The 226,546-nt window shown below is 64.5% G+C and carries 206 protein-coding genes, 17 tRNA genes and 1 rRNA gene (1 of these 224 cut by a window edge); 98 read left to right on the forward strand and 126 right to left on the reverse strand.

The features are described from left to right. A 16S ribosomal RNA gene (locus GEV37_RS05300) occupies positions 1–369 on the reverse strand; the annotation flags it as partial. A 155-nt stretch (positions 370–524) separates the two neighbouring features. Here GEV37_RS05300 and GEV37_RS05305 point away from each other — a divergent pair. Next, complete coding sequence (locus GEV37_RS05305; RefSeq protein WP_227389215.1) at positions 525–914, forward strand: hypothetical protein; 390 nt, start codon at positions 525–527, stop codon at positions 912–914. On the opposite strand, the gene GEV37_RS05310 is transcribed toward GEV37_RS05305, so the two are convergent. The 4 genes from GEV37_RS05310 to GEV37_RS05325 form a co-directional block, all read right to left on the reverse strand. Then, a complete protein-coding gene (locus GEV37_RS05310) occupies positions 915–2,723 on the reverse strand; it encodes an acyl-CoA dehydrogenase C-terminal domain-containing protein (RefSeq protein ID WP_227389216.1) in 1,809 nt (602 codons plus the stop codon). 217 nt (positions 2,724–2,940) lie between these two features. Then, positions 2,941–3,708, reverse strand: a complete 768-nt coding sequence (locus GEV37_RS05315; protein ID WP_227389217.1) for an SDR family NAD(P)-dependent oxidoreductase — start codon at positions 3,706–3,708, stop codon at positions 2,941–2,943. Positions 3,709–3,733: 25 nt separating this feature from the next. After that, on the reverse strand, positions 3,734–5,386 hold the full coding sequence (locus GEV37_RS05320) for an AMP-binding protein (RefSeq protein WP_227389218.1): 1,653 nt from the start codon (positions 5,384–5,386) through the stop codon (positions 3,734–3,736). Positions 5,387–5,546: 160 nt separating this feature from the next. After that, positions 5,547–6,110 carry a TetR/AcrR family transcriptional regulator gene (locus tag GEV37_RS05325; protein ID WP_227389749.1) on the reverse strand — a complete coding sequence of 188 codons (564 nt, stop codon included), beginning with the start codon at positions 6,108–6,110 and terminating at the stop codon, positions 5,547–5,549. Between the two features lie 164 nt (positions 6,111–6,274). Between GEV37_RS05325 and GEV37_RS05330 the strand changes: the two genes are divergently transcribed. Further along, complete coding sequence (locus GEV37_RS05330; RefSeq protein ID WP_227389219.1) at positions 6,275–7,462, forward strand: acetyl-CoA C-acyltransferase; 1,188 nt, start codon at positions 6,275–6,277, stop codon at positions 7,460–7,462. Here the strand turns inward: GEV37_RS05330 and pstB are convergent. The 4 genes from pstB to GEV37_RS05350 form a co-directional block, all read right to left on the reverse strand. Further along, entirely contained in the window at positions 7,459–8,259 is an 801-nt protein-coding gene (gene pstB / locus GEV37_RS05335) for a phosphate ABC transporter ATP-binding protein PstB (RefSeq protein ID WP_386111994.1), read from the reverse strand. The genes GEV37_RS05330 and pstB overlap by 4 nt on opposite strands. A 54-nt stretch (positions 8,260–8,313) precedes the next feature. Next, positions 8,314–9,672, reverse strand: coding sequence for a phosphate ABC transporter permease PstA (pstA, locus tag GEV37_RS05340; RefSeq protein ID WP_227389220.1), 1,359 nt, complete (start codon positions 9,670–9,672; stop codon positions 8,314–8,316). Between the two features lie 6 nt (positions 9,673–9,678). Beyond that, positions 9,679–11,058 carry a phosphate ABC transporter permease subunit PstC gene (gene pstC, locus GEV37_RS05345; protein ID WP_227389221.1) on the reverse strand — a complete coding sequence of 460 codons (1,380 nt, stop codon included), beginning with the start codon at positions 11,056–11,058 and terminating at the stop codon, positions 9,679–9,681. 98 nt (positions 11,059–11,156) lie between these two features. Then, a complete protein-coding gene (locus tag GEV37_RS05350) occupies positions 11,157–12,173 on the reverse strand; it encodes a substrate-binding domain-containing protein (protein ID WP_227389222.1) in 1,017 nt (338 codons plus the stop codon). 236 nt (positions 12,174–12,409) lie between these two features. Here GEV37_RS05350 and GEV37_RS05355 point away from each other — a divergent pair, with 236 nt between their 5' ends. Together GEV37_RS05355 and tal are read left to right on the forward strand one after the other, a co-directional pair. After that, entirely contained in the window at positions 12,410–14,071 is a 1,662-nt protein-coding gene (locus GEV37_RS05355) for a methyl-accepting chemotaxis protein (RefSeq protein ID WP_227389223.1), read from the forward strand. Continuing rightward, complete coding sequence (gene tal, locus GEV37_RS05360; protein ID WP_227389224.1) at positions 14,068–15,006, forward strand: transaldolase; 939 nt, start codon at positions 14,068–14,070, stop codon at positions 15,004–15,006. The genes GEV37_RS05355 and tal overlap by 4 nt, the downstream gene beginning before the upstream one ends. A 61-nt stretch (positions 15,007–15,067) precedes the next feature. Here tal and GEV37_RS05365 read toward each other — a convergent pair whose 3' ends face one another. The 8 genes from GEV37_RS05365 to GEV37_RS05400 form a co-directional block, all read right to left on the reverse strand. Then, positions 15,068–15,583, reverse strand: coding sequence for an STAS domain-containing protein (locus GEV37_RS05365; protein ID WP_227389225.1), 516 nt, complete (start codon positions 15,581–15,583; stop codon positions 15,068–15,070). Next, positions 15,573–16,766 carry a PP2C family protein-serine/threonine phosphatase gene (locus GEV37_RS05370; RefSeq protein WP_227389226.1) on the reverse strand — a complete coding sequence of 398 codons (1,194 nt, stop codon included), beginning with the start codon at positions 16,764–16,766 and terminating at the stop codon, positions 15,573–15,575. The genes GEV37_RS05365 and GEV37_RS05370 overlap by 11 nt, the downstream gene beginning before the upstream one ends. A gap of 21 nt (positions 16,767–16,787) precedes the next feature. Then, on the reverse strand, positions 16,788–17,582 hold the full coding sequence (locus GEV37_RS05375; protein ID WP_227389227.1) for an MlaA family lipoprotein: 795 nt from the start codon (positions 17,580–17,582) through the stop codon (positions 16,788–16,790). 46 nt (positions 17,583–17,628) lie between these two features. Continuing rightward, positions 17,629–18,750 carry a beta-ketoacyl-ACP synthase III gene (locus GEV37_RS05380; RefSeq protein ID WP_227389228.1) on the reverse strand — a complete coding sequence of 374 codons (1,122 nt, stop codon included), beginning with the start codon at positions 18,748–18,750 and terminating at the stop codon, positions 17,629–17,631. Positions 18,751–18,773: 23 nt separating this feature from the next. Then, entirely contained in the window at positions 18,774–22,757 is a 3,984-nt protein-coding gene (gene hrpA / locus GEV37_RS05385) for an ATP-dependent RNA helicase HrpA (protein ID WP_338035108.1), read from the reverse strand. 106 nt (positions 22,758–22,863) lie between these two features. Next, entirely contained in the window at positions 22,864–24,534 is a 1,671-nt protein-coding gene (locus GEV37_RS05390; protein WP_227389229.1) for an AMP-binding protein, read from the reverse strand. A gap of 183 nt (positions 24,535–24,717) precedes the next feature. Beyond that, a complete protein-coding gene (locus GEV37_RS05395) occupies positions 24,718–25,500 on the reverse strand; it encodes a class II glutamine amidotransferase (RefSeq protein ID WP_227389230.1) in 783 nt (260 codons plus the stop codon). Between the two features lie 12 nt (positions 25,501–25,512). Next, positions 25,513–25,995, reverse strand: a complete 483-nt coding sequence (locus GEV37_RS05400) for a hypothetical protein (protein ID WP_227389231.1) — start codon at positions 25,993–25,995, stop codon at positions 25,513–25,515. Positions 25,996–26,074: 79 nt separating this feature from the next. Here GEV37_RS05400 and GEV37_RS05405 point away from each other — a divergent pair, with 79 nt between their 5' ends. Continuing rightward, positions 26,075–28,150 carry a S9 family peptidase gene (locus tag GEV37_RS05405; RefSeq protein ID WP_227389232.1) on the forward strand — a complete coding sequence of 692 codons (2,076 nt, stop codon included), beginning with the start codon at positions 26,075–26,077 and terminating at the stop codon, positions 28,148–28,150. Between the two features lie 267 nt (positions 28,151–28,417). On the opposite strand, the gene GEV37_RS05410 is transcribed toward GEV37_RS05405, so the two are convergent. The 8 genes from GEV37_RS05410 to grxD all read right to left on the reverse strand — a co-directional run bounded on the left by GEV37_RS05410 (position 28,418) and on the right by grxD (position 34,356). Beyond that, entirely contained in the window at positions 28,418–28,864 is a 447-nt protein-coding gene (locus GEV37_RS05410) for a YcgN family cysteine cluster protein (RefSeq protein ID WP_227389233.1), read from the reverse strand. An 11-nt stretch (positions 28,865–28,875) separates the two neighbouring features. Beyond that, on the reverse strand, positions 28,876–29,469 hold the full coding sequence (locus GEV37_RS05415; RefSeq protein ID WP_227389234.1) for an acyl carrier protein phosphodiesterase: 594 nt from the start codon (positions 29,467–29,469) through the stop codon (positions 28,876–28,878). Next, entirely contained in the window at positions 29,466–29,756 is a 291-nt protein-coding gene (locus GEV37_RS05420) for a YcgL domain-containing protein (RefSeq protein ID WP_227389235.1), read from the reverse strand. The genes GEV37_RS05415 and GEV37_RS05420 overlap by 4 nt, the downstream gene beginning before the upstream one ends. Further along, the gene (gene rnd, locus GEV37_RS05425) at positions 29,756–30,886 is read right to left on the reverse strand and encodes a ribonuclease D (protein WP_227389236.1); all 1,131 of its coding nucleotides are present in this window, start codon (positions 30,884–30,886) and stop codon (positions 29,756–29,758) included. The genes GEV37_RS05420 and rnd overlap by 1 nt, the downstream gene beginning before the upstream one ends. Positions 30,887–30,957: 71 nt before the next feature. Further along, positions 30,958–31,563 carry a recombination mediator RecR gene (gene recR, locus GEV37_RS05430; RefSeq protein WP_227389237.1) on the reverse strand — a complete coding sequence of 202 codons (606 nt, stop codon included), beginning with the start codon at positions 31,561–31,563 and terminating at the stop codon, positions 30,958–30,960. A 3-nt stretch (positions 31,564–31,566) separates the two neighbouring features. Next, positions 31,567–31,893, reverse strand: coding sequence for a YbaB/EbfC family nucleoid-associated protein (locus GEV37_RS05435; RefSeq protein WP_227389238.1), 327 nt, complete (start codon positions 31,891–31,893; stop codon positions 31,567–31,569). 79 nt (positions 31,894–31,972) lie between these two features. Continuing rightward, positions 31,973–33,898 (reverse strand): DNA polymerase III subunit gamma/tau, encoded by a 1,926-nt coding sequence (gene dnaX / locus GEV37_RS05440; RefSeq protein ID WP_227389239.1) that lies wholly within the window; start codon positions 33,896–33,898, stop codon positions 31,973–31,975. Positions 33,899–33,999: 101 nt separating this feature from the next. After that, positions 34,000–34,356, reverse strand: coding sequence for a Grx4 family monothiol glutaredoxin (gene grxD, locus GEV37_RS05445; RefSeq protein WP_227389240.1), 357 nt, complete (start codon positions 34,354–34,356; stop codon positions 34,000–34,002). A 199-nt stretch (positions 34,357–34,555) separates the two neighbouring features. Between grxD and argF the strand changes: the two genes are divergently transcribed. Next, positions 34,556–35,473, forward strand: a complete 918-nt coding sequence (argF, locus tag GEV37_RS05450) for an ornithine carbamoyltransferase (protein WP_227389241.1) — start codon at positions 34,556–34,558, stop codon at positions 35,471–35,473. A gap of 85 nt (positions 35,474–35,558) precedes the next feature. Here the strand turns inward: argF and GEV37_RS05455 are convergent. Beyond that, positions 35,559–35,634, reverse strand: a tRNA-Ala gene (locus tag GEV37_RS05455). 218 nt (positions 35,635–35,852) lie between these two features. On the opposite strand from GEV37_RS05455, the gene uvrY reads away from it, so the two are divergent. The 6 genes from uvrY to GEV37_RS05485 all read left to right on the forward strand — a co-directional run bounded on the left by uvrY (position 35,853) and on the right by GEV37_RS05485 (position 39,477). Further along, positions 35,853–36,503: a UvrY/SirA/GacA family response regulator transcription factor gene (gene uvrY / locus GEV37_RS05460; protein WP_227389242.1), complete on the forward strand. Its 651-nt coding sequence runs from the start codon at positions 35,853–35,855 to the stop codon at positions 36,501–36,503. Between the two features lie 42 nt (positions 36,504–36,545). Next, complete coding sequence (gene uvrC, locus GEV37_RS05465) at positions 36,546–38,360, forward strand: excinuclease ABC subunit UvrC (protein WP_227389243.1); 1,815 nt, start codon at positions 36,546–36,548, stop codon at positions 38,358–38,360. Between the two features lie 95 nt (positions 38,361–38,455). Then, positions 38,456–39,004, forward strand: coding sequence for a CDP-diacylglycerol--glycerol-3-phosphate 3-phosphatidyltransferase (gene pgsA, locus GEV37_RS05470; RefSeq protein ID WP_227389244.1), 549 nt, complete (start codon positions 38,456–38,458; stop codon positions 39,002–39,004). A gap of 157 nt (positions 39,005–39,161) precedes the next feature. Continuing rightward, a tRNA-Gly gene (locus GEV37_RS05475) sits at positions 39,162–39,236 on the forward strand. A gap of 32 nt (positions 39,237–39,268) precedes the next feature. Beyond that, a tRNA-Cys gene (locus GEV37_RS05480) sits at positions 39,269–39,342 on the forward strand. 48 nt (positions 39,343–39,390) lie between these two features. Then, positions 39,391–39,477: transfer RNA gene (locus tag GEV37_RS05485), tRNA-Leu, on the forward strand. Between the two features lie 596 nt (positions 39,478–40,073). Here GEV37_RS05485 and GEV37_RS05490 read toward each other — a convergent pair. Further along, positions 40,074–41,063, reverse strand: coding sequence for a phage integrase (locus GEV37_RS05490; RefSeq protein ID WP_227389245.1), 990 nt, complete (start codon positions 41,061–41,063; stop codon positions 40,074–40,076). Between the two features lie 205 nt (positions 41,064–41,268). On the opposite strand from GEV37_RS05490, the gene GEV37_RS05495 reads away from it, so the two are divergent. Both GEV37_RS05495 and GEV37_RS05500 read left to right on the forward strand, forming a co-directional pair. Beyond that, positions 41,269–41,844 carry a hypothetical protein gene (locus tag GEV37_RS05495; protein ID WP_227389246.1) on the forward strand — a complete coding sequence of 192 codons (576 nt, stop codon included), beginning with the start codon at positions 41,269–41,271 and terminating at the stop codon, positions 41,842–41,844. A gap of 83 nt (positions 41,845–41,927) precedes the next feature. Next, positions 41,928–42,015 (forward strand) — tRNA-OTHER (locus tag GEV37_RS05500). Positions 42,016–42,130: 115 nt separating this feature from the next. Here GEV37_RS05500 and GEV37_RS17025 read toward each other — a convergent pair. After that, positions 42,131–42,397 carry a hypothetical protein gene (locus GEV37_RS17025; RefSeq protein ID WP_338035119.1) on the reverse strand — a complete coding sequence of 89 codons (267 nt, stop codon included), beginning with the start codon at positions 42,395–42,397 and terminating at the stop codon, positions 42,131–42,133. Here GEV37_RS17025 and GEV37_RS05505 point away from each other — a divergent pair. Then, on the forward strand, positions 42,308–42,556 hold the full coding sequence (locus tag GEV37_RS05505) for a hypothetical protein (protein ID WP_338035118.1): 249 nt from the start codon (positions 42,308–42,310) through the stop codon (positions 42,554–42,556). The genes GEV37_RS17025 and GEV37_RS05505 overlap by 90 nt on opposite strands. Here the strand turns inward: GEV37_RS05505 and GEV37_RS05510 are convergent. Both GEV37_RS05510 and GEV37_RS05515 read right to left on the reverse strand, forming a co-directional pair. Beyond that, a complete protein-coding gene (locus GEV37_RS05510; protein ID WP_227389248.1) occupies positions 42,553–42,930 on the reverse strand; it encodes a hypothetical protein in 378 nt (125 codons plus the stop codon). The genes GEV37_RS05505 and GEV37_RS05510 overlap by 4 nt on opposite strands. Next, entirely contained in the window at positions 42,911–43,204 is a 294-nt protein-coding gene (locus GEV37_RS05515) for an FAD assembly factor SdhE (protein WP_227389249.1), read from the reverse strand. The genes GEV37_RS05510 and GEV37_RS05515 overlap by 20 nt, the downstream gene beginning before the upstream one ends. A 205-nt stretch (positions 43,205–43,409) precedes the next feature. Between GEV37_RS05515 and GEV37_RS05520 the strand changes: the two genes are divergently transcribed. The 3 genes from GEV37_RS05520 to lapB all read left to right on the forward strand — a co-directional run bounded on the left by GEV37_RS05520 (position 43,410) and on the right by lapB (position 45,309). Further along, entirely contained in the window at positions 43,410–43,706 is a 297-nt protein-coding gene (locus GEV37_RS05520; protein WP_227389250.1) for an integration host factor subunit beta, read from the forward strand. Between the two features lie 97 nt (positions 43,707–43,803). Beyond that, complete coding sequence (locus GEV37_RS05525) at positions 43,804–44,109, forward strand: lipopolysaccharide assembly protein LapA domain-containing protein (protein ID WP_227389251.1); 306 nt, start codon at positions 43,804–43,806, stop codon at positions 44,107–44,109. Continuing rightward, on the forward strand, positions 44,110–45,309 hold the full coding sequence (gene lapB, locus GEV37_RS05530) for a lipopolysaccharide assembly protein LapB (protein WP_227389252.1): 1,200 nt from the start codon (positions 44,110–44,112) through the stop codon (positions 45,307–45,309). Here the strand turns inward: lapB and pyrF are convergent, their stop codons facing one another. Next, positions 45,310–46,005, reverse strand: a complete 696-nt coding sequence (pyrF, locus tag GEV37_RS05535; RefSeq protein ID WP_227389253.1) for an orotidine-5'-phosphate decarboxylase — start codon at positions 46,003–46,005, stop codon at positions 45,310–45,312. Positions 46,006–46,235: 230 nt separating this feature from the next. Here pyrF and GEV37_RS05540 point away from each other — a divergent pair, with 230 nt between their 5' ends. Continuing rightward, positions 46,236–46,514, forward strand: coding sequence for a ComEA family DNA-binding protein (locus GEV37_RS05540; RefSeq protein ID WP_227389254.1), 279 nt, complete (start codon positions 46,236–46,238; stop codon positions 46,512–46,514). Positions 46,515–46,560: 46 nt separating this feature from the next. Here GEV37_RS05540 and prpF read toward each other — a convergent pair whose 3' ends face one another. The 5 genes from prpF to GEV37_RS05565 all read right to left on the reverse strand — a co-directional run bounded on the left by prpF (position 46,561) and on the right by GEV37_RS05565 (position 53,348). Then, positions 46,561–47,736 (reverse strand): 2-methylaconitate cis-trans isomerase PrpF, encoded by a 1,176-nt coding sequence (gene prpF / locus GEV37_RS05545; RefSeq protein WP_227389255.1) that lies wholly within the window; start codon positions 47,734–47,736, stop codon positions 46,561–46,563. A 63-nt stretch (positions 47,737–47,799) separates the two neighbouring features. Then, the gene (gene acnD / locus GEV37_RS05550) at positions 47,800–50,436 is read right to left on the reverse strand and encodes a Fe/S-dependent 2-methylisocitrate dehydratase AcnD (RefSeq protein ID WP_227389256.1); all 2,637 of its coding nucleotides are present in this window, start codon (positions 50,434–50,436) and stop codon (positions 47,800–47,802) included. Between the two features lie 9 nt (positions 50,437–50,445). After that, positions 50,446–51,573 (reverse strand): bifunctional 2-methylcitrate synthase/citrate synthase, encoded by a 1,128-nt coding sequence (gene prpC / locus GEV37_RS05555; protein WP_227389257.1) that lies wholly within the window; start codon positions 51,571–51,573, stop codon positions 50,446–50,448. A 114-nt stretch (positions 51,574–51,687) separates the two neighbouring features. Continuing rightward, positions 51,688–52,590: a methylisocitrate lyase gene (gene prpB, locus GEV37_RS05560; RefSeq protein ID WP_227389258.1), complete on the reverse strand. Its 903-nt coding sequence runs from the start codon at positions 52,588–52,590 to the stop codon at positions 51,688–51,690. 20 nt (positions 52,591–52,610) lie between these two features. Continuing rightward, positions 52,611–53,348, reverse strand: a complete 738-nt coding sequence (locus tag GEV37_RS05565) for a GntR family transcriptional regulator (protein WP_227389259.1) — start codon at positions 53,346–53,348, stop codon at positions 52,611–52,613. A 254-nt stretch (positions 53,349–53,602) separates the two neighbouring features. Between GEV37_RS05565 and pabB the strand changes: the two genes are divergently transcribed. Next, entirely contained in the window at positions 53,603–54,961 is a 1,359-nt protein-coding gene (gene pabB, locus GEV37_RS05570; protein WP_227389260.1) for an aminodeoxychorismate synthase component I, read from the forward strand. Positions 54,962–55,068: 107 nt separating this feature from the next. Beyond that, positions 55,069–55,689 carry a phosphoadenosine phosphosulfate reductase domain-containing protein gene (locus GEV37_RS05575; RefSeq protein ID WP_227389261.1) on the forward strand — a complete coding sequence of 207 codons (621 nt, stop codon included), beginning with the start codon at positions 55,069–55,071 and terminating at the stop codon, positions 55,687–55,689. Between the two features lie 39 nt (positions 55,690–55,728). Here GEV37_RS05575 and cysB read toward each other — a convergent pair whose 3' ends face one another. Next, the gene (gene cysB, locus GEV37_RS05580) at positions 55,729–56,703 is read right to left on the reverse strand and encodes an HTH-type transcriptional regulator CysB (protein WP_227389262.1); all 975 of its coding nucleotides are present in this window, start codon (positions 56,701–56,703) and stop codon (positions 55,729–55,731) included. Positions 56,704–57,036: 333 nt separating this feature from the next. Between cysB and trxA the strand changes: the two genes are divergently transcribed. Beyond that, a complete protein-coding gene (gene trxA / locus GEV37_RS05585) occupies positions 57,037–57,360 on the forward strand; it encodes a thioredoxin (protein WP_227389263.1) in 324 nt (107 codons plus the stop codon). 134 nt (positions 57,361–57,494) lie between these two features. Here the strand turns inward: trxA and GEV37_RS05590 are convergent, their stop codons facing one another. Then, positions 57,495–58,625 carry an AI-2E family transporter gene (locus tag GEV37_RS05590; protein WP_227389264.1) on the reverse strand — a complete coding sequence of 377 codons (1,131 nt, stop codon included), beginning with the start codon at positions 58,623–58,625 and terminating at the stop codon, positions 57,495–57,497. Between the two features lie 201 nt (positions 58,626–58,826). Here GEV37_RS05590 and GEV37_RS05595 point away from each other — a divergent pair, with 201 nt between their 5' ends. Further along, positions 58,827–59,651: an SIMPL domain-containing protein gene (locus GEV37_RS05595; protein ID WP_227389265.1), complete on the forward strand. Its 825-nt coding sequence runs from the start codon at positions 58,827–58,829 to the stop codon at positions 59,649–59,651. Here the strand turns inward: GEV37_RS05595 and serS are convergent. After that, positions 59,596–60,873 carry a serine--tRNA ligase gene (gene serS, locus GEV37_RS05600; protein ID WP_227389266.1) on the reverse strand — a complete coding sequence of 426 codons (1,278 nt, stop codon included), beginning with the start codon at positions 60,871–60,873 and terminating at the stop codon, positions 59,596–59,598. The genes GEV37_RS05595 and serS overlap by 56 nt on opposite strands. 212 nt (positions 60,874–61,085) lie before the next feature. Here serS and GEV37_RS05605 point away from each other — a divergent pair, with 212 nt between their 5' ends. From GEV37_RS05605 to ydiJ, 3 genes are all read left to right on the forward strand, one after another. Further along, the gene (locus GEV37_RS05605; RefSeq protein ID WP_227389267.1) at positions 61,086–62,357 is read left to right on the forward strand and encodes a dicarboxylate/amino acid:cation symporter; all 1,272 of its coding nucleotides are present in this window, start codon (positions 61,086–61,088) and stop codon (positions 62,355–62,357) included. Between the two features lie 85 nt (positions 62,358–62,442). Continuing rightward, positions 62,443–63,027, forward strand: coding sequence for a DUF4202 domain-containing protein (locus tag GEV37_RS05610; protein WP_227389268.1), 585 nt, complete (start codon positions 62,443–62,445; stop codon positions 63,025–63,027). A gap of 93 nt (positions 63,028–63,120) precedes the next feature. Beyond that, the gene (gene ydiJ, locus GEV37_RS05615; protein ID WP_227389269.1) at positions 63,121–66,237 is read left to right on the forward strand and encodes a D-2-hydroxyglutarate dehydrogenase YdiJ; all 3,117 of its coding nucleotides are present in this window, start codon (positions 63,121–63,123) and stop codon (positions 66,235–66,237) included. Here ydiJ and trpC read toward each other — a convergent pair. The 3 genes from trpC to GEV37_RS05630 are packed head-to-tail and all read right to left on the reverse strand — an operon-like array spanning position 66,234 to position 68,667. Then, positions 66,234–67,037 (reverse strand): indole-3-glycerol phosphate synthase TrpC, encoded by an 804-nt coding sequence (gene trpC, locus GEV37_RS05620; RefSeq protein WP_227389270.1) that lies wholly within the window; start codon positions 67,035–67,037, stop codon positions 66,234–66,236. The two genes, ydiJ and trpC, sit on opposite strands and share 4 nt — an antisense overlap. A gap of 4 nt (positions 67,038–67,041) precedes the next feature. Next, the gene (gene trpD, locus GEV37_RS05625) at positions 67,042–68,061 is read right to left on the reverse strand and encodes an anthranilate phosphoribosyltransferase (RefSeq protein ID WP_227389271.1); all 1,020 of its coding nucleotides are present in this window, start codon (positions 68,059–68,061) and stop codon (positions 67,042–67,044) included. Positions 68,062–68,094: 33 nt separating this feature from the next. Beyond that, positions 68,095–68,667 carry an anthranilate synthase component II gene (locus GEV37_RS05630; protein ID WP_227389752.1) on the reverse strand — a complete coding sequence of 191 codons (573 nt, stop codon included), beginning with the start codon at positions 68,665–68,667 and terminating at the stop codon, positions 68,095–68,097. 235 nt (positions 68,668–68,902) lie between these two features. Between GEV37_RS05630 and GEV37_RS05635 the strand changes: the two genes are divergently transcribed. Next, positions 68,903–69,814: a metal ABC transporter solute-binding protein, Zn/Mn family gene (locus tag GEV37_RS05635; protein WP_227389272.1), complete on the forward strand. Its 912-nt coding sequence runs from the start codon at positions 68,903–68,905 to the stop codon at positions 69,812–69,814. A gap of 10 nt (positions 69,815–69,824) precedes the next feature. On the opposite strand, the gene GEV37_RS05640 is transcribed toward GEV37_RS05635, so the two are convergent. Continuing rightward, the gene (locus tag GEV37_RS05640) at positions 69,825–70,493 is read right to left on the reverse strand and encodes a phosphoglycolate phosphatase (protein WP_227389273.1); all 669 of its coding nucleotides are present in this window, start codon (positions 70,491–70,493) and stop codon (positions 69,825–69,827) included. 181 nt (positions 70,494–70,674) lie between these two features. On the opposite strand from GEV37_RS05640, the gene GEV37_RS05645 reads away from it, so the two are divergent. Continuing rightward, the gene (locus GEV37_RS05645; protein ID WP_227389274.1) at positions 70,675–71,973 is read left to right on the forward strand and encodes an NAD(P)/FAD-dependent oxidoreductase; all 1,299 of its coding nucleotides are present in this window, start codon (positions 70,675–70,677) and stop codon (positions 71,971–71,973) included. Between the two features lie 10 nt (positions 71,974–71,983). Here GEV37_RS05645 and rpe read toward each other — a convergent pair whose 3' ends face one another. After that, positions 71,984–72,682 carry a ribulose-phosphate 3-epimerase gene (rpe, locus tag GEV37_RS05650; protein WP_227389275.1) on the reverse strand — a complete coding sequence of 233 codons (699 nt, stop codon included), beginning with the start codon at positions 72,680–72,682 and terminating at the stop codon, positions 71,984–71,986. A 270-nt stretch (positions 72,683–72,952) separates the two neighbouring features. Here rpe and cysP point away from each other — a divergent pair, with 270 nt between their 5' ends. From cysP to GEV37_RS05670, 4 genes are read left to right on the forward strand one after another with little or no spacing between them, the layout of a single operon-like run. Next, positions 72,953–73,984 (forward strand): thiosulfate ABC transporter substrate-binding protein CysP, encoded by a 1,032-nt coding sequence (gene cysP, locus GEV37_RS05655; protein WP_227389276.1) that lies wholly within the window; start codon positions 72,953–72,955, stop codon positions 73,982–73,984. A gap of 9 nt (positions 73,985–73,993) precedes the next feature. Beyond that, positions 73,994–74,848, forward strand: coding sequence for a sulfate ABC transporter permease subunit CysT (cysT, locus tag GEV37_RS05660; protein ID WP_227389277.1), 855 nt, complete (start codon positions 73,994–73,996; stop codon positions 74,846–74,848). Then, positions 74,848–75,675, forward strand: coding sequence for a sulfate ABC transporter permease subunit CysW (cysW, locus tag GEV37_RS05665; RefSeq protein ID WP_227389278.1), 828 nt, complete (start codon positions 74,848–74,850; stop codon positions 75,673–75,675). The genes cysT and cysW overlap by 1 nt, the downstream gene beginning before the upstream one ends. Continuing rightward, the gene (locus tag GEV37_RS05670; protein WP_227389279.1) at positions 75,672–76,763 is read left to right on the forward strand and encodes a sulfate/molybdate ABC transporter ATP-binding protein; all 1,092 of its coding nucleotides are present in this window, start codon (positions 75,672–75,674) and stop codon (positions 76,761–76,763) included. Before cysW ends, GEV37_RS05670 begins: the two co-directional genes overlap by 4 nt. Positions 76,764–76,785: 22 nt before the next feature. Here GEV37_RS05670 and GEV37_RS05675 read toward each other — a convergent pair whose 3' ends face one another. Continuing rightward, the gene (locus GEV37_RS05675) at positions 76,786–77,397 is read right to left on the reverse strand and encodes an alpha-ketoglutarate-dependent dioxygenase AlkB family protein (RefSeq protein ID WP_227389280.1); all 612 of its coding nucleotides are present in this window, start codon (positions 77,395–77,397) and stop codon (positions 76,786–76,788) included. 104 nt (positions 77,398–77,501) lie between these two features. On the opposite strand from GEV37_RS05675, the gene GEV37_RS05680 reads away from it, so the two are divergent. Then, on the forward strand, positions 77,502–78,095 hold the full coding sequence (locus GEV37_RS05680) for a YajG family lipoprotein (RefSeq protein ID WP_227389281.1): 594 nt from the start codon (positions 77,502–77,504) through the stop codon (positions 78,093–78,095). Between the two features lie 18 nt (positions 78,096–78,113). Here GEV37_RS05680 and GEV37_RS05685 read toward each other — a convergent pair whose 3' ends face one another. The 3 genes from GEV37_RS05685 to GEV37_RS05695 all read right to left on the reverse strand — a co-directional run bounded on the left by GEV37_RS05685 (position 78,114) and on the right by GEV37_RS05695 (position 79,799). After that, a complete protein-coding gene (locus GEV37_RS05685) occupies positions 78,114–78,761 on the reverse strand; it encodes a class I SAM-dependent methyltransferase (RefSeq protein WP_227389282.1) in 648 nt (215 codons plus the stop codon). A 2-nt stretch (positions 78,762–78,763) separates the two neighbouring features. Next, a complete protein-coding gene (locus GEV37_RS05690; RefSeq protein WP_386111942.1) occupies positions 78,764–79,399 on the reverse strand; it encodes a TIGR04211 family SH3 domain-containing protein in 636 nt (211 codons plus the stop codon). Positions 79,400–79,469: 70 nt separating this feature from the next. After that, on the reverse strand, positions 79,470–79,799 hold the full coding sequence (locus tag GEV37_RS05695; RefSeq protein WP_227389754.1) for a DUF1820 family protein: 330 nt from the start codon (positions 79,797–79,799) through the stop codon (positions 79,470–79,472). Positions 79,800–80,021: 222 nt separating this feature from the next. Here GEV37_RS05695 and GEV37_RS05700 point away from each other — a divergent pair, with 222 nt between their 5' ends. Beyond that, positions 80,022–80,777 carry a TlyA family RNA methyltransferase gene (locus GEV37_RS05700; protein WP_227389755.1) on the forward strand — a complete coding sequence of 252 codons (756 nt, stop codon included), beginning with the start codon at positions 80,022–80,024 and terminating at the stop codon, positions 80,775–80,777. Here GEV37_RS05700 and mscK read toward each other — a convergent pair. Beyond that, positions 80,774–84,079 carry a mechanosensitive channel MscK gene (gene mscK, locus GEV37_RS05705; RefSeq protein WP_227389756.1) on the reverse strand — a complete coding sequence of 1,102 codons (3,306 nt, stop codon included), beginning with the start codon at positions 84,077–84,079 and terminating at the stop codon, positions 80,774–80,776. The genes GEV37_RS05700 and mscK overlap by 4 nt on opposite strands. Before the next feature lie 178 nt (positions 84,080–84,257). Between mscK and GEV37_RS05710 the strand changes: the two genes are divergently transcribed. The 4 genes from GEV37_RS05710 (at position 84,258) to GEV37_RS05725 (ending at position 86,385) form a co-directional block, all read left to right on the forward strand. Further along, positions 84,258–85,298, forward strand: coding sequence for a phospholipase A (locus tag GEV37_RS05710; RefSeq protein ID WP_227389283.1), 1,041 nt, complete (start codon positions 84,258–84,260; stop codon positions 85,296–85,298). Between the two features lie 79 nt (positions 85,299–85,377). Continuing rightward, on the forward strand, positions 85,378–85,710 hold the full coding sequence (locus GEV37_RS05715) for an ElaB/YgaM/YqjD family protein (protein WP_227389284.1): 333 nt from the start codon (positions 85,378–85,380) through the stop codon (positions 85,708–85,710). Further along, positions 85,710–86,108: a phage holin family protein gene (locus tag GEV37_RS05720; RefSeq protein WP_227389285.1), complete on the forward strand. Its 399-nt coding sequence runs from the start codon at positions 85,710–85,712 to the stop codon at positions 86,106–86,108. The genes GEV37_RS05715 and GEV37_RS05720 overlap by 1 nt, the downstream gene beginning before the upstream one ends. Beyond that, a complete protein-coding gene (locus GEV37_RS05725) occupies positions 86,089–86,385 on the forward strand; it encodes a YqjK-like family protein (protein ID WP_227389286.1) in 297 nt (98 codons plus the stop codon). The genes GEV37_RS05720 and GEV37_RS05725 overlap by 20 nt, the downstream gene beginning before the upstream one ends. A 45-nt stretch (positions 86,386–86,430) precedes the next feature. Here the strand turns inward: GEV37_RS05725 and GEV37_RS05730 are convergent, their stop codons facing one another. Continuing rightward, the gene (locus GEV37_RS05730; RefSeq protein WP_227389287.1) at positions 86,431–87,615 is read right to left on the reverse strand and encodes a BaiN/RdsA family NAD(P)/FAD-dependent oxidoreductase; all 1,185 of its coding nucleotides are present in this window, start codon (positions 87,613–87,615) and stop codon (positions 86,431–86,433) included. A gap of 139 nt (positions 87,616–87,754) precedes the next feature. On the opposite strand from GEV37_RS05730, the gene GEV37_RS05735 reads away from it, so the two are divergent. Both GEV37_RS05735 and GEV37_RS05740 read left to right on the forward strand, forming a co-directional pair. Then, complete coding sequence (locus tag GEV37_RS05735) at positions 87,755–88,822, forward strand: efflux RND transporter periplasmic adaptor subunit (protein ID WP_227389288.1); 1,068 nt, start codon at positions 87,755–87,757, stop codon at positions 88,820–88,822. After that, a complete protein-coding gene (locus GEV37_RS05740; protein WP_227389289.1) occupies positions 88,822–91,932 on the forward strand; it encodes an efflux RND transporter permease subunit in 3,111 nt (1,036 codons plus the stop codon). The genes GEV37_RS05735 and GEV37_RS05740 overlap by 1 nt, the downstream gene beginning before the upstream one ends. Positions 91,933–91,986: 54 nt before the next feature. On the opposite strand, the gene GEV37_RS05745 is transcribed toward GEV37_RS05740, so the two are convergent. Then, the gene (locus tag GEV37_RS05745) at positions 91,987–92,400 is read right to left on the reverse strand and encodes a DUF3617 domain-containing protein (RefSeq protein WP_227389290.1); all 414 of its coding nucleotides are present in this window, start codon (positions 92,398–92,400) and stop codon (positions 91,987–91,989) included. Positions 92,401–92,535: 135 nt separating this feature from the next. On the opposite strand from GEV37_RS05745, the gene GEV37_RS05750 reads away from it, so the two are divergent. Then, positions 92,536–92,745 carry a zinc ribbon domain-containing protein gene (locus GEV37_RS05750; RefSeq protein ID WP_227389291.1) on the forward strand — a complete coding sequence of 70 codons (210 nt, stop codon included), beginning with the start codon at positions 92,536–92,538 and terminating at the stop codon, positions 92,743–92,745. A gap of 1 nt (position 92,746) precedes the next feature. Here the strand turns inward: GEV37_RS05750 and GEV37_RS05755 are convergent, their stop codons facing one another. From GEV37_RS05755 to GEV37_RS05770, 4 genes are all read right to left on the reverse strand, one after another. Then, positions 92,747–93,589 (reverse strand): ABC transporter permease subunit, encoded by an 843-nt coding sequence (locus tag GEV37_RS05755; RefSeq protein WP_338035110.1) that lies wholly within the window; start codon positions 93,587–93,589, stop codon positions 92,747–92,749. After that, a complete protein-coding gene (locus GEV37_RS05760; protein ID WP_227389292.1) occupies positions 93,586–94,497 on the reverse strand; it encodes an ABC transporter permease subunit in 912 nt (303 codons plus the stop codon). Before GEV37_RS05760 ends, GEV37_RS05755 begins: the two co-directional genes overlap by 4 nt. A gap of 25 nt (positions 94,498–94,522) precedes the next feature. Next, a complete protein-coding gene (locus GEV37_RS05765; RefSeq protein WP_227389293.1) occupies positions 94,523–95,692 on the reverse strand; it encodes an ABC transporter ATP-binding protein in 1,170 nt (389 codons plus the stop codon). 93 nt (positions 95,693–95,785) lie between these two features. Further along, a complete protein-coding gene (locus tag GEV37_RS05770; RefSeq protein ID WP_227389294.1) occupies positions 95,786–96,886 on the reverse strand; it encodes a polyamine ABC transporter substrate-binding protein in 1,101 nt (366 codons plus the stop codon). Between the two features lie 396 nt (positions 96,887–97,282). On the opposite strand from GEV37_RS05770, the gene ahpC reads away from it, so the two are divergent. Both ahpC and ahpF read left to right on the forward strand, forming a co-directional pair. Next, on the forward strand, positions 97,283–97,846 hold the full coding sequence (gene ahpC, locus GEV37_RS05775) for an alkyl hydroperoxide reductase subunit C (RefSeq protein ID WP_227389295.1): 564 nt from the start codon (positions 97,283–97,285) through the stop codon (positions 97,844–97,846). Positions 97,847–98,058: 212 nt separating this feature from the next. Beyond that, positions 98,059–99,615 carry an alkyl hydroperoxide reductase subunit F gene (gene ahpF, locus GEV37_RS05780; RefSeq protein WP_227389296.1) on the forward strand — a complete coding sequence of 519 codons (1,557 nt, stop codon included), beginning with the start codon at positions 98,059–98,061 and terminating at the stop codon, positions 99,613–99,615. Between the two features lie 84 nt (positions 99,616–99,699). Here the strand turns inward: ahpF and GEV37_RS17030 are convergent, their stop codons facing one another. The 6 genes from GEV37_RS17030 to hemA are packed head-to-tail and all read right to left on the reverse strand — an operon-like array spanning position 99,700 to position 107,486. Next, positions 99,700–102,921: a UDP-N-acetylmuramoyl-tripeptide--D-alanyl-D-alanine ligase gene (locus tag GEV37_RS17030; protein WP_227389297.1), complete on the reverse strand. Its 3,222-nt coding sequence runs from the start codon at positions 102,919–102,921 to the stop codon at positions 99,700–99,702. 42 nt (positions 102,922–102,963) lie between these two features. Then, on the reverse strand, positions 102,964–103,722 hold the full coding sequence (locus tag GEV37_RS05790) for a HesA/MoeB/ThiF family protein (RefSeq protein WP_227389298.1): 759 nt from the start codon (positions 103,720–103,722) through the stop codon (positions 102,964–102,966). Between the two features lie 3 nt (positions 103,723–103,725). Further along, positions 103,726–104,226, reverse strand: coding sequence for an Lrp/AsnC ligand binding domain-containing protein (locus GEV37_RS05795; protein ID WP_227389299.1), 501 nt, complete (start codon positions 104,224–104,226; stop codon positions 103,726–103,728). A 22-nt stretch (positions 104,227–104,248) separates the two neighbouring features. Continuing rightward, positions 104,249–105,091, reverse strand: coding sequence for a peptide chain release factor N(5)-glutamine methyltransferase (prmC, locus tag GEV37_RS05800; protein WP_227389300.1), 843 nt, complete (start codon positions 105,089–105,091; stop codon positions 104,249–104,251). Next, positions 105,091–106,179 (reverse strand): peptide chain release factor 1, encoded by a 1,089-nt coding sequence (gene prfA, locus GEV37_RS05805; RefSeq protein WP_227389301.1) that lies wholly within the window; start codon positions 106,177–106,179, stop codon positions 105,091–105,093. Before prfA ends, prmC begins: the two co-directional genes overlap by 1 nt. Then, entirely contained in the window at positions 106,176–107,486 is a 1,311-nt protein-coding gene (gene hemA, locus GEV37_RS05810) for a glutamyl-tRNA reductase (protein WP_227389302.1), read from the reverse strand. The genes prfA and hemA overlap by 4 nt, the downstream gene beginning before the upstream one ends. A gap of 229 nt (positions 107,487–107,715) precedes the next feature. Between hemA and GEV37_RS05815 the strand changes: the two genes are divergently transcribed. The 9 genes from GEV37_RS05815 to GEV37_RS05855 all read left to right on the forward strand — a co-directional run bounded on the left by GEV37_RS05815 (position 107,716) and on the right by GEV37_RS05855 (position 115,002). Next, positions 107,716–109,494, forward strand: a complete 1,779-nt coding sequence (locus GEV37_RS05815) for a tetratricopeptide repeat protein (protein ID WP_227389303.1) — start codon at positions 107,716–107,718, stop codon at positions 109,492–109,494. An 89-nt stretch (positions 109,495–109,583) separates the two neighbouring features. Continuing rightward, entirely contained in the window at positions 109,584–110,237 is a 654-nt protein-coding gene (gene lolB, locus GEV37_RS05820; protein WP_227389304.1) for a lipoprotein insertase outer membrane protein LolB, read from the forward strand. A gap of 3 nt (positions 110,238–110,240) precedes the next feature. Then, complete coding sequence (gene ispE, locus GEV37_RS05825) at positions 110,241–111,113, forward strand: 4-(cytidine 5'-diphospho)-2-C-methyl-D-erythritol kinase (RefSeq protein ID WP_227389305.1); 873 nt, start codon at positions 110,241–110,243, stop codon at positions 111,111–111,113. Between the two features lie 27 nt (positions 111,114–111,140). Then, positions 111,141–111,215: transfer RNA gene (locus tag GEV37_RS05830), tRNA-Gln, on the forward strand. A 59-nt stretch (positions 111,216–111,274) separates the two neighbouring features. Continuing rightward, a complete protein-coding gene (locus tag GEV37_RS05835) occupies positions 111,275–112,216 on the forward strand; it encodes a ribose-phosphate pyrophosphokinase (protein ID WP_227389306.1) in 942 nt (313 codons plus the stop codon). Positions 112,217–112,309: 93 nt separating this feature from the next. Further along, entirely contained in the window at positions 112,310–112,942 is a 633-nt protein-coding gene (locus GEV37_RS05840; protein WP_227389307.1) for a 50S ribosomal protein L25/general stress protein Ctc, read from the forward strand. A 182-nt stretch (positions 112,943–113,124) separates the two neighbouring features. Further along, on the forward strand, positions 113,125–113,706 hold the full coding sequence (pth, locus tag GEV37_RS05845; protein ID WP_227389308.1) for an aminoacyl-tRNA hydrolase: 582 nt from the start codon (positions 113,125–113,127) through the stop codon (positions 113,704–113,706). 56 nt (positions 113,707–113,762) lie between these two features. Next, positions 113,763–114,854 (forward strand): redox-regulated ATPase YchF, encoded by a 1,092-nt coding sequence (ychF, locus tag GEV37_RS05850; RefSeq protein WP_227389309.1) that lies wholly within the window; start codon positions 113,763–113,765, stop codon positions 114,852–114,854. Positions 114,855–114,925: 71 nt separating this feature from the next. After that, positions 114,926–115,002: transfer RNA gene (locus tag GEV37_RS05855), tRNA-Met, on the forward strand. 76 nt (positions 115,003–115,078) lie between these two features. On the opposite strand, the gene GEV37_RS05860 is transcribed toward GEV37_RS05855, so the two are convergent. Continuing rightward, complete coding sequence (locus tag GEV37_RS05860; protein ID WP_227389310.1) at positions 115,079–116,395, reverse strand: M18 family aminopeptidase; 1,317 nt, start codon at positions 116,393–116,395, stop codon at positions 115,079–115,081. A 141-nt stretch (positions 116,396–116,536) separates the two neighbouring features. Here GEV37_RS05860 and GEV37_RS05865 point away from each other — a divergent pair, with 141 nt between their 5' ends. Continuing rightward, positions 116,537–118,633 carry a carboxy terminal-processing peptidase gene (locus tag GEV37_RS05865; RefSeq protein WP_227389311.1) on the forward strand — a complete coding sequence of 699 codons (2,097 nt, stop codon included), beginning with the start codon at positions 116,537–116,539 and terminating at the stop codon, positions 118,631–118,633. 234 nt (positions 118,634–118,867) lie between these two features. On the opposite strand, the gene GEV37_RS05870 is transcribed toward GEV37_RS05865, so the two are convergent. From GEV37_RS05870 to GEV37_RS05880, 3 genes are all read right to left on the reverse strand, one after another. Then, positions 118,868–118,943: transfer RNA gene (locus tag GEV37_RS05870), tRNA-Asn, on the reverse strand. A gap of 40 nt (positions 118,944–118,983) precedes the next feature. Then, positions 118,984–119,059: transfer RNA gene (locus tag GEV37_RS05875), tRNA-Asn, on the reverse strand. Positions 119,060–119,098: 39 nt separating this feature from the next. After that, a tRNA-Asn gene (locus GEV37_RS05880) sits at positions 119,099–119,174 on the reverse strand. A 194-nt stretch (positions 119,175–119,368) separates the two neighbouring features. Between GEV37_RS05880 and miaB the strand changes: the two genes are divergently transcribed. From miaB to GEV37_RS05910, 6 genes are all read left to right on the forward strand, one after another. Next, positions 119,369–120,730: a tRNA (N6-isopentenyl adenosine(37)-C2)-methylthiotransferase MiaB gene (miaB, locus tag GEV37_RS05885; RefSeq protein WP_227389312.1), complete on the forward strand. Its 1,362-nt coding sequence runs from the start codon at positions 119,369–119,371 to the stop codon at positions 120,728–120,730. 84 nt (positions 120,731–120,814) lie between these two features. After that, positions 120,815–121,897 (forward strand): PhoH family protein, encoded by a 1,083-nt coding sequence (locus tag GEV37_RS05890; RefSeq protein ID WP_227389313.1) that lies wholly within the window; start codon positions 120,815–120,817, stop codon positions 121,895–121,897. After that, complete coding sequence (ybeY, locus tag GEV37_RS05895; RefSeq protein WP_227389314.1) at positions 121,894–122,352, forward strand: rRNA maturation RNase YbeY; 459 nt, start codon at positions 121,894–121,896, stop codon at positions 122,350–122,352. Before GEV37_RS05890 ends, ybeY begins: the two co-directional genes overlap by 4 nt. A gap of 46 nt (positions 122,353–122,398) precedes the next feature. Next, positions 122,399–123,283, forward strand: a complete 885-nt coding sequence (locus tag GEV37_RS05900) for an HlyC/CorC family transporter (RefSeq protein WP_227389315.1) — start codon at positions 122,399–122,401, stop codon at positions 123,281–123,283. Between the two features lie 29 nt (positions 123,284–123,312). Next, a complete protein-coding gene (gene lnt / locus GEV37_RS05905) occupies positions 123,313–124,791 on the forward strand; it encodes an apolipoprotein N-acyltransferase (protein ID WP_227389316.1) in 1,479 nt (492 codons plus the stop codon). 73 nt (positions 124,792–124,864) lie between these two features. Then, positions 124,865–125,203: a hypothetical protein gene (locus GEV37_RS05910; protein ID WP_227389317.1), complete on the forward strand. Its 339-nt coding sequence runs from the start codon at positions 124,865–124,867 to the stop codon at positions 125,201–125,203. A gap of 94 nt (positions 125,204–125,297) precedes the next feature. Here GEV37_RS05910 and GEV37_RS05915 read toward each other — a convergent pair whose 3' ends face one another. From GEV37_RS05915 to prmB, 7 genes are all read right to left on the reverse strand, one after another. After that, on the reverse strand, positions 125,298–125,879 hold the full coding sequence (locus tag GEV37_RS05915) for an SCO family protein (protein WP_227389318.1): 582 nt from the start codon (positions 125,877–125,879) through the stop codon (positions 125,298–125,300). 34 nt (positions 125,880–125,913) lie between these two features. Then, positions 125,914–126,369, reverse strand: coding sequence for a copper chaperone PCu(A)C (locus GEV37_RS05920; protein WP_227389319.1), 456 nt, complete (start codon positions 126,367–126,369; stop codon positions 125,914–125,916). A gap of 167 nt (positions 126,370–126,536) precedes the next feature. Continuing rightward, positions 126,537–128,393 carry a class I poly(R)-hydroxyalkanoic acid synthase gene (gene phaC / locus GEV37_RS05925; RefSeq protein WP_227389320.1) on the reverse strand — a complete coding sequence of 619 codons (1,857 nt, stop codon included), beginning with the start codon at positions 128,391–128,393 and terminating at the stop codon, positions 126,537–126,539. An 83-nt stretch (positions 128,394–128,476) separates the two neighbouring features. Beyond that, positions 128,477–128,920, reverse strand: a complete 444-nt coding sequence (locus GEV37_RS05930) for a phasin family protein (protein WP_227389321.1) — start codon at positions 128,918–128,920, stop codon at positions 128,477–128,479. Between the two features lie 260 nt (positions 128,921–129,180). After that, on the reverse strand, positions 129,181–129,558 hold the full coding sequence (locus GEV37_RS05935; protein WP_227389322.1) for a hypothetical protein: 378 nt from the start codon (positions 129,556–129,558) through the stop codon (positions 129,181–129,183). A gap of 62 nt (positions 129,559–129,620) precedes the next feature. Continuing rightward, positions 129,621–130,712 carry a chorismate synthase gene (aroC, locus tag GEV37_RS05940; protein ID WP_227389323.1) on the reverse strand — a complete coding sequence of 364 codons (1,092 nt, stop codon included), beginning with the start codon at positions 130,710–130,712 and terminating at the stop codon, positions 129,621–129,623. Between the two features lie 12 nt (positions 130,713–130,724). After that, on the reverse strand, positions 130,725–131,684 hold the full coding sequence (gene prmB / locus GEV37_RS05945; protein ID WP_227389324.1) for a 50S ribosomal protein L3 N(5)-glutamine methyltransferase: 960 nt from the start codon (positions 131,682–131,684) through the stop codon (positions 130,725–130,727). Between the two features lie 161 nt (positions 131,685–131,845). On the opposite strand from prmB, the gene GEV37_RS05950 reads away from it, so the two are divergent. Next, positions 131,846–132,412: a Smr/MutS family protein gene (locus tag GEV37_RS05950; RefSeq protein WP_227389325.1), complete on the forward strand. Its 567-nt coding sequence runs from the start codon at positions 131,846–131,848 to the stop codon at positions 132,410–132,412. A 21-nt stretch (positions 132,413–132,433) separates the two neighbouring features. Here GEV37_RS05950 and GEV37_RS05955 read toward each other — a convergent pair whose 3' ends face one another. Next, positions 132,434–133,459, reverse strand: coding sequence for a patatin-like phospholipase family protein (locus GEV37_RS05955; RefSeq protein ID WP_227389326.1), 1,026 nt, complete (start codon positions 133,457–133,459; stop codon positions 132,434–132,436). Then, entirely contained in the window at positions 133,456–134,358 is a 903-nt protein-coding gene (locus tag GEV37_RS05960; protein ID WP_227389327.1) for an alpha/beta fold hydrolase, read from the reverse strand. Before GEV37_RS05960 ends, GEV37_RS05955 begins: the two co-directional genes overlap by 4 nt. 353 nt (positions 134,359–134,711) lie before the next feature. On the opposite strand from GEV37_RS05960, the gene GEV37_RS05965 reads away from it, so the two are divergent. Genes GEV37_RS05965 through GEV37_RS05975 form a run of 3 tightly spaced genes read left to right on the forward strand, consistent with a single transcriptional unit; the run spans position 134,712 to position 137,590 of the window. Further along, a complete protein-coding gene (locus GEV37_RS05965) occupies positions 134,712–135,155 on the forward strand; it encodes a LexA family protein (RefSeq protein WP_227389328.1) in 444 nt (147 codons plus the stop codon). Further along, positions 135,152–136,456, forward strand: coding sequence for a Y-family DNA polymerase (locus GEV37_RS05970; protein ID WP_227389329.1), 1,305 nt, complete (start codon positions 135,152–135,154; stop codon positions 136,454–136,456). The genes GEV37_RS05965 and GEV37_RS05970 overlap by 4 nt, the downstream gene beginning before the upstream one ends. Positions 136,457–136,498: 42 nt before the next feature. Continuing rightward, entirely contained in the window at positions 136,499–137,590 is a 1,092-nt protein-coding gene (locus GEV37_RS05975) for an LBF_2804 family protein (RefSeq protein WP_227389330.1), read from the forward strand. A gap of 6 nt (positions 137,591–137,596) precedes the next feature. Here GEV37_RS05975 and GEV37_RS05980 read toward each other — a convergent pair whose 3' ends face one another. The 6 genes from GEV37_RS05980 to GEV37_RS06005 all read right to left on the reverse strand — a co-directional run bounded on the left by GEV37_RS05980 (position 137,597) and on the right by GEV37_RS06005 (position 145,072). Further along, positions 137,597–139,060, reverse strand: coding sequence for a sodium-dependent transporter (locus tag GEV37_RS05980; RefSeq protein ID WP_227389331.1), 1,464 nt, complete (start codon positions 139,058–139,060; stop codon positions 137,597–137,599). Positions 139,061–139,133: 73 nt separating this feature from the next. After that, entirely contained in the window at positions 139,134–140,342 is a 1,209-nt protein-coding gene (locus tag GEV37_RS05985) for a YbfB/YjiJ family MFS transporter (protein ID WP_227389332.1), read from the reverse strand. Between the two features lie 94 nt (positions 140,343–140,436). Beyond that, entirely contained in the window at positions 140,437–140,787 is a 351-nt protein-coding gene (locus tag GEV37_RS05990; RefSeq protein ID WP_227389333.1) for an AtuA-related protein, read from the reverse strand. Further along, a complete protein-coding gene (locus GEV37_RS05995; protein ID WP_227389334.1) occupies positions 140,774–142,174 on the reverse strand; it encodes an acyclic terpene utilization AtuA family protein in 1,401 nt (466 codons plus the stop codon). Before GEV37_RS05995 ends, GEV37_RS05990 begins: the two co-directional genes overlap by 14 nt. Continuing rightward, positions 142,171–144,075, reverse strand: coding sequence for a TRAP transporter permease (locus GEV37_RS06000; protein ID WP_227389335.1), 1,905 nt, complete (start codon positions 144,073–144,075; stop codon positions 142,171–142,173). The genes GEV37_RS05995 and GEV37_RS06000 overlap by 4 nt, the downstream gene beginning before the upstream one ends. 34 nt (positions 144,076–144,109) lie before the next feature. Continuing rightward, on the reverse strand, positions 144,110–145,072 hold the full coding sequence (locus tag GEV37_RS06005) for a TAXI family TRAP transporter solute-binding subunit (RefSeq protein WP_227389336.1): 963 nt from the start codon (positions 145,070–145,072) through the stop codon (positions 144,110–144,112). Positions 145,073–145,388: 316 nt separating this feature from the next. Between GEV37_RS06005 and GEV37_RS06010 the strand changes: the two genes are divergently transcribed. The 5 genes from GEV37_RS06010 to luxS all read left to right on the forward strand — a co-directional run bounded on the left by GEV37_RS06010 (position 145,389) and on the right by luxS (position 151,181). Beyond that, positions 145,389–146,282, forward strand: coding sequence for a LysR family transcriptional regulator (locus GEV37_RS06010; RefSeq protein WP_227389337.1), 894 nt, complete (start codon positions 145,389–145,391; stop codon positions 146,280–146,282). Positions 146,283–146,355: 73 nt separating this feature from the next. Beyond that, entirely contained in the window at positions 146,356–147,636 is a 1,281-nt protein-coding gene (locus GEV37_RS06015; RefSeq protein ID WP_227389338.1) for a M20/M25/M40 family metallo-hydrolase, read from the forward strand. Positions 147,637–147,799: 163 nt separating this feature from the next. After that, positions 147,800–149,254 carry an SLC13 family permease gene (locus GEV37_RS06020; RefSeq protein WP_227389339.1) on the forward strand — a complete coding sequence of 485 codons (1,455 nt, stop codon included), beginning with the start codon at positions 147,800–147,802 and terminating at the stop codon, positions 149,252–149,254. A 901-nt stretch (positions 149,255–150,155) separates the two neighbouring features. After that, positions 150,156–150,308, forward strand: a complete 153-nt coding sequence (locus tag GEV37_RS06025; RefSeq protein WP_227389340.1) for a metallothionein — start codon at positions 150,156–150,158, stop codon at positions 150,306–150,308. A gap of 348 nt (positions 150,309–150,656) precedes the next feature. Next, on the forward strand, positions 150,657–151,181 hold the full coding sequence (gene luxS, locus GEV37_RS06030) for an S-ribosylhomocysteine lyase (protein WP_227389341.1): 525 nt from the start codon (positions 150,657–150,659) through the stop codon (positions 151,179–151,181). A gap of 123 nt (positions 151,182–151,304) precedes the next feature. Here luxS and GEV37_RS06035 read toward each other — a convergent pair. The 12 genes from GEV37_RS06035 to GEV37_RS06090 form a co-directional block, all read right to left on the reverse strand. Continuing rightward, positions 151,305–151,392: transfer RNA gene (locus GEV37_RS06035), tRNA-Ser, on the reverse strand. Positions 151,393–151,483: 91 nt separating this feature from the next. Further along, complete coding sequence (locus GEV37_RS06040; protein ID WP_227389342.1) at positions 151,484–151,984, reverse strand: YiiD C-terminal domain-containing protein; 501 nt, start codon at positions 151,982–151,984, stop codon at positions 151,484–151,486. Positions 151,985–151,997: 13 nt separating this feature from the next. Further along, positions 151,998–152,558: a nitroreductase family protein gene (locus tag GEV37_RS06045; protein WP_227389343.1), complete on the reverse strand. Its 561-nt coding sequence runs from the start codon at positions 152,556–152,558 to the stop codon at positions 151,998–152,000. A 45-nt stretch (positions 152,559–152,603) separates the two neighbouring features. After that, positions 152,604–153,437 carry an NADPH-dependent 7-cyano-7-deazaguanine reductase QueF gene (gene queF / locus GEV37_RS06050; protein ID WP_227389344.1) on the reverse strand — a complete coding sequence of 278 codons (834 nt, stop codon included), beginning with the start codon at positions 153,435–153,437 and terminating at the stop codon, positions 152,604–152,606. 9 nt (positions 153,438–153,446) lie between these two features. Then, on the reverse strand, positions 153,447–154,220 hold the full coding sequence (locus GEV37_RS06055) for an ABC transporter permease (protein ID WP_227389345.1): 774 nt from the start codon (positions 154,218–154,220) through the stop codon (positions 153,447–153,449). Continuing rightward, complete coding sequence (locus GEV37_RS06060) at positions 154,217–155,179, reverse strand: ABC transporter ATP-binding protein (RefSeq protein WP_227389346.1); 963 nt, start codon at positions 155,177–155,179, stop codon at positions 154,217–154,219. The genes GEV37_RS06055 and GEV37_RS06060 overlap by 4 nt, the downstream gene beginning before the upstream one ends. 166 nt (positions 155,180–155,345) lie before the next feature. Further along, positions 155,346–155,420: transfer RNA gene (locus GEV37_RS06065), tRNA-Gly, on the reverse strand. Between the two features lie 23 nt (positions 155,421–155,443). Further along, positions 155,444–155,519, reverse strand: a tRNA-Glu gene (locus GEV37_RS06070). Between the two features lie 19 nt (positions 155,520–155,538). Continuing rightward, a tRNA-Gly gene (locus tag GEV37_RS06075) sits at positions 155,539–155,613 on the reverse strand. Between the two features lie 23 nt (positions 155,614–155,636). Next, positions 155,637–155,712: transfer RNA gene (locus GEV37_RS06080), tRNA-Glu, on the reverse strand. Positions 155,713–155,717: 5 nt separating this feature from the next. Then, positions 155,718–155,792: transfer RNA gene (locus GEV37_RS06085), tRNA-Gly, on the reverse strand. A 23-nt stretch (positions 155,793–155,815) separates the two neighbouring features. Further along, positions 155,816–155,891, reverse strand: a tRNA-Glu gene (locus GEV37_RS06090). A gap of 389 nt (positions 155,892–156,280) precedes the next feature. On the opposite strand from GEV37_RS06090, the gene GEV37_RS06095 reads away from it, so the two are divergent. From GEV37_RS06095 to htpX, 5 genes are all read left to right on the forward strand, one after another. After that, the gene (locus GEV37_RS06095; RefSeq protein ID WP_227389347.1) at positions 156,281–157,921 is read left to right on the forward strand and encodes a gamma-glutamyltransferase family protein; all 1,641 of its coding nucleotides are present in this window, start codon (positions 156,281–156,283) and stop codon (positions 157,919–157,921) included. 113 nt (positions 157,922–158,034) lie between these two features. Further along, entirely contained in the window at positions 158,035–158,433 is a 399-nt protein-coding gene (gene msrB / locus GEV37_RS06100) for a peptide-methionine (R)-S-oxide reductase MsrB (protein WP_227389348.1), read from the forward strand. 83 nt (positions 158,434–158,516) lie between these two features. After that, positions 158,517–159,494 carry a ribosome biogenesis GTPase YlqF gene (ylqF, locus tag GEV37_RS06105; protein WP_227389349.1) on the forward strand — a complete coding sequence of 326 codons (978 nt, stop codon included), beginning with the start codon at positions 158,517–158,519 and terminating at the stop codon, positions 159,492–159,494. Between the two features lie 31 nt (positions 159,495–159,525). After that, entirely contained in the window at positions 159,526–160,773 is a 1,248-nt protein-coding gene (locus tag GEV37_RS06110; RefSeq protein WP_227389350.1) for a pyridoxal phosphate-dependent aminotransferase, read from the forward strand. 88 nt (positions 160,774–160,861) lie between these two features. After that, entirely contained in the window at positions 160,862–161,764 is a 903-nt protein-coding gene (htpX, locus tag GEV37_RS06115; protein WP_227389351.1) for a protease HtpX, read from the forward strand. 123 nt (positions 161,765–161,887) lie between these two features. Here the strand turns inward: htpX and pdxB are convergent, their stop codons facing one another. Further along, a complete protein-coding gene (pdxB, locus tag GEV37_RS06120; protein ID WP_227389352.1) occupies positions 161,888–163,033 on the reverse strand; it encodes a 4-phosphoerythronate dehydrogenase PdxB in 1,146 nt (381 codons plus the stop codon). Positions 163,034–163,110: 77 nt separating this feature from the next. Between pdxB and GEV37_RS06125 the strand changes: the two genes are divergently transcribed. Then, a complete protein-coding gene (locus GEV37_RS06125) occupies positions 163,111–163,392 on the forward strand; it encodes a hypothetical protein (RefSeq protein WP_227389353.1) in 282 nt (93 codons plus the stop codon). Positions 163,393–163,447: 55 nt separating this feature from the next. Here the strand turns inward: GEV37_RS06125 and GEV37_RS06130 are convergent, their stop codons facing one another. Beyond that, the gene (locus GEV37_RS06130; RefSeq protein WP_227389354.1) at positions 163,448–164,347 is read right to left on the reverse strand and encodes a LysR family transcriptional regulator; all 900 of its coding nucleotides are present in this window, start codon (positions 164,345–164,347) and stop codon (positions 163,448–163,450) included. 104 nt (positions 164,348–164,451) lie between these two features. Between GEV37_RS06130 and GEV37_RS06135 the strand changes: the two genes are divergently transcribed. After that, the gene (locus GEV37_RS06135) at positions 164,452–165,186 is read left to right on the forward strand and encodes an SDR family oxidoreductase (RefSeq protein ID WP_227389355.1); all 735 of its coding nucleotides are present in this window, start codon (positions 164,452–164,454) and stop codon (positions 165,184–165,186) included. On the opposite strand, the gene trpA is transcribed toward GEV37_RS06135, so the two are convergent. Together trpA and trpB are read right to left on the reverse strand one after the other, a co-directional pair. Further along, positions 165,183–166,034: a tryptophan synthase subunit alpha gene (trpA, locus tag GEV37_RS06140; RefSeq protein ID WP_227389356.1), complete on the reverse strand. Its 852-nt coding sequence runs from the start codon at positions 166,032–166,034 to the stop codon at positions 165,183–165,185. The two genes, GEV37_RS06135 and trpA, sit on opposite strands and share 4 nt — an antisense overlap. Further along, the gene (gene trpB / locus GEV37_RS06145) at positions 166,031–167,248 is read right to left on the reverse strand and encodes a tryptophan synthase subunit beta (protein WP_227389357.1); all 1,218 of its coding nucleotides are present in this window, start codon (positions 167,246–167,248) and stop codon (positions 166,031–166,033) included. The genes trpA and trpB overlap by 4 nt, the downstream gene beginning before the upstream one ends. A 101-nt stretch (positions 167,249–167,349) precedes the next feature. On the opposite strand from trpB, the gene GEV37_RS06150 reads away from it, so the two are divergent. After that, positions 167,350–168,249, forward strand: coding sequence for a LysR family transcriptional regulator (locus GEV37_RS06150; RefSeq protein WP_227389358.1), 900 nt, complete (start codon positions 167,350–167,352; stop codon positions 168,247–168,249). Here GEV37_RS06150 and mmuM read toward each other — a convergent pair. The 4 genes from mmuM to GEV37_RS06170 all read right to left on the reverse strand — a co-directional run bounded on the left by mmuM (position 168,241) and on the right by GEV37_RS06170 (position 172,508). Beyond that, positions 168,241–169,203 carry a homocysteine S-methyltransferase gene (gene mmuM, locus GEV37_RS06155; protein WP_227389359.1) on the reverse strand — a complete coding sequence of 321 codons (963 nt, stop codon included), beginning with the start codon at positions 169,201–169,203 and terminating at the stop codon, positions 168,241–168,243. The two genes, GEV37_RS06150 and mmuM, sit on opposite strands and share 9 nt — an antisense overlap. Further along, complete coding sequence (locus GEV37_RS06160; protein WP_227389360.1) at positions 169,200–170,618, reverse strand: amino acid permease; 1,419 nt, start codon at positions 170,616–170,618, stop codon at positions 169,200–169,202. Before GEV37_RS06160 ends, mmuM begins: the two co-directional genes overlap by 4 nt. Before the next feature lie 161 nt (positions 170,619–170,779). Beyond that, the gene (locus tag GEV37_RS06165; RefSeq protein WP_227389361.1) at positions 170,780–171,826 is read right to left on the reverse strand and encodes a DUF2235 domain-containing protein; all 1,047 of its coding nucleotides are present in this window, start codon (positions 171,824–171,826) and stop codon (positions 170,780–170,782) included. A gap of 52 nt (positions 171,827–171,878) precedes the next feature. Then, entirely contained in the window at positions 171,879–172,508 is a 630-nt protein-coding gene (locus GEV37_RS06170) for a LysE family translocator (RefSeq protein ID WP_227389362.1), read from the reverse strand. Between the two features lie 142 nt (positions 172,509–172,650). Between GEV37_RS06170 and GEV37_RS06175 the strand changes: the two genes are divergently transcribed. Further along, entirely contained in the window at positions 172,651–173,208 is a 558-nt protein-coding gene (locus GEV37_RS06175; RefSeq protein WP_227389363.1) for a P-loop NTPase family protein, read from the forward strand. A 62-nt stretch (positions 173,209–173,270) separates the two neighbouring features. Continuing rightward, the gene (locus GEV37_RS06180) at positions 173,271–174,203 is read left to right on the forward strand and encodes a glycerophosphodiester phosphodiesterase (protein WP_227389364.1); all 933 of its coding nucleotides are present in this window, start codon (positions 173,271–173,273) and stop codon (positions 174,201–174,203) included. A 4-nt stretch (positions 174,204–174,207) separates the two neighbouring features. Here the strand turns inward: GEV37_RS06180 and GEV37_RS06185 are convergent, their stop codons facing one another. The 4 genes from GEV37_RS06185 to GEV37_RS06200 all read right to left on the reverse strand — a co-directional run bounded on the left by GEV37_RS06185 (position 174,208) and on the right by GEV37_RS06200 (position 177,776). Beyond that, complete coding sequence (locus GEV37_RS06185; RefSeq protein WP_227389365.1) at positions 174,208–175,086, reverse strand: dihydrodipicolinate synthase family protein; 879 nt, start codon at positions 175,084–175,086, stop codon at positions 174,208–174,210. An 80-nt stretch (positions 175,087–175,166) separates the two neighbouring features. Beyond that, positions 175,167–175,811 carry a hypothetical protein gene (locus GEV37_RS06190; protein WP_227389366.1) on the reverse strand — a complete coding sequence of 215 codons (645 nt, stop codon included), beginning with the start codon at positions 175,809–175,811 and terminating at the stop codon, positions 175,167–175,169. A 62-nt stretch (positions 175,812–175,873) separates the two neighbouring features. Next, positions 175,874–177,472: a PQQ-dependent sugar dehydrogenase gene (locus tag GEV37_RS06195; RefSeq protein WP_227389367.1), complete on the reverse strand. Its 1,599-nt coding sequence runs from the start codon at positions 177,470–177,472 to the stop codon at positions 175,874–175,876. 37 nt (positions 177,473–177,509) lie between these two features. Continuing rightward, positions 177,510–177,776 carry a DksA/TraR family C4-type zinc finger protein gene (locus GEV37_RS06200; RefSeq protein WP_227389368.1) on the reverse strand — a complete coding sequence of 89 codons (267 nt, stop codon included), beginning with the start codon at positions 177,774–177,776 and terminating at the stop codon, positions 177,510–177,512. A 296-nt stretch (positions 177,777–178,072) separates the two neighbouring features. Between GEV37_RS06200 and GEV37_RS06205 the strand changes: the two genes are divergently transcribed. The 4 genes from GEV37_RS06205 to GEV37_RS06220 are packed head-to-tail and all read left to right on the forward strand — an operon-like array spanning position 178,073 to position 183,372. Next, on the forward strand, positions 178,073–178,543 hold the full coding sequence (locus GEV37_RS06205; protein WP_338035112.1) for a type 2 periplasmic-binding domain-containing protein: 471 nt from the start codon (positions 178,073–178,075) through the stop codon (positions 178,541–178,543). 31 nt (positions 178,544–178,574) lie between these two features. Continuing rightward, positions 178,575–179,714, forward strand: coding sequence for a hypothetical protein (locus GEV37_RS06210; RefSeq protein WP_227389369.1), 1,140 nt, complete (start codon positions 178,575–178,577; stop codon positions 179,712–179,714). A 27-nt stretch (positions 179,715–179,741) separates the two neighbouring features. Continuing rightward, positions 179,742–182,591 carry a bifunctional diguanylate cyclase/phosphodiesterase gene (locus tag GEV37_RS06215; RefSeq protein ID WP_227389370.1) on the forward strand — a complete coding sequence of 950 codons (2,850 nt, stop codon included), beginning with the start codon at positions 179,742–179,744 and terminating at the stop codon, positions 182,589–182,591. Next, positions 182,584–183,372 carry a PEP-CTERM/exosortase system-associated acyltransferase gene (locus GEV37_RS06220; protein ID WP_227389371.1) on the forward strand — a complete coding sequence of 263 codons (789 nt, stop codon included), beginning with the start codon at positions 182,584–182,586 and terminating at the stop codon, positions 183,370–183,372. Before GEV37_RS06215 ends, GEV37_RS06220 begins: the two co-directional genes overlap by 8 nt. 7 nt (positions 183,373–183,379) lie before the next feature. Here GEV37_RS06220 and nfsA read toward each other — a convergent pair whose 3' ends face one another. After that, positions 183,380–184,117, reverse strand: coding sequence for an oxygen-insensitive NADPH nitroreductase (gene nfsA, locus GEV37_RS06225; protein WP_227389372.1), 738 nt, complete (start codon positions 184,115–184,117; stop codon positions 183,380–183,382). Positions 184,118–184,251: 134 nt separating this feature from the next. On the opposite strand from nfsA, the gene GEV37_RS06230 reads away from it, so the two are divergent. Continuing rightward, on the forward strand, positions 184,252–185,025 hold the full coding sequence (locus tag GEV37_RS06230) for a class I SAM-dependent methyltransferase (protein WP_227389373.1): 774 nt from the start codon (positions 184,252–184,254) through the stop codon (positions 185,023–185,025). Here the strand turns inward: GEV37_RS06230 and GEV37_RS06235 are convergent. Continuing rightward, complete coding sequence (locus GEV37_RS06235) at positions 185,022–186,629, reverse strand: methyl-accepting chemotaxis protein (RefSeq protein WP_227389759.1); 1,608 nt, start codon at positions 186,627–186,629, stop codon at positions 185,022–185,024. The two genes, GEV37_RS06230 and GEV37_RS06235, sit on opposite strands and share 4 nt — an antisense overlap. A 156-nt stretch (positions 186,630–186,785) precedes the next feature. Continuing rightward, positions 186,786–187,847 carry an NAD(P)-dependent alcohol dehydrogenase gene (locus GEV37_RS06240; RefSeq protein WP_227389374.1) on the reverse strand — a complete coding sequence of 354 codons (1,062 nt, stop codon included), beginning with the start codon at positions 187,845–187,847 and terminating at the stop codon, positions 186,786–186,788. Between the two features lie 184 nt (positions 187,848–188,031). Between GEV37_RS06240 and GEV37_RS06245 the strand changes: the two genes are divergently transcribed. After that, positions 188,032–188,925 (forward strand): AraC family transcriptional regulator, encoded by an 894-nt coding sequence (locus GEV37_RS06245; RefSeq protein ID WP_227389375.1) that lies wholly within the window; start codon positions 188,032–188,034, stop codon positions 188,923–188,925. A 30-nt stretch (positions 188,926–188,955) separates the two neighbouring features. Here the strand turns inward: GEV37_RS06245 and GEV37_RS06250 are convergent, their stop codons facing one another. Beyond that, positions 188,956–189,381: a VOC family protein gene (locus GEV37_RS06250; RefSeq protein WP_227389376.1), complete on the reverse strand. Its 426-nt coding sequence runs from the start codon at positions 189,379–189,381 to the stop codon at positions 188,956–188,958. 137 nt (positions 189,382–189,518) lie between these two features. Here GEV37_RS06250 and GEV37_RS06255 point away from each other — a divergent pair, with 137 nt between their 5' ends. Beyond that, a complete protein-coding gene (locus tag GEV37_RS06255) occupies positions 189,519–190,385 on the forward strand; it encodes a LysR family transcriptional regulator (RefSeq protein ID WP_227389377.1) in 867 nt (288 codons plus the stop codon). Here the strand turns inward: GEV37_RS06255 and mqo are convergent. Beyond that, positions 190,310–192,118 carry a malate dehydrogenase (quinone) gene (gene mqo / locus GEV37_RS06260; RefSeq protein WP_338035113.1) on the reverse strand — a complete coding sequence of 603 codons (1,809 nt, stop codon included), beginning with the start codon at positions 192,116–192,118 and terminating at the stop codon, positions 190,310–190,312. The genes GEV37_RS06255 and mqo overlap by 76 nt on opposite strands. A gap of 141 nt (positions 192,119–192,259) precedes the next feature. On the opposite strand from mqo, the gene GEV37_RS06265 reads away from it, so the two are divergent. Then, positions 192,260–192,484 (forward strand): DUF3820 family protein, encoded by a 225-nt coding sequence (locus GEV37_RS06265; RefSeq protein WP_227389378.1) that lies wholly within the window; start codon positions 192,260–192,262, stop codon positions 192,482–192,484. Positions 192,485–192,502: 18 nt separating this feature from the next. On the opposite strand, the gene GEV37_RS06270 is transcribed toward GEV37_RS06265, so the two are convergent. From GEV37_RS06270 to GEV37_RS06285, 4 genes are all read right to left on the reverse strand, one after another. Next, complete coding sequence (locus tag GEV37_RS06270) at positions 192,503–192,982, reverse strand: metallophosphoesterase family protein (protein ID WP_227389379.1); 480 nt, start codon at positions 192,980–192,982, stop codon at positions 192,503–192,505. Next, positions 192,983–193,612: an SDR family oxidoreductase gene (locus GEV37_RS06275; protein ID WP_227389380.1), complete on the reverse strand. Its 630-nt coding sequence runs from the start codon at positions 193,610–193,612 to the stop codon at positions 192,983–192,985. Between the two features lie 142 nt (positions 193,613–193,754). Continuing rightward, the gene (locus GEV37_RS06280; RefSeq protein WP_227389381.1) at positions 193,755–195,863 is read right to left on the reverse strand and encodes a methyl-accepting chemotaxis protein; all 2,109 of its coding nucleotides are present in this window, start codon (positions 195,861–195,863) and stop codon (positions 193,755–193,757) included. Between the two features lie 168 nt (positions 195,864–196,031). Beyond that, on the reverse strand, positions 196,032–196,646 hold the full coding sequence (locus GEV37_RS06285; RefSeq protein ID WP_227389382.1) for a flavin reductase family protein: 615 nt from the start codon (positions 196,644–196,646) through the stop codon (positions 196,032–196,034). A 162-nt stretch (positions 196,647–196,808) separates the two neighbouring features. Between GEV37_RS06285 and GEV37_RS06290 the strand changes: the two genes are divergently transcribed. Together GEV37_RS06290 and arfB are read left to right on the forward strand one after the other, a co-directional pair. Next, positions 196,809–197,756 carry a D-2-hydroxyacid dehydrogenase family protein gene (locus GEV37_RS06290; protein WP_227389383.1) on the forward strand — a complete coding sequence of 316 codons (948 nt, stop codon included), beginning with the start codon at positions 196,809–196,811 and terminating at the stop codon, positions 197,754–197,756. 11 nt (positions 197,757–197,767) lie between these two features. Then, positions 197,768–198,181: an alternative ribosome rescue aminoacyl-tRNA hydrolase ArfB gene (gene arfB / locus GEV37_RS06295; RefSeq protein WP_227389384.1), complete on the forward strand. Its 414-nt coding sequence runs from the start codon at positions 197,768–197,770 to the stop codon at positions 198,179–198,181. Here arfB and GEV37_RS06300 read toward each other — a convergent pair. The 3 genes from GEV37_RS06300 to corA all read right to left on the reverse strand — a co-directional run bounded on the left by GEV37_RS06300 (position 198,178) and on the right by corA (position 201,508). Continuing rightward, on the reverse strand, positions 198,178–199,206 hold the full coding sequence (locus GEV37_RS06300) for a proline racemase family protein (RefSeq protein WP_386111990.1): 1,029 nt from the start codon (positions 199,204–199,206) through the stop codon (positions 198,178–198,180). The two genes, arfB and GEV37_RS06300, sit on opposite strands and share 4 nt — an antisense overlap. Positions 199,207–199,283: 77 nt before the next feature. Next, on the reverse strand, positions 199,284–200,447 hold the full coding sequence (locus tag GEV37_RS06305; protein ID WP_227389386.1) for an alcohol dehydrogenase catalytic domain-containing protein: 1,164 nt from the start codon (positions 200,445–200,447) through the stop codon (positions 199,284–199,286). 92 nt (positions 200,448–200,539) lie between these two features. Then, on the reverse strand, positions 200,540–201,508 hold the full coding sequence (corA, locus tag GEV37_RS06310; protein WP_227389387.1) for a magnesium/cobalt transporter CorA: 969 nt from the start codon (positions 201,506–201,508) through the stop codon (positions 200,540–200,542). Between the two features lie 165 nt (positions 201,509–201,673). Here corA and GEV37_RS06315 point away from each other — a divergent pair, with 165 nt between their 5' ends. After that, on the forward strand, positions 201,674–202,363 hold the full coding sequence (locus GEV37_RS06315) for a hypothetical protein (RefSeq protein ID WP_227389388.1): 690 nt from the start codon (positions 201,674–201,676) through the stop codon (positions 202,361–202,363). Positions 202,364–202,373: 10 nt separating this feature from the next. Here GEV37_RS06315 and GEV37_RS06320 read toward each other — a convergent pair whose 3' ends face one another. Next, a complete protein-coding gene (locus GEV37_RS06320; RefSeq protein WP_227389389.1) occupies positions 202,374–203,873 on the reverse strand; it encodes a CoA-acylating methylmalonate-semialdehyde dehydrogenase in 1,500 nt (499 codons plus the stop codon). A 306-nt stretch (positions 203,874–204,179) separates the two neighbouring features. On the opposite strand from GEV37_RS06320, the gene GEV37_RS06325 reads away from it, so the two are divergent. Next, positions 204,180–205,265, forward strand: a complete 1,086-nt coding sequence (locus GEV37_RS06325) for a zinc-binding metallopeptidase family protein (RefSeq protein ID WP_227389390.1) — start codon at positions 204,180–204,182, stop codon at positions 205,263–205,265. Here the strand turns inward: GEV37_RS06325 and GEV37_RS06330 are convergent. Both GEV37_RS06330 and GEV37_RS06335 read right to left on the reverse strand, forming a co-directional pair. Beyond that, positions 205,232–206,236, reverse strand: coding sequence for an alpha-E domain-containing protein (locus tag GEV37_RS06330; RefSeq protein WP_227389391.1), 1,005 nt, complete (start codon positions 206,234–206,236; stop codon positions 205,232–205,234). The genes GEV37_RS06325 and GEV37_RS06330 overlap by 34 nt on opposite strands. After that, a complete protein-coding gene (locus tag GEV37_RS06335; protein WP_227389392.1) occupies positions 206,217–207,725 on the reverse strand; it encodes a circularly permuted type 2 ATP-grasp protein in 1,509 nt (502 codons plus the stop codon). The genes GEV37_RS06330 and GEV37_RS06335 overlap by 20 nt, the downstream gene beginning before the upstream one ends. Positions 207,726–207,980: 255 nt before the next feature. On the opposite strand from GEV37_RS06335, the gene GEV37_RS06340 reads away from it, so the two are divergent. The 5 genes from GEV37_RS06340 (at position 207,981) to GEV37_RS06360 (ending at position 216,924) form a co-directional block, all read left to right on the forward strand. Next, on the forward strand, positions 207,981–211,331 hold the full coding sequence (locus GEV37_RS06340; protein ID WP_227389393.1) for a transglutaminase family protein: 3,351 nt from the start codon (positions 207,981–207,983) through the stop codon (positions 211,329–211,331). 65 nt (positions 211,332–211,396) lie between these two features. Beyond that, positions 211,397–213,784: a circularly permuted type 2 ATP-grasp protein gene (locus GEV37_RS06345; protein WP_227389394.1), complete on the forward strand. Its 2,388-nt coding sequence runs from the start codon at positions 211,397–211,399 to the stop codon at positions 213,782–213,784. Next, a complete protein-coding gene (locus GEV37_RS06350) occupies positions 213,781–214,659 on the forward strand; it encodes a transglutaminase family protein (RefSeq protein WP_227389395.1) in 879 nt (292 codons plus the stop codon). The genes GEV37_RS06345 and GEV37_RS06350 overlap by 4 nt, the downstream gene beginning before the upstream one ends. 73 nt (positions 214,660–214,732) lie before the next feature. Beyond that, positions 214,733–215,140, forward strand: coding sequence for a hypothetical protein (locus GEV37_RS06355; protein WP_227389396.1), 408 nt, complete (start codon positions 214,733–214,735; stop codon positions 215,138–215,140). 65 nt (positions 215,141–215,205) lie between these two features. Further along, on the forward strand, positions 215,206–216,924 hold the full coding sequence (locus tag GEV37_RS06360) for a potassium/proton antiporter (protein WP_227389397.1): 1,719 nt from the start codon (positions 215,206–215,208) through the stop codon (positions 216,922–216,924). A gap of 80 nt (positions 216,925–217,004) precedes the next feature. Here GEV37_RS06360 and GEV37_RS06365 read toward each other — a convergent pair whose 3' ends face one another. After that, complete coding sequence (locus tag GEV37_RS06365) at positions 217,005–217,712, reverse strand: DUF3581 family protein (protein WP_227389398.1); 708 nt, start codon at positions 217,710–217,712, stop codon at positions 217,005–217,007. 207 nt (positions 217,713–217,919) lie between these two features. Here GEV37_RS06365 and GEV37_RS06370 point away from each other — a divergent pair, with 207 nt between their 5' ends. Next, positions 217,920–220,739, forward strand: coding sequence for a translocation/assembly module TamB domain-containing protein (locus GEV37_RS06370; protein ID WP_227389399.1), 2,820 nt, complete (start codon positions 217,920–217,922; stop codon positions 220,737–220,739). Here the strand turns inward: GEV37_RS06370 and GEV37_RS06375 are convergent. Beyond that, the gene (locus tag GEV37_RS06375; protein ID WP_227389400.1) at positions 220,736–221,449 is read right to left on the reverse strand and encodes a trimeric intracellular cation channel family protein; all 714 of its coding nucleotides are present in this window, start codon (positions 221,447–221,449) and stop codon (positions 220,736–220,738) included. The genes GEV37_RS06370 and GEV37_RS06375 overlap by 4 nt on opposite strands. Positions 221,450–221,640: 191 nt before the next feature. On the opposite strand from GEV37_RS06375, the gene GEV37_RS06380 reads away from it, so the two are divergent. Next, the gene (locus GEV37_RS06380; RefSeq protein ID WP_227389401.1) at positions 221,641–222,126 is read left to right on the forward strand and encodes a nodulation efficiency, NfeD-like protein; all 486 of its coding nucleotides are present in this window, start codon (positions 221,641–221,643) and stop codon (positions 222,124–222,126) included. 2 nt (positions 222,127–222,128) lie between these two features. After that, entirely contained in the window at positions 222,129–223,175 is a 1,047-nt protein-coding gene (locus GEV37_RS06385; RefSeq protein WP_227389402.1) for an SPFH domain-containing protein, read from the forward strand. A gap of 82 nt (positions 223,176–223,257) precedes the next feature. On the opposite strand, the gene GEV37_RS06390 is transcribed toward GEV37_RS06385, so the two are convergent. The 5 genes from GEV37_RS06390 to GEV37_RS06410 form a co-directional block, all read right to left on the reverse strand. Continuing rightward, a complete protein-coding gene (locus GEV37_RS06390; RefSeq protein WP_227389403.1) occupies positions 223,258–224,748 on the reverse strand; it encodes a sodium:solute symporter family protein in 1,491 nt (496 codons plus the stop codon). After that, the gene (locus GEV37_RS06395; protein ID WP_227389404.1) at positions 224,741–224,968 is read right to left on the reverse strand and encodes a hypothetical protein; all 228 of its coding nucleotides are present in this window, start codon (positions 224,966–224,968) and stop codon (positions 224,741–224,743) included. Before GEV37_RS06395 ends, GEV37_RS06390 begins: the two co-directional genes overlap by 8 nt. 143 nt (positions 224,969–225,111) lie before the next feature. Further along, a complete protein-coding gene (locus GEV37_RS06400) occupies positions 225,112–226,026 on the reverse strand; it encodes a LysR family transcriptional regulator (RefSeq protein ID WP_227389405.1) in 915 nt (304 codons plus the stop codon). After that, positions 226,023–226,529: a GNAT family N-acetyltransferase gene (locus tag GEV37_RS06405; protein WP_227389406.1), complete on the reverse strand. Its 507-nt coding sequence runs from the start codon at positions 226,527–226,529 to the stop codon at positions 226,023–226,025. The genes GEV37_RS06400 and GEV37_RS06405 overlap by 4 nt, the downstream gene beginning before the upstream one ends. Further along, a protein-coding gene (locus GEV37_RS06410) for a GNAT family N-acetyltransferase (protein ID WP_227389407.1) crosses the window boundary here: on the reverse strand, positions 226,526–226,546 show its 3' end. The gene runs 432 nt beyond the window's last position; the window shows 21 of its 453 coding nt (coding positions 433–453); its start codon lies beyond the right edge, outside the window — the gene reads right to left on this strand; the stop codon is at positions 226,526–226,528. The genes GEV37_RS06405 and GEV37_RS06410 overlap by 4 nt, the downstream gene beginning before the upstream one ends.

The following is a 226,546-nucleotide window of genomic DNA, read 5'->3' on the forward strand; positions in this document are numbered from 1 at the left end:
CCATTGTCCAATATTCCCCACTGCTGCCTCCCGTAGGAGTTCGGGCCGTGTCTCAGTCCCGATGTGGCTGATCATCCTCTCAGACCAGCTACGGATCGTCGCCTTGGTGGGCCATTACCCCACCAACTAGCTAATCCGACATAGGCTCATCCGATAGCGGGAGCCGGAGCCCCCTTTCTCCCGTAGGACGTATGCGGTATTAGCCTGGGTTTCCCCAGGTTATCCCCCACTACCGGGCAGATTCCTATGCATTACTCACCCGTCCGCCGCTCGTCAGCGTCTAGCAAGCTAGACCTGTTACCGCTCGACTTGCATGTGTTAAGCCTGCCGCCAGCGTTCAATCTGAGCCATGATCAAACTCTTCAGTTTAAGATCGATGTGATCCTTACATGTCATCCGAAGACAACAAAAGCGGATCAAACTTGGCTCAAGGTTCAAACGAAGTCACTGTGATACTCCAAAGAGTATCGTGTTCGCTTGCCTTGATATTTGGTGACTTGTCACCCTCATCGGCAAACGCCCACATGAATTACCTGATCATATTTTTAAAGAGCGATTCGCTGAAGCTCGACATTGACTCGATGACCGGAGCCGCTTGCCTCAGCGAGGAAGGCGTATTCTACGCATTCCCCGGTGTTTGTCAACCGCTGATTTTCGCGGTGGAAGTTAGCCTGGAACTTCTCGCTAACTTCCTGGCAAACCGAAGGTTTTCACCTTCTTCACCGCTGGCGACGCTGGGCGTCCCCGGCAGCGGATGCGTACTTTACGGATTCGCTGCCGGGAGTGCAAGGGGTTTTTGGAAAAACTTCGCCGAACGGCCGACGCCTTTCTCATGGGGTGTTTGGGTGCTACAAAAGCGCCGAAAGGTCCATGCCCTTTCGGCGCCAAAACGATCAAACAGTGCAGGGCTTTAATCAGATCTCGAAGCCGAGCCCGAAGTCATCACTCGAGATCGCCATGAGCGGTGCAGCGCCCGCCTGGATCATCCGGGCATGCGCTCGCGTGCGCGGCAGAATGCGCTGGTAGTAGAAACGCGCGGTATCGATCTTGGCTTTATAGAAAGCCTGATCGTCACCCTCGAGCCCTGCGCTTGCACTCTTCACCGCCCGAGCGAACAGGTAGGCCAGTGCCACGTAGCCTGAATACATCAGATAATCGACGCTTGCCGCCCCCACCTCTTCGCGATCCTGTATCGCTTTCATGCCGATGCCCATGGTGAGCTCGCCCCACTCGGCGTTGAGTTTGGCCAATGGTTCGATGAACTCCCCGAGCACCGGATGATCGGCCTCGGTCTTGCAGAACTTGTGGATTTCCTTGGTGAAGACCTTTAGCGACTCGCCCTGGCTCATCAGCACCTTGCGCCCTAGCAGGTCGAGCGCCTGGATACCGGTGGTGCCTTCATAAAGCCGGGTGATGCGCGCGTCGCGCACCAGCTGCTCCATGCCCCACTCCTTGATGTAGCCGTGCCCCCCGAAGATCTGCACGCCTTCGTTGGTGCTCTCGAAGCCGACCTCGGTCAAAAACGCCTTGACGATCGGGGTCAGAAGTCCGAGCAGAGCATCGGCGCGCTCGCGCTCCTCCCCCTCGGCGCCGTGCTCCACCCGGTCCAGCAGCTGCGCCGCGTAGAGCACCAGCATCCGCCCGCCTTCGGCAAAGGCTTTCTGGGTGAGTAGCATGCGGCGCACGTCCGGATGGTGAATGATCGGGTCGGCGGGTTTCTCCGGGGCTTTCTTGCCGGAGAGCGCGCGCATCTGCAGTCGGTCGCGGGCGTAGGCGAGCGAGTTCTGGAAGCTCGCCTCGACCAGCCCGAGCCCCTGGATGCCTACCCCCAGGCGCGCCGCGTTCATCATGGTGAACATGCATGCCAACCCCTTGTGGGGCGGGCCGACCAGATAACCGATAGCATCGTCGAAGTTCATCACACAGGTGGCGTTGCCGTGAATGCCCATCTTGTGTTCGAGCGAGCCGCAGACCACGCCGTTGCGTTCGCCGGGATTGCCGGCGCCATCCGGCAGGAACTTCGGCACCACGAACAGCGAGATGCCCTTCGAGCCTTCCGGCGCATCCGGTAGCTTCGCCAGCACCAGGTGAACGATGTTCTCGGCAAGGTCGTGCTCGCCGGCGGAGATGAATATCTTGGTGCCGGTGATCCGGTAGGCATCGCCCTCGACGGGCACGGCGCGCGTCTTGATCAGGCCCAGATCCGTGCCGCAGTGCGGTTCGGTCAGGCACATGGTGCCGGTCCAGGTACCTTCCACCAGCTTGGTGAGATAGGTGGCCTGCTGCGCGTCGCTGCCGTGGTGGCGCAACGCATCGGCGGCGCCATGGGAGAGCCCCGGATACATGCCCCAGGCCAGGTTGCTGGCACAGATCATCTCCGACAGCGCCATGGCCAGAGACGCCGGCAATCCCTGCCCACCGTGCTCGGGGTCGGCGGCCAGACCCGGCCAGCCGCCCTTGACGTACTGACGGTAAGCCTCACGAAAGCCGTCCGGCGCTTTCACATCGCCGTTGTCGAGTCGCCTGCAGCCCTGCTCGTCGCCGCTCTGGTTGAGGGGCAGAAGCACTTCGCGCGCAAAGCGCCCGCCCTCCTCGAGAATCGCGCTCACCACGTCGGGCGAGGCGTCCTCACCCTTGCCGAGCACAGCGTAGTGAGCGGGGTAGTCGAGAAGTTCGTCCATGACGAAACGCAGGTCACGTAGCGGGGCTTGATAACGGGGCATGGGTATTCTCCAAAAGGGTGTTGAGAGTCACGGTCAACGCATCGACCCGCTTTCAAACAATCGTTTGAAATTAGCGCGCACCGGTCTTTGCGTCAAGCCAATGACCCAAGGTACGCCGCCATTCAATTGCTCTCTTTAGTCGAATACGCCGCGATCCCGTTCGCCCGCGCATAAAAAACTCGCCGCGAAAAGCGACGAGTCTTGAAGGATGACGCCCTTACTGCATGCGAATGCCACCATCCAGGCGGATCACCTCGCCATTGAGCATCGGGTTGGTGATGATCTGCTCGGCGAGAAGCGCAAACTCCTCGGCGCGCCCCAGCCGCTTAGGAAAAGGCACCCCGGCGACCAGCGCATCATGGGCATCGCGCGGGATCTCGCTCATCATCGGCGTCTCGAACACCCCCGGGGCGATGGCCATGACGCGGATGGCATGGCGCGAAAGCTCCCGGGCGGCGGGCAGGCTCATGCCTACCACGCCCGCCTTGGAGGCGCTGTACGCGCACTGCCCCACTTGGCCATCGAAGGCGGCGATCGACGCGGTATTGACGATCACCCCGCGCTCGCCGCTGGAACACGGCGCGTTTTTGGCCATGGCGGCAGCGGCCAGACGCATCACGTTGAAGGTCCCCACCAGGTTGATCTGGATCGTTCGAGCGTAGGCATCTAGATCTGCCGGGTGTCCTTCGCGGTCGACCAGCTTGGCCACGCTCACCACGCCCGCGCAGTGGACCACGCCGGCAAGCCCGTGCTCGCCACCCAGCGTGACGGCGGCCTCGACCGCCTGGGCCATCTGTTCGCCCGAGGTCACATCGCCCTTCACGGCCCGGGCGCGCTCGCCAAGCGCCTCGGCTTGATCGAAGACGCCGTCGCTCAGGTCACACAGCACTACCTTGCCGCCCAGGTCGATCAAACGCCCAGCAGTCGCGGCGCCCAGGCCCGAAGCGGCGCCGGTGATCAGAAAGCATCGATTGTGTATATCCACCCTTGAATCCTTTATAGGCCATGTATCAGGAAGTCGTTGGCGCGTTCGCTTGAGCGCGCAGCTTGAAGCGCTGAATATTGCCGCTGGGGGTCTTCGGCAACTCGTCGACGAACTCGACCTCCCGAGGGAAGGCATGGGTCGAGAGGCGCTCGCGCACCCGCGTGCGGATCTCGTCGGCCAGCGCCTCGCTGGGTTCGAATCCTGCCCGCAGCACGACGAAGGACTTGATGATCTCGCCGCGAATCTCGTCGAGCTTGCCCACCGCCGCCGACTCCGCCACCGCCGGATGGGTCATCACGCTGTTCTCGACGTCCGTGGGCCCCACCCGGTAGCCCGCGGTGGTGATGATGTCGTCGTCGCGGCCGGCGAACTGGAAAGTGCCATCCTCGTTTTGTACCACCACGTCGCCGGTCAGGTAGTAGCCCTTCACGAACGGATCCTTCTCCTGCCAGGTGTAGCCCTGGAAGAAATGGACCGGCGAACGGTCGATGTCCACCGCCAGCACGCCGGGCTGGCCCGGCGGCAGCTCGTTGTACTCGGCATCGAGGATCGCCAACCGGTAACCGGGCAGCGGCACGCCCATGCCGCCGACGTGCTTGGGATGCTCGAGGCGATGATGGTTGTTGCAGGTCATGCCGGTTTCGGTCTGGCCGTAGTGGTCCATCACCGGGCAGCCCAGGGACGCCTCCACCCAGCTGACCACCTCGGTATTGAGCGGCTCGCCCGCCGAGCTCGCCGCGCGAAGCGCGAGCGTTCGATGAGCATCGTCGAACAGGGCGGAGGCCTTCATCAGTCGATACGCCGTCGGCGCGGCGGCGAAGGTGGTGATGCCGTGACGTCGCATGAAGGCAAGCGCCCCCTCGGCACTGAAGCCTGCCTCGCAGAAATGCGTGGTGGCACCGAGCAGCAAGGGTCCGACGATGGCGTAGTAGAGCCCGTAGGCCCAGCCCGGGTCCGCCATGTTCCAGAAACGGTCTTCGCGCTTGAGATCGACGGCAAGCTCCATGTAGAGCGCAAAGGCCATCATCGCCTTGAGCGGTACCGCCACCCCCTTGGGCTTGCCCACGGTACCGGAGGTGAACATCTGCAGAAACGGTGCCTCCGGCGAGAGCCTGGGCGGGGTCTGATCGAGGGCCGAGTGATCGAGCGCGGCCTGCCAGTCGAGATCCGTCCCGCGCCGGGCGCTTGCCTCGCCGATGGCCAGCACCGGCGGGCACGGCTCTAGACCGTCGAACTTGTGGCGATTGGCAGCGTCGGTGATCACCAGTCGGGTATCGGCACGCGCCAGGCGGTACGCCACGGCATCCGGCCCGAAGGCGGTGAACAGCGGCTGGTACACCGCCCCGATGCGCCAGGTGGCCAGCACCGCGACCAGCAGCGCGCTCGAGCGCGGCAACATGCAGGCGATGCGATCGCCCTCCCCCAGCCCCTGGGCGATCATCCAGCCGGCAAGGCTTGCGCTCATGGCATCGAGCTCGGCGTAAGTGAAAGCATGCACCTCGCCCTGGGTATCCTCGTGAATCAACGCACACGCATCACCGCGGCCCTCGCGCACATGGCGCGCGCAGCAGGCATCGAAGGCATTGAGCTTGCCATCCTGGTGGTCATCGAGAGCGGCGATCAAGGCATCCGCCGAGAAGCCGTCGAGATACTCGGCATAGGAGAGGGAAACGGTCATGGCGACTCTCTTTTATTGTTGGTAGACGCAAGACGAGGCGCATGTCCGTTTACGTCAACGGAAACCCGCCATGTCACCAACGCTAAAGAGATTGACCATCCGGCGCAAGCGGGCAGCGCAGTAAACGACTTAGACGATGGTCGGGTACCGACGCGCCGCCTCAGCCCCGCCTGATCATCGCGACCAGCTCGTCGGCGAGTTCGTCCGTGGTGCGAGCGCCTTGCGGGTCGTACCAGCGAACCGTCCAGTTGAGCGCGCCGAGCACGAAGCGCACGACCAGAAAGCGATCGCCGCGCAGAAGCCCCGCCGCCAGGGCATCGTCGACCACCTGGATCCACAGCGTTTCGTAGGCGTCGCGCAGGTGACGCAGGTGGGTGCTGGCCGCGCTGTCGAGCCGCCGCCACTCGAAAAGCGCCACCACGTGGGCGTTGCGATCGGCGAACAGGGTTTCAAGGTGCGCGCGGGCCATGGCCGTCAGTCGTGCCTGTGGCGTGGCCTCGCAACGGTCAAGCGCGGCACGGGCCACCGTCAGTGCATTCTGGGTGCCCTCCTCGATCACTGCGGCGAGGATCTCCTGCTTGTCCTTGAAGTGATGAAACAGGCTTCCCGGCTTGATGCCCATCTCCTTGGCCAGCATGCGTACCGTGGTGCGATCGTACCCCTGCTGGACGAAGAGCGACGCCGCCAGCCGCGTCAGTTCCTTGCGACGCGCAGAGCCATTCATTACATTCATGGTAGTCCCAGTAGCGCTTGCCTGATCAGCGTCGAGCAGACCACACCCCCGCCCGACGGGTCAACGAGGCACTCGTCACGCGCATCGACCAGGCCCTGCCCAATCGATGCTGCACGCCCGAAGTCACAAGCACAATAAAGCGACAGGAGTTTTTCATGAGCCACGCCACCGATGTTGTCTTTCTCTCCGCCACCCGCACCCCCATGGGCGCGATGATGGGGAGTCTTTCGAGCCTGAGCGCCCCGCAGCTGGCCGCCGTGGCCATTCGCGCCGCCATCGAGCGCGCCGGCATCGCCCCGGAGGCCATCGAGGAAGGCATACTGGGCTGCGTACTGCCCGGCGGCATCAAGCAGGGCCCCGCCCGCCAGGCCATGCGTCAGGCGGGCATTCCCGATGCCATCGGCGCCACCACCATCAACAAGCTCTGCGGGTCCGGCATGAAGGCGGCCATGCTATGTCATGATCTGATCAAGGTCGGCACCAACGAGGTCATGCTCGCCGGCGGCATGGAGTCGATGTCCAACGCCCCGCACATTCTGACCAAGGCGCGCGGCGGCTACCGCCTGGGCCACGGCGAGCTCAAGGACCACATGTTTTACGATGGCCTGGAGGATGCGGAAACCGGCAAGCTGATGGGCGTGTTCGCCCAGGAGATCGCCACCGAACGCGGCTACACTCGTGAGCGCCTCGACGACTTCGCCATCGCCTCCCTCGAGCGGGCGATGAAAGCGAGTGAGAACGGCTCGCTCGACGCCGAGATGGCGCCGGTCACGGTGACGACCCGCCAAGGCGAAAGCGTCATCGACCAGGATGAGCAGCCCTTCCAGGCAAGGCTCGACAAGATCCGCACCCTGCGCCCGGCCTTCGCCAAGGACGGCACCATCACCGCGGCGAACGCCAGCTCCATTTCCGACGGCGCCTCGGCGCTGATCATCGCCAGCCGCAACGCCGCCGAACGCCTGGGCGCGGCGCCGCTCGCGCGCATGCTCGGCCACGCCACCCACTCGCGCCACCCGAGTGAATTCACCATCGCCCCAGTGGGCGCCATCCAGGCGCTGCTGGAAAAGGTTGGCTGGAACGTCGAGGACGTGGATCTTTTCGAGATCAACGAAGCCTTCGCCGTGGTCACGTTGATGGCCATCGACGACCTGGGCCTCGATCACACCAGGGTCAACGTCTTCGGCGGCGCCTGCGCCCAGGGCCACCCGGTGGGCTCGACGGGCTCGCGTATCATCGCAACGCTCATCCACGCCTTGAGAGCCACCGGCGGCAAGCGAGGCGTGGCGAGCCTGTGCATCGGCGGCGGCGAGGCCACGGCGGTGGCGGTCGAGCTGGTCGACTAGCCGAAGCGGCCGGTGATGTAGTCGTGGGTGCGCTGGTCCTGCGGGTTGGTGAAGATGTTGTCGGTGGAGTCGACCTCGACCAGATCCCCCATGTGGAAGAACGCGGTGCGATCGGCCACGCGCGCGGCCTGCTGCATGTTGTGGGTCACCATCACGATGGTATAGCTCTCGCTGAGCTCGTCGATCAGCTGCTCCACCTTGGCCGTGGCGATGGGGTCGAGCGCCGAGCAGGGTTCGTCCATCAGGATCACGTCCGGGCTCACCGCCACGGTGCGCGCGATGCACAGGCGCTGCTGCTGGCCGCCGGAAAGCCCGGTGCCGGGCTTGTCGAGGCGATCCTTGACCTCCTCCCACAGCCCCGCGCGGCGCAGGCTGCTCTCGACGATGTCATCGAGCTCCGCCTTGCGCTTGGCAAGGCCATGCAGGCGCGGCCCGTAGGCAATGTTCTCGTAGATCGACTTGGGGAACGGGTTGGGCTTCTGGAACACGATGCCCACCTGGGCGCGCAGCAGCACCACGTCCCGCTCCGGCGCGTAGATGTCCTTGCCATCCAGGGTGATCCTGCCCTCGACCCGGCAGATGTCGATGGTATCGTTCATGCGGTTCAAGCAGCGCAAGAACGTCGACTTGCCGCAGCCCGAGGGGCCGATGAAGGCCAGTACCTCGTTCTCGAAGATATCCAGGTCGATGCTCTTGATCGCCTGGGTGTCGCCGTAGAAGACGTCGACGCTTTCGGCCTTGAGCTTGACCTTGTCCTTGGCCCGGCTGATGCGGCTTTCGCCGTTGCCGAGGCTCACGCTGGGCGTGGCCGCCGAAGGGGCTTGGCTTGGGGAGTGTGTAGAAGTATCCACTTACCACCTCGTCTCGAATTTTTTGCGCAGCCAGATGGCCAGCGCGTTAAGGCTCAGCATGAGCCCCAGCAGCACGATGATCGCTGCCGAGGTGCGCGCCTCGAAGAAGTTGCGAAGCTCGTTGCCCTGCCACAGGTAGATCTGCACTGGCAGCGCCGTGGACTGCTCGAGCGGCGTGCCCGGCACGTTGGCCACGAACGCGTTCATGCCGATCAACAAAAGCGGCGCGGTCTCGCCCAGCGCCTGGGCCACGCCCAGGATCGAGCCGGTGAGAATGCCCGGCAGCGCCAGCGGCAGCACGTGATGAAACACTGTCTGCACCCGCGAGGCGCCGATACCGAGGGCGGCCTGGCGAATCGACGGCGGAATCGAGCGCAAGGAAGCGCGGGTGGCGATGATGATCGTCGGCAGCGTCATCAGGGTCAACACCAGCCCGCCCACCAGCGGCGCCGAGATCGGCAGGCCCAGGTAGCCGATGAAGATCGACGCGCCGAGCAGGCCGAACACGATCGACGGTACTGCCGCCAGGTTGTTGATGTTGATCTCGATCAGGTCGGTCAGGCGATTCTTCGGCGCGAACTCCTCGAGGTAGATGGCGCTGGACACGCCGATCGGCACCGACAGTGCGATCACCACCAGCATCATGAACAACGACCCCATGAAGGCGCCGGCGAGCCCCGCCGAGGCCAGCGAGCTTCGCGAGTCGGTATTGACGAACAGCGCGGTGCTGAAGGACTGGCGCAGCACGTCCTCGTCCTGCAGCACGTCGATCCAGGCGCGCGACTGGGGGCTTAGCTGCTGGCGGGCATCGGGCAGGTCGCGGTCGATGTTGCCCTTCACCCAGACGTCGACATCGGCGCCGGCGAGCATCTTGATCGTCACCGTGTCCCCCAGGAGCGAAGGATCGGCGATGAAGCGGTCGCGCAGCGCATAGCGCTCGCCGGAGGCGACCAGCGCGCGCAGATCACGCAGCTGGCGCGGCTCGACCTCCTCGCCCAGCGCACGCTCGAGAGAGGCGTCGATCAGCGACTGCCAGTTCACCAATCCCACCTGGGTCATCCACTGGGTATGGCGCTCGTTGAAGGCGTACGGGGTCTCGCCGGCTTCACGCACGGGCGCCGGCGGCAGGTCGATCACTTCGGGGTCGAAATGGATCTCGGTATAAAGCGTGGCCTGCCAGAAGGCGGGAATGCCCTTGGTAAGGATGCTGGCGAACAGGATCGTCACCAGCGTAAGCCCGGCCAGCACGGCGGCAAGCCCCAGGCGGCGAAAACCATTCTCCTTGCGGTGTCGTCTCGCCAGCGACTTCTCAATCGTGGTCAGGCGGTGCTCGCGGCGCTGCTCAATCGATAGGGTCATGGTCACTTACTCGTATTGCTGGCGATATTTGCGCACCACCACCAGGGCGATGACGTTCAGCCCCAGCGTGATCACGAACAGCGTCAGGCCCAGGGCGAAGGCCACCAGCGACTGCGGGCTGGCGAAGTCCATGTCGCCGGTCAGCTGGTTGACGATGGTCACGGTGATGGTCGACACCGCTTCGAAGGGATTGGCGTGCAGCACCGGGTTGTTGCCCGCCGCGAGCACCACGATCATGGTCTCGCCGATCGCCCGGCTAGCGGCCAGCAGAAAGGCCCCGACGATACCGGGAAGCGCCGCCGGCAACACCACCTGGCGGATGGTTTCCGACTTGGTGGCCCCCAGCCCCAGCGCCCCGTCGCGCAGCGACTTCGGCACCTGGGTGATGATGTCGTCGGACAGCGACGAGACGAACGGGATGATCATGATGCCCATGGCGATCCCCGCGGTCATCGCGCTGGTGGTGCGGATGTTGATGCCGACCAGATCACCGAGCATCGACAGGAAAGGCCCGATCACGGTCAGCGCGAAGAATCCGTAGACGATGGTGGGAATGCCCGCGAGGATCTCGATGATCGGCTTGGCGACGCTTCTGAGCCAGGGCGAGGCGTACTCCGCCATGTAGATCGCGGTCATCAAACCGACCGGAATCGCCACCAGCAGCGCGATGACGCTGACCATCAGGGTGCCCCACAGAAGCGGCAGCAGGCCGAACTGGCCCTGGGCGCCGGCACCGGCAGAGCTGAAGCGCGGGTTCCACACTGTGCCGAAGAAGAAGTCGGCGGGATGGATGAAGCTGAAAAAGCGCAGCGCCTCGCCGAGCATCGACAGCACGATGCCGATGGTGGTGAAGATCGCGATGGCGGAACTCGCCCCGAGGGCGATGGTGATGACGCGCTCGACGTGGTTGCGCGCCTGCCAGTGGGGCGAGATGCGCCGCCGGGCGAAGACCAGCCCGACCACCGCCACCACCGCCGTCACTGCCGCGAGGCTCAATTGGCCGATGGTCTCGAGCCGCGCCATGTGGGCGGCAGCGGCGAGCTCCTCGGGACTGCCGCCACCGGCGACGCCGCGCCCGTCGGCCAGCGCCGCGATGCGCCGCATGAGAGTCTGCAGCTCGCGATCGCTCAGCGACGCCACCAGATCCACCGGCAGCTGCTGGACGACCAGGGTATCGACGAGCTGGGCGGCGAAGAGAGACCACAGCAGGAACAGGGCGAACGCCGGCAGGCCGCACCACAGCGCCACCAGCGTACCGTAGTAGCCGGGGCGGGAGTGCAGGCGCACGTCGCGATGGGAGGCCACCGCGCGGCTGCGCGTCAGGCCCAGGTGATATGCCAAGGCCATCAGCATCAAGAGCATGGCTATCAAGGCAAGATTGCTCATTATGTCTTCGCCTTTTGACTCAATATTTAAACGCCGACATCAAGGTCGTTGATGTCGGCGCGATCTTTGATGAGCGCTGAGGCTCGGCGAGGGCCGGATTACTCGGCGCTGACCACGGTGCGGGATTCGAAGTTCTCGAGCACTTCGGCACGCTCGCCTTCGTCCATCGGAATCAGGCCGGCGTCTTCCAGGGGGCTGCCGAAGCCGGAGATCATGTCGTTGAGGAAGTACTCGGTGTACTCGGCAAGGCCCGGGATCACGTCCAGGTGCTCGCCCTTGACGTAGAAGTAGAGCGGACGCGATACCGGGTACTCGCCGGAACCGATGGTCTCGAGGCTCGGCGTCACGCCATCCATGGTCGCCACCTGCAGGCGGTCGCGGTTCTGGTCGTAGAAGCTCAGGCCGAACACGCCCACGGCGTTGTCCTGGGCATCCAGGCGCGCCAGGGTCTCGGTGTAGTCACCGGCGATCTCGACGATACGGCCGTCGCCGCGCAGGTTGTTGCAGGCGTCGCCCTCGATCTCGCCCACGCTTTCGCAGCCCGGGTGGATCACGCGCTCTTCGAAGACTTCACGGGTACCGTGGTTGGAGGCCGGGATGACCAGCGTGATTTCCTGATCCGGCAGGCTGTCGTCGATCTGCGACCAGTTGGTGTAGGGGTTGTCGACCAGTTGGCCATCCTGCGGCACCTGGGCGGCGGCAGCCTTGAAGACGAACTCCGGTGTCAGCGCGAACTCGTTCTGGTCCAGGCGCGAGGCGAACACGATACCGTCGTAGCCGAACTTCACCTCGATGATCTCGTTGACGCCATTCTCGCCACAGCTCTCCACTTCGCTCGAACGGATCGGGCGCGAGGCGTTGGCGATGTCGATGGTGTTCTCGCCCACGCCCTGGCAGAACTGGCGCAGGCCGCCGCTGGAGCCGCCGGAGCCGACGACCGGCGTGTTGAACTGGGAATAGGTGTTGCCGAACTCCTCGGCGACGATACTGGCAAACGGCAAAACGGTCGAAGAACCCGCGATCTGGATGGTATCGCGGGCCATGGCGGCGGCGCTGGCGCCGGTGGCGAGCGCAGCTACTACGGCAACACTAAGCGTCTTCTTGGTGACATTCATCGTCGCATTCCCCTCGAGTGTGAAATCCAGCCCTCTTACGCTGGAAGCGGTGGCCTTCTGGCCTTCGACACCGAGGAGTCTGCCGCGCGATGATTGCAAAAATATGACAGCGTCGTTCGATCCACCTTTTTTCGTCGTGGGGCGAGCGCATGGCCTCCTCAATGTGCTACGCACAAGAAAACTGCAACAAACGCCGCTTACTCTCGAAAGCCTTCCTACTGCACTTTCGAGCTCCCATGATCACACCGCCGCTTTCCCGTCTTTCTCTTCGTACGCTGGCCGTCGTGGCGCTGTCGCTGGTCACGATGTGCGTGCTGTCCTTCGCCCTGCTCGCCTGGAGCGTGATCGAACAGGGTCAGCGCGACCTGGCGCTGCTCGAGCGCGTCAACGTGCAGCAGGCCTCGTCGCTCAACCGGCTGCATATCGCCGGGCTCGAAGGGCTGCACCGCCTCGACCGGGCGCTCGAGCGCCAGCTGCGCCCGTCGCTGGGCGACCCCGTCGAAGCGCTCGCCGCCGTCGAGCGCGAGATAGACGAGATGCGCAGCGCCCTGGCGAGCTTTCTCGACGCCACCGTGACTCATCCGGAGCGCGACGAGATCGACGCTCGGGCCACGGCGTTGATCGAAGCACTCGGGCGCCAGCTCGACGCGGTGCGCACCGGCGACCGCGGCGGTTACCGCGAGCTCACCGCCGAGGCGCTGACGCTGAGCCAGGCGTTCACCGAGCTTGCCCGCGGCTTTTACGAACAGGCGGATCGCCAGGGTACGGCGCTTCTGGCGCACGCCCAGCAGCGCGCGCTCATTCTCGGTCAGGGGCTGCTCGCGGGGATCGTCGTGGCGCTGGGCGTGCTGGCGGCGATCGCGCTGATCGGCCAGCGCCACTTCCTGCGTCCGATCAAGACGCTGGTCCGCCATCTGCGCACGCTCGCCCAGGGGGATCTGAGCGGCGAGATCATCCGACCGGGCAGCAACGAGATCGGCCAGCTCTATCAAGAGCTCGAGAGCATGCGATGCTCGTTCACCACCACCGTAGCGAGCCTGCACGAACAAAGTCTGGCGATGTTCGACAGCGCCCAGCGCCTGGCGCTGAGCAACGAGGAGCTGTCGATTCGCACCCGCGCTCAGCACGCCTTCCACGAGTCCACCACGACCCACCTCGACGAACTGACCACGCATACCGCCTCGACGGCCGATCACGCGGTGAACGCGGCGAACCTCACCGCCACCGCCACCGCCCAGACCGGCCAGGGCCGCCAGGTGATGGGGGCTTTTCTCGACACCATGGAGCATATCCACGCCCGCGCGCGCGAGGTCGACGGCATTGTCGGCACCATCGACGCCATCGCCTTCCAGACCAACATCCTGGCACTCAATGCCTCGGTGGAGGCGGCGCGCGCCGGTGGCCACGGCAGGGGCTTCGCGGTGGTGGCCGAGGAGGTGCGCCAGCTGGCCACACGTAGCGCAGAAGCCGCCCAGGAGATCAAGACGCTGCTGGCCGACTCCACCCGGGGCATCCAGCAGGGCCATGCGCTGTCGGAAAAGGCCGGCGATACCATGCGCGAGATCGCCGAGACCACCGACCGTGCCAATGGCCTGATGGCGCAGATCGCCGATGCTGCCCAGGAGCAGCACCGCCATATCGAGAATCTCAACGCCACCTTGGCCGAGCAGACCCGCGTCAACCGCGACAACGGCGCCCAGGTGGAGAACAGCGCCCGAGAAGCGCTGTCGCTCGAGAAGGTCGCCGAGCAGCTCAGGGAGGTCGCCGGACGGTTCAAGATCGAAAGCGACGACCCAGCGGCCTTCGCCTGGCACCACGAGCCAATCCGCGCGGGGCGATATTCACAGCCCCCAAGCCTTGCTAGAGTAGAACCATCTCGAACAAGGAGCCCTGCATGAGTCAAAGCCTACTTTCCCAGCTCAAGAGCATGACCAAGGTCGTGGCGGATACCGGCGATCTCGAAGCAATTCGCCGCTTTCGCCCGGAAGACGCCACCACCAACCCCTCGCTGATCCTCCAGGCCGCCCAGCAGGAGGATCGTCGCGCCCGACTGGCAGCGATCGCCCGTGAAAGCGCGGACATCGACGAGGCGGTGGATCGCGTTGCGGTGGATATCGGCTGCGAGATCAGCGAGCTGGTGCCGGGCTACGTCTCGACCGAGGTGAGCTCGCGCCTGTCCTTCGATCGCGACGCGACGATCATTAAGGCGCACTCGCTGATCGAGCGCTACGCCAAGCAAGGCGTGCCCGCCGAGCGCATCCTGATCAAGACCGCCTCGACCTGGGAGGGGATCCAAGCCGCCCGCCAGCTCGAGCGCGACGGCATTCGCACCAACCTGACCCTGCTGTTCGGCTTCGCTCAGGCCCAGGCCTGCGCCGACGCAGGCGCGACGCTGATCTCGCCTTTCGTGGGCCGCATTCTGGACTGGCACAAGGCGCGCGACCCGGAGGGCGACTTCGCAGGCGACAAGGACCCGGGCGTCGCTTCGGTCAAGCGCATCTACGAGTACTACAAGGGCCACGGCTACGCGACCATCGTGATGGGGGCAAGCTTTCGCAACGTCGACGAGATCACATCGCTCGCCGGCTGCGACCGCCTGACCATCTCGCCGACGCTGCTCAACGAGCTCGACGAGCGTCAGGGCGAGCTGCCGCGCCAGCTCTCCCCCGCCGGGGCCCAGGACGCTGACCCCGAACCACTCTCCCAGGCGGACTTCCGCTGGGCGATGAACGAGGACGAGATGACCAGCGACAAGCTCGCCGAGGGCATTCGCAAGTTCATGGCCGACCAGAAAGCGCTCGAGGCGCTGCTGGCCAAGCTGCGCCAGCAGTAGAACGCACATCGCCCCGGGGCCAGAGGCCTCGGGGCGATGGGGATACGCGGATCATGCCCGGCTAGTGAACGGCGGAGTCCTGGGCTTCGAGCATGTCCACCAGCGGCTGGAATTGCTCGCGGTTGTGCTCGCTCATGTGCATGAGCAGGCGATGCGCCTCGAGAATGCGATCGCGCAGCCCCTCCTCGTCGGACGGGATCTCCGGAAGCTCGGTGAGCGTCGCGTCGAGTTCATTGGCACCCTGCAAAGGCCGGTCGATCAGCGTGAAAAAACGAGCGAAGCCCATCACGTCGAGCATCTTGCGAATGTCGGGATTGCTGGCGATGATCGTCGGCGGATGCGCCAGGCGCCCCTTCACCGCCATCGCCACCTTGGCCAGAAAGCCCAGGGCGCTGGAGTCGACGTTGCTCGCCTCGCGCAGGTCGATCATCACCGTGTGCAGCCCCGGCGTATCCGCCAGGCGCTGGGCCTGGACGTCGAGCGTCGCGCACAGCGTCAAGCGCACGTCGCCGCAGAGCTTCAGAATGAAAACGCCGGAATCGAATGCCGCCTTGATGCGGCCTTCTTCAATCAGCATGACTAAATCCGCTCACCATCATGATTGTCAGGTCATCGGGTAGAGCGTCGCGCTCCTGGCCGTCCTCGTCGCCCCCCTTGCCTTTCGACAGGAGAGCGCTGGTCTGGGCGAGCCGGTCACGCAACTGCTCGAGTGTGTCACTGTCGCTTACTAGTTGCTCAAGCTCCGTGAGCCGCATGTCGAGCGTCCTACCCGGCAGGCATTCCAGTACGCCGTCCGAACAGAGCCATAGGCGAAAGTCAGGCGGGAGTTTACAGTCAAGTGTGGGATAGTCGATATCGGGAAAAAGTCCGACCGGCATCCCCTCGCCTTCCAGGCGCATCAGCGTGTCACCTGCTACCAGAATCGGCATCGGCAGCTGTGCGCCGAGCGAATAGTGAAGGGTCTTTGCCTCGTGGTCAATCACCGCGACGAAAAGCGTGGCGTGCTTGCCGATATCGGTATCCTGGAGTTCCCGGTTCAGTGCCTGCAGCCAACGGGCCGGCAACCGCTCGGGGTGGCGTCCATCCCACTCGTTCAGCCAGCGAATGAAGAGGTACTTGAGCAGTACCGTGACGAACGCCGAGGAGGCGCCATGACCGGCGACATCGGCGAAATAGAACGCACTGTAGCGCTCGTTGAAGCGCTGATAGTCGAGAAAGTCACCGGAGAGATAGAGCGACGGCGCGAACCAGTAATCGAAGTGCACGTCGTTGATCACCCGGGGATGGGGCGGCAGCAGCCGCCGCTGAATGTAGCCGCCGCTTTGCTGGTCCATGCGCAGCAGCGCCAGGTGAGTCTCCAGGCTCTCGTTGAGCTCTTCGAGACGCGCCCGTTCGCATTCGTGCGCCTTTCCCAGAGCATCGAGCTCCACCGCCTTGCGGATCATGCAGCGCACAAGCTCGGTATGGCGCAGGGGGTCGACAACGTGATCGAGCAGCCCGCTCTTCACCGCCGCGAAAAGCCCCGGCTCCACCTGGGAGTCGCTGACCACCAGAGTGGGCACGCTCGCGGCAAGTTTCCCCCACTGCTCGGGGCGCACCACAGCGGCCCTGGCCACCACCAGGGCGGTATCGACCGGCAGCGCGTCGATGTTCTCGGTGGCGAGCACCGCCAGGTCACGGCAGGTAATGGCCCGGGCCAGCGCGTCGCGCTCAGGCCCGGGTCGGTCGATCACCGCGATGAGATGTCTGGAAGAATCCATACCAAGCCTCAGCGCTTCGCCTTACTCGGCGAAGGCATCGTCATCGAAATCCGCATCGTCGAACTCGAAGCTATCCATCGCGAAGGGATCGTCGCCCAGCTCGCCATCATTGATCAAGAACTGGCGCCGCTGCAGGTAGGCATCGCGAATGAAGCGGTAGCGGTCGCCGCTGATCAAGGACTCCTGGTCGAGCAGCCCGGCGCGGGTATCGACGATATTGAGCGCGGTCAACCCGATACGCACCTTGTCGTCTTCGACATAGGTGTTGGGGTGGGCCGCGATGTCCGCCGGCAACCCCGTGGTATCACGCAGGGTACTGGGTCCGAGCAGCGGCAGCACCAGGTAGCGCGAGTCCTCCCAACCCCATACCGCCAGGGTCTGACCGAAGTCCTCGTCGTCGGCGGTGATCTGCATGTGGGTAGCGTAATCGAGCAAGCCTGCAACACCCACCGTCGAGTTGATCAGAAAGCGAGACGTGGCAAGGCCGGCATTGGCGGGCTTGCCCTGCAGCAGGCTATTGATGGCGGTGCGAATTTCGCCCAGGTTGGAGAAGAAGTTGCCGACGCCGGTCTGCACCGGGTCCGGCGTGACGGTGCGATACCCTTGGGCCACCGGCTTGAGCGCGTAGCGGTCGAGCACGTCGTTGAAGGCGAACACGCGGCGGTTGAAGCCTTCCCACGGGTCATCCGGATGCGCCTGCTCTGCGCTGCCGGTGGTGGCACAGCCCGACGCTCCCAGCGCAGCGAACAGCACCACCGGCAGCATTCCCTTGATCATTTTGCCGGCCGGCACTTGCGTGGCTTGCGACCTTGACATGATGAATCCCTCGTCTTTTTAGTTAGGTCCCGCTACTCGCGGCGCATCATTGGCAGCGCAGCACGACGCTACCGGCGCTGTAGCCTGCCCCGAAGGAGCAGATTAGCCCGATATCGCCAGCAGCCAGGTCGTCGCGGTGCAGGTGAAACGCGATGATGGAACCGGCAGAGCTTGTATTAGCGTAGCGATCCAGGATGATCGGTGCCTGAGTTTCGCCGGGATCGAACCCCAGTACCTTGCGTGCGATCAGGTCGTTCATGTGGCGATTGGCCTGATGCAGCCACAGCCGCTTGACGTCGCCCCCCTCGAGCTCAAGCGACGCGAGATGCGCAAGAATCAGCTGCGCCACCATCGGGCAGACCTCCTTGAACACCCGCCGCCCTTCCTGGACGAACAGCTTGTCCGCTGCCAGCGGGTCGCTGTCAGTGACCCGGTTGAGAAAACCCGCGTTGTTGCGAATGGCGTTGGAGAAGCGTGTGACCAGCCGCGTGCCGAGGATCTCGAAGCGCTGGTCGCTCACCGCGAGATCGCTGCGCTCGAGCACCACCGCCGTGCAGGCATCGCCGAAGATGAAGTGGCTGTCACGGTCGGTGAAGTTCAGGTGCGCCGAACAGATCTCGGGATTGACCACAAGAGCGCGCTTGACCCGGCCCGCAGCGATAGCGCTGGCGGCGTTCTCGATGGCAAAGGTGGCCGAGCTGCAGGCCACGTTCATGTCGAACCCGTGACCCGACGCGCCGAGCGCCTCCTGCACCTCGACGGCGAGCGCCGGGTAGGCGCGCTCGAGGTTGGAGCAGGCAACGATCACGAGCTCGATGTCGGCCGCATCGACGCGGGCACGCGACAGCGCTTCACGGGCGGCACTGGTGGCCATTTCGCACTGAAGCGAGGGCTCATCGTCGGACCGCTGGGGCAGTTTCGGGCGCATGCGCTCGGGGTCGAGAATGCCTTCGGCGTCGAGCACGTAGCGGCTCTTGATGCCCGAAGCCTTCTCGATGAATTCACGACTCGAGTGGGCGAGCGGTGCGCGCTCGCCGGCCGCGATCTCGTCATGAAACCGTTCGTTATGGCGATCCACGTAGGTATTGAACGCCCCGACCAGGGTGTCGTTGTCGATGGCGTGCTCCGGGGTATAGAGCCCGGAGCCGGTAATCACTACGTCGTGCATGTCGTTCTCCCGTTGGCGGCCGTCTACCGGCGCGTGATCTCTTCCCACTGCTTCTCGAGACGTTTGGCCGATACCGGCATCCTGGTGCCCAGCTGCTGGGCGAACAGGGAGACGCGAAGCTCCTGCAGCCACCAGCCGAAGGTCACCAGCGCCGGGTCCTCGACCCGGCCCCGGCGCTCGCTTTCGCGCCGGGCGTCGAAACGGGCCTCGAGCGCCTGGACGTCGTTCATCATCATCTGGTCGCGACCACGCTCGCGAGGGGCCTTGTCGAGGCGGATCAACGCAGCCTCGAAGTAGCGCGGATACTCGGCCAGCCACTCCCCCGCATCACGGATGAAGCCAGGATAGACCAAACGCTGCATCTGTGCGCGCACATCGCCGTAGACCAGCGCCAGGGCGAAATTGAGGCTCCCCTTGAGCCGCTTGCTGACCTCGAGATGACCTTTCAGCGCCGCCTCGACCTCGCCAAGCAGCGCCTTGGCGCGCTCGACGAGCTCGCCTTTCACCTCGCCAAGCCGCGCCTCCAGCTCGCCTGCCGAACGCGGCAACGGATCGACGGCCACGCCCTGGGTGAACACCGCCAGGAGCACGTCATCGATGAACGCGGACTTGGCGCCCACGTTGGTGAACAGCAGCGCCCCCTTCTCCATGGCCGGCAGCGCCTTGATCGCCTTGACCAGCGCCGGGCACTGATTGATCGCCAGGCGTGCCACGCCTTCGCGGTGGGCAGCCTCGGCCTTGGCCGGATGATCGAACAGCGCGACCTTGAAGGCGCTGCCCTCTGCGCTCAGCGCCGGGTAGGCCTCCACGCGAATGCCCGCCTGAGTGGTCACCCGCGAGGTCGGCAGCGGCGTCTCGGGCAGCGCGTCGAGCGTCGGTGCCTGGGTAGCCTCCCGGGCCAGCGCCTGGGCACCCAGGCTTGCTGCCTGCTCGAAGCGTTTCTCCAGCGCGCGCACGTCGCGCCCCTGCCCCAGGGTCTTGCCAACGTGATCCACCACCCGCACGTTCATGATCAGGTGCGGCTCGAGCAGATCCAGGCGCCAGTCGTCCGGATGAACGCGGGTGCCGGTGCGCTTGCGTAGAAACTCGCCCAGCGCCTCGACCAGCGGGCGCTCGTCAAACACCAGCACCTCGAGGGCGGCGTCCACCCAGTCGGGAATCGGCACCACCTGGCGACGGATGCTCTTGGGCAGCGACTTCAAAAGCGCAATGCACTTCTCGCGCAGAAGCCCCGGTACCAGCCAGTCGAGCGCGGCCACCGGCAGCTGGGAAAGCATCGCGGCGGGCACGGTCAGGGTGACGCCATCGTCCTCGGCCTGCGGGTCGAAGTGGTAGCTCACCGGATACGCCACCCCGGCGATGGTCAGGTGATCCGGGTACTGTGCCTGGGTGACGTCCTCGGCGGCGCGCGCCTTGAGCGTCTCGATATCGAATTTCAACAGCGCCGGCGTCTCGCCTTCTGCCTGCTTGCGCCAGTGCTCGAAGCCGCGGCCGTTGACGATGTCACCCGGAATGCGCGCGTCGTAGAAGGCGTAGAGCGTCTCTTCGTCGGCCAGGATGTCGCGCCGACGCGCCCGCTCCTCGAGCGCCTCGACCTCGTCGATCAGCGCCCGGTTGTGGGCGAAGAACGCGCCCCGAGTGCGAAACTCGCCTTCGACCAGCGCCCGGCGAATGAAGATCTCTCGCGAGGTGACCGGATCGATGGGGCCGAAATTGATGCGCCGACGGGCGACGATCGGAAGGCCGAACAGCGTCACCTGCTCGAAGGCCACTACCTGGGCGCGTTTCATTTCCCAATGCGGCTCGCTGTAGCTGCGCTTGACCAGGTGCATGGCCTGGGGCTCGATCCACTCCGGGTCGATGCGGGCCACGGTGCGGGCGTAGAGCTTGGTGGTCTCGACCAGCTCGAAGGCCATCACCCACTTGGGCGTCTTCTTGGCGAGCCCCGAGCCCGGGTGGATGAAGAACTTGCGGTTGCGTGCGCCCAGATACTCACGGTTCTCGAGCAGGTTGCCGATGTTCGACAACAGCCCCGACAGCAGCGCCTGGTGGAGCTTGCCGGAGGTCTTGCGCCTTGCCTGGCGCGCCTCCTCCTCGCTTTCATCCTCGTTGACCGGCGGCGGCCCCGGCACCTCGATGTCCATGTCGCGCAGCAGTTGCCTGAGCTGGCGGAAGGTGTCGTGCCACTCGCGCATGCGCAGATAGTTGATGTAGTGCTCGCGACACCAGCGGCGCAGCTGATTGCCGGACAGCGCCCCGCGGGCGTTCTCGATGCCGTGCCACAAATTCAAAAGCGCGACGAAGTCCGAGTCCGGATCGCGCCATTTCTGGTGGGCCTGGTCGGCGGCCTGGCGCTTGTCCGCCGGGCGCTCGCGCGGGTCCTGGACGGCCAGTGCCGAGACCACGATCAGCACGTCGCGAAGGCTTTGGCGCGCCGCCCCCTCGAGCACCATGCGTGCCAGGCGCGGGTCGATGGGAAGCCTTGCCAGCTTGCGCCCCAGCGGGCTGATGCGCTCCTGGGCGTCCACCGCGCCGAGCTCGAACAAGAGCCGGAAACCATCCTTGACGAAGCGAGCGTCCGGCGGGTCGACGAAGGGGAAGTCCTCGATGCTGCCGAGCTTCAAGGAGAGCATCGAGAGAATCACCGAGGCGAGGTTGGTGCGCTGGATCTCCGGATCGGTGAAGGCTGGCCGCGACAGGAAGTCCTCTTCATCGAAAAGGCGAATGCATACGCCTTCGGCGATCCGCCCGCAGCGCCCCTTGCGCTGGTTGGCACTGGCCTGGCTCACCGGCTCGACGGGCAGGCGCTGGATCTTGGCTCGGTAGCTGTAGCGACTGATGCGCACCAGCCCCGGGTCGACCACGTAGCGGATGCCGGGCACGGTGAGCGAGGTTTCCGCCACGTTGGTGGCCAGCACGATGCGCCGCCCCCGGTGCGGGGCGAACACCCGGTTCTGCTCCTCGTTGGAAAGCCTTGCGTAGAGCGGCAGGATCTCGGTGCCCTTGAAGTCCGCCCGGCGCAGCGTATCGGCGGTCTCGCGGATCTCGCGTTCGCCGGGCAGAAAGATCAGCACGTCGCGCGGTCCATGCAGCCAGCCGCGCTCGCGCTCCAGCGTCTCGATCTCCGCGATCGCCTGGACGATGCCCTCCTGAAGGGTGCGATCCGCCTCGTCCTCCTCACTGCGCACCAGCGGCCGGTAGAGCACGTCGACATCGAAGGTGCGACCGGACACCTCGACCACCGGCGCCGGCGCCTCCTCGCGGCCAAAATGCGCGGCGAAACGCTCCACGTCGATGGTCGCCGAGGTGATGATCACCTTGAGATCCGGGCGCTTGGGAAGAAGACGCTTGAGATACCCGAGCAGAAAGTCGATGTTGAGGCTACGCTCGTGGGCTTCGTCGATGATGAGGGTGTCGTAGCGCCACAGCATCGGATCGTGCTGGGTCTCGGCCAGCAGGATACCGTCGGTCATCAGCTTGACCAGCGTCGTGGCCGCACTCTGGTCGGTGAAGCGCACCTGGTAGCCGACCTGCTCGCCCAGCGGCACCTGAAGCTCTTCGGCCAGGCGCGTGGCCACACTGCGCGCGGCGAGTCGCCGTGGCTGGGTATGGCCGATCAGGCCGCGACGGCCGCGGCCGAGCTCGAGGCAGATTTTGGGCAACTGGGTGGTCTTCCCCGAGCCGGTCTCGCCGGCCACCACCACGACCTGATGATCGCGCAGCGCCGCCAGAATGTCCTCGCGACGCTCGACCACCGGAAGTTCTGCGGGGTAGTCGAGGGTCACCCGGGCGGCGCTTCGCTCGGCGTAGTGCTTGCGAGCCGTTTCCAGCTCGCGACGCAGCTTGGCAAGGCCCTGGTCGATCGGCTTGGCCTCGCGAAGCCGCCGCCTCAGCCCCTCGATACGCTGCGCCAGGCGCTGGCCATCGCGCAGGGTCACGTCGTCAAGCGCCTGCTCGAGCTCGGTCAGTTGTCGGGCGGGGGTCGCGGGGGGCGTCTCGGTGGTCACGTTGGGCTCAGCTTCCTTCCAGAAAGAAAAAATTCGGCCCACCTGGAAAAGTGGGCCGAACAGTATAGCGCCTTCGCCATTGATTGGGCCAACCAGGGCGGGTCGTCTACTTGACGTTCTGCTCTTGATCGCGAAGCTCCCGGCGCAGCACCTTGCCGACGTTGGTCTTGGGCAGTTCGTCACGAAACTCGACGTGCTTGGGCACCTTGTAGCCGGTCAGTTCCTTCTTGCACCAGGCACGCAGGGCCTCGGCGGTGAGCTCCTTGTTTTTCGAGACGACGAAGAGCTTGATCGCCTCTCCCGCCTCTTCGTCCGGCACCCCGACCACGGCCGCCTCGATCACGTCCGGGTGGGCCGCTACGACATCCTCGATCTCGTTGGGATAGACGTTGAATCCCGAGATCAGGATCATGTCCTTCTTGCGATCGACGATGCGGATGTAGCCATCCTCCTGCAGCACGGCGATGTCGCCGGTGTGGAACCAGCCGCCGTCGTCGATCGCCTTGCGCGTCTCCTCGTCCTGGTTCCAGTACCCCTTCATCACCTGCGGGCCCTTGACGCAGAGCTCACCGGGCTCGCCCAGCGCAACGTCCGTACCGTCGGCATCCACCACCTTCACCGAGGTACCGGCCACGGGCTTGCCGATGGTGCCGAGCTGAATAGCGTCGGTGGGGTTGAAGCTTACCACCGGCGAGGTCTCGGTCAGGCCGTACCCCTCTGCCACCGGACAGCCGGTCACCTCCTCCCAGCGCTTGGCGATGGGCTTGGTGAGCGCCATGCCGCCGGAGATGGTGAGCTTGAGCTTGGAGAAATCGAGTGCCTTGAAGTCGTCGCGCAGGCACAGCGCGTTGAACAGCGTGTTGAGGCCGATGAAGGCGGTGAAGGGCAGCTTCTTGAGCTCCTTGACGAAGCCCGGCAGATCACGAGGGTTGGTGATCAGCACCGAGTGGTTGCCGGTTTCCATCAAAAACAGGCAGTTCACCGTGAAGGTATAGATGTGATAGACCGGCAGCGGCGCAATCACGAGCTCGCTGCCGTTTTTCAGATGCTGGCCAATGGCGAGCCGCGCCTGAAGCATGTTGGCGATCAGGTTGGTATGGGTAAGCATCGCCCCCTTGGGTCGCCCAGTGGTTCCGCCGGTGTACTGCAGCGCGGCCACGTCCTCGCGGTCGCGCTTGACCGGGTTGAAGCGCTGGCTGGCGCCGGCCTTGAGCACCTGGCGAAAGCCTACCGCTCCGGGCAGGCGGTAGGTCGGCACCATCTTCTTGACGTACTTGACCGCCGCATTGATCACCCAGCGCTTGGGCACGTCATGCAGGTCGGCAAGCTCGGTCACCACCACGTACTCGAGGTCGGTCTGGTCGAGCACCTTGTCGAGCTTGTGCGCCATGTTGGCGAGAATCACGATCGCCTTAGCGCCGGAATCCTTGAACTGGTGGGCCATCTCGCGCTCGGTGTAGAGCGGGTTGGTATTGACCACCACCAGCCCTGCGCGCAACGCACCGAACACCGCCACAGGAAACTGCAGCACGTTGGGCAACTGAATGGCGATTCGATCGCCGGGCGCGAGGGTAGTGTCGTGTTGCAACCAGGCGGCGAACCGGGCCGAGTAACGGTCCAGATCGTTGAAAGTGAGGGTTTTGCCCATGCAGCTGAAGGCGGGCTTGTCGCCGAAACGTTCGATGGCGTGGTGAAAGACATCCGTGACTGAATCGTACTGATCCAACCCTTCAAGCGCTGCGCCTTGCAGCATGGGGGCATCGGCGTGTTCGCTCATGGGCAATCTCCGCTATCCGTGTCGATAAGTGGACCGACCTTGTTTTTATGATCAAACTGGGTGACGCGTTACCGAGTCGAGCCATCGTCGTGGCAAGCGTTCAAGATATACGAGGGGTGCCATGCTGTAAAACGGCTGCTTGAAACCACTGTTTCAACGTATCGCCCGACCGCCGGTATGGGGTCAGTATGGTCCGTAACGCGCGCGAATGCTTCCTTGCTGCCAGACCAGCAGCTCGCCGGGCGCCATGGCGCTCCAGCGTTCGTTGTGGGTCAAGGGCGCGGTGGCGATCACCGAGACCACATCGCAGGGCGTGGTGTGCTCGCTGAAATTGACCGTCATGTCCGCATCGGCGAGCTCGGCCTCGCCGAAGGGTGCCTGGCGAGTGATGTGCACAAGCTTGGTGGAACAGAAACAGTAGAGCGACTCGCCGTCGGAGAGCAGCAGATTGAAGACCCCGAGGCCGCGCAGCCGTTCGCACAGGGTGTGCAAGAGCGCCGCTACCGGCTCGAAAGACGCGGGTGCCACGGGAAAGGCACGGCGCAGTTCTCCCAAAAGCCAGCAGAAGGCGTGTTCGCTGTCGGTGCTGCCCACCGGGGTATAGACGTCCAGGGGCAGCGCCTGCCAGCCCTCGAGCTGGCCGTTATGGGCGTAGCACCAGGGCCGGCCCCACATCTCGCGGGTGAAGGGGTGGGTATTGGCCAGGCGCACCCCGCCTACGTTGGCCTGGCGAATATGGCTGATGACCACGCGGGACTTGATCGGGTAGTCGCAGATCAGGCGCGCGATGGGCGAGTCGACGCTCGGGTGCGGGTCGCGAAACTCGCGATACCCACCTTCTTCATAGAAGGCGATGCCCCAGCCGTCGCGGTGGGGGCCGGTGCCTCCGCCGCGGTTGAGAAACCCCGAGAAGCTGAAGCAGATATCGGTCGGGACGTTGGCACTCATGCCCAAGAGCTCGCACATGCGCCGGGTCGCCTAGTTGATCACCGGCTCGCGCCGGCGCGGCTCGCCGGGGCGCCGCTTGGCGGCGGGGGCGCGGCGCTCGTTGGAAACGCGACCCTCGCCGCCGGGCGGACGGCGGTCTTCCGGCGGACGCTTGGCCGGGGTGCGCTCGACGGGGCGCCGCCACCACCAAAGCGCCACGCCGACCGCAGCACCAAGCGCAATCCCGAATACCAGCCACAGAAGCGCCCCGCGCAGGGCTGAGGCATTGTGCTCCAGGAAACCCACTGCTGAGACGAAGGCCGCCGGCGCCCAGCCGGTGTAGAACTCGTTCTCCTCGACCAGCGGCAGGCTGAACCGTGCGGGCATCCACATCGCCCCGGCCACGCACCAGGTGATGACCAGGCGTGGCAGGCGCGGTAGGAAACTCAGCGCGAAGTACACCGCGATCAGCACGACCAGCGACACCCCGTAATAACTCAGCCATAGAAGTGACATTGAGCCTGTAAACAGCATAATACCCTCGTGTGGGTGAACGCACCCGCGGTTGATTTCCCGTTATGGTACCTGTCAATTTATGAAAGCACAGCCCGGCATGCCCAAAGACTCCCCCGTCACGCGTCACAAGCGCCACGACGACCCCGACTGGCACTGGCTGGAGCAGCGCGATGCCCCCGCTACGCGCGCCTTTCTGGAGGACGCCAACCAGGCCCACGAGCGCTGGTTTCGCCCGCTCGCACCACTTGCCAGCGCCCTCTACCAGGATCACTTGAGCCGGCGCGAACTCGCGGTGAAGAGTCTGGAAGCCGAGCTCGACGTCTTCGCGGTCTGGAGCGAAACCGGCCAGGACGACGACTACCCGCGCTGGTGGCGCCGCCCGCTCGACCAGGGCAGCGCCCCGGCGTGCTTTTTCGACGTGGTCGAGCGCGCCGGCCGCCACGCCTTCTTCGACATCGGCGACATGGCGCTCGCCCCGGACGAGCAGTGGCTCGCCTGGAGCGAGGACACCCAGGGCGACGAGCGCTACACGCTGTGGCTCAAGGCGCTGCCCGACGGCGAGCCGCACAAGCTCGCCGACGACATCGGCCCGGCGCTGTGCTGGGCGGAGGACCAGACCCCGCGCGGTGCGACGCTCTTGTTCACCCGCTTCGATTCGACCCAGCGCCCGGACAGCCTGTGGCGCTGTCAGGTCGACTTCACCGCCCCCGAACGCCCGGCACCCGCCACCCTGGTGTTTCGCGAGGAGGACGCGGAATTCTGGCTCGGGATGGGCAAGACCCGCTCGAAGGCGTGGCTTCTGATCGAGACCAGCGCCAAGGACACCACCGAGATCCTGGCGATTCCGGCCGATGCGCCCAACACCCCGCCGCGCCTTCTGCACCGGCGCATCAAGGGTGTCGAGGTCAGCATCGACCATCGCCCGGGCGCCTTCTATCGGCTGCACAACCAGGATGGCCCGCACTTCGCCCTAGATACGCTCGCCGAGGCGGCGTGGGAAAAAGGCGATGCGCCGACATGGCAGACGCTGATCGCCCACGACGACGCCCGCACCCTTGAGGGCATGGACGCCTACGCCTGGGGGCTGATCGTCGCGCAGCGAAGCCACGACGAGGCCCAGACCCGGCTGCGCCGGCTGGTGCTCGACGGGCTCGACGAGATCACGGTCGATACGCTGATCGCGCTGCCCGAAACGCCCTGCTCCCAGTTGCTCGAGGATTCTGCGCACTTCGACACCACGACCGTACGGCTGCGCGAGGAGTCCTTCACCCGCCCGGCGAGCTGGTACGAGCTGGACTTGGAAAGCGGTGACCGCCGGCACCTGAAGACAGTGCCGGTGCACGGCGGCCTCAAGCCCGAAGCGCTGGTGAGCAGGCGGATCTGGGCCAGCGCCCCGGACGGCGAACGGGTGCCGGTATCGATCGTGATGCGCGCGGATCTCGCCGACCAGCCACTGCCCACGCTGCTCTACGGTTACGGCGCCTACGGCGAACCGCTGGATCCTTGGTTCTCGATCGCCAGGCTCTCGCTGCTCGAGCGCGGCGTTGCCTTCGCCGTGGCTCACGTGCGCGGCGGCGGCGAGCGCGGCGAACCCTGGTACCTGGACGGCAAGATGGCTCACAAGGAGAACAGTTTCGACGACTTCCTCGCCGCGCGCCAGGAGCTGGTGGACGAGGGCCTGAGCCAGGCAAAGCGCATAGTCGCGGTCGGCGCCAGCGCCGGCGGACTGCTGGTCGGCGCCTGCGTCAACCGGGCACCCCAAGCGTTCTGCGCCGCCGTGCTGGACGTGCCGTTTCTGGACGTGCTGCGCACCATGCAGAACCCGGACCTGCCCCTGACCACCGCCGAGTACAGCGAGTGGGGCAACCCCGCCGAGCTTGAGGTCGAGGCGCGCCTGCGCGGCTATTCGCCGATGGACAACATCCAGCCCCAGGCCTACCCGGCGCTGTGGATCGAAGGCAACTGGTTCGATACCCGAGTGGGCTACTGGGAGCCGGCCAAGTTCTACGCGCGGGTGAGCCAGGCGCAACGAGGCGATGCGCCGATCCTTCTGCACACCGACATGGACAGCGGCCACGGCGGCGCTTCCGGGCGCTTCAAGAGCTGGCAGGATGCGGCGCGCCAGGACGCCTTCATCCTGTGGGCACTGGGCCTGGCCGACGCGCCGGTCTGATCGGCGTCTGCCAGAGACGAAAGCTCCCGCGGAGCACGCTTCGCGAGAGCTTTCACTTAATGAAAAAAATTTCCATAAATCTTTCCACAATCGATCTCCCGGGTATAATGGCCGTTAGTCGCATAGACCAACGTCTAATTCAAACCAGGAGAGTGACATGAAGTATCAAGAGCGTTTTCTGACCATCTGGGACACCCCGACCGCATCGGCGGACAAGCCGGCGCGCGTATCGCGCTTCAAGTGCCTGGTGATGGCACTGCTCGCCCGCTAGTCGATGGGCAGGATGGCGATGATGTAATCCTCCCACTCCTTCTCCGGCACCGCGTCCTGTGAAACGGCGAAACCGCGTACGCTGACGCCCTTGCGATGGACGCGCTCGGCGTCGTTGCTCAACAACGGATGCCAGCTGGCGAGCTTGCGCCCCTCTGCCACCCGGCGATAGCCACAGCTGGTGGGCAGCCAGGTGAACTCGCGCACCAGCGCCGGGGTGAGCTGGGTACAGTCCGGCACGCTTTCGAAGCGGTTCTCGTAGTCGCTGCACTGGCAGCTATGGGTATCCAGCAGCCGACACGCCACGCCCAGCACGGCGAGCTCCTTGGTCTCGTCGTCGTGAAACTTCAAGAGGCAGCACTGCCCGCAGCCGTCGCAAAGCGCCTCCCACTCCTCGGCGGTCAGCTCCTCGAGCGGATATCTTTCCCAGAAACGTTCGCGCATGGCGCCCTCGTTCATTGAATCTTGCCTGCACCGGCCGGTTCGTCGCTGCTCGATAGCGTCGCGAGACAGTCGGCCCAAAGGGTGTGAAAATCTTTCTCCAGCCCCGCGTAGTCGCTTTCAAGCCAAGGCACGAGCTCGAGCAGCCGGTTGGGGCCGGTGAGCCTGCGGCCCACGCCCTCGATCGCCCGGCAGGTAAAACCGAAATCAGCATAGCGGCGCAGCCAGTCGTGCTCGACGAGCACCGGCATCATCGCCTCCAGTCGCGCTGGCGCCGGATGAGCGGCGAGCAGCGCATAAACACGTTCGACGAAGACATCGAAGGCCTCGCGTCCTGCAAGCTCGCGGGCCAGAAAATGGTCCCAGAGAATGTCCAAGGCGATGCCGGCGTAGCGGCGCTGGGCAGCGGGAGCACGCTGGCGGGCGCCCCGCACCGCCGGGTGGGCATCGACGAAGGCGTCCACCCGACGATGGTGGCGAATGCCCCGGGCCATGGCCGCAGGCCAGGCCGTGAGATCCCGACCCTTGACGCCGTCGGCGATCACGTTGCCAAGTAAAAAGGCGTCATCGGCTTGGCGCACGAGCCAAGCGTGGGCGAGAAAGTTCACGAGCGCTCGGCGTGAGCCCGGTGGATGTCCAGAAGGTAAGGCTCCCTGGCCGGCGGCATCTGCAGGTAGAAGCCCTGCTCCTCGATCGCCGCGATCACTTCGTCGACCTCGACCCGGGCGAGCGTCTTGTCCGGTGTGAGGATCATGGTAAGCACAGCCACGGGCTTGCCGAAGGTCGCCATCAGGGCCTCGGGCACCGGAGCGAGTCCGCGGCGCTTGTCGACGTAGAGATACATCTCTTCCTTGCGCGAGCTCTTGAAGATTTCGCACAGCAGTTTGTCGCTCATCAAACGCTCTCCTTCAGGGCATCATTCAGGTCGTCGTTGAGGATCTCGCCGCGCCAGCCGGTCGGTAGCGTCGGGGCCTCTCCGGCCAGCGCCTGCATCACCAGCGCCTCGATGTCGCGCCGACGCATCAGCACTTCCGGGGCGATCAAAAGCGCCTCGGCCTTGGCGCCGATCACTCGCTTGAGCGCCTTGAAGCGGCGCTTGAACACGGGCTCCGCCGGGTCCGGCCAAGGCGTGGGCAGCGCTTCTTCCGGGCAGTGGCGCGCGGTGTTGACCAGCTCGAGCAGCGTGTCGCCCTCCTTCTTGACCAGCGTGGGCTTGACGCCCTCGACCGCCGCCAGCTCGAAGCGGTTCTTGGGCATCGCCTCGGCCACGGCGAACAGCAGCTTGTCGGCGGCCAGCCAGTTGCGCGGCAGATCGCGCCGGCGGGTTTCGCCCTCACGCCAGGTGGTCATCAGCCGGTAAGCCTCGAGCTGTCGTGGCGCCAGGCGCCATAGCTGACGCTGGCGGGTATACCACAGCGCATCGCTCTGCGCGTTGCGCTCGGCCTGGGCGAGCTGGGCATTGCACTCCTCCATCAGCCACGCGCGGCGCCCCAGAGCCTCGAGCTTGCCGGACTGCAGCGCCCATACCTCGAGCAGGTAGAGCACATCGAGGGCCGCGTAGGTGCACTGGCTCTCCGTCAGCGGGCGCAGGAGCCAATTGGAGCGGGTCTCCTCCTTGGGCAGGGTTTCGCCGACCCAGTGCTCGACCAGTTTCTGGTAACCCATGGCCGGCACCTCGCCCAGCAGCGCCTGGGCAATCTGGGTGTCCACCAAAGGCGTGGGCAGCACGCCCGCCCAGAGCTTCAAGACCTCGAGGTCCTCGCTGCAGGCGTGCAGGAGCTTCAACGCCGAATTCTGCAGCAGCGCCCGAAACGCGGGAGTACACTCAACCGCCACCGGGTCGATCAGGTAGGCGGTCTGGCCGGCGGAGAACTGGATCAGCGCGGGCAACGGGAAGAAAGTGTTCTCGCGAAAGAACTCCGTATCGAGGGCCAGGACGCTGGCGCCCTCGACGTCCCGGCAGGCGGCGTCGAGGGCCTCGGCGGTCGCTATCCAGCGATGATTGGGGGGCGTTAGAGCGGACACGGTAGACGTTCCTGTGAACTACAACGGCGCGGTTGCAATGAGAATGAAAAAGACGGAAGGCGCGAGCGGGCTCACTCGAGCCCGAACGGCAAGCGGCCGTTGAAGGCGCGACTGAGCGTGCCGCCATCGACGTACTCGAGCTCGCCACCCATGGGCACACCGTAGGCGAGCCGCGAGAAGGCGACGCCGTGGCGGGCGAGCTGCGAGGCGATGTAGTGCGCCGTCGCCTCGCCCTCCACGGTGGGATTGGTGGCCAGCACCACTTCCTTGATGGCGCCCTCCCCGACCCGCTCCTCGAGCAGATCCAGCCCGATCGCCTCGGGGCCGACCCCGTCGAGTGGCGAGAGATGCCCGTGAAGCACGAAGTAGCGCCCTTGGAAGCCGCCCGCCTCCTCGATGGCGAGCTGATCCGCCGGCGACTCCACCACGCACAGCAGCGAGTCGTCCCGACGCGCGCTCTCGCACAGCGCGCAGACCGGTGCTTCGGTGAGCGTGCGACAGCGCTGGCAGTAGCCGACCTCGTCGATCGCCTGGGCGATCACCTCGGAGAGGCGCTTGCCGCCTTCGCGCTCACGTTCGAGCAGGTGCATCGCCATGCGCTGGGCGGTCTTGGGCCCGACGCCCGGCAGCACCCGGAACGACTCGATAAGCTGCTCGATGAGGGGGGAGAAGCGCATCGATCAGAACGGCATCTTGAAGCCGGGCGGCAGGTTGAGCCCGGCGGTGGCTTCTTCCATCTTGGCCTTGGAGTTGGCTTCCACCTTGCGCACGGCGTCGTTCACCGCGGCGGCCAGCAGGTCTTCGAGAAGCTCCTTGTCCTCTTCGAGCACGCTCGGGTCGATGGTCACGTCGCTCACGTCGTGGCGGCCGTTCATGGTGATCTTGACCATGCCCGCGCCGGCCTCGCCGTGCACTTCCGCCTTGGCCACCTCTTCCTGCACCTTCTGCATCTTTTCCTGCATTTCCTGGGCCTGCTTCATCAGGTTGCCCATTCCACCTTTGAACATGGTGTCACTCCTTTACTGGTTCAGTGCATGCCGAGAGTAAGCGTAAGCCGTAACGCCCGCGCTGTCATGGCGCTAGGTTCTAGGTTCTGGGTTTGACGCTGGCTTCGTCGAGGGTGGCCCCGAAGGCTTGCGCAAGCTTTAGTATATTGGGGTCGCGCTGCAACAGATCAACGGCCTGGGCGTGGCGCTCGCGCTGAAAGCGCAGATCCTGCTCGCGGGGAGTCTCGATGGCACGGTCGAGCTCGGCTACCTCGAACACGATGCGTCGCGGGAACCCCTGCCCTTCCAGCGCCTTCTGGATGCGCTGCTCGTGGACCTCGGCCTGCATCGCCGCCTGGCCGGGGTCGAGGTGAAAGACGAGCGTGCGGCCATCGTCGCTGGCCACCTGGCAATGGGCGGCCAGGTTACGCGTCAGCCCGCCGAGGCCCAGGGCGTCGAACAGCCCCAGCCAGCGGGCGTGGTCGAGCCGGTCGCCGGCACTCGCCGGGGCTTCCTGCGGCGCGTCGCTCGGCGCCGTATCGACAAGAGGAGGTGGTACGGGCGAAGGCTCGGCCGGGGCGTCGGACTCGGGCGCTTCTTCTATACCGTCACCTTCTATACCGTCACCGGGCGTGCCGATGGGCGCCTGAGGCGGCCAGGGGTCACTCGACGCCTCGCTTGCCGGTGCCTCGTCGAAAGGTACCGGACCAGGGTCGTCCTGCATCCAGGGCGGCGGCTCCGGCGCGGGTGCCGGTTCCAGCTCGGGCTCGGGCTCAGGTTCGGGCTCGGCTGCCTGCAGCGCCGGAGCGTGCGCCGGCGGCGCGGGCGATGCAGGCTCAGGCTTTTTTGGCGCGGCCTCGTCCGGCACCTGATCGGCGGGCTCCGGGCGCAGCGGTAGCGGCGTGCGCGGTGGCTTGGGAACACCCTGGGGGCGAAACGCCAGCATGCGCAGCAAGGTCATTTCCAGGGCGCTACGCAAATCCGGCGCGTGAACCATGTCGCCACGTCCCTGGATACCGATCTGGTAGTAGAGCTGCAGATCCTCGGCAGTGAACCGTCCGGCGAGCTGAAGGATGGTGTCGCGGTCGCCGTGGCCGTTGTCCACCGCGCCGGGCACCACCTGAGCTACCGCCAGACGATGCAGGATCGCCGTCAGCTCGTCGAGCACGGCAGCGAAATCCGGGCCCTGCTCGGCGAGCGTGGCCACCTCGGCCAGCAGCGTCTGGACATCGACATCGGCCAGCGCCTGGACCAGCGCCATGACGTGGCGATGATCCAGGGTACCGAGCATGGCGGCGACATCCGCATGGCGCACTGCGCCCTGACCGAAGGCGATCGCCTGATCGGTGAGGCTCATGGCGTCGCGCATGGAGCCTTCGGCAGCCTTGCCCAGAAGCCATAGCGCGCTCTGTTCGAACTCGACATGCTCCTTGCCCAGCACGTAGGTCAAATGCTCGACCACCCGCTCCGGCGGCATATGCTTCAGGGTGAACTGCAGACAGCGCGACAGCACCGTGGGCGGCAGCTTCTGCGGGTCGGTGGTGGCGAGCAGGAACTTGACGTGGGGCGGCGGCTCCTCGAGGGTCTTCAGCAGCGCGTTGAAGCTGCTGGTCGAGAGCATGTGCACCTCATCGATGAGGTACACCTTGTAGCGCCCCTGGGTCGGCGCGTACTGAACGTTGTCGAGAAGCTCGCGAGTGTCTTCCACCTTGGTGCGCGAGGCGGCGTCCACCTCGATCAGGTCGACGAAGCGCCCCTCGTCGATCGCCCGGCAGCTGTCGCACTGACCGCAAGGCGTGGAGGTGACCCCTTCGTCACCGCGTCCGTTGGCGGTGCAGTTGAGGCATTTGGCGAGAATCCGGGCGAGCGTAGTCTTGCCCACGCCGCGAGTACCGGTGAACAGGTAGGCGTGGTGAAGCCGCCCTTGGTCGAGCGCGTTGACCAGCGCGCGCTGGACATGGGTCTGACCGACCAGCTCGTGAAATGTACGCGGGCGCCATTTGCGGGCCAGAACCTGATAGCTCATTGAGCACTATTTCCTGTGGCGGGTTCCTGAGGCGGGCGGGCTCCCCGGAGGCCAAGCCGCCTGAGAGCCAACGTGCAAGTGGCGCGCGAGCGCCGTGGGGATCACTCGCTCGGCGCGTCGCCGTTGTCGGCAGCCGCGGCGCGCTGACCGGCCGCCTTGACGAGTTTCTCGAGCTCACCGCTCTGGTGCATTTCCATCACGATGTCGCAGCCGCCGACCAACTCGCCTTCGACCCACAGCTGAGGGAAGGTCGGCCAGTTGGCCACCTTGGGCAGCTCGCTGCGAATGTCCGGGTTGTCCAGCACGTTGACGAAGGCAAAGCGCTCGCCGCAGCTCATCAGCGCCTGCACGGTCTGGGCCGAGAAGCCGCACTGGGGCAGCTGGGGCGTCCCTTTCATGTAGATCAGGATGGGGTTTTCGCTGATCTGGCGTTGGATGTTCTCAACCGTGGTGCTCATATCGTGCTCCTTGAATCGATGGCGGACCGGGGGAATAGTCTAGACCACGCGTCGAGCGCAGCGACGTCCGCCGCAATTGCGTCGCGATCACCGAAAACCGCTCGGCGTCGTCGGGTGGGCCTATTCTACGCATGCCGATGGCGTTGCGCATCCCCTGCACCGTCGCTAGGATGGTGTATTTAAGAGGAGAGACATTGCCATGGCGACCCGCCATTTCCTGACCCTGCTGGATATGAGCCCGGACGAGCTCGCCTACCTGATCCAGCGCGCCATCACCATCAAGACCGATCTCAAGGCGAACGGCCCGGTCTACACGCCGCTCACCAACCGCACGCTGGCGATGATCTTCGAGAAATCATCTACCCGTACCCGTGTCTCCTTCGAGACCGGCATGACCCAGTTCGGCGGCCACGCCCTGTTCCTCTCACCCCGTGACAGCCAGCTCGGTCGCGGCGAGCCGATCGAGGATACCGCCCGGGTGCTCTCCGAAATGGTCGACGCGGTGATGATCCGCACCTTCTCCCACGCGGGCCTCGAGACCTTTGCCAGCGCGAGCGCCGTACCGGTGATTAACGCGCTGAGTGATGACTATCACCCCTGCCAGCTGCTCGCTGACGTGATGACCTGGGTGGAGCACCGGGGAAGCGTCAAGGGCCGCACGGCGGTATGGGTGGGCGATGGCAACAACATGTGCCACTCCTGGATCAACGCTGCCCGCCAGTTCAACTTCAAGCTGCACGTCTGCTGCCCGAAAGGTTACGAGCCGCGCGCCGATATCCTCGAAGCCGCCGGCGACCGCGTCACGCTGTTCCACGATCCTGTCGAGGCAACGCGCGGGGTCGATCTGATCACCACCGACGTCTGGGCCTCCATGGGCCAGGAGGAAGAACAAGCCAAACGGGAAGCCGATTTCGCAGGCTTCCAGGTGACCGAAGCGATGCTCGACGGCGCCAAGGACGATGTGCTGTTCCTGCACTGCCTGCCCGCTCATCGCGGCGAGGAGATCAGCGAAACGCTGCTCGACGACCCGCGCGCGGTGGTCTGGCAGGAGGCCGGCAACCGCCTGCACGCGCAAAAGGCACTGATGGAATTCCTGCTGCTGGGCCGCGTCGAGTAACGCAAGGGGCGCCCGATGCTCGGGCGTCTTCAAGCGATCCGCGCGCATAAAAAAAGCTCCGTCGACAACGGAGCTTTTTTGAATTTGGTGGAGCCTAGCGGGATCGAACCGCTGACCTCAACACTGCCAGTGTTGCGCTCTCCCAGCTGAGCTAAGGCCCCTTTTTCATCATTCTAATTTCCAACACTCTATTTTCCATCGCTCGAACCACGCTCTGGCCTCCGAGTGCGCGGCGAATATTAAAGCAGGGATGAAACCTCGTCAAGCCCTCGATGACAAATCGATTTGCTAATTCTCCTTTGTCACAAGCTATGGCACTCTATAGGTTAACGTGCTAAGCGACAGCTGGAATTCGTGACTTTACGCAGGAGCGACCCCTTTGATCAACGTACTGATCGCCGACGATCACCATTTGGTGAGAACCAGTATCGCGCACCTGCTCAACGAAGAGAGCGATATCACCATCGCCGGCGAAGCTGACGATGGTGAAGGTGCCGTTTCACTATGCCGGCAGCTCAAGCCCGACCTGGTACTGATGGATATTCGCATGCCCGGCATTGGCGGTCTCGAGGCGACTCGCCGCATACGACGTACCATGAAGGATGTGCGCGTGCTGATTCTCACTGCGTACATGGAGGACGGCATCCTGCGGCGCATGCTGGCGGCGGGCGCCTCGGGCTTTCTCAGCAAGGGCGCGGACGCCGTGGAGATGACCGATGCCATCCGCCAGGTCTTCAACGGCGGCCGCTACGTCAGCCAGGAGATCGCTCAGCGTCTGGCGCTCTCCCATTTCACCGAAGAGGACAGCCCCTTCAAGGCGCTCTCCCCGCGCGAAATGCAGATCGCCTTGATGATCGTCAACTGCCAGCGCGTGCAGGACATCTCCGACCGACTCCACCTGAGTCCCAAGACGGTCAACACCTACCGTTACCGACTGTTCGAGAAACTCGAAGTGGCCGGCGACGTGGAACTGACGCACCTGGCGCTGCGCCACGGGCTGGTAGAGGGCTTTGACGCACGCGAAGTATAGTCCTACCATCCAAGCCCTCCCCCTGCTCCTCTAGTGCCTTCTATGACTTTCGATGCCAAGCAATTCTTGAGCTCGGTAAGCACCGCCCCCGGTGTTTACCGCATGCTCGACGATCAGCAGAACACGCTCTACGTCGGCAAGGCGAAGCGGCTCAAGGCGCGCCTGGCGAGCTATTTTCGTGGCCAGCTCAACACCAAGACCCAGGCGATGGTGGCGCGTATCGCCGATATCCAGGTCACCGTCACCCGCAGCGAGACCGAGGCGCTGCTGCTCGAGCAGACGCTGATCAAGGAGCTGCGCCCGCCCTACAACATCCTTTTGCGCGACGACAAGTCCTACCCTTTCGTCTTCGTCACCGACCGCCACCCTTACCCGGCGCTCGAGTACAAGCGTGCCCGTCAGCGCCGAGGCGACGGCCGCTACCTGGGGCCCTATCCGAGCAGCGGCGCGGTCAAGGAGAGCCTGACGCTGATGCAGAAGATCTTTCGCACTCGCAATTGCGAGGACAGCGTGTTCGCCAACCGCAGCCGGCCTTGCCTGCAGTATCAGATCGACCGCTGCAGCGCCCCTTGCGTGGGCTACATTTCGCAAGAGGAGTACACGCGCGATGTCGAGCACGCCGTGATGTGCCTGGAGGGCAAGAGCGACGACGTCACCCAGGCGCTGAGCGATCAGATGGAAACGGCGAGCAAGGCGCTGAACTTCGAGGAGGCCGGGCGCCTGCGCGATCAGATCCTCAGGCTGCGCCAGCTCCAGCAGCGCCAGTTCGTCGACAACGAACGTGGCGATGCCGACATTTTCGCCCTCGCCCACCGCCCGGGCGCCCAGGGCATTTCGATCATAAGCATCCGCGATGGCCGCCTTCTCGGCGCGCGCCACCACACGCCGAAAAACGACCTGGAGCTCTCCGACGAAATGCTCTTGACCGAGGTGGTCAGCCAGTACTATTTCGGCCAACCGCACAACGTGCCAACGGAAGTGATCACCAGTCACGCGCTGATCGACAGCGCCCTGATCGCCGATGCGCTGAGCGAGCAGGCAGGCAGGAAAGTGCGCGTGGCGCACCAGGTGCGCGGCCACCGCGCCCAGTGGCAGCACCTGGCGATGACCAATGCCGAACAGCAGCTCGCCTCGCAACTGGCCAACAAGACGCAGCTCGCGGCGCGTTTCGAGGCCCTGCAGAAGGCGTTGGGGCTTGAGCAGACACCAGAGCGGCTGGAGTGCTTCGACATCAGCCACAGCCACGGCGAGGCGACCGTGGCTTCCTGCGTGGTATTCGACCAGCAGGGTCCGCGCAAGAGCGACTACCGCCACTTTCGCATCGAGGGCGTGGCGGCGGGCGATGACTACGCCGCCATGCAGCAGGCGCTGACGCGGCGTTTGAAACGGGTCAAGAGCGGCGAGGCGACGACCCCGGACATCCTGATCGTCGACGGCGGCAAGGGGCAGATCAACATGGCTCGTGGCGTGATCGAGGAGCTCGGAGTGAGCGGTATCATGCTGCTGGGCGTTGCCAAGGGCACCACCCGCAAGGCCGGGCTCGAGACGCTGTTCGTGGAAAGCAGCGACCAGGCGCTGCCGCTCGATCCCGCCTCGCCGGCGCTACACCTGATCCAGCACATACGCGACGAATCGCACCGCTTCGCCATTGCCGGGCATCGTGCCCAGCGCGACAAGGCCCGGCGCACCTCGACGCTACAGGACATTCCCGGCGTCGGCCCGAAACGCCGGCGTGAGCTGCTGCGCTTCTTCGGCGGTCTTCAGGGGGTACAGAAGGCAAGCCAGAGCGAGCTCGCCCGTGTGCCCGGCATCAGCGCGGCCATGGCGGCCACGATCTATCAGGCGCTGAATGGATAAAGCCCCGCTTGGCATGGATGCCGCCGGCCAAGGCGGATAGAATGGTCGTACACACGTTCGACTTCCTGACTCTCCAGCAAGGATCGCGCCCTGCGATGAACATACCCAACATACTGACCCTGGCAAGAATCGTCTTCATTCCGCTTCTGGTGGTGCTGTTCTACTTGCCTTATAGCTGGAGCATGCCGCTGGCGGCGATCCTGTTCGCCTTGGCCTCCATCACCGACTGGCTGGATGGGTATCTGGCCAGGCTCTGGAACCAGTCGACGCCCTTCGGCGCCTTCCTGGACCCGGTAGCGGACAAGCTGATGGTCGCCGTGGCCCTGGCACTTCTGATCGAGCGCTTCGACACCATGCTGCTCACCCTGCCGGCTCTGGTGATCATCGGCCGCGAGATTGTCATTTCCGCTCTCAGGGAGTGGATGGCGGAGATGGGCAAGCGCGGCATGGTCGCGGTCTCATGGATCGGCAAGCTCAAGACCACCCTGCAGATGGTGGCGCTGCTGGTTCTGCTCGCCTTCCCTCCGGGTCACGAGCTGGCCCAGATTGGCGTGGGCATTCTCTACGTCGCGGCGATCCTCACGCTCTGGTCGATGTTCCAGTACCTGCGCGCCGCCTGGCCGCATCTCAGCCGTTCAATGTAACGTAACGGGCGAAAAAGCTGTCTTGAAAAGCTATCTTGCAGAGCCATCTCGAAAAGCGGTCTTGAAAAGCTATCTCGAAAAGCTATCTCATTGTACGCACTGACCATTTCGTCGTTGACAAGTCCGGATTAGTGCGTATAATTCGCCCTCGAGTCAAGCGGGAATAGCTCAGTGGTAGAGCATCGCCTTGCCAAGGCGAGGGTCGGGAGTTCGAATCTCCTTTCCCGCTCCATTCAAGCAAGCAAAGAGTGGATCTGACTTAAAGGCTGGATGGCAGAGTGGTTATGCAGCGGACTGCAACTCCGTGTACGCCGGTTCGATTCCGACTCCAGCCTCCATATCTCCTGTAGCAGCTCTCTAATCCTGGATTCGAGCGCTGCTATACCGCCCGGATGGCGAAATCGGTAGACGCAAGAGACTTAAAATCTCTCGGGGGTAACCCCGTGCCGGTTCAAGTCCGGCTCCGGGCACCATTATTTTCAATAAGTTAGATCATATACCCGGCCTACCCCCTCTTGAAGCCAACGTTCAACGTCCACAAAGTGTCCACATCTAGAAATATTCTCTATGTGTTCTGATTACTTTGAATGGTGGTGAGCGAAGCGAACGCATGACAAACAACAGGCTTGCGGCATCCCCTCTTTTCGTCGCGGCCTCATTCCTCGCTGAATCCCCTCACTCTATATCGCGGCCCTGGTAAACGTTGGTTTTAACCACTCCGTCACCTATCGCCGTCGGTCGCGCCTGATCAACGCCATGCTAATGGGGTTGCGTCATACTCTGCGTAGCACGGGTTGACGCGACCCCATTAGCATGGCCGAATCCGATGCGACTGAGGCGAGCTGACAAGTGGTTAATCACTCTGGATCCTGGAGCCCGAGGGAGCGGGGATGCCGAGAAGGCAGAGAAACCACATTGGAGCTCTTTAGTCGCTCAATTACCCCCCCATATTCTGTATGCAGGCTTTCTAGCATCTGCATGCTTACTTTCCTAGGCAAATTGCCCTGCTTAATAATTCTTGGTGCTGCGGCGATACGCGCAGACACGTCTCTAAAATGCTCTTCAGGCGTCACTTGATGACCTCCAACACGTTTAGCTTTTTGGCTTCCTCTAGGTGATCAGGAGCTAAATGCGCATACCTCATTGTCATGGTGATAGTTGAATGATCTAGGATGCGCTGTAAGGTTAAGATACTACCGCCCTGCATAATGAAGTGGCTGGCAAAAGTATGCCTAAGCACATGCGTCATCTGCCCCTTTGGCAGAGCAATGCCTGCTCTATTAATAGCATTTTTGAAAGCCTCATAGCCTCCCTTAAATAGCCTTCCAGGGCCACCAGCAGCAAGTATCTCGGCTTCAAGCTCATGGCTTATAGGTATGTGCCGTGGCTTACCATTTTTCGTGCTCCAAAATGATGCTAAACCGTTTTTAACATTCTCCCTTCGTAACGTTTCAGCCTCAGTCCACCGCGCTCCCGTTGCTAGGCATACTTTGGCAATTAACAAAGATGAACCATTCCTAGATACCCCCAATTCTTCAAGTAAGCGCTTGACTTCCTCTTTAGTAAGATATCTTAGTTCACGGTTGTCATATTTTAGCTTTCGGCTTTGCCTGACTGGATTAGGCTTATCCCACTCACCAGCTCTTGCTAATTCGTTGAATAGGGCATTCAAGTAGGCCCTATCATGATTCATCGTATTCGCCGAAACAGACTGGCTCCTAGCCTCTCTAAGCCGTGTAAACCACTCTTGATCAAGTTCATCTGCCAATGGGTTTCCAGAAAGCTCACAGAGCTTTACTAAGCGCTGCTTGCGCGACTGCCCATCAATGTTGTGCTTTCCATGCACCTGGTACCAACGCTCCACCAAATCAGAGAGCTTTCGAGCATCTTTTCTAGGGGGCTCCCAGTCAGGGGCTTGAACTACCTTCGCCTTAATGTGATTCTCGTACCTGAGCGCTTCAGCCTTGGTCTTAAATTTCTTTCTGAAACGCCTAGACCCCCTACCGTTTCCTCTGAAATCAGCCAGCCAGCTACCATCCTCTTGTTTGCTTACTCCCATCGGTTGAGACCCTCCATGTAACACGTCTCACAGAAATACCATCTAAAACCTTGGTAACTTGTCATAGATGCACAGTACAGCATGACCTATATAGAAATCCTAGCACAAAACCTATATAGGAACACAATATAAAAAACATACTCTTGTTGACTTTTGTAAGATATGGACCTATTTTGTTTCTATATAGAAAATATAGAGATTAGTAATGTCTTATTCTTTGGATAAAGATCAAAGGCGTCGTCTTTCGGCCTACCTGAGGAAAGGCAAGCCTGAAGGCTGGAGAAACCTTCTTGAAACAATGAGTAATGGTCCAGGTTGGAAAAAGTTTGGCCTGTACTACGAGTGCGTGCGCTCCGGCGGTGTTGATGATAATTTGTTTAGGGAACGCTGGTCGGTTAGCGGTGAAATGCCTACATTACCGTCGGTCGCAACCAATACGGAAAAAGGCCTTACTAATTTCCTGCTTCGGATTCGCGAGCAAAAGCTTTCAGAATCGCCTCCGCAGTCAGCCGATCAGCCTTCCACACTGACTGATTCGAACAACCATGGGCAAACTGCAGCGGCCTCAAGCTCCCATGAGCCGGTAGAGCAACCGCCTTTTAAGCCAATCGCTAAAGAAAAAAAACGAACCATCTCTATGATGATTGAGCCTTCGCTTTATGATGAAGTTAAGCGACTGGCCGATTTAAAGGAGCGGTCTGTAGGTGCTCAAATACGGCACTCTCTTAAACAAAGCCTCAAAGCCAACGCCCACCTTTTAGGCTATGACGAAACACCCTGAAAATGTCCACAGAATGTCCACTTTACATTGTCACATCTGCATCTAGTGGGCAGTTATTGTCGCTAACAAGCTGTTTTTACTAAGCACTGATACTGTACGAGCTGTTTTAAATGAGACTTAAAATCTCTCGGGGGTAACCCCGTGCCGGTTCAAGTCCGGCTCCGGGCACCATTATTTTCCCGCGCCGTCGATTGCCTCACTCCTTACCGTTTTACCCGTGCGCCGCCATACTCCTTATGCTTTCCCTTTCTCACCAAGCGTTTCTGGCCACGCTACCATAGCGACCTCAATATCCATCGCGCGCGAGGAATTGATCATGGCTCGACCTTCCACCGACATGCTGATCATCGGTCGCGGCATTGCCGAATTGACGCTCGCTCTCGGTATTGCCGATCACCTCGCGGTGACACTCGTCGGCGCAGCCGACCGTGACCGAGGCGCGAGCCGCTGGGCTCATGTCGGTATCGTCAGATTCGATGCCGACCTTGGCGAGGCCGCCGCGCGACTCGATGAACTCGAGGCAGAGCGCCTGGCGCTTGGCAACACCGAGCACCCAAAGAGTCGACGCCTCACACAGAGAGTGCGCCTGGCCAGACTGACCGTCGACGCTGCCCGCGCCCGACGCGAGTCCCGGGGATTGCACTATTCGACGGACTGGCCTGCCGGAAAGGGCGCCCACTCTGTCAAAGCGCAGACTATCCCGGTGCTCTAGCGCCCGGGGCGATGCAACAGGCGGCGAAGCGCGCGGTGGCTCTCACCGGGCAAGCTGTCCGGCCATAGCCAGAGCCGCGTGCGCCCTATTTCGAGCCCCAGAAGCCAGGGTCCCAGATAGAAGCAGCGCAGCGGACGCTGCTCGCCCAGCTCCCCGTTCGGTGATAGCCAGCGGGCGTAAAGTGCCTCGTCGAGGCGATGGACGAAGAGCATCCCGATCGGCTGGCCCCGAGCGTGACGAAACACCAGCCACAGGCACGCCGGCAGTGCAACGAGCATCCAGGGCGAAGCGGTCAACCACAGCCCCACCCCGACGAGCCCCATGGCCAGCAGCAAGTGAATCACCAGCGAATAGCTAGAGCGTGCGATAGGCACTGTTATCGGTGGTTTCGGCATGTTCGACGATCATCTGGACGATATGACGAAGCTCGGGTTCTTCTGGCCACTCACGGTGCATCAGCCAAACGAAGAGATCCTGGTCCTCCTCCTCGATCAGGCGCTGGTAGGCGAGTTGCTCCACCTCGGAGAGCGTCTCGAAGCGCGCCTCGAGAAACGGAATCAGCAAAAGGTCCAGCTCCCACATGCCACGGCGCGAATGCCAGTAAAGCCGCTTGCGAAGGATGGCCTTGGGGGATGTGTCGTCGCTCAACGGGAACCTCTACGGGCTGGAAAATGGAAAGCCAGTATACCGAAGCCACGGGGTCGCGCCAGCGGCCCGCTTCGCCTATGCTGTTATTCGACCTAGAACCTTGTTTTATCTAAATTGTTTTATACCAAAATGCGCAGTATGCTGAGTTGGATGTTATGCAGGTCGAAAGCCCGTACGACCTTTAACGTTCGCAGGGAGCCAACCGATGACCAAATCTGAATTAATCGAACAAATCGCGATGCGTCAACCGGAGCTGTCCGCCAAGGAAGTCGAGACGGCGGTGAGGATCATCCTGGATGACATGACCGACGCGCTGTCCAGCGGTGGTCGCGTGGAAATTCGCGGATTCGGCAGCTTTTCGCTGCACTACCGCGAGCCGCGCGTGGGGCGCAACCCGAAGACCGGCGACCCCGTCGATCTCGAGGGCAAGTACGTTCCCCACTTCAAGCCGGGCAAGGAGCTGCGCGAACAGGTCGACGCCAGTCGGGCGCTGGGCTACTAGTCACACGACATCAACCCCCTGCGATATCGGGGATGACGCCAAGCCCGGGGTCGTACACAATAGAGCGATCATGCACGTCACAGCTTAGGAAAATCTCATGCGTTGGATCAAAGGGCTATTACTGGCCATTATTCTACTGGTGGTGCTGCTTGTCGGCATTCTCTTCGCTGTCAACAACCAGCAGACCGTGGCCCTGAACCTGATCTGGACCGAGCTTCCGCCGGTATCGCTCTCGGTATGGCTACTCGCCACGCTGACCTTCGGCGTCGTGCTGGGCATGCTGGCCATGCTGGGTGTCTATGTTCGCTTGAAGACGCGACTGGCGCGCAGCGAGCGACACAACCGGCATCAGCAGAAGGAGCTCGATCGACTACGCACCCAGGAGTTCAAGGAACTGGTGTAAATGCAGGACGCCGTGCTGCTCGGCGTGCTGCTGGCGGCAGTCGCCACCGGCTTCGGGCTGGGCATTCGCTTTGATGCGCGGCGCAAACACCGCCATCCGACCACGACCGACTCTTCTCTCGCGCGTGAATACTTCGTCGGCCTCAACTACCTGCTCGACGAAAAGCCCGACCAGGCGATCCACACCTTCATCCATGCCCTCGACGTCAATAGCGACACCGTCGAGACGCACATCGCGCTTGGCAAGCTGTTTCGCGCCCGGGGCGAAGCCGACAAGGCGGTCAGCATCCACCAGAACCTGCTCGCCCGCCCCGCGCTCTCTTCCGAGACCAATGCCCACGTCCAGCTCGAGCTCGCCCAGGATTTCATCGCCCTGGGTGTCCATGATCGCGCCGAGCGGCTGCTGCAGACGCTGTTGTCCCAGACCGGCAATGACACCTATCGCCTGCGCGCCAAGCGCCTGCTGATCGACCTTCTGGATCGTGAGCACGAATGGCAGCAAGCTCTCGACACCGTTCACTCCATGCTCAAGCAGCAGCCCGGCATGCGCCGCGCCGCCGCTCACTGGCACTGCGAGCTTGCTCGCGAAGAGATCGGTCAGTCAAGCCGCCAACTCGCTCGGCGCCACCTCAAGAAAGCGTTGCAGATGGATGAGACCTGCGTTCGCGCCACGCTGATGCTCAGCGAGCTCGAGATGGAGAACGGCCAGTATCAGCGCGCCATCGAGTGGCTCGAACGCATTCCGCACCAGGACATCGCCCACGTACCGACGATGCTGCCGGCGCTGCAGCGCGCCTACGAGCGCCAGGAGGCGCCCGAGAAGTTCGAGTCGCACCTCTACCGCTTGCTGGGTCAGGCGCCCTACACCAGCGTGATTATCGCCCTCGGCGAGCTCGTCCACCGCCGCGACGGGGTGGATGGCGCCATCGAGTGCACCGGCGAGTGGCTACGCGAAGCGCCGAGCCTGGGGGGCCTCGACTATTTGATCGACCTGTATCTGCAAAGCGAACGACTCGGTGGCAAGGCCACGCCGGACACCCGCCTTCTGCTGTTGAAGCACCATACCGATGCCTTGCTGGAGGACCGCCCGCGCCATCGCTGCCGGCACTGCGGATTCGCGAGCGAAGGACTGACCTGGCAGTGCCCTAGCTGCCGTCGCTGGGGCACCATCAAGCCGATCACGGGCATCGAGGGCGAGTAGTTAGGCGATTTCCGCCTCGATCGCCGACAGCGCGGCCATCGGGTCGCTCGCCTGGGTGACCGGGCGGCCGATCACCAGGTGCGTGCTGCCCTCCTTCAACGCCTTTGCCGGCGTCATCACGCGCTCCTGATCGTTGAGCGCGGCGAAGTGCGGGCGAATGCCCGGGGTCACTTTCAAAAACGCCTCGCCAAGGCTCGACTTGAGCGCGGCAGCTTCGCGCGCCGAGCAGACCACGCCATCTAGCCCGCTTTGCCGAGTAAGGGCGGCCAAGCGCATCACCTGCTCATCGAGAGCGCCGGCCACGCCGGTGCCCGCCAGCACGTCCTGCGTCATGCTGGTCAGCACCGTGACGGCGATGAGGTGGGTGGCAAGCTTCTTCTCCTGCAGCCGCCGGGCGGCAGCGCGCATCATCTCGCCGCCGCCGGCGGCGTGAACGTTGACCATCCATACGCCCTGCTCCGCCGCCGCCTCGACGGCGCCCGCCACGGTATTGGGAATGTCGTGGAATTTGAGATCGAGAAATACCTCGAAGCCTCGCCCGTGTAGCGCCTCGAGCACCGCCGGCCCGCTACGGGTGAAAAGCTCCTTGCCGACCTTGACGCGACAGCGCGTCGGATCGAGCTGATCCGCCATGCAAAGTGCCTGGTCGAGCGAAGGATAATCGAGGGCGATGATGAGGGGGGAATCTGTAGCCACGGCGCGCTCCTTGAGATGATCGCGCCAGTATATCAGCCTTGATGAGCCTTTTCGTGTAAGCGATGACTACGTAAGCGCGCGCGGAATTCCTACATCACCTGTCGTCACCGTATGACGGCAAGCACCGAACTTTCTAGCTACGTTGACAAGGACTGAAGCCCGCTTAGGGAACGGGCCTTGGTCGAAGGATGCACTCAATTACCCGAATCACAACGAAGAGGATGCTGAACATGCAACGATTCATCAAGGGCTTGGGAGTAGCGGCGGTGATCGGTATGAGCTTGGCGGGTACCGCCTTCGCACAGTCGGTTGCGCCAATCAACGTCAATACCGCCGACGCGGAGCTCCTTGCAGAGCTGCCCGGCGTCGGGCCGAGCCGCGCAGCGGCGATCGTCGAGGAGCGAAATGCCAACGGCGAGTTCGAAAATGCCGAGGATCTCACCCGGGTCAGCGGTATCGGCCAGGCCACGGTGAGCGGCATGGAAGACCAGATCGTCTTCTCGGATTGATGCCTCGGGCCCGCTTTTACAGGATCGCGGGCCTGCCTTTCTTCTTCTAGCTCTCGAAGGGCACGAATACGGCGCCTTGCATCAGCACCCGAGCGCTGCGGCTCATCACCGCCCGGTCGATCCGCCAGCGCCCATCCACCCGGCTTGCTCTGGCGCCTACCTGCAGAACCCCCGAGGGATGACCGAAGGTGACCGCTTCGCGCTCACCCCCGCCGGCGGCCAGGTTCACCAGCGTACCCTCAATCGCCGCTGCCGAGGCAATCGCCACCGCCGCGGTGCCCATCATGGCGTGATGCAGCTTGCCCATGGAGAGCGCCCGTACCAGCAGGTCGATCTCACTCCCCGCCACGTTTCGACCACTCGATGCCGTATAGCCCGTCGGCGGCGCCACGAAGGCCACTTTCGGCGTATGCTGGCGAGCACCGGCCGCCTCGAGGGTTTCAGCAAGCCCCATCCTGAGAGAAGCGTGAACGCGGATCGCCTCGAACCGGGCCAGCGCTTTGGCGTCAACGTTGATCGCCGCCTGAAGCTCGGTGCCGGTATAACCCACGTCTTTTGCATTGACGAACACCGTGGGGATGCCCGCGTTGATCAGCGTGGCCTCGAGAGTGCCTACGCCCGGCACCTCGAGGACGTCAACCCGGTTTCCGGTAGGAAAGATCGCGCCTTCGCCGTCGGCGGGGTCGACGAAGGCGACGGGAATCTCGGCGGCGGGAAAGGTCACGCCGTCGAGCTCGAAGTCACCGGTCTCCTGCACCCGGCCGGCGCTGATCGGTACCTGCGCGATAATGGTCTTTGCGATATTCGCCTGCCAGATACGCACTTCAACCACGCCGTTCTCGGGAATTCGCGCGGCCTCGATCAGCCCGGCGCGAATCGCGAAGGGGCCGACGGCGGCGGAGAGGTTGCCGCAGTTGCCGCTCCAGTCGACGAAGGGACGGTCGATGGCGACCTGGCCGAACAGGTAGTCGACATCGTGCTCGGGGGACGCACTTTTCGAGAGGATCACCGCCTTGCTGGTGCTCGACGTCGCCCCACCCATGCCGTCGATCTGCTTTTCATAAGGGTCCGGGCTTCCCATCAGGCGCAGCAGCAACCGGTCGCGCGCGGGGCCCGGCGAGCGCGCCGCCTCGGGCAGGTCATCGAGCTTGAAGAACACGCCCTTGCTGGTGCCGCCGCGCATGTAGGTGGCGGAAATCTCGATTTGCGGGCTCGTCGCCATGAAGTCGCTCCTGAAACGCCCGGCGCAGGGCCGGGCGTAAGTGTTGAGAATGACAATGCCGGGTCAGGCCGGTGTCGCCTCCAGAAAGTCCTTGGCAAAGCGCTGCAGCACGCCGCCGGCTGTGTAGATGGAGACCTCTTCGGCGGTATCAAGCCGGCAGATTACCGGTACGCGCTCGGTGCCGCCAGCGCGGTGAATCAAAAGCGAAAGCGTCGCGCCTGGCGCGGTGTCGCCTTCCACATCGAACACTTCGGTGCCGTCCAGCGCCAGAGTCTTGCGCGTGGTGCCGGGCTCGAACTGCAGCGGCATTACGCCCATCCCCACCAGGTTGGTGCGATGGATGCGCTCGAAGCCTTCGGCGACGATCGCCTCGACCCCGGCGAGCGCCACGCCCTTGGCCGCCCAGTCCCGCGAGGAGCCCTGGCCGTAGTCGTTGCCGGCGATGATGATCAGGGGCTGCCTACGCGCCATGTAGGTTTCGATCGCCTCCCACATGCGCACCACCTTGCCTTCGGGCTCAAGGCGGGCAAGCGAGCCCTGGCGCACGTGGCCCTGGTCGTCGAGGGCCATCTCGTTATAGAGCTTGGGGTTGGCAAAGGTCGCCCGCTGGGCGGTGAGGTGATCGCCCCTGTGAGTGGCGTAGGAGTTGAAGTCCTCCTCCGGCAGGCCCATCTTCAGCAGGTACTCTCCCGCCGCGCTGTCCGCCAGGATGGCATTCGACGGCGACAGGTGATCGGTGGTGATGTTGTCCGGCAGTATCGCCAGCGGCCGCATGCCCTTGAGCGCCCGGGCGCGTGCCATGTTGCCCTCCCAGTAGGGCGGACGGCGAATGTAGGTACTCTGCGGGCGCCACTCGTAGAGCGGGTCGACCGGTGCGCCCGCGCGCTTGTCGAGATCGAACATCGGAATGTAGGTCTGGCGAAACTGCTCCGGCTTGACCGAAGCCTTGACGATGGCGTCGATCTCGCTGTCGTCGGGCCAGATGTCCTTGAGCGTGATCGGGTGGCCGCGGTCGTCCACCCCCAGCACGTCCTTCTCGATATCGAAGCGGATGGTGCCGGCGATGGCGTAGGCCACCACCAGCGGCGGCGAGGCCAGAAACGCTTGCTTGGCGTAGGGGTGGATGCGTCCGTCGAAGTTGCGGTTGCCTGAAAGCACCGCCGTGGCATACAGATCGCGCTCGATGATCTCGCGCTGGATGGCCGGGTCCAGCGAGCCGGACATGCCGTTGCAGGTGGTACAGGCGTAGCCCACCACGCCGAAGCCGAGCGTCTCGAGCTCTGCCATCAGCCCGGCGTCCTCGAGATACATTTTCACCGTTTTCGAGCCGGGCGCCAGCGACGACTTCACCCAAGGCTTGCGCAAGAGCCCCAGCCGGTTGGCGTTGCGGGCGATCAGCCCCGCCGCCACCATGTTGCGCGGGTTGGAGGTATTGGTGCAGCTGGTGATCGCGGCGATGATCACCGCGCCGTCGGGGAGCCGGCCGTCGAGCTCATCCTGTTGCGCGGCTTCAAGATTGACCGCGATGCCGCGGTGGGCGAGCTCCGAGGTCGGCAAATGGGCGTGCGGGTTCGACGGCCCGGCAAGCGTTCGAGTAACGCTCGAAAGATCGAAGCGCAGCGTCCGCTCGTACTCGGCGGTTTCGAGATCGCTGGCCCAAAGGCCGGTCTCTTTGGCGTAGGCTTCTACCAGCGCGACCTGCTCGTCGTCGCGCCCGGTGAGCTTGAGATAGTCGATGGTCTGGTCGTCGATGTAGAACATCGCCGCGCTCGCCCCGTACTCCGGCGTCATGTTGGAGATCGTCGCCCGGTCGCCGATGCCGAGCGCGTCTGCCCCTTCACCGAAGAACTCGAGATACGCCCCGACCACGCGCTCGCGACGCAAGAACTCGGTGATCGCCAGCACCATGTCGGTGCCAGTGACGCCGGGGGCAAGCCGGCCCGAAAGCTCGACGCCAACGATATCCGGCAGGCGCATCATCGAGGCGCGCCCGAGCATCACGCTCTCTGCCTCGAGCCCACCCACGCCTATCGATATCACCCCGAGGGCATCGACCATCGGCGTGTGGCTGTCGGTACCCACGCAGGTATCCGGAAAGGCTACCCGGGCGCCGGAATCGAGCTTTCGACACTGCACCACCGGCGACATCTTCTCCAGGTTGATCTGGTGCATGATGCCGTTGCCCGGCGGGATCACGTCGACGTTCTCGAAGGCGAGCTTGGTCCAGTTGATGAAGTGAAAGCGGTCGTCGTTGCGCCGCTCCTCGACCTCGCGGTTCTTCTCGAAGGCCTGGGCGTCGTCGCCGTTATGCTCCACGGCGAGCGAGTGATCGACGATCAATTGGGTCGGCACCACCGGGTTGACCTGGGCTGGGTCGCCGCCGCGCTCGGCAATGGCGTCCCGTAGCCCGGCAAGATCGACAAGTGCGGTCTGGCCGAGGATGTCGTGGCACACGACCCGCGCCGGGTACCAGGGAAAGTCGAGATCGCACCGACGCTCGATGAGCTGGATCAGGGCATCACGCAAGAGCCCGGGCTCGCAGCGGCGCACCAGCTGCTCGGCGAGTACACGAGAGGTGTAGGGAAGCTTTGCATAGGCGCCGGGCGATAGCTCCTCGACGGCCTGGCGGGCATCGAAAAAGTCGACCGGCTCGCCCTGCATTGCGGCGCCGGGAAGGGGCTTGCGATAGTCACTGTTCATGGTGGCCTCCTACGCGCGCTCGTCGATCGGCACCCACTCGCTCTTCTCGGGGCCGATGTAGTCGGCGCTCGGGCGAATGATGCGGTTGTTGGCGCGCTGCTCGAACACGTGGGCCGCCCAGCCGGTCAGCCGCGACATGACGAAGATCGGCGTGAACAGCTTGGTCGGAATATCCATGAAGTGGTAGGCGCTGGCGTGGAAGAAGTCCGCGTTGCAGAAGAGCTTCTTCTCCCGCCACATCACCTCCTCGCAGCGCTCGGAGACGGCATAGAGGGTGGTGTCGCCCACATCTTCGGAGAGCTTTTTCGACCACTTTTTGATGATCGCGTTGCGCGGGTCCGACTCACGGTAGATCGCGTGGCCAAAGCCCATGACCTTCTCCTTGCGTTCGAGCTTGCCGAGCATCTCGCGCTCCGCCTCGTCCGGCGAGGACCACTCTTCGATCATCGCCATCGCCGCCTCGTTGGCGCCGCCGTGCAGTGGGCCTCTGAGGGAGCCGATCGCGCCGGTGATGCAGGAGTGCATGTCGGAAAGCGTCGAGGCGCAGACCCGGGCAGTAAAGGTGGAAGCGTTGAACTCGTGCTCGGCGTAGAGGATGAGCGAGACGTTCATCACCCGGGCGTGTAGATCGGAGGACGGCTCGCCGCGCAGCAGGTGGAGAAAGTGCCCACCTACGGAGTTGTCGTCGGTCTCGGTGTCAATGCGCACGCCGTCGTGGCTGAAGCGGTACCAGTAGCAGATGATCGAAGGCAGTACGGCGAGCAGCCGGTCGGCAACGTCCTGCTGCTCGTCGAAGCTCTCCTCGGTCTCGAGATTGCCGAGCATCGAGGTGCCGGTGCGCATCACATCCATCGGGTGAGCGTCTGCCGGAATCTCCTCGAGCACGGTCTTGAGCGCCGACGGCAGGCCGCGAAGGCCCTTGAGCGTCTCGATGTAGTGGTCGAGCTCGGCCCGGTTGGGCAGTTTGCCTTTCAAGAGCAGGTAAGCGACCTCCTCGAACGTCGCCTTTTCGGCAAGCGTATCGATGTCGAAGCCCCGGTAGGTGAGCCCGGAGCCGGTCTTTCCGACGGTGCAAAGGGCGGTGCTGCCCGCGCTCTGCCCGCGAAGTCCTGCGCCTGCCAGCGGTTTGTCAGCCATGGTGCGTCTCCTCAGTGCTTTTTTATAAGTGCTTTTATCAATGCTTTTATAAGTACTTTTTATAGGTGTTTCTTACAGGTGCTTATGGTTAACGGGCTTCATGGAGCTTGATCGTCAGCGCTCATTTTGCTCGCTGAACAGCGCATCGAGCTTCTGCTCGAAGTCGTGGTAGTTGAGAAAGTCGTAGAGCTCGTCGCGAGTCTGCATGGTATCGACGACCTCGCGCTGATGACCGTGGTCGAGAATGCTCTGGTAGACCCTGAGCGCGGCGGCGTTCATGGCGCGAAACGCCGACAGCGGGTAGAGCACCATTGCGCAGCCGGCCTCACCCAGCTCGGCTTGGGTGAACAAGGGCGTAGCGCCGAACTCGGTGATGTTGGCCAGAATCGGCGCGTCGACGCGGGTACAGAACGCCCGGTAGTCGTCAAGGCTGTGCACGGCTTCGGCGAAAATGGCGTCGGCCCCAGCCTCGATGCAGGCGTTGGCGCGCTCGATCGCGGCGTCGAGCCCCTCTTTCTGGAAGGCGTCGGTGCGCGCGATCAGGTAGAAATCCGCGTCACGCCTGGCGTCCGCCGCCGCCTTGATGCGATCGACCATCTCACTTTGGGAGACGATCGCCTTGTTCGGCCGGTGGCCGCAGCGCTTCTGGGCGATCTGATCTTCGATATGCACCGCGGCGACGCCTGCGCGCTCCATCTCCCTGATCGTGCGGGCGATATTGAATGCCCCGCCCCAACCGGTATCGATATCCACCAGCAGCGGCAGGTCGGTGGCGCCGCAGATGCGGTGGGCGTCCTCGACCACGTCGTTCATGGTGGTCATGCCCAGATCCGGCAGCCCGAAGGAGGCGTTGGCGACCCCGCCGCCGGAAAGGTAGATCGCCTTGTGCCCGACCCGCTCGGCCATCAGCGCGGTGTAGGCGTTGATGGTGCCGAGAATCGGCAGCGGGCGTTGATCCTGTAGCGCCTGACGAAACCGGGCGCCCGGGGTGAGCGAGGATGAAGGGTGGGTGGACATGGTCTCTCCTGTGGTTATTGTCATGGGTCTGGCTGGTCATGTGCCAGCATCGCGGCATAGCGGTTGGCAACGTTCTCGCGCGAGGCGCTGACGTGGCGGCGCATCAAGAGCTCGGCAAGCTCGGCATCCCCCGCTTCGATGGCATCGACGATGCGGTGATGCTCGACGAAGGCGCGCTGGGGCCGCGCGCCGCTGGCGCTGAACTGGGTGCGGTAGAGGCGCACGAGATAATAGAGATCGTCGCAGAGCAGGTTCATCAGCATCTTGTTGTGGCTGCCTTGAACAATCAGGTAATGGAAATCGAGATCGCCTTCGCGCTGATAGTAGGCCTCGCCGCGCTGCAGGTCGCTCTGGCCCTCGTGCACCGCGAGCACGTCGCGCAGCCCCTGAACCTCTTTTGGCCCCATGTGCTCGGCGGCGAGCCGTGCGGCCATGCTCTCGAGCGCCTCGCGCACGTCGAAAAGCTCGAGAAGCTCCTTCATCGAGAGCTTGACCACCCGGGCGCCGACGTGGGGCACCCGTTCGATCAACCGATGCGCCTCGAGCCGACGCATCGCCTCTCTGAGCGGTCCCCGGGAGATACCGTAGGTTTTCGAAAGCCCGGGCTCGGTGATCTTGCTACCCGGCGCCAGCTCGCCGCGCACGATGGCACTCTGTAGCTGGTGAAACACACGCTCGGCAAGGGTGCGCACGGCAGGCGTGGTGGGCTCGACCGGGTGCTCTAAAGAGCGGGAGGCGGCTTTGGTGATTGAACGCATGGCTAATTGTCGACAATAAAAAGAGAATAGCGGCACTTTAGCCCGCCCACCCAAGTGCGTCAACCGCTCCATTCGGCCATTCATTTTACGCTTTAGTGGAAGTTACGAGATTGATCTGAAGCGAATGTCTACAATCACCATAAACCGATTGATAGACGCGAAACGCCCGACGTGAAAAAAGTTGTTGCGTCGCCGCTGGCCTCCAACGGGCGCGCTCACTAGAATGTTTGCCCCACTCGGCAAGGCATGGATTCATGAGCACGGCGATCACCGCAACCGCCCTTCCCTACGCCCAGGACCCGCTAGCGCTCTTCGAGGCGCTGAAAAACCGCCCGGGCGCGACGCTGCTGGACAGCGGCCGTCCGCGCGCCGAGAACGGGCGTTTCGACATTCTGACCAGCGACCCGGTCGCCACGCTCGAAATCGACGCACGCGGCGCGGTGTACTTCGATTCCGCCACACTCACCCCGCCCGCCGCCCTGCTCGACGCCCCCTTCGCGCTGAAACGGTGGCTGCTCGAGCAGTTGCCCCTGCCCACGTTTGCAAGCGAGCTGCCCTTTCTAGGCGGGCTCGTCGGCTACTGGAGCTACGAGTTCGGCCGCGCTCAGCTGGGTATCGAGAGCCGCCACCCAAGCGCCACCGGGCTGCCCGCCATGCGCCTGGGACTCTACGACTGGTGCATCACTCTCGATCACGAGACGCGTACGGGCTGGATCGTGGCCACCTCCGAACAGGCCGAGCGCGTGCAGGGATGGCTCGACGCTTCGCCTCCTCGAGCGAGCGCCTTTCGCCTGACCGGCGCCTTCGAGGCCGAGCTCGACCAGCCGGCCTATACCGAACGTTTTGAGGCGGTGCAGCGCTATATTCGCGCCGGCGACTGCTATCAGATCAATCTGGCCCAGCGCCTGCGCGCGCCTTTTGAGGGCGACCCCTGGCAGGCCTACCGGCGCCTGCGCGACGCCACCCCGACTCCGTTTGCCGGCTACATGGCCTGGGATGAGCAGGCGGTACTCTCGCTGTCGCCAGAGCGCTTCATCAAGGTTCGCAAGGGTGACGTCGAAACCCGCCCGATCAAGGGCACACGTGCCCGAGGCGAAACGCTCGAAGAGGATGAGCGGCTTGCAAAGGCGCTGCTTTCAAGCCTCAAGGATCGCGCCGAAAACGTGATGATCGTGGACCTTCTGCGCAATGACCTGGGCCGCGTCTGCCGCCCCGGCAGCATCCACGTTCCCGCGCTTTGCGCGCTCGAAAGCTACCCCAACGTGCACCACCTGGTGAGCGTGGTGCAGGGCACCCTGGCCGAGGGGCATTCGGCGTTGTCGCTCCTGGCGGCGGCGTTTCCCGGCGGTTCGATCACCGGTGCGCCCAAGATTCGCGCCATGCAGATCATTGACGAGCTCGAGCCCTGCCAGCGCAGCGTCTACTGCGGAAGCCTCGGCTATGTCGACGTGCGCGGCCACATGGACACCTCGATCGCCATTCGCTCGATGGTGGCGGACCGAGGAGAGCTTCACGTATGGGGCGGCGGCGGTCTGGTGGCGGACTCGAACGCCGAGGAGGAGTATCTGGAAACGCTGGACAAGATTCGCCACCTGATCACGGCACTCGAGTGAAGAGGCTGGGGCGAAAAGCGGCATAACCGCCAAACCAAACGGTATTGGGGCGCGTGGCGCCACCTTTGATAGCCTAGCGGAAAATCGCCTCATCAGCAGGAGTCTGCATGTCGCACGCGCTAGACACGATCAACCGCGATCACGCCCACGACCCGCAAGCGATCATCGAGTGGGCCTTTACTCAGGGGCAACGGCCCATCTGCACGACCAATTTCCGCCCGTTCGAGGCGGTGATCCTGCACATGGTGACCCAGGTACGCCAGGACATTCCGGTCGTATGGATGGATAGCGGTTACAATACCGACGCCACCTACCGTTGTGCCGACGAGATCATCCGCATGCTCGATCTCAATATCGTGAGCTTCCTGCCCAAGCGCACCCGCGCCCACCGCGAGGCGCTCGAAGGCGCCATGCCCGGCATCGATGATCCACGCCACGAGGCGTTCACGCGGGAGGTCAAGATCGAACCCTTCGAGCGGGCGCTCGGCGAGATGCGCCCGGACGTGTGGTTCACGGCGCTGCGCGCCGAGGACACGCCGGAGCGCGCCAGGATGCAGCCGGTGAGCATGAGCGCCGACGGCCTTTTGAAGGTCGCCCCGCTGCTGCACTGGAGCGCGAAGGAGATGTATGCCTATCTGCAAGCCCATGGCCTGCCCAACAACTTCGACTACTTCGACCCGACCAAGGTAGAGGAAAAACGCGAGTGCGGATTGCACCTGCAGCATTGAGCTGGCCCTTCGAGCACGCTCTGCGTGCTCGAGGCAACCTCAATACTCGGGCAGCGTGACGCCCTCGAACAGCGTCTGCTCGTGGCGAGGACCGACCATCAGCGCCTCGTCTACCCGATCTCGAGTCAAATGCGGGGCGAAACGGGCAAGGAAATCGTACATGTAGCCACGCATGAAGGTCCCACGGCGGATACCGATCTTGGTGGTGGAGCTGGCAAAGAGATGACTGGCGTCCAGTGCCACCAGGTCGCTGTCGAGCGCCGGGTCGAAGGCCATGTGTGCAACGATCCCCACTCCCATGCCAAGGCGTACGTAGGTCTTGATCACGTCGGCATCGGCGGCGGTGAGCACGACATTGGGCGTCAGGCCCTGGGCCTTGAAGGCGTCATCGAGCTGGGAGCGCCCGGTGAAGCCGAACACGTAGGTGACGATGGGATGCTCGGCCAGCGCCTCCAACGTCAAAGGGCCCGAAAGCGTGGCCAATGGATGCGACTTGGGTACCAGCACACAGCGGTTCCAGCGATAGCACGGCAGCAGAATCAGATCAGTGAAAAGCTCCAGCGACTCGGTAGCGATGGCGAAGTCCGCTTGCCCTTCGCTGACCATCTGAGCGATCTGCTTGGGGGTGCCCTGCTGCATGTGCAGCGCGACTTCAGGATACTTCTGGGTGAATGCACCGATGATCGGCGGCAAGGCGTAACGCGCCTGGGTATGGGTGGTGGCAATGGCCAGACTTCCCCGACGCTCGTCGCTATGCTCCTGGGCCACCTGCTTGATGTTCTCGGCAAGCTTCAACATCTGGCCCGCGAGCTCGATGATCGATTCACCCGCCGGCGTCACTCGGGTCAGGTGCTTGCCGCTTCGCGCGAAGATCTCCACGCCCAGCTCGTCTTCGAGCAGGCGGATCTGCTTGGAGATGCCCGGCTGAGACGTGAAGAGGCTTTGAGCCGTCGCCGATACGTTGAGGTTGTGTCGGTTGACTTCCCAGATGTAGCGAAGTTGCTGTAGCTTCATGTCCTCACCTTTCGTCTCGAACACGCACATTGAATGCCTGCTCATACTGTCTATGCGCTTGGCGCCTCGTGGAATCGGCCTCCCGGCCTAACCTCACGATTTTGAATAAAAAAAATTCCTATAATTCACTTATAGTATAAGAAACTCGTTGGCGAGACACCTGCTATTTTCGTCTACCCAGTGCGTAGCGAGGTGCCCTGATTTGCCAGCCCATGCCACGAGCGCTACCATCTGCGCACCTGGCGCGATGAAAATGCGCTATTCTATCGCGTAATGGCCGTTGCTCAGTCAAGGCAACGAATTCGTGAGAGCAACGTAAACGGGAGATGTAAAATGGCTTCTAATGTGGATGTCACCAACGCCAATTTTGAGCAAGAAGTCCTCAACGCCGACCAACCGGTCCTGCTGAAGTTCTGGGCCCCTTGGTGCGGCCCCTGCAAGGTGATGGCACCGGTGGTCGATGAAGTGGCTGCCGAGCGCGGCGACGCTCTCAAGGTGGTCAGTGTCAACGTCGACGACGCCCCGGAAATCGCTGCCGAGCAGGGCGTGCGCGGCGTGCCGACGGTCATGCTGTTCAAGTCCGGCACCAAGGTGGCTTCGCTTGTGGGTGCGCAGTCCAAGTCCCAATTGACCCAGTTCATCGACCAGAACGCCTGAGTCCTCGTCGATACCCGGCGGCCGCCTTAGCGGCCGCCTTCGACTTACCACTGTTTATCCTTGCCTGCCCCTTCCCTGCTCTGCTCTCGATCACACGCGCACCACTGCACTCACCTGTTCACATACTTCTGCATTCACTTCTTCAGATACTTGTCCGCCAGTTGGCGTGTCCAGGGCGGTTTGCGCGCATCGCCTCCATGACCCGCGCTTCTTTTCAGTTGCCGCGCGCCAGGCCCCAGCAAATGGGCGATCCAGCGCGTCTGCGGATGGCTGTCCAGAGCGATCTTGAGCGTCATGGTCAACACCACTGACAAAAGCATGCCCGCCGCGCCGAATATCCAGCCCCACACCACAAGCGACAGGAACGCCACGAAGGTGGAGAGCCCCAAGGCCTGCCCCATCACCCGCGGCTCGATCAAGTTGCCCAGCACGAAGTTGATCACAAGATAGGCGGAGGCCAGCATCATCGCCTGCAGTACGCCGCCATCCTGAGCGACCAGCAGCAGCAGTACCGGCGGCACCGCCGCCAGGGCCGAGCCGATGTTGGGAATGAAGTTGAGCGCAAAGGCCAACACCCCCCATAGCAGCGGAAACTCGACGCCGATTATCAGGCATGAAAGCCAAACCAGCACGCCCGTCGCCAGGCTGATCACCGTTTTGACCGCCAGATAGCGCTTGAGCGTCAGGCTGAATTCGCTGAAACGCTTGAGACTCGGTGCCGGGTTTTCGAGCGCCCGGGAGATCTTGGCGCGAAAATTGAGTGTCTCGAACAGCATGAACATCACCAGCAGTGCCACGATGCTGCCCTGCATGACGATCGCCCCGATCTCGCTGAGCAGCATGGCGACCCAGGAGCCGTCCTCGTCCATGTCGAAGGCGCTGGTAAGCTGCTCGGGGTCGATGGCGAAGCCGCGTGCAGCCAGCGTGTTGAGCAGATTCCAATAGTGCTCGTAGAGGCGCGCCTCTATGTCCGGCAGCGCGTCGATGAAGGTACTGAAGCTGTTGACCACCAGTACCCCGATGAGCAGGAAGAACCCCAGCAATACCAGCAGCGTGATGATGGCGGCCATGCGCATGCCGACCCCGTGGCGATGCAGCCAATGCACCGGTGAGGTACACACTACGGCGATGAAGATCGCCAGCAACAGAGGGACCAGAAGATCCGAGCCCAGTTTCATGCCCGTGACGATGATGACCAGCGCGGCGATGGCAAGCGTTGCGTTCAGGGGAATGCTGCGGTAATCCTTGTCCGTCAGGTTCTGCATGGTTCGATCCTTGAAATTTCGTTTCTACATAATGGCTGGTGAACCGGTAATTCACAAACGGTGCAAATAATAAGCAACTGTTTTTCTACTACTCTTGAGCAGTGAACTAAACGCTTTCGCCCTCTTCCAATAGAGGTCGTTCGAACGTCCATCGTGCTGGGTACGACTCACCCGTGCAGCTCTCTTACAAGGAACCGTTTCATGACTCTCAATCCCTTCGCTCACTCGTTGAAAAGCCTTCGCACACCGCTGATGGGCGGTGCTCTTCTGGCGCTGCTCTGCGCGCCCGCCGTCCAGGCGGCCCCTCACCACCAGACGCCCACGCTGAGCGTCCAGGCCCAGTCCTGGGTGGAAGTGGAGCCGGACAAGGCCACGCTCTCCGCGCGCCTTTGGGAAAACACCCCGGCGGTCTCATCGCTTGACGAAAGTGACGCCAGCGCCCTGCGCGAGGCACGCGAACGTCTGGAAGAGCGCTCGCGTGAGCTGATCGCTGCCATGGAGGAGATTGGCTTGGGCGAACGCGCGATCACTGCGGGATCCCTGAACGTCTATCAGGAGCAGGTGGGGCAAACCGGCGAAGGCCAGTCGGAGCCGATGATGCGCACCCACGTGGAGCGTCCTTTCAACGTCGAGCTCGATGATCTCGAGCAGCTCACCGACGTGCTGGATGCACTGGTGGAAGCCGGCGTCAACGCCCTCGACGGCGTGCAGTTCGACCTGCAGGACCGCGAGGCGGCCACCGACGAGGCGCTGGTCGATGCGCTGGAAAAAGCCCAGCGCAAGGCCGAGCTGATGGCTCGGACGCTCGATAGCGAGCTCGGCCCGGTGCGCCGCATCGAAGAGACGCAGGCGCCGATCTTCCAGCCGCGCATGATGGCCATGCGCGCCGAAAGCGCCTCAAGCGATGCGGCGGCAGACTACCGCCCCGGCACCCTGCGCATCGATGCCGGAGTAAACGTGGAGTGGTCGCTTACAGAACAAGACGCTCAAGACCGCCCAGATACGGACGCAGCGGCTCGGGAATGATCACCGAGCCATCCGCCTGCTGGTGATTCTCCATTACCGCCAGCAGGCACCGCCCCACTGCCAGCCCCGAGCCGTTCAGGGTATGCAGCAGCTGGGGCTTTTTCATGTCCGGCCGGCGATAGCGCGCCTGCATGCGCCGGGCCTGAAAGTCTTCGCAGTTGGAGACCGACGAGATCTCGCGGTAGGTCTGCTGGCTCGGTAGCCACACTTCCAGATCAAACGTTTTCGCCGCACCAAAGCCCATGTCGCCGGTGCACAGCGTCACCACGCGGTAAGGCAGCTCCAATGCCTGAAGGATCGCCTCGGCGTGGCCGCGCATCTCCTCTAACGCCTCGTAGCTCTTCTCCGGCTCGACGATCTGCACCATCTCGACCTTGTCGAACTGGTGCTGGCGGATCATGCCGCGGGTATCGCGCCCGTGGGAGCCCGCTTCGCTGCGAAAGCAGGGCGTATGGGCGGTCAGTTTCAGAGGCAGTGCCGCCTGTTCGACGATCTCGTCGCGCACGAAGTTGGTCAGCGGTACTTCCGAGGTCGGGATCAGGTGATACTCGCGCTCGTCGTCGAGCTTGAACAGATCTTCGCCGAACTTCGGCAGCTGGCCGGTGCCCATCAAGGAGTCACGGTTGACCATGTAGGGCACGTAGCACTCTTCGTAGCCGTGCTGCTCGGTCTGGGTGTCGAGCATGAACTGCGCCAGGGCCCGGTGAAGCCGCGCGATGGGGCCGCGCATCACCGCAAAACGTGCCCCGGTGAGCTTGGAGGCGAGCTCGAAATCGAGATAGCCGGACTTCTTGCCCAGGTCGACGTGATCGAGCACCGTGAAGTCGAACTCCCGCGGCGTGCCCCAGCGGTGCAACTCGACGTTATCGTCCTCGCTCTTGCCTTCCGGCACGCTTTCGTGAGGTAGATTGGGAATGCCGCTCACCGCGTCGTCCCACTCGGCCTGCACCGTCGAAAGCTCATCCTTGGCGGCGTTGAGCCGCTCGCCCAGGTCGTCGACCTCGGCGAGCAGCGGTTGAATGTCTTCGCCGCTCGCCTTGGCCTTGCCGATCGCCTTGGAGCGCGTATTGCGCTCGTTTTGCAGCTGCTCGGTCTGGCTCTGCAGCTCGCGACGGCGCGACTCGAGCGCCTCTAGCGCTTTCGTGTCCAGCACAAAGCCCCGCCGGGCCAGCGTTTGCGCCACCGCGTCCAGATCGGTGCGCAGCAGTTTCGGATCGAGCATGAGGACTCCCTTGACTGATTTCTATCGTAACGGGCTATTGCCGTGGAAAGCGCTCTATTGTAGGCAAAAGCGCGACGAGGGGCTATGGCGCTAGCTCTGTATCCCTTGAAGCCACCCGCCCCGGCCGGGGCTTGCCTGAAAAGATGGTAAAGTAGCCGCCGGCCCGAGCCCCCCAGGGCCCGTTTCAGATTTCACGAGAGGAGCGACACACCGTGCAAAAGAAGGTCACTCAAGGAGCGCTCGCCGGATGGCGGCGCATTGCTTTATGGAAGAAGATTCTTTCCGGTCTGGCGCTGGGTATCCTGGTGGGCGCCTTGCTGGGAGAGACTGCCAGTATCTTCAAGCCGCTGGGCGATATTTTCATCAACGCCATCATGATGCTCATTGTGCCGTTGGTATTCTCGACGCTGATCGTGGGCATCACATCCATGCGCGACCCGCAGAAAATGGGGCGTATCGGGGTTCGCACCATTACGCTTTACCTGTTCAGTACGGCCTTTGCCATTACGATAGGGCTTGCGCTCTCGACGCTGCTGCAGCCAGGCGTGGGCGTAGAGCTCAGCTTCGATGGCGAGGTGGCGCCCAACGAAGCGCCGTCACTGGTCTCCATCCTCGTGGACCTGGTACCACGCAACCCGCTCGATGCTTTGGCCAATGGCAACATCATGCAGATCATCGTGTTCGCCATCGGCCTGGGCATTTCGCTGACCCTGATCGGTGACAAGGGCGAGCCCGTCATGCGAGTATTCGACAGCTTCGCCGAAGCGATGTACAAGCTCACCGCGATCGTGATGGCCTTTGCGCCGTTCGGAGTGTTCGGATTGATCGCTCACGTATCGGGTCAATATGGTCTGGAGATACTGCTGCCACTGGCCAAGCTCATTGGCGTGGTTTACCTGGCTTGCCTCGTTCACGTGCTGGTGGTCTATTCAGGTTTCATTTCGCTGCTGGGCCGACTGAACCCGATGCGCTACCTGCAGGGCAGCCTGGATGCCATCGTAGTGGCGTTCTCCTCGGCCTCCTCTGCGGGCACTTTGCCGGTTTCCATTCGTTGTGCTCAGAAGAATCTGGGTATTTCCGAAGGGGTTTCCGGCTTTGTACTGCCGGTGGGTGCGACCATCAACATGGATGGCACGGCCCTTTATCAGGGCGTGGTGGTGCTGTTCATCGCCCAGATGACCGGGGTCGAACTCGGCATGACGGAGTACGCCATGATCATCGCCACCGGCACTCTGGCGTCGATCGGCACCGCGGGCGTTCCCGGGGCGGGGCTAATCATGCTGTCGATCGTGATGGCGCAGATCGGCCTGCCGCTTGAAGCGATCGCCGTGGTCGCGGGTATCGATCGCCTCCTGGACATGGCGCGCACCAGCGTCAACGTGGCGGGTGATCTTATGGTGACCACCTTGGTCGGCAAGAGCGAGGGCGAGCTCGACGAGACCATCTACAACGGTGCGAACCGCGCTACGATTGCCCGGGCCTAGACGTGCAAGCCAGGCAAGGTTGTGATTCGCCTCATCTCTGGGCACTCTGATGGATACCGTTCATCCGCTACCGAGATCCGCCATCATGCCCGATGCCTCCAACCGCACACTCAGTGCCATCGACGCCCTGCACGCCCAGGATCCACGCTCGGCGTGTCAGGCCGATGGCACCGCCCTGCCCCAGGAGCTCGCCTACGCCGAACGTATGACCCACTGGCTGTTCGAGTTCGAAAGCGACCCGAGCGAGCTTCTGCAATTGGCGGTGCGCGCCCAGCATCTGCAGCGCTGGAAAGTGCCGCGCGGCGACTATCCCGAGGGGCGGGTGGGCTATCTGACCTGGCGGCGCGATCAGGGGCTGCGCGCCGGGGGCACCGCGGCGACGCTGATGCGCGAAGCCGGGTTCGATGACGAAAGCGCCCAGCGGGTGGCGGACATGATCGCCAAGAAGGGGCTGGGGCGCGACCCCGAGGTGCAGAGACTCGAGGATTGTGCGTGCCTGGTGTTTCTCGAAAATTACTTCGCGGACTTTTCGCGCAAGGTCGAGCACGATCATATGGTACGCATCGTGCAGAAGACCTGGCGCAAGATGTCCCCCCAGGCGCACGCGCTGGCGCTGGAACTTCCGATGTCGAACACTTCGGCGGCCATCGTCAAGGAAGCGCTCGCTTAGACGCGAGTGCCCCGCGCGAAGATGCAGCCGCGCCTGGGCTGCGGTAAAGTAGGCCGCCTCTTTCCTCCCTGCGCAGTGACGACTCGACCCACTATGATTGCATCGCTTGATTCGCGTAAGGCCCCCCTTTCACGGCTTGGCGCCCAGTACGTCCGCTTTCTCGAGGCGCTCAAGGCGCGCGGCTTCGAAGGCGAGATCGCACCGGACTACGCCAGCCGCACGGTGCTGGCGACGGATAACTCGATCTACCAGCGTCTTCCCCAGGCGGCGGTGTTCCCCCGCCACGCCGAGGACCTGGAACGACTCGCCAAGCTCGCCTTCGAGCTGCCTCATCGCGATATCGTGCTCACCCCGCGCGGCGGCGGTACCGGCACCAACGGTCAGTCGCTCACCGACGGGCTGGTGGTCGACGTGTCGCGGCACATGAACCGTATTCTCGAGATCGACGTCGAGAACCGCCGGGTGCGGGTCCAAGCCGGCGTGGTGAAGGACCAGCTCAACGCGGCGCTCAAGCCCCACGGGCTTTTTTTCGCGCCGGAGCTCTCGACCTCGAACCGGGCGACCCTCGGCGGCATGATCGCCACCGACGCCAGCGGCCAGGGCAGCTGTGCCTACGGCAAGACCCGTGATCACGTACTGGAGCTCGATACAGTGCTGCTGGGCGGCACCCACCTCACGAGCCGCCCGCTCGACGCCGAGCAGGAGCGTGAGGCGCTGGCGGCCTCCGGCATGGTCGGTGAGCTTCATCGCGAGGCCGCCGCGATCATCGACGAGCAGCGTGAGCTGATCGAGCGCACGTTCCCGCCGCTCAACCGCTGCCTGACCGGGTTCGACCTCGCCCACCTGCGCGACGACGACGGCAGGCTGAACCTCAATAGCCTGCTCTGCGGTGCCGAAGGATCGCTCGGTTTCGTCAGCGAAGCGGTGCTCAACGTGCTGCCCATTCCGCGCCACTCGACGCTGGTCAACGTGCGTTATGCAAGCTTCATGGACGCGCTGCGCGATGCCAAAACGCTGATGGGCAGCGCCCGCCCCACTTCCATCGAGACCATCGACGACACGGTGCTCGCGCTCGCCATGGAGGATTTCGTGTGGGACGGCGTGGCGGATTTCTTCCCTGCGGGTGAAACGCCGATCGGCGGCATCAACCTGGTCGAGTTCAACGACGACGATGAGACGCGCCTCGACGAGCAGGTCGCGGCGTTCGCCGAGCACCTGGGGCGCGACGCCACCGTCACCCGGCTCGGCTACACCCTGGCCAAAGGGCGCGACCAGATCAATACGGTCTACGCCATGCGCAAGCGCTCGGTGGGGCTTCTGGGCAACGTCCAAGGGGAGAAGCGCCCGCTGCCGTTCGTGGAAGACACCGCGGTGCCGCCGGAACAGCTGGCGCCGTTCATCGCCGAGTTCCGTGCCCTGCTTGACGAGCGCGGCCTCGCCTACGGCATGTTCGGCCACGTGGACGCAGGCGTTCTGCACGTGCGCCCGGCGCTGGACATGAAGGACCCGGCCCAGCAGGCGTTGATCCGCGAGATTTCCGATGAGGTCGCCGCCCTCACCCGCCGGTATGGCGGGCTTCTATGGGGCGAGCACGGCAAGGGCGTGCGCTCGGAGTACGCCCCGCGCTTTTTCGGCGAGCTCTACCCGGCGCTCCAGCGGATCAAGGCGGCCTTCGACCCCTACAACCAGCTCAACCCGGGCAAGATCGCCACGCCCGCCAAGAGCAGCGAGGCGATCGCCGTCGACCGCGACCCGGAGCTTCTCGCCATCGACGGCGTGGCGCTGCGCGGCGAGCTCGACCGCACTATCGACGAGCGCGCATGGCAGGCCTATGACGCGGCGGTCTACTGCAACGGCAACGGTGCCTGCTACAACTACGACGTCGATGACCCCATGTGCCCCTCCTGGAAGGCGACGCGCGACCGCATCCACTCGCCCAAGGGCCGGGCGAGTCTGATGCGCGAATGGCTGCGTCTGCAGTCCGATGCGGGCATCGACGTGGTCGAGGAGTCGCGCAAGAAGAAAAGCGAGCGCGGTCTTGGCTTTCTCAAGCACCTGCCCGGGCGGATCAGGAACTCGTTCAGCCGCGAGCAGCACCACGATTTCTCGCACCAGGTGTATGACGCCATGGCCGGGTGCCTGGCGTGCAAGTCCTGCGCCGGCCAGTGCCCGGTGAAGGTCAATGTGCCACAGTTTCGTTCGCAGTTTCTCGAGGTCTACCACGGTCGCTACCTGCGCCCGTTGCGCGACTACGTGATCGGCGCCACCGAGTTCACCCTGCCCTGGCTCGCCAAGGCGGCGCCGGTCTACAACGCGGTGATTGAAAAGCGCTGGATGGAGCGGCTGATGCGCCGCGCCGTGGGCATGAGCGATTCGCCCACCCTGTCGCGGGCCAGCGTCAAAAAGCAGCTGCGCGCCTGGGGCGTGGCCGAGGCCACGCCGACGGCACTGGCGCTACTCACCGAGCGCCAGCGCGCCCAGAGCGTGATCCTGGTGCAGGATGCCTTCACCACCCACATGGAGGCGGACATGGTGCTTGACGTGGTGGAGTTGCTCGCCCGCCTCGAGTATCGCGTGTTCGTGATGCCCTATGCGCCCAACGGCAAGCCGCTTCAGGTGCAAGGGTTCCTGGGCGCCTTCGAGCGCACTGCCGAGAAGCAGGCCAGGCGTTTGCAGGCGCTGGCGGAGTTCGAGATTCCGTTCGTGGGGATCGACCCGGCGATGACGCTCACCTATCGCCAGGAGTACGTGAAGGCGCTGGGCATGAAGGCCGTGCCGCAGGTGCTGCTGCTGCAGGAGTGGCTGGCGACCCGCACCCCAAGCCTGGCGAACCTTGCCCAGGGCCTCGAGGGGCCGCGTTTCAAGCTGTTGTCCCACTGCACCGAGAAGACCAACGCCCCGGGCAGCCCGCGCGCCTGGCAGCAGGTGTTCGCCGCCTTCGGCCTCGAGCTTACGCTTCTCGAGACCGGCTGCTGCGGCATGTCCGGTACTTACGGCCACGAAACCCGCAATGTCGCGACCTCGAAGGCGATCTACGCTCAGTCCTGGCAGCCCGAGGTGGAGGCCGAAAAGAATCCGGCGACGCTCCTGGCCACCGGATACTCCTGTCGCAGCCAGGTCAAGCGCTACTCCGACACCGCCCTCGCCCACCCCCTGCAGGCGCTCTTGAAGTGCCTGCGCGAGCGCCGCTCGAGCGCGAAAGGCGCCTAGAAGAAGAGTCCCTTCAAGGCGAGGCCCGGGTCGTCCTGGCGCATGAAGGCCTCGCCCACCAGAAACCCCTCGACCCGGTGCTGGCGCATACGGGTCACGTCGTCGCGGGTCAGAATGCCGGACTCGGTGATCACCGTGACGCCCTCGGGAATGCGCGGCAACAGCTCAAGCGTGGTGTCGAGATCAGTCTCGAAGGTATGCAGGTTGCGGTTGTTGATGCCCACGAGCGTGAGATCGAGCGCCAGCGCGCGCTCGAGCTCGGCGGCGTCGTGCACTTCCACCAGCACGTCCATGCCAAGCTCGGTTGCTCGGGTGTGCAGCGACGTCAGCGTCCGATCATCCAGCGCTGCCACGATCAACAGGATGCAGTCGGCGCCGATCGCGCGCGCCTCTGCCACCTGGTAGGCGTGGGTGATGAAGTCCTTGCGGATGACCGGAAGCGTGCACGCGCTTCGCGCGGCGATCAGGTCGTCCTCGTGGCCCTGGAAGAAGTCCGCATCGGTGAGCACGGAGAGGCACGCCGCCCCGCCCGCCTCGTAGCTTGCCGCAATCGCCGCCGGATCAAAGACATCGCGAATCACGCCTTTCGAGGGCGAGGCCTTTTTCACCTCGGCGATGATCGCCGGGTCGCCGGCCGCCATGCGCCGGTTCAGGGCAGCAACGAAGCCGCGCGGCGCGCTCTGCTTCTCGGCGAGCGCGAGCAGGTCGCCCTCGGACACCGCCTGGCGGCGCAGGGCGACCTCCTCGTCCTTGCGGGCGAGAATGCGGGAAAGAATGGTGGGCGTAGCCGGGTTCGTCATGCGGTTATCCTTTGAACACGCTGGTGAAGTGCGAAAGCTCCTTGAGCTTCTCGAGCGGAAGCTTGGAAGCCTGGGCGTCCTGGGCCACGGCCACGCCTTCGGCGAGACTGTCGGCCACGCCGGCGCAGTAGAGCGCCGCCCCGGCGTTGAGCGCGACGATGTCCGCCGCCGGCCCCTCGCCCACCAGCGCCGCCTTGACCAGGCGCAGGCTCTCCTCTGCGCTGGCGGCTTTCAGGCTCGCAAGGCTCTGGCGCTCGATGCCGAGCTCCTCCGGCGTCAGGGTGTATTCGCGAATCTCGCCCTCCTTGAGCTCCGCCACCCGGGTGGGGGCTGCCAGCGAGATCTCGTCGAGACCATCTTCCGAGTGCACCACCAGCACGTGGCGGCTGCCGAGCTTCTTGAGCGCCTCGGCCATCAGCCCGACCAGATTCGGCGCGTAGACGCCCATCACCTGGTTGGGGGCACCGGCCGGGTTGGTCAGGGGGCCGAGGATGTTGAACAGCGTGCGCACGCCCATCTCGCGGCGCGGACCGATGGCGTGACGCATCGCCGGGTGGTGGTTGGGGGCGAACATGAAGCCTACACCCACCTGCTCGATGCAGCGCGCCACCTGCTCCGGGGTGAGGTCGAGATAGATGCCGGCGATATCGAACAGATCGGCACTTCCCGACGACGACGACACGCTGCGGTTGCCGTGCTTGGCCACGTGGGCACCGGCGGCGGCGGCCACGAAGCTCGAAGCGGTGGAGACGTTGAACAGGTTCGCGCCATCGCCGCCGGTACCGACGATGTCCACCACGTTGTCGGTGGACAGCGTCACCGGACGCATCAGATCGCGCATCACCTGGGCGGCGGCGCTGATTTCCACGGCGCTCTCGCCTTTCATGGAGAGCCCGACCAGCAGGCCGCCGATTTGCGCATCCGAGGCTTCGCCGGTCATGATCTGGCGCATCAGGGCGCGCATGGTGTCGAAGGTGAGATCTTCGCGGCGCATCACCGCGTTAATGGCGTCTCGCATTTGCATGAACAGAAAAGCCTCTAGACGTGAATGGGGCGCTCAGCGACCGGCCAGAAAATTCCCCAGCAGCGCGTGGCCCTGGCGGGTAAGAATCGACTCAGGATGAAACTGCACGCCTTCGATGGCAAGGGTGCGGTGGCGAAAGCCCATGATCAGACCCGGCGTCGCGTCGTCGTCCGGCGTCCAGGCGGTGACCTCGAAGCAGTCGGGCAGGCTCTCGCGCTCGACCACCAGCGAGTGGTAGCGGGTGACGGTCAGCGGCGCTTCGAGCCCTCTGAACACGCCCACTCCGGTATGCGACACATGCGAGGTCTTGCCGTGCATCACGCGCGGTGCGCGCACTACCCGGGCGCCGAAGGCCTGGCCGATTGCCTGGTGACCAAGACACACGCCCAGCATCGGCAGGCGACCGGCGAAGTGGGTGATGGCAGAGAGCGAGATACCCGCCTCGTTGGGCGTGCAAGGGCCCGGCGAGATGACCAGGTGCGTGGGAGCCAGCGCCGCGATCTCCTCGAGCGTGATGGCATCGTGGCGATGGGTGAGCACCTCGGCCCCCAGCTCGCACAGGTACTGGACGATATTGAACGTGAAGCTGTCGTAGTTATCTATCATCAGCACACGCGGTGCCTTGCGCACTTTTGCCACCCGGACGCCATCCCACTGACCGATCGATTGAAAAACGATGATACCCTAACCGGGCGGCGGGGTGCAGGGCCACCGAACGATCACCCTTGAGGCCCAGGGACTTGAAAGACAGCGACTCGAAAGACAGGCCCGTGAGGATGGAACTGGCAACCCTTCGACACAATCATTATGATCTGCCGCTTTTTCACGAGGAACACACCCAATGAAGCAACGCTCACTCTGGAAAGCCTTGCTGGTGATCGGCTCGCTATGCATGGCCGCACCTGTCCTGGCGGATTCCTCGTTTCGAGTGATTGCCTCGTTCTCCGTTCTGGGCGATCTGGTCAAGCGCGTGGCCGGCGACGAGATCGACGTCGTCACCATCGTTCCTCGTGGTCAGGACGTCCATCGCTGGGAGCTCACCCCGCCCAACGTCCTGGCTATCGAGGAGGCGGACATCGTCTTCTATAACGGCTTCGGCCTCGAGCCCTGGCTGCGGCATGTGGAAGCGATGGCCGGCAACGACCTGAGACTGAAGGCGGTCGCCGAACACGCCGATTTCACGCCCCTGCCGACGCCGGTGGGTCGTCTTGAAGGCGCTCCGGACCCGCACATGTGGATGGACCCGGCCGGCGCCAGCGCCTATGTTGAGGTGATCGCGCGCACCCTGGCCGAGCGCTATCCGCAAAAGGCCGAGGGCTTTCGCGTTCGGGCCGAGGAGACCCGCCGGTCGCTCGGACTGCTCGCAGAGCGTATTCACGAGCGGCTTCAGGGTATACCGCAGACCAACCGGGTGCTGTTCACCAGCGAAGCCGGCATGGCCTATTTCGCCCGCGCGTTCGGCTTCGAGTACGCCGCCATCTGGGGCAGCAACGGCGAAACCCTGGGCAGTGCCTTCGACATGGCCGCCATGAGCGAGCGGCTGACCCACACCCGTCCGCCGGCGTTGTTCTTCGAGAGCACCACACCCTACATCCACATGGATGCGCTGTCGCGCGAGAGCAACATCGCCCTGGCCGGGCCACTCTACGTCGATGCCCTGGGCGACTCCGACGGCACCGCCTACAACTACCCGGCCATGCTCACCCATAATGCCGAGCTCTTGCACATGGCGCTAGGCGGCGCCCGTCCCTGACGCCGGAGGCTCAGTCGAGCAGCGCCGCGAGCGAGTCGATGCACGCATCCGGCCGGCTCGCCTCTATCGGCTCACCGTGGTTGTAGCCATAGGGCAGCGCCACGGTGGCAAAGCCCGCCGCCTGTCCTGCCTGGATGTCATGCCTGGAGTCCCCCACCATCACACAGGCGCGCGGCTCGACGCCCAAGGCGTTCGCCACGTACAGAAGCGGCAAGGGGCTGGGCTTCTTCTCGGCCAGACTATCGCCACCGATGCACAGCGCGAAATGTTCGAGCAGCCCGAAGTGGCCGAGAATCGGGGCGATGAAGCGCTCGGGCTTGTTGGTGATCAATGCGAGCCGAAAGCCGCGCTCCTCGAGCGCTGTCAGCGTGGCGGCGACGCCCTCGTGGAGCACGGTGCGCGCGAAGGGCGCCGCGCCGTAATGGCGCATGAACGCCGCAAGGCCCGCCTCCTGCAGCTCAGGCGAGGGCGACTCGCCAAGCGCCCAGGCAAGGCCACGTTCGACCAGCTTGGCCGCGCCGTTGCCTACCCAGTCGGCCACCTGTACATCGTCGGGCCTGGGCAGCCCCAGTTCAGCCAAAGCGGCTTGCAGCCCGGCGGCGAGATCCGGTACCGAGTCGATCAGCGTACCGTCCAGGTCGAAGGCGACAAGGCGTTTGCCGGAAAGAATGTTGTGCACGCAAAGATCCCCGTGTGTGTCGAAGTGAATAGATCAAAATGAATAGATCGAAGGAAATGGATCGAAGGCCATAAGCGTGTGTTAAGCCAAGGGTCGTTACCATGCTCGGCGATCAAGCCAGGCATTCGTCAGAGTGTCGAGAACCCTCTATGCTAAAGCGACCTTTGCCAAGGAGAAGCTAATGGCCATACCAAGGATCGTGATTGTCGGCGGCGGCGCGGGTGGGCTCGCGCTGGCCACGCGCCTGGGACACACCCTGGGCAAAAAGAAGCGCGCCGAGATCGTGCTGCTCGACCGCAACGCCACCCACGTGTGGAAGCCGCTGCTGCACGAGCTCGCCACCGGCATTCTCAACTCCACCATGGACGAGGTCGACTTTCGCGGCCACTCCTCGGTGCACGGCTATCGTTACCAGCGCGGGTCGCTGTGCGGGCTCGACCGCGCCGAGAAAACCCTGACGCTGTCGCCCATTCTCGACGAGGACGGCAAGGAAGTCCTCCCCGGGCGCACCTTGAGCTACGACTACCTGGTGCTCTCGCTCGGCAGCGTCTCCAACGACTTCGGCACCGAAGGCGTGGCCGAGCACTGTCACTTCATGGATTCGCCCCAGCAGGCGAAGGCGTTCCAGCGCGACATGATCAACACCTTCCTGCGCTACACCGACCCGGCGCTGCGTCGGCACACCACGCTGAGCGTGGGCATCGTCGGTGGCGGCGCCACCGGGGTCGAGCTCGCCGCCGAACTGCTCGACGTCTCGCGCCTGCTCAACGCCTACGGGGTGACCAACGTCGACAGCGACCAGCTGAGCGTTCACCTGATCGAGGCCGCCCCACGCATTTTGCCCGGGCTCTCCGAACGGGTCAGCCAGACCGTTCACCAGGAGCTCGAGCGCCTGGGCGTCAACATCCATGTCGACACCGCCATCAAGCGCGCCGACGCCGATCGCCTGGTGACCGGCGACGACGAGGAGATCGAGACCGACCTCAACGTCTGGGCGGCGGGCATCATGGCGCCCCCTTTCCTGGCCGAACTGGGGCTGACGGTGAACAAGAAGCACCAGGTGTGCGTCGAGCAGACCATGCAAAGCGTCGATGATCCGCACATCTTCGCCATGGGTGACTGCGCGAGCTGCCCTCAGGGCGAGGACGCCACGGTGCCACCGCGCGCCCAGGCAGCCCATCAGCAGGCCACGACCCTGGCCAAGAATCTCGCCAGAGCGCTGGAGGGCAAGCCGCTCGCGCCCTTCAAGTACAAGGACCACGGCTCACTGGTGTCGCTTGCCCGCTACGATGCGGTGGGCAATCTGATGCGCGGCTCCGCCTCACGCGGGCTGTTCCTCGAGGGGTGGCTTGCGCGCAACGCCTACGCCTCGCTCTACCGCATGCACCAACTCTCGATTCACGGCGCGCCGCGTACCGGGCTCACCTGGCTGGTCGACAAGCTCAATCGCTACCTCAAGCCGCGCATGAAGCTTCACTAGGCAAGAGGTTTCACCCGGCGCTTGTCATCGCCTCTCGCAGCGAGGCGATGACCGAATCGTAACCGTGCGGGTCGCTTGCATTGCGGGCGTTGAAGATCGCCGAGCCCGCCACGAAGGTATCCGCGCCCGCCCGGGCAATGTCCCCGATGTTGTCCACCTTCACTCCGCCGTCGACCTCCAGGCGAATGTTCCGGCCGCTTTCGTCGATGCGCCGGCGCGCCTGTTTGAGCTTGTCCAGCGTCGCCGAGATGAACGATTGCCCGCCGAAGCCCGGGTTGACGCTCATCAGAAGCACCATGTCGATCTTGTCCATCACGTAGTCGAGATAGGCAAGGGGCGTTGCCGGGTTGAACACCAGCCCCGCCTGGCAGCCGCCGTCGCGAATCAGCTGCAGCGAGCGGTCGATGTGCTCCGAAGCTTCCGGGTGGAAGGTGATGTAGCTGGCGCCGGCATCGATGAAGTCGCTGATCATGCGATCCACCGGTTTGACCATCAGGTGCACGTCGATCGGCGCGGTGACGCCGTGATCGCGCAGCGCCTTGCACACCATCGGCCCGATGGTCAGGTTGGGTACGTAGTGGTTGTCCATCACGTCGAAGTGAACGATGTCGGCCCCGGAGGCCAGCACGTTGTCCACCTCCTCACCCAGACGAGCGAAGTTGGCGGAAAGGATCGACGGGGCAATGAGAAAATCCTGCGCGGCGGGCATGGAGCGCTCCTGTACTGGGCAGCGTCACGACAGTGGACGCCTTGAACGGGGCGTATGGTAACAGAGCGGATGATAAAGCTCAGGTAGGGCCACCCCTATCTATTGAATGATAGTTATTCCTCGATCGAATATAAAACCGGATTGTAATTCCTGAAGGCCAGGTTTAACCTTGTCTTATCGCCAAAACGTCTATGGCAAGAACGCCCGCCGGTATAACGACAGTGATCCTGGCGCAGTCGACGTTCCGCCTTACCCATACAGGAAACTTACATGCGCTCAGCCAGCCTCTCCAACGCACGCTTCACCCGGTCGGCACTCGCCCTGGCGCTCTCCGCTGCAGCCCTGGGTGCCGTCGGCACCGCCACGGCCCAAGAGCGTGAGCTGCTCAACTCCTCCTACGACATCGCTCGCGAGCTGTTCGTCGCCATCAACCCGGATTTCGTCGCCTGGTGGCAGGAAGAGCACGACGAAACCGTCAGCGTCAGCCAGTCCCACGGTGGCTCCTCCGCCCAGGCGCGCGCGATCATGCAGGGCCTGCGCGCCGACGTGGTCACCTTTAACCAGGTCACCGACGTGGACGTGCTGGCAGACGCTGGCCTGGTCGACGAGGATTGGCAGAGCGCCTTCGAGAACAACGCCTCACCCTACTACTCCACCACCGCGTTTCTGGTGCGCAAGGACAACCCCAAGGGCATCGAAAGCTGGGACGACCTGGTGAAGGAAGACGTCTCGCTGGTGTTCCCCAACCCCAAGACATCGGGCAATGCGCGCTATACCTATCTCGCCGCCTGGGGCTTCGCCGACCGTGAGTTCGACGGCGACGATGAGCAGATCCAGGACTTCATGCGCCAGCTTCTGGCCAACGTGGCGGTGTTCGATACCGGCGGCCGGGGGGCGACCACGAGCTTCATCGAACGCGGCATCGGTGACGTGCTGATCAGCTTCGAGTCCGAGGTCAACAACATCCGCCGCGAGTACGGCAGCGACGACTACGAAGTCGTGGTGCCGCCGATGAGCGTACTGGCGGAGTTCCCGGTCGCGGTGGTCAACGCCAACGCCGAGCGAAACGGCAATGAGGACCTCGCTCAGGGCTATCTGGAGTACCTGTACACCGAAGAGGCTCAGCGTACTCTCGCCGGCTTCAACTACCGCGTTCACGACGAGACCGTGGTGGAAGAGTTCGCAGACGACTTCCCGGAAACCGAGCTGTTCAACGTCGAGGACGTGTTCGGCAGCTGGGACGAGATCATGGAAACCCACTTTGGAAGCGGCGCCATGCTCGACCAGCTCCAGCGTCGCTAACGGCAAGCCATGCGATCGTTGACCTTTCGCCGATCCGGCAGCACACGCGTGCTGCCGGGGTTTGGCCTGTCCATGGGAATCAGCGTCACCTTCGTTTCGCTGGTACTGCTTTTGCCGATCACCGGGCTTTTCGGCCAGCTTTCGACGCTGAGCCTGGCCCAGTACTGGGCGATCATTTCAGAGGGCCGCGTAGTGGCAAGCTATCTGGTCACCTTGGGCGCGGCGGCGGTGGCGGCGCTGGTCAACGCGGTGTTCGGCCTGCTGCTGGCCTGGGTGCTGGTGCGCTACGAGTTTCCGGGCAAGCGTCTGCTCGATGCGCTGATGGATCTCCCCTTCGCGCTGCCCACCGCCGTGGCGGGTATTACGCTGGCCACCCTCTATGCCGGCAACGGCTGGATGGGCGAGCTTCTGGCGCCGCTCGGCATTCAGGTCGCCTATACCTGGGTCGGGATTGCGCTGGCCATGGCGTTCACCAGCATTCCTTTCGTGGTGCGCACGGTACAACCGGTGCTGGAGGATCTGCCCAGCGAGATCGACGAGGCGGCGATGTCGCTCGGCGCCACCGACGCCGTGGCCTTTCGCCGGGTGATCATGCCGCACCTGTGGCCGGCGCTGGTCACCGGCACCGGACTTGCCTTCGTGCGCTCACTCGGTGAGTTCGGCGCGATCATCTTCATCGCCGGCAACATGCCCTATGAAACCGAGATCACCGCGCTGATGATTTTTGTTCGCCTGCAGGAGTACGACTACGCAGGCGCCTCGGCGATTGCCTCAATAGTGCTGTTCACTTCGCTCGCGCTGCTGCTGGCCATCAACGTCTGGCAGGGGCGCTTCGTTCGCCGCCTGCATGGAGGGTCCACCTGATGCGTCGTGTCGGAGACGCGCCGGCCATTCGGCGCCTTCTCATTACCGCCGCGGTGCTGCTGTCAGCGCTTTTTCTGCTGCTGCCACTGGTGGCCATCTTCGCCCAGGCGTTCTCCCAGGGCGTGGCGGTGTTCTGGACCAACGTCAGCAACGTCTACACCCTGCACGCCATCGGGCTGACGCTCGTGATCGCACTGCTGACCATTCCGGTGTGCCTGGTGTTCGGCGTGGCGCTGGCCTGGCTGGTCACCCGTTTTCGCTTCCCCGGACGGCGCATTCTGCAGACGCTGATCGACATCCCGTTTGCGGTATCACCGGTGGTGGCGGGGCTGGTGTACCTGCTGCTCTACGGACGAGGCGGCTGGATCGGCAGCTTCCTCGATGGCCACGACATCCAGCTGATGTTCGCCTGGCCGGGCATTCTGATGGTGACGATCTTCGTCACCTGCCCGTTCGTCGCCCGCGAGCTGATTCCGCTGATGCAGGCCCAAGGTACCCGCGAGGAGGAAGCGGCGGTGACGCTCGGCGCTTCCGGGTTCACCACCTTTCGGCGGGTCACGCTGCCCAACATCAAATGGGCGCTGTTGTACGGGGTGATTCTGACCAACGCCCGGGCGGTGGGTGAGTTCGGCGCGGTGTCGGTGGTCTCCGGAGCGATTCGCGGCCAGACCAACACCCTGCCGCTGCATCTCGAGCAGCTTTACCAGGATTACAATGCGGTCGGGGCGTTTTCGAGCGCGGCGCTGCTGGCGCTGATCGCGCTTCTGACGCTGGCGGCCAAGGCCGCTCTTCAATGGCGCGCCACCCGCCGCGAGGCTTTCTCATGAGCATACAACTGCACAACATCGCCAAGCACTTCGGCAGGACCCAGGCACTCGAGCCGATCGATCTCGACATCCAGGATGGCGAGCTGGTCGGCCTGCTGGGCCCGTCGGGTTCGGGCAAGACGACGCTCTTGCGTATCATCGCCGGGCTCGAGAGCGCCGATACCGCGCCCACCGCCGGCAGGATCCTGTTCGGCGAGCGCGACGTGACCCACGTGCACGTGCGCGACCGGCGCATCGGCTTCGTCTTCCAGCACTACGCGCTGTTTCGCCACATGAGCGTGTTCGATAACGTCGCCTTCGGGCTCACCGTGATGCCACGCCGCGAGCGCCCCTCCAAAGGCGAGATTCGCGCGCGGGTGCTGCGGCTGCTCGAGATGGTGCAGCTTGCACACCTGGCCGACCGCCTGCCCGCCCAGCTCTCCGGCGGCCAGCAGCAGCGGGTATCGCTGGCTCGCGCCTTGGCGGTCGAACCGGACGTGCTGTTGCTAGACGAGCCCTTCGGAGCATTGGATGCCAAGGTGCGCCAGGAGCTGCGCCGCTGGCTGCGCCGGCTGCACGAGGAGCTCGGCTTCACCAGCGTGTTCGTCACCCACGATCAGGAGGAGGCGCTGGAGCTTTCCGATCGCGTGGTGGTGATGAGCAATGGCCGCATCGAGCAGATCGACACGCCCGAAGCGCTCTACCGCGCGCCGAAGAACCGCTTCGTGTTCGAGTTCCTGGGTGAGGTGAATCATCTGGAGGGCCGGGTACAGGATGGCATGCTGCGCTGTGGCGATGCCCAGCTCAACGTCAACCTGCCCGACGGCGACGAGGAGCTGCTGCTGCGACCTCACGAGGTACGCCTGGCCCCGAGCTTCGAGTCCGGCGTGCACCTGCCGGTCACCGTGACGGCAATTTCGCTGGTCGGTGCCGAGGTGCGCGTGGAGCTCGAGGCGGACTGGCTCGCGGCGCCCTGGCTTGCCACCGTGCGCCACGCGGATTTCGAACGCCTCAAGATCCATCGTGGCCAGCGCCTTTATGCCCACCCGCGCCAGTGGCATCGCTTCAAGGATGAAACGGCGCGCCCGCGTCAGGCGCCCGCCTCCTGAAATGCCCTTGACCTGACACGCCTCAGCGCATCTGCCGGAAGGTCAGGTTGACCCGTGCGCTGCGGCTCTTGCGGGTCTTGGGCAGGGCGTGCAGCCAGTGGGTCTGGGTCTCGCCCTGCATGATCAGCAGGCTGCCATGGGCAAGTTCGAGCGACACCCTTTCGCCGCTCGCCTTGTGCTTGAACGAAAAGCGCCGCGCATCGCCCAGGGTCAGTGAAGCGATGACCCCATCCGGTACCAGCGTTTTCTCATCGTCGCTGTGCCAGCCCATGCCCTCCTCGCCACTGTGGTACAGGTTGCAAAGGCACGCATTGAACGTCGTCTTGCTTGCCTTCTCGACGTGGGCCTTGAGTGCGAGCAGGCAGTCGACCCAGGGCGAGGCCACTCGGGTCTTGCCGGAGTAGGCGTAGGGCATCGCCGCATCGGCGTACCAGGCGATCTTGCGTCGGGTGACGATCTCACGGCCGAACATCGTCACTCGCTCGTGCTCCCAGTCGAGCTCTTCCAGGCAGCGCGCCAGCGCCTCGCTCGCCGACCCGACGTCGAGCACGCGCTCCAGGTAGTACGCCTCGCCATCCTGCGGCAGACGATTGGGGAGTCGTTCCTGCTGGGCGTAAAGGTCGTCGTGAGACATTCTGCTTCCATCGTCGAAGGGATCGTCGAAAGGCGTGAATCGGGGCATTACTCAAGCCAAGTCGCCACGTTATACTGCGCTTTTGGCCACTTTGGAGAACTCCCATGCTGCGGCGTCATTTTCTTGCTCTCTCGTCGGCACTACTTGCCGGCGCCTTGCTGGCCGGCTGCGCCAGCCCCCAGTACCTTCAACTGAGCCCGGAGCGCACCGCCCAGGTGCCCCAGGTCGGGTCCGGCCAGCAGGTGAGCGTGGCGGCGGTCGATGCCCGCGAGAGCGAAGTGATCGGCACGCGCGCCGGCGGCAGCATGTCCACCGCGCAGATCACCGTCAACAGCCACGAAGTGATGCCGCGCCTTCAGGAAGAAGCCGAGCGGGCGGTGCGCGAAATGGGCTTCAACCCCGTACCCGGCACCAACCCGGACGGCCCGAGCCTCACTCTGGAGCTAGCCAGCCTCCATTACGGTCAGGGCGACAGCGGCCAGCCCTTGGTGGACGAAGCGCGTATCGAAGGGGTTTTCCGCGCCATCGTCAAGAACAAGAGCACCACCTACACCGGTACCTACACCTCAAGGCGCACCCAGGGCTACGCCATCAAGCCCGGTGAAGCCGCCAACACCCGGATGATCAACGACCTGATGAGCGATGGCCTCAACCGCGCGTTCAGCGACCCTGAGCTCGCCCGACTGCTCGCCCGCTAGTACGTCTTCCGGCGCGGGTCATTTCGGCCCGCGCCGCGTCAAGCGCCACACCTGCTCGGCGACGCCGCGCGCGTCCGGACCGGTCTCCTCGAGGCACGTCACGGCGAAATTACGCTCGAAAAGCGCCTCGATTTCCTTTCCGCGAACGCTGTAGGGCGGCCCTTCACCGTCGTTTTCGTGTGTCACGCCGATCAAGAGCCCTTCGACACCAGGGGGCACCAGCTGGGCGAGATGGAAGGCGTAGCGCTGGCGGGTGGCCGGCGGCAGTGCGATCAGCGCGGCGCGATCGAAGAAGGCGCCGAGCTCGAAGGCCTGGTGGATATGCAGGTGAAAGAAGTCACCGCACCAGAGCTCGATAGTGCCCTGGCGCGTGACCTCGAAGCCGGGCAGGCGATAGCGCGATACGCCTTCCTGGGACTGCGCGGTGAACTGCTCCACCGCTTCCGGGGCGAGCTCCACCCCCAGCACCGGATGGCCGGCCCTGGCGAGCCAGCGCATGTCGAGGCTCTTGCCACACAGCGGCACCAGCACCTTGGCCCTTGGAGCCACGCCCAGCGTGGGCCAGTAGCGCACTAGCGCCGGATGCGCAGCGTCCTGGTGAAAGCCGATTCGCCCTTCCCGCCAGCGCTGGCGCCACGGGTTGTCGTGATCGTGTTCGTCGTGCACGCCTAGAACCAGCGATCGCGCTTCTTGCGCCGACGCGGCAGGTGCGGAACGATCAGACCGACCAGCAGCCCTGCGCCCGCGACACCGCCACCGTACATGAAGTAGCGCATCAGCAGATCCTCCTCCTGGGTATCCAGGCGGGCCTGAAGGGCGCGGATCTGTTGCCGAGAGCGCTCGGCTTCGCTGTCGAGTTCCTGGTTGCGCGCCTCGAGATCGGCAATGCGCTGTTCGCGGGTCTGCAGCGTCTCCTGGGTGGAAGCCACGCGCTCCTCCCAGGTCTCGTTGATGCCATCGAGCTCCTGGGTGAGCTCCTCGACCTGCTCCTCGAGCTCGGGCAACTGCTCGCGGGCGCTCTGGGTCTGCTGCAACTCGCTGCTCAATACCCAGACCGCATCGCCGCCGCTGCCGCGCACGCGAGTGTAGTCACCGCTTTGCTCGAGCACTTCCACCTGCTCGCCGGCGTTGAGCGTTCCTACGATCCGATAGCCATCGGTGGGGCCGCTGCGCACGAAGGTGCTCAGCTCTTCGCTGACCCACGCCTGGTTATCGGTCTGAGCGAAGGCCGAAAGACTCACCGCGCTCATCAAAAGCCCCGCACCGGCGAGACAACCACTTAAACGACGCTTTTTTTCTTGCATGACTCAAAGTCCTGATCATTGACACATGCGCTCACCACGACCGCGCGCGAAACGCGCGACGCTCGAGCGCCTACCCTTCTCCCCGAGGGGGAAGCGGAAAGGGACGGGGAAACTCCGCGACACGGGTGTCGCTCTTGACGACCTTCAGCGGGCCTTCGCGCTCGACCTCGTCGATGCGCACGATGGCGTTGAGCGGCAGGTAGCTACGCTTGACACCGTCGAAGGTGCGCTGCAACTTCTCTGCGCCCGGGTCCACCACTACCCGTGAAGCATCGTCGAAGACAAACTCCTCGACTTCAATAAAGCCCCAGAGTTCGCTTTGAAAGATTTCTCTGACGTATAGATCCCACACCTCACCCTGCTGGTGAACCACTACCCGGTAGATCGGCTTGGCCGCCATCTTGGCCTTGTCCTCTTGCCATGTGAAGGTCATAACCCGCCCTCTAGCCTACCATACTCTGCTGCCTGCCCCTCACTGTCGCATGCCCTGCACGCCAGGCCGCCCCGTCTCCCGGAAGCGACCGACTTTTATGTATAATCCCGGCCGAGGCGACAGCCCTCGAGCCCCCCCATGCGAACGACCCTCGCGATGGCCCGCTTCCCTACCGATGCCCGGTGTGACATGACACGACTCGACCAGCTTTTGACAAGCCTGGGGCTTGCCGATTCCCGCACTCGCGCCCAGCGCCTGATTCGCAACGGCCGGGTGCGCCTGGCAGACGGCACGCCGCTCACCAAGGCCTCGGAGAAGTGGCCGGCCGACACCCGCTTCGTCATCGGCGACGACCCGGAGGAGCGCTACGTATCCCGCGCCGGGCTCAAGCTCGAGGGCGTGCTCGATGCACTCGAGCTACGCCTGGACGAGTTGGGCGTGCTCGATGTCGGCCAGTCCACCGGCGGCTTCACCGACTGCGCGCTGCGCTTCGGCGCCCGCCACGTGATCGGCGTGGAAGTGGGCCACGGCCAGCTCGCCCCTGTGCTTCGCGAGGACGCTCGCGTGACCTGCCTGGAAGGGCTCAACGCCCGTACGATGAGCCAGAGCGAGGCTCTAGCGCGCGCGCTCTCCGAGCGCCCGATCGAGCTTGCGGTGATGGACGTATCGTTCATCTCCCAAACGCTGATCATCCCCGAGATCGCCGCACTGCTGCCGCCGGGCGGAAGGCTGCTGTCGCTGGTTAAGCCGCAGTTCGAGCTCGACCCCGGGGCGCTCGACAAGCGCGGCGTGGTCAGGGACCCGGCCCGTTTCGACACGGTGAAAGCGCGCGTGGTCGGCGTGTGCCGCGACCACGGCCTGGCGGTGTCCCACTGGCAGGCGAGCCCGATCACCGGCGGCGATGGCAACCGGGAGTTTTTATTGCTGGCGACCAAGGATCTCTAGCCGAGCGATGCCGGCGGCAGCTCCTTGGCCGTTTGCACCTTGACCGGTTCGGACTCGTCGCGGTGAAGCCACACGTCCATCTGCTCGAAAGCGATGCGAATGCCCGCCTCGCGCAATAGCTCCTCCACTCGGCAATTCACCTCGTCGGCGGCAAAGAGCCGGTCGACCAGGTCGTTGACGAAAATGCGCAACTCGAAATTGAGGCTGTACGGGCCATAACTTACGCAGAACACTTGCGGCTCCGGGTCGGCCAGCACCCGGGCGTTCTCGTCGGCGGCCTGGCGCAGGAGCTGGTGCACCCGGGTGAGATCCGAGCCATGGGCCACGCCGAAGGTGAGCACCACCCGCGTCACGTTGTCGGACAGCGACCAGTTGATGAGCTGGTCGGTGACGAAGGTCTTGTTGGGGATGATGATTTCCTTGCGATCGAAATCGGTGACCGTGGTGGCGCGGATACGAATCCGGCTGACGGTGCCGTGCAGGTTGCCAAGCGTAATGGTGTCGCCGATGCGGATCGGCCGCTCGAACAGGATGATCAGCCCCGAGATGAAGTTGGCGAATATCTCCTGCAAGCCGAAGCCGAGCCCCACGCTGAGCGCGGCCACCAGCCACTGCAGCTTGTCCCAGGAGACACCCAGGCTCGCCAGCGCCATGACGATACCGGAGCCCACGATGGTATAGGACAAGAGCGAGGTGATCGCGTAGGCACTGCCCTGTTTGAGCGACAGCCGCGAGAGCACCATCACCTCCAGAAGCCCCGGCAGGTTGCGCGCCATGATGAACATCACCGCCACCACCAAAAGCGCCGTGAACACGTCGGTGAGCGACAGCGCGCTGCCGACCAGATCGCCGTCCTCGGCATCCCACAGCGAGACCTGGTCGAGATACCCGAGTACGGTCAGAAGGTCCGACCACACCAGATACAAGAGCGCGAGGAAGGCGATCAACAGAATCAGCTTGGAAAGCCGCAGCGACTGGATATTGATCTTCTCCATATCCAGCGGCGGCTCCTCGACCACCTCGAGCCCGCCCTCGGCGCCCTCCTGCACCTGGGCGCGGCGACGCGCCAGCGCCCGGCGGTAGGCCAGCCGACGCGCGGCCACGGCCAGGCTTCGTACCACCGTCGCCTCGACGATGATCCAAAGCCCCAGGATGTAGAGGGTGATGGCGAAGCGCCCCACCAGACGCAACGCGGTGTACTCGTACCCCCAGGCGACCAGCCCGGCCAGCACCAGCGGCACCGCGGCGATGGAGAGCCCCAGCAGCAGCCGAAAGAGACGCACACCGAAAAACGGCACGTGGGCGAGGATCAACTTGGCGAGCCACGCGCTCATGGCGCACAGCGCCAGGAAGAACAGCCCCAGCGCCACCGGGTACTGGGCCAGCGGCGTCTGCATGGGCGCCGACAGCGTGGCGATGAACACCACCAGCGACAGTGCCATGCCAAGCCCACCCAGCAGCTTTCTGAGCATGGCGTTGTAGCCCGGCGACCAGGTGAAGTGACGCTCGGCAACGCCGTCGGGAACCAGAAGCCGCCTTCCCCAGGCGATCGCTCCCCAACTGAGCGCCAGCTGCAGGAAAGCCATCGCCAGGCTCGCCGCGCGGGGGTCCTCGGTGGCGTTGAGGCCCACCCCCACCCCGGCCAGCACCAGCGGCCCGGGAATCGCCAGCAGCGCGTTGAGCAGCACCGCCTTGGGCGTATGGCCCTGGGTGTCGCTCTTGAGCCGACCGATCTGGGAGTGGATCAGCGCCAGACGCGCCTTGATGCGCGGGCGCAGCCAGGTCAGCAGCAGGCTGATCAGCACCAGCGGCGCGCCGGCCAGCACGTCCCAGGAGAGCCACGGCCAGCGGGTCGGCAAGAGGCTTCGCCACTCACCTTCGCGCCACTCGTTTTTCAGGTTGGCGGGCAGTTGCCGGAGCCAGGCGAGGTCGAGCGGGCGGCTGTTGGCGACCCAGAAGAGCTGCTCGTCGATGGTGGTGCGCAGGCTGCGGGTGATGTCGAGAAGCTGCTGCTGGTTGAGCTGCAGCTCAATGGCGGCGCTCAAGAGCTCCCCATAGGCCTGCTCGAGCTGCTCGACCAGCTCCCGGCGCGACTGATAGAGCCGCGAGAGCGAGTCGACTAGCGCCGGGGTGACCTCCACATCGGCCTCCTCCAGACGCTGGGTGGCCAGCCGCTCGCCCTGGCGCAACTGGTCGCGCTGGCGAATCAGGTCGAACTGCTTCAGGCGCAGGTCGGCGATCTCGTCTTGCAGGTCGCGCCGGGGGGCGATGCTGGGCAGCGACTGGCGCTGCTCGGTGAGAATCCGCGACAGCAGCTGGCTGCCACGAATGGCGTCTAGCTGCTCGTTGAGGCTGCGCTGGAGCTGGCGCACGTGGTCGAGCTGGCGCTGCGCCTCGATGTTCTCGCGCACGATGCCATTGGCGCGATCGGTGGCGCGCAGAAGCTCGAGGCTCAGCGACTGGTTGATCTCTTGGGCGCGCAGTACCACCGGGTGGCCCTCGGCGATCAGCGGATCGTCCCGGGCGGCGTCGGCGATTGCCTGTTCCGACGCCAGGCGACGCTGGCGATCGATGGCGCCCTGCAAGAGGTTGAGAAGCTGCTCCTGCTCGTCGATCTGCAGCGACAGCAGGTCGCGACGCTGCTGGGCGAGCTCGCGCAGGCGACTGTTGGCACTCAGTTCGCGCTGGTTGAGCGTCACTTCGCGCTCGGCCACCGCCCGGTCGAGGCGAAGCTGGATCAGGTTGGCGTCGTTCTGGGCGGAGAGCTGGCGGTCGGCCACCCGCTGCTCGCGCTCGTCGACCTCGCGGCGCAGGCTCTCGCTGCGCTGCAGGGCATCGGAGATGGCCTGCTGGGCACGCTCGGGCAGAGTCTGGGCGGCGAGCAGCTGGGAGCTGGCATCGGCCAGTTGACTCTGCAGTTGCTGCAGCGTCACCACCGCGTCGGCCTGGCGGCTTTCCAGGCTCGCAAGCGGCGTGTCGCTCAGATCCTCGACGTTGAGCGCCTGGCGCTCCTGCTCGGCGTCGTCGAGTTCGCGCTCGAGGCGCAAAAGCAGTTCCGGGGCGTTGGCGATGCGCTGCTCGAGCGAGGCCAGGCGCTCCTCCATGCCCTCGAGGCGCTCGTAGCTTTCCAGGGCCGCCTCAATCGCCTCCAAGTCGCGCTGCTGGGCGGGCGTGAGCTCGGCCTCGCCGGTTTCCAGGGCATCTAGGCGTTCGGCCAACTCCTCCCGGGCGGGCACGCCTTCGACCTCGGCGGCCATGGCCGCCGGCGCCGCTACCATCAGCGTGACCAGCACGCCCCACATCCACCGCCTCACCACATTCTTCACCACGTCGTGTATGCCTCACTGGCTGCGTGCACCGCTGCAACGGCGACATTGTCGGAGGTAATCGATGCTTTCGCAATCAGCAGTGGTTGACTTAAACGGCCAGCCTGTATAGAAAGCCCTGTTGATTCCCTATCTACCTTCGCGAGCCCTCCTCATGGTCACCCGACACCGGTTACTAGCAGCTCTTTTCGTGTTTGTCGGCACCACGCCGATGGCGTCGAACGCCCTGGCACAGTCCGCGGACACGCAGGAAGCCATCGAGGCCCGCATTCGCGCGCTAAACGTCGAGCTTTATCAGCTTCGCGAGCAGCTCCAGCAGATCGAGGCGCCAGAGCAGAGTGCCGCCGGCATTCCCGCCGAGCCCTTGCCCGAAGAAGCCGCGCTGGTGGATCTCAACGAGCGGCGCCTGCTCGAACAGGAGTCTACACGCAACCCGTTCGCGATCACTACGCACCGTACCAACTACATCTTCCCGTTCAGCTACAACAACAAGGTCAACGAGCAGAACTTTCGCGAGATCACCGACGAGAACGGTCCGGACAACGTCGAGGTGAAGTTCCAGTTCAGCGCCAAGTTCAACCTGGCGGAAGATATTTTCGGCGACGTGGGCGACGTCTACTTCGCCTACACCCAGCGCAGTTGGTGGCAGGCGTACAACACCGACGCCTCCTCGCCCTTTCGTGAAACCAACTACGAGCCCGAGATTTTCATCGACTTCGACAACGCCTGGACGGCGCTTGGCTGGGTGAACACTCGCAACCGCGTCGCCTTCAACCACCAGTCCAACGGTCGCTCCGACCCGCTGTCGCGCAGCTGGAACCGGTTCTACTTGGAAAGTACCTTCCAGCGCGGTGACTGGGCCGTGACGCTGGCGCCCCACTGGCGCGTGCCGGAATCCGACGGCAGCGACGACAACCCGGACATCGAGCGCTACATGGGCTATGGCGACATCCGCGTGGCCAAGCGACTCAACGGCAATCACGAGATCGCCACCCAGTTTCGCGGCAACCCGTCCGCCGGCAACTACGGCACCCAGGTGGACTACAGCTGGCCGGCGTTCACCAATCTTCGCGCCCATCTGCAGTACTACTACGGGTACGGCGAGAGCATGATCGACTACGACAACCGCGTTCACCGTTTGAGCATCGGTTTCAGCCTCAACCCGATGTTCAGCGCCACCGGTCTTGACCGGTAGGACGCCGAGTTGTCTATTCGATGATGACTGCTATGCTGGATAGGGTCATCATTTCATTCACCCGTCAAAGGAAGACAACATGGCTAAGCGCAACTCCGATAGTTCAGCACGTGCCGATCAACTCAAGAATGACCTGCGTTATCTGAGCGAAACTGTGGAAGAGCTGGTCAGTGCCACATCGAAGGATGCCAGCGGTGAGATGCGTGGTCTGCGCGAGCGCGCCGAGCGTCGTCTGAAAGAGACCCGCTCCCGCCTGGAAGCCGCTGGTGAGAGCCTCTACGAAGACACGCGTGATTCGCTCTCCCAGCAGGTCGACTGCTGCGACCGCTACGTACGCGAAAACCCCTGGACGAGTCTGGGCATCGGCGCCGCCGCCGGCCTGGTAGCGGGTCTGCTGCTCGGTCGTCGCTAATGGCCTTGGGCCCTACCCAACGCGTATTCTCTGCCGCCAAACGCCTGCTGAAGTCACTGGTTGCCAACAGTGAAACCCGCCTGCGTTTGGCGGTTCTCGAACTCGAGGAGGAACGCGCTCGTCTTCTGGTTCTTTTCATGCTGGCAGGCGCCAGCCTGCTGCTGCTCTTGTTGGGTATCGCGACCCTGACCGCGCTGGTCATCGTCTACTTCTGGGATACCTACCGCATCACCGCCATTGCCATCAGCGCAGGTGCGCTCATCTTCATGAGCCTTCTGCTGGCCGTGATCGCCCTACGTCAGGCGAAAAGTCATACGCTGTTGAAGGAGACGCTCAAGCAACTGGCGGCGGATCGTGCGCTTCTGGAGGCCAACGACCATGACTACCCCAACAAGTGACGTGAAACTCAGCCGTGCCGAACGCAAGGCGACGCTGCTCGCCGAGCTCGAGCGCCAGCGGGTCGATATCCTGGTCGACAGTGATTATCTGCTCCAGGCCGCCTCTCCGCTCGAAAACGGCTGGGGCCGATTGAAGCTGCCGCTCTACGCCGTGGGGGGCATCGCTGCCTGGCGTATCCTGCGTCATCCCGGTGGCGCCATGGCTGCGGGTCGTAAGGCATTGGCAGGTTACATGCTGTTTCGCAAGCTCAAGCTGCTGGCCAAGATCGCCACCTGAACGAGGGCGCGGTTCTCGCGCCCTTTCATTTGATGCTTTCGTCTCTTACAGCGCTTGCGCGCAGGCCACCGCGCTCGACCACGCCCACTGGAAGTTGTAGCCCCCCAAGCGGCCGGTCACGTCCAGCACTTCCCCGATGAACCTCAGCTGCGGCATGCCTTTGACCTCAAAGGTCTTCGACGAGATCGCATCGGTGTCGATACCCCCCATGGTCACCTCGGCGGTGCGCCACCCTTCGGTGCCCGAGGGTTTGAGCGTCCAGGCGTTGAGCCGCTCGGCCCACTGCTCGAGCGCCTCGTTCGAGAACTGCGCCAACGGCACCTGGGTCTGCGCCTCGGGATACCATTCGATCAACGCCTGAGCAAGGCGTTTGGGAAACTGCTCGCCGAGCCAGGTCGAAAGCAGACGTCTGGGCGCTTGGGCGCGCGCTTCGAACAGCAATTCCCGCGCCGAGCGCTTGGGCAGCAGGTCGATGGTAAGCGTCTCGCCCGGCTCCCAGACGCTCGAGATCTGCAGCATCGCAGGCCCTGATAGCCCCCGGTGGGTGAAGAGCATCGGCTCGGCGAAGCCCTGGCCACCATGTTCGACACTCACCGGCACGCTCACCCCGGACAGCGCGCTCGCCCGCGCCTTCCAGCCATCGCTCAGGGTGAGCGGCACGAGCCCCGGACGAGTCGGCAGGACCTCGAGACCGAACTGGCGGGCGATCTCGTAGCCGAAGCCGCTCGCGCCCAGGGTGGGAATCGAAAGCCCTCCGGTGGCGACCACCAGCGCGCCGGCATCGATGCGCCCGAGGGAGGTTTCCAGGCGCATGGCCCGGCCTGCGCGCTCCACCCGCGTGATGGTGGTCTCGAGCGATACCTCGGCCCCCGCCCACTCGCACTCGGTCAGCAGCAGTTTGACCATCTTCTTGGCGGAGTCGGCGCAGAACAGCTGGCCCGGCGCCTTCTCCACGTACGCAAGGCCGTGGCGCTCGACCAGCTCGACGAAGTGCTCCGGGCGGTAGCGCTTGAGCGCGGAGATGCAGAAGTGCTGGTTCTGGGAGTAGAAGTGGTGCGGCGCGGTATCCAGGTTGGTGAAGTTGCAGCGTCCGCCGCCGGACATGAGTATCTTCTTGCCCGCCTTGTTGGCATGATCGAGCACCAGCACGCGCTTGCCCGCATAGCCTGCCTGGGCGGCGCACATGAGCCCTGCAGCTCCTGCGCCAATGATCACGACATCGAATACCATGCGGCGCCCCTCGATTCACTATAAAGTCGTGCATTCTAGCAAACTCAAGGGGCGATGCTCCCGCGCGGCGTTGCATTAAACGCCGCGTTGCCCGACCCTGCGACCTTTCGCCCATGCCCGCTCGCCGACCGAGACGCCTATGCCCACGTTGATCCGCCCTTTCGGGGCGCTGTTGCTGCTCCTCCTGCTCTGCCCGCTGGCCTTTGCCCAGCCGCTGCCCGGCGTGATCGCAAGCCTCGCCGAACGCGCTCCCTGGTCGGACCCGCTCGAGGCACTGGGCACTCTGAGCGCCGACGAGAGCGTGACGTTGTCGGCCACGGTGACCAAGACCGTCGCCGAGATCAACTTCGCCGATGGCGAGCAGGTCGAGCGCGGGCGGCTGTTGATCCGCCTCGAGGATGGCGAGGAGCAGGCTCTCTTGCGCGCCGCCGAGGCGCTGAGCGCCGAGCGCGCCAACGTGCTGGGACGCGTCTCCCAGCTTCAGGATCGCAACCTGGCCGCCCGCGCCGACGTGGAAGATCGCCAGGCCCAGCTCGACCAGGCGCGCGCCCAGGCCCAGGCCCAGCAGGCGCGGCTTGCCAACTACCGTATTCGCGCGCCGTTCAGCGGCCGGGTCGGGTTTCGCGAAGTGAGCGTGGGCACGCTCGTCACGCCCGGCACGGCCCTGGTCACCCTCGACAAGCTCGACGTCATGAAGCTCGATTTCAGCGTACCGGAGGTCTTTCTCGGCCGGCTGTCACCGGGGCTTGCGCTGAGTGCCACCAGCGTCGCCTTTCCCGACGAGGTCTTCAGCGGCGAGATCGCCACCCTCGGCACGCGCATCGATCCGGTCACACGCAATATCGAGGTGCGTGCGCTCATCGACAACCCGGGCCTGCGACTGCGCCCGGGCCTATTGATGGAAGTGATCGTCCAGCAGCGCCTGCGCGACACCGTGGTGGTGCCCGAGGCGGCGCTGGAGCCCAGCGGCGACCGCCACTACGTGATGGTGGTCCATGAAGAGGGCGATGACCACCGCCTGGAACAGCGCTCGGTAATGATCGGCGAGCGCCGTCACGGCGAGGTGGAAGTTCTCGAAGGGCTTGACGAGGGCGAACTCGTCGTGGTCCACGGGCTGCAGCTCGCCCGCGACGGCCTGGCGGTGCGTCTGCTCGGCGTGATGGACGATCATACCGGCGTGCGCGAGATTCTGGAGGCCCACCGCTGATGCGTCTCTCGGACATTTCGGTCCAGCGTCCGGTACTGGCCCTAGTGATTGCCGCGCTGATCGTCGCCTTCGGGCTGCTGGCTCTCGACCGCCTGCCGCTGCAGGAGTACCCCACCGTCGACCCGCCCATCGTCAGCATCGACACCCGCTACCCGGGGGCCTCGGCGAGCGTGGTGGAAACCCGCATCACCCAGGTGCTCGAGGATCGCATCGCCGGGGTCGAAGGAATCGAGCTGATTACCTCCCAAAGCGAGGATGGCCGATCGCGCATCGAGATCGAGTTCGCCATCACCATGGACATCGATTCCGCGGCCAACGACGTGCGTGATCGCATTTCCGGCGCCCTTCGCAACCTGCCGGACGACGCCGACAACCCGGAAGTCACCAAGGCGGACAGCAGCGAGGAGATCGTCGTCTGGCTGAGCCTTTCCGGGGCGAACTACTCGATGACCGAGCTCACCGACTACGCCAATCGCTACCTGGTCGACAGCCTGTCGGTACAGCCGGGGGTGGCCCGGGTACGGGTGGGCGGCGGGCGCGACTACGCCATGCGCGTGTGGCTCGACCGCAATGCCCTGGCCGCGCGAGGCCTGACCGTAGGCGACATCGAGGATGCCCTGCGCGCCGAAAACGTGGAGCTTCCGGCCGGGTCGCTCCAGTCCGCGGATCGCCAGTTCATCGTGCGCCTGCCGCGTGCCTTCGCCACCGCCGACGACTTCAAGCGTCTAGCGCTGGATCAGGGCGCGCGCGGCGAGCTGGTGCGCCTGGCCGACGTGGCTCGGGTCGAGGTCGGCGCGGTGGAGGACCGCTCGGTATTTCGCGCCAACGGCGTGCCCATGGTCGGCCTTGGTATCATCATGCAGTCCACGGCGAACGTGCTGGCGCTTTCCGAAGCGGTGCAGGAAGAGCTTGGCCGCCTGCAGCAGACGCTGCCGGAGGGCATGGCGCTGGCGCTCGACTACGACGCCTCGCTGTTCGTCTCCGGGGCCATCGAGCAGGTGGTGAGCACGCTGTTCGTCAGCATGGTGCTGGTCGTGGTGGTGATCTTCCTGTTCCTGGGCAATTTCCGCACCACGCTGGTGCCCGCCGTGACCGTGCCGATCGCCGTCATCGGCGCCTTCACGGCGCTTGCGGTGATGAACTTCTCGATCAATCTTTTGACCCTGCTGGCGCTGGTACTCGCCATTGGTCTGATCGTCGACGACGCCATCGTGGTGCTCGAGAACATCAACCGGCGCATGCATGACCATGGCGAAACGCCGCTGGTCGCCGCCTATCGCGGCACCCGCCAGATCGGCTTCGCGGTGATCGCCACCACCCTGGTGCTGGTGGCGGTGTTCGTGCCGCTGAGCATGCTTCAGGGCGATATCGGCAGGCTGTTCTCGGAGTTCGCCCTGACCATGGCCGCGGCGGTAGTGTTCTCGACGCTTCTGGCGCTGACCCTCACCCCGATGATGGCCTCGAAGATATTGAAGCCCGGCATGCACGATGGCCGCATCGCGCGCGGTGTGCAGCGCCTGCTGGGCGCCTCCCAGCGCCTCTATCGACGCGTGCTGATCAGAACGCTTGCGCTGCGCTGGCTGGTGGCGGCGCTGTTCGTCGGCCTGCTGGCGGCTACCGCCTGGCTCGCCATGGCCCTGCCGAGCGAATATACCCCCCAGGAGGATCGCGGCAACTTCATCGTGCTGGTCAACGGTCCCGAAGGCGCCACCTTCGAGTACATGATGGACTACATGGACGAGATCGAGGTGCGCCTGGCCCCCTTCGTCGAGCGAGGCGAACTGAAACGCGTGGTGGCGCGAGCGCCGCGCGGCTTCGGCAATATCGAGAACTTCAATAGCGGCTTTTTCATCATCGACATGGTCGACTGGGGCAGCCGTCGCAGCGCCTGGGAGATCATGGGAGACGTCCGCGAGACGCTGACCACCCTGCCCGGCGTCCAGGCGTTTCCGGTGATGCGCCAGGGCTTTGGCCAGCGCACCCAGAAACCCGTCCAGTTCGTGATCGGCGGCGGCTCCTATGAGCAGATCGCCCGCTGGCGGGACGTCATGATCGAGCACGTGCGTCGCGACAACCCGCGCCTGACGGCGCTCGAGAGCAATTACGACGAGACCCAGCCCCAGCTTCGCGTGGACATCGACTACGAGCGGGCGGCGGCGCTCGGGGTGACCGTCAGCGAGATCGGCCGCACCCTCGAGGTGCTGCTCGGCGGGCGCAACGTGACCCGCTACGTCGACGACGGCGAGGAGTACGACGTGATCCTCGAAGGCGACCGGGCGCGCCAGCAAAGCCCGCGGGCGCTGGACAACATCCAGGTACGCTCGAGCCGAAGCGGTGCACTGGTGCCGCTGTCTAGCCTGGTGACCCTCACCGATTTCGCTGGCGCCAGCACGCTCAATCGCTTCGATCGGGTACGCGCGATCACGCTGGAGGCCAACCTGGCCGATGGCTACCCGCTGGGCGAGGCGCTGGCCTATCTGCAGCAAAGTGCCGATACGCTGTTGCCCGAAGCCGCCCAGACGAGCCTTGCCGGCCCCTCGCGGGACTTCCAGCAGGCCAGCGGCGCCACCACCTTCCTGCTGGTGCTGGGTGCGGTGGTGGTGTTTCTGGTGCTCGCCGCTCAGTTCGAGAGCCTGGTGCACCCGCTGGTGATCATGCTGACAGTGCCGCTGGCCATGAGCGGGGCGCTGCTGGCGCTGCTGCTGAGCGGGCAATCGCTCAACATCTACAGCCAAGTGGGGCTGGTGTTGCTGATCGGGCTGGCGGCGAAGAACGGCATCCTGATCGTCGAGTTCGTCAACCAGCTGCGCGACGAGGGCCTGGCGTTTCGCGATGCCCTCGTCGAGGCGTCGGTGACCCGCCTGCGCCCGATCCTCATGACCGCGATCACCACCATGGCCGGCGCCATCCCGCTGATCGTCTCGAGCGGCCCGGGGGCGGAGTCGCGGCTGGTCATCGGCACCGTGATCATGGCCGGGGTCGCCGCAGCGACGCTGTTCACGCTTCTGGTGGTGCCGGTAGCTTACGACCTGCTCGCCCGGCGTACCGGCTCGCCCGGCGCGGTCAAGCGTCGCCTGGAGGAGGAGATGGCGCGCAGTGATGCGCGCTGAAACGCAAAAGAGCGCCCGCAGGCGCTCTTTCGTCGACAACTCGCTCGAAAGCGCTCAGCCGCAATCGCCGATGCGCTCGCCCTCGATCGAGGTGTTCATGGTGAGCTCGCCCATCGGAGACTCGGTCAGAATCGACACGTCACCGTCGATGCGTTCGCCCATGAAACGCATCTCGCCATCGATGGTGGCCTGACCGCCCTCGGCGCTGCACGCCATGCTGTAATTGATACCGTCGGCGTTCATGTCCTGGCTGAGAAGCTCGCAGCCCTGCTCCTCCTCGATCAGCCCGAAGGACTCGCTGTCGAGTTCTTCCTGGGTGATACACTGACGCTCGGTTTCGGTCTGGTCAGGGATGTCCATGTCGCCGCTGATGCGGGTGACGCTGACGAATTCCCACTCGCCCGGGGTGACGTTGGGCGTATCCGCCAGGGCGACCATCGGGACGGCCAGAGCGGCCGCAACTACCATGTAACGTATCATCATCGTTCTCTTTGATTGCTGGGAAGAAAGACCCGCCCTCATCCTACCCGATTCCGCCCCTCGGTGTCCGCATCCGCTCTGCTACACTCAATGACAATCATGTCACCGCCTGGAGAACCCGCCATGGACGACGATGCCTTGATCGAGCACGCCTTCGACTGCCCCTACTGCGGCACCTCGCTCACCTTCGTGATCGATACCTCCCAGGGCAGCCATACCACCTGGGAAGATTGCCACCGCTGCTGCGCGCCGATCCAGGTGCAGGTGGTGCTTTCGCCGATGACCGGCGAGATAGAGGCCATTACCACCGGGCGCGACGACGACGTGCTGTGAGCTACTCGTCGTCGCTCGCCCGGTGAATCAATGCCAGGCGGCGCTTTTCACTTCGGCGCATGACGTACCAGGCCAGGAGTGTGGCCAGCGACACCACCAGAATGATCAGCGTGGCCAGCGCGTTGATCTTCGGCGAGACGCCCAGGCGTACCGAGGAGAACACCACCATCGGTAGCGTGTTGGCCCCGGGGCCGGAGACGAAGCTCGCGATCACCAGATCATCCAGCGACAGCGTGAAGGCGAGCAGCCACCCGGCGACCAGCGCCGGCGAGATCACCGGCAGCGTGATGCTGAAGAACGTCTTCAAAGGCGGCGAGCCCAGGTCCATCGCCGCCTCTTCGATGGAGCGATCCATCTCGCGCAGGCGCGCGGCGACCACCACCGCGACGTAAGCGCTGCAGAAGGTGGTATGGGCGATCCAGATCGTCGCCATGCCGCGATCCGCCGGCCAGCCGGTAAGCTGGGCCATCTGCACGAACAGGAGCAGAAGCGAAAGTCCGGTGATCACCTCGGGCATCACCAAGGGCGCGGTCACCATGCTCGACAATGCCGTCTTGCCGCGAAAGCGTCCGAAGCGGGTCATCACGAAGGCCGCCACGGTCCCCAGACACACCGCCATGCTGGCGGCGAAGAAAGCGATCTCGAGGCTCGTCCACACTGCAGCGAGGATCTGACGGTCGCGAAACAGCGCGCCATACCACTCGGTGGAGAAGCCCGCCCATACGGTCACCAGGCGCGAGGCGTTGAAGGAGTAGACCACCAGCACCAGCATCGGCAGATAGAGAAACACCAGCCCCACCACTAACATCACGGTGGTGAACGACGGCATGCGCGGCTTTCTCATTTTTCGAGCTCCCGGGACTGGTAGCGGTGAAACCACACGATGGGCACGAGCAGGAGTGCCAGCATCACCATGGCGAGCGCCGAGGCGACCGGCCAGTCGCGGTTCAGGAAGAACTCCTCCCACAGTACCTTGCCGATCATCAGCGTATCCGGCCCGCCGAGAAGTTCGGGGATGACGAACTCCCCCACTGCCGGAATGAACACCAGCATCGAGCCCGCGATGATGCCGCCCATGGAGAGCGGTAACGTCACCTTGAGGAAGGTGTTGAGCTTGCGCGAGCCCAGATCCGCCGCCGCTTCCAGCAGCGAGTTGTCGAGCCGCGTGAGATGGGCGTAGAGCGGCAGCACCATGAACGGCAGGTAGGCGTAGACGATACCGATCACCACGGCGAACCGGGTGTTCATCATGCGCAGGGGCGAGTCGATCAGGCCCAGGCTCATCAGCAGGTTGTTGAGCAGGCCGCTGTTGCTGAGAATCCCCATCCAGGCGTAGACCCGGATTAGAAACGAGGTCCACGACGGCAGCATCACCAGCAGCACCAGTATCAGTTGCCAGCGAAGCGGTGCCCGGGCCATGGCGTAGGCCATCGGGTAGCCGAGCAGCAGACATACCAGCGTCGAGATGAAGGCCGTCTGGATCGAGCCCCAGTAAGCCGCCACGTAGAGCGAATCCGACAGCAGGAACAGGTAGTTGCCCAGGTTCAGGAAGACGTGCAGCGTCTGGTCGGCGTACTCGAGCAGCGGTCCGAAGGGCGGAATCGCCACCATCGATTCGGACAGGCTGATCTTCAGCACTAGGGCGAAGGGCAGCAAGAAGAACAGCGTCAGCCACACCAGCGGCAGCGCGATCACCGCGCGACGGCCGAGCTTCAGGCGCTGCAGGCGCGCGGCGAACGTAAGCGACTTCATCAAGGGCGCTCTCCTGAATCCACGCTCATCGGTTGAGCACGATGGCGCTATGGTCTTCCCAGTACACGTAGACATCGTCCTCCCAGGTGGGGCGATCGCCACGCCGCTCGACGTTGGCCATGCTCACCTTGATCATCTGCCCAGTAGCGGTGCGCACGTAGTAGAGCGAGTAGCCGCCGAGGTAGGCGATGTCATCGACCTTGCCCGCCTCCCAGTTGTAGGCGCCTTCGGGCTTCTCGCGGGAGAGCCAGATCTTCTCTGGGCGCAGCGCCGCCCACACCCGCCGGTCCATCGCCTGGGTGGTGATGCCGTGGTCGATGTAGATCGGCCGTGACAGCAAGGACGTTTCGATGGTGCAGTGATCCGCCGCGTCCTCGACGATCTCGCCCTCGAACAGATTCACCGTGCCGACGAACTCCGCCACCATGCGGCTTGCCGGGCTCTCGTAGATGTCCACCGGTGAGCCCACCTGCTCGATCCAGCCATCGGCCATGATCGCCACGCGGTCCGCCATGGTCATCGCCTCTTCCTGGTCGTGGGTGACCATGATGCAGGTCACGCCGACCTGCTCGATGATCTCGACCACCTCGAGCTGCATCTCGGTGCGCAGCTTCTTGTCCAGCGCGCCCATGGGCTCGTCGAGCAGCAGAAGCTTGGGCCGCTTGGCCAGCGAGCGTGCCAGTGCTACCCGCTGGCGCTGGCCACCGGAGAGCTGGTGCGGCTTGCGCTTGGCGAAGCGTTCCATGTGCACGAGCTTGAGCATCTGCGCCACTCGCGCCTCGATCTCGGCCTTGGGAAGCTTGTCCTGCTTTAGCCCGAAGGCGATGTTCTGAGCCACGCTCATGTGTGGAAAGAGCGCGTAGGACTGGAACATCATGTTGATCGCGCGCTTGTGCGGCGGGGTTCGCGTGATGTCTTCGCCACCGAGCAGGATGCTGCCCTCAGTCGGCGTCTCGAAGCCGGCCAGCATGCGCAACAGCGTCGACTTGCCGGAGCCGGAGCCGCCCAGAAGCGCGAAGATCTCGCCGCGCTTGACCTGCAGGTTGACGGTATCCACCGCCAGCGCTTCGTCGAAGCGCTTGCTCAGGCGCTTGACCTCCAGCACGATGTCCTCGGCGAAACGTGGGGTCTTGCCGGGCGTGCGGGGCGCCGCTTGAGCGGCCGAGGTGTCGTTCGACAGGGGCGTTGTGACCATTCGCCACTCCCATCCAAAGGCCCGGGCTAGCGGGCACCAAACGATTAGAAGCGGACAGGGTTCTCCCCTGCCCGCCGCGGGATCGACGCTAGATCAACGACCGGACTTGACGCGGTTCCAGATACGCGTGCGAGCGCGCTGGAACGGCTGGGGCATGTCGCGGGCGACGTAGAGGTTCTGCATGACCTCGGTTTCCGGGTAGATCGCCGGATCGTTCAGGATCTCCTCGTCGAGGTAGGCATCGGCGGCCGCGTTGGGGTTGGCGTAGCTGACGTAGTCGGTGATCTCGGCGGCAATTTCCGGATCGAGGATGAAGTTGATGAAGGCGTGGGCGTTTTCCGGATTCGGCGCATCGGCGGGGATCGCCATCACGTCGAACCAGAGCGCGGCGCCCTCTTTCGGAATGGAGTAGCCGATGGTGAAGTCGCGACCCGCTTCCTCGGCACGCTCCGCAGCCTGGAAGACGTCGCCGGAGTAGCCGCCGGCCACGCAGATGTCGCCGTTGGCGAGATCGGAAATGTAGCGCGAGGAGTGGAAGTAGGTGATGTCGTCGCGCACCGCCGCGATCGCCTCGCCGGCGGCCTCGAGATCGTCGGTGCTGTCGCTGATCGGGCTCAGGCCCAGATACGCCATGGCGGCGGGCAGCATCTCCTCGCCGGTATCGAGCATCGCGATACCGCAGCCGGCCGCGTTCAGGGCGCCGGTGATCTCGGGATCGAAGAGCATCGCCCAGCTATCCACCGGGGCGTTGTCGCCAAGGATTTCGCGCACCCGGTCGACGTTGTAGCCGATGCCGTTGGTGCCCCACATGTAAGGGACCATGTACTCGGTGGTGGCGTCGATGCCCTCGAGGTTCTCCATCAGCTCGGGATTGAGATTGCCCAGGTTGGGCAGTTGGGCGGCATCGAGGGTCTGGTAGACGCCGGCCTGGCGCTGGCGCAGGAAGAAGTGGGACGAGGGCACCACCACGTCGTAGCCGGAGCGGCCGGCCAGCAGCGCGGCATCGAGGGTTTCGTTGCTGTCGTAGACGTCGTAGGTGACGTCGATGCCGGTGCGCTCGGTGAACTTCGCAAGCGTTTCCGGGGCGATATAGTCAGACCAGTTGTAGACACGCACTTCGTCAGCGTGGGCGTTCGCCGCTACGACACAGGAAAGCGCCGTAACGGCCGCTGCGAGTTTGTGGATGTTCCCCATTCCATTGCTCCTCGTGCAAATGCTGATAGAGCCGACCGGAGAGTGCCGAGTCGACGTCACCGCGAACCGCCATCGTTGAGTGCCACTTCATCGGCGCCAACCCTCAAATTAGCACCTAAATGCGGCGAGGCAATTTTTCGAAGCTGCGAATTCTGCGCGGCCTCGCCCCCCATCGCAAGGGTTGGCGAGAAAATTGTTGCATTGAGCGCCCGGCGACCCCACTTAAGCCTCTGGGTTCAGGCTGACACGCGGCTTCGGCGCCACGTACCGCTTCTGATGCCATAGCCGATTGCTATGAAATGAATGTCTTTTTTCAATTTTAGCTATCAAGCATTGGTCGTTAGTATGACCCCTACATTTTCGAGCCACACCCATCCGATAACGGAGACTAGCTGAATGTCCTTGATTAACACCGAAGTAAAACCCTTCAAAGCGACCGCTTACCACAACGGTGAATTCATCGACGTTACCGACGCCGACCTGAAAGGCCAGTGGTCCGTTTTCTTCTTCTACCCGGCCGACTTCACCTTCGTCTGCCCGACCGAGCTTGGTGACCTGGCCGACAACTACGACGCGTTCAAGAAGCTGGGCGTCGAGATCTACAGCGTTTCCACCGACACCCACTTCACCCACAAGGCGTGGCACGATAGCTCCGAGACCATCGGCAAGCTCCAGTACCCTATGATCGCCGACCCGACGCTGAAGATCTCGCGCAATTTCGAAGTGCTGATCGAGGAAGATGGCCTGGCCGAGCGCGGCACCTTCGTGGTCGACCCGGACGGCAAGATCCAGATCGTCGAGATCAACGCTGGCAACATCGGCCGTAACGCCGAAGAGCTGCTGCGCAAGGTGAAGGCCGCCCAGTACGTTCGCGAAAACCCGAACGAAGTGTGCCCGGCCAAGTGGAAAGAAGGCGAAGAGACCCTCGCGCCGTCTCTGGATCTCGTCGGCAAGATCTAAGCCGCCCGTCGCTTCTCCGCTTTGACAGTCACGATTTCATCGACGGAGTAGCCTCGCGCCCGGGCACTCGCCCGGGCGCGCCGTTTCAGCCCCTCGCTTCTTCAAGCGCTGGGCTTTCATTACCGTAACACCCCTTTCTCTCCCGCCTCACCCAGACGTTCGGGCTCACGGCGGTCGAGACATATTCAAGCCGATTGCGAGGAACCACGGTCATGCTGGACGCGAATTTGAAAAATCAGTTGAAGGCTTATCTGGAAAAGGTGACCCAACCGTTCGAGATCGCGGCATCCCTCGACGACGGCGCCAAATCTCAGGAGCTGCTTGGCCTCTTGCAGGACATCGCGAGCCTCTCCGACAAGATCAGTTTGAGCACCGATGGCCAGGACGCGCGCACACCGTCGTTCGCCATCAACCGCCCCGGCGAAGAGACCGGCGTGGTGTTCGCCGGCATCCCGATGGGCCATGAGTTCACATCGCTGGTGCTGGCGCTTCTGCAGGTCGGCGGTCACCCGCCCAAGACCTCTCAGGAGACGCTCGATCAAATCAAGGCTCTCGACGGCGAGATGCGCTTCGAGACCTACTATTCGCTGTCATGCCAGAACTGCCCGGACGTGGTGCAGGCGCTGAACCTGATGGCGATCTTCAACCCGGGCATCCAGCACGTGGCCATCGATGGCGCGCTGTTCCAGGATGAGGTCGAGGCACGCGAGATCATGTCGGTGCCGAGCGTCTACCTGAACGGCAAGCCCTTCGATCAGGGCCGCATGACGATCGAGCAGATTCTCGCCAAGGTCGATACGGGTGCGGCCGAGCGCGACGCGAAAAAGCTCAGCGAAAAGGCCGCGTTCGACTCCTTGATCATCGGCGGCGGCCCCGCCGGCGCCTCGGCGGCGATCTATTCGGCGCGCAAGGGCATCAACACGGGCATCGCTGCCGAGCGCTTCGGCGGCCAGGTCTCGGATACCCTGGGCATCGAGAATTTCATCTCGGTCTCCCGCACCGAAGGCCCGAAGTTGGTAGCGGCCCTCGAGCAGCACGTCAACGACTACGAGGTCGACGTGATGAACCTGCAGCGCGCCACGGCCTTCAAGGCCGCCGAGACCGAGGGTGGGCTTCATGAAGTGACGTTCGAATCCGGCGCCACGCTCAAGAGCAAGACCTTGATTCTGGCTACCGGCGCCCGCTGGCGGGAGATGAACGTGCCCGGCGAGCAGACGTACCGCAACAAGGGCGTGGCCTACTGCCCGCATTGCGACGGCCCGCTGTTCAAGGGCAAGCGCGTGGCGGTGATCGGCGGCGGCAACTCCGGGGTCGAAGCGGCGATCGATCTGGCGGGTATCGTCGATCACGTCACCCTAGTCGAGTTCATGGGCGAGATGCGCGCCGACGCGGTGCTGCAGAAAAAGCTCAAGAGTTTGCCCAACGTCGACATCATCCTCAACGCCCAGTCCACCGAGGTGACTGGCGACGGCAGCCGCGTGAACGGCCTGACCTACAAGGATCGCAACACCGACGAGGCGAAGCAGATCGCGCTCGAAGGCATCTTCGTCCAGATCGGCCTGGTGCCCAACACCGAGTGGCTCAAGGACACCCCGATCGAGATGACCCCGCGCGGCGAAATCATCGTCGATTCCCACGGCATGACCTCCGTGCCCGGCGTCTTCGCTGCCGGCGACGTGACCACCGTGCCCTACAAGCAGATCGTCATCGCCATGGGCGAAGGCGCGAAGGCCTCGCTTGGCGCCTTCGACTACCTGATTCGCAACTGATCCGAACCCAAGGGGCTGCGGCCCCTTTACCCTTTGACGCAAGACCGTGACGTCCCGCCCGCCTCCCGGCGGGCTTTTTCGTCGCTAGGCCTCGCTCAAACGGCGAGCAAGCTCGCTCAGTCCGAACTTGTTCGAGCCCTTGAAGGCGACCCAGTCGTCGGGTTCGAGCGCCTCACGAAGCCGCTGGGCCAGCGCTGACCTCGAGGGAAAACTGGCCACCCGGGGAACGCTCTTTTCGAGCAGCGGCTCGAGGGCCTGCATCTGCTCACCAAGCAGCCACACCGAGTGGGCGCCGCTTGCAAGGATCGGCTCGACCAGCGCGCGATGGTAGTCAGGGCTCTGCGCGCCGAGTTCGAGCATATCGGCCAGCACCAGGTGCTTGCGGCGCGCCTGGACCCCCTGCGCCTGCGCCAGCATGGCCTTCATCGACAGCGGGTTGGCGTTGTAGGCGTCGTCGAGAAGCTCGATGTTTCCCCCTCGCCAGGCGATGCGTCGATGGCGGCCGCGCCCTTCGGGCGGCGCGACTCGTGAAACGAACGGCAGCACGTCGCGAGGCGAGAGGCCCAGCGCGAGCAGCACCCCGAAGGCTGCCAACACGTTCATGGCCCAGTGCGCCCCCTGCCCGTCCATGGCGAGCTTGACGCGCTCGCCCGGGTAGTCGATCACGAAGGTCGCCATTTCCTCTGGATCGACCCAGCGAACCGTGGCATCCGGATGAACGCCAAAAGATAGGATAAGCAGTCCATGTCGTTGCGCGGCGGCGTGAACGATCGACCACTGCTCCATGTCGCGGTTGATCACCGCCACGCTCCCTGCCGTCATCGACTCGAAGATGCGGCTCTTGCGCACCGCCACCTGCTCGACGCTCTCGTGATACTCCAGGTGCGCAGGCCCCGCATTGAGAAACACCGCCACGTCCGGGCGCGCCAGCGCGGAATTCTGGCGCATGCGCCCGATCGCCATCTCGATAACCTGATAAGGCGCCTGCCAGGGGACGCTGGCCAGCGTCCAAGCGATACCGTGGGGCAGGTTGGCGCTGTGGGTGGTCGCCCCCACGTCTCCCCAAGGGCGCAGCAGCGCCTCGAGCAGGGCGACCAGGGTCGTCTTGCCGGCGCTGCCGGTGACGCCGATCACCCTGCCCGTAAGCTTCTGGCGAGCGTAACGGCCCATCGCGAGCACGGCCTGGTCGATATCCGCCACGCGGTAGACCGGCATTCCCAGTGCCGCCAGTTCGGCCGCCTCATGAGAGTCGTCGGCGAGCAGCAGCTGCGGCGTGAAGGGCAGCCTGACGAGGTTGTCGATCGGCAGCCCCCGCCCGCTCCCCGCGCCGACTCTGCGCAGGGCGACGGCGTGACCCGCCGCCATGGTCTTGAGATGGAAGCTCAGGCCGGTCGCCTGCCAGCGGTTCGACGCGGGCGCGACGAGCCACTCTCCCTCGACGGCCCGTTCAATGTCATCACGACGCCACTGTTCTTCCTCGCGCGAGGTGACTAGGGTCGCGAGACGAGGTGTGGGCGCCTGCAGGTAGTGGCATAGATACGCCACGAACCCGGAAAGATAGTGCTCCACGTCGTCGATACGCACCCGAAAGCTGTGGTGGCGAATGAAGAAGCTGCCGACGATGCGCTCGGGGCGCTTGAAGTACATCGCGAACTCGGGCCAGAAGTGACCGTTGAGCAGGTAGTGGGCGCGCTTCTCCAGCGCCCGGTAGAAGCGCTCGATGTCGATGAGCTCGAGCAGGTGACGATATTCGGGCACGGCCTGCAGCCGCGTGATCATCTTGTGCGCCGCCATCATCAGCTCGAGCAGCGTCGGGAAGGTGGTGATGCGCTCCTCGACGAAGTCGAGATACCCTGCCACGTTCTGCAGACCGAAGCGGTAGTAGCGCTCCTCGGGCCGGTAAAGCGTCAATTCGTTGACGCAGTAGCTCAGCCAGTGGTCATGGGCACGCCAGTGCTCCTGGGCGATGAAGTACTTAAAGGCGCGCTCGACCACTTCAAGCCAGCGCGGATCCTTCGTCAGTCCAAAAAGGCGCATCAGCCCGAACGCCGCCTCGCCATCGTAGTAGATGATGCGAAAGCGCTCCTTGACGCTGAGATCCGCCGCGTTCAGCACGTGATCGAAGCCGCCGCTTTCTAGCTGGAGCTGGCGAATGCCCAGTGCCAGCTCTTCCATTACCGGCAGATACTGTTCATCGCCGGTAAGCTCGGTGTATTTCGCCAGCGCCAGCAGCGTTACCCCACTGCCGCCGAGCTTGATCTCGCCGTTGGCTTCCAGCAGGTAGGTCACGCGCTCGCCGCGATGCTCGAAGCGCTTCAGAAACGTCGTGGTCAAGCGGCCCAGTGCCCGGTCGATCGCGTCTTTCAGCACGGCGCTCTGGTTGACCTCCCAGGCCTCGAGCATGCTGTAGATACTGCTGGCGTGGCGCAGGGTGTTGTAGCCTGCGACGTCGCGATCGAAACAGGGGTGGATGCCGTAGACGAAGCGTCCATCCGGCTCGACCTGGGCGGCCAGGAAGGCGCTGGCGCGGTCGATCAGGGCGCGGGTCCCCGCCGGGGTCAGCGTCTCGATGACGCGCCGGCCGGTATGGCGCCCCTGCTGACCGCTGCGATAGCCCTGCAACGGCCTGGGTGACTGCCCGGGTTCGATCAGCAGCGCGTCGGTGGCGAAGGTGTAGACGCGCTGGCGCGGGTTGAAATCGACCTCGAAGGTCGCCCCGAAGCGCTCCCGGGCGTAGCGCCGGAAGTTGCCGGGGTTGAGCTCGGCGCTGGCCACCCGGCTGCCGGCGTAGAGCATGGCGTTGGCGTTGAGCTCCTGCTCGAGAAAGGCGTGTTGCAGGCCCGGATCCAGCGCGATGCCGCGGCGAAAGTAGTTGCGCTTGTGACGTGAAAGCGTCGCAGCGAGGCTCTCCCAGGTGTGCGCCGTCACGTCGTGCGCCCAGTCCAGGCGCAGCCAGCGTACCGGCGCGTCAAGGGCGTAGTGCTCCTCGAGCCGGTCTTCGAGCCGCTGCCAGAGCGCGTCGCTGCTGGGAGCCCCCCGTTCGCTCGCGACCCGCGCCCGGCGGGTGCCGTCGGTGACCGATACAAAGACGCGTAGCGGCGCGTCGGCCTCGGCTGCGAGCCGCTCGACGAGCGCTTGCCGGGCGCGGGTCAGCATCTGAGCAAGCGGCAGGCGCTGGCCGGCGTCCACGCGCGTGCGCTTGTCCACGACGGGGACCCGAAAGGCGGGCTGGGCGCTTCTGCCCGTGCGGCCCTGCTGGGCGCGCCGGGCCTGCAAAAGGCTCTTCGAGCCGGGGAATCTTGCCACGCTACCCCCTCTGGACGGGTTTGGTGCCCACTGGGCACGCCTTCAAATGGCGGGTTTACCGCACACCGGGCAGGCGGGGTCGCGGGGCACCTGAAAATGGCGCCAGCGCCCGCTCAGGGCATCGAAGGTGGAAAGCCCCTGGTGAACGCGCCCGATCCTACTTGCGATCTTCACCGCCTCGAGCGCCTGGAAGGCGCCGATCACGCCCACCAGCGGTGAGATCACCCCGCTCTCGGCGCAGCTCAGGGCCTCGTCGGCGCTATCGCCCGGGGGATAGAGACAAGCGTAGCAGGGACTTTCCGGCACGCGCGGATCGAACACTGCCAGTTGCCCGGAAAAGCGGATCGCCGCGCCGGACACCAGCGCCACCCCGGCCTGCCAGCAGGCAGCGTTGATCGCATAGCGGCTCGAGAAGCGGTCGGTGCAGTCCAGCACCACGTCCGCCGTGGCCGCCAGTCGTGTCAGCTCCTCTGCCTCGAGATAGCGTTCGAGGGCAACGATCTCGCAGGTCGGGTTGAGCGCAGCCATGCTGGCGGCGGCCGAGGCGGCCTTGTTGCGATCGAGGTCCGCCTCACCGTGGGCGATCTGACGCTGCAGGTTGGAGAGCTCGACCACGTCGGCATCGGCGATGGTGATGCGTCCGACGCCTGAGGCGGCCAGATACAGCGCCGCCGGCGAGCCGAGCCCGCCGGCGCCGATGATCAGCGCATGGGCGGCCTGCAGGCGCTCCTGGCCCTCGATGTCCACCTCGTCGAGCATGATCTGGCGGCTATAGCGCAAAAGCGTCAAGTCATCCATCATCGGCTACTTCTCCTCGAACTCGTCAAGCTCCGGCACGTGCAGGCTGAAGCTCTCCTTGACCTCTTCCATCACCACATAGCTCTTGGACTCCTTGACACCGGGCAGCGTCAGCACCACGTCACCCAGCAGCTGGCGGTAGGCGGACATCTCGGGAATCCGGCACTTGAGGATGTAGTCGAACTGGCCCGACACCAGGTGGCACTCCTGGATCTGCGGCAGGGTTTCCACCGCGCGGCGAAACTCGTCAAACACCGCCGGTGACTGGGTCTCGAGGCTGATCTCGACGAACACTAAAAGGTTCGCCTTGAGCGCCTGCGGGTCGAGCAGCGCCTTGTAGCCGCGAATGACGCCGGCGCGCTCCAGACGCTTGACGCGCTCCAGGCACGGCGTGGTGGAGAGCCCCACCTGGGCGGCCAGATCCACGTAGGAGATGCGCGCGTTCTCCTGGAGCGCGCGCAGAATGCGCAGATCGATCCGGTCGAGCGTTCGGTTCCTGGGTTTCATGGTGGCCTCCCTTGTCCTGCCTTTAGCCGCGCGCCTGCCCAAGGGTGACGCGCTCGTGCCCCTGCAGGTCGATCAGGCTTTCAACGTTAATATACCCCGCCCGGTCGAGCGCCGCCCGCACGCTTTCGGCCTGGGTATGGCCATGCTCGAGCAGCAGAAATCCTTGGGCGCAAAGGTGCGGCCGGGCGCCCTCGATCAGATGCACCAGATCCGCCATTCCATCGCCTGCCGCTACCAGCGCCGAGCGCGGCTCGAAGCGCACGTCGCCACGCGCGAGGTGCGGGTCGTCCTCGCTGATGTAGGGCGGGTTGCTGACGATGAGCTCGAAGCGTGCCTCGGCATCCAGGGCGGCGAACCAGTCGCTTTGCAGGAAGGTGGCGTTAGTGATGCGAAGGTGTGCGGCATTGGCCCCGGCAAGTGCGACCGCCTCGTCGCGAAGATCGAGCCCGGTCACCTGCCAGCCCGGGCGCTCGCTGGCGAAGGCAAGCGCGATGGCGCCAGTGCCGGTGCCCAGATCGAGCAGCCGCCCGGCGGATGCCGGGGCGCGGGCGAGCGCCGCCTCCACCAGGGTTTCGGTGTCCGGTCGCGGGATCAGCGTATGCCGGGAGGTGGCAAGGGGCAGCCCCCAGAACTCGCGCTCGCCGGTGAGATAGGCCACCGGCTCGCCTTGGGCACGGGCGGCTATCAGGGCGTCGAAGCGGGCGTGTTCGAAGGGCGGGCAAGGCGCGTCGCCCCAGGTGTAGAGCCAGGTGCGATCACGTCCGAGCACATGGCCCATCAGCACTTCGGCGTCCAGGCGCGGGGTCGGCGACCCCGCCTCGATCAGGCGCCGAGTGGCCGCCTTGAGCAGCGCATCGACGCTCATCACGCGTCCTGAAGCGCCGAGAGCTGTTCGGCCTGGTACTCGTGGATCAGGGGCTCCACCACGTCGTCGAGCTGCTCGCCGCTGATCACGTCGACCAGCTTGTAGAGCGTCAGGTTGATACGGTGGTCGGTGATGCGCCCTTGGGGGAAATTGTAGGTGCGAATGCGCTCGCTGCGATCACCGGAGCCGACCAGCGAGCGGCGCGCATCGGCCTGCTCCTGGCGCTGGGAATCCACGGCGTTGCGCTTGAGCCTGGCGGCGAGCAGCGACATCGCCTTGGCGCGGTTCTTGTGCTGACTGCGCTCCTCCTGGCACTCCACCACCACGCCGGTGGGCAGGTGGGTGATGCGGATCGCCGAGTCGGTGGTATTGACGTGCTGGCCGCCGGCGCCGCTGGAGCGGTAGGTGTCCACGCGCAGATCCGCCGGATTGATGTCGATGTCGCCCACGTCCTCGACCTCGGGCATCACCGCCACGGTGCAGGCGGAAGTATGAATACGCCCTTGGGACTCGGTGGCGGGCACGCGCTGCACGCGGTGGGCGCCGGACTCGAACTTGAGCCTTGCATAGACGCCGTCGCCCTTGACCCGGGAGATCACCTCCTTGTAGCCGCCGTGCTCGCCGTGACTGGCGCTGACCACCTCCACCCGCCAGCCGCGTTTCTCCGCGTAGCGGGAGTACATGCGAAACAGGTCGCCGGCGAAGATCGCCGCCTCGTCGCCGCCGGTGCCGGCGCGCACTTCCAGAAACACGCCGCGCCCGTCGTCCGGGTCCTTGGGTACCAGCAGGCGCTTGAGTTCGGTATCGAGCTCTTCGAGCTGCTCGCGGCCCTCTTCCATTTCCATCTCGGCCAGCTCGCGCATCTCCGGGTCGCTGTCGCGGCTCAATGTTTCGGCGGTGGCGATGTTCTCCTCGATCTCGCGGTAGCGCTGCCAGGCGGCGACCAGCGCCTCGAGCTCGGCGTACTCGCGGGAGTAGTCGCGAAAGCGCTGCTGGTCGTTGATCACATCCGGGTCCGAGAGCAGCATCGCAAGCTCTTCGAAGCGGTCGGCAAAACTGTCTAGGCGTTGGCGCAACGTCTCTTTCATGCGGGCGTATCATCCTTCTGGCGTTTCGCCGCGGGCGCGGGCTTGTCGAACGCGGGCTTCGAGGGAAGCAGCACCTGCGGCGCCGCGCTCAAAAGTTCGTGGTTTTCCTGGGTGGCCGCCTCGCGCAGGGCGAGCGTGGGCTGGTGCATGAAGCGATTGGCGAGCTGGTGGGCCAGACGCTCGACCACCTTGGCCGGGTCTTCGCCACGGGCCAAGCGCTCCAGCGCCTGATCCCGGGCGGCGTCGCGAAGCGACTCGCCGTGGCGGCGGTAGTCGCGAATCAGCTCGCCCCCCTGACGCAGACGGCCCTCCTGCTGCCAGCTGCCCACGCCGTGCTCGATCAGCGATTCGGCCTGGTCGGCGGCGACCTGACGGTGGCGACGGTTCTCCTCGATCACCTCCTCGAGGTCGTCGACGGTATACAGGAAGACGTCGGCGAGCTCGCCGACCTCGGGCTCGATGTCGCGCGGCACGGCGATGTCGACCATGAACACCGGCCGGTGGCGGCGCTTCTTCAGCGCCCGCTCGACCATGCCCTTGCCAAGGATCGGCAAGGGCGCTGCGGTCGAGGAGATCACGATGTCCGCCTTCTCCAGCGCCGTTGGAATGTCCGGCAGCGCGATCGCCTCGCCGCCGAGCGGCCCGGCGAGGGCCTGAGCCCGCTCGCGGGTACGGTTGGCCACGACGATAGTGCGCACCCCGGCCTCGTGCAGGTGGCGGGCGACCAGCTCGATGGTTTCGCCGGCACCGATCAAGAGCGCACTTGCCCGCCCGAAGTCGTCGAAGATACGGCTCGCCATGCTGACCGCCGCGTAGGCGACCGACACCGGGTTCTTGCCGATGCCGGTTTCGGTGCGCACCTGCTTGGCCACGGCGAAGGTGTGCTGAAAAAGACGCTCGAGCTCACCACCGAGTCCCTTGGCCTGGCGTGCCTGCTGGTAGGCGTCCTTCAGTTGGCCAAGAATCTGCGGCTCGCCGAGCACCATGGAATCGAGCCCCACCGCCACGCGCATCAGGTGGCGCGCGGCGTCGTGATCCAGATAGTGGTAGGCGCAGCGGGCGAGTTCATCGACGCTGAGATCGTGAAAGCGGCTCAGCCATTCGAGCACCGCCTGCTCGCCAGCCGAGTTGGTCACGCAGTAGAGCTCGGTGCGATTGCAGGTGGAGAGCACCGCCGCCTCGCGGATGTGCGGCAGACAGCGAAGTTCGCCCAGCGCGTTCTCGAGCTGCGAGGGTGTAAAGGCCACCTGCTCTCGCACGGCGACACTGGCCGTCCGATGATTGATTCCCAGGGCAAGAAGCGTCATGCGTTAGGCGTCTTCGCTAGTGGATCGGTCGTAGAGCGACATCGGCCCGTCTCTGCTGGACGAGTCCCGTGTGTCTGAAGCCTTGCCGGCCCGGCGCAAAAATGGCGCTGACACGTGTCGTTTTCAAGGTGTAGCATTCTACCACAGACCGCCCGGTTCTGGCGTCACCACTTTGCCGCAGGCCACCGAGCCGCTATGCTGATCATCCGGCCACTTGATCGAGACACGCATGCCCCTTCGCGCGACATTCACGGGTTTACCCTGCTGGCCCCTGGCGGCCACGCTCCTGCTGGGCGGCTGCCAGTCGACACCCTCCACCGTCGACGGCGGCCTGCCGGCGTTCGTGAGCGACCCGATGGCCTCGGCGCCGCCGATCACCCAAGGGCTCGATGCCGAAGGCCTGGGCACGCTGCTCGGCGCCGAGATGGCCGGCCAGCGCGGCGACTTCCGCCGCGCGAGCGAAGGCTACCTCGCGGCGGCCGAACGCTACCCGGTGCCGGCGCTGGCCGAGCGCGCCACCTTCGCCGCGCGCTTTGGCAACGATACTGCCTTGATGGAGGCCTCGGCGCTGCGATGGCGCGAACTCGCCCCGAACGCCCAAGGCCCCAACCAGTTTCTCGCCAGCCTGTCCCTGTCGCGCGGCGACTGGCTGGACAGCCTCGAACAGCGCCTGGCAATCGCCAGCACCGGCGGCAGCGGCGATATCGCCGCCTTCGCCGAGCTGGCCGTCGCCGATGAGGCGCCGCTCGGCCTTCTGATTCGCCCGCTGCGCGACTTTCTCGACGACTACACCGTCATCAGCCCGGATGCGGACGCGCTCGAGGCGCAGAGCGACGTGCTGCTCGGCGCCGCCTTGATCGAAGCGGCGCTGGGCAACACGAGCCAGGCCCAGGCCCGCCTGGACCAGGTGGCGCGCCAGGCCCCGGAATCCGAGGCACTGTGGCTCGCCCGGGCGCGGCTGGCACTCGAGACCGGCGACAGCCGCGCCGCCCGCGACGCCGCCCGCCGGGGGCTCGAGCTCGCCCCGGATGACGTTCGCTTCGTGCTGATGCTCGCCCAGGCCAACATTCGCCTTGGCGACATCCAGGGCGCCGAGGCGCAGACCGATGCGCTGCTCGAAAGCCATGGCGGTGGCGAGGAGCTGCGCGTGGCGCTGGCCCAGCTCTACCTGGAAGAGAAGCGACCGGCGCCGGCCTACCGCCTGCTTCAACCGTTGATCGGCCAGGAGAACGTTCCCGATCTCGCCTATTATCTGCTTGGCGCCGTCACTCAGGCCCAGGGCGACCCCGACAACGCGCTGCTCTACTACCGCCAGGTGCGCGAAGGCAGCGAGTTCCTGCCCTCCCGCGCTAGCGCCGCCCAGATGCTGATCGATGAGGATCGGCTGGTCGATGCGCGCGCTTTCTTGCGTATCGAACGCATGCGCCACGACACCTACTTCAGCGACCTGGTACTGCTGGAAGTGCAGTTGCTCGACGCTCAGGGGCTGGGCCGCGAGGCCGAGGCGCTGCTCGACCGAGAAGTGACCCGCACGCCTGAGGACACCGGGCTTCGCTATCTCCGGGCGATGCGTGCCTTCGAGCGCGGCGACATCGACCTGATGGAGCGCGACCTGCGCCGTATCATCGACGCCGAGCCAGGCAATGCCGCCGCGCTCAACGCGTTAGGCTATACGCTGGCGGATGCCGGCCCGCCCGGGCGGCTCGTTGAGGCGCGCGAGCTGATCGAGCGCGCCTACGAGCTCGAGCCGGACAACCCGGCGGTGCTCGACAGCATGGGCTGGGTGCAGTTTCGTCTGGGCGAGCCCGAGGCCGCCCTGCCCTGGCTCGAAAGCGCCTACGCCCGGATGCCGGACCAGGAGGTCGCCGCGCACCTGGCCGAGGTGCTTCATGCCCTGGATCGCAGCGAGGATGCCCGCGCCCTGGTGCGTCGCATCCAGGCCCGCGGCGGCGAACAGCCGCACATCGACGAGCTGCTTCAGCGCCACCCGGAGCTCGGCGCGCCATGACACGGGGCGCGCCTTCTTCATGTACTAACGCCTCGAACGACTAACGCCTCGAACGATTCGGGGCGCATCACCCAACACGGAGTTTGACCATGCCGACCGCCTACCCTATCGCCTCGCCCCTCCACGCCGTCACCCGTCCCGCGCGGGCGCTGATGGCTGGCGTCGCCCTGCTGGCACTGGCTGGCTGCGCCACTCAGGCGCCCACGGATGAAAGCGGCCGCCAGGCAGGCCAGTGGGAGCGCCAGCAGGCCAGCGTCGAAGCCTTCGACAGCTGGACCATGGCCGGCAAGGCGGGGCTGCGCACGCCGGACGAAAACACCAGCGCCAACCTGGACTGGAACCAGACCCCCTACTACTTTCGCATGCTGATCAGCGGCCCCTTCGGCGGCGGGCGCAGCGTGCTCGAGGGCCGCGAGGGGCGCTTTTCGCTGACCACCAGCGATGGCCGCTTCGAGGCCGAGACGCCCGAAGCACTGATGGAGGAACAGCTCGGCTGGTCGCTGCCGGTGCGCGCCATGCCCGACTGGGTACGGGGCCTTCCGGGCGGCGACTCGAGCTATCAGCTCGAAACCGACGCGCTGGGCTTCCCGAGCCACCTCGAGCAGGATGGCTGGCAGATCGACTATCGCGACTGGGAAGAAGTGGAAGGCATGTGGCTGCCGCGCCGCCTGGTGATGAATATCGATGAAATACGCATCACCCTGGTGGTGAACCAGTGGCGTGCGCGCAGCGACCAGGAGTGACCCTTGGCGAGCAACGATAGTCCCGCGTGCCGGCTGACCCTGCCGGCACCGGCGAAACTCAACCGCATGCTGCACATCACCGGCCGCCGCCCGGACGGCTATCACACCCTGCAGACGCTGTTCCAGTTCATCGACCTGCAGGATGAGCTTACCTTCATCTTGCGCGACGACGGCGAGATCACGCTGGACGAGGCGCTCGACGGGGTACGCTTCGAGGATAACCTGGTGGTGCGCGCCGCCAGGATGCTGGCACCCTACCGCCATGACCGCCGCCAGGGAGTCGAGATCGGCCTCACCAAGCGCCTGCCCATGGGCGGCGGCCTCGGCGGCGGCAGCTCCAACGCCGCCACGGTCCTGGTCGGGCTCAACCAGCTCTGGGGGCTAGGGCTTTCCCTCGACACGCTGGCCGAGCTTGGCCTGTCGCTCGGCGCCGACGTGCCGGTGTTCGTCCACGGCAAGAGCGCCTGGGCTGAAGGCGTAGGCGAGAAGCTCACCCCGGTCACCCTCGACACGCCCTGGTTCGTGGTAATCCATCCCGGGGTGAGCGTCTCGACCCCGGCCGTCTTTCAGGACCCGGAATTGACACGCGCAAGCCCCCCCATTACTATGGCGCGCGCACTGCAGGGGGGAGCGAGCGCGTGGCGCAACGACTGTGAAGAAACGGTCAAGAAACGCCATCCATCGATCGCCTGCGCACTCGAGTGGCTCGGCCAGTACGCACCCAGCCGCCTGACCGGCACCGGCGCTTGCCTGTTTGCCGAATTCGAGTCCGAGCACGCCGCGAACGCCGTGACGCAAGAGGCCGCCAAACGCTATCACGCATGGACGGCACGCGGGCTCAACGGCTCTCCCCTACATGATGCTCTGGGCGGTTGACGCCCGATCGAGTCGTTCGGTTATTGCTGGGGTATCGCCAAGTGGTAAGGCACCGGTTTTTGGTATCGGCATTCCCAGGTTCGAATCCTGGTACCCCAGCCAACTCGACGGCGATCCGACGTTTTCTCCCCTGATCCCCAACACTGCAAAGGTGGCCGTGCGTGTCAAAATTGATGGTTTTCACCGGGAACGCCAATCCCGAACTCGCTCACAAGATTGCCGAGAGCCTGGACAGCCGCATGGGTCATGCGACGGTGGGCCAGTTCAGCGACGGCGAGATCGCAGTCGAGATCAATGAGAACGTGCGTGGCAAGGATGTGTTCATCCTCCAGTCCACCTGCGCCCCCACGAACGACAACCTGATGGAACTGATCCTGATGGTCGACGCCCTGCGCCGCGCCTCGGCAACGCGCATCACGGCGGTCGTCCCCTACTTCGGCTATGCCCGCCAGGATCGCCGCGTGCGCTCCGCCCGCGTGCCCATCTCGGCGAAAGTGGTGGCCGACATGATGGTCAAGGCCGGCGTCGACCGCGTGATGACGATGGACCTGCACGCTGACCAGATCCAGGGCTTCTTCGACGTGCCGGTGGACAACGTCTACGGCTCGCCGATCCTGCTCGACGATATTGAGCGCCAGAACTACGCCGACCTGGTCGTGGTCTCGCCGGACGTCGGCGGCGTGGTGCGCGCGCGCGCCATCGCTAAGCAGCTCAATGCCGATCTCGCCATCATCGACAAGCGTCGCCCCCAGGCCAACCAGGCTCAGGTGATGCACATCATCGGCGAGATAGAAGGTCGCACGTGCGTCGTGGTCGACGACATGATCGACACCGCCGGCACCCTGTGCAAGGCGGGCGAGGCGCTTAAGGATCACGGCGCCGCGCGCGTGGTGGCCTACGCCACCCACCCGATCCTGTCCGGCCCCGCGGTCGACAACATCAGCAACTCGGTGCTCGACGAAGTGGTCGTCACCGATACGATCCCGCTGGCCGAGCACGCTCGCCGCAGCGGCAAGATCCGCCAGCTCAGCGTGGCCGGGCTGATCGCCGAAGCGATCCGCCGGGTCAGCAACGAAGAATCTGTCAGCGCGATGTTCCATTGAGCTGACGATGAAAGCCCCCTCACGGGGCCATGAAGGCGTCGTCGTCTGGTCGCGGTCGGCGATGTCTTCCTACTCAAACCAAGAGGCACACACATGTCTGATTTTACTTTGAAAGCCAGCGTTCGTAACGACCTGGGGAAAGGTGCGAGCCGCCGCCTGCGTCGTGCGAACCAGCAGGTTCCGGCCGTCATCTACGGTGGTGAGAAGGAGCCGCAGTCCATCTCCGTCGAGAAAACCGCCTTCTACAAGGCGATCGAAGACGAGTCTTTCTTCTCGTCCGTCATCAACCTCGACATCGACGGCAAGAAAGAGCAGGTCGTGGTGCGTGATCTGCAGCGTCACCCCTTCAAGCCGCTGCTGACCCACGCCGACTTCATGCGTGTCGACGCCACCCACGAAATTACCATGAACGTGCCGCTGCACGTGATCGGTGAAGACAAGTGCGTCGGCATCAAGGACCAGGGCGGCGAACTGCACGTCATGGCCAACGAAGTGGCGATCAGCTGCCTGCCGAAGGACCTGCCGGACTTCTTGGCAGTCGACATCGCAAGCGTCGAGCTGGGTACCACTCTGCACCTGTCCGACCTCACGCTTCCGAAAGGCGTCTCTTCCGTGGACCTGTCCCACGGCGAAGAGCACGACCACGCCGTCCTCAACATCACCAAGGTACAGGTGCGTGACGAGGAAGAAGGCGAAGGCGAAGGCGAGGAAGGCAGCGCCGAGTAAGCGCACTCTTCACGGCCTGCCCGTGCATTGGGCCATGCCCGCATGGCCCAAGGATGTTAAAATCAAGCGCCCCGGCGCTTGATTTTTTTTGCGTGCCGGAAACGATCCGCCGCACCGGGCTTCGCGGAGGATTTCGAAGATCGTTCCCGGCATGGCAACGCTTTTTTGAATAGGAGGTGGGAATGAGCCAGGTGACGGCCATCATCGGACTGGGCAATCCGGGTCCTGACTACGAGGCGACGCGCCATAACGCAGGCTTCTGGCTGGTGGATGCGCTGGCACGCCGCGCCCACACCGAGCTTCGCCCGGAGAAGAAGTTCCTCGGCCTCTACGCCAAGGCACGCCTGGGGGATCGCGACGTCCATCTGCTCAACCCCACCACCTTCATGAACCGAAGCGGAGGGGCCGTTGCGGCGCTTTGCCAGTTCTTCAAGCTCGCACCGACAGAACTGCTCGTCGTCCACGACGAGCTCGACCTCCCCCCGGGCCAGGCGCGCTACAAAACCGGTGGCGGCCACGGCGGTCACAACGGCCTGCGCGACATCATCAGCGCGCTCGGCAACCAGAACGGCTTTCACCGCCTGCGCATCGGCATCGGCCACCCGGGGGAGGCGCGCCAGGTCAGCCACTATGTGCTGAACCGTCCGGGTAAGGCGGAGCAGGAAGCGATCGACCAGGCGCTGGCCGAGAGCGAGGCCACCCTTCCCCTGGCGCTTGCCGGCGACTGGGCCAAGGCCATGAACCGGCTGCACAGCGTCAAGTAGCCACCCGTTTTCACTTCAAGGCGGATCGACACCTCCGCCCCGGTCAGGATATTTACATGGGTTTCAATTGCGGAATCGTCGGCCTACCCAACGTAGGCAAATCCACGCTGTTCAACGCGTTGACCAAGTCCGGCATCGATGCGGAGAACTTCCCCTTCTGCACCATCGAGCCCAACGTCGGGATCGTGCCGATGCCCGACCCGCGTCTGGACAAGCTCGCCGAGATCGTCAAGCCCCAGAAGGTGCTGCCCACGACCATGGAGTTCGTGGACATCGCGGGCCTGGTGGCCGGCGCCTCCAAGGGTGAGGGCCTTGGCAACAAGTTTTTGGCCAACATTCGCGAGACCCAGGCGATCGCCCACGTGGTGCGCTGCTTCGACAACGACAACGTGATCCACGTGGCCAACCAGGTGGACCCGCGGGCGGATATCGAGACCATCAACCTGGAGCTGGCGCTGGCCGATCTCGATACCGTCGAGAAGGCGAGCCAGCGTCTGGTGCGCTCGGTCAAGGGCGGCGACAAGGACGCCACCGCAACCAAACTGATCCTCGACAGGATCCAACCGCACCTGGCCGAAGGCATGCCGCTTAGAAGCTTCGGGCTGTCCGATGACGAGAAGCAGCAGGTCAAGAGCTTCGGCTTTCTGACCCTGAAGCCGACCATGTACATCGCCAACGTCAACGAGGACGGCTTCGAGAACAACCCGTACCTCGATATCGTCAGGGAGATCGCCGCCGAGGAAGGCGCGGTGGTGGTGCCGGTGTGCAACCAGCTGGAAGCCGAGATCGCCGAGCTCGATGACGACGAGCGCAGCGTGTTCCTCGAGGAAATGGGCATGGAAGAGCCGGGCCTTGATCGAGTGATCCGCGCCGGCTACGCGCTTCTGGGCCTGCAGACCTACTTTACCGCCGGCGTCAAGGAAGTGCGCGCCTGGACCGTGAAGGCCGGCGCCACAGGCCCCGAGGCCGCCGGTGTGATCCACACCGACTTCCAGAAAGGCTTCATTCGCGCCGAGGTCATCGCCTATGACGACTTCGTCGCACTTGGCGGCGAACAGGGCGCCAAGGATGCCGGCAAGTGGCGCCTGGAAGGCAAGGAGTACATCGTCAAGGACGGCGACGTGATTCACTTCCGGTTCAACGTCTGACGCTTTCGAGCGCAAGGGTAAAATCGCTTGACGGGCGGCGCCTCGCTTTGTAATATTCGCCCCCGTTGAACGGCTACATAGCTCAGCTGGTTAGAGCACATCACTCATAATGATGGGGTCCCCTGTTCAAATCAGGGTGTAGCCACCAGATCCGAAAAAAGCCCGCCGATCTCTTGATCGGCGGGCTTTTTCGTGTGCCCAGGGGGCTTTCGCCCCCTCTCCTTTCAGCCCAACGTCGGGCGGTTCAGGAACGCGACCAGCGCGCGCGTCAGGTGCTCGACGTCCCGGGTGCCGGCGGTTTCGCGAATGGAGTGCATCGCCCACTGGGGCACGCCCACGTCGATGGTGGGCACGCCGATTTCGGTCGCCGTGATCGGCCCGATGGTGCTGCCACAGCCCATGTCCGCTCGAGTGACGAAGGACTGCACCGGCACGTCGGCCTCGCGGCACACGTCGCGAAACAGCGCTCCGGTCACGCTGTTGGTGGCGTAGCGCTGGCTGGCGTTGACCTTGATGACCGGGCCGCCGTTGATTCTTGGGCCGTGACGCTCGTCGTGCTTGTCGCGGAAGTTGGGATGCAGCGCATGGGCGTTGTCGCAGGAGATCATCAGCGACGACTGGATCAGCTGGATCAGCGCCTCCTCGCCACCCCGCCCGACCTGGGCATTGAGGCGCTTGAGCACATCGCCCAGAAACGGCCCCTGGGCGCCGCAGGCGCTGGCACTGCCTACCTCCTCGTGATCGTTGGCCACCAGCAGCGCCCCCTGCTCGCCGTCGCAATCGAGCAGCGCCTCCAGGCCGATGAAGCACGACAGCAGGTTGTCCAGCCGGGCGCTGGCGACGAGCTCGCGCTTCACCCCGATCAGCGATGGCGGCTGCAGGTCGTAGAAGCCCAGCTCGAAGTCCACCACCTCGACATCTTCGAGGCCGTGCTCGCGTGCCAGAAAGCGCGTCAGCAGCGACTCCAGAGTGGCGTCGTCGCTCTGCATCACGACCGGTGCCATCTGGGTCTGGGGATTGATCGCGCGACCGGCGTTGACCTCCCGGTCCAGGTGGATCGCCAGGCTCGGAATGATGGCGATGGGCTCGGCGACGTCGAGCAGCACGCTCTCGAGCCGGCCATCCGGATGGCGCACGTGCACGCGCCCGGCGAGTCCCAGGTCGCGATCGAACCAGGGCGCCAGCAGCACCCCGCCGTAGACCTGCACGCCAAGCTGCAGCCAGCCTGCCGAGCGCTGGGTGGCCTCGGGCTTGAGCCGCAGTCCGGGGCTATCAGTGTGGGCGCCGATCATGCGCAGGGCGTCAAGCCCCTGCGCCGGCAGTTGAAAGGCGATGAGCGAGGAGTCGTTGCGGGTGACGACGTAGCGCCCGCCGGCCTCGAGCTGCCAGTCGGCCTTCTCGTCGAGGCGCGTGAAGCCGCCCTGCTCCAGGTGCCGGAGCATCGACCGGGTGGCGTGCCAGGGCGTGGGCGAGTCCGCCAGAAATTCGCAGAGCCGCTCGAGGCGCCCCTCGCTTCGAGACGTGCTGTCGACCGCGTTCAAATTGAATGCCCTCCGTCGGAAAATCAGTGAGTATCACAGAGTGTATGTCCTGCTACAATGCTCTTTCGGCTTGCGCAACTCATGGGTTGGCTGCATGTCAAGGAACACTGAGTGACCATAAATTCCGGGAGAGCCTGACTGATGAGCTTGTTTGCAACGCTTTCGCGCTCGGTCGCCGTTGCCGTGATGCTGGTGATGACCAGCCCGGTGGCTTTGGCGCAACTTGCGCCGACCGATGAACAACGCCAAGCGGCAGTGGAGATCGGGGACGCGCTCCGCTACGGCCACTACGCCAATATCGATTTTGACGAGCAGTGGTCGCAGGAAGCCTTCCAGCGCTACCTGGACATCCTGGACAACCAGCGAGGCTACCTGCTCAAACGCGACATCGAACCGTACCGCCATCTTGAAGGGCACATGGACGAGGTGCTGTTCGAAGGCGAGCTCGACGAGGCCTTCGAACTCTACAACTTGCTCAGCGATCGCCATATCGCCCGGCTCGAATGGCTGCTGGAACGTCTCGACGAAGGGCTCTCCTTTGACTTCGAAAGCAACGAGCGACTCGAGATCGACCGCGAGAACGCCCCGTGGGCGAGCCGCGAAAGCGAGCTCGACGAGCTGTGGCGCAAGCGCCTCGAAAACGACGCCCTGACGCTCGCCCTGACCGACCAGGACGAGGAGCAGATCGAGGACAACCTGCGCCAACGCTACGAAGGCCAGCTCACCCGGCTCAACCAGACCGAATCCGAGGACGTGTTCGGCATCCTGATGGCGGCGATCTCCAGCACCATCGACCCGCACACCGGCTATCTGTCGCCGCGCCAGAGCGAATCCTTCGATATCCAGATGAGCCTGTCGCTCGAGGGCATCGGCGCACTCCTGCAGGCCGAGGGCGAGTATGTGAAGGTAGCGAGCCTGGTGCCCGGCGGTCCCGCCGAGCGCGCCGGGGTGCTCGAGCCCGCCGATCGCATCATCGCGGTGGGCCAGGAAGACGGTGAGATGGTCAACGTGGTGGGCATGCGCCTGGACAACGTGGTGGACCTGATTCGCGGTCCGAAAGGCTCGACGGTGCGCCTCGACGTGGTGCCCGCCCAGGCCGTCGACATGACGCGCTCCCATGTGGTCGAGATCACCCGCGACACGGTCAGCCTCGAGGATCAGGCGGCCCACGGCGAGGTGATCGAGGTCGAGCGTAACGGCGAGCCGCACAAGATCGGCGTGATCGACGTGCCTACCTTCTACGTCGACTTCGACGCCTGGCAGGCTGGCGAAGAGGAGTATCGCAGCACTACCCGCGACGTGGCCCGCGAAATCGAGTCGCTGAAGGAGCAGGAAGTCGAAGGCATCGTGCTGGATCTGCGCAACAACGGCGGCGGCGCGCTGCAGGAAGCCAACTCGCTGATCGGCCTGTTCATCGACCGTGGTCCTACCGTTCAGGTGCGCGACGCCCAAGGGCGCATCCAGCTCTACGGCGACACCGATGCCGGCACGCTTTATGATGGCCCGCTCACCGTGCTGACCAACCGCCTGTCCGCTTCCGCCTCGGAGATCTTCGCCGGCGCGATCCAGGATTACGGCCGTGGCCTGGTGGTCGGCACCACTACCTTCGGCAAGGGAACCGTGCAAACGCTCAACGAGCTGAGCCACGGTCAGATCAAGCTGACCCGCGCCAAGTTCTACCGTATTTCTGGCGAGAGCACCCAGAATCGCGGCGTCGAGCCGGACATCACCTTTCCCAGCCTGATCGACCCGGAGCGCATCGGCGAAAGCAGCCTCGACAACGCCCTGGCCTGGGACACGGTCCAGAACGTCCAGTACCGCCGCTACGGCAACCCGGAGGACTTCATCGGCGCGCTGACCGCGCAGCATCAAAAGCGTGCCCAGACGAACCCCAACTTCCGCTACCTGGAGCGCCAGTCGACGCTCGCCCGCCAACTGCGCGAGCAGCACACCAGCGTCAGCCTCAACCGCGAGCAGCGCCAACGCGAACTGGAGGCCCAGGAGGCCGAGCAACTGTCGCTCGAGAACCAGCGCCGCCGCGCGCTCGACCTTCCCGAGCTAGAGGAGTGGCTGGACGCCCGTCTCGACCCCAGCCTGAACGGCGAGCCCGTTGACGGTGAAGGCGACGAGGAAAGCGAGGAAGAGATGCCGGTGGACCGCGCTCACGTACTCGAAGCCGCCGAGATCATGCTCGACTACACCCACATGAAGAACGCCCAGCGCATGGCCCAGCGCTGAGCGGCTTCACACCTGCAAGCACCGCGCCCTCGGGCGCGGTTTTTTATGCGCCGCAGTCAACGCCCGTACGCAGCGGGCAGATCATCGGTACCGAACAGATACACGAAAACCAGGCGCGAAAAGCGGCCTGTCGTAAAATACTGGAATCGGGTATCGAAAAATCGGGAAACGAAAAAGAACCGGTAACGCGAAAAGACTAGGGAAGGTACTTCATGAGGATCGTCGAAAGATGCCTGGCTCCCCGAACAGGACTCGAACCTGTGACCCAATGATTAACAGTCATTTGCTCTACCAACTGAGCTATCGGGGAACGTCTTCAAGAAAAGCAGTCTTGCCGGGCGTAGTCGATGTGGCTCCTCGAACAGGACTCGAACCTGTGACCCAATGATTAACAGTCATTTGCTCTACCAACTGAGCTATCGAGGAACATCGAACTGCTTGACTACGGTGCTTGAGTGGAGCGTTTGGCTCCTCGAACAGGACTCGAACCTGTGACCCAATGATTAACAGTCATTTGCTCTACCAACTGAGCTATCGAGGAACTGCTCAAACACGGTGCGTAGTATACTCATGAATACGCTCGGGTCAAGCCTCGATTGCTGTCGGCGCTAGCCGCTGGAATCTTGTATCCGTATAATGCGCCTACTCTTTAGCGACACTCAAGGCACGCACCCGCGGCCAAATCGACGCTCCACTCATTTTCGTCGCACGACGATCCATAGATGACAGGTACCGATGGCGAAGAAGCTCTTCATCAAAACGCACGGCTGCCAAATGAACGAGTACGACTCCTCGCGCATGGCGGATCTACTCGGCGAATCTCACCAGTTGGAACTCACCGATGACGAGAAGGAAGCCGACGTCATCCTGCTCAACACCTGCTCGATTCGCGAGAAGGCCCAGGAGAAGGTGTTTCACCAGCTAGGCCGCTGGAAGAAACTCAAGGACGCCAACCCGGACCTGGTGATCGGGGTCGGCGGGTGCGTGGCGAGTCAGGAAGGCGAGGCGCTGAGAAAACGCGCGCCCCATGTCGACATGGTGTTCGGTCCGCAGACCCTGCACCGCATCCCGGCCATGATGGACGCGCGCAACGCCGCTGCGACTTCCGGCGCCAACATGATTGCCGCAGTGGACGTCACCTTTCCGGAAATCGAGAAGTTCGACCACCTGCCCAAGCCCTCCTCCGACGGCGCGACGGCGTTCGTCTCGATCATGGAGGGCTGCTCGAAGTACTGCACCTTCTGCGTGGTGCCCTACACTCGCGGCGAGGAGGTCTCGCGGCCTTTTGAAGCGGTGATGGACGAGGTGATCCACCTGGCCGACCAGGGCGTGCGCGAGATCAACCTCTTGGGTCAGAACGTCAACGCCTACCGCGGCGACAACCAGCTCGGCGAGGAGATCGACCTGGCCGAGCTGATCGCCTGTGTGGCGGCGGTAGAAGGCATCGACCGGGTGCGCTTCACCACCTCTCACCCGGTGGAGTTCACCGAGAGCCTGGTCGAGGCCTACGCCGAGATCCCGGAGCTGGTCAGCCACCTGCACCTGCCGGTGCAGTCGGGCTCGGATCGCATCCTTTCGGCGATGAAGCGCGGCCACGATCGCGAGGAGTACATCGCCAAGATGGAGCGTATCCGCGCCAACCGTCCGGACATCAGCTTCTCCTCGGACTTCATCATCGGCTTTCCCGGCGAGACCGAGCAGGACTTCGAGGACACGATGGACCTGATCCACCGTATCGGCTTCGACCACTCCTTCAGCTTCGTCTACTCGGCGCGTCCGGGCACCCCGGCGTCGGGCCTCGAGGACGACACGCCGGAGAGCGTCAAGAAGCAGCGCCTGAAGATTCTGCAGGAGCGTATCCTTCAGCAGGCCGCCCAGATCAGCCGGCGCATGGTGGGCTCCACCCAGCGTATCCTGGTCACCGGCTTCTCGCCGAAGGACCCGGGTCAGCTCTCCGGGCGAACCGAGAACAACCGCGTGGTGAACTTCCGCGCCGCCAATCCTAGTGATCTGATCGGCTACTTCGTGGACGTGGAGATCACCGAAGCCCTGCCCAACTCGCTGCGCGGCGAACTCGCCTCCCCCGAACGTTATTGACGGCTATTTGCCCCAAGTAATTGCCCAGGCGAAGCCTGGGCATTAAGCTCTGATCTACACCCATCGAAAACGGATCGCCTACTCTTGAGCCAGCCATCACCCCAGGCCAATCGAATTATCACCGTCAGTCTCGAACCCAACGATCCGCAGCGGCTGGCAAGCCTCTGCGGTCAGCGCGATGAGCACCTGAAACTGATCGAGGACCGGCTGGACGTCACGCTTCGAAACCGTGGCAACATCTTCCAGCTGGCGGGCGCGGCGAACCGCATCAAGGCCGCGGCCAACGTGCTGGAGCACCTCTACCGCGAAACCGCGGCCAGCGAGCTTTCGCCGGACACGGTACACCTGTTTTTGCAGGAGTCCGGTCTCGAGGCGCTGGACGACGACGAGGACGGCGAAGAGAGTGGTGACGTGATCATGCGCACCCCGCGCACCATGATCAAGCCGCGCGGTTTGAACCAGCAGCGCTACGTCACCAGCATTCGCGAGCACGACATCAACTTCGGCATCGGCCCGGCGGGTACCGGAAAGACGTATCTTGCCGTCGCTGCGGCGGTGGAGGCGCTCAACAGCCAGGAAGTGCGCCGCATACTGCTGGTGCGCCCGGCGGTCGAAGCCGGCGAGAAACTCGGCTTTCTGCCAGGCGACTTGGCCCAGAAGATCGACCCGTACCTGCGTCCACTCTACGACGCGCTGTACGAGATGATCGGCTTCGAGCAGGTGGCCAAGCTGATCGAGCGACAGGTGATCGAGATCGCGCCCCTGGCCTACATGCGCGGGCGCACGCTCAACAACGCCTACATCATCCTCGATGAGAGCCAGAACACCACGCCGGAGCAGATGAAGATGTTCCTGACCCGGATCGGCTTCGGCTCCACCGCGGTGATCACCGGTGACGTGACCCAGGTGGACCTGCCCAAGGGCCAGCGCTCGGGGCTCATCCAGGTGCTGGACGTGTTGAAGGACACCCCGGGAATCGGCGTGACCCACTTCGCCGCCAAGGACGTGGTACGCCACCCCCTGGTGCAGCGCATCATCGAGGCCTACGACGCCTTCGAATCCCAGCAGGAAGCCGAGGAGCGCGCCGAGCGCGAAGCGCGCAAGCAGGAACGCGAGGCCCGCCTGGCCGCCCGCGACAGCGCCCCGCGCTGGGACGACGGGCGATGACCGATATCGTGATCGACCGCCAGGTGGCGGTCAGCGCCGAGGTTCCCTCGCTTTCACAGCTCACCCACTGGGTGGGCTGTGTGTTTTCCGAGCATCCAGACGATCCTCGCCGGGAGCTGACCATCCGCTTCGTCGAGCAAAACGAGAGCCAGACGCTCAACCGCGACTACCGCGGCAAGGACAAGCCGACCAACGTGCTCTCCTTCCCCTTCGAAGCGCCGCCGGGCATCGAGCTTCCGCTTCTGGGCGATCTGGTCATCTGCCACGCGGTGGTCGAGGCCGAAGCCATCGAGCAGCGCAAGCCCCTGATGAACCACTACGCGCACATGGTGGTACATGGCACCCTGCACCTGCTGGGGTACGACCATATCGACGACGACGAGGCCGAGGCCATGGAGGCGCTGGAGCGCCGCCTGCTCGCCACCCTCGACATGCCCGACCCGTACGCCGACTGACGTTCGCCTTCGACGCCACCCGTTCGCAACCAAGAGATCCGACGCAATGAGTGAAGACCCATCGAGCACGTCCCACCAGAAATCCTGGCTCGAGAAACTCTTTGGCGCCCTCACCGGTGATTCCGACGAGCCCAGCTCGCGCGATGAACTGCTCACCTTCCTGCGCCACACCGCCGGCAAGCTGAAGCTCGATCAGGACGCCATCATGATCATCGAGGGCGCACTCGAGATCAGCGACCAGCAGGTGCGCGAGATCCTCATTCCGCGCTCCCAGGTCTCGGCCATCGCCCTCGATCAGACCAGCGACGGCTACCTGCCCCTGATCCAGGAAACCGGCCACTCGCGCTACCCGGTGATCGGCGAGAACCTTGATGACGTCAAGGGTATCCTGCTGGTCAAGGATCTTTTGCCGCTGCTCTCGCGCACCCAGGAGAGCCGCGACGCCTTCACCCTCGAGGAGGTGCTGCGCCCGGCGATGTTCATTCCCGAGTCCAAGCGGCTAAACAGCCTGCTCAAGGAGTTTCGCGATACCCACAACCACATGGCGATCGTGGTCGACGAGTACGGCGGCACCGCGGGCATCGTCACCATCGAGGACATTCTCGAGCAGATCGTCGGCGACATCGAGGATGAGCACGACACCGACGAGGACGATGCCATCCGGGCGCTGGACGACGGCCGTTACGCCATTCGTGCGCTGACCCCTATCGAGGACTTCAACGAGCGCTTCGACACCGACTTCTCCGATGACGAGTTCGACACCGTCGGGGGGCTGGTGATGCAGCAGTTTGGCCACCTGCCCGGGCGCGGCGAGCATACCACCCTCGGCGGTTGGCGCTTCGTCGTGCTCAACGCCGACAATCGGCGCATTCGCCTGCTCGAAGCTTACCGGGACGAAGATGAACCGCCCGGCACGGCGGATATCGACTAGCCTCGCCCTTCATTTCACAGGATACCGCCATGGGAAGGATCTCCCCCTTTGCCCTGCAGTTGCTCGCCGCCCTGGTTGCGGGCGGCTTCGTCACCCTGACCACCTCGCCCTTCGAGCTCTGGTGGCTGGGGCCGGTCGCCGTCGGCCTCGTCTTCGCCGGCCTGCAGCGCCTCACCCCGGCCCAGGCCGCGTTCAAGGGCTGGCTTTTCGGGGTGGCGCTGTTCGCCACCGGCGCCTCCTGGGTCTACGTCTCGATTCACGACTACGGCTACACCGGCGTGCCGCTGGCACTGTTTCTGACCGGGCTGTTCGTGTGCGTGCTGGCGCTGTTCTACGCGCTGACCTTCTGGGTCTACCGCCGCTTCGCCGGGCCTCGCCTTGCCTTCGCCAGCTTCGCGGGCATCTGGGTGCTGGGCGAGGTGCTGCGCACCTATCTCTTCACCGGCTTTCCCTGGCTGCTGCTCGGTTCTGGCTACGTCGATGCGCCGCTGGCTGGCTGGGCGCCGCTGGGGGGCGTGTATCTGCTCTCGCTGCTGGTGGCGCTCAGCGGCACCCTCGGCGTCTACGTGCTGGCCCGGCGCTTCTGGGCGGCGCTGCCGCTCGCCGCGATCTGGCTTCTCCCGCTGGTACTGCCCAGCGGCTGGACCATGCCGGTCGGCGAGCCGACGCGCGTGGCGCTGCTGCAGGGCAATCTTTCCCAGCTGATCAAGTGGACGCCGGAAGGCCAGCGCGCCGCCGCCAACATCTACAGCGACCTGACCCGATCGGTCGCCGACGAGGCCGACCTGATCATCTGGCCGGAAACCGCGGTGCCGATGTTCGAATACCAGGCGCGCCCGGTGCTCGAACGCATCCAGGCGACGCTCTCGCCGCAGACGGCGCTCTTGACCGGCATCGTCCAGCTCGATGAAGAGAACCGCTACTTCAACAGCGTGATCGGCGTGGGTGACGTCGCCGGCAGCTACCAGAAGGAGCACCTGGTGCCCTTCGGCGAGTACCTGCCGCTGGAGAGCGTGCTGCGCGGGGCGATCGACTTCTTCGACCTGCCGATGTCGAGCTTCACCAAGGGCGATGCCGTCCAGGTACCGATGCAGGCGGGTGACCTGCGCATCGGCAACGCCATCTGCTACGAGATCATCTACCCGCAGCTGGTCGCCCGGCGCGCGCTGGAAAGCGACGTGATCGTCACGATCTCCAACGACACCTGGTTCGGCGCCTCCATCGGCCCGCACCAGCACCTGCAGATGGCTCGCCTGCGGGCGCTGGAGAACGGTCGTTTCGTGCTGCGCGCCACCAGCAACGGCATCACCGCGATCATCGATGCCCAAGGCGATATCGTTGCCCGTGCACCGCAGTTCGAAGCGACCGCCCTGCTCGGTGAATTCCAGGCCATGCAGGGGCAGACGCCCTTCACCCGCCTGGGCAGCCTCCCCGCCTGGCTGCTGGCGCTGCTGATGAGCGTGGCGGGCATCGTCGTCGGGCGCCGAACGCACAAGACGCTGCTCTGACCTCGACCCCGGTGCGGCATTTTGGCCCAAGCGGGCCGCTTGACTGCCCCCGGGGGCTTGGCATAATGGCGCCATGCTCAAATCTCGCCCCTTCTTACTGCTGGTCGTCGCCCCACTCGCCTTCACGGCGATCGTGGGCGCGGCCATCTTCGGCAACCAGGCGCTCTCCGCCGGCAAGGTCGACCAGGAGATCCGCGCGGCGATCGCCGCCGAACTCGACACCGCCTCGACGGTCGAGCTCTCCCAGCTCCAGGAAATCCAGTACGGCTACGGCGTCTGCGGGCTCTACCGCACCGACGAGTCGGCCAACGGGCTCGCCTCGTTCTTCTACGACACCACCAACCGGCGGCTGGTACTGGACGTCAACTCCCGCGCCTATACCGCCAACTGCGGACTCTCCTCGGTCTGCTAGCGGCTCGCCGCTCACACCCGCAGACATGTAAAACCGGACATGAAAAAAGCGCCTTCGACAGGCGCTTTTTTTGCTTCATTGCGAACCGAAAAACTCAGCCTTCCGCGATCACCTGGCGAAGGTCGGCAAGCACGTCCTGGTTGGAATGCGGGTCGCGTACCAGAAAGCGCGGCTGGCCCTCGGCGTTGAAGGCGAACACGGCGCTCGAGTGGTTGACGATGTAATCGCCACGCTCGTTGGGCTCCTCGAAGCTGTAGGCGATGCGGTAACGATTGGTCAGCGCGTCGATCTCTTCCTTGTCGCCGGTCAGGCCAGTGAACTCGGGCCCGAAAGCGCCGGTGTAGCGCTTGAGCACCTCGGGGGTGTCGCGTTCGGGGTCCACCGAGATCAGCAGCATCTGCACGTCGTCGCGCTCGGCCTCGGACAGCTCGTTGAAGATCGAGGCGAAGCGCGCCAGCGTCAGCGGACAGACGTCTGGACACTGGGTGTAGCCGAAGTAGACCAGCGTAGTCTTGCCGCGATAATCCTCCGCACGGGCGGGCTCGCCGTCACCATCGGTCAGCGCGAACTCGAGCGACGGCATGATCTCCTCGATATCGGTGGTGCGAAACTCCTCGTCGGCACAGCCCACCAGCAGGGCCGCGGCAAGAAGCGGCAAAAGCATTCTTTTCATCATGCGAGACGTTCTCTGGATTCACTCGGGGATCGGATCACAACGAGGCAGGCGAGACCACGTCGAATGTGACGGGCAGCGGTTCGCCGTCGATATCGAGGGTCACCTCGACCTCGTCACCTTCGGTCAGCGGCGCGAGGCGGTCCATGAACATCAGATGGTGGCCGCGCGGCGCGAAGCTGAACGTTTCACCGGGGCCGATCTCGACGCTTTCGACGCCGTGCATGTGGGCCATACCGTCGTGCTCCATGCTTTCGTGAAGCTCGATCGCCTCGAACGCCTCGCTGTCGGCACCGGTCAGCGTGATCGCCGACTCACTGCCATTCTCGATATCGAAGTAGCCGGCGCCAGGGGTGTTCCCGGGCAGCAGGCTCAGGCGCGCGTTGGAGACGCTGACATCGCTTGCCTGGGCGTTTACGGCGCCCAGCAGAATGGCGGCGCCAAGGAGAGTCGGCATGACGTGACGTCGGGCGTTGGACAGTGCATTCAGCATGGCGTGACTCCGTAAAGCATGGGTTGAAATCGGCAGCGCCAAAGGCGCTTTCATGAGGCCTACCTTAGCGCTCTTTTAAGCCACTGCCAGCACAATGCGACAATTTGTCCGGTGAACGCACCCCATGAAAAAAAGCCCGGCAGCGTTGTGCCCGGAGACGTATTGATTTACTCGGAGGGCGCCCCCTTGAGCGCTTCGCCGAGCACCTCGGGGATGGTCTGACGCACGTAGCGCCCCGGTGCCGGCTCGATGACCCCGAGTGCCCCGCTGCCCGGCACCCGCGCGACTACCTGCTTGTGCGTATCCACGTAGCCGTTCTGGGTGATCCATGCCTGCCAGTGCGGCCACCAGGAGCCGTCGTGGTACTGTGCGCCATCGAGCCACGCCTCGGGAGCGGCAGGCCGGGCATCGTTGGTCCAGTAGCCGTACTTCTGCTTGTGCGGCGGATTGACGATGCCGGCGATATGGCCGGAGCCGCCCAGCACGAAGGTGACCGGCCCCTTGGGTAGAAGCGCGCCATGGTAGGTGCTGTTCCACTTGGCGATATGGTCCTCCTTCGCCGAAACGAAGTAGCTCGGCGTCGAGACCTTGCGCAGGTCGATCTTGACCCCGTCGAGCTCGATACCGCCGGGTTCGACCAGCCGGTTCTCCAGATACAGGTGGCGCAGGTACCAGCCGTGGGTCGCCGCAGGCAGATTGGTGCCGTCGGTGTTCCAGTAGAGCAGGTCGAACGCCGCGGGCACCTCGCCCTTCAGGTAGTTGTTGACGAAGAACGACCAGAACAGGTCGTTCTCGCGCAGCAGGTTGAAGGTGTAGGCCATGGAGCGGCCATCGAGATAGCCCTTGAGCTGCATCGAGCGCTCGATCCCCTGCACCACGGTCTCGTTCAGGAACACGCCGATGTCGCCGGGGTCGCGGAAATCCTGGAGCGTGGCCATGTAGGTAACCGACTTGACCTTGCGCGCGCGCCGGGTACTGGTGAGGTATGCCATCGTCGAGGCGGTGAGCGTGCCGCCCACGCAGTAGCTGACCAGGTTCACCGACTTCTCGCCGCAGGCGCGTTCGATCGCCTCCATGGCGGCGATGGGCCCCATCTGCATGTAGTCCGCCCAGGTAACGTCGTGCTGCTCGGGGCCAGGGTTGCGCCAGGAGATCAGAAATACCGTATGGCCTTGGTCGACGAGCCACTTGACCAGCGAGTTGTCCTCGCGCAGATCAAGAATGTAGTACTTGTTGATCCAGGGCGGCACGATCAGCAGCGGCGTCTTGAATACTGTTTCCGTGGCCGGTGCGTACTGGATCAGCTGGATCAATTCGTTCTCGAACACCACCGACCCGGGCGTGACGGCGATGTTCTCGCCGACGGCGAAAGCCTGGCGGTCGGTCATGGCCACGTTGATGCCTTCGCTGGAGTTGGCGAGGTCCTTGCGCAGCCGCGTCAGGCCATCGAGCAGGTTCTGGCCCCGGGTTTCCAGGGTGCGCTTGACCACCTCGGGGTTGGTCGAGATGAAGTTCGACGGCGACATGGCGCTGACCAGTTGGCGGGCGTAGAAGGTGAGATTGCGCCGGCTCGCGTCGTCGAGCCCGTCGAGGCCGGCGATCAGCTCGTCGACGGATTGCGAGAACAACAGGTATTGCTGCATCAAGGAGAGATAGAACGGCTCGCTCGTCCAGGCATCATCCTTGAAACGGCGATCTCCCTTGGCGGGCTGGATCAGTGGCGTCACCGCTTCGCCGGCCAGCGCGCGCATGCCCTGCTGCCACAGGAGCCACTGATCCTGGGCCAGGCGGGCCTGGGTCTGCCAGACGAGCGCCGGATTGCCCATCAGCGCCTGGGCGGCCGCCTCGAAACTCGCGCGCATGTCACTGTAGACCGAGTCGGCGGCCTCGCTCGGCGCCATGCGCGCGAGCAGATCCTCCATCAGGCCCTGGTACTGCTCGCCGACCTCGTCGAGAACGCGCTTCCACGCGCTCATCTCCTCTTGGGTAAAGCCCTGCGCTGCCCCGCTCCACGCTGATTGCATCGTCCCCTCCCCCTTGCCTCACCTGCCCGTTGGCGTGCATCACAAAAAAAGACGGCGCCCGAAGGCGCCGTATGCGTTCGCGATCACTTCTTGCGCGTGGACTGGCTGGACGCCTGGGCCCCGGGAGCCCCCTTGACGGCAGCATCGGCCTGTTCGCGCATCTTCTGGCCGGCGACGTTGACCTGCTCGCCCACCCGGCGGCCGGTATCGCTGAACAGCTTCTCCATCTGGGACTTGAACTCGAGACTCATCTCGCTCATGGCGCGAGCGTCTTCCTGCATCTGCTGGGAGAGTTCCTTCATCATTTCGGCCTGCTGGGAGCCGAAATCACGCAGGCTGTCGGCATCGTCGATCTCGGTGGCGCGGCGCAGGCGTTCGGTGCCCAGCTGGCTGTAGCGCTGCATTGCCTCGAGCTGGTAGTGGGTGAGCTTTTCCATGTTGTCGAGCATCAGTGCGTTCATCCTGCGCATCGGCTCGAACAGCTGGCGGGTCTGGCCATTGAAGGCGTCGAACATCTTGTCCTGCATGATCCTGGCTCCTCTGGAAAGTCAACAGAAAGCGATGCGCGTCGCGGCATCGCCATGTACTGCGCATTCGCACGTCAGCAAAGAGGCCACGATCCTGCATCCATCGAGCGACCGCCCGGCCACCGCGCCGTATCTCATAGTCATACGTTTGCGACACGCGCTCGTCAACAGGCGTGGTTAACGCTCTTTCGACCTGAAACGAACACCGCCGCTATTCAAGAGCGTAGCGGCTGGGTCGGCGCTGCGCAAAACCGCGCGACCTACTTCTTCTCGCGCGTGCTCGCGCGCGAGCGCGACGAAGCGCTCGCGCGGCGCTTCGGGGCGGCGTCTTCCGGCGTCGGCGGCTCATCGGGCGCCTCTGTCGCCTTGGCGCCGGCGCTGCCGGCCTGCCTCAGCATGTCCAGCATCATCTGCTGGTAGGTACCGAAGTGGGCGAGCCCCTGGGAGAGGCCCTGCTGCATCATCGGCTGCTGCAGGAAGGGGCGCATCAGGCTCATCGGGTCGTAGCCCTCTACCCCGGACTCCATCTGGCGCTGGATGTTGTCCAGCAAGTGCTGCTGGAAGGCTTCGACATCGGGAAGCCCCAGCGACTGGCGAAACTCCTCCGGCGTCAGGTCGAACTCGACGTTGATCTTCATGGCCCACTCCCCTGTCGGTGATCGTTGGTCTTGGCACCCTGCTTCGAGTGTAGCAGCGCGGCTCAGCGCTGGCCGAGCTTCGGCGTGCCAACCGAGACATCGCCGTTCTGGCCGCGATGACGCAGCAGGTGATCAAGCAGCGTGATCGCCATCATCGCCTCGGCGATGGGAGTCGCGCGAATGCCGACGCAAGGGTCGTGTCGGCCCTTGGTGATCACCTCGACCGGCGCGCCGTGCACGTCGATGGAGCGCCCGGGCGTGGTGATGCTCGAGGTCGGCTTGAGCGCGATGCGCGCGACGATCGGCTGGCCGCTGGAGATACCGCCGAGGATGCCGCCGGCCTGATTGGAGAGAAAGCCCTCCGGGGTCAGCTCGTCGCGGTGCTCGCTGCCACGCTGGGTGACGCTTTTAAAGCCGGCGCCGATCTCGATGCCCTTCACCGCGTTGATGCTCATCAGCCCATGGGCGAGCTCGGCGTCGAGCCGGTCGAACACCGGCTCGCCGAGGCCCACCGGCACGCCGTCGGCAATCACGGTGATCTCGGCGCCGATCGAGTCCTGGTCGCGGCGCAGTTGGTCCATGTAGGCCTCGAGCTCGGCGACGCGGTCCGGGTCCGGGCAGAAGAACGCGTTCTGCTCGACGCTCTTCCAGCTCTTGAAGTCGATCTCGATGGGGCCGAGCTGGCTCATGTAGCCGCGCACCTGGATACCGTGCCCGGCGAGCACCTTCTTGGCGATGGCGCCGGCGGCGACGCGCATGGCGGTTTCCCGGGCGCTGGAGCGCCCGCCCCCGCGGTAGTCGCGGTGGCCGTACTTGTGGTGGTAGGTGTAGTCGGCGTGGGCCGGGCGGAACTGATCCTTGATCTTGGAGTAGTCTTTCGAGCGCTGGTCGGTGTTCTCGATCAGAAGGCCGATCGAGGTGCCGGTGGTCTTGCCTTCGAACACACCGGAAAGAATCTTCACCTCGTCGGCTTCCTTGCGCTGGGTGGTGTGGCGCGAGCTCCCCGGGCGGCGGCGGTCGAGCTCGACCTGCAGCGCCTGCTCGCTGATCTCGATGCCTGGCGGGCAGCCGTCGACGATGGCGCCAAGCGCTACGCCGTGGCTCTCGCCGAAGGTGGTCACGCTAAAAAGCTTGCCGAAGGTATTGCCGGACATGGTGCTGGTTCCTTACGCAAAGGACGCCGCGTGGGCGTCGAGTTCCGCGGCGCTGATGGCGAAGACGCCCTGGCCGCCGTGCTCGAATTCAAGCCACATGAAGCCGACCTCGGGGAAGGCCGCCTCGACGTGGCGATCGGAGTTGCCGACCTCGACGATCAGCCAGCCGTCGTCGGTCAGATGATCGCGCGCCTCGCGCAGGATGCGGCGCACGATGTCGAGCCCGTCGCTGCCTGCGCCAAGCGCAAGCGAAGGCTCGTGGCGGTACTCCGCCGGCATGGTGGCGAGATCCCGGGCGTCGACGTAGGGCGGATTGGAGACAATCAGATCGAAGCGCTGGCCTTCGAGGGCATCGAAGACATCGGACTCGACCGCCCGCACCCGGTCGCCGACGTCGTGACGGGTGATGTTCTGTTTTGCCACCGCCAGCGCCTCCGGGCTCAGGTCCGCCAGCGTCACGTGGCAGGTGGGCAGCACCAAGGCCGTGGCGATACCGATGCAGCCCGAGCCCGTGCACAGGTCGAGCACGTGCTCCGGCGGCTCGTGATCGAACCAGGCGCCGAAGCCGTCGAGGATCAGCTCGGCGATCGGCGAACGCGGGATCAGCACGCGCTCGTCGACGTCGAAGGGGTAGCCCGCGAAGAACGCCTCGCCCAGCAGGTACGGCAGCGGCGCGCGGGTGCTCACGCGCTTGCGGGCGAGCTCGATGATGCGCTGGCGCTCCACCGGCAGAAGCCGTGCGTCCTGAACGCTCGGATCGACGTTCCAGGGCAGGTGCAGCGCACCCAGGCACAGGGCGACGGCCTCGTCCCAGGCGGTATCGGTGCCGTGGCCGTAGTGCAGCCCCGCCAGGTAGAACTCGCTGGTCACCCAGCGCAGGTAGTCGCGCAGGGTGATCAGGTCGCTGGTCAATGTCGAATCCGGCAGCGACAGCGTGGAGGGAGAGGTCTCGGCGTTGAGGTGCGTGGTCACGGGGGCTCCTGGGTCGCGGCGATGGCCCGCGCGGGCGGCCATGCCAGGTTGAATCGTCGGTCGGTGATTGTACCCTCGACGCCGCCCGGTTCACAGCGACGTCAAGCCCGCTATACTGTGCGCTTTCGACTTCGCCCCCTTCCACCACCTGTGAGCCTGTCATGTCGCGACGCCGCCCTGCGCCCAACGAAGAAGAGATCAGCGCCTTTCGCCAGGCGCTCGAGCAGGCGGGCGTGCGGCGGCTCACCAGCGACCTGGCCGACCCGGGCAAGCCGAAGCCTCAGCCGGATGCCCAGGCGGCGCGGCGCGCGGCGGCGGTGAAGGGGGCCGCGCAGACCCCCACCGGGCGCACCTCGGATGGCCGCGTGGAGGCGGTGCGCCCGTCGGAGTATCTGGAGTTCGCGCTGCCCGATCTGCCCTACCGCACCGTCAGCCAGCTCAAGCGTGGCCAGACGCCCTGGCAGGCGGGGCTCGACCTTCACGGCTACACCCTGGAGGAAGCGCGCACCGAGCTCGAGAGCTTTTTGACCGACGCCGCCGCCCAGCACCTTCACTGCGTGCTGGTGGTACACGGCAAGGCCTGGGGCGCCACGGCGGATTTCCCGGTACTCAAGAGCCACGCCAACGCCTGGCTCAGGGAGTGGCCGGGGGTGCTGGCGTTCTGTTCGGCGGTGGACGCCGACGGCGGCACCGGTGCGCTCTACGTGCTGCTGCGCCGCCCGCGCTGAGTCGCCTGCTCCGCCGCCTCCCTACTCGGTGGCATCAGAAGCGATGCCCGGCATGCGCCGCTCGAGCGCCTCGTCGCCCATGTGGCGGCCCAGGCGGATCAGGTCCTTGGCGCGGTGAAACTCGTAGGTGCTGCATACCGTCTTGGGAATCTCGATCAGCACGTCCGGCGGGTAGCCCGCCACCTTGTACTTGGCCAGCGCCGCCTGGGTGATGTCGAAGGATTCCAGGATCATGTCGAGCTTGCCCCACTCGCGCTGCCCGCGCGCCTCGAGGCTCTCCTCTCCCTCCTCGTCGTTCTGGGCACCGAAACCGTCCCACAGCCGCCGGGTGGCGGCGCGCACCTCGCTCATCCAGCCCCCCAGGCGGGCCTCCCGGTCGCGTTCCTGCTGGCTGCGCGCCTCCACCTCCTTGGGCAAAAGCTCCTCCAGCGTCACCGGCTGGGGGCTGTGGGCGGTGACGTTCACCGCCACCACCAGATCCGCCTCGTGGGCGGAGAGAATCGGCATCATCGGCAGCGGGTTCAAGAGCCCGCCGTCCACCAGCACCTGATCGTTCAGGTGTACCGGGGTGATCACCCCAGGCACGGCAATGGAGGCGCGAATGGCGCGCAAGAGCGGCCCCTTCTGGAACCACACCTCGCGCTGGCGCACGAGATCCGTTGCCACGGTAGTCACCGGGATGGGCAAGTCTTCGATCAGCGTGTCGCCGATCAGGGACTCGAGCTTGCTCATCACCTTGCTGGCGCGCATCGCGCCCATCGGGCTCCAGGTCACGTCGACGAGTTTCAGGACATCCAGGTAGTCCAGGTTGCACACCCACTCGCGGTACGCGGGCAGCTTGCCGGAGGCGTAGATGCCGGCGATCAAGGCGCCCATCGAGCAGCCGGCGATCGAGATGATCTCGAAGCCGCGCGCCTCCAGCGCCTCGATCACGCCGATGTGGGCATAGCCCCGCGCCCCGCCACTGCCCAGTACCAGCGCCACCTTGTTGCCACGACGGCCGACAGGGTCGAGCTGCCTCGACACCACGCTGTTCGCTCTATTCATTCGACGCTCCGTGATCGAGCGGCGGTCGTCGTGCAGTACGCGGCGATAACGCCGGCCACTGCCTCGACAGAATCGGGCTCGAGGTGAAGATGATGGCCGCCCGGCAGGACCTCCCGGGTCAGCCGGGCGACCGCCTGACGGGCCTCTTGCGACCAGCGCCGCTGGCCGAGAATCCCCCGCTCGCCCTCTACCAGCAGCACCGGTGCTTGTATCTCGCCGAGCAGCGCCAGTACCTGTTCCGGGGTGAAGCGTACCAGCGAGGGCTTGAGCAGGCGGGCGTCGGTGCGCATCTCGACCCGCCCCTCGGCGGTGGCCCGGGTGTTGCGCTCGACCACCGGATAGATGGCGATACGCCCGACCGGCGTCACGCCGCCGGCCACGCGGGCGGCCACGGCGGCGTCCATATCGGCATAGCGCGGCAAGCGCGAGGAGGGGCGCCGGTGGGCCAGAAGCCCCTTGCGCAGCTGGGCCGTACTTTCGCGAGCCTCGGTGTTGAGCGCTCCGAGGCCATCGATCAGCAGCAGCCGCTCGACCCTTTCGGGAAGTGTTGCCGCCAGCACGCAGGCTACCGCCGCGCCCATCGAGTGCGCCAAGAGCGTGGCACGCTCGATGGCAAGCGCATCGAGCGCGTCGAGCACGTCGAAGACGTAGTCCCACAGGGCGTAGTCGCCGCCGGGCGGGACGTGCTCGGAGTGGCCGTGACCGCGAAAATCGAGCGCCACGATGCGCACGTCCAGCGCCCGCGCCAGACACGGCGCCAGGCGCGAAAAGCTCGCGGCGTTGTCGAGCCAGCCGTGCAGGGCGAGCCAGACCGGTGCCCCCTCGCGCCCCCAGGTCAGTGCGGCGAGGCGTTTGCCGGCAAGCGTGAGCGGCCGGGCGGCGTGGGCAATATCGTTCATGGGGGAGTCTCTCATGCTATCGGTGACAGGCTATCGGTGACAGGCTATCGGTGACGGACTGTCGTGATGACGCTGCATGACGTAGACGTTACCATGCTCTTGCTCTTGAACGCCGTTTTTAACCCTTGTTTGTCTAACCTTCATTTGTCTAACCCTTGTTTGTCGATGAGTAGCGCCATGAAACCTCGCCGTGATACCCGTGTTCGCAATACCGTTTTCTTCATCGCCGTGATCAGCGCCGCTGTCGTGGGGCTGTGGCTGGCGCGCTGAGGTAGGTCCTGAATCCTTGCAATTTTCGGGGCGGCATCGAATACTGTATATAAATACACTACTCGATTCACAAGGACGTCACCATGTCGCCTCAACCCCTCCACGTTGCGACAGCCAGGCCTCTCACCTTTCAACCTCTGGCCTTCCCCGCCCTGCGCGCCCGGGCGGGGTTCAGCGGTTTTCCTTCTCCGGCCCAGGATTACGAGCAGCGCACGCTGGATCTCAATACGCGCCTGATCAAGAACCCGACGCAGACGTTCTACCTGAGCGCCACCGGCGACAGCATGGAGGGCTGGGGTATCTTCGATGGTGATCTCTTGGTGGTGGACCGCAGCGTTCGGCCACGCTTGGGCCATATTCTGGTGGCACTGTTCGACGGCGAGGTGCTGATCAAGCGCTACGCACTTCATCAGGGCGTGCCGCACCTGTGCTCCGCCCACCCGCTCTATCCGCCGCTTCCGCTGGAGGGCACCGAGTGCCAGCTGTGGGGCGTGGTGCGCGCGGTGATCCACGAGTACGTGCCGTGATCGGCCTGGTCGATGCCAACAACTTCTACGTCAGCTGCGAGCGCGTCTTCCAGCCTGAACTAGAGGGCCGCCCGGTAGGAGTGATGAGCAACAACGATGGCTGCATCATCGCCCGTTCAGAAGAGCTCAAGGCGATGGGCATCGCCATGGCCACGCCCGCGTTCAAGCTCGACGGCCTCCACCGCGCCGGGCGTATCTGCCTGAAGTCGTCGAACTACGAACTCTACGGCGACATGTCGGGAAGGCTCTGTCAGCTTCTGCGCGACGCCTGCCCACAGGTGGCGCCCTACTCCATCGACGAGATGTTCATCTACCTCGACGGGCTCGACCCGGCGCGCTGCCAGGCGCTGGGCGCCTGGCTTCGGCGGCGCATTCGCCGCCATCTGGGGCTTCCCGTGTGCGTGGGGCTCGCGCCGACCCATACGCTGGCCAAGCTCGCCAACCACGCGGCCAAGAAGCACCCGCGCTACCAGGGCGTATGCCTGCTCCACGCCGACGCCGCCGACACCGCCGCGCTCTTGAAGCAGACACCGATCGACGCGGTCTGGGGCATCGGTCGGCGCCTGGCCGAGCGGCTGGCAGTGCAGCGCATCCACACCGCCTGGGATTTGCGCGAGTGCGACCACCACGACCTGCGCCGGCGCTTCTCCGTGGTGCTGGCGCGCACGGCGCTGGAGCTTCGCGGCACGCCGTGTCTTGAAATGAACGCGCTGGACGCACCGCGCCAGCGCATCATGACCTCGCGCTCCTTCGGCACGCCCACCGGCGTGAAGTCGGAGCTGCTGGAGGCGCTCGGCCGCCACGCCCAGCGCAGTGCGGAAAAGCTGCGCGAGCAGCGCAGCCTCGCCCGGGCGGTGATGCTGTTTCTCAATACCAACCGCCACCGCCCGGAGCAGCCGCAGTACTTTCCCCACGCCATGATCCCGCTCGCCGCCCCCAGCGACGATACTCGGGTGGTGCTCGCCGCGGTACGCGAAGGGCTCGAGCAGATCTATCGCCCGGGGCACCGCTTCATGAAGGCGGGCGTGATGCTGCTGGATCTGGTCGACGCCGAGCAGTACCAGCTTTCGCTCTTGCACCAGCCGCCGCGCCACCGCCATCACCCCGCCTTGATGGCGACCCTCGACGACATCAACCAGCGTATGGGGCAAGGCAAGATCGGCTTCGGCCTCACTCCGGAAAAGGCCGCCTGGCAACTGCGCTGCCATCATCGCTCGGACCGGTTCACCACCCACTGGGGCGAGCTGATGAAGGCGGGCACCCACCCCGGCGCAATCAAAGCGTGTGCGAAGCGAACCTAGCCGCTACCCTGATCACTCAAACTCATCGCCTCACTGGTTACCATGTCGCTGACTCGCCCCGATCAAGCGTTCGCCCCCTCCCCGGACAGGGCCCAGCGCCTTGCCAGCCGCTACATCGCACGTCGCCTCGCGCGAACCCCGCCGCTGGCAGCCCCGGACCCGGCAGCGCTCAAGCGCAGCCGTCGCTTCGTGATCCTGTGGGCGGCGCTGGCGGGCATCGTCTCGGGCACCTTGATCGGCGGGTCGGAATGGTGGATGCGCCAGGTCTGGGTGGACAACTGGGAGGCAATGTCGTTGCGCGAGCAGTTGCCCTACTGGAGCGCCTACATGGCCTTCGCCGGGGTGATCACCGTGCTCGAGATCGGCTTTCTCTACTGGAACTCGCTGCGCGGCGTGGCGCGGGTGGTACACTTCGCCGGCCTGGACTACCAAACCACCCTGCCCCAGCCGCCCACGGTGGAACTGACGGTACAGGGCCTGACGCGCATCGCGCTGGAGTACCCAAGCCCTGGCAGCCTGATCTACGGCGTCGACCCCCACGCCTACCTGCACGGCTGGAAGCTGACGCTACGGGCGCTGCTCTACCGGCTCAAGGTCAGCATGAGCAGTTTTCTGCTGCGCGCAGTGATGCGCCGGCTGCTCGGGCGCCTGACGCTGCGCGGTTTCATTCCCATGCTCATGGCGCCGCTCTACGCGCTGTGGAACGCCTGGATCGCGGCGCGCATCACCCGGGAAGCCTATCTTCTGGCCTGCGGTCCCCGGCGCATCGAAGAATTGATGCAGCACCTTGCGCACACCCCGGACCAGACCCGCGAGCTGCTGGCCCAAGGCGTGGGGGAAATCATCATGCGCAACCACCACCCTCACCCGAACCTGGTGCTGTTGCTCTCGCGCCTTCTGGCCACGCTTCCCGAAAGGCCCACCACCCTGGAGGTGGAGTGGCCACGTGCCCAGCAGGCGTACGCCGCGCTCGAGCCCGACCGGCAGGCCGAGCTGCTGGCACACCTGACGCAGGCGGTGCTGCTCAGCGGCAACTACCGCGGCGCGCGCAAACGCTTCCTGCAGGAAGTGTTCGCCCGCTGCCAGACGCCGCTTTCGCGTGAGTTCATCGCCGCGCAGAGGGCCACCGTCTGACGGTGCTCAGCGCGGCGCCAGGCTCGAACGCAGGCGTGGGCTGACGCGCTCGCCCACCAGGATCATCACGGCCAGGGTCGCCAGCAGCCACGGCCAGTGCTCTGCGAACGACACGGTGAAAAGTGCCAGCTGGTCGGCGAAGATGACCAGAATGCCCAAGGGACTCACGTAGCGCGCCATCAGGAGCCACAGCGTGTAAAGGCGCGGGCCGAGGCCCAGCTCGTCGCGCATCACGCTCTTTTTGAGCAGGAACCCGGCGATCAGCACGGTGCCGAGCCCGCCCAGCGGCATCAGCCAGCGCGAGGTCAGGTAATCCAGCCAGTCGAAGAAGGTCTTGCCCGCCAGCGTCCAGTCTGCGCCGAGGTTGAACGAGAGCATCGCCGCGGTGCTCAAGAGCCACAGCACGAGGCCCGTTGCCAGCGAGGCCCAGCGCCGCGTGAAACCCTTGCTGTCGCAGAGCCAGGAGACCGTCGCCTCGACCATCGAGATCGACGAGGTGAGCGCAGCCATCGACAGCATGAGAAAGAACAGGATTTCGAACAGCGTGCCCAGCGGCATCGCCTGGAAGGCGATCGGCAGGCTCATGAAGACCAGCCCCGGCCCGCCCGCCGGGTCCATGCCATTGGCGAAGATCACCGGGAAGATGGCGAGCCCCGCCATCAGCGCCACGACCGTGTCCGCCAGCGCCACGGCGAGCGTGGTGCGCCCGATCGAGGCGTTCCTGGGCAGGTAGCTGCCGTAGGTCAGGATGGCGCCGGCGGCCAGCGACAGGGTAAAGAAAGCGTGGCCGAGTGCAGCCAGCAGGCCCTCGCTTGAAAGGCTCCCGGCACTGAACGAGAACAGAAACGCGAAGGCGTCACCGAAGCCGCCGGAGAACGCGCCGAAACCGATCAGCAGTACCAGCATCAGCACCAGCCCCGGCATCATCCAGCTCACGCTCCTCTCGATGCCCTTTTGAACCCCCTTGCCGACGACCAGCATGGTGACGAGGGTCACCAGCGTGCTCCAGAAACCGAGATTGAGAGGGTCGGCGTTGTTGGCGTCGAACACGTCCGCCAGTGCCCCGATGCTTTCAGCGCTAAGGCCACCGCTGAGGGATTTCCACAGATAGGATAACGACCAGCCCGCAACCACCACGTAGAACGACAGGATCAAGAAGCCGCAGAGCATCGACATCCAGCCCAGCACCGACCACATCGGCGAGCGCCCTGACTCCGTGACCACACGCCGGAAGGCGTCGACGGGGCTCCCCCGGCCTCGCCGCCCGAAAGCGATCTCGGCCATCATCACCGGCACCCCTACCAGCAGGATGCACAGCAGATAGACCAGCACGAAGGTACCGCCGCCGTACTCGCCGGTCATGTAGGGAAATTTCCAGATATTGCCGAGTCCGACCGCCGAGCCGGTCGCGGCGAGCATGAAGCCCCAGCGGCCAAGCCACTGCGCGCGCGGTTGATCAGAAGACGCCATGCGTTGTTGTCCTGTCCTCGAAAAAAGGCGCTATCCTGGAGGATTTTCCACAAAAAACCCAGAACTTTCGATGTCAGGACGCCCTGGCCTCGGCATCGAGACGTTGGGCGGTTCGATCCAGGCGCTTGAGCACCATCAGGATCAGCGCGCCCAGCCCTACCAGGGCACCGGCCAGCCATAGCCCGAGCCGATAGTCACCGGTGGTTTCGACCAGCACGCCGGTCAACGCCGGGGCGATGATCTGCGCCGCGCCGTAGGCGAGCGTCAGTTGCCCCATCAGTCTGGCCGGGTTGTCCGGATAGAGCCTCCCTGCCATGGTCAGCACCAGGCAGACACAGCCCAGAAAGGTGCCGCCGTAGAGCGCCGCGCTGAGCCAGAGCGCGGGCAGGCTCGTACTGAAAAGCGGCAACCAGATTCCAACCACCTGAACGGTCATGGCGAGCCCCAGCGCGCCCAGGTAGCCAACGTGCCGGGCAATGAAATCCCACATCACCACCGTCAGCGCCGCCGATAACCCGACCAGCGCGAAGGCCCAGTTGCCCGCGCCGGAAAGCGACGGTTCGCGCTCGACGATCGCGACGAGAAAGGTGGCATTGACCACGTAGCCATAGCCGGCGCAGAAGTAGGCGGGCATCATCAGGCACAGAAAGATCGCGCTGACGGGGCGTATCGTCGCGGGCTTGCGAGAGGCGCTGGCAGCACGGCTCGCCGGCGGCGGCAGCCATCGCCAGGCGGGAATCGCAAGCACGGCGCCCAAGATGCCCAGCCACAGCCACTGGCCGCGCCAGTCGATGGAAAGCGCCAGTAGAAGCTCCACCGCCAGCGCCGCCAGCACGATCCCCAGGCCCAGGCCTGCGAAATGGATGCCCAGCTCGCTGCGTCTTCCATGCGCGATCAGCCAGTGCAGAATCAGCCCCGAGGCCAGAAGCATCGAGGCACTGCTGGAAAGTCCCGCCAGAAAGCGGCACACCGCCCACAGCGCGACGTTGTCGGCCAGCGCCATGCCGAGCGTGGTCACCACCGCCAGCAGCAGCCCCACGCGGTAGAGCCGATCCTTGAGCACCAGGCTCCCGGTCGACGCCGCCAGCACCGCGCCCAGCATGTAGCCCGCGTAGTTGAGCGCGGCCAGCCAGCCACCCTCGGCGTCGCTCAATAGCCCGCCGCCCTGCATCACCGGCAGAAGCGGCGTATAGGCAAAGCGCGCCACGCCCACGCATAGAAGCTGGCTGAAAATGCCGGCGAGCAGCACCTTGTAGCGCTGCAGAGAGATCGAGGTGGCCAAGAGCGGCTCCTTACCTTACATGCAGGATCGTTGAACCAACCCTTGAAGGGTAAGGCGTTTCACAGCGGGCGTCATGACCACCTAAGTCGAGGGGTTAGCGGGCGATTTCCACGCCAAGCAGCAGAAAAGAGAGCGTCTTGCCGTGGCCGTCAAGGTTGAGCGCTCCGTTGACACCGCCCTGGAGAACATCGTCGATGACGAAATTCATGCCGCCCAGATGGGGCAGCAGGTAGCGGCGAACGCGGCTGGCGCCGCGATGCTGGAAAAGCGCCAGTACCCGCGTCTCGTCCAACTGCTCGACGAGCAAGTCGTAATCCTGCATTTGATAAGCGAACAGCGCGATATTGAGCCGGTCGCCCTTGTCCCCGGCCCTGGCGTGAGCCAACTGATGAAGAGGCGTCGCCTTGACGGCGCGTAGCGGATGCGACCTGTCAGCCTGCAGCATGGAAACGTCCTTTCTGTTCATCGGCATTGAATAGCCGAGCGTAATCGTGAACGTCGTCGCGCCGAACCAGATAAGAGGCGGTGAATACGCGCCGCTGGAACTGGCGTCGCACGCCGCCCCCGCCCGCCGGTCCTGCACAGTAGAGCGCGAGCAGCTCCTGCGTCGCACGCGCGACCCAGCGCCGCTCCGGGTGCTCGGCAGCCAGACGCAGGCGATAGTCGCCGTCGGGATTGGCCGGCACCGTCAGACGCCCAAGCTCGCCGTCGTCGCTGTCGAACACGCTCGCAAGACCGATGATGTCGAAACGCGTGCGAAGCGCCGCCGGGGCGCGAAACGACAGCCGCTCGCGCAGCACCCGCGCCGCGAGACGTGCGCGCGCAAGCGCATTGGGCCCGGCGTAGGAGATCTCCGCCTCGCTCTGCCAGCCGCCGTCGTAGCACACGGTGGTCTTCAAACGCTCGGGCGCCGGCTTGCCGCGAATGCCGCTCACCTCGACGCAGTCCGGGCCGATCTGGCGCACAGTCGCGTTGGATAAATCGACCACCACGTCCGGCGTCAGATAGTTGGCCGGGTCGTGAACCTCGTACAGCAACTGCTCCTTGACGGTCTGTTCGGTGACGAGCCCCCCGCTGCCCGCGGGCTTGGTCACCAGAAGGCGCCCGTCTTCTTCCACTTCGATGATGGGGTACCCGACGGTGGCCAAACCCGGCACGTCCTTGACCCCCGGATCAGCGAAATAGCCGCCGCTGACCTGGGCACCGCACTCGGCCAAGTGTCCGGCCATCATGCCGCAGGCGAGCCGATCCCAATCATCCCAGCGCCACTGGAAATGATGCATCAAGGGCGCCAGAAAGAGCGCGGGATCGGCGACGCGCCCGGTGACGACGATGTCGGCCTCGAGCGCAAGCGCCTCGACCAGCGCCTTGGCGCCGAGGTAGACGTTCGCCGAAATGAGCGCGCTTTCGTCGGGCAGCGCCTGGCGCTCCGCCTCCCAGGGCGTCAGGTCGAGCGAGCGCAGTCGGTCGCGAATGTCGTCACCATGTACCCGGGCGATAACGATGTCCGGACACCCCGCTTCCTCTGCAAGCTTTTTGACCAGCGCACAGGCGCCCTCCGGGTTGGCGGCGCCGAAATTACCCAGGATGGTGATACCGTGATCGACGCAGTCGCGCAGCACCGGTGGCAGAAACTCGTCGATCAACGGTTCGAACCCCTGCGAAGGGTCTTCGCGCATGGCGCGGTGCGCCGCGGCCAGCGTGCGCTCGCCCAACGTTTCGAAGGCCAGGGCGGCAGGCTTGCCGCGTTGGATGAGTTCGGCCACGACCGCCTCGGCCGCGTCGGTGCGGTCGCCGGAGAACCCCGCGCCGCTACCTAGTAGAAAGCTCATGAGGTGTGCTCCTTGAAAGATCGAGGCGCGAGCGCGGCCCGCGCTGCGTCACTACCGAGCCGTTGGCGACGGCGCCAGAAAAGCCCTACGATGATCACCAGCGCGCTGAAGGTGGTCAGCCACCCGGGAATGAGCGCCAGGCCTATCACCAGCATCAAGGCCAGCGCGTCCACCACGCGGTAGCCGGTCATCATGGCGCGCGACATGAGGGCGGCGAAGGCGACGACGAACACGATGCCTTGGGAACTGGCCTGCGCGATGTCCCAGCCCGAGCCAAAGCCCGCCAGCGCCGGGTAGATCAGAAGCAGAAACGGGATGACGTAGATCGCGGCCGCCAGACGCACCGCCTCCACCGCCGCGGGCAGCCAGTTGGTGCCGGCGATTCCCGAGGCAACGAAGACCGCGATGCAGACCGGCGGCGTGATCACCGACAGTGTGGCGAAATAGAACACGAACAGGTGCGCGATGAGCGGCTCGACGCCAATGGTGGTCAGCGCCGGCGCCAGCACGGCAGCCACCAGCACGTAGGCCGCAGTGGTAGGAATACCCATGCCCAGAATCAGGCAGACCCCGCCGACGATCAGCGCCACGAGAAACAGTGACTCGCCGCCCACGTTGACGATCAGGCTCGCCAGCGTCACGCCGATTCCGGTCATGCCGATCATGGCGACCAGAATCTGCGCACCGGCCAGCAGCACGCCGATGATGACCATGCCCTTGCCCGCATCGACCAGCCCGCCCACGAGCTTGCCGACGATCTCCTTGAGCGGCATGCGCGCGATCAGCGCGAAGGGCACGAAGGTCAGCACCGTCATCAGAATGCCGTAGAACGCTGACATCTGAATCGAGCGCCCGCTCAGTACCCCGTAGAAGAGCCCGCCGAGCGCGGCCAGAATCGGCACGATCCGCTCGGGTCGGCGTATTTCCGCCCAGGGCGGCAGCTCGTTCTCGGGTACCACCTTGAGTTCGCGGCGCGTGGCTACCAAGTGGATCGTAAGGAACACGCCCAGGTAGAAAAGTACTGCCGGCAGTAGCGCCGCCAGGGCGATACGCAGGTAACTCTCGCCGATGATCTCGGCCATGATGAACGCCGCCGCCCCGAGAATGGGGGGCGCGATCTGTCCACCTGTGGAGGCGACCGCTTCGACCCCCGCCGCGAAGGGGCGTGGGTAGTTGAGCCGCTTCATCATTGGAATGGTGAAATTGCCGGTGGTGGCCACGTTGGCCACGGCGCTGCCGCTGACCATACCGAAAAGCCCCGAGGCGACGGTCGCGACCTTGGCCGCCCCGCCGGGGGAGCGCCCGCTGATACGCAGTGCCAGATCCATGAAGGTGCTGCCCCCACCGGTATGCAGCAGCAGACAGCCAAACAGCACGAAGGCGGCGATGGTGGTCGCGGCCACGCCCACCAGCATGCCCCAGACGCCCAGATCACCCAGGTAGAGCGTTTCGGTCATGTAGTAGGGGTCGAAACCGCGATGGCCCAGCGGCCCCGGAATCACGGCCCCGAGCCAGGCGTAGGCGAGCCCGGCCACCACCAGCAGCGGAAAGATCCAGCCGATCGCCCGCCGGGAAAGTTCCAGAATGGCGATCAGCAGCACCCCGGTAAGCGCCATGTCCCGGGGCGTCGCCCAGGGCAGTTCGACCAGGATACTTTCGTGGTTGCGCGCCACGTAGGCGCAGGCCATAACGACGCCCAGGGCAAGCACCAGGTCGACCCCCACCCCCACCGGGCGCCAGCGCTTGCCTGCCCCCAGCGGGTAGATGGCAAGCCCCAGAAGGATGACCAGCGCAAGAAAGAGACTCCGCTGAACCAGGCTCTCGAAAGGGCCGGTGGCGGAGGTGAACAGGATCAGGCCTCCCAGGGAAAGCGCCAATCCCTTGATGATGACATCACGCATGGACATCCTCTCCAGTGGTTCTTTCGCTTGCGCGTTACTGCACGGGCTGCAGAGCGTCGGGGATGTCGTATCCCTGCTCTTCGAAATAGCGCGCGGCGCCGGCGTGAAGCGGTACCGTTCCCACCTCGAGGGTCATCTGGGCGATATCCGCATCGCGCATTGCCGAGAAGGCGTTGACCTGGGGCTCGGGATTCTCCATGACCGCCTTAACGATCTGGTAGGCGGTTTCCTCATCCATGTCCGGGTGGGCATGCACGGCGACGCCGAAGGCCCAGGTGGTGTAGGCAGGAATGCCGTCGCCGGCGCCTTCGGGTACGTCGACGATGGCGACATCGGGCATCTCGTCGCGCAGGGTCTGGGCCTGGTCGTCGTCGAGGGAGAGCACGTTGATCGGGGTAAAAGTGGCGATGTCCATGGTGGAGCCATCCAGTCGGTCACCCACGCCGGACTTGACCGACCCCATCACGCGCCCATCCTTCATGGCATCAACCATGTCCGTGGTCGAGCCGCGCACGTAGTCCGGCGTGATCCCCAGCGTACGCATCACGGCTTCGGTGGTCTTTTCGGTGGCGGAACCCGTAATGCCTGGATTGAAACGCACGCCGTCGAGCTCGCCGAAGGTACTTACCCCTGCGTCCTGGCGCATCACCGCATTCTGAGGCGAGACGGTGTAGACCCAGAGCAGCCGGTTATCCACCGGGCGTCCTTCGAACTCCTGTGTGCCGGCATAGGCGTGATAACCGATATTGGTGGTCACGAGGCCCATGTCGATCTGGTTGCGCCCCAGCCGACGCAGGTTGTCCACCGCCGCCCCGGTTTCCGCCACCGAGGAACTCACGCCCTCGACCTGGCTATTGATGATCTGGTTGATGGCAACGAAGTAGCTGTAGTGACTTGATGAACTCGAGGTCGAGCCGATCAGCAAGCGTTCGTCAGCCTGGCCTGCGCCGGCGATCAATGCCGTGCTGGCGATGATGGCGGTGAGTAGCGTTTTCATGGGAAGTCTCCAAAGCCCATTCAAGGGCCTTTCTTGTTGTGGATGCGGCGTGACCCGGCAAGCGCGAGGCCTCGATGCCCTGCCACGATGCGAGGGGGATTATGTTTTGTATATTAAATTGTTTTTATTTTATGTTTTACTTTATAAAACTAAATCGAGATGAGCTTTCGAAGGCCGACCCCAGGCGGCTCGCGGACTTCTTTACCCATGGGTGCAAGACGCGGGCGCCTTAACCTATTGACTAAAGTATAGAGGTTGACGCCTTGCCCAGGGCCTTGCCACATGCCAGGACTTCCGCCAGCCGAAGGGCAACATCATGACCACCAGTATCAAGCAGCTTCGTGTTTTCGTGGCGGTAGCCCAGTCCCAGAGTTTTGCCGAGGCGAGCGAGCGCATTCATCTCTCTCAGCCAGCGATCTCCATCGCTTTGCGCAAGCTCGAGGAGAACGTGGGCGGGGCACTGTTTGCCCGCACCGGGCGTCAGCTCACCCTGACACCAGAGGGGGATGCCTTCCTGCCCATCGCCCTTCGCCTGCTGGGAGACTGGAACGAGGCCTTCGAGGATTTGAGCGAGCAGTTCTCCAAGCAGCGCGGTAAGGTGACGGTGGCTGCACTCCCTACCCTCGCGGCCGGACTCTTTCCGAAAGTGGTCAAACGCTTTCACGAGCGCTATCCACGCATCAACCTGAGCCTGCACGACGTGCTGGCAGATCAGGTCGATCACCTGGTGCGAGAGGGTCGGGCGGATTTCGGCCTGTCTGTCTCGCCACGCGGCGGGGACGACCTGCTCTTCGAACCCATCCTGGTAGATCGCTACGTGGTGGTGTTCCCCACCGGCCACCCTTTCGAGGGTCACGAGAGCGTTGAGTGGGCGGCTCTCGGCGACGATCCATTCATCGGCATCAACCGACTGTCGAGTTCCCGTCAGGACATCGACCAGACCATGGAACGCGTCGGCGTGAAGCTCGATATCCTGTGTGATGCCAGTCAGATCGCGACAGTGGGCCGAATGGTGGCGGCGGGGCTTGGTATCAGCGTGTTGCCTTCGCTAAGCTTTCGCCAGATCGCTGCCGACGGCATCGCTTACCGCCCCCTGATGGCACCCGACATTCCCCGGGAGCTCGGCGTGGTGTTGAGCCGACGTCATCCGCTGTCGAGCGCGGCCCGTACGCTCTATGACATGATCCATCACGACCCGGCACAGGCATGACAACGACGGGCACACGGCGTTCGAAGAATGTGCCAGACTAGATAGCCTACTCACGACAACCTGGAGAGACTTCATGAGCGACAGCGCCAAACCCTGGACGCAGCCGATGCCCGAGGCACAGTTCAATGTCATGCGCGACATCATTTCGGCGCCCAGCCCCGTGGGCCTCGAGGCCGCCATGACCTACGGCGTGCTCAAACCTTATTTCGAGAGCTTCGCGCTGGCGGATTGGCACCTTCATCAGTACAGGGGCAACGCGGGCGTGGTGCTGGACACCCACCCCGGCCGCGACGACATGTTCAAGATCATGCTGGTAGGCCACGCCGACAAGATTCGCATGCAGGTGCGCTCGATCGGCGAGGACGGCAAGATCTGGATCAACACCGACTCCTTCTTGCCGACCGTGCTGATCGGCCACGAGGTGCTGCTGTTCAGCGAGGACCCGGAGGCCCCGGGCAGCTATCGTCGCCTTGAAGGCGGCACCATCGAGGCGTTGGGTGCCATTCACTTCTCCGACCCGGGCGTTCGCAGCGGAGAGAAAGGCATCAAGAAGGAGCAGATCTACCTGGACCTGCAGATCCACGGCGAGAACAAGAAGCAGCAGGTGCTGAACCTGGGCGTGCGTCCGGGGGACTCGATCATCTTCGACCGCCCGATCAAGAAGGGTTTCAGTCCGAACACCTTCTACGGCGCCTACCTCGACAACGGGCTGGGCTGTTTTGTCACCGCCGAGGTGGCGCGCCTGGTGGCCGAGGCCGGCGGCACGCAGAACGTGCGGGTGATGTTCGCCATCGCCAGCTACGAGGAGATCGGCCGCTTCGGCAGCCGCGTACTGGCAGGCAGCCTGAAGCCCGACGCGCTGATCGGCATCGACGTCAACCACGACTACGTCGCCGCTCCCGGTATCGGCGACAAGCGCATGCAGGCGCTGGAGATGGCCAAGGGCTTCACGCTTTCGGTCGGCTCGATCGCAAGCGAGCAGCTCAACCGCATCATCGCCGAAGCCGCACGCCAGCACGACATCCCCATGCAGCGCGACATTGTCGGCGTGGATACCGGCACCGACGGAATGGCGAGCGTGCTGGCCTCCGTCGATAGCGCCGCTACCTCCATCGGCTTTCCGACCCGCAACATGCACACCATTTCGGAGACCGGCCATACCCAGGACGTGCTCGCAGCCATTCACGTGATCGCCGAAACCATCCAGCTGCTCGACAAGGTCGATGACATCGACCGGCTGTTCCTGGACAACCACCCGCGCCTGGATCAGGCAAGCGCGATGGGCCATCAGGGCAGCGACAAGCCCGAAAGCCCGAAAGAAGATGCGCAAGAGAGCACGCAGAACGCGATGTGATACCCGCCCCTCCCCCTCACCCCCGGCTCGGCCGGGGGTTACCAGCGCCACTCCAACAAGACTAAAGTCTTAGACCTGCAACCAACGTTGAATAGACCTAAGTGGTAGGATCACGCCCGGACGTGCCCTCCCCTCGGGCCCCTTTCATTCGTTGGAGTTATGTATGAGTGCATTGATCGACCAGTGGCGCCGCTGGGTGCCGCTGCTGGCCGGGCCTTTGATGTTCGTCGTCGTGCAGCTTGCCATGCCCGCCTCGCTGATCGACCCCATGCCGCGCCTCGTGCTGGGGCTGACGGTATGGATGGCGATCTGGTGGGTGACCGAGCCAGTGCCGATTCCGGTCACCTCGTTTCTACCCATGATCCTGCTGCCATTGACCGGCGTGATGAGCATGGACGACGCCGTGGTGGGCTACGCCAATCCGGTCATCTACATGTACATGGGCGGCTTCATCCTGGCTATCGCCATCGAGCGCTGGAATCTGCACCGGCGCATCGCGCTCTCCATCGTCAACCGGATCGGCAACAGCCTGAGAAGCATCGTGCTGGGGGTGCTGATCGCCTCGGCGTTTCTGTCGATGTGGATCTCCAACGCCGCGACGGCCCTGATGATGCTGCCCATCGCCGTGGCGCTGCTGAACGAGCTCGACGAGCGCGACCAGTTCGAGAAGCGCCAGCGCGACGCCTTTGCCCGCACGCTGCTTTTGACCGTGGCCTACGCCGCCTCGATCGGCGGGCTCGCCACCATCATCGGCTCAGTGCCTAATGCCATCGTCGTGGCGATGATCCCGCAGTTCTTCGATGTCGAGATCAGCTTCCTGCAGTGGATGATCTTCGCCCTGCCGCTGACGCTGCTGCTGCTGGCGTTCCTGTACGTCTACCTGACCCGCGTCTACTCGAAGGTGCCCAACACCCGCCTGGAAGTGAACTTCGTCGCCCAGGAGCTCGAGGCACTCGGCCCGATCACTCGCGACGAGAAACGCGTGCTCGGCGTGTTCGTGCTGACGGCACTTGCCTGGGCGCTGCGCGGCTGGCTGGCACCATTTTTCGACCTGCCGATCAACGACACGCTGATCGCCGTGATCGCGGCGGTATCGCTGTTCATCATTCCGGCACACAGCGAGAAGCGTAGCCTGCTGGTGTGGGACGACATGAAGAACCTGCCCTGGGGGCTTTTCATCCTGTGGGGCGGCGGCATGTCGCTGGCCGCGGCGTTCAGCGCCAGTGATCTGACCGGCTGGATCAGCCAGCAGCTTCAACTACTCGACGGGGTAAGCTATTTCTGGCTCTTGCTGTTCATGGTGGTCCTGATGCTGTTTCTCACCGAGATCATCTCCAACACTGCCACCGCCAACATGGCGATTCCGATCACTGCGGGGCTTGCCTCGGCGATCACTACCGGTAACCCCTTGGGGCTGATGGTGGCGGTGGCGTTGGCCACTACCTGCGCGTTCATGTTGCCGATCTCGACGCCTCCCAACGCGGCGGTGTTCTCGAGCGGGCGCATCTCGATCAAGCAGATGGCCAAGGCAGGCTTTGCCATGAACCTCGTCAGCGCCCTGGTGATCACGCTGTTCGTCTACTTCATCGTGCCGCTGCTGCTGCCCTCGCCGCTTTGACACACGCAAAAAAGACCCGGCCTTTGGCCGGGTCTAGTACGAGCATGTCCTCCTTGAGCGCTTTCGCGACCTCCTTTCACGCATCCCTGGTTCGACGAGCCTCCCTGCCCGCTCCTTCGCCACCCTCCTGGTGCAACCACCACCATGCGCGTTGATCGTGTCATTGTGATGACATTTGGACAGCGCTTGCATGACAGCGAGACACCGCAAGACGCCAGGCAAGAAAAAGCCCCGACCGTTGCCGGCCGGGGCTGATCCAATCCTCCGTGATCTTGCTCCATGAGCCTCCTGCTCATGCCTCCTTGTGCGCGCGTTTCCCTGTCGCCGATCCTTCGTGGCCTCTCCTTGGCTGCGCACACAGTGCGCCCTATGGCGCCTCGATTATCTATCACAGGTTAACTAATGCAAAAAACACCTGTTTCTATGCTCAGTGGATCGGTACAGCACTAGAAACTTGGACACCACAGCGCTTTTCTGTACCAAAATGAGCCTGGTACTAGCCAGGTACAACAAAAATACAATTTTATCTTGTACACCCCTTAACAATGCACTATAGTCTGTAGTGTTCGCGGCAAGGAAACCGCTTCGCAACGGATTGTTCGTTCAGGATGAACGAAGCCCTTCAAGGAACGAATGCGCTCAGGAAGAGTGCTTAGGGTTCAAGGACGAAAAGAAGCTCAGGATAGAGCGCCACGTCTCAAGGAAACGAGAAGCTCAGGAAGAGCAAAAGGTAGTCAAGGAAGAGAAGAGAGGCAACGGAAAAGCACCCTTTCACAGGGTGCTTTTTCGTATCTGTCGTTCAAGGATTCCCTTTGAAACATTCCCACCGCCTCGACAAAATGCGATTACATAACATCGCCTCGGGTGACTACGCTTTGAAGGTCAACCAAGGAGGTGTCCCATGTCGAATCAACAGTGTGCATGCCCCAAGTGTAACTGCGCGGTCAACGAGCAGTCGATCGAGAAAAACGGTCAGCGTTTCTGCTCGAACGCTTGCGCCACTGGTCACGCCGATGGCTCCAAGGATTGCGGCCACGACTGCCACTGCGGCTGATCTTTCGAGCCCGCGTGACGATGCGCCCGAAAGCGTTGACTTTCGGGCGCTTTTCGTTGCCTGGAATGATAATGCCGCTGCGTAATCGAGCGCTTTGCACTACGCTTAGAAGGATTCATTCACTACCAATCAGGGAAAGATCATGCCATCGACCACCGTCATCGTCGTCCTCATCGTCATCATCGCCGTACTGGGCATCGGCTTCAGCGGTGCGCTGCCCTTCTAGGCGATCCGAAGCTCCACGGGCCGGGTAGCGAGAGAGCGCAACACGCTCCCCCTTTTCGCGTCAATAATGCGACAATAGGCGCACCGGCCTACCTGGCCCATCGACCGATCTAGGAGACACGTATGCCCCTTCTCGACAGTTTCACCGTGGATCACACCATCATGAATGCGCCGGCGGTGCGCGTCGCCAAGACCATGACCTCCCCGTCCGGCGATACCATCACCGTGTTCGATTTGCGCTTCAACAAGCCCAACGAAGAGATGATGGGCGAGAAAGGCATCCATACCCTCGAGCACCTGTTCGCGGGCTTCATGCGTAATCACCTCAACGGAGACGGCGTCGAGATCATCGATATCTCGCCGATGGGGTGCCGTACCGGCTTCTACATGAGCCTGCTGGGAAGCCCTTCGGAAGAGCGCGTGAGCGACGCCTGGCTCGCCTCGATGCGTGACGTGCTCAAGCTCGAGCGCATGGACGAGATCCCCGAGCTCAACGAGTACCAGTGCGGCACCTACGTGATGCACTCCCTCGACGACGCCAAGAGCATCGCCCAGGCGATCATTGATCGCGGCATCGGCGTGAACAAGAACGCCGACATCGCGCTGAGTTCCGAGCGCCTGGCGGCACTGGGTAACGACGTGAAGTAAGTGACCTATCGACCATGAAAAGCCCCGCCCTCGACATAAGGGCGGGGCTTTTTAATAGCTGCCACACCGAATCCAAGATACGAAAAAGCCCGCTGATCACTCAGCGGGCTTTTCTCGATTCGGTGGCGGAGGGGGAGGGATTCGAACCCTCGAAGCCTTTCGACTTACACACTTTCCAGGCGTGCTCCTTCGACCACTCGGACACCCCTCCGCAATTCGTTCCTGGTGAAGGCGTTGCCTTTCCCGATGGAACGGCGCGTATTTTAGGGTTTAAGACGTTAAATAGCAAGTCTTTTCCGCATTCACTCGAGCACGGCGTAGTGGCCGGTGGCTTCGAGGCAGCGCGTATCGCCGCAGTAGAGCGTCTGGGTCAGGGTGATGCGGCCCTTGCCGTGCATGACCAGCCGCTCGGCAAGCCGCTGGGGGCCGTCAGGTTCGCTGGGTGTGCAGACCAGCCGGTAATCGCCGGTGACCGGGGCGAGAAAGCGCTGGGTGGCCTCGGCGACCACCACGTCCCGGGCCTGGCCCTGACGACGCAGCCATAAGGTGACCCAGCACCAGCCTTGAAGCGTTGTCTGGGCGGCAAGCGCGCCACCGAAGCCGGTGCCCTTGTCGTTGAGGTTCGGCGCGAGCGCCAGGTTCCAGATCAAGCGCTCGCCTTCTTCACGCATCGCCTCTATACCCAGCGATGCAACCATGGGAATGGCCTCGGCGAGCCAACGCTGGAAGGTGGCCAGATCCTCGCGGCCATCTTCCGGCAGCGGCAGGCGCGGATAGGGAACACCGGGGGTGCGAGAACTCATTCGCCCTGCCCTTTCAGCTCCAGCGCTCGACGAAATCGGCGCTGTCGTGTCGAGCCACCGGCTTGTGGCGCCCGCCGAGGCTGCCCAGGTAGATGAACGCTACCACCTCGTCGTCCTCGTCCAGGCTCAAGCCCTTGCGCACCACCGGGTCGAAGGCGTACTTGCCGCTTCGCCACATCGCACCCAGCCCTAGCGCGTGGGCAGCCAGCAGAATGCCGTGGGCGGCGCAGCCGGCAGAGATAACCTGCTCCATCTTGGGCACCTTGGGAAGCTCCGGCGTCACCTTGGCGATCACCGCGATCACCATCGGCGCGCGCAGCGGCTTTTGGCGAGCGGCATTGAGCACGTCATCCTTGGCGCCGGGGTCTTCCTGGAACTCCGCCTCGGCGAACAGCTCGCCCAGGCGCACGCGCCCTTCACCACTGAACTCGATGAACCGCCAAGGGCGCAGCTCCTTGTGGTCCGGGGCGCGCAGCGCCGCCTGATAGAGGGCTTCGAGCTGCTCGGCGCTAGGGGCGGGCTCGGTGAGCTTGCCCATGGAGCTGCGTTGGTGAAGAAGCGTCAGTGCGTCCATACGGCGTCCTTTGAGTGAATCAGCCTGCTACTCTAGCGCAAGCCGCTACTGGCGTGCCAGACGCAGCGAGCCGGGCGCGGCCATACCCGGGGTAGCCCGCCAGGGGCTGATGTCGAGCCCGCCCCGGCGCACGTAGCGGGCCAGCACCAGAAGCGCCTCGGGGGCGGCTTCGCGCATCAGGTCGGTGAAGATGTGCTCCACGCAGTGCTCATGGAAATCCTGATGCTGGCGAAAGCCAATCAGGTAGCGCAGAAGGCCCTCGCGGTCGATGCGCGGCCCCTTGTATCGAATCATCACACTGCCCCAGTCCGGTTGGCCGGTGACGGGGCAGTTGGACTTGAGAAGATGCGAATAGAGCGTCTGCTCGACGATCTCGCCTTCGGCCTTGAGATGCGCGGCACTCGGCGTGTAATCGTCGATGTCGATCTCGAGGCCGTCGAGGCACTCGCCGGGCAGGCGCACCGGGGCAAGCTCCGGGGCGTCCACGTCGAGCAGCAGCACGCCGACCGGGGCCTTGGCCACCTCGGCCAGATCCCGTGAAAGCACCTCAATCACTGCCTCACGGCTCTCGAAGCGGGTCTGGTTGAAGCTGTTGAGGTAGAGCTTCCAGGACTTGGATTCGATCAGGTTCGGCGAGCTGGCCGACAGCGTGAAGCGGGCCACCGCCACCACGGGCTTGCCGCGCGCATCGAGCCAGGAGAGTTCGAAGGCGTGCCACTCGTCCTCGCCGATGAAGGGCAGCGCGCCTTCCTCGATGCCCAGCGGCGCCCGGTTGGCAGCACGAGGAATCGCGAAGAGCAGGCTCTTGTCGTAGCGTTCGGGGTAGGCGGAATCGCGCCCCAGGGGCGCATGTTCCAGAGTATCGGGGCGATGGGCCATGAAAGCTCCTTAACTGCGAATGCCGCGACCGCGCTCGAGCATGAACAGCGCGACGGTGAACAGCACGACGATGAAGGCGAAGACAGCGGTCAGCGCCCAGCCCACGGGGATGTCCGACACTCCCAGAAAGCCGTAGCGGAAGACGTTCACCATGTAGAGGATCGGGTTGAGCATCGACACGCCCTGCCAGAAGTCCGGCAGCATCGAGATCGAGTAGAACACTCCGCCCAGGTAGGTCAGCGGTGTCAGCACGAAGGTCGGCACGATCGAGATGTCGTCGAACTTGTTGGCCAGCAGCGCGTTGATGAAGCCGCCGATGGAAAACAGCGCCGAGGTCAGCACCACTACCAGAAGAGTCAACAACGGATGCTCGACGGAGAGCTGGGTGAAGAACAGCGACACGACCGTCACGATCAACCCGACGCCTAGCCCGCGCGCCATGCCGCCCAGGATGAAGCCGGAAAGGATCACCCAGTTGGGCATCGGCGAGACCATCATCTCCTCCACCGAACGCTGGAACTTGTTGGAGAAGAAGCTCGAGGCAACGTTGGAGTAGCTATTGGTGATCACCGACATCATGATCAGCCCGGGGACGATGAAGTCCATGTAGCTGAAGCCGTCCATCGCGCCGATGCGCGAGCCGATCAGGTTGCCGAAGATGATGAAGTACATCGCCATAGTGATCGACGGCGGCAAAAGCGTCTGCGGCCAGATACGCGTGAAGCGCTTGATCTCCTTGACCACCAGCGTCCAGAGGGCAATCAACGTTTGGGTGGCGTTCATGCGTCGACCTCCTTGGCGCTCTGTTCGTCAATGGGTGACTGGCCCTGCTCGACCATGGAGACGAACATTTCCTCGAGTCGGTTGGCGCGGTTACGCATCGAGATCACCTGGATGCCCTGCTCGCTCAGCGCCTGGAACACGGTGTTGAGTTCCTGCCCACGGTGAATGGCGAGCGCCAGCTGGGTTGGCTCGATCTGCTGGAGTTCGAAGCCCGGGATCTCGGGCGCGCGTTCGACGGGGACTGCGAGATCGAGCAGGAAGGTTTCGGTATCAAGCTCGGCGAGCAGCTCGCGAATGCTGGTATCGCGCACGATCTCGCCGTTATTGATGATGGCGATGTTGCGACACAGGCTCTCCGCCTCTTCGAGGTAGTGAGTGGTCAGAATGATGGTGGTGCCCTCGTCGCGATTGAGGCGACGCATGTACTCCCACATGCTGCGCCGAAGCTCGATGTCGACGCCGGCAGTGGGCTCGTCGAGGATCAGGAGCTTCGGGCGGTGCATCAGGGCGCGGGCGATCATCAGGCGCCGCTTCATGCCGCCGGAGAGCATCCGCGCGCTGCCGTTACGCTTGTCCCAGAGGCCCAAGTCAGTCAGGAGCTGCTTGGCGCGGGGGAGCGCCTCGCTTCGCTTCATGCCGTAGTAGCCCGCCTGGGCCATGACGATATCCAGCACTTTCTCGAACTGGCTGAAGTTGAACTCCTGGGGCACCACGCCGAGCTGGTACTTGGCCTTGGCGAAATCGCGGTCGATGTCGATGCCGAAGATGGAGACCTTGCCCTCGGTCTTTTGCACTAACGAGCAGACCACGCCGAGCGTGGTCGACTTGCCGGCACCGTTGGGACCGAGAAGCGCAAAGAAATCGCCCTGCTGAACGTCGAGATCGATCCCCTTCAGGGCGCGAAAGCCGTTGCCATACACCTTGGTGAGGCCACGGATAGACAATGCCGGTTCGGCCATGAAAATGTCCTGTCAGCAAAAAGAAGGTAAACAGTATAGAGCGCCAATAGATGGGGGCAGCCAGGATCGTTTTCAAGCTAATGGCTGGGTGCGCCTGAACATCGGAAACGACAAAACCGCCGCTACCGCAGGATAGCGAACCGATGGAATATACAGAGAAGAAAACTGGAGCGGGAAAAGAGATTCGAACTCTCGACCCTCGCCTTGGCAAGGCGATGCTCTACCACTGAGCTATTCCCGCTTATAGATAGGTTGGCGGCGAGATGGCGTCCCATAAGGGGTTCGAACCCTTGTTACCGCCGTGAAAGGGCGGTGTCCTGGACCACTAGACGAATGGGACGCATAAGCAATTTAATGCTTGGAGCGGGAAAAGAGATTCGAACTCTCGACCCTCGCCTTGGCAAGGCGATGCTCTACCACTGAGCTATTCCCGCTTATCAATTTCTCGCGATCGAAGTGGCGTCCCATAAGGGGTTCGAACCCTTGTTACCGCCGTGAAAGGGCGGTGTCCTGGACCACTAGACGAATGGGACGCATTTGGAGCGGGAAAAGAGATTCGAACTCTCGACCCTCGCCTTGGCAAGGCGATGCTCTACCACTGAGCTATTCCCGCACTCCGATACCTTGACGATGAAGTGGCGTCCCATAAGGGGTTCGAACCCTTGTTACCGCCGTGAAAGGGCGGTGTCCTAGACCACTAGACGAATGGGACGTTTCATTGCCTCGTCGAGGTGGCGCGTATAATACTCAGCCGGCATTTTTCTGTCAAGGCGCTGATTTTCAATTTATCTACATCGGTAGGTGCATCGCCCCCTGTCCATGCCTGAGGGTTGCCCGCGCACCATAATGGGGCGATATTGATTCAGCGCCACACAAGAGTGGAGATCGCGGCCAATCATCGGCGTGGCTGCCTTTCGATGGCGCGGGGAAAACGGCGCTTGGCACTGTCTTGGCACACTCATTGCGTTACCAGGAGTCCACTCCACGAGTCAGAGAGTCGTCATGACCTTCACGCGCCGCAGATTTCTAGTCACTACCGCTTCCTCGGCGGCGGGCCTATCGCTCGGTCTTCCCGCCCTGGCAGGCGCCCAGGAAAATACAATGCCAATGACTCACGACGCTCCCGCATCGAGCGCCTTCGCGCCCGGGGACGCCTTCAACACCCAGCGAAGCTATGGCGGCGGAAGCTGTGTCGCACCCCATCACCTGGCCGCCAACGCCGGGCGCGACATTCTCAAGCAGGGTGGCAACGCCGTGGAAGCGATGGTCGCCGCCGCCGCGACCATCGCGGTTGCGTATCCACACATGAACGCCATTGGCGGCGACGGTTTCTGGCTGATCCACGAACCCGGCAAGGCACCGGTGGCGATCGACGCCTGCGGGCCGGCGGCACGCCTGGCCACACCCGCCTTCTACCAAGGCCAGGCGCAGATTCCCGAACGCGGCCCCACTGCCGCCTTGACCATGGCCGGCACCATCGGCGGCTGGCAGGAAGCGCTCGACGTGGCAAGCGACTGGGGAAGCGCCCTGCCCCTGCCCACCCTGCTCGGCGACGCCATTCGCCACGGCGAGCAGGGCATCGCCGTTTCGCGCAGCCAGGAGGCGCTGACGCGCCAGCATCTCGAGCGCCTGTTCCAGAGCCCCGGCTTCGGCGATACCTTTCTGAGCCAGGGCGACGTGCCCCGCGAAGGCGCACGGCTGCGCCAGCCCCGGCTTGCCGCCACGCTGAAACGCCTGGCCGAGGCGGGGCTCGACGACTTCTATCGCGGCGAGCTGGCCCAAAGCATGGCCCGAGATTTGGAGGCGCTGGGAAGCCCCTTGCGGCTCGAGGATTTCAACGCCTACCGCGCCCAGCGCGTCACGCCCCTCGAGGTCGCTCTAAAGAACGCCACGCTCTACAACCTGCCCGCCCCCACCCAGGGCATGGCGTCCTTGATGATTCTGGCACTCTATGAGCGCCTGGGCGTAAGCGATGGCGAAGGCTTCGCGCACCTGCACGGGCTGGTGGAGGCGACCAAGCGCGCCTTCCTGCTGCGCGATCGTTACATCACCGACCCGGGACGCCTGGATGTCGACCTGCAGACGCTGTTGAGCGCCGAAAACCTCGACCGCGAGGCTGCCCAGATCGATCCCGAGCGCGCCCTGGCCTGGCCGCATACGCCAGCGCCCGGCGACACCATCTGGATGGGCACGGTTGATGCCGAAGGCCGTTCGGTGAGCTTCATCCAGAGCATCTACTGGGAGTTCGGCAGCGGCGTGGTGCTGCCGGAAAGCGGCGTGCTGTGGCAAAACCGCGGCATCAGCTTCTCGCTGGACGAGAACGACCTGCGCGGGCTCGCGCCGGGTCGCAAGCCGTTTCACACCCTGAACCCGGCGCTGGCGCGTTTCGACGATGGCCGCACCATGGTGTACGGCACTATGGGCGGCGAAGGCCAGCCGCAGACCCAGGCGGCGCTCTTCTCGCGCTACGCCTTTCACCACAAGCCGCTGCAGCAGGCCGTGGCCGCCCCGCGCTGGCTGCTCGGGCGCACCTGGGGCGAGGAGAGCACCAACCTCAAGCTCGAATCGCGCGTCGACCCGGAGGTGGTGGAGCACCTGCGCGCGGCCGGCCACGATGTGGAAGTGCTTGCAAGTTCCTACAGCGACACCATGGGCCATGCCGGCGCCATCGTGCACCACCCGGACGGGCTGATCGAAAGCGCCCACGACCCGCGCAGCGACGGTGGCGCGGCCAGCGTTTGAGCGCGCCCACGGTTATGGCCTAGACTGAACCCCATACCGCAAGTGAAGGTCTGATGTACGTCTTGCTCGTTGACGAGCAAGGCGTTTTCTCCCCCGCCGATCAGGAGGCGCCCATGGCCAAAGTCGATAAAACGCCGGAGCAGTGGCGCAGCGAGCTGAGCGCCGAGCAGTACCACGTCACCCGGGAAAAAGGCACCGAGCGCCCGTTCACCGGCGACTACCAGGTACGCGACGAGCAGGGTATCTACCACTGCATCTGCTGCCACGCACCGCTGTTCGAGAACGAGCACAAGTTCGAGGCGGGCTGCGGCTGGCCAAGCTTTGATCGTCCGCTGGGCAAGCGCAGCGTGGAGGAGCACCGCGACCAGAGCCACGGCATGGAGCGCACCGAGGTGGTCTGTTCCCACTGCGACGCCCACCTGGGCCACGTCTTCCCGGACGGGCCGCCGGAGACCACCGGGCTTCGCTACTGCATCAACTCGGTGGCGCTGGAGTTCCACCCGGACGAGTGACCGCGCCCGACCCGACGGGCCGCCGTTCTGATAGAATGGCGGCCCGTTTTTTTGTGCCTCACTTTGAGCCCTAGGAGAGTTCCATGCTCGGCTGGTTTCCCGGACACATGAACAAGGCCCGCCGCCAGATCAAGGAGGCGCTGCCGGAAATCGACGTGGTCATCGAGGTGATCGATGCGCGTCTGCCCTACTCCAGCGCCAATCCGATGCTGGCCGAGCTGACCCGCCACAAGCCGGTGCTCAAGATATTGACCCGCGCGGACCTGGCGGACCCCGAGCGCACCCGGGAATGGGTCGCCCACTTCGACGCCCAGGCGGACACCCGGGCGCTTGCGGTGACCACCACCCAGAGCCGCGAGCTCAAGAAGATTCCCAGGCTCTGCCACGAGCTCGCCGGCGCCGTGCGCGCGGATCGCGACGTGCGGGTGATGGTGATGGGCATTCCCAACGTGGGCAAATCGACGTTGATCAACGGCCTAGCCGGGCGCAAGATCGCCAAGACCGGCAACGAGCCCGCGGTCACCAAGCGCCAGCAGAAGGTGCGCATCGACGGGCGCGTGGCGTTGATCGACACCCCCGGGGTGCTGTGGCCCAAGATCGAGGACCAGGCCAGCGCCTACCGGCTGGCGGCGAGCGGCGCTATCCGCGATACCGCCATCGAGTACGTGGACGTGGCGATCGTCGCCAGCGCCGAGCTCGCCAAGCGCTACCCCGAAGCGCTCAGCGCCCGCTACAAGCTCAAGGAGCTGCCGCGTTACGAAGCGCCCGAAACCGCCCAGGAGATCGACGCCGACGGCCCCAAGCGCCCGGATTTTCTCGCCCTGGCGGGCTTCGACGGCCACGCGATCCTCAAGGAGATCGCCGCTCGGCGCGGCGGGCTTCGCGCCGGTGGCGAGGTCGACTGGCACCGCGGCGCCGAGGTGCTGCTGCACGAGCTGCGCGATGGCAAGCTCGGCCGCATCACCCTGGAAACCCCGGCGGACATCCCACCGCCGCCGGCACCCGATGACGCGGACAATGATCAAGACAGCGCCTTGAATGGCGCGCATAATGGCCAGTGACCCCAACAATCAAGGTACTGTCGGACACCCCATGGATACGCCAACGCCCACCGAGCCCCAGCCTCTCAAGAAATCGCACAAGCTGCACAACGTCTGCTACGACATCCGCGGCCCCGTTCTCGACCACGCCAAGCGCCTGGAAGAAGAAGGCCAGCGGGTTCTGAAGCTCAACATCGGCAACCCCGCCCCCTTCGGGTTCGAGGCGCCGGAGGAGATACTTCAGGACGTGATGCGCAACCTGCCCACTGCTCAAGGCTACTGCGACTCCAAGGGGCTCTACTCGGCGCGCAAGGCGATCATGCAGGAGTGCCAGCGCAAGGAAATTCCTGGCGTAGGCATCGAGGACATCTACATCGGCAACGGCGTCTCCGAGCTGATCGTGATGGCCATGCAGGCGCTGCTCAACGACGGCGACGAAGTGCTGATCCCGGCGCCGGACTACCCGCTCTGGACCGCCGCCGCGCACCTCTCCGGCGGCCACGGCGTGCATTATCTTTGCGACGAACAGGCCGGCTGGGCGCCGGACATCGACGACATTCGCGCCAAGGTGACGAGCCGCACCCGGGCGATCGTGCTGATCAACCCCAACAACCCCACCGGCGCGGTCTACCCGCCGGACGTGGTCAAGGCGGTGCTGCAGGTCGCCCAGGAGCATCATCTGGTGGTCTTTTCCGATGAGATCTACGACAAGATCCTTTATGACGGCGTCACCCATACGTCCACCGGGGCGCTGGCCGACGACGACCAGCTGGTCATCACCATGAACGGGCTCTCCAAGAGCTACCGCTGCGCCGGCTTTCGTTCCGGCTGGATGACCATCTCGGGAACGCTCGCCAAGCAGCGCGCCAAGGACTTCATCCAGGGGCTGACCATGCTCGCCTCGATGCGCCTGTGCGCCAACGTGCCCGCCCAGCACGCCATCCAGACCGCGCTCGGCGGCTACCAGTCGATCAACGACCTGATCCTGCCCGGCGGACGGCTGCTGGCTCAGCGCGATATTACCGTGGAAAAGCTCAACGCCATTCCTGGCGTATCATGCGTGACGCCCAAGGGAGCGCTCTACGCCTTCCCGCGGCTCGATCCCAAGGTATACAACATCAAGGACGACCAGCAGCTGGTGCTCGACCTGCTGCTGCAGGAGAAGATCCTGCTGGTCCAGGGCAGTGCCTTCAACTGGCCGGCGCCGGATCACGTGCGCATCGTCACCCTGCCGTGGGCAGACCAGCTGGGCGATGCGCTCGACCGCTTCGCCAACTTCCTGTCGCGCTATCGGCAGTGACAGTGAACCCGGCGGGCCGCGCAGCCATCTAAACCGACAACAGATCGATGATAGACACCTTTCAAGGACCTTAGAGGGAGATACATACATGATGCGCATTCTGCTGTTTCTGGCCACCAACCTGGCAGTGGTGCTGGTGGCAAGCTTCACGCTGCGCCTTTTCGGCGTGGAGGGCTACCTGCGAAGCCAGGGCATCAACTTCACGGGGCTTTTGATCTTCTGCTTCATCATTGGCATGGCAGGCTCCTTGATCTCGCTTCTGATGTCGAAGTGGCTGGCCAAGCGCTCCACCGGCACCGTGCTGATCGAAGCGCCCGCCAACTCGACCGAGCAGTGGTTGGTGGACACCGTGGCCGAACTCTCCCGAGAAGCGGGCATCAAGACGCCGGAAGTGGGCATCTTTCCCGCCCAGCAGTCCAACGCTTTCGCCACCGGCTGGAACAAGGATGCCGCCCTGGTGGCGGTGTCGGCGGGGCTTCTGAATCGCATGCGCCCGGACGAGGTGCGCGCGGTACTGGCCCATGAGATCGGCCACGTGGCCAACGGCGACATGGTGACGCTGGCCTTGATCCAAGGCGTGGTGAACACCTTTGTCATGTTCTTCGCCCGCGTGGTGGCGCAACTGCTCGACGGCTTCATGAAGAGCCGCGGCAGCGAAGGCGGGCTTGGCTTCATGGGCTACTTCGCGGTGGTCATGGTGGCGGAGATCGTCTTCGGCATCATCGCCTCGGCCATCGTCGCCTGGTTCTCGCGCTTTCGTGAATACCGCGCGGACGAGGCCGGCGCCCGCCTTGCCGGGACCGGCGCCATGGTCAACGCGCTCGAACGCCTGAAGGTCGAAACCGAAATGCCGGACCAGATGCCGGACACCCTGCGCGCCATGGCGATCACCAAGGGCCAGACCCGGTCGCTCATGGAGAAGCTGTTCGCCAGCCACCCGCCGCTGGACGAGCGCATCCGCGCCCTCAAAGAAGCCGCCTACCGCCAGTAAACGCGCCCGGCGTCAAGCACTGCACGGCGGGGGAGCCGAACGATACGTTCGGCTCCCCCGCCGTTTTTTTGGCAAGCACGCCCTCTCATCGCGTCGTCATGGGCGGTGTCCCACGCGCCTACCTCAGCACCGAAGAGTGCGAAATCCCGCGCCGCGCAGCATCGTCTCGAGCGTGACCGCTTCTCCTGCAAGGCGAACCTCGAGGGTCGCGAACTCGCGGCGCAGCGGATAGTGCGTTCGACACGCGTCGAAGCCCTGGGCCATGCCCTGACCCTCGATCGCCCGCGCCAGCGCCTCGTGATCACGGCGCACGTCGTAGACCGCGCGGATACACAACGCCAGCGCCTGATCGAAGGCAAGCGCCTGGCGAAGCTCCAGCGCCGCCAGTGCCGGCGGCGGGCAGATATCCGCGAAGGCGAGCCTTGCGGGTTCGCCCTCGGCCGCCATCAGCGCTTCCTGGATCATGAAGGTGCCGCGCAGCTTGCCATCGAGGCTGTGCCCGGCGATGTGCGGAGTGGCGAGTGCCACCTGGTCGCGCAGGGCCGCATCGATCTCCGGTTCGCTCTTCCATACGTCGAGCACGGCGGTGATGTCGCCAGCGCTTCCCAGGCGCCTTTCGAGGGCCGCGCCGTCCACGCAGTCGCCGCGCCCGGCGTTGATCAGTACGCTTCCCAACGAAAGTGCTGCGATGCGCGCCTCGTCGAGAAGATGACGTGTGGCGTGAGCGCCGTCGCGCACCAGGGGCACGTGCAGGCAGATCACGTCGCAGGTCGCGATCAACGTGTCGAGATCGACGAAACCAGCCTGCCCTTCCCGCTCGGCGCGGGGCGGGTCACACACCTGGGTGGCGATCCCCATGGCCTGCAAGCGGGCGACCAGTCGAGCCCCCACGTTGCCCGCTCCCACCACTCCGATACGGCGCTCGAACAGCGACCATTCCTGGCGCTCGCCCAGCGTCGCGAGACTGCTCAGCACGTAGTCGACCACCGCCTCGGCGTTGCAGCCCGGCGCACTCGCAAAGCCGATGCCCTGTTCAGCGAGCCAGTGGGTGTCGACGTGATCCACTCCAATGGTGCAGCTGCCCACGAAGCGTACCCGGCTGCCCGCGAGCAGCGCCTCGTCGACCCGAGTGATCGAGCGCACGATCAGCGCATCGGCGTCGCGCACATCCTGCCCGGTGATCTCGCGCCCGGGCAGGCGGATGATGTGGCCCAGATGGGCGAAGCAGTCGTCGGCGGCGGGAATGTTGGCATCGATGACGAGTTTCATAGGCGTTTGAGTATCCGAGCTTTACAATATGGCGAAGGCGCGCGATCGAGCGTGACGTGGGGTTCAAGGAGACAGAAGTGATCGTACGCTGGGAAACCGACCATGACTATGTGCTGGTGCATATTCACCAGGATATGTTCGGCGACTGGATCTTCAGCCGCGCCTGGGGGCAGATCGGTACCCAGTTCGGCGGCTTGAAGCACCAGTTGGCCGACTCCCGCGAGCAGACCCAGATGTGGCTCGACGACGAGTCGACCATTCAGGCCTCCCGCGGCTACCAAAAGGTGCTGGAAGCCGCCGACCATACTCCCGAAGCCCAGGACGCCATGCGCCAGCTGTCGCTACTGGATGTTGTGTAGCGACCTCCTCTCGACGGGGCTTGCCTCGCCCCTGTCCCAGGCCTTTCGATGGCACTCACTTCATGGCCGCCATGCGCTCCTCGAACACCGTCGCCACCCAGTCCATGAACACCCGCACCCGCGGCGAAAGCTGGCGATTGCTGGGATAGAGAAGGGAAACCGGGGAGCCGGCGGGCGGAGTGTCAGGCAGAAGCTCGACGAGCCGACCCTCGCGAAGCGCCTGCTCGACGTGATAGCGCGGCATCTGGGCGATGCCGAGTCCCTGGAGGGCGGCGGCGTGGTAGGTGTCGGCGCCGGTCACGGTAACGTGAGCTGGCAGCACCACGTAGTGCGCCTCGCCTTTATCCATCAGTTCCAGCGGCAGCACATGGCCCACCCGGCTGGAGTGGAAGCCGACGATCACGTGGCCGGCCAGCGCCGCCGGGCTTTGCGGCGTGCCGTAGCGGGCCAGATAACCGGGCGAGGCCACCGTGACTTCATCGAGGGTGGCCACCTGACGGGCGACCATGTCGCTATCCTGCAGAATGCCGACCCGCAGCACACAGTCGACGCCCTCGCCCACCAGATCCACCAGCCGGTCGCCTTCGCTGAGCACGATATCCAGTTCCGGGTTCGCCTCCAGAAAGGCCGGTAGCCCGGGCAGCAAGAAGTGCCGGGCCAGGGTGCCGTGAACCCCCACTTTCAGCACGCCGCGCGGGGAGTCGGCGGCCAAGGTATCGGCCTCTTCCACCTGGGACAGAATGCTCAGGCAGCGGTGGTAGTACGCCTCGCCCTCCTGGGTGGGCGTGACCGAACGGGTGGTGCGCTGAAGAAGACGCACGCCCAGGCGCGCCTCCATGGCCTTGATCGCCTCGGTCAGGGTGGAGCGCGAGATATTCAGATCCTGCGCCGCCTGGGTGAAGCTTCGCCGCTCGACGATCCGAGTAAACGCCTGCATCGTATCGAGTCGATCCATTGTTCCCCCTTTCCGACAAGTGATGGCGGAATTGGATTGATTATAGCGTACGAGGTTTCGCTTATGCTGGGGCTCACCCATGACAACGAAACAGGAATCAACTCATGATCGAAGCAAAGGTAGCGCTGGTGACCGGCGCTTCACGGGGGATCGGGGCGGCGATCGCCAAGGCGCTGGCCGCCGATGGCTTCGCGGTCGTCGTCAACTACGCCGGAAACGCTAACGCGGCCGCCCAGGTGGTCGAGGAGATAAAAGCACAGGGCAGCCAGGCCATGGCGTGTCAGGCGAACGTGGCCGACGTGCAGGCGGTGGGCGCCCTGTTCGACAGGATCGAAGCCGAGTGGGGGCGCCTCGACGTACTGGTCAACAACGCCGGCGTGATGACGCTGGCGCCGCTGGCCGAGATGCCACCGCGCGTGGTGGACGAGCAGATCGACATCAACCTCAAGGGGACGATCAACACCCTGCGCGAGGCGGCCAACCGGCTGGGCGATGGCGGGCGCATCGTCAATCTGTCCACCAGCGTGGTGGGCTTGAAGCTCGAGAACTACGCGGTCTACGCGGCGACCAAGGCGGCGGTGGAAACCTTGACCGGGATTCTGGCCAAGGAGCTTCGCGGGCGTGGCATCACCGTCAACGCGGTGGCCCCGGGCGCGACCGCCACGACGCTGTTTTTGAACGGCAAGTCGGATGAGCTGGTCGAGCGCATGGCCAGAATGGCGCCGCTGGAACGACTGGCCGAGCCCGAGGACATCGCCCGGGTGGTGGCGTTTCTCGCCTCCCCCGCCGGGGGCTGGGTCAACGGCCAGACGCTTCGAGCCAACGGCGGGACCGTTTAGCTCACCGCCTGCTCTTCTCGGCAGCGACGAACGCTCTGGGCCAGCTCGCGGGCAAGCCCATGCACGCTTTCGACGGCCTCGTCCGCCGTTCGGGCGCGCTCGATGCAGTCGACCAGCGCCGAGCCGACCACGACCGCGTCGCTGAAGCGGCCGATGGTGGCGGCCTGCTCCGGAGTGCGGATGCCAAAGCCCACCGCCACCGGCAGCGTGGTGTGGCGCTTGAGCGTATCCACCGCGCGTTTGATCGTCTCCGGCGTGGCAGCGCCGACGCCGGTCACGCCGGCGACCGACACGTAGTAGATGAACCCGGAGGCGCTTTCGAGCACTCGAGGCAGGCGCTTGGCGTCGGTGGTGGGCGTGGCCAGGCGAATGAAATCGATGCCATGGCGGGCGGCGGGGGTGCAGAGCTCGTCGTCGTGCTCCGGCGGAATGTCCACCACGATCAGTCCATCGACCCCGGCCTCGGCGGCATCGGCGAGAAAGCGCTCAACGCCGTAGCGGTAGATGGGGTTGTAGTAGCCCATCAGCACGATGGGCGTGTCCCGGTTTTTCTCGCGAAAGCGCTTCACCATGGAAAGCGTCTTGACCTGGGTCTGCCCGGCCTCGAGCGCCCGCAGCGCGGCTTTCTGGATCGCCGGGCCGTCGGCCATCGGGTCGCTGAAGGGCATGCCCAGCTCGATGATGTCCACGCCGGTATCCGGCAGGCCATCGAGCAGGCGCTGGGAGGCTTCCGGGTTCGGGTCGCCGGCAGTCAGGTAGCTCACCAGCGCCGGACGGTTTTGCGCTTTCAGCGCGGCAAAGCAGCGCTCGATACGTGGGATGCCGACAGTCGAGTTGGTTTGGCTCATTGGAACTTGTCTCCTAAATAGTGAGCAACGCTCATCATGTCCTTGTCACCACGCCCGCTCAGGTTGACCACCATCAGGTGATCGCGGGGAAGCGTGGGCGCGCGCTTGGCGACTTCGGCCAGGGCGTGGGCGGTTTCGAGCGCCGGGATGATGCCCTCTTCGCGACAACAGATCTGGAATGCCTCGAGCGCTTCGTCGTCGGTGGCAGATACGTACTCGACGCGGCCCTGCTCGTGAAGCCAGGCGTGCTCGGGGCCGATACCGGGATAGTCGAGCCCCGCCGAAATCGAGTGGGCGTCGATGATCTGGCCATCCTCGTCCTGCAGCAGATAGGTGCGGTTGCCGTGGAGCACGCCGGGCGTACCGCCGTTCAGACTCGCCGCGTGCTGGCCCGTCGCTACCCCCTTGCCACCGGCCTCGACGCCGATCATCTGTACGCTTTCATCGCTCAAGAACGGGTGGAAAAGCCCCATGGCATTCGACCCACCGCCAATGCAGGCAATAAGCGAACCCGGCAGGCGCCCTTCCTTCTCCTGCATCTGGCGGCGGGTTTCATGGCCGATCACCGCCTGGAAGTCGCGCACCATGGCCGGGTACGGGTGCGGCCCTGCCACGGTGCCGATGATGTAGAAGGTGTCGTCGATGTTGGTCACCCAGTCGCGCAGCGCCTCGTTCATGGCGTCCTTCAGCGTGCCGGTGCCGGAGGTGACCGGGATGACCTCGGCGCCCAAAAGCTTCATGCGGAACACGTTGGGCTGCTGGCGCTCGATGTCAGTGGAGCCCATGTAGACCACGCAGTCGAGGCCGAAGCGCGCCGCTACGGTGGCCGTGGCCACGCCGTGCATGCCCGCGCCGGTCTCGGCGATGATGCGCTTCTTGCCCATGCGCTTGGCGAGCAGCACCTGGCCGATGCAGTTGTTGATCTTGTGCGCGCCGGTATGGTTGAGCTCTTCACGCTTCAAATAGATCTTCGCGCCGCCGAAGTGCTCGGTGAGCCGTTCGGCAAAATACAGGGGGCTCGGCCGCCCCACGTAGTCACTCTGGAAATACGCCAGCTCGCGCTGGAAGTCGGGGTCCTGCTTGGCGCTGTCGTACTCCTCCTGCAGCGAGAGGATCAGCGGCATCAGCGTTTCGGCCACGAAGCGCCCGCCGAAGCTGCCGAACAGGCCCTGGGCATCGGGCAGAAGCGGTGAAGGAGTGACAAATTGATTCATGGCGACCTCGGGTGGTAGGCGAATGTCCTTACGCTAACCCAGGCAAGACGGCGGAAAAATCGATAAGATGTCACTCACCTGTGAGCCAGGATCACCGATCAATGAACCAGAGCCTTCCGCCATTGAGCGCCCTGCGCGCTTTTGAAGCCACCGCGCGCCTGGGCAGCGTGACCGCCGCCGCCCGGGAGCTCAATGTGACCCACGGTGCCGTGAGCCGCCAGCTCAAGAGCCTGGATGCGCATTTCGAGACGCGGCTTTTCGACAAGGCCGGCCGTGGGCTAATGCTGACAGCTCACGGCGAGACGCTGCAGGCGGGGCTTGCCGAGGCCTTCGCCAAGCTCCACGACAGTTGCGCGCTGCTCAAGCGTGAGGTGGCTGGCGCGCCCTTCGTGCTGGCCTGCCCGGGCAGCCTGATGGCGCGCTGGCTGATTCCGCGCCTGGAGCCGCTGCGTCAGGCGTTGCCCGAGCTCAAGATCCAGGTGGTGGTCAGCGATACCGAGCAGCCCGGCGGCCAGGAAGGCGCCAGCGCCACGCTGGCATTTCTGGAGCCTCCCTGGCCCGAACGAGGAGAAACGATCGAGCTGATGGCAGAAGAGATCTGCGCGGTGGCAAGCCCGGCGCTGGCCGCGCGGCTCGATGCCCACGCGCCGGCATCACTGTTCGAGCATGGGCTTCTCAGCACCGCCTCGCGCCCCCAGGCTTGGCCGGCCTGGGGGCGCGCCCACGGGCTCGACGTGGCGGCACTCGAGGGTGCCTTGGAACGCGGCCAGGGGTTCGAGCACCTCTACTACCTGATGGAAGCGGCGGTAGCGGGCCTCGGGGTCGCGATCGCCCCTCGGTTGCTGGTGGAGGATGATCTCAAGAGTGGGCGACTGATCGCGCCCTGGGGCAGCGTCACCACGTCTGCTCGCCTCTGCCTGTGGCTTGCAGACGCGCGCCACAACGATGCGGGCGAGCGGCTCGCGGCCTGGCTCGACCGCGAGCTGACAAGATCACGTTAGCGATTGGCGCCACGCAGCCAGCGCCCGAATATCCTCGGGCGTGGTGCGACAACACCCGCCGATGCCCGACGCCCCGGCCGCCAGCCAGCCTGGCGCGCCCTGAACGAGGCCAGAGGGCGCGCCTTGGTGGTCACACGCCGCCGGGTGCCAGGTCTTGGTCACCGGGTCGTACTGCTCGCCGGAATTGGGGTAGACCAGCACCGGCAGATCGCACTCGCCCCTGATCGCCTCGATCAGCGGCGCAATATGCGCAAGCGCGGTGCAATTCACGCCGATCGCCGCCACCCCCGGCCGGCCCGCCAGCGCCCGAGCGCACTCGGCGATCGGCGTGCCGTCGCTTACGTGCGCGCCGTCCTTGGCCGAGAAGGTGATCCAGGCCTGCGCCCCCGGGTGCTCGGCGAGCAGATCGGCGATCGCCAGCGCCTCATCGAGCGACGGCAGCGTCTCCGCCGCCAGCAGGTCCGCGCCAGCTTCCAGCAACAGCGCAAGGCGCTCGCGGTGGAAATCGACCAGTCCCGCGCGGTCCAGATCGTAGCCGCCACGGTACTCGCTACCATCGGCCAGATACGCCCCGTAGGGGCCGACCGAGGCCGCCACCAGCGGTTTCGGGCGCCCGCTATCCGCTTGCCAGACGGCGTCGCGCGCCTCACACGCCAGCGTCACCGAGCGCGTGATCAGCGAGCGTGCCTCCTGCTCGGAGAGCCCGGCGCGCATGAAGCCGGGAATCGTCGCCTGGTAGCTTGCGGTGATCGCGCAGTCGGCGCCGGCTTCGAAGTAAGCCCGGTGGACCTGGCGGATCTTCTCCGGCGCTTCACGCAAGAGCCGCGCCGACCAGAGACTGTCGTTCAGATCGCACCCCAACGCCTCGAGCTCGGTGGCCAGCGCCCCGTCGATCACCATGAAGGGCACGTCCTGCAACAGGGTGGTGATGGGATTGTTCGATCGGGCACTCATGAGACAGACTCCTCGACGGCGGCACGACGCCGGACCGTCTTGCGGCGGTGCAGAAAGTGCACCAGGTAACACAAGAAGATGAACGGCACGCCGAAGTAGAGCGCGACGCGCTGATGCGGATCGAAGGCGATGCCGACGCAGGCGGCCAGACACGCGCCAAAGGCGATCAGTGGCACGAACGGGTAGCCCGGCGTGCGATAGACCAGATCCTCGAGACGCCCGCCCTCGCGCAGGTACTGGCGGCGGAAGTTGAACTGACTCAGCGCGATCGCCATCCACACGATCACCACCGCTAGTCCCGAAATGGACACCAGCACCAGATACACGGTTTCCGGCGCGTAGACGCTCGAGAACAGCGCCCCAAAGCCGCCGATCATGCTCAAGAGCAGCGCGTTCATGGGAATGCCGCGCTTGTTGAGTCGGCCAAGCGACCTGGGCAGCGTGCCCTGATCCGAGAGTGTCCAGAGCATGCGCGCCGAAGCGTAGAGCCCGGAGTTGGCCGCCGACAGCAGCGCGGTGATGATCACGAAATTCATGATGTCCGCCGCCCCCGGCACGCCGATGCGCTGGAACACCGCGACGAAAGGGCTCTGGCCGAGCCCGGCTTCGGTGTGCGGCAGCAGTGCCGCGATCACGATCATGGTGCCGACGAAGAACAGGATCAGCCGCCAGAGAGTGGCGCGAATCGCCTTGGGCACGTTGCGCGCCGGGTCCACCGCTTCACCGGCGGCGATGCCGATCAGCTCGGTGCCGGAGAAGGCGAACATCACCGCCAGAAGGGTCATGCCGATGGTCAGAAGGCTCGGCGGCATCGCGCCTTCGCCCCAAAGTGCGGAGAGCCCGGGGGACGCTACGGCGGCGCCGGTCTCGTCCTGAAGCGGCACGAAGCCGATGATCGCGGCCGCGCCGATCAGCACGAACGTCACCACCGCCAGCACCTTGATCAAGGAGAGCCAGAACTCGGATTCGGCGAAAAAGCGCGAGGTGAAGGCGTTGACGCCGAACACGATGGCGGCGAACAGCGCGCTCCAGTACCAGCCCGGGATATCCTGAAACCATCGGCCCATGAACACCGCCGCCGCGGTGAACTCCGAGCCCAGCGCGACCGTCCAGGTGAGCCAGTACATCCACGCCACCATGTAGCCGGTGCCGGGGCCGATATAGCGCGTGGCGTGGGCACTGAACGCGCCGGAATCCGGCATGTGCACGGCAAGCTCGCCCAGACACATCATCACCAGCCAGGCGACGATGCCGCCCACCAGATACGCCAACACCGCGCCCAGCGGGCCGGCCTGCTGCACCGTATAGCCGGAGCTCAGAAAAAGCCCGGTGCCGATCACGCCCCCGAGCGACAGCATGACCAAATGACGCGTTTGCATGCTGCGCTTGAAGTGTGCGCCCTCTTGCTCGTTCATGATACGTCCTGATGATTGCAAATTGATCTTCACGCGGGCCCGGCCTGCGCGAAGGGCGCACTATATTAGTGCAACCAGGGCGTATCAAAAAGAAATCAAAACACAAGACCCTATTCCTCGAGGCTATAAAGCGGGCTGGGTTTTCGAGGCGCGCGGCTCATTCAGCCGTGAGTGGTTTCGAGCGCGATATTGGCCCAGCCGCGCTCGGCCACCAGCGCCTCCAGCCTGGTCGGTCGGTAGCGTTCGTCGCGTTCGTAGCGCGCCTTCACGCTTTCGTGGATCAACGTGGGGCGGCCTTCGGTGATCAATGGCCGATCGTATTCGGGGCGCAGCCGGTAGATGTGCCGGCGCGAGTGGTGCAGCGCCCCGCGCGCGCCGTCGGTCAGGCGGGTGTAGACGTGCGCGTCCGTCGCCAGGCCCGCGGCATTGGCCTCGGCGAGCATCCAGCCAAGCGGCGCGTCCGAAGCCTGGCGGCCCTGCTTGTCCGGCGCCTTGCCGCCGCCGATGTCGCTGTGCACGCCGGCGAACCACACCTGCTTGAGGTCGACACCACCGCGCGCTTCCCAGAGCGTGGGCTCGAAATTCTTTCGGTGTTCGTCGATCGCCAGCGCATGGCGGGCGGTGGCGATATTGCCGCCCAGCTTGGTGTCGTAGAATTCCTGATCGTTGTTGAACACGCCGCCCAGCAGGCTCAGCGGAATGCCCAGCTCCCCGACCGTGTCCCACACGCCGATGAAGTGAATGCGCCGGCTCGGGTGGCTGTGGCGAGCGCGAAACGCCCGGGCTTTCTCGCCGCCGGGCCAATCGCCGTCCGCGTCGCTTTTGTAGATCTCCCACGCGCGGGTGATCAACGAGGCGTGCTCGCGCGTGAGAATGCCGCAATTGTTGATCAGCCCGCAAAGCACGCGCACGTTGTAGGCGCCGCGGCTGAAGCCGAACAGGTAGATGTCATCGCCCTGAGCGTAGTTGTGCAACAGGTAGCGGTAGCCATCGAGAATGTTCTTCTGAATGCCGGCGCCGGTAAGCGCCCCGCTCAAGTGGTTGCGGTAGGAGCCGATACCCCAGCCGTAGAACACCTGCTGGCGCACGCCCTCGTGCTCCGGAGTAATGCCGCGGGCAAGCTTCAATACGTTTGTCGGGTAGTCTTCCTCAAGATCCTCTTCCGGTTGATTCCAGGTGCCGTCGGCGCAGATGACGAGATGGGCCATGATGTCACTCCTTGACGCCCGGGCGAGTGAGCATCACCAGTGTCGACGCTGCCTACCGGTTCGAGGCGATCAGCGTCCCGCCGGCGGCCATGAACAGGCCCCCGGTCGCCCGGTTGAACCGCTGGTAGCGGCACGGGCTCTGGAACCAGCGGCTGATGCCGGCGCCCAGCCCCGCATAACTCGACATCAGGGTGAAATCGATCACAAGCCAGGTCAATGCAAGAATGATGAATTGCACAAGCTGCGGCTGGCCCAGGTCGATGAAGTTGGGAAACAACGCGGCGAAAAAGAGCAGATCCTTGGGGTTGCTGATACCGACGGTAAAGCCGCGGCGAAAGCGTGTCGCCGCCGATACCCTCGGCCCCGTGGCGACGCCAGGGCTTGCCATCGGCGGGCTAGAGGTATCGCGCCAGGCACTGACGCCCAGGTAGATCAGATACGCCCCACCCACCATCTTGAGCACATAAAAGGCGGTTTCTGACGTGGCGAGCACGGCCCCCAGCCCCAATGACGAGATCAGCATCAGCACCAGCGAGGCCAGAGTGCCACCGAGCACGGTGGTCGTCGCCTGGCGTCGGCCGAACTTCAGCCCGTGGCTGGTGCACAAAAGCGCCACCGGCCCGGGAAAGATGATCAGGGCGAAAATGACGCCTACATAGGTCAGCCACGTTAGCGTGTCCACGCGTACCTCCTTTTTATCATTCAATGGCGGCCCTGCTGACCGACATACAGGGTTAGTCGTGATCATTCAAACACAGCCGCCTTCGGGTTGCTCGATTAAAGCCACCTGCGTAGACTGGCGCGCCGTTTTGAAGGTCAGCGCCATGAAAATCAACGTCGTGGGTACCAGCGGCAGCGGCAAGAGCACGCTGTCGAAAAGGCTCGCCGAAGCACTGAACGTCCCGCATATTGCGCTCGACCAGCTCTTCTGGCGCCCCAACTGGCAGGAAACGCCGGACGATGAGTTTTTTCCTGAACTCGAGGCGGCCCTGGCCGACGCCGCTGATGGTTGGGTGCTCGACGGCAACTTCAACCGCACCCGCGCAATCAAGTGGCGCGAGGTCGACATGATCGTCTGGCTTGATTACGGCTTCTGGCGCACTTTTCGCCAGTCTTTCCAACGAGCGGTCATGCGCATCGTTACCCGCCGCGAACTCTGGCCCGGTACCGGCAATCGCGAAACCTTTCGTAAGACCTTTCTAAGCCGCGACTCGATTCTTTTATGGATGCTGACCTACTGGCGTTCCCAGCGTCGGCGTTACCTGCTGGACACCATGAATCTTCGCTACCGGCACATCCAGATCGTGCGCCTGACCTCCCACAGCGAAGCGGAGTTTCTGATCGAGCGGTTAATCGAGCAACGACATCTGCATTTGGAATAACCCGCGAAACCGGTTAGGTTTTTTGATCACTCATTCAAAAACCATTCAATAAAGGAGTTGCCATGAACCGCTACCTGGCTCTTGTTCTTCATCTGGGTCTTTTCACAGGTACTCTTGCGGCCCCGGCACTGGCTGACACCACGCCGCTCGAGCAGCAGCTAAAGGATCTCGAGTCGTTCCAGGTGATCGCTCACCGCGGTGCCAGCGGTCATGCGCCGGAAAGCAGCATGGCTGCGCTCGAACTCGCCCACGCCTGGGGCGTGGACTACCTGGAGCTGGATATCCAGATGACCGCCGACGGTGAGCTGGTCGCCTTTCACGACGACACCCTCGAGCGCACCAGCAACGGCGAAGGTCATATCAACGACCACACCCTGGCCGAGCTTAAGGACCTCGATGCGGGCAGCTGGTTCAACGAGGAAAACCCCGAACTTGCCGACGATGCCTTCGCAGGCGCAGAGATACTAACGCTCGAGGAAGTGTTCAATCGCTTCGGCCAGGACGCCCGCTACTACCTGGAGACGAAGTCGCCGGAGCTCAACCCGGGCGTGGAAGAGGGGCTGGTGCGCCGACTGGAAGCCTATGACATGATTGAGACCGGGCGCGTGCTGATCCAGTCCTTCGATCAGGAGAGCCTTCTGAAGATTCACGAGCTGAACGCGAGCATCCCGCTGATCCAACTGGTGTGGTATTCCCCGGATGAAGAGAACGAAGGCCGCCTGACGGAGTGGACCGGCGTGACTCCGAGCCCGGACGAGATCACCGATGCGGACTTCCGGGCCGTGGCGGATTACGCCGTGGGGCTCGGCACCAACTACCTGTATGACGGCGAGCCGGTCATCACCAAGGCATTCGTCCAGCAGGCCCAGGACAACGGCCTGGCGGTTCATGTCTATACGGTCAACGACATCGATGAAATGCAGCATCTGATCGACTGGGGCGTCGATGGCCTGTTCACCGATTACGCAGATCGGCTGATCGAGCTGACCGAATAGCCGTCTAGCCGCACGCTTCGACAAAACGCTCGATGCGCGTTCGCGCCTCACCCGTTAGCGTTTTTAGCGGCAGGCACGGCGCGCTTACCTGCCCTTGCAGCTCGGCCACAGTGGCAATAACCCGCAAGCTGCCGTATTCGCGATACAGCGCCCAGAGCGGCTCGAAGATGTCTGACAAGCACTGAGCCTCCTCGGCGTTGCCGGCCTGGGCGGTGCGGGTGATGGCGAGTGCGGCCTCGGGAAAGAGCCCGCCCAGTACCGAATACCAGCCATCACAGCCGGCGCCGAGCGCGGTGGCCGCCGCCGGGTCGCCGCTGATGCCGAGGGTGACGTGATCGGGAATCAGCGCGCGCAGCCGCGCGATGCGCGTTTGGGCCGCTTCCCGATCCAGCGGCACCGGCGGAATCTTGATCGACGCGACCCGAGGGAGCTCAGCAATGCGCGCATGAAGTTTATCGCTGAACGTAAAGTGCGTGGTGCCCGGGTTGTCGTAGACGCACAGCGGCACATCGAGCGTCTTGCACGCCGCCTTGTAGTGGCCGAACACCTCTTCCTCGGTCAGCGCCTGGTACGACACCGGCGCCAGCAGCACCCCGCTCGCCCCGGCCTTCTGGGCATCCTCGGCCAGGCGAATCACCTCGCGGGTGGAAAGCGCGCCGATGCCGGCCACGACCGGTACGCCGTCGGCGCCCTCCACCGCCAGTCGCGTCACTCGAGCGCGCTCCTCGCGCGAAAGATACATGTAGCTGCCGGTCGAGCCCAGCACACCGATGGAGTCCACCCGCGCGCGCGCCAGCCGCGTCACCAGACGGATGAATTCGTCTTCGTGAACGCCCTGCTCATTGATGGGCGTCAAAGGAAAGGCACTTAATCCGGCGAACATGTTCAAGTCTCCTCGAAGGGGAATTCGGTTGATATTCAACCTATTGCCAGTGCCGAGTTGCTCTTGGTATCAAGGTGACTTCATGACTGCCTGGCAAAGCTATGCTTATCGAAAATGCTATCGATCGAATGCTCAAACAGATCCTGAACATGGTGCTTGGCAGTGTCGGCAGTAACGAGGTGGAAATCGCGGGTCAGCGATCGGCGCCCAAGCCACTTGAACAGGCCCTGGCGGGCGACCACGTTGAGCATGAGCAGGCCCTGGCGCTCCTCGATGGGCACGAACTGATAGTGCGCGTGAAGCCCCTGGCGATCACCGAGCAGAAACTCGAAACCGCCACCGGCACCCTGCTCGTCGAACAACGCTATCTCGCGGGCCCAGGGGTACTGGTCGATGATGTTACAGGCTTTGTCGAAACTATCGGTGGTGATTCGGCGATGAACGAACTCGCGGTTTTCGGTGTGAAGAGAGTAGAGAATTCGAACCATCGAAGGCCTGCGGGTGGAAATAATTAAGCGCTTGATTATATACCATTGCGCCCCGCAGGCCGAACTGGATTCAGGGCTGGCCGCTACCGCCCGCTGTGCCGTACGCAGATCATAGGCGACCACCGACGAGGTATCGATGATCGCCGCTCCCGCCGCCAAGTGCTTCATGGCTGCGGCTATGCCGATGGCAAGACCACCCACAACCTTGCGACGTGCCGGATCGAAAGAGTTGATCATTCCTGAGACGGATGCGGCCCCCCCTTTGACCTTAGTCCCAGTGACTCAAAGCGTAAACCGGCTCAGGGCGACGCGGGCACGACGCGCACCAGTTGGCCGTCCGGGCTATCGGTCAGCAAATACACCGCCCCGTCCGGTCCGGTGCGCACGTCGCGGATGCGCTCCTCGAGTTCGCCGAACAGCCCTTCCACGTCCTTAGCCCGAGTAGCGTCGGCATCGAGCGTGACGCGGCGCACCTCGTGATCGACCAGAGAGCCGACGAAGAGATTCCCCCGCCAGGCGGGAAACAGATCACCGTCGTAGAGCGTCATGCCCGACGGCGCGATCGAAGGCGTCCACTCGAGAAGCGGCGCCTCGGTGCCCGGGTATTCTGTGAAAGGCGTGACCCGGGCGCCGGTGTAGTCGAGCCCGGTGGTGGCGATGGGCCAGCCGTAGTTGGCGCCGGGCGAGATGAGATTGATCTCGTCGCCGCCGCGCGGGCCATGCTCGTGGGCGATGACGCGACCATCACCGGCCACCACCAGCCCTTGCACGTTGCGGTGGCCGATGGAGTAGATCTCCGGGCGAGCATCGACCTCGTTGACGAAGGGGTTGTCCTGCGCGGCGCTGCCATCGGTATTCAAGCGCACGAGGCTGCCGAGATGGCTTTCAAGGTTCTGGGCCTGTTCACGGTAGTCGAAGCCGTCACCCAGGGTGAGCAGCAGCGTGCCATCGCCGAGCCAGGCCAGCCGACCGCCATAGTGGGCGGCGCCGCGCTTGGCGGGATGGGTACGAAAGATCTCCTCCACCTCGCTGAGCGCGCCGTCGTCCAGTCGTGCGCGGGCGAGGCAGGTGTGGTTGGCGGCGAGCTCGCCGCAGGCGTAGCTGAGAAAGAGCCGATCGTGCTGGTCGTCCTGTGGTGAAACCAGCACGTCGAAGAGCCCCGCCTGGCCCGAGGCGAACACCTCCGGTACGCCCTCGATCTCGTCAAGCCGTTGTCCTTGGGCATCGAGCAACCAGAGGCGCCCGGGGCGCTCGGTCACCAGCATGCGCCCCTCGGGCAGGAACGCCAGCGACCAGGGGTGCTCGAGCCCTTCGGTCAGGACCTCCAGCCGATAGGCGGGCGCGTCGACCTGGGCAAGCGCCGGCGGCGAAGGTGCCAGACCGACAATACCCGCCCCCAGCGCCATTATCGCCGCCCCGGTAAGATGGGTTCCCCGATGGCGATGGCCTCGGCCGCGCAGCAGCGCGAGCAGCAGCCCGGCGAAACCGGCGCTTGCCAGCATGGCGACGAGCCCGAAGGTGGTGCGCGTGGCCGCCACCAGAGTGGGCATGGGCGCGAAGTGGTTGACGATATGGAGCGTGGCGAACAGCGCTACGATGGCGAGCAGCGGGCACAGCGCCAGGCGGTAGCGACCGTGCAGCACCAAGCGCGAAATGGTCAGCGCCACGGTCTGGGAAATGAGGAATCCCACCGAGAACAGCAGCGCATAGATCGGCGAGAAGGTCACCAGATCCCAAAGCGTCGTGGCGATGCGCCGCGCAAGGGATATCTCCACGCCCATGCGGGCAAGCGCCGCCAGGTTGATCTGGGTCTGGATGATGCTGCCTAAGAGAATACCCGCCACCAGCGCAATGGCGACGTGCAGCAGCACGCGAGACCAGAGGGGTCGTCTTTGCATCAAAATGTCCTTGTAAGCTGTTCTAGTCGACGACGTGTCAACGCAGTTGGCTATCCTTGCTGCCGCGGCGATTGTAGCCGCTTGCCCGAGAGGTCGTCTTGTCGCGCTCGGCCTGGCAGGCAATGCATAGCTTCACGCCAGGCATGGCCTTGCGCCGCGCCTCGGGAATCGGTTCGTCGCACTCTTCGCAGCGCTGCCGGCTTTCGCCTTGGGGAAGCTGGCTACGCGCCCACTCGACGCCCTCTTCCAGGGTGCTTTCGATCTGCTCCTGCTCGGCGCCGTCTCTGGCCCATCCTCCTGCCATGGTGGTTCTCCTCAAGCGTTGATGGGGTTAAGTGTAGCGCCTGGAACCGCACGTTGCCTTGCATGGCACTACCCACTCTCACGCCTTGTGTCTATGCTCAGAGATACGCTGGTTTTATGTCTTATTGCGCGTTTCCACACTGGTTAAAAGTGGTTAAGCTCCTTGACCAGCAAACTAATTAAAAGCGCCTAGGGAGCGGTCATAATCAACGCTGATAAAGTTATAAAAACCGGGTCCCCACTGCGCACTCGACGGCGCCGGACGATCAACGCTCGAAGGGCAAGATGCACCCTTCGATGAGTCGCCAAGCGATACCCGCCCTCCTGAAACGCACGCTGAGGTACGCCCTTGGGCACCTGCTGGTGTGGAGCATGTGCGTGAGCCAGGCACAGGCGCAGACATCCGACGACGAGATACGGGTGGTCGCCCATCCGGATGTCGCCCTGCAAAGCATGAGCCGCGACACCACCCGCGCCATCTTCGCCATGCGCCAGCGTACCTGGCCGGACGGTCGCGCCATCCAGGTCTTCGTGCTTCCCAATCGTGACCCGGCCCATGCGCGCTTTGCCAAGGAGCAGTTGAACGTCTACCCGCACCAGCTCCAGCTCGCCTGGGATCGCATGGTGTTCTCGGGCATGGGGCAGGCACCCCATCGCGTTCGCAGCCTGACTGAAATGCACGACAAAATAGCCACGACACCCGGCGCGCTGGGGTATCTCGAGAGGGCCTATCTGGATGACGCGATCCAAGTCATTTCGGTGGAATGACGGTAGTGTCGCTACGCTTTTGTGTATCGGCGTGACCGCCTTTACAGCGACCAAGGGCCTTGCAAACGACACGCTGCGGACGGCCCAACTGCATGGATTTCTGAGCCAGGCGCTGGTCATCACCGACGACAACGACTTCTTTGGCCCCAGCAGCACGGGCGCCGGCAGTGCCGAATACACCGAGCTCGGGCTCAATGCCTCCCTTCGCCCTTATCCCAACGTGCTACTGGCAGCGCAGGTTTTGAGCCGCCGTGCGGGAGGCGAAGGCAGCGACGCCAAGCCTACCCTCGACTACGGCGTGGTCGACTATCAACTGACCTCAAGTCACGACCGCACGCTGGGCGTTCAGGCCGGACGCTTCAAGAACCCGTTCGGCCTGTACAACCAGACCCGCGACATGGCCTTCACCCGCCCCAGCATACTGCTGCCGCAGTCGATCTACTTCGACCGCACTCGCTCGATCGGTCTCGCCGCCGACGGTATCGGCGTCTACGCCGAGCAGCGCGTACCAGCGGGCACCCTGCGTTTTCGAAGCGGGATCGGCCAGCCCCAAACCGGCTCGGACCTGGAGGAGCAGCTTTTCTGGGGAGCCCAGGCGAGCATATCCGCCGCCGGGCCCTCGGTGATCGCCCAATTGCTGTTCGAGAGTGACAGCGGCAAGTTCGTCGCGGCGCTGAGTGCTGCGGACGTGAACCTCGACATCGACTTCAGCGGTCAGCCGGCGGATTTCGGTTTCCAGCCTTGGATACTTTCGCTGCAGTACAACGAGGACCTGTGGAGCGTGACCGGCGAGTATGCGCTGCGCAACCAGCATCTTCACGGCAGCGCGCCGCGCACCTTCGACGCTACCGGAGAGAGCTGGTACCTGCAGTACGAGCGGCGCCTGACGCCGGAATGGAGCTGGCTGCTACGCTACGATAGCCTGGTCAACGACCGCCAGGATCGCTCAGGACGCCAGTACGAGCGCAGCGGTCTCGGCCCGGGGTATTCCCAGTTCGCCGACGACATCACCACCGGCGTGCAGTGGATGCCCACGGCAAACCTTATGCTGGCGGCGGAATACCACTATATTGATGGCACGGGCTGGTTGCCGACCCGTGATAACGCCAACCCCTGGGAGGCGAGCAAGCATTGGAACATGCTGCTGTTACAACTTTCACTGCGTTTTTGAGCGTCGGTCATCGGGGTACGAACATCTATGCAAGCCACTGCAACTCGGCGCGCGCCTCGCTGGCTAAGTCTCACCTGGCGGGTGGTAGCCCTTAGCAGTCTTCTTCTTCTGGCGCTGGTGGCGCTGTTCGTCTGGCTGGGTCAGCACTTCCTGACCCAGCAGTTGGAATCGACACGCCTGCAGCACCACGAACGCCAGCAGCGCGAGATTCGCCTGGCCATGCAGCGCTCGAGCGACGGTCTGCGTCAGCTGGCAGGCCTGACCGCGGCGGCGCCAGAGCTCGGCAACGCACTGCTGGACAACGACAATGACGAACTCGATGACCTGCTGAGTGCGCAATGGCCGGCGCTTCAGCTCGAAGGCGGCGTGGATAACATCTACATCTACAACCGGGCTGGCGAGCAGGTGATCCACTTCGGCATCAGTGGCGGCACCCCGCTGTTTCCTGCTCGGCGCTGGATCGACGACGTGCTGAACACGGAGGCACCGATCACCACGCTGCGCTGCGCCCTCGCCTGCCAGCAGTTCGCCGCCGTGCCGGTGCTGCTCGACGGGGAAAGCCGGGGCGTGGTGATCTTCACCCGCGACCTCGCCGATGTGATGCGCGAGGTAAAGGCGGTCTCGGGCAGCGAAATCGCGCTGATGGTCACCGGCAACCTGGAGAACGAGGCCCAGCCACAGGGCCCGCGAATTCCCGAATGGAACGGCCAGATCATCGCCCTGACCCGCGTCGAGCAGACGCTGCCGATCCTTCAGGCCGCTGCGGCCGATGCCCCCATCTACCAGTTGGTGAACGCGCCCTACAGCGCGCACCATGACAACCGCTACCTCGAAGTCAGCGCCGTCTACATGCAGGATGACAGCGATTGGCGCAGCACCGGCTACTTCCTGCTAGTGGCGGATACGTCGCTTGCGATGATCTCGATCCAGGCTGCGACTCAGGGGCTCCTGCTGGTCGGCGTGATCGGCTGGCTGTTGGCGGAGCTTCTGTTGCTGATCATCCTGCTGCGCCCGATGGCACGGCTTCGCGGCGTGGCGGATCTGCTCCCCACCCTGGCCCGAGGCGAATTCGAGCAGGTGCGCGAGCGCCTGCTCCCTTCAAGGTCGCACTGGAAGAACGAGATCGACGTGCTGGAAGAGGCTACCCGCACCCTCTCGATGCAGTTGCAGACCCTGCAGGGCCACGTCAACGAACGCAACAGCGAGCTCTCCACGCGTATTGACGAGCTGGCCCGCGAGCGCGACTTTGTCAACGGGCTGCTCAATACCGCCCAGGTATTCATCGTCGCCCAGGACAAGCAAGGCTGCATTCGCCTGGCCAACAGCTACACCTACCAGGCGCTGGGGCTAGAAGAGAGTAATCTCGTCGGTCGCCGCTTCGACGATGTGTTCAATCACCCCCAACCGGTGAGCAGCGCGCCCTGGAGCACCGGCATCCCGCAGCGCCCGCTGCCCGAGGAGAGCACCTTCAGGGTGTGCACACGGCAGTTGGCGACCGCGGTGTGGTATCACGCCTCGCTCGGCCAGACCGGCGCCGCGACGCTTGCGCGCATCTCGGTGGGTCTCGACATCACCGAACGCAAGGCCGCCGAGGCGCGCCTGACTTGGCTCGCCGAGCGCGACACCACCACCGAACTCTACAACCGGCGCTATTTTCAGGACGCGCTGATGGCCACGCTCGCCCAGCATGCCGAGGTCGCCGTACTGCTGCTGGATCTCGACCGTTTCAAGGAGATCAACGAGCTTAGCGGCCACCACGTGGGTGACCGGTTACTCAAGGACGTGGCGTTCACGCTCAGTGCCAATCTCGGCCAGCGCAGCACCATCGCAAGGCTGGGCGGCGACGAGTTCGCGCTGCTGATGACGGACATCAACAGCGAGCAGGCCATCAAGGTCGCCGAGTATGTGATCCAGTTGATCAACGCGATCGAGTTCAGCGCCGCCGGGCGCAAGCACCACATCGGCGCAAGCGTCGGTATCGCCCTGTTCCCGATGCACGGCCAGACCCCGGAAGACCTGCTGGCCAGCGCCGATATCGCCATGTACAAGGCCAAGGAGCGCGGCAGCCCCCACTGGCACCTGCTCTCCATGGTGGAGAACGCCAAGGACGAGCTGCAGGAGCGCGTCTACTGGATCGAGCGCATTCGCCAGGCCCTCGAGCACGATGAGTTCGAGATCTGGGTGCAGCCGATCGTTCGCCTCGACGACCGCTCGGTCAAGCATTTCGAAGTGCTGTTGCGCATGCGCAACGCCGACACGAGCCTGGTGACGCCAGCCCACTTCATTCCCGTCGCAGAACAGAGCGGGTTGATCACCCAAGTGGATCGCTGGGTGATTCGCCACAGCCTGCAGGCGCTGCACGCGCTCCAGGGCCGCGGCATCTCGCTGTCGGTGAACCTGTCGGGGCAGTCGCTCCATGATCACGGCTTGCCGCAATACCTGATGGACGAGTTCCAGGAGAGCCAAGCCGACCCGCACCACCTGATCCTGGAGGTTACCGAAACCGCCGCCATCACCGATTTTTCGGTAGCCCACAACGTGCTGCAGAAATTTCGCCAGCTCGGCTGTCGAACGGCGCTGGACGACTTCGGCGTGGGGTTCAGCAGTTTCCACTACCTGGGCCAACTGCCTGTGGACTACATCAAGATCGACGGCTCGTTCATTCGCAACTTGCTGGTCAATCCTGACAGTCACACCATCGTCAAGGCGATCTCGGACATCGCCAAGGGCTTCGGCAAACAGACCATCGCTGAATTCGTTGACCAGGAGGAGCTGTTGCCGCTGCTGCAGGAGCACGGCATTCACTATGCCCAAGGGTACCACCTGGGCAGGCCCATGCCCTTGGCCCTCCTGCTCGAGGGCCGCGTCCATGAGTGAGCACGCGGGCTCGAACGACAACCGGGTTCTCAACCAGAGCCTGGCGACGCTGATCGAGAAGGCGCCGCCGCTCAAGCCCGACCACCTGGACGTGGACGTCTTCGCACGGCGCTTCGAACTTGTCATCGCCCATACCGACGCGGCGCGCGAGCGCGCCTTCGCACTGCGCCATCGGGTGTTTCGCGAGGAGCTCAAGTACCAGCTCGGCGGCGACCGGGCGTTCTTCGAGCACGACGAGTACGACTACAACAGCGTGCTGTGCCTGCTCAAGCATCGCGAGAGCGGACTGGATGCCGGCTGCCTGCGGGTGGTTCTGGTCCCCGACGCTTTCAAGAAGCTGCCTTTCGAGGGATATTACGATCTGGCGCTGCTCACCTCGCCGCTGTCGCCGCGCGTCTTCGAGCGCAGCGAGATCTGCGAGGTATCGCGCCTGGCGGTCCACCCGGCGTTTCGGAAGAAAAGCGCCGACCCCGGCGAGCGGGGCTGGCGCCACGAAAGTCCGGCGATGATCAGCCTGAGCCTGTTTCTCGCCGCCACGGCGCTGGTGGGGCTACTCGGCACGCCCAACGTGTTCGCCATGCTCGAGCCCAAGTTCAACCGCATGCTGGGCGCGGCAGGCCTGCGCTTCGAGCAGATCGGCGAAATCATCGAGTACTGCGGCAAGCGCGCGCCCTATTACATCCATCAGCCCACCGCCGAATGCCTGCTGCCCGACGCCTTGCGCCCGTTGTTCGAGCTGATTCGCGCGCGGCTCACCGTTGAGTTCGACCCGCCCCGTTGATCCCTGCCTACTTCATCTCGAAGCCGCGCTCGACGAGAAACTCGCGCATGTGCGCGCGCAGCTTGGTCTCGAACAGCGAGGTCAGGTTGTGCGACCAGTCAGTATCCTTGTTGGCGCTGCTGCGCGCGCGGTAGTAGGTGCGCATGGTGTCGTCGAAAGCCGCGACCTCGGCGGCATCCTCCTGATAGACCTCCTCCTTGAGCACCGCCTCCACGGGCAGGCGCGGCTTGATTTCGGGGATGCGCTCGGGATCGGGATAGCCGATGCACAGGCCGAACACCGGATAGACGTGATCCGGCAGGCGCAGAAGTTCGCTCACCGCGCCCGGGTTGTTGCGCAGCCCGCCGATGTAGCAGATGCCAAGCCCGACAGATTCTGCCGCCACGACCACGTTCTGCGCCACCAGGGCGGTATCCACCGTGGCCACCAGAAGCTGTTCGGTCATGCCGGAAATCACTTCGGCGCCAGCGCGCTCGGCAGCCTCAAGGGGGCGCTTCATGTCGGCGCAGAACACCAGGAACGTGGACGCATTGGCGACGTAGGCCTGTCCGCCGGCGAGTTCGGCAAGCTTTTCGCGGCTTTCAGGCGACTGCACGTGAATGATGCTATAGGCCTGCACATGGCTGGAGGTCGCCGCCCCCTGCCCGGCCTTTATCAGCTCGACCAGAAGTTCCCGGGAGATCTTCTGGTCTTTAAAGGCGCGAATGGAGCGGTGAGATTTCAGCAGTTCGATCGTATCGTTCATAGGTCCTCGGTTATCCTCGTGACGTCGTCGCAGATAGCGCCTGTGCCTTCATTTGTGCGCTAATAAAATAGCCGGTAACTGGCTATACTGGAAAAAAAACGCTGCCTCCCCTCAGCCGATGCCTGGAAATCGCCATGACCTCGACACCACAGATCCCCGGCCAGTCCTGGAGCGCCCGCCAGTATGCCGAAAACGCAAGCTTCGTGCCCGCCTTGGGACAAGACGTTCTGGCGCTGCTTGCCGCCAAACCCGGTGAGCGCATTCTGGATCTTGGCTGCGGTGACGGTGCCCTGACCGAGCGCATCACCCGTCAGGGCGCCGAGGTGCTGGGCGTTGACGCCTCGGAGGAGATGGTCGAGGCCGCCCGGGCGCGAGGCATCAACGCCCAGCGCACCGACGCCTATCAGCTGCCCTTCGACCAGACGTTCGATGCCGTGTTCAGCAACGCCGCGCTGCACTGGATGCTCGACCCGCAGACGGTGCTGGCGGGCGTCAAGCGCGCGCTCAAACCCGGCGGGCGGTTCGTGGCAGAGTTCGGCGGCCACGGCAACGTCGCCGCCATCTGTACCGCGCTGATCGCCTCGCTGCAGTTTCGCGGCATCAGCGCCCGAGGCCGTCACCCCTGGTACTTCCCGACCGCCGAAGAGTACGCCCACCTGCTCGAAACCGCTGGATTCCAGGTCGACAGCATCGCGCTGATTCCCCGCCCGACGCCGCTGCCCACCGGCATGCAGGCGTGGCTCGAGACCTTCGCCCAGCCGTTCTTCCACGGCCTCGACGACGATCTCAAGATAACGGTGATGGACAATACCCTGAACCTGCTCTCCCACACCCTGAGCGATGGCCAGGGCCACTGGAGCGCCGACTACGTGCGCCTGCGCGTGTCGGCGCACCTGCCCAGTGTTTAAGCGATAGCTAGCCGGGCAGCAGCGGGCGGATCGAGCGCGGGCGTAGCCGGCTGCGCTGCCTGAGTGCCCACCTTGAAGGTGGCGATCAGGTCGGCAAGCTCGCTCGCCTGATGTTCGAGCGAACCAGCGGCAGCGCTGGTCTGCTGTACCAGGGCACTGTTTTGCTGGGTCACCGAGTCCATCTCGTTTAACGCGACGTTGATCTGCTCGATGCCGCTGGTCTGCTCTCGCGTCGCGGTGGATATCTCGCCCACCAACGCGGTGACCTTCTCGATCGCCTCGACACTTTCTGCCATGGTGATACCACAGTGCTCGGCCTGGCGCGCGCCGTCGTGGATACTGGCAGTGGTCTGCTCGATCAGCACGCGAATCTCCCGGGCGGAGTCGGCGCTTCGCGTGGCCAGGGCGCGCACCTCGCCGGCCACCACCGCGAAGCCGCGGCCCTGCTCGCCGGCACGTGCGGCCTCTACCGAAGCGTTGAGCGCCAGAATGTTGGTCTGAAAGGCGATGGCGTCGATCACGCCGATGATGTCGTTGACCCGATGAGCGCTTTCGGCGATGTCGCGCATTCGCGTCACGGTGCGCTCCACTTCCGCCCCACCCTGCTGGGCCGAACGCGCCGCCGCCACGGACAGCGCATCGGCCTGCTCGGCGATATCGGCATTATTGCGCACGGTGGTGGCCATCTCTTCCATGCTCGTGGCGGTCTGCTGCAGCGCCGAGGCCTGCTCCTCGGTGCGCGTGGACAGATCCTGACTGCCCGACGAGATCTCCTCTGCCCCGGTGAAGACGCTGTCGCTGCTGGCGCGCAACGAGCCGACCAGCGTCGTCAACCGCGCCTGCATGGCCTCGAGACCGGCAAACAGTCGCCCGATCTCGTTGCGACCGCGATCCTCAATGCGCTGAGTCAAGTCGCCGTCGGCGATGGCCGCGAAGTGCTCGAGCGCCCGTTCGAGCGGCTTGACCACGCTTCGCATCATGCCAAGGCGCAGCGCCGCCGCTGCCAGTAGCGATACGATCAAAAGCGCCAGGGCCACGATGCCGAGCCGCTCGGTAAGCGTCGAGGCGTCGTCGAGCAGTCGGGCGCTGCGCGCCTGGCTGTAGGTGATGAAGCCGCTCATCGCCTCATCGAGCGCGGCGCCTAGAGCGCTCAGGCTCTCCTGGCTGCGCTGAATCTGGAACGGCGCGGCGTCGAGCAGCGGCACCATACCCTCAACGATGTAGGCCTCGAAGGCAGCGACGATGGCGTCGCGGTGGCCGGCAAGCTCGTCCTGGTCGCTCACCGGGTAGGCCTGGAACTCGTCGAAGCGTGCCCGAGAGCGCGCCAACGCCTCGCCGGCGCGTGCCAGACTCTCGGCCCCGCGCTCCGGGTTGCCCTGGGTGCTGAAGCTGGCCGAGCGATCCAGAAAGGTCTGGGCGCGCAGCGCGTTCACCTGAGTGCGGTTGGCCAGGTTCGCCAGCCGCACGTTGACGCTATTGAGCTCGACCAGCGCCCGGTTGCTCGACTGGCTGGCGAAAAAGCCCAGGCCGCTGGCCAGGGCGATCATCACCACCAGCAGCGCCAGGGCGGCGGTCAGGCTCCATTTGATCGACAGATTGCGCATCACGGTATCCCTTCTCGTTGGACGGTCATCCTAAAGGGCATCGGCGAGCGGGCGTGAAGCTGAAGCCGATTTAAATTTTTCGCGACCAAAGTTCAATGCCCTGAACAAGAAAACGCCGCGGGCGAACCCGCGGCGGTCGATCAAACACGGTGCGAATTAGGCAGCATCGCCCTTGAGCGTGGCCATGTCGATAACGAAACGGTAGCGCACGTCACCCTTTTCCATGCGCTCGAAGCCTTGGTTGATGTCGTTAATGTCGAGCATCTCGACATCGCAGGTGATGCCCTGCTCGGCGCACAGGTCGAGAAGCTCCTGGGTCTCGGCGATGCCGCCGATCAGAGAGCCCGCCACCACGCGACGCTTGAACACCAGATTGAACGCTTCGATCGCCGGCTCGATCGGCTCCAGCAGGCCGACCAGGATATGCGTGCCGTCGTACTTCAAGGCATTGAGGTAGGGGTTCAGGTCGTGCTGGACCGGCACGGTATCGAGCATGAAGTCGAAGCTTGCGGCCACCGCGTCCATCTGCGCCGGGTCGCTCGAGACCACCACGTGATCGGCGCCGTTGCGCTTGGCCTCCTCGACCTTGGCGTTAGAGCGGGTGAACACGGTCACCTCGGCGCCCAGCGCCTTGGCGAGTTTCACGCCCATGTGGCCAAGCCCCCCCATGCCGATCACGCCAAGCTTGTGGCCCGACTTGACGCCGTAGTGCTTGAGCGGCGAGTAGGTGGTGATGCCGGCACACAGGATGGGCGCCGCCGACGCCAGATCGATGCCGTCCGGCATCTTCAGCACAAAGTGCTCGCTGACCACGATCGAATCGGAATAGCCGCCCTGAGTGAGGGTGCCGTCGACCCGGTCCGGGCCGCCGTAGGTCATGGTGAAGCCTTCCAGGCAGTACTGCTCGACACCGTCGTTGCACGCAGCACAGCTTCTGCAGGAGTCGACCATACAGCCGACGCCGACCAGATCACCCGCCTTGAAACGGCTGACCTTTTCGCCCACGCCGGTCACGCGGCCAACGATCTCGTGGCCCGGCACCACCGGGTACTGGCTCATGCCCCAATCGTTACGGGCGAAGTGCAGGTCGCTGTGGCAGACGCCGCAGTAGAGGATCTCGATGGCGACGTCGTCCGGACGCGGGGCGCGGCGCTCGAAACTGAACGGCGCCAAGGGCTTGTCGGCGGCGAAGGCGGCAAAGGATTTCGCTTGGATCATGATCGCTCCTGGTTGATCTTCGAGGCCACAGTATCGACTTATCGAGGCGTCGGCGCGATGAGCAATGCTCCGAATTTTTTGCCTATTCCTCCACAAAAGAGTGATTGAATAACATTATCGCGCCTAAAAATGACACAATCCTCAAAACACCCTGGGTACACCCTCCCCTTGAAAGAGCGCCTTGATGACCACCACCGCTTCGACATCGAGCCCGCTTGCCGGGCTCATTGCACCGCTGATCCAGCACGATGGCTTCAACGCGACGCGCCTGTCAGGGGTTTCGCTGCTGCATCTGGGGCGCTACCAGCCGCGCACGCCGCTGATCTACGAGCCGAGCCTGACCGTGATTGCCCAGGGGCACAAGACCGGCTACCTGGGCAACCGGGAAATTCATTACGGCCCGGGGCAGTATCTGGTTCAGACCCTGCCACTGCCCTTCGAGTGCGAAACCTTCGGCAGTAGTGAAACACCGCTTCTGGGTCTGGCCGTCAGGCTCGACCCGGCGCTGTTGAACGAGCTGGTCAGCGCCATGGGACACGACGGCCCGGCGCATACGGCCCCGGAGCCGATGGCCTCGGTGGCGATGAGCGAGACGATGGATGCAGCGGTCATGCGCCTGGCGCAGACCCTTCACGACGAAAGCGCCTGCCACGCAATGGGGGCGGCGCGCCTGCGCGACGTGGTGTTCGAAGCGCTGCGAGGCGACCAGGGTCCGGCGCTGCGGGCGCTGGTTCAAGGCCACGGGCACTATTCCCGCATCGTGCAGGTGCTGTCCCGTCTGCACGAGGGCTTCGCCGAGGACGTGGACGTCGATACCCTGGCGCGCCAGGCGAACATGTCGAACTCCACCTTTCACCAACACTTCAAGCAGATCACCCGGGCCTCGCCGGGGCAGTACATCAAGCGCCTGCGTCTGTTGAAGGCCCAGACGCTGCTTACCCAGCACCGCCACAACGTCAACCAGGCGGCCGTGGCGGTGGGGTATCGCAGCGTTTCCCAGTTCAGCCGCGACTACAAGCGCTACTTCGGCGACTCCCCGCTCAAGCATCGTCGCAACGAAAAGGCGCCGGGGATGTGACCCCCGACGCCCTGGACGCGCACGCGTGGCTTACTTGGCGAAAATCTGGCTCTTGTCCTTGAACGCCTTGAACTCGAGGGCATTGCCGCAAGGATCGAGCAGGAACATGGTGGCCTGCTCGCCGACCTGGCCCTTGAAGCGAACGTAGGGTTCGATGACGAACTCGATGCCCTTCTGCTTCAAGCGCTCGGCCAGTGCCTCCCACTCGTCCCATTCCAGCAGCACACCAAAGTGTGGTACCGGTACGTCGTGGCCGTCCACCGGGTTGGTGTGAGCGCTTTCCTGACCCGGCGTCTTGGGATGCCCATGGATCACCAGCTGATGGCCGAAGAAGTTGAAGTCGACCCAGTTCTCGCTGGAGCGCCCTTCTTCCAGGCCGAACACGTCGTTGTAGAAAGCGCGGGCCAGGGGAACGTCATACACGGGAATGGCGAGGTGAAAAGGTGAAAGGCTCATGCAGGTCTCCTGTTGTCAAAGGACATTGTCAAAGGACATTTTCCAAGGACATCGTGTCGTTATGGGTCCATGCTAGGCCGGTTCATGCAAAAATAAAATCAATATTTTTTTGCCTGATTCACAAAAGGAATTGATCAATGATTCGTGAGCTGAAGACGCTTCGGGCAGTGGCGCGAGAGGGCACCTTCGCTGCCGCCGGCAAGAAAATCGGACTGACCCAGGCGGCGGTCAGCGCCCAGATGAAGCGCCTGGAGCGCTCGCTGGGCACGCCGATCTTCGAGCGAAGCGGCCGAGGATCACTTCTGACCGCCCGAGGGGAGGAAATTCTGCTTCAGGCGGAGCACCTGCTCACGCTCTATGCCCAGCTGGGTGTCAGCCAGAGCGCCACCGCGACCCGACGCGTCACCCTCGGCGCCATCGCCTCCTTGCAGCGTGTCTTTCTGCCGGACATTCTGGCGCGCTTTCACCATGGGGTACCGGAGTGCCAGAGCCGCATCGTGCCCGGGCTCTCCATGGAGCTTCTTGATCACGTGGACAGCGGCGAGCTGGACATGGCGGTACTGATTCGACCGCCCTTCTCCCTGCACCCGGACCTGGACTGGACCACCCTGGCGCGGGAACCCTTTCGCCTGCTGGTGCCCGAGCACCTTTCAGGCGACGACTGGCGGGTACTACTCGAAAGCCACCCGTTCATTCGCTATGACCGGGCATCGTTCGGCGGGCGTCAGGTCGAGCGTTTTCTGCGTCATCACCACCTGAACACACAACAGGTGTGCGAGGTCGACGAACTGGATGCGATCCTGCGTCTGGTGGTCAATCGCGTGGGCGTCGCCCTGGTGCCCCAGGCCATGGCGTGGGAGCGCTGGCCTGCGGGGGTACGGGCGATGTCACTGGGAGAGGAGACGTTCTATCGGGAGGTGGGGCTGATTCATCGCGCTCGGGCAACGCTCGGCGAACCCGCCAGAACCCTGGCCGAGCTGATCTCGAGCCAAGGGCGCCTCTGACCCACCCTTCGCAGCGCGAAGGGCGGGGCTGGAGAGTCTGACGAGAATAAGGCGTTGTCGGCATCGTTGGCGACGGGCACTGCATCGTGCTCGTCGCTTTCATCGCTCACGTCCATGATCTCGGTGGCGGTATCGTCGCCGTCGTTCATCTCGTCCACGTCGCTTGCCTCGCGCTCCTCGAGCAGGTTCATCGGCTCGTCGAGTTCGAGAAGGTGCGCGGTATAGGAGCGCACCTCGCGCAGAAGTTCCGGGTTGTCCGCCAGGTGCTGGCCGTAGGAGGGGAGGATCTCGGTCAGGGTTTGCTGCCAGGCATCGCTTGCCACCTGCTCGGCGAACACGCGCTCGAGAAGGCTCAGCATGATGGTGGGCGAGGTAGAGGCTCCCGGCGAAGCACCCAGCAGGGCAGACATGGAGCCATCGTCGGAGACGATCACTTCGGTGCCGAACTGCAGCACGCCGCCGTCGTCGGTGTCCTTGATGATCTGGACCCGCTGCCCGGCGGTCCAGAGCTGCCAATCGTCGCGATTGGCTTCAGGGTAGAAGTCCTGAAGCGCTTCGAAGCGGGCGTTGTCGGACTGCACGACCTGGCCCATCAGGTAACGCACCAGACTGAAGTTGTCGAACCCGACCTGCATCATCGGCCAGGTGTTGTCCAGGGAGAGCGAACCGAACAGATCCGTCCAGGAGCCCTCTTTCAGGAACTTGCTCGAGAAGGTGGCGAAGGGGCCGAAAAAGAGCGCGGGCTCGCCGTCGAGATTACGGTAATCCAGGTGCGGCACCGACATGGGCGGCGAGCCTTCCCCGGCCTTGCCGTAGACCTTGATGGGATGCTGGGACACGATCTCCGGATTGGTGGTGTAGAGGAACTGCCCGCCCACCGGGAAGCCACCGTAGAGGCTCGCCTGGGCAATGCCGGACTCCTGCAGCAGCGGCAAAACCGCCCCGCCCGCGCCCAGGAACACGTAGCGGGCATCGACGCTGGTCTCGTCACCGCTGGCCAGGTTGGCCACGGTCACGCGCCAGGTACCGTCGTCGTTGCGATCGAGCCCGCGCACTTCGCTCTCCAGAGACAACGTGAAATGCTCGTTGTCCTCGAGGGAGGCGATCATCTGGCGGGTCTGCTCGCCATAGTTGACCTCGGTACCCATCTGCATGCGGGTAGCCGCGACCGGGCGCGACCCATCGCGCCCCGCCATGATCAGCGGCATCCACTCGGCGATTTCCTCAGGGTCCTCGGAGTACTCCATGCCGGCGTAGAGCGGATTGGCCGTCATCTTCTCGAAGCGTTCGCGCAAGAACGCCACATCCTCGTCGCCCCATACCAGGCTGAAATGCGGCACCGTATTGATGAAGGAAGACGGATCGTTCAAGACGCCGTTGGCCACCTGATGGGCCCAGAACTGGCGGGATACTTCGAACTGCTCGGTGACGTTCACCGCCCGCTGGATTTCCACCTGACCGGAATCATCCGGGGTGTAGTTCATTTCCATGAAGGCGGAGTGGCCACTGCCGGAATTGTTCCAGGCGTTCGAGCTTTCACTCGCCACCGCGTCCAGACGCTCGAACATCTGAATGTTCCATTCGGGCTCGAGTTCGTGTAGATAGGTGCCGAGCGTGGCGCTCATGATACCGCCGCCGACCAGTACGACATCGAGCGGCTCGTCGGCGAAGGCGGGCGTACTGGCGAGTGCGACCAGCGGTGAGCAAAGTAACAACCTGAAACGTTTGACCATGATAGACCCTGAACAACGAGAAAATGACGCAGGCAGTGACCGCCTGGTCGCGAAGGACTCTTGACTTCGACCAAAGTCTAACAAAAATGTCATTGATCCGATATCACAACCCACCCGAACCCGCTAACAGAAGGTGAAGCCATGGTGGCTGAAGACCTGGAAAAACTCGTGAGCAAGACGATGCCCTTCGGCAAGCATCAGGGCACGTTGATCGCCGATCTGCCCGGCCCCTATCTCAACTGGTTCGCCCGGGAGGGATTTCCCCCTGGCGAGCTAGGACAACTGCTTTCACTGATGCAGGAAATCGATCACAACGGGTTGAGCGAGCTTCTGACGCCTCTGAGAAAGCCTGTCCGGCACGCTTGACCCCCGCGCCGGGCGGGCTCAAAGCGGCAGATGCACAATCGCGCTCTTGAGCCCGTCGGGCGTTGGCCAGAGTTTGCCAAGGGTGATGGGCAGCTTGAAGCGCCGTTTGCCCGCCGCGCCCGGATTGAAGAGCAGTCGCCCGTCGCACCATTCGTTGCGCGGCTTGTGGGAGTGGCCGTGCAGGATGGCCTGGGCATCCGCTGGCGGGTCGGCGTCTTCCAGCCGGTGCACAAGATACAGCGTCCAGCCATCGACCACGATCGTCTCGTGGTAGGGCATTGTGTCCGCCCAGGAGGCAGTATCGATATTGCCCCGCACCCGGGTCACCGGCGCAAGGGTTTCGAGCATATCGAGAATGCGCGCATCCTCGTCCCGGTGGCCCACGTCCCCCAGGTGCAGGATTCGACTACACCCCGCCAGCAGGATCAGGGCCTCGTCCCGCAGCAGGCCGTGGGTATCGGCGATCACGCCGATGGGCGCGCCGGGCGTGGAGATCACCTAGCGAATCAGCTCGTCGAGGGAGCGCTCGCCGTTGAGCAGCGTGACCGCGCGGTTGTTGATTTCGGGATGGCGCACCACGTGCAAAAGCGCCTGGGCGACGTCGGCACGAGTGATCGACTGACTGGCGGAATCTTCGAGCACATCGGTGAAGCCGTGGGTCGCGGCGTCGTCGGTCAAGCGGCCGGGCTTCAGGATCACGTAGGGAAGCCCGGCGCTTTCCAGGTGGCGATCGGCGGCGAACTTGGCGGCCATGTAGGGGCGCATCTTCTCCGGCGCCTCGAGCGGCTGCTCGGCGCGAATCGCGCTGACCATCACGTAGCGTGAAAGCCCCTTGTCACGCGCGATGTCCGCCGTGCGTATCGCCCCGTACAGGTCGATCAGAAGCGTCTTGTCGGGGCCGGTGTGCGGCCCGGAACCGGCGGTGAAGACCACTTCGTCGCAGCCCTCGAAAGCGTGTTCCATGTCGCCTTCGAGATCGCCGATCACCGCCTCGATACCGCGGGACTCGAACCACTCGGCCTGCTCCGGCTTTCTCACCATCGCGCGGATGGCCACGCCGTCCTGGTGGGCGAGCTCGCAGAACTGCTTGCCGATCTGTCCGTTGGCGCCTATCACTAGCGTCGTCATGCCTGCTCCTTGCCATTGTGTTGACATCGCGCGTCGACATCGTGGGTATGAAGACCTAGATGCCGACGCGCTGGCGCGAATTCAACCCCCGATGCAGTGTTGACGATGCAGTGTTGACGATGCAGCAATGACGTTAGGCGCCTCAAGTCAGCCGCGCCAGCTCCTCGCCGGCGGGCAGCGCGACCGGACGCTGCCCCGCACTCACCTGAAAGCGGCTCATCAGCCCGTGCATGTCGCTGGCGCGCTCGTCCAGGGTCTGGCTCGCCTGATTGGCCTCCTGCACCAGCTTGGCGTTCTGGTGAGTGACTTGGTCGAGCTGGGCGATCGCCTCGTTGATCTGATCGATCCCCGAGGACTGCTCGAAGGTGGCACTGGCGATATCGGTGACGTACTGGGTGACCTGGTTGAGGCTGTCGACGATCTCCTGCAGGTGTTCGCTGGAGGCGGTGACGAGATGCTCGCCCTCGCTCACCTTCCTGACGCTGTCGTCCACCAGATGGCGTATCTGCGCCGCCTCGTCGGCGCTGCGCCCGGCGAGCTTGCGCACCTCCTGAGCGACCACCGCGAAGCCGCGGCCCTGCTCGCCGGCTCGCGCGGCCTCCACCGAGGCGTTCAAGGCGAGCAGGTTGGTCTGGAAGGCGATGTCGTCGATCGCCTTGATGATCGAGGTGATCTTCTCGCTCGCCTGGCGAATGGCGCCCATCGCCTCGGCACTTTGCCGCGCGACCTCGCCGGCGGAGCGGGCGCGCTGGTCAACGTGGTGGCTGGCATCCTTGGCCTGGTCGGCGTAGTCGGCGGTCTGCTTCACCGTGGCGGCCATCTGCTCGATGCTCGAGGCGGTCTGGGCCAGCGACGCCGCCTGCTGGTCGGTGCGCTGGGAGAGGTTCTCGTTGCCGTCGGCAATCTGGCGACTGCTGTGGGCGATATCCTCGGCGCTTTCGCGCACCTGACGCACCATGGCCTCGAAGGTATCCATCATCTGGTTGAAGGCGAGCGCGGCCTGGCCCACCTCGTCGTTACGGGCCAGCGCCAGGCGCTTGGAGAGATCCGCGCTTTCGCCGGAGGCACCGCCGATGCTCTCCATCTGCCGGCGCATCAGTACCAGCGGGCCGAGCACGCGTACCAGGGTGCGCCAGCCGAACACTGCCAGCACCATGACGACCCCCAGCGCCACCAGCACCAAAAGCGTGCGCCCGGTGTCCGCAAGGCCTTCTGCCTGGGCGCTCGCGGTATTTGCCTGGGCGGCGATATGGGTATTGACCGCGTCCAGATCGACACTCATTGCCTCCAGCGCCCCGGCGGTCTCCTGCAACGCCGCCTGGGTGCGAGCGGCCAGGGCGAGCTGCGCCTCGCGCAGGGCGAACACCGACTCCGGCGCCTCGACCATCAGCTCGTTGAGCGCTTCTATTTCCTCGGCCAGCGCGTTGATCATCGCGCGCTGCTCGACTTCGGTGCTGGGCGCTTCCGCGATGGCGGCCAGCGACTGAAGGGCGAGGCTCACCTGAGGGGCGATCACGTAGTTGCGCAGGTCCATCAGCGCGTCCATGTCCTCGGCCTGGACCATCTGGCGGCTCAGGTCCGCCAGCCGCGAGATGGCGAGTCTCGCCTCGCCACTGAGCCGGCCGATATCCACCTGCGGGGCGTAAAGGTTGTCCAGCAATTGAGTGGGGAGCGTCGTGGTGCCCTCTTCGCGCCAGGCCTCCATCAGATCGCGCTGGTCGGCGAAGCGGCGCGCCTGGCTGTACATGGTGCGATCGGAAATCGTCTGGGCGCTCTGAATGACGCTGGCGATGCGTTCTTCCATCTCCTGGATGCGTGCGGCGATCGAACCGCGAAAGCGCAACGTGTCGCGGCGCACCGTCTCGAGCGCCGCGTCACCGGCCAGCAACTGGGCGTAGTCGTGATCGAGGGTGGCGAGCTGTTCGCTCTGGCCGCCGGTCTCAAGGCGTGCCAGGTCCGCCCGGCCGCGCTGGAAACGCTCGTCGAGCGCTGCCTGGGGCGTGACCGCCTCAAGGGCCGCATCGCTCTGGGCGGCGAGCAGATCGGCGTGGCGCTGGCCGAAGGCGCCCATGGTCAGCACCAGATGGCGGCTAGCTTCCTGAAGCGGCAGCACGTCGCCGGTGATGTAGCGCTGGGCATCGACGAGGCGCTGGTTGGTGAGCCAGCCGGTCGCGGCGAGCACGCCGGCTCCCAGCACCGCCGCCGCAAACAGGGTGATCAGCATGGTGCGAATACTTAACGACTTCTTCATTCTTGGTGTTCGCTTATAGTCATCGTTTTGAAAGCGTGGCCGTGCCTTGTGGGCACTCCTCCCGGCTGGAACGCAATGCGCGCACCTCGGGGAGTCTATCGGCCAAAACGCCGCCGACTTGAGCGCCACCCACTCTGTTTTTCATGCCGCTGCGCTTGCGCTGACGGCTCAGCGCGGGCGCTCGATCACAAAGCGGTCGGTGGCGCGCAGGTAGTCGTTGCCGGCGAGCCGCCCGGTGGGCTTGAGCACTTCCATATCCACGTGGCGCCCGTCCCAGATATGCTCGTCCACGTAAAGGCTCACAACCCTGGCCAGCACCAGCGAGCCGGCCAGCGGCTGGTCGCCGAAGCGGATCACGTCATAGCGCGTACAGCCGAAAGCGATGGGCGCGGTGGCAATGCGCGGCACGCGCACCCCGGGCATCGCCGCCTTGTCGAGCCCGGCGTGGACGAACTCATCCTCGCCGGGTGCCAGCGAGGCGCTGGTGGCGTTGAGCGCCTCGATCAAATCTTCGCTACCCACGTGCACCACGCACTCCCCGGTCGCCTCGATGTTGTTCAGCGTGTCCTTGGCGCGGCCCTCGCCATCGAGCAGTGGCGAGAACGCCAGCACCGGCGGGTTGACGCTTGCCACGTTGAAAAAAGAGAACGGCGCCAGGTTGCTGCGCCCATCGGCGTCGCAGGTCGCCACCCAGGCGATCGGTCGCGGGCAGATCGCCCCGGACATCAGCCGGTAAAGCGTGCCGGCGCTCAGCGCCCCTTCGTCGATCAGATATTCGCTCATGCTGCTTCTCCTGGAATGGGCTCTGGATGGTCGTAGGCTCAAGAATGGTCGAGGGCTCAAGAATAGCCAAGCTTACCTGCCGGCAGTCAACGACGCTTGCGGCGTGTGCTTTAATGAAGGTCCAGAGACTCATGGACTCGCCCGCACCGAAAGGAGACGCCCGTGCACATCGTCATTCCCGATGATTACCAGGACTGCGTTCGCCACCTCGACGCCTTCACAAAACTCGACGGCCTGGAGGTGACGATCCACAACGATACCGTGACCGAACTCGACGCCCAGGTCGAGCGCTTCAAGGACGCCGACGCCCTGGTGCTGATTCGCGAGCGCACGCCGATCACCGCCGCACTGCTCGAGCGCCTGCCGAGGCTCAAGGTGATCAGTCAGACCGGCGGCGGCGCGGCGCATGTTGATCTTGTCGCCTGCAAGCGCCACGGCGTGACGGTGATGACCGGCAAGGGTTCACCGGACGCCGCCGCGGAGCTGACCTGGGCGCTGGTACTGGCGGCGATGCGCCACCTCCCCGAGGAGGTGGAGAACCTGAAGGCCGGGCGCTGGCAGCGCACGCTCGGCACCGGGCTCAAGGGGCGCACGCTCGGCATCTTCGGCTACGGGCGCATCGGCAGCGTGGTCGGGCGCTACGCCCAGGCCTTCGGCATGAAGGTGCTGGTGTGGGGGCGTGCGGGCAGTCGCGAACGCGCCATCGCCGACGGCCTGGGCGTGGTGCAGAACCAGCAGGAGCTTTTCGAGCGCGCCGACGTGCTCACCCTGCACCTGCGCCTGAACGACAAGACCCAGGGTATCGTCACGGCATCGCACCTTGCGCGCATGAAGTCCGATGCGCTTTTGGTCAACACCAGCCGCGCCGGACTGGTCGCGCCAGGCGCACTGGAAGCCGCGTTAAAACAGGGGCGGCCCGGGCGCGCGGCGCTGGACGTGTTCGACGACGAGCCGGTGACCGACCACCCGCTGCTGGCGCTTCCCAACGTGGTCGCCACGCCGCACCTGGGCTACGTGGAGAAGGATAGCTTCGAGCTCTATTTCGGGGACGCCTTCGCCAATCTGCGTGCCTTTCTCGACGGCGAGTCGATCACCAACCTGGCAGGCTAGAAGGAGCCGACATGCTGACGCTTTCGAGCAACGTGACCCTGGCGGAGTGGGAGATCGACATCCACCAGATCCGCGCCCAAGGCGCCGGCGGGCAGAACGTCAACAAGGTCGCCTCGGCGGTGCACCTGCGCTTCGATATCCACCGCTCGACGCTGCCGCGCTTCTACAAGGAGCGCCTGCTGGCGCTGTCGGACCAGCGCATCACCAAGGAGGGGGTGATCATCATCAAGGCTCAGAGCCACCGCACCCTCGAGCTCAACCGAGAGGACGCCCTGGCGAGGCTCAAGGCGCTGATCGAGGAGGCGATCAAACCGCGCAAGGTGCGCCGCCCCACCAAGCCCAGCAAGGGCGCCAAACGCCGCCGGGTGGACGACAAGACCCGCAAGGGGGCGATCAAGTCGCTGCGCGGCAAGGTTTCGCCCTAACCAGCGTTGGCGTCCCGGTGGCGGTCGCTCAGGATATGGTGCAGCTCGCCACAGCGCACCATCGGGTCCTCGCAGTTGATGACGATCGTCGACTCGGCGAGCACGTAGCTGCGCCCGGTGATGGTGTTCTCGACCACCTGGTAGGCGCCTTCTTGGTGGGTACCGGTGAAGGTGCCGATGAACCCGGTCTCGCGCAGCGATACGGTCTCGAGTTTGTCATTGAGCTCGAGCCGCCCTTCGTACCTCATCAACGCAAGCCGGGCCGAAGTACCGGTACCGGTGGTGCTGCGACAGATCACGCCGGGGTGGACGTAGGTGGCCGAGCGCGAACGGGTATAGCCCTCGCCCACCGCCTCTTCCGGCCCCATGAAGTGCAGAAACGGCAGCGGCCCCACATCGCCCAGGGTGTAGTGGGAAAAGCCGCGCTTGGCCTTTATCGCCTCGACGATCTTGTAGGCGCAGGCGGAAAGCTCGGCCTCCTCGTCGAGGGTCAGCTTGAAGCCGAGCGCCTCGGCGTCGACCAGGGCGTAGAAGCCGCCGCTGTAGGCAATCGAGTAGGTCACCTCGCCAACGCCCGGTACCATGAGACTATCGCGGTAGGTATCGATATAGCTGGGTAGCCCTTCGCAGGTCACCGACTCGACCACGCCGTCGTGTACCCTTGCTTCGATCTGAACCAGCCCCGCCGGCGCCTCGAGCTTGAAGCGCTGAATGCCCTCTTGCTTGGGTACCAGCCCCATTTCGAGCACCGCTGTGGCGGTACACAGCGTGTTCGAACCCGAATAGATCGGGTAGCCCATCACCTCCATGATGATATAGCCCGCCACCGCTTCCGGATGGGTGGCCGGCACCAGCAGGTCCACCGACATCTCGGGAATGCCGTAGGGCTCCTCGAGCAGCAGCCGGCGCAGGCCATCGGCGTCATCGCGCAGGTACTCCATCTGCGCACGCACCGTGGCGCCGGGCAGCGTGTCGATGCCGGCGGTGACGATACGGCTGACGTCGCCGCCGGCGTGAGTGTCCATCAACTGGATGCTATGGCGAGTATTCAACAAGGCGACTCCTCGTTCGAATCAAAGGCACGGCGATGAGGGGGATGAGCTCAGCGGGCAAGCGCGAAGGGCGCGCCGTGGGCCTGCCACTCGGCGTCCGGCACGATGACGATCTTGCCCAAATAATCGCTGCCCCGGCTGACGAAATAGCGCTCCGCTTCGTGCAGCTGCGAGAGCTTGAAGGTCGCGTGCAGCACCGGCGAAAGCTTGCCTTCCCGGATCCAGGCCATCAGCTGCGCGGCCTCCTCGCGGGTGCCGTGGGAGACCCCAAAGATCTGCACCTGGTAGAGGTAGATGCGCGTCCACATGATCTCGCTGACGTTGCCGCCGCTGGCCCCGGCGATGGAAAGCCTCGGGTAGGTTTCGCGCGCGCTCATGTCCGAGATCATGGTGTCGATGAACAGATCGGTCATCGCCCCGCCGACCAGGTCCATCACCGCGTCGATAGGTACGCCGCCCGTGGCCTTACGCACGCGGGCAACGAAGGTGTCAAGGTCGCCCCGGTCGATCACCGCCTCGGCGCCGAGTTCCAACAGTGCCTGTGCCTTGTCGGGCTGGCTTACCGCGTAGGGGACCGCGCCGATCACGCGGCAGAGCTGAATCAGCGCGGTGCCCACGCCGCCGCTGGCGCCGCTGACCAGTACCCGCTCACCTTCGCGCACGTTCGCCGCCGTCATCATGTGATACGCCGTTTGATAGGAGCACATGCCCATCGCGGCGAGCTCGGCATCGCCAAGATCAGGATTGGGGATGTGATGAAACTGCTCGGAAGGCAGCGCGACGTACTCGGCGAAGCCGCCGTCGGCGCCGTGGCCGTAGTAGTCCGGGGCGAGGTTGATATCGCAGCAAGCATCCGGGTAAAGGTTGAAATCCAGAAGCCCGCGCTCGCCGATGCGCGAAGCCTCGACGCCCTCGCCCACCGCCACCACGCGCCCGGCGATGTCCGCGCCCTGAATGCGCGGGAAAGTCAGCGTGGGCGAGCCGCCCATGGCAAAGGAGGTCACCTCCTCGCGCCCCTTGGTCGGGTAGAGCCCTTCGCGGGCCTTGCGGTCGGTGTTGTTCTTCGCCGTGGCGGTGACCTTCACCAGCACCTGACCGGGGCCGGGTGTGGGCGTGGCGACATCCTCACGGTACTCGAGCTTGTCGATGTCGCCATGGCCGGTCAACAGCATGGCGGCCATGGTGGCGGGAACAGGGGCGTGCGCGTCGGCCATCGAAGCTCTCCTTCATCGGGTTCTGCGTGGGTTTGCAAGACCCTATCAAACTTCAGCGCTTTCTCCATCCCCCGATCGTGCGCGGTGACGACTCAAAACCACTTCTTGCGCCGGAAGTACCAGATCAGCGCGCCGGCGATCGATAGCATCAGCGCCCATACGAAGAAGTAGCCGTAGCGCCAGCCGAGCTCCGGCATGTTCGCGAAGTTCATCCCGTAAATGCCGGCGATGAAGGTCAATGGCACGAAGATCGCGGTGATCACCGTCAGCACGCGCATGGTGATGTTGAGCTGGTGCGAGGAGATCGAAATGTAACCGTTGATCAAGTCGCCGCAGATGTCGTAGTACATCTGGGTCAGGCTGTAGAGGCGCTCGAAGCGCTCGGCGACGTCGTTGATCGCGTGCAGGGTCTCGCTTTGATCCCGCGGCAGGTGCTCGTAGTCGTAGGCGGTGAGTTCCTGGGTGATGCCCTTGTGGTAGCTGAATATTCGCCGCATCTTGACCAGCCGCGACCGGTAGAGGGTGAGCTGGCGCATCAGCACGTCGTTGCCGTTGTCCTGGAACTCGTCCTCGAGATCGCTCAGCGCGGTCTCGAACTCGAGGAGGCTGTCGCTGTAGAACCCGGCAGAGATGTACATGACGCGCAGCGCCACCCGCTCCGGCGACTGGGCAAGCAGCGCCTGGCCCTGGGTACTGAACAGCCGCTCGATGCTCATTGCCTCGCCCGGGTGCAGCGTCACCAGAAAGCGCTCGCCGACGAAGAACGAGACCTGTTGGGGCACGTAATTGAGCTCGGCATCGAAAGACGAGATGCCGCGATAGATGATCAGGGTGTGGTTGTCGAACTCCTCGATCTTGGGCGGATGACGCTCCTTGTGGGCATCCTGGATGGCCAGCGGGTGGCACTTCAGGTCCTCGAGAAAATCGCGTTCCACCTCTTGGGGCTCGGCCTGCAGGTCGAGCCAGAGATGGCCCTGCGGGTCCTTTTGCCACTGCTCGAAAAGCTCTGCGCCGCCGATTCGAACCTGGCCATCGGGGGTGGTCAGCATACTGCGGATCATCGTTTCGCATCCTTGTAAAACGTCGGGAAACCTTGGCCGGCACGCAGCCGTCGAAGGACTCTAGCCTAAGGGGCAGGGCAAGGCCGGGGAAGTGAATAATAATTAATGCCAGCACGGCGAAAAAGCCGTACTTTTAGACCAGACGATGCCTTCAAGGAACCCATCATGTCCGTCATCGAGGCCAAGGAACACATTCAGGGACGGCTGCACCGGCTGTTCGCCGCGCCGTATCACGCCTTCGACAAGAGCACGCCTGAGCGCGAGCTTCATCTCAAGGTGGTGCTCTACATGCTGCTGGCGCGCCCGATGATGCGCAACCGGGTAACGCTACGGGTGATCCACGGCTGGCAGAACGGCAGCTTCGCGCCCGAGGAGCTCGAACACGTCGACTACCCGCTGGCGTCACTTGAAGACTTTCGCGCCGCGGTGAGCGACTTCGACCGAGCGGTGCACGGTAACGCCCCTCTGCCCGCCGACGATGACGCCATTCTGGCCGCCCCCCTGGCCGATGCCATCGCCGAGGCCCAGGCCGACGGCGTGGCGGTGAGCGCCGAGGTCGCGGCGTCGCCTGCGCGCTGGCCCGCCTTCGAGGGCGGGCTTGCGCTCTATACGCTGTTCAAGATGTATCACCGCCTGGTGTACGGCGAGGACGAGGCCTACCGATGCTCGCTGTGCGAAACGCCGCTTGGCCCGCGTGAAATCCACGAATTCCATCTCGAGGAGGGGGAGTTCGCCCTGCTGGTGCCACCCAGTGGCCACGCGGGCGATCTCTCCACGCTCCTGGTGCTTCACGAGAGCCAGCTCGGGCCCATCGAGCGCCTCTTCGAGCAGAGCCTGCCGCTGCTCGACGCCTGACCCGCGGGGCTCAGCCCAGCGAAATCGTGCTGTTGATGCCACCGGAGACGTTCTCCGGCGCGAACCAGCGCGCGGTCACGGTCTTGGTCTGGGTCCAGAAGGCGACTGCCTGTTTGCCGTTGGGGCCGAGATCGCCGAGTTTCGAGCCGCGCGAGCCGGTGAAGCTGAAGTACGCCACCGGCACCGGAATCGGCACATTGATGCCGATCTGGCCGACGTCGATGTCGGTTTCAAAGCGCCGGGCCACGAAGCCGGAACTGGTGAAGATCGAGGTACCGTTGCCGTTGGGGTTGGCGTTGATGAAGGCGATTGCTTCGTCGAGGCTCGCCACGTTGACCACGCACAGTACCGGGCCAAAGATTTCCTCCCGGTAGATCTGCATCTCGGCGGTAACGTTGGAGAACAGCGTCGGGCCGACAAAGTTGCCCTCGGGATAGCCCTCCACCTGATAGCCGCGCCCATCGAGCTCGAGGGTCGCGCCTTCGCGCTCGCCCTCACCGATCAGCCCTTCTACCCGCGCTTTCGCCTGAGGCGACACCAGCGGGCCGAGATCCGCCTCGCGCTGGGTGCCGGGGCCGGCGCGCATGCCGCGCGCGCCTTCGACCAGTTCATCGAGCCACGCCCGTGCCTCGCCCACCAGTACCACCACAGAGTTGGCCATGCAGCGCTGGCCCGCCGCGCCGAAGGCGGAGCCCAGGAGACTATTGATCGCCTGGCTCTTGTTGGCGTCCGGCATCACCACGCAGTGGTTCTTGGCGCCCATCATCGCCTGCATGCGCTTGCCCGCTTTCGCGGCCCGTTCGTACAAGAGCGCCCCGACGCGGGAGGAGCCGATGAACGACAGCGCCTTGATGCGCGTGTCGTCGGCGAGCTGGTTGGCCACCTCCGGCCCGCCGTGGACCACGTTGAGCACGCCCGGCGGCACACCGGCCTCGTGGGCGAGCTCGACGAGGCGCATGGTCGAGCTCGGGTCCTGCTCCGAGGGCTTGAGCACGAAGGTGTTGCCGGTGGCGATCGCCAGCGGAAACATGAAGCACGGCAGCATGATCGGAAAGTTGAAGGCGGTGATGCCCGCCCCCACCCCGAGCGGCTGGTGCAGGGTATAGACGTCGACGTCGCTGGCCGCGTTCTCGGCCACTTCACCGAGCTGAAGCGATGTGATCGAGCAGGCGTGCTCGACCACTTCGAGCCCGCGGCCGACCTCACCCTCGGCGTCCGGCAGCGTCTTGCCGTGCTCTTCGGTGATCAGCGCGGCGAGCTCCCCGGTGTGCTCGCGGATCAAGGCGGCGAGCTTCATCATGATGCGCATGCGCTTGTTGAGCGGCGTCTTGCGCCACTCGCCAAACGCCTGCCGGGCGCTTTCGATGGCGCGCTCGACCTCGCCGGCGGGACACATCGGCACCCGGGCGACGACCTCCTGGGTCGCGGGGTTCACCACGTCACGCCACTGATCGGTTCGGGAGGCGACGGGCTTGCCGTCGATGAAAAGGGGAATGTCGCGCACGGCCACGGCGTCTCTCCTGATACGTTGTTATTGCTTTGAGATTTTTATTTCTTTGAGATTTTTATTGCTTCGAGATTTTTATTGCTTCGAGAAAAGCGCTCCTTCGGCGTTGTCTATGTCGTTCGCCGCGTTATTGAGCGCCTGGAACGCCCAAGATATAGCAGCAAGTTGACGTAAACGTCAATTCACCCGATACGGTTCAAAATAGCCGTTTCAATACTCGGCACGCCTGACTATGCTGCGAAGGATGCGCCGGCACGTTCCACAGACGCAGCCTTATCCATCGAGAGATTCCGCCACGAGGAAGCATTCATGCAGACCTTCAGCTGCCGCTGCGCCAACCCGCTGTTCTTCGAGAACACTGTCTGCCTCTCCTGTGACGCCGAGGTCGGCTGGTGCCCGAGCTGCGACGCCATCGTTGCGCTCGAGCCATTAGAGCAAGGCGGCTACCGCTGCGCGCGCACCGAGTGTGGCGCGCTGCTCGAGAAGTGCCGCAACTATGCAGTGGAGAACGTATGCAACCGCATGGTGCCCCTCGATCAGGGCGTGGATGCGCTGTGCGACTGCTGCAGGCACAACGTGGTGATCCCGGATCTCTCCATCGAGGGCAACCGCGAGCGCTGGGCGGCGCTGGAAGCCGCCAAGCGGCGGCTTTTCTACACCCTGGATCTGCTCAAGCTTCCCCACGCCGCCCCGGAGGATGGCGCCTCTCTTCCGCTGAGCTTCTCGTTCATGGCCGACGCCCTGCCGGACCAGGGGCTATGGCGCTCGGTCGGCCAGCAGAAGGTCTACACAGGCCACGCCGCAGGCCATATCACCATCAACGTCAAGGAAGCGGACACGGTGGAGCGTGAGCGCCTGCGGGTCGACATGAACGAGTCCCACCGCACTTTGATCGGACATTTTCGCCACGAGGTGGGCCACTACTACTGGGACCTGCTGGTCAAGGATCAGGACGAGACGGCCTGCAAGGCGGTGTTCGGCGATCATGAAAACCCCACCTACGGCGAGGCCCTGGAACAGTACTATCAGCAAGGCGCGCCGCTTGACTGGGCGGAGCAGCATATTTCCGCCTACGCCACCATGCACGCCTGGGAAGATTTCGCGGAAACCTTCGCGTTCTATCTCGACATGGTGGCAGTACTGGATACCGCGCTGCACATGGGCATTTCACGCGCCGAGTACGATGGCACCCTCGACGGCATGCTGGCCGCCTATCATCAGGTGGGACTGGCGGTAAACGAGCTCAACCGCGACATGGGGCTTCTCGATCTGGCACCTGCGGTGCTTGCCGCGCCGGTGCGCGACAAGCTCGACTACCTGCATACGCTGATTGTCCGCGCCGGCCAGGGCAACGAGGCGCCTCAATCGCCCTCCTCCTCCGCGCCGAAGCTCTGAGTCTGCCCTTGGCGTTGGGTGACCCGCGGCACCTCTTCGCTGTTGACGAAGTAGGTGGCGCTCAGGGTGTCGTGGATACGCGCGAAGCCCACCTGCAGCTCGTCGATGAACGCGTGCAGTTTGCTCGGCGAGTGGGCCAGCGCCTGGATATCGGCGTCGATCACATCGGCGCGCACCAGCGCGACCGTGGCGACGACCCGATCCTGACGCGGTAGCCACTGAAGCTCGTGAGCGAGCGTTTCCAGGCTGCAGGCGATCGCCCGGGGCAGGTGCGGATCTTGAAGCAGAAAGCGCAGCACGTCCGGGCCGCGCACGCGCAGGCGCACCTGCTGGCGATACATCTGGTAGGCGGTCAGCGACTTCAGCACGCTCATCCACTGCAGGTTCTCGAAGGGCAAAAGCTCCTCTGGGTTCTTGGGTAAAAGGCTCGCCGAGCGCACATCGAGAATGCGCGTGGTCATGTCGGCGCGCTCGAGCTGGCGGCCAAGCTCGATGAAGGTGCGCGTCGGACCGTGGCTGAGCGTGCCCTCGATCAACCCGGTCAGCGTCTGGCAACTGCGGATCACGTTCTTCAAGAAGGCGTCGCGCCGGCGCGGGCTGACCCCGTGCTCGGCGTGATCCGCCACGCCAAGATACAGGTGGTTGACCTCCTCCCAGATCTCGCGCGGCACCACGTCGCGAGTGGTGCGCAGGTTTTCCCGGGCGCTGGCCAGCGCCGAGAGGATCGAGCTCGAATTCTGCGTATCGGCGCATAGAAAATGCACCACGCTCTGCTCGTCGAAGGTGTCGAAACGCTCGCGAAACGCCGCGAGCGTGCCGGTCATCTCGATCAGCGGCGCCCAGCCCAGCGGCAGGTTGCGCGGCAGATCGAGCATCAGGTGACTGTTCACGCTCAGAAGCCGCGCGGTGTCCTCGGCGCGCTCGACATAGCGCGCCATCCAGTAGAGATTCTCAGCGACTCGTGACAGCATGGCGCCCCCCTCCCGATTGTTCGACGCTATCCACGTCCTGCTCGTCGGTCTCGACGATCCAGGTATCCTTGCTGCCCCCGCCCTGGGAGGAGTTGACCACCAAGGAGCCTTCGACCAGCGCCACTCGAGTGAGTCCGCCGGTGGTGACGTGGATGTCCGGCCCCGAGAGGATGAACGGGCGCAAATCGACATGGCGCGGCTGCGGCAAGCCGCCAGCAAGCGTGGGCGTGGTGGAGAGCGCGATGGTCGGCTGGGCCATGTAGTTGCGCGGGTTGGCTTCGATCAGCCGGGCGAACTCCTCACGGGTCTCTTTCGTCGAGCGCGGGCCGATCAGCATGCCGTAGCCGCCGGACTCGTTGGCCGGCTTGACCACCAGCTCGTCCAGATGCTCCAGCACGTACTGGCGATCATCCTCGAACATGCACAGATAGCTCGGCACGTTGGGCAGAAGCGGCTCCTCGTCGAGATAGTAGCGAATCAGCTCCGGCACGAAGGCGTAGACCACCTTGTCGTCGGCCACGCCCGCCCCCGGGGCGTTGGCCAGCGCCACGTTGCCTGCACGCCAGGCGCGCATCAGCCCGGCCACGCCCAGCACCGAGTGCGGGTTGAAGACCTCCGGGTCAAGAAACTCATCGTCGACGCGGCGATAGATCACGTCGACCCGGCGGCGTCCTTCCACCGTGCGCATGTAGACCACATCGTGCTCGTCGACCAGCAGGTCGCTACCCTGGACCAGCTCCACGCCCATCTGCTGGGCGAGGTAGGCGTGCTCGAAGTAAGCGGAGTTGTAAATGCCCGGCGTGAGCACGACGATCTGCGGATCGTCGCCGGAGCGCGGCGACATCGCCGCCAGCATGTCGTAGAGCTGGGCGACGTAGTCGTCCACCGGCAGGATCTTGCCAGAGGCGAAGAGTTCCGGCAGCACACGCTTGGTGACGTTGCGGTTCTCTAGCATGTAGGAGACGCCGGAGGGAATGCGCAGGTTGTCCTCCAGCACGTAGAGCGTGCCGTCGGCGCCGCGCACCAGGTCCGAACCGCAGATGTGCGCCCAGACGCCGTGGGGCGGGTCGATCCCTACGCACTGAGGGCGAAAGTTGACCGACTGCGCCAGCACCTCGGCAGGTAACACCTTGTCCTTGACCACCTTCTGGTCGTGGTAGAGATCGTCGATGAACAGGTTCAGCGCCTTGACGCGCTGCTTGAGCCCCGCTTCGGTCTTGCGCCACTCCCGGGCCGAGATGATCCTCGGCACGATGTCGAAGGGCCAGGCGCGGTCGATCATGGCGCCTTCGGAGTAGACCGTGAAAGTGATGCCCATGGTGCGAATGGCGATATCAGCAGCGGTCTTGCGCTCGGCGAGTTCCTCGGCACTGAAGCGCGCCAGCATGCTGCAAAGCTCGTCGGCCGAGGCACGCGGCTGCCCGGGGGCGGCGATGAGTTCGTCAAAGTAGTCGCGGCAGGCGTATTGATTCCAGTTCACTTGGCTCATGGGCGCTCTCCTGGCGCGGCGAGGGACACGGGTCCGTTAAACCCAGTGTAGGAGGATCTTCTTCAAACGCCCCTTGATCTTGCGCCTGGCGTTTAACGTTTCTCATCGCCTCAGGCCCCGCGGCGCGAATTGTGCTGCAAAAAACGCATTGTGGGGCGATACTTGCCCTCATGCCGCGTACCCGGCACCGCGAGTTCGCCGGGCCCTACGCCTCCATCACTGGTCGGGATACCCGCTCACCCCCGAGGATGGCCCATGACCACTCGCATCGCCCTGACTCACCGCACCACCTACCGCTTCGACCGCCCCGTGCATCTTTCGCCCCACGTGGTTCGGCTGCGTCCGGCGCCACACTGTCGCACGCACATCGAGTCCTACTCCCTCGACGTCTCCGGCAACAATCATTTCTTGAACTGGCAGCAGGATCCGTTCGGCAACTTCAACGCGCGCATCGTGTTTCCCGAGCCGCGTCGCGAGCTCACCCTCGCCGTCGAGCTGATCGCCCCGATGACGGTCATCAACCCGTTCGACTTCTTTCTCGACGACGTCGCCCAGACGATCCCCTTCGCCTACCCGGACGCACTTGCCCGCGAGCTTTCGCCGTATCTCGAAGTGACCGAAGCCGGCCCCCGGCTCACCGAGTGGATCGCCCAGGTGGATCGGAGCCCGACACCCAGCGTGGACTTTCTGGTCGCCCTCAACCAGCGCCTGCAACAGGACATCAGCTACCTGGTGCGCATGGAGCCGGGCGTGCAGAGCTGCGAAGAGACGCTGACGCTCGCCAGCGGCTCGTGCCGCGACAGCGCCTGGCTTCTGGTGCAGATCTTTCGCCACCTGGGGCTGGCGGCGCGCTTCGTCTCGGGTTATCTCGTTCAGCTCGCCCCGGATGTCAAGGCGCTGGACGGCCCGAGCGGCACCGAGGTCGACTTCACCGACCTGCACGCCTGGACCGAGGTATTTCTGCCCGGCGCCGGCTGGGTGGGGCTCGACCCGACCTCGGGGTTGTTCGCCGGCGAAGGCCACATTCCGCTGGCCGCCACCCCGACCACCGGAAGCGCCGCGGCAATCACCGGCTTTTCCGAGCCGTGCGAGGTCAGCTTCGACGTCGAGATGCGCGTCGAGCGCATTCACGAGGACGCCCGGGTCACGCGGCCCTACTCCGAGGTCCAATGGACACACATCCTGGCGCTGGGCGAGCGCGTCGACGCGGCACTCGATGCGCAGGACGTGCGCCTGACCATGGGTGGCGAGCCCACCTTCGTCTCCATCGACGATATGGAGAGCCCGCAGTGGAATACGGATGCGCTCGGCGAGCACAAGCGCGAGTGCGCCGAGGTGCTCCTCACCCGACTGCAGGCCGCCTTTGCCCGAGGCGGGGTGGTCCAACAGCAGCAAGGCAAGTGGTACCCCGGCGAGCCGCTGCCGCGCTGGGCGCTGGCCTGCTACTGGCGCAAGGATGGCGAACCCCTGTGGCGCGACCCGCGCTGGCTTGCCAGCAGCGACGGCGCCCCGACGGTGCACGCCGACGAGGCTCTCGCGAAACGCTTCACCCAGGCGCTTGCCGAGCAGCTGGGGGTGGCGCCGCGCAACTGGATTCCGGCCTATGAGGACGCTTACTACTACTTGTGGAAGGAGCAGACTCTACCGGTGGACGTCGACCCGCGCGAGGCGAACCTGAAGGATGACGCCGAGCGCCGCCGCCTGGCCCGGCTGCTGGAGCGCGACCTGGGCGCGGTGGTGGGCTACGCTCTGCCGCTGCGCCACTCCATCGCCCACCACCACCGCTGGGAGAGCGGGCGCTGGCCGCTCAAGCGCGATCACCTTTACCTGGTGCCCGGCGACTCGCCCATGGGGCTTCGCCTGCCGCTCTCGGCGCTGCCCTGGGCAGACCCCGCCGAGTCGCCGCAGCCGGCATCGCTGTTCGCCCCGCGCGCCGCCCTCGGCGACATTCATGGCGAAGTGGCCCGTCGCCACGCAGAGCAGCGCCGCGCAAGCCCTGCTGAGCGCCACGGCTACAGTCTGCACCCAAGCGCACGCCATCCCGAAGGCGAATCCGTCCAGCAGCAGCCCGGCGCCGACGAGGACCGCGGCGATGGCGTGGTGCACACGAGCCTGTGCGTCGAGCCCCGCGACGCTCGCCTGCACGTCTTCCTGCCGCCGCTGACGCACCTCGAGCACTACCTGGATCTGCTCGGCAGCATCGAGGCCTGCGCCGAGGAGATCGGCTGTCCGGTGATGATCGAAGGCTACCCGCCGCCGCGCGACCCGCGCCTCTCGAGCTTCATGGTGACGCCGGACCCGGGGGTGATCGAGGTCAACGTCATGCCGGCGGCGAGCTGGAAGACTCTGGTGGCCCAGACCGAACGGCTCTACGACGAGGCGCGCCTGTCGCGGCTCGGCACCGAGAAGTTCATGCTCGACGGGCGCCACACCGGCACCGGCGGCGGCAACCACGTGACGCTGGGCGGTGCCACCCCGGAAGACTCCCCCTTCCTGCGCCGCCCGGACCTGCTGGCGAGCCTGGTAACCTACTGGCAGCATCACCCGAGCCTGTCGTACCTGTTTTCAGGACTGTTCATCGGCCCCACGAGCCAGGCGCCCCGGGTCGACGAAGCGCGCCACGAGGCGCTTTACGAGCTCGAGATCGCCCTGCAGCAGATGCCCGTGGGCGAGGTCACCAACCCCTGGCTGGTGGATCGCCTGCTGCGTCATCTCTTGACCGATTTGACCGGCAACACCCATCGCGCCGAGTTCTGCATCGACAAGCTCTACTCGCCGGACAGCGATACCGGTCGACTCGGGCTTCTGGAGCTGCGCGGCTTCGAGATGCCGCCGCATGCCCGGCTTGCGTTGATGCAGACGCTTCTGATCCGCGCGCTGGTGGCCAGGCTCTGGAAGACGCCCTACCGGGCCAAGCCGGTGCGCTGGGGCAGCGCCCTGCAGGATCGCTGGATGCTGCCCCACTATCTGTGGGAAGACCTCGATGACGTGCTGGGCGATCTGCGCTATCACGGTTTCGATTTCGAACTCGAGTGGTTCGCGCCGTTTCGAGAATTTCGCTTTCCCGTCCACGGGCGCCTGCACACCCCGATGCTGGAACTCGAGCTGCGCCAGGCGATCGAGCCTTGGCACGTGCTCGGCGAGGAGGCCTCCGCCTCCGGCACCGCGCGCTACGTCGACTCCTCGGTGGAGCGCCTCGAAGTCAAGGTGCGCGGCATGAGCGGCGAACGCTACGTGGTGACCTGCAACGGCCGGCGCGTACCGCTCACCCCCACCGGCAGAAACGGCGAGGCGGTGGCCGGGGTGCGCTACCGCGCCTGGCAGCCGCCCTCGGCACTGCACCCGCAGATCCCGGTGCACGCCCCCCTGGTCTTCGACGTGATCGATACCTGGAACCAGCGTGCAGTGGCCGGCTGCACCTACCACGTGGTACACCCTACCGGGCGCAGCTTCGAGACGTTCCCGGTGAACGCCTTCGAGGCCGAAGCGCGCCGGCTTGGCCGCTTCGCGACCGGCGGTCACACCCACGGCCACCAGGCCCCGGCCGAGGAGCGCGCGAGTCTCGAGCTTCCGCTGACCCTGGATCTACGTTGGCGGCCCCACTGACACCCTGATACCGTCATTTGAACCACCCGGGCGCCAGCGCCCTTTGCCACCTCAGGACGACACGTATGACCGCCTCTGTGACGCCCTTGCCAAGCCCTACCGGGCTCGTCGAGGGATATATTCAACAGCTAGGCAATGGAGTGCCCGCACGATTCGATACGATGCTGGACCGCCAGGGCGGGCTACGCCCGGGCTGGCAGGATCTGTTGAACTGCCTCGACGCCCTTGGGGAGCCGGGCCGCCTTCAGCAGCAAGAGGAGATCAACGGCCTGCTGGCCGAGAACGGCGTCATCTTCAACATGCATGACGACGCCCAGCGGCGCGCCTGGCGGCTCGACCCGCTGCCTTGGGTGATCGACCAGTCCCGGTGGCACGCGCTGGAGGCGGGCCTTGCCCAGCGTACCCGCCTGTTCAACGCGCTCTACCGCGACATCTATGGACCACGCACGCTGTTCGACGAGGGCCTTCTACCCACCCAGGCGCTGCTCGCCTCGCCGAACTTCCTGCTGCCCTGCCACGGCGCCCAGCCTCGCGAACACACGCCTATCAACTACCACGGCGTGGACGTCATCCTCGACGCCGAAGGGCACTGGCGAGCGATCGGCGATCGCCTGCAGACACCGTCCGGCACTGGCTTCGCGCTCGAAAACCGCATTCTGATGGCGCGCGCGCTGCCGCAGATGTACCGCAACGCCCCGCTCAAGCGCCTGGCGAGCTTTCTCGATACCCACCACCGCACTCTCACGCTGCTCGCCTACCAGCACCGCGACAACCCCACCGTGGTGCTGCTGACCCCGGGGCCGCAGAGCCCGCGTTACTTCGAGCATGCCTATCTCGCCAACTACCTCAACCTGACCCTCGCCGAAGGGTCGGACATGGTGGCCCGCGACGGCCAACTGTGGCTGCGCACCCTGGGCGGGCTCAAGCCAGTGGACGTGGTGTTGCGCCACTGCGCGGACGCGGACTGCGACCCGCTGGAGCTAAAGGCCGACTCCGCCCTCGGCGTACCGGGGCTTCTGCAGACCGCGCGCACCGGCGGCGTGGCCCTCTCCAACGCACTCGGCGTCGGCGTGCTCGAGAACGCCGCCCTGGCCGACTTCCTGCCGGCGCTGTGCGAGCGCCTGCTCAACGAGCCGCTGCTGCTGCCTGCTGCCAAGCCCACCACGCTCTCGGCAACCTTGCCGATGTTCGACGAGACGCTTGCCCGACTAACACCCGCGACCTTCAACCTGCGCTGCTTCGTGGCCCGCTCGTCGCGCCGGGCGGGCCCAAGCGCCAGCGACGACGTCGTGGTGATGCCCGGCGGGCTTTGCTGGCAAGGGGCTCCCGGCTCGCCGTCGCTGGCAAGCCCGGTGGTGAAGGACGTGTGGGTCACCGCCTCTACCGCCCAGCCCCACATCAGCCAGTTGAAGCAGGCGCGCGGGCCGATCGTGGTCACCCGCGATGGCGAGGACTTGCCCAGCCGAGTGGCGGAGAGCCTGTTTTGGCTGGGCCGCTACGGCGAGCGCCTGGACAGCCGCGCGCGGCTACTTCGCGAGGCGCTGCTGCGGCTGATGGAGTACGACCAGGACGAGATCGCCGACCAGGTGCTCGACGAGCTGTTGTTGGCCCTCGACATCGGCGCCTGCGAAACGCCCGGGGACAGAACGCCACCGACCGGCTTCAGCGCCAAGCGCTGCGCGCTGCTTGCCCAGTTCGACGCCGCCGACCCTCAGGCGCTGCAGCCGCTGTTCGCCCAGCTGCTGCGCAATGCCCGCAGCGTGCGCGATCACCTGGGCGACGACTCCTGGCGGCTGGTTCACCAGTTGCGCCAGCAGTTCGACACGCTGTCGCCCACGCTTGCCCCCGGCGGCGCACGACGCGCCTGCGAGGCGGTCTTCGCCCAGCTCGCGGCGTTCTTCGGGCTGTGCAACGAGACCATGCCCCACCACTACGGCTGGCGCTTCATGGAGATCGGCCGCCTGCTTGATCGTACCCTGGGACTTCTGGCGCTGCTCAAGCTCACCCTGGGCGCCCGGTTCGAGCGCCGCGCCGCCCTGTGGGAAGTGGTGCTGGCCACCACCGACAACTTCACCGCCTACCGGCGGCGCTACCGCAGCGAGCTCCACCCGGCGGCGATCATCGACCTTTTACTGTTCGACGAGACCAATCCACGCTCGGTGGGCTACCTGCTGCGCCGGATCAATCAGCAGGTGGAGCGCCTGCCCGGCAGCAACATGCCCTACCGCAACGCCGAGCGCCGGCTCTTGATCCAGGCGAGTGCGGCGCTGCATCTGGCGGACATCGAGCGCCTGAGCCAGCTCAATGACACGCAGGAGGCGGATGACGCCCTCATCCAACTGCTCGATGCGCTGATCACCCCGCTCGGGGCGCTGTCGGAAGCCATCGGCCAGAGTCACTTCAGCCACGTGGAGCGCCCGCGCCAGCTCGTCAGCATGGAGCCCGACGAATGAAATACACCCTTCGCCACACCACGCGCTACCACTACGCCGCACCGGTCACGCTGTGCCACAGCGAAGCGCGGGTGCTGCCGCGCAAGACCCCGCATCAGGAGTGCGGCGCCTCAAGCCTGTCGATCGCCCCGCTACCCCACCACCAGGCGGAGCGGCGCGACGTGTTCGGCAACCGGGTCCTCTACTTCGCTCTCGAGGAGGTGCATCGCACCCTCGACGTGACCGTGACCACCCCGCTCAACACCCGGGCGCTGGATGCGCTGCCGGAGCGTTCGGCGGCCTGGGAGCGCATCGCCGCCCGGCTGGAAGCGGATTCACGCTTCGAGACCCAGCTCTACCGCCTCGACTCGCCGTTCATCCGCCGCAGTGATGAGCTCGCCGCCTTCGCCCGGCGCTGCTTCACGCCACGCCGACCGCTGATCGAGGCCGCCCTGGCGCTCAATGCCCACGTTCACGAACATTTCGAGTACGACCCGAGTTTCACGACGCTCGCAACTCCACTCTCGGAGGTGCTGGCCAACCGCCGCGGCGTGTGCCAGGACTTCGCCCACCTGATGATCGGCGCGCTGCGCTCGATCGGGCTCTCGGCGCGCTACGTCAGCGGCTACCTGGAAACCGAGCCGCCGCCGGGCCAGCCCCGGCTGGTCGGGGCGGACGCCTCCCACGCCTGGCTCGCGCTATGGGTGCCGGACTGGGGCTGGCTCGCCCTCGACCCCACCAACGGGACGCTGGCCGGCGAGCGCCACCCGGTGCTGGCCTGGGGGCGGGACTACTTCGACGTGGCACCGCTCAAGGGCGTGATGAACGGCGGGGGCCACCACCGCCTGGAGGTGGAGGTCGACGTGGTGCCGCTGGCGGCGCCCGGCACGACATGACGCGCCCGGGCGATTCGACTTGACGGTTTCACGCTCCAGGCCGGAAGATAGGTGCTCCCTACAGGAAGTCGCCATGCCGTCACGCCCCGACCAGCCTCGCCTGCCAAGCGCCGTCTCCCGCATCGAGCGGTGGCTGTGCTGGGCCTGCTTCGCCATCCTGCTGCTCGGGCTTTCGAACCACCTTCACGCCATCGAGCTGCAGGACGTCAAGCGCGATGAGCACGTCGCCACCTCGCACAGCGACCCGCGCGGCTATGCCTACCTTCCGGCGCTGCCGCGCATTCAGCACAGCGAGGCCAAGGGCGATTCTGCCGTGCTGCCCTATGATCCCGACCACGAGGCGCTGCCTGCGACGCACTACCGGCCGTGGGTGAGTCGCGCGGGCGGACATAGAGGCCTTGTGCCCGACCCGGGCCATGGCCGCCCCGGGACATACCGACTCGCCCGCTCGCGCGCCCCGCCTTCACACCCGCCATCGTGACACGCTCATCCACGCCCTGAGGGCGTGCTTCCCTCGTCATTCGAGTCATGTGTGAAGGACACGTCATGTTTTTGATCGACAAACTGATTCTTCTTGCCGCCGTGGTCATCCTGGTCGGCATTCTCTCGAGCAAGCTTTCTGCGCGCCTGGGGCTGCCGGTACTGGTCCTGTTCCTGATCATCGGCATGCTGACCGGCGAAAGCGGTATCGGCGGCATCGCCTTCGACAACCCGGTCTGGGCCCACGCTCTGGGCACGATGGCGCTTGCCGTCATTTTGTTCGACGGCGGCCTGCAGACGCCAGTCGCCTCCATCAAGGCGGTGTGGAAACCCGCCTCGCTGCTCGCCACCCTCGGCGTGCTGGTCACCGCCGTGGTCACCGGCCTCGCGGCCACCTATATCCTCGGGCTCTCGCCGCTGGAAGGGCTGTTGCTCGGGGCCATCGTCGGCTCCACCGACGCCGCGGCGGTATTTTCGCTGCTGCGCAACGCCAACATCCATATCAACAAGCGCTTGAAGTCGACCCTCGAGATCGAGAGCGCCTCGAACGATCCCATGGCCATCTTCCTGACCGTGGGTCTGCTGGAAGTGGTGGTCAACGACATGCAGCCGGGCCTGAGCCTCTTGCAGCTGTTCGTGATCCAGATGGGGGTTGGAGCACTGGTCGGCCTGGGCGTGGGCTGGGCCTCGGTGAAGCTGATCAACCGCATCCACCTGGTAGCCTCGGGGCTCTATCCGGTCATGGTGGCGGCCTGCGGCTTCCTCTCCTTCGGCATTGCCGCCAACCTCGGCGGCAGCGGCTTTCTCGCCATCTTCTTGACCGGGGTGGTGATCGGCAATCGCCGCATCGCCTTTCAGCGCAGCATCTTTTTGTTCCACGACGGACTTGCCTGGCTCAGCCAGATTGCCATGTTCGTGGTGCTGGGGCTTCTGATCAATCCGATGTCGCTGCTGGAGGTATGGTGGGAAGGTCTGGCGATCGCGGCGGTGTTGATCCTGGTCGCCCGGCCGTTGGCGGTGGTGCCGCTCTTGAAGCTGTTCGGCTTCAATGCCCGGGAGATGACGCTGGTCTCCTGGGTCGGGCTACGCGGGTCGGTGCCGATCATCCTGGCGATCTTTCCGCTGCTGTTCGGGCTCGAAAGCGCGCCGCTGATCTTCAACGTGGTGTTCTTCGTCGTGCTGATCTCCGCCTCCATCCAGGGCACGACGCTGCCGCTGGTGGCGCGCAAGCTCAAGCTGACCGAAAGCCCGCCGGCGGTGCCCGCCGCTACCCTGGAGATCACCGCCCTCGAAGAGGTCGACGCGGACATCGTCGAGTACCGGCTGGGCGATCAACCCCGCGCCGCAGGGCGGCGCCTTTCCCAGATGGCGCTGCCCGAATCGACCGTGGTGGCCATGATCACCCGGGGGTCGAACGTCATCCCGCCGCGTGGCTCCACGCTTTTGCAGGCGAACGATCATCTGTTCGTGGTACTGCGCCCGGAGACCCGGCCGTTCATCGACTGCGTGTTCTCCGATGCTCCCGAGGCCGCCCTCAAGGAACTGCCCGACCAAAAGCTGAAGCTCAAGGGCAGCACGACGCTCGACGATTTACATCACGCCTACGGCCTGCAGACGTTCGAACAGACACACATGACCCTCGATCAGCTGCTGCGCGAGCGTCTGGACGGGCCGCTTGAGGTTGGCGATACGCTCACTCTCGGCTCGGTCACGTTCAGCGTCGAGGGCCTGCTCGGCGAGCGCGTGACAACGGTGTCGCTCACCCTCGACAACGCCACCGACTAGGCCAACGCAAGAGGGCATGGCGCGTGCGCCATGCCCTCTTCTTTTGCCGTCTTGCCGGCATTTCCTTGCCGGCCCCCCTATCAGGCCGCTTCGTAGGCCGCCTTGAGCCGGTAGAATTCGTCGACGATCGCCGACATCTGCAGGTCGTCGTAATCGCACAGTCCGCTCACCACGAGCTTCTTCGAGCCCACGCCGAGCGACTCCGCGGCGGATTCGATGGCGAACTCCAAAAGCGCCTCGGCGCGCTTGCCCTGCACGCACAGCGAGGAGTTGGTCAGCGCCAGGTTGGGCGTAAAGCCGTCGAGCCGGGTGAGCGAGAAGCCCATGCTGTCGTAGATCACCAGCGGGCGCTTGGGGTTGAACATCACCCCGTGCTCTTCCATCAACGGCTTGAGGTAGTGCGGGAAGTTCTTGCCCGAGAACGCCACGTAGCAGCGCGCGAATCCTTCGATGGCCTCCTCGTCGAAGGTTGTCTCGCCTTGACGGGTCACGTGCAGGTAGCACTTGCCGCTGTCGTCGCACACGTGGATCTGACCATCCTCGGCCAGGTTGAACCGCAGCGGCGTATCCGCCGCCACCATGTTGGTGAAGCGAAACTCCATGTGGCGCGACAGGCCAAACTTGACTAGAACCAGAGTGAACAGGAGGTCTCCCGGCACGCAGAAACGTCGCGCATCCGGGTTGTGGATCGGGTTGTAATCACCGGCGACGCCCTTGGCGAAACGGCTGGCCTGCTCGGCGGAGATGACGACGTGCTCCCCGCGCTGTGTATAGAAATCCTTGAACATGGCGTTTGCTGCCTGCCTAGCGTTGAAATCGAAAACCCATATCAGTCCCTTGTCGCGCATAATGCCACAAAACATGCGCCAAAAGGAGTCATTATCAAAAGCCGTACGTCCTGCGAACCCGCGCCCCGACCACGTTGGCGCCTGGCTCTGATTATAGTCCTAATCGGCGCTTTCGTACTTTCGACGGCGTGGTGGCTGATCGGCACCGTGCTGCTCAACAGCCAATGGATGGCCGAGAGGCTCTCGAACATCGACGGCGTCGAGATTCGCTGGGAGCACGCCCGCAGCCAGCACCCCGGGCGCTGGGAAGTGGAGAACCTCGCCTTGCACCGGGAAGACGACGTCTTGCCGGTCAGCATCGAAGTCGAGCACGCCGACCTCTCACTCTCCCTGATGGAGCTTCTGCGCGGAAGACTCCATATCGATGCACTGGAAGCGCGCGGCATCCGCCGCCTGCGCATTGCCGATATCGCCCTCGAAGCCGAGGGCGCGCTGAGCCTGCGCGACACCGAACTCGGCCGCGAAAGCCTCGGCGCGGCGCAGATCGACCTCGATATCCAGCAGGGCCGGCTGGTGCGCCTGAGCGACGCCGCTCTGCTCGCGCAAGACATTCAACTTAGTGCACGAAGCCAGCTCGAGCCAGTATCCACCCACATCACTGACGAGGAGCTCGTGCCGGCACTGCTCGAGGCGATCTCGACACGCATCGACGCATCCGCCCGGGCCGACGCCTGGGACGTCTTCATGCCCTATCTCGAAGGGCTGCCCTGGCTCGGCATCGCCGGGCGCGGCGAGCTCACTCTGGCAGTCGGGCTCGACCACGGCGTGCCGACCGAGGCGAGCGAACTCTCGCTGAGCGCGCCGAGCCTGCGCGTCGAGCTCGACGAGCGCGGCCTGGCAAACGCCCCCACCGACGGGCCGCCCACCACCCACCACGCCACGGGCAATGGCCGCGTGCGCCTGAGCGTGCGCGACTCAAGGCTCGATTTCACCGCCGAGCTCGACGACGTGGAGCTGGCCGACACCGCCCCCTACGCCACCGAGACCGCACTGACGCTCGAGACCCAGGTCGCCAACCGTCGGCTGGACCTGCTCGAACCGCCGGAGGGCGCCACTCTCGCCCTGCAAGGCGAAGTGACGCGGCTAGACATGCTCGAGCGCTACTTAAGCGCCCTGGCCAGCCGGCCAGTAGCGCTGGCAGGCCAGGGTCGGCTGGCGCTGGATCTTGAAGTGCGCGAGGCCGCACTTTACCGGGGCGAAGCGGACGTCGAGGCCTCGGCACTCGAAGTGGCCTACGCCGAGTTCACTGCCCGAGGCGACGGCGCGCTGCACATCGAGCGCCCTCGCGGCTCACCGGCTCATGCACGACTCACGTTGAGCGATGCTCGCCTGACGCATCAGGGCCGCGCCTTGCTGACCGAGGCGGAGATCGCCCTCGACGCCACCAGCGCCATCGAGGCGACGACGCTGGACGATGCGCGGGCGCGGCTGGAGTGGCGCGGCGCGCGCCTGCCGGATATCCGGGCGCTCGCGCCCTACCTGAACGCGGCGCTGCCCCGGCCACAGGTGCTGACGCTGCTCGGTGGTCAGGCGCGAAGCCACGGTACGCTGGTTCTGGCCGAGCGGCGCCTCGACGGCGAGATAGCGCTTGCCGGCGAGCGATGGGTCACGCGCCTGCCTGGCGCGAGCGATGCGCGTACGCTGACCAGCGACGTGGCGCTAACGCTGAAAGTGGCCGGAGCGAGCCTCGACGGCCGCACCTTCGATCTTGGCGGCTCGCGCCTTCGCTGGCAGACGGCGAGTGACGTCGCCCCGTCCGAGCGCCTGGAGAGTATCCTGGTGCTTCGCGAAGGGCACTTCGAGCGCCGCGGCGACGACACCCGCGCGCGCTTCGACGTAGCCGGGGTCGTCCAGCGGCTGGGCTTTCTCAACGCCTTCCTGCCCGCCGGGCACGGGGTGGCGCTCTCCGGCGGCGGCGAGCTGTTCGCCCAGGGGGCCTTCGCCCAGGGCGAGCTGCAGGCTCCGACCCGGCTGCGGGTCAACGCCAATGCCCTGGAGGCGCGCTTTCTCGATTACGTGGCCACCGGCCGGGGCGAGCTCAGCGCCGAGCTCACGAGTTCTGACGACGCATCGATGTCGCTTGCCATTCCTCGCTTCACGCTGCGCCGCGAAAGCGATGCGCGCGCCGCTCTCGAAGGGCGCCACCTGACGCTTGCCACCGAGACCGATCGGTTTCGCGCCGCCCGCGCCGCGCCGCTTCCGGCGTACTTCACCACCCGCGTGGAGCTTCCGATCGTCGAGGTGCCGGATCTGGCGCTCTACGCCGACTACCTGCCGGCCACCGACGGCTTGCGCCTGCTGGGTGGCGAGGCAAGCCTGGAAAGCGCCTGGCACCTGGCGGGCCTGCACGCCGAGGGTGACATCACCCTGCGCGCCTTCGGCGCCGAGCTCACCCTGCTCGACCAGCACCTGCGCGGCGACATCGATCTGCACCTGGCTTTGGCCGAGGGCGATCTAGAGACCCGTCGTTTTCGCGCCAACGACTCCTACGTGAGCCTCGAGAACGTCTTTCGCCTGGACGGCGGTGGCGCCCAGGACGCCGGCTGGTGGGTACGCCTGGAGATGCCCGAGGCCGAGCTGACCTGGAGCGAGCCGATTCAACTCGACAGTACCGTGCGTCTTTCTATGCGCGATACGGGCCTTCTAGCGCGGCTATTTCTGAGCCGGGCGCGGGAGAGCGGCTGGCTGGGGCGGCTGCTCGAGGTTCACGGCGTCGAGGGCGAGGCGACACTAAAGGTGCGCGGCGAGCGCATCGAACTGCAGGATCTCACCCTGACCGGCGGCTCGTTGCAGCTGCTGTCGGACATCACCCTGGAGGCCTCGAAGGTGAGCGGTGCGCTCTACGCGCGCCTGGGGGCGCTGGGCATCGGCGCCGAGCTGATCGAAGGCGAGGCGCACCTGCGTCTTCTGCAGCCGCGGCGCTGGTTCGATCGCTGGCGTCAGGCGCAGCGCCAGCCGCGCCCCTAGCGCTTGCGTGCCTGGCGAATCATTCTGACCCGTTCCTTGGCCTTGGCCGGGGTGGAAAGCGCCCCGCTGCTCTCCTCCGGCGGCGGGGGCGCCACGCTCACCCAGGCGAACACCGGCAGCGCCAGGTGCCAGTGGATCGCGGCGAGACGCAGCCCGAGCGTGGTCAGAAGCGAAACGGCGATGACCACGGGCAGCGGCACGCCCAGCGTATAGAGCACGACATAGACGCTGCCGCCGGCGATGGCGGCGGTGGCATAGATCTCCTCGCGCAGCACCATCGGCACCCGGTGGGCGAGCACGTCGCGCAGCATGCCGCCGGCAACGCCGGTCATCACGCCCATCACCACCGCTACCACGCCAGAGGTTCCCAATAGCAGCGCCTTGTGGGTGCCGATCACCACGAACAGCGCCAGGCCCAGGGCGTCCGCCACGGGCAGAAAGCCGCGCGACAGTCGGTGGATGTAGTGAAAGCCGAGCAGCGACACCGCGACGGTGGCCAGAATCACCCACAGGTAAGTAGGATCGCTCACCCAGAACACCGGGCGAATGCCCAGCACCAGATCGCGCAGCGTGCCGCCGCCGATCCCCGTGACCGCCGCCAGCACCAGCATGCCGAACGGGTCCATGCGTGAACGACACGCCAGCACCACGCCGGAAAGCGCGAACACGATCACCCCGGCCATATCCAACCAGTACACCACTCCCGACACCGCCGTCTCCTTTCCCGTCTACCGCGTGACTGTCTGATCCGCGTGCCTGCGAGGCACTCGCGGGTATCCGCGCATTGCCTTTGCCTTGGCTTGCTTGCACTATCTAACCAGAGCACACGCTAGCAAGCGCTCACGCTAAAGAGCACAAGTATATAACCTTCGACGGTCGGCAACGCGACGAGGAAACGTCTATGGAGTGGAATCCGGTCTACGGGTGGCTGGTACTGGCCCTGCTGTTGAGCCTGGGCGAGCTGGCCTCCGGCGCCCTGCTGCTGCTGGCGCTGGGCGTGGCCGCCGCGCTCACCGCGCTGGTCACCGTTTTCGGCCTGTCGCTGCCCTGGCAGCTGGTCTCCATGGGCGTCTTCGCCGGTGTGCTGGTGCCGTTCGCGGTCATGGTGATCCGCCCGCGCTTCTCGCCCAAGGGGGTCGCCTACGGCACCACCGGCACCGGGGTCGAGAAGGGCCGCCACTACACCACGCTGCTGCGCGACTTCGATGGTGCCACGGGCATCAAGGTCAACGGCGATTTCTACCGGCTGCGCGTGCTGGAAAGTGGCGATACCGAGCTTCCCGAGGGCACCGCGGTCACTTTCGAGCGCTTCGAAGGCACCACCGCCCTGGTGTCGCATCCCTCTCATGCGGCGCCGGTGGCGCCCGCCCAACGCAAGGAACCCTGATCATGGATCTACCCATCAGTCCAGGCCTTCTGATCAGCCTGATCGTCGTCGCCATCGGTATCGTCATCATCGCCAAGGGGCTGGTAATCGTGCGCCAGTCCGAAGTGATGGTGGTGGAGCGGCTCGGCTCGTTCAATCGAGTGCTCGAAAGCGGCATCAACATCATCATTCCGTTCATCGAGCAGCCGCGCGCCATCACCATGCTGCGCTATCGCAAGCTCGGCGAGGAGTACCAGGCGATCACCACCGACGAGACGCGCATCGACCGCCGCGAAACCGTGATGGACTTTCCCGGCCAGCCGGTGGTGACCACGGACAACGTCACCGTGCGTATCAACGGCGCGCTCTATTACCAGATCATCGATCCCAAGCGTGCGGTCTATGAAGTGGCGAACATGAGCCAGGCCGTCGAGGTACTGGCCAAGACCACCCTGCGCTCGGTGGTGGGCAAGATGGAGCTCGACAAGCTGTTCGAGTCTCGCGCCGAGGTCAACAACGAGATCCAGGCGGCGATGGAGGAGCCCGCTTCCAAGTGGGGGGTGAAGATCTCGCGGGTCGAGGTGCAGGACATCGCCATGCCCGAAGAGGTGGAGTCTGCCATGCGCCTGCAGATGGCCGCCGAGCGCAAGCGCCGCGCCACAGTGACCGAGGCCGAGGGTGAGAAGTCCGCCGCCATCGCCATGGCCCAGGGCCAGCGCGAATCCGCCATCCTCAACGCCCAGGGCGACAAGGAGTCGGCGATCCTGCGCGCCCAGGGCGAGCAGGAGTCGATCAAGCTGGTACTCAGCGCCATCGGCGAAAGCGAGGAGGACAAGCGCACCGTGGTGGGCTATCTGCTGGGTCAGAGCTACATCAAGGTGCTGCCCACCATGGCCCAGGAGGGCGAACGGGTGTTCGTGCCCTACGAGTCCTCGGCACTGCTGGGCTCCATGGGAATGTTTCGCGAGATGGCGGGCTCACCGGAGGACACCGTGGCCCGCCACCTGCGCGACGGCGAGCGCCAGAGCGCGTTTCGCAGTGGCGTGGTAGGCGGCGCCGTCGGCCCCTGACCGTAAGCCCTGATCGAAGACATCAGCCGAGCGCCCTGCTCGGCTTTTTCATGGCCCAGCGTTCCCTCGAGCAGACGACGGCCTAATCGAGCGCCCGGCCTGAGCGGCGAAAGCCGCGCGGCGCCGCAATGCGAAAGAAGCGCTCGACCACGCTCGCCTGGGTAGGCGGGGTCAGCAGCGATACCGCGACGAACACCGGCAGGTTGAGCAAGAGCCCCCAGAACCCGGCGTGGACGCCGAGCGGGTGCGACCACACCGTGGTGAAGGTCACGGTCACCGCGAACCCGGCGAGAATGCCCGCCATGACCCCGAGCTTGGACGCGCGCGGCCAGAAGAACATGCCGATGAACGCCGGAAGCACTTGCGAGGCGAACCCCAGCCCCACCAGCAGGATCATCACCAGGCTTCCCGGTTCGGCAATCGCCAGCGGCGCGACGAGCAGTGCCATCACCGGCAGCAGGCACCAGCGGGCGAGTTTGGCGGTGAACGCATCAGAGAGCTTGAACAACGGCTGCAGCACGTCCTTGGTGATCGAGAGCGCTACCGAGTGGATGAACGGCTCGCTCGACGACATCGAGGCAGCCAGGGTTCCGGCCCCCAAGAGCCCGACCAGTACCACTGGCAGGTTTGCCATGGCGTACTCCAGCACCACGGTATCGGCACGGGCCAGCTCCGGCAGCGAATAGATGCCGATGAAGCCGACCACCACCATGGGAAGGATGACGATGTAGTAGGTAGGAAGCCAGGTAGCGCTGCGCCGGATGGTGCGCGCCGAGCTTGCGCACATCCACTGGGTCCACACCGGCGGCATGAAGGAGAACATCGACACGATGATCGAGGTGGTCCAGAAGCTGAAGCTCATGTCGCCCCGGGCCCCGGGCAGGGTCAGGAACTCCGGGTTCTCCGCCTGGAGTCGCTCGAACAGCGCGGCCACGTCGAGCCCGCCGGTGGCGCTGTGCAGCGCCCAGAGCCCCACCGCCCAGGCGACCACCAGCATCAGCGCTCCCTGAAAGGCGTTGGTACGCCCGATCGCCCGCTGACCGCTGACGAAAAGGTACACCGCGATGCAGCCAAGCACGATGATCACCCCGAGCCATACGGGAATCATGCCACCGCTCATCACGAACAGGATGTAGGCGGAGCCCACGGTCTGCAGCACCGCGTAGGCGACCGAGCCCACCGCCATGACCAGCGCAGAAAGCCCTCCGAGCGCCGGGCTCTGGTAGCGATCGGCGATGGCGCTGGCCTGGGTCACATGGCCGAACTGCTCGCCGAATTTCCACACCTTGGGGCCGAAGTACCAGGCGACCAGCGCAAGGTAGGCGAGATACACCGCCACGTAGAACACCGCGACGCCCTTTGAGTAGGCCCAGCCCGGCGCCCCCATGAAGGTATAGGCGCTCACGCTACCCGCCGCGATCAATAGATACAGCGTCACCGGCCCCATGCTGCGCCCGGCCACGCCCCACTGCTCCAGCGTATCCATGCGGTGCCCGGCCCGGGCCTTCAGACCGATCGCCATGGTCATGGCCACGTACCCGAGCGTGATCACCAGTGGCCAGACGCTATTCATGGCCATCCCCCTCGACGATGCGATTGCCGATCAGCATCACGGCCACGCAAGCGAAGATGATCACGTAGCTCCAGACGATCATCAGCGGCAGGCCAAACATCAGCGCCGCGCGGTTGAACAGCCCGATGACCGGCCAGGTGCCGGCCAGCACCAGGCCAACGAAGGCGGCAAGCAGGCCCCATCCTGCGCGAGAGGTGGGGAGAACGAACGGATGTCGCATAACGGTTCCCTTGCCTGCACGAGAAATAGTTCATGCAAACGTCAGTGATTGAAATCCTTCATGAGATGGCCGGAATTGTGAAGCTGGAATCGCCGGCGACCACAATGATTGAATTTTTATCACTTCGTGTCCACTTTTTGTGATCACCAACCGATTTGTGAACCCATCGACTCGATGGACTGGCTCAACAGGGAGACACAGGTCTCGACGGCAAAGCTGCGCGTTCGATGCCGGTACACGCAGAGATCCATGCGAGCGGCTTCGAGTTCGTCGCGGCCGAGGACTACGCTGACAAGCTCACCGCGTGCGCATTCACGAGCCACGGCCATGGGCGGCAGAATGAGAATACCGGCGCCGTTCAGGGCCAGCGCCTTCTGGGTCTCGAGTGAAGCGGTATCGAAGGAGGGCAATAGCTTGATGCCCGCGCGCAGCGCGCTGCGCTCGATCGCCTGGCGCGCGCCAAACGACGCATCGGGCAAAATGACACGATGCTCGGAAAGCTGTTCGAGAGAGACCTCCGTCGCGCTTGCCAGCGGATGATCCGACCGCATGACGGCATGATGCTCGAGCCAGGCGCTTTGCAGCACGGTGATATCGTCATGACGCGGCGTGAAGAACGAAAGACCGATATCCACCGTGCCCTGACGCAGCCGTTCCACCATCTGCCCGGCACTGGTGATGCCGATGTCGAAGCGCAGCCGGGGATAGTCGCGCCCCATATCGGCCAGCGCCGGTGCCAGTAGCCCGGCGACCACGCCTTCGGCAGCTCCCAGGCGAACGCGGCCGACCCGCAGGTCCTTGAGGTCGGCGATGTGCTCCTGTACGCGCTCGAAATCGCGTAGCGTCTCGCGTGCCTGGGCAGCCAGCAGCTCGCCGGCATCGGTCAGGGTGATGCCGTTGGGACTGCGCTCCAGCAGCGGCGCGCCGAGCTGCTCTTCGAGCTGATCGATCTGACGACTGATCGCCGTCGGCGCGATATTGAGCATCGACGCCGCCTGACGCAGCGAGCGACAGCGCGCCACAGTATCGAAGTAGTGAAGTGCGCGGCCGCTGATCATCGTGCAGTCTCGCTTAAGCACTTCACCATGAGCGTGACCTGCTCGCCGAGGTACGTCACCTCTTCGAAGGCGCGCCAGCCCAAGCGGTGGTAAAGCGCCTGCTGATCCGGCGTGTAGAGATAGCCGCACTTGTAGCCGCTCGATAAGACCTCCTGTTCGACCCGTGCGATCAGCTGCGAGGCGATACCTCGGCCGCGTTGATCCGGCGAGACGAACACCGATGCAAGCCAGGGGCCGAGCTCCGGCCGGGTCGACATGTCGTCCGCGATCAGGCTCGCCGTGCCCACCGGCGCGCCGTTTTCGAGCGCCACGAAGACCGACGGCACTCCGACCTCGCCGCACTCTGAACGCACGAACGCGACCTGCTTTTCGAGGGTCTGACCAGGGTGCAGATGCCCCCAGGCCTCGAAGGTCCAGGTCGCTACCAACGTAACGTATGGGCTGTCAGCGCGAAGGCGCTCGATGATGAAGGTATCCGCCATGGGTCGTCCTGAGTTATTCATGGCCCCGCCTTCACCAT

This window comes from Vreelandella malpeensis (assembly GCF_020622355.1).
GTDB classification, from domain to species: Bacteria; Pseudomonadota; Gammaproteobacteria; order Pseudomonadales; family Halomonadaceae; genus Vreelandella; species Vreelandella malpeensis.

Coding starts and splice junctions, on each gene's coding strand:
- GEV37_RS05305 (WP_227389215.1), top strand. CDS start 525: ATGAATTACCTGATCATATTTTTAAAGAGCGATTCGCTGAAGCTCGAC.
- GEV37_RS05310 (WP_227389216.1), bottom strand. CDS start 2,723: ATGCCCCGTTATCAAGCCCCGCTACGTGACCTGCGTTTCGTCATGGAC.
- GEV37_RS05320 (WP_227389218.1), bottom strand. CDS start 5,386: ATGACCGTTTCCCTCTCCTATGCCGAGTATCTCGACGGCTTCTCGGCG.
- GEV37_RS05325 (WP_227389749.1), bottom strand. CDS start 6,110: ATGAATGGCTCTGCGCGTCGCAAGGAACTGACGCGGCTGGCGGCGTCG.
- GEV37_RS05330 (WP_227389219.1), top strand. CDS start 6,275: ATGAGCCACGCCACCGATGTTGTCTTTCTCTCCGCCACCCGCACCCCC.
- pstA (WP_227389220.1), bottom strand. CDS start 9,672: ATGACCCTATCGATTGAGCAGCGCCGCGAGCACCGCCTGACCACGATT.
- pstC (WP_227389221.1), bottom strand. CDS start 11,058: ATGAGCAATCTTGCCTTGATAGCCATGCTCTTGATGCTGATGGCCTTG.
- GEV37_RS05350 (WP_227389222.1), bottom strand. CDS start 12,173: ATGAATGTCACCAAGAAGACGCTTAGTGTTGCCGTAGTAGCTGCGCTC.
- GEV37_RS05355 (WP_227389223.1), top strand. CDS start 12,410: ATGATCACACCGCCGCTTTCCCGTCTTTCTCTTCGTACGCTGGCCGTC.
- tal (WP_227389224.1), top strand. CDS start 14,068: ATGAGTCAAAGCCTACTTTCCCAGCTCAAGAGCATGACCAAGGTCGTG.
- GEV37_RS05365 (WP_227389225.1), bottom strand. CDS start 15,583: ATGCTGATTGAAGAAGGCCGCATCAAGGCGGCATTCGATTCCGGCGTT.
- GEV37_RS05370 (WP_227389226.1), bottom strand. CDS start 16,766: ATGGATTCTTCCAGACATCTCATCGCGGTGATCGACCGACCCGGGCCT.
- GEV37_RS05375 (WP_227389227.1), bottom strand. CDS start 17,582: ATGTCAAGGTCGCAAGCCACGCAAGTGCCGGCCGGCAAAATGATCAAG.
- GEV37_RS05380 (WP_227389228.1), bottom strand. CDS start 18,750: ATGCACGACGTAGTGATTACCGGCTCCGGGCTCTATACCCCGGAGCAC.
- GEV37_RS05390 (WP_227389229.1), bottom strand. CDS start 24,534: ATGAGCGAACACGCCGATGCCCCCATGCTGCAAGGCGCAGCGCTTGAA.
- GEV37_RS05395 (WP_227389230.1), bottom strand. CDS start 25,500: ATGTGCGAGCTCTTGGGCATGAGTGCCAACGTCCCGACCGATATCTGC.
- GEV37_RS05400 (WP_227389231.1), bottom strand. CDS start 25,995: ATGCTGTTTACAGGCTCAATGTCACTTCTATGGCTGAGTTATTACGGG.
- GEV37_RS05405 (WP_227389232.1), top strand. CDS start 26,075: ATGCCCAAAGACTCCCCCGTCACGCGTCACAAGCGCCACGACGACCCC.
- GEV37_RS05410 (WP_227389233.1), bottom strand. CDS start 28,864: ATGCGCGAACGTTTCTGGGAAAGATATCCGCTCGAGGAGCTGACCGCC.
- GEV37_RS05420 (WP_227389235.1), bottom strand. CDS start 29,756: ATGAGCGACAAACTGCTGTGCGAAATCTTCAAGAGCTCGCGCAAGGAA.
- recR (WP_227389237.1), bottom strand. CDS start 31,563: ATGCGCTTCTCCCCCCTCATCGAGCAGCTTATCGAGTCGTTCCGGGTG.
- GEV37_RS05435 (WP_227389238.1), bottom strand. CDS start 31,893: ATGTTCAAAGGTGGAATGGGCAACCTGATGAAGCAGGCCCAGGAAATG.
- dnaX (WP_227389239.1), bottom strand. CDS start 33,898: ATGAGCTATCAGGTTCTGGCCCGCAAATGGCGCCCGCGTACATTTCAC.
- grxD (WP_227389240.1), bottom strand. CDS start 34,356: ATGAGCACCACGGTTGAGAACATCCAACGCCAGATCAGCGAAAACCCC.
- argF (WP_227389241.1), top strand. CDS start 34,556: ATGGCGACCCGCCATTTCCTGACCCTGCTGGATATGAGCCCGGACGAG.
- uvrC (WP_227389243.1), top strand. CDS start 36,546: ATGACTTTCGATGCCAAGCAATTCTTGAGCTCGGTAAGCACCGCCCCC.
- pgsA (WP_227389244.1), top strand. CDS start 38,456: ATGAACATACCCAACATACTGACCCTGGCAAGAATCGTCTTCATTCCG.
- GEV37_RS05490 (WP_227389245.1), bottom strand. CDS start 41,063: ATGGGAGTAAGCAAACAAGAGGATGGTAGCTGGCTGGCTGATTTCAGA.
- GEV37_RS05495 (WP_227389246.1), top strand. CDS start 41,269: ATGTCTTATTCTTTGGATAAAGATCAAAGGCGTCGTCTTTCGGCCTAC.
- GEV37_RS05520 (WP_227389250.1), top strand. CDS start 43,410: ATGACCAAATCTGAATTAATCGAACAAATCGCGATGCGTCAACCGGAG.
- GEV37_RS05525 (WP_227389251.1), top strand. CDS start 43,804: ATGCGTTGGATCAAAGGGCTATTACTGGCCATTATTCTACTGGTGGTG.
- lapB (WP_227389252.1), top strand. CDS start 44,110: ATGCAGGACGCCGTGCTGCTCGGCGTGCTGCTGGCGGCAGTCGCCACC.
- GEV37_RS05540 (WP_227389254.1), top strand. CDS start 46,236: ATGCAACGATTCATCAAGGGCTTGGGAGTAGCGGCGGTGATCGGTATG.
- prpF (WP_227389255.1), bottom strand. CDS start 47,736: ATGGCGACGAGCCCGCAAATCGAGATTTCCGCCACCTACATGCGCGGC.
- acnD (WP_227389256.1), bottom strand. CDS start 50,436: ATGAACAGTGACTATCGCAAGCCCCTTCCCGGCGCCGCAATGCAGGGC.
- prpC (WP_227389257.1), bottom strand. CDS start 51,573: ATGGCTGACAAACCGCTGGCAGGCGCAGGACTTCGCGGGCAGAGCGCG.
- prpB (WP_227389258.1), bottom strand. CDS start 52,590: ATGTCCACCCACCCTTCATCCTCGCTCACCCCGGGCGCCCGGTTTCGT.
- GEV37_RS05565 (WP_227389259.1), bottom strand. CDS start 53,348: ATGCGTTCAATCACCAAAGCCGCCTCCCGCTCTTTAGAGCACCCGGTC.
- pabB (WP_227389260.1), top strand. CDS start 53,603: ATGAGCACGGCGATCACCGCAACCGCCCTTCCCTACGCCCAGGACCCG.
- GEV37_RS05575 (WP_227389261.1), top strand. CDS start 55,069: ATGTCGCACGCGCTAGACACGATCAACCGCGATCACGCCCACGACCCG.
- cysB (WP_227389262.1), bottom strand. CDS start 56,703: ATGAAGCTACAGCAACTTCGCTACATCTGGGAAGTCAACCGACACAAC.
- trxA (WP_227389263.1), top strand. CDS start 57,037: ATGGCTTCTAATGTGGATGTCACCAACGCCAATTTTGAGCAAGAAGTC.
- GEV37_RS05590 (WP_227389264.1), bottom strand. CDS start 58,625: ATGCAGAACCTGACGGACAAGGATTACCGCAGCATTCCCCTGAACGCA.
- GEV37_RS05595 (WP_227389265.1), top strand. CDS start 58,827: ATGACTCTCAATCCCTTCGCTCACTCGTTGAAAAGCCTTCGCACACCG.
- serS (WP_227389266.1), bottom strand. CDS start 60,873: ATGCTCGATCCGAAACTGCTGCGCACCGATCTGGACGCGGTGGCGCAA.
- GEV37_RS05610 (WP_227389268.1), top strand. CDS start 62,443: ATGCCCGATGCCTCCAACCGCACACTCAGTGCCATCGACGCCCTGCAC.
- ydiJ (WP_227389269.1), top strand. CDS start 63,121: ATGATTGCATCGCTTGATTCGCGTAAGGCCCCCCTTTCACGGCTTGGC.
- trpC (WP_227389270.1), bottom strand. CDS start 67,037: ATGACGAACCCGGCTACGCCCACCATTCTTTCCCGCATTCTCGCCCGC.
- trpD (WP_227389271.1), bottom strand. CDS start 68,061: ATGCAAATGCGAGACGCCATTAACGCGGTGATGCGCCGCGAAGATCTC.
- GEV37_RS05630 (WP_227389752.1), bottom strand. CDS start 68,667: ATGATAGATAACTACGACAGCTTCACGTTCAATATCGTCCAGTACCTG.
- GEV37_RS05635 (WP_227389272.1), top strand. CDS start 68,903: ATGAAGCAACGCTCACTCTGGAAAGCCTTGCTGGTGATCGGCTCGCTA.
- GEV37_RS05645 (WP_227389274.1), top strand. CDS start 70,675: ATGGCCATACCAAGGATCGTGATTGTCGGCGGCGGCGCGGGTGGGCTC.
- rpe (WP_227389275.1), bottom strand. CDS start 72,682: ATGCCCGCCGCGCAGGATTTTCTCATTGCCCCGTCGATCCTTTCCGCC.
- cysP (WP_227389276.1), top strand. CDS start 72,953: ATGCGCTCAGCCAGCCTCTCCAACGCACGCTTCACCCGGTCGGCACTC.
- cysT (WP_227389277.1), top strand. CDS start 73,994: ATGCGATCGTTGACCTTTCGCCGATCCGGCAGCACACGCGTGCTGCCG.
- cysW (WP_227389278.1), top strand. CDS start 74,848: ATGCGTCGTGTCGGAGACGCGCCGGCCATTCGGCGCCTTCTCATTACC.
- GEV37_RS05670 (WP_227389279.1), top strand. CDS start 75,672: ATGAGCATACAACTGCACAACATCGCCAAGCACTTCGGCAGGACCCAG.
- GEV37_RS05675 (WP_227389280.1), bottom strand. CDS start 77,397: ATGTCTCACGACGACCTTTACGCCCAGCAGGAACGACTCCCCAATCGT.
- GEV37_RS05680 (WP_227389281.1), top strand. CDS start 77,502: ATGCTGCGGCGTCATTTTCTTGCTCTCTCGTCGGCACTACTTGCCGGC.
- GEV37_RS05690 (WP_386111942.1), bottom strand. CDS start 79,399: ATGCAAGAAAAAAAGCGTCGTTTAAGTGGTTGTCTCGCCGGTGCGGGG.
- GEV37_RS05695 (WP_227389754.1), bottom strand. CDS start 79,799: ATGGCGGCCAAGCCGATCTACCGGGTAGTGGTTCACCAGCAGGGTGAG.
- GEV37_RS05700 (WP_227389755.1), top strand. CDS start 80,022: ATGACACGACTCGACCAGCTTTTGACAAGCCTGGGGCTTGCCGATTCC.
- mscK (WP_227389756.1), bottom strand. CDS start 84,079: ATGTGGGGCGTGCTGGTCACGCTGATGGTAGCGGCGCCGGCGGCCATG.
- GEV37_RS05710 (WP_227389283.1), top strand. CDS start 84,258: ATGGTCACCCGACACCGGTTACTAGCAGCTCTTTTCGTGTTTGTCGGC.
- GEV37_RS05715 (WP_227389284.1), top strand. CDS start 85,378: ATGGCTAAGCGCAACTCCGATAGTTCAGCACGTGCCGATCAACTCAAG.
- GEV37_RS05720 (WP_227389285.1), top strand. CDS start 85,710: ATGGCCTTGGGCCCTACCCAACGCGTATTCTCTGCCGCCAAACGCCTG.
- GEV37_RS05725 (WP_227389286.1), top strand. CDS start 86,089: ATGACTACCCCAACAAGTGACGTGAAACTCAGCCGTGCCGAACGCAAG.
- GEV37_RS05730 (WP_227389287.1), bottom strand. CDS start 87,615: ATGGTATTCGATGTCGTGATCATTGGCGCAGGAGCTGCAGGGCTCATG.
- GEV37_RS05735 (WP_227389288.1), top strand. CDS start 87,755: ATGCCCACGTTGATCCGCCCTTTCGGGGCGCTGTTGCTGCTCCTCCTG.
- GEV37_RS05740 (WP_227389289.1), top strand. CDS start 88,822: ATGCGTCTCTCGGACATTTCGGTCCAGCGTCCGGTACTGGCCCTAGTG.
- GEV37_RS05745 (WP_227389290.1), bottom strand. CDS start 92,400: ATGGTAGTTGCGGCCGCTCTGGCCGTCCCGATGGTCGCCCTGGCGGAT.
- GEV37_RS05750 (WP_227389291.1), top strand. CDS start 92,536: ATGGACGACGATGCCTTGATCGAGCACGCCTTCGACTGCCCCTACTGC.
- GEV37_RS05755 (WP_338035110.1), bottom strand. CDS start 93,589: ATGAGAAAGCCGCGCATGCCGTCGTTCACCACCGTGATGTTAGTGGTG.
- GEV37_RS05760 (WP_227389292.1), bottom strand. CDS start 94,497: ATGAAGTCGCTTACGTTCGCCGCGCGCCTGCAGCGCCTGAAGCTCGGC.
- GEV37_RS05765 (WP_227389293.1), bottom strand. CDS start 95,692: ATGGTCACAACGCCCCTGTCGAACGACACCTCGGCCGCTCAAGCGGCG.
- GEV37_RS05770 (WP_227389294.1), bottom strand. CDS start 96,886: ATGGGGAACATCCACAAACTCGCAGCGGCCGTTACGGCGCTTTCCTGT.
- ahpC (WP_227389295.1), top strand. CDS start 97,283: ATGTCCTTGATTAACACCGAAGTAAAACCCTTCAAAGCGACCGCTTAC.
- ahpF (WP_227389296.1), top strand. CDS start 98,059: ATGCTGGACGCGAATTTGAAAAATCAGTTGAAGGCTTATCTGGAAAAG.
- GEV37_RS05790 (WP_227389298.1), bottom strand. CDS start 103,722: ATGATGGATGACTTGACGCTTTTGCGCTATAGCCGCCAGATCATGCTC.
- GEV37_RS05795 (WP_227389299.1), bottom strand. CDS start 104,226: ATGAAACCCAGGAACCGAACGCTCGACCGGATCGATCTGCGCATTCTG.
- prmC (WP_227389300.1), bottom strand. CDS start 105,091: ATGAGCGTCGATGCGCTGCTCAAGGCGGCCACTCGGCGCCTGATCGAG.
- prfA (WP_227389301.1), bottom strand. CDS start 106,179: ATGAAAGAGACGTTGCGCCAACGCCTAGACAGTTTTGCCGACCGCTTC.
- hemA (WP_227389302.1), bottom strand. CDS start 107,486: ATGACGCTTCTTGCCCTGGGAATCAATCATCGGACGGCCAGTGTCGCC.
- GEV37_RS05815 (WP_227389303.1), top strand. CDS start 107,716: ATGCCCCTTCGCGCGACATTCACGGGTTTACCCTGCTGGCCCCTGGCG.
- lolB (WP_227389304.1), top strand. CDS start 109,584: ATGCCGACCGCCTACCCTATCGCCTCGCCCCTCCACGCCGTCACCCGT.
- GEV37_RS05840 (WP_227389307.1), top strand. CDS start 112,310: ATGTCTGATTTTACTTTGAAAGCCAGCGTTCGTAACGACCTGGGGAAA.
- pth (WP_227389308.1), top strand. CDS start 113,125: ATGAGCCAGGTGACGGCCATCATCGGACTGGGCAATCCGGGTCCTGAC.
- ychF (WP_227389309.1), top strand. CDS start 113,763: ATGGGTTTCAATTGCGGAATCGTCGGCCTACCCAACGTAGGCAAATCC.
- GEV37_RS05865 (WP_227389311.1), top strand. CDS start 116,537: ATGAGCTTGTTTGCAACGCTTTCGCGCTCGGTCGCCGTTGCCGTGATG.
- miaB (WP_227389312.1), top strand. CDS start 119,369: ATGGCGAAGAAGCTCTTCATCAAAACGCACGGCTGCCAAATGAACGAG.
- ybeY (WP_227389314.1), top strand. CDS start 121,894: ATGACCGATATCGTGATCGACCGCCAGGTGGCGGTCAGCGCCGAGGTT.
- GEV37_RS05900 (WP_227389315.1), top strand. CDS start 122,399: ATGAGTGAAGACCCATCGAGCACGTCCCACCAGAAATCCTGGCTCGAG.
- lnt (WP_227389316.1), top strand. CDS start 123,313: ATGGGAAGGATCTCCCCCTTTGCCCTGCAGTTGCTCGCCGCCCTGGTT.
- GEV37_RS05910 (WP_227389317.1), top strand. CDS start 124,865: ATGCTCAAATCTCGCCCCTTCTTACTGCTGGTCGTCGCCCCACTCGCC.
- GEV37_RS05915 (WP_227389318.1), bottom strand. CDS start 125,879: ATGATGAAAAGAATGCTTTTGCCGCTTCTTGCCGCGGCCCTGCTGGTG.
- GEV37_RS05920 (WP_227389319.1), bottom strand. CDS start 126,369: ATGCTGAATGCACTGTCCAACGCCCGACGTCACGTCATGCCGACTCTC.
- phaC (WP_227389320.1), bottom strand. CDS start 128,393: ATGCAATCAGCGTGGAGCGGGGCAGCGCAGGGCTTTACCCAAGAGGAG.
- GEV37_RS05930 (WP_227389321.1), bottom strand. CDS start 128,920: ATGCAGGACAAGATGTTCGACGCCTTCAATGGCCAGACCCGCCAGCTG.
- GEV37_RS05935 (WP_227389322.1), bottom strand. CDS start 129,558: ATGAAGATCAACGTCGAGTTCGACCTGACGCCGGAGGAGTTTCGCCAG.
- aroC (WP_227389323.1), bottom strand. CDS start 130,712: ATGTCCGGCAATACCTTCGGCAAGCTTTTTAGCGTGACCACCTTCGGC.
- GEV37_RS05950 (WP_227389325.1), top strand. CDS start 131,846: ATGTCGCGACGCCGCCCTGCGCCCAACGAAGAAGAGATCAGCGCCTTT.
- GEV37_RS05955 (WP_227389326.1), bottom strand. CDS start 133,459: ATGAATAGAGCGAACAGCGTGGTGTCGAGGCAGCTCGACCCTGTCGGC.
- GEV37_RS05960 (WP_227389327.1), bottom strand. CDS start 134,358: ATGAACGATATTGCCCACGCCGCCCGGCCGCTCACGCTTGCCGGCAAA.
- GEV37_RS05965 (WP_227389328.1), top strand. CDS start 134,712: ATGTCGCCTCAACCCCTCCACGTTGCGACAGCCAGGCCTCTCACCTTT.
- GEV37_RS05975 (WP_227389330.1), top strand. CDS start 136,499: ATGTCGCTGACTCGCCCCGATCAAGCGTTCGCCCCCTCCCCGGACAGG.
- GEV37_RS05980 (WP_227389331.1), bottom strand. CDS start 139,060: ATGGCGTCTTCTGATCAACCGCGCGCGCAGTGGCTTGGCCGCTGGGGC.
- GEV37_RS05990 (WP_227389333.1), bottom strand. CDS start 140,787: ATGCTGCAGGCTGACAGGTCGCATCCGCTACGCGCCGTCAAGGCGACG.
- GEV37_RS05995 (WP_227389334.1), bottom strand. CDS start 142,174: ATGAGCTTTCTACTAGGTAGCGGCGCGGGGTTCTCCGGCGACCGCACC.
- GEV37_RS06000 (WP_227389335.1), bottom strand. CDS start 144,075: ATGCGTGATGTCATCATCAAGGGATTGGCGCTTTCCCTGGGAGGCCTG.
- GEV37_RS06005 (WP_227389336.1), bottom strand. CDS start 145,072: ATGAAAACGCTACTCACCGCCATCATCGCCAGCACGGCATTGATCGCC.
- GEV37_RS06010 (WP_227389337.1), top strand. CDS start 145,389: ATGACCACCAGTATCAAGCAGCTTCGTGTTTTCGTGGCGGTAGCCCAG.
- GEV37_RS06015 (WP_227389338.1), top strand. CDS start 146,356: ATGAGCGACAGCGCCAAACCCTGGACGCAGCCGATGCCCGAGGCACAG.
- GEV37_RS06020 (WP_227389339.1), top strand. CDS start 147,800: ATGAGTGCATTGATCGACCAGTGGCGCCGCTGGGTGCCGCTGCTGGCC.
- GEV37_RS06025 (WP_227389340.1), top strand. CDS start 150,156: ATGTCGAATCAACAGTGTGCATGCCCCAAGTGTAACTGCGCGGTCAAC.
- luxS (WP_227389341.1), top strand. CDS start 150,657: ATGCCCCTTCTCGACAGTTTCACCGTGGATCACACCATCATGAATGCG.
- GEV37_RS06040 (WP_227389342.1), bottom strand. CDS start 151,984: ATGAGTTCTCGCACCCCCGGTGTTCCCTATCCGCGCCTGCCGCTGCCG.
- GEV37_RS06045 (WP_227389343.1), bottom strand. CDS start 152,558: ATGGACGCACTGACGCTTCTTCACCAACGCAGCTCCATGGGCAAGCTC.
- queF (WP_227389344.1), bottom strand. CDS start 153,437: ATGGCCCATCGCCCCGATACTCTGGAACATGCGCCCCTGGGGCGCGAT.
- GEV37_RS06055 (WP_227389345.1), bottom strand. CDS start 154,220: ATGAACGCCACCCAAACGTTGATTGCCCTCTGGACGCTGGTGGTCAAG.
- GEV37_RS06060 (WP_227389346.1), bottom strand. CDS start 155,179: ATGGCCGAACCGGCATTGTCTATCCGTGGCCTCACCAAGGTGTATGGC.
- GEV37_RS06095 (WP_227389347.1), top strand. CDS start 156,281: ATGCCAATGACTCACGACGCTCCCGCATCGAGCGCCTTCGCGCCCGGG.
- msrB (WP_227389348.1), top strand. CDS start 158,035: ATGGCCAAAGTCGATAAAACGCCGGAGCAGTGGCGCAGCGAGCTGAGC.
- ylqF (WP_227389349.1), top strand. CDS start 158,517: ATGCTCGGCTGGTTTCCCGGACACATGAACAAGGCCCGCCGCCAGATC.
- GEV37_RS06110 (WP_227389350.1), top strand. CDS start 159,526: ATGGATACGCCAACGCCCACCGAGCCCCAGCCTCTCAAGAAATCGCAC.
- htpX (WP_227389351.1), top strand. CDS start 160,862: ATGATGCGCATTCTGCTGTTTCTGGCCACCAACCTGGCAGTGGTGCTG.
- pdxB (WP_227389352.1), bottom strand. CDS start 163,033: ATGAAACTCGTCATCGATGCCAACATTCCCGCCGCCGACGACTGCTTC.
- GEV37_RS06130 (WP_227389354.1), bottom strand. CDS start 164,347: ATGGATCGACTCGATACGATGCAGGCGTTTACTCGGATCGTCGAGCGG.
- GEV37_RS06135 (WP_227389355.1), top strand. CDS start 164,452: ATGATCGAAGCAAAGGTAGCGCTGGTGACCGGCGCTTCACGGGGGATC.
- trpA (WP_227389356.1), bottom strand. CDS start 166,034: ATGAGCCAAACCAACTCGACTGTCGGCATCCCACGTATCGAGCGCTGC.
- trpB (WP_227389357.1), bottom strand. CDS start 167,248: ATGAATCAATTTGTCACTCCTTCACCGCTTCTGCCCGATGCCCAGGGC.
- GEV37_RS06150 (WP_227389358.1), top strand. CDS start 167,350: ATGAACCAGAGCCTTCCGCCATTGAGCGCCCTGCGCGCTTTTGAAGCC.
- mmuM (WP_227389359.1), bottom strand. CDS start 169,203: ATGAGTGCCCGATCGAACAATCCCATCACCACCCTGTTGCAGGACGTG.
- GEV37_RS06160 (WP_227389360.1), bottom strand. CDS start 170,618: ATGAACGAGCAAGAGGGCGCACACTTCAAGCGCAGCATGCAAACGCGT.
- GEV37_RS06165 (WP_227389361.1), bottom strand. CDS start 171,826: ATGGCCCATCTCGTCATCTGCGCCGACGGCACCTGGAATCAACCGGAA.
- GEV37_RS06175 (WP_227389363.1), top strand. CDS start 172,651: ATGAAAATCAACGTCGTGGGTACCAGCGGCAGCGGCAAGAGCACGCTG.
- GEV37_RS06180 (WP_227389364.1), top strand. CDS start 173,271: ATGAACCGCTACCTGGCTCTTGTTCTTCATCTGGGTCTTTTCACAGGT.
- GEV37_RS06185 (WP_227389365.1), bottom strand. CDS start 175,086: ATGTTCGCCGGATTAAGTGCCTTTCCTTTGACGCCCATCAATGAGCAG.
- GEV37_RS06190 (WP_227389366.1), bottom strand. CDS start 175,811: ATGATCAACTCTTTCGATCCGGCACGTCGCAAGGTTGTGGGTGGTCTT.
- GEV37_RS06195 (WP_227389367.1), bottom strand. CDS start 177,472: ATGCAAAGACGACCCCTCTGGTCTCGCGTGCTGCTGCACGTCGCCATT.
- GEV37_RS06200 (WP_227389368.1), bottom strand. CDS start 177,776: ATGGCAGGAGGATGGGCCAGAGACGGCGCCGAGCAGGAGCAGATCGAA.
- GEV37_RS06205 (WP_338035112.1), top strand. CDS start 178,073: ATGAGTCGCCAAGCGATACCCGCCCTCCTGAAACGCACGCTGAGGTAC.
- GEV37_RS06215 (WP_227389370.1), top strand. CDS start 179,742: ATGCAAGCCACTGCAACTCGGCGCGCGCCTCGCTGGCTAAGTCTCACC.
- GEV37_RS06220 (WP_227389371.1), top strand. CDS start 182,584: ATGAGTGAGCACGCGGGCTCGAACGACAACCGGGTTCTCAACCAGAGC.
- nfsA (WP_227389372.1), bottom strand. CDS start 184,117: ATGAACGATACGATCGAACTGCTGAAATCTCACCGCTCCATTCGCGCC.
- GEV37_RS06230 (WP_227389373.1), top strand. CDS start 184,252: ATGACCTCGACACCACAGATCCCCGGCCAGTCCTGGAGCGCCCGCCAG.
- GEV37_RS06235 (WP_227389759.1), bottom strand. CDS start 186,629: ATGCGCAATCTGTCGATCAAATGGAGCCTGACCGCCGCCCTGGCGCTG.
- GEV37_RS06240 (WP_227389374.1), bottom strand. CDS start 187,847: ATGATCCAAGCGAAATCCTTTGCCGCCTTCGCCGCCGACAAGCCCTTG.
- GEV37_RS06245 (WP_227389375.1), top strand. CDS start 188,032: ATGACCACCACCGCTTCGACATCGAGCCCGCTTGCCGGGCTCATTGCA.
- GEV37_RS06250 (WP_227389376.1), bottom strand. CDS start 189,381: ATGAGCCTTTCACCTTTTCACCTCGCCATTCCCGTGTATGACGTTCCC.
- GEV37_RS06255 (WP_227389377.1), top strand. CDS start 189,519: ATGATTCGTGAGCTGAAGACGCTTCGGGCAGTGGCGCGAGAGGGCACC.
- mqo (WP_338035113.1), bottom strand. CDS start 192,118: ATGGTCAAACGTTTCAGGTTGTTACTTTGCTCACCGCTGGTCGCACTC.
- GEV37_RS06265 (WP_227389378.1), top strand. CDS start 192,260: ATGGTGGCTGAAGACCTGGAAAAACTCGTGAGCAAGACGATGCCCTTC.
- GEV37_RS06275 (WP_227389380.1), bottom strand. CDS start 193,612: ATGACGACGCTAGTGATAGGCGCCAACGGACAGATCGGCAAGCAGTTC.
- GEV37_RS06280 (WP_227389381.1), bottom strand. CDS start 195,863: ATGAAGAAGTCGTTAAGTATTCGCACCATGCTGATCACCCTGTTTGCG.
- GEV37_RS06285 (WP_227389382.1), bottom strand. CDS start 196,646: ATGAGCGAATATCTGATCGACGAAGGGGCGCTGAGCGCCGGCACGCTT.
- arfB (WP_227389384.1), top strand. CDS start 197,768: ATGCTGACGCTTTCGAGCAACGTGACCCTGGCGGAGTGGGAGATCGAC.
- GEV37_RS06300 (WP_386111990.1), bottom strand. CDS start 199,206: ATGGACACTCACGCCGGCGGCGACGTCAGCCGTATCGTCACCGCCGGC.
- GEV37_RS06305 (WP_227389386.1), bottom strand. CDS start 200,447: ATGGCCGACGCGCACGCCCCTGTTCCCGCCACCATGGCCGCCATGCTG.
- corA (WP_227389387.1), bottom strand. CDS start 201,508: ATGATCCGCAGTATGCTGACCACCCCCGATGGCCAGGTTCGAATCGGC.
- GEV37_RS06315 (WP_227389388.1), top strand. CDS start 201,674: ATGTCCGTCATCGAGGCCAAGGAACACATTCAGGGACGGCTGCACCGG.
- GEV37_RS06325 (WP_227389390.1), top strand. CDS start 204,180: ATGCAGACCTTCAGCTGCCGCTGCGCCAACCCGCTGTTCTTCGAGAAC.
- GEV37_RS06330 (WP_227389391.1), bottom strand. CDS start 206,236: ATGCTGTCACGAGTCGCTGAGAATCTCTACTGGATGGCGCGCTATGTC.
- GEV37_RS06335 (WP_227389392.1), bottom strand. CDS start 207,725: ATGAGCCAAGTGAACTGGAATCAATACGCCTGCCGCGACTACTTTGAC.
- GEV37_RS06340 (WP_227389393.1), top strand. CDS start 207,981: ATGACCACTCGCATCGCCCTGACTCACCGCACCACCTACCGCTTCGAC.
- GEV37_RS06345 (WP_227389394.1), top strand. CDS start 211,397: ATGACCGCCTCTGTGACGCCCTTGCCAAGCCCTACCGGGCTCGTCGAG.
- GEV37_RS06350 (WP_227389395.1), top strand. CDS start 213,781: ATGAAATACACCCTTCGCCACACCACGCGCTACCACTACGCCGCACCG.
- GEV37_RS06355 (WP_227389396.1), top strand. CDS start 214,733: ATGCCGTCACGCCCCGACCAGCCTCGCCTGCCAAGCGCCGTCTCCCGC.
- GEV37_RS06360 (WP_227389397.1), top strand. CDS start 215,206: ATGTTTTTGATCGACAAACTGATTCTTCTTGCCGCCGTGGTCATCCTG.
- GEV37_RS06365 (WP_227389398.1), bottom strand. CDS start 217,712: ATGTTCAAGGATTTCTATACACAGCGCGGGGAGCACGTCGTCATCTCC.
- GEV37_RS06380 (WP_227389401.1), top strand. CDS start 221,641: ATGGAGTGGAATCCGGTCTACGGGTGGCTGGTACTGGCCCTGCTGTTG.
- GEV37_RS06385 (WP_227389402.1), top strand. CDS start 222,129: ATGGATCTACCCATCAGTCCAGGCCTTCTGATCAGCCTGATCGTCGTC.
- GEV37_RS06390 (WP_227389403.1), bottom strand. CDS start 224,748: ATGAATAGCGTCTGGCCACTGGTGATCACGCTCGGGTACGTGGCCATG.
- GEV37_RS06395 (WP_227389404.1), bottom strand. CDS start 224,968: ATGCGACATCCGTTCGTTCTCCCCACCTCTCGCGCAGGATGGGGCCTG.
- GEV37_RS06400 (WP_227389405.1), bottom strand. CDS start 226,026: ATGATCAGCGGCCGCGCACTTCACTACTTCGATACTGTGGCGCGCTGT.
- GEV37_RS06405 (WP_227389406.1), bottom strand. CDS start 226,529: ATGAATAACTCAGGACGACCCATGGCGGATACCTTCATCATCGAGCGC.